Origin of the sequence: Bradyrhizobium sp. NAS96.2, from assembly GCF_001908235.1 — a bacterium.
Lineage (GTDB): Bacteria > Pseudomonadota > Alphaproteobacteria > Rhizobiales > Xanthobacteraceae > Bradyrhizobium.
Genome location: NZ_LGHK01000016.1, coordinates 57,672 through 231,976, shown reverse-complemented (window position 1 = coordinate 231,976; position 174,305 = coordinate 57,672). Strand labels below are relative to the sequence as shown.

At 62.7% G+C, this 174,305-nt stretch carries 171 protein-coding genes and 4 pseudogenes (1 of these 175 only partly in view); 67 read left to right on the top strand and 108 right to left on the bottom strand.

Annotated features, from left to right (window positions below; translation table 11 throughout):
- The 27 genes from AC628_RS04215 to asnB (AC628_RS04085) form a co-directional block, all read right to left on the bottom strand.
- A partial coding sequence (locus tag AC628_RS04215; protein WP_143201430.1) for a class I SAM-dependent methyltransferase occupies positions 1 to 1,051 on the bottom strand: 1,051 nt, incomplete at its 3' end.
- A gap of 23 nt (positions 1,052 to 1,074) precedes the next feature.
- Positions 1,075 to 2,937 (bottom strand): asparagine synthase (glutamine-hydrolyzing), encoded by a 1,863-nt coding sequence (asnB, locus tag AC628_RS04210; RefSeq protein WP_074125480.1) that lies wholly within the window; start codon positions 2,935 to 2,937, stop codon positions 1,075 to 1,077.
- A gap of 222 nt (positions 2,938 to 3,159) precedes the next feature.
- The gene (locus AC628_RS04205; protein WP_074125479.1) at positions 3,160 to 4,107 is read right to left on the bottom strand and encodes a methionyl-tRNA formyltransferase; all 948 of its coding nucleotides are present in this window, start codon (positions 4,105 to 4,107) and stop codon (positions 3,160 to 3,162) included.
- Positions 4,108 to 4,806: a polysaccharide deacetylase family protein gene (locus AC628_RS04200; RefSeq protein ID WP_074125478.1), complete on the bottom strand. Its 699-nt coding sequence runs from the start codon at positions 4,804 to 4,806 to the stop codon at positions 4,108 to 4,110.
- A gap of 30 nt (positions 4,807 to 4,836) precedes the next feature.
- On the bottom strand, positions 4,837 to 5,958 hold the full coding sequence (locus AC628_RS04195) for a glycosyltransferase family protein (RefSeq protein ID WP_143201429.1): 1,122 nt from the start codon (positions 5,956 to 5,958) through the stop codon (positions 4,837 to 4,839).
- A gap of 90 nt (positions 5,959 to 6,048) precedes the next feature.
- Positions 6,049 to 7,089, bottom strand: coding sequence for a glycosyltransferase family 4 protein (locus tag AC628_RS04190; protein ID WP_074125476.1), 1,041 nt, complete (start codon positions 7,087 to 7,089; stop codon positions 6,049 to 6,051).
- Entirely contained in the window at positions 7,079 to 7,600 is a 522-nt protein-coding gene (locus tag AC628_RS04185; RefSeq protein WP_143201428.1) for a hypothetical protein, read from the bottom strand. Before AC628_RS04185 ends, AC628_RS04190 begins: the two co-directional genes overlap by 11 nt.
- A gap of 25 nt (positions 7,601 to 7,625) precedes the next feature.
- The gene (locus AC628_RS04180; protein ID WP_143201427.1) at positions 7,626 to 9,086 is read right to left on the bottom strand and encodes a glycosyltransferase; all 1,461 of its coding nucleotides are present in this window, start codon (positions 9,084 to 9,086) and stop codon (positions 7,626 to 7,628) included.
- Positions 9,083 to 10,492, bottom strand: a complete 1,410-nt coding sequence (locus tag AC628_RS04175) for a glycosyltransferase family 4 protein (protein ID WP_083632567.1) — start codon at positions 10,490 to 10,492, stop codon at positions 9,083 to 9,085. The genes AC628_RS04180 and AC628_RS04175 overlap by 4 nt, the downstream gene beginning before the upstream one ends.
- 50 nt (positions 10,493 to 10,542) lie before the next feature.
- On the bottom strand, positions 10,543 to 12,456 hold the full coding sequence (locus tag AC628_RS04170; RefSeq protein ID WP_074125472.1) for a glycosyltransferase: 1,914 nt from the start codon (positions 12,454 to 12,456) through the stop codon (positions 10,543 to 10,545).
- 78 nt (positions 12,457 to 12,534) lie between these two features.
- Positions 12,535 to 13,995 carry a glycosyltransferase gene (locus AC628_RS04165; protein WP_143201426.1) on the bottom strand — a complete coding sequence of 487 codons (1,461 nt, stop codon included), beginning with the start codon at positions 13,993 to 13,995 and terminating at the stop codon, positions 12,535 to 12,537.
- Between the two features lie 21 nt (positions 13,996 to 14,016).
- Positions 14,017 to 15,183: a DegT/DnrJ/EryC1/StrS family aminotransferase gene (locus tag AC628_RS04160; protein ID WP_210190156.1), complete on the bottom strand. Its 1,167-nt coding sequence runs from the start codon at positions 15,181 to 15,183 to the stop codon at positions 14,017 to 14,019.
- A 66-nt stretch (positions 15,184 to 15,249) separates the two neighbouring features.
- Positions 15,250 to 16,404, bottom strand: a complete 1,155-nt coding sequence (locus AC628_RS04155; RefSeq protein WP_083632566.1) for a class I SAM-dependent methyltransferase — start codon at positions 16,402 to 16,404, stop codon at positions 15,250 to 15,252.
- Positions 16,405 to 16,440: 36 nt separating this feature from the next.
- Positions 16,441 to 17,496 (bottom strand): ATP-grasp domain-containing protein, encoded by a 1,056-nt coding sequence (locus AC628_RS04150; protein ID WP_074125468.1) that lies wholly within the window; start codon positions 17,494 to 17,496, stop codon positions 16,441 to 16,443.
- Entirely contained in the window at positions 17,486 to 18,184 is a 699-nt protein-coding gene (locus AC628_RS04145; protein WP_074125467.1) for a metallophosphoesterase family protein, read from the bottom strand. The genes AC628_RS04150 and AC628_RS04145 overlap by 11 nt, the downstream gene beginning before the upstream one ends.
- A 26-nt stretch (positions 18,185 to 18,210) precedes the next feature.
- Positions 18,211 to 20,724: a lipid II:glycine glycyltransferase FemX gene (locus AC628_RS04140; RefSeq protein WP_074125466.1), complete on the bottom strand. Its 2,514-nt coding sequence runs from the start codon at positions 20,722 to 20,724 to the stop codon at positions 18,211 to 18,213.
- Positions 20,721 to 21,539, bottom strand: a complete 819-nt coding sequence (locus AC628_RS04135; RefSeq protein ID WP_074125465.1) for a class I SAM-dependent methyltransferase — start codon at positions 21,537 to 21,539, stop codon at positions 20,721 to 20,723. Before AC628_RS04135 ends, AC628_RS04140 begins: the two co-directional genes overlap by 4 nt.
- A 5-nt stretch (positions 21,540 to 21,544) precedes the next feature.
- On the bottom strand, positions 21,545 to 22,867 hold the full coding sequence (locus AC628_RS04130) for an ABC transporter ATP-binding protein (protein WP_074125464.1): 1,323 nt from the start codon (positions 22,865 to 22,867) through the stop codon (positions 21,545 to 21,547).
- Entirely contained in the window at positions 22,851 to 23,714 is an 864-nt protein-coding gene (locus AC628_RS04125) for an ABC transporter permease (RefSeq protein WP_074125463.1), read from the bottom strand. The genes AC628_RS04130 and AC628_RS04125 overlap by 17 nt, the downstream gene beginning before the upstream one ends.
- A gap of 27 nt (positions 23,715 to 23,741) precedes the next feature.
- On the bottom strand, positions 23,742 to 25,613 hold the full coding sequence (asnB, locus tag AC628_RS04120; RefSeq protein WP_074125462.1) for an asparagine synthase (glutamine-hydrolyzing): 1,872 nt from the start codon (positions 25,611 to 25,613) through the stop codon (positions 23,742 to 23,744).
- Positions 25,614 to 25,653: 40 nt separating this feature from the next.
- Positions 25,654 to 26,649 carry an NAD-dependent epimerase/dehydratase family protein gene (locus AC628_RS04115; RefSeq protein ID WP_074125461.1) on the bottom strand — a complete coding sequence of 332 codons (996 nt, stop codon included), beginning with the start codon at positions 26,647 to 26,649 and terminating at the stop codon, positions 25,654 to 25,656.
- Positions 26,650 to 26,654: 5 nt separating this feature from the next.
- A complete protein-coding gene (locus AC628_RS04110; RefSeq protein WP_074125460.1) occupies positions 26,655 to 27,248 on the bottom strand; it encodes an acyltransferase in 594 nt (197 codons plus the stop codon).
- Positions 27,245 to 28,183 (bottom strand): Gfo/Idh/MocA family oxidoreductase, encoded by a 939-nt coding sequence (locus AC628_RS04105; RefSeq protein WP_074125459.1) that lies wholly within the window; start codon positions 28,181 to 28,183, stop codon positions 27,245 to 27,247. Before AC628_RS04105 ends, AC628_RS04110 begins: the two co-directional genes overlap by 4 nt.
- Before the next feature lie 112 nt (positions 28,184 to 28,295).
- The gene (nusG, locus tag AC628_RS04100; RefSeq protein ID WP_074125458.1) at positions 28,296 to 28,805 is read right to left on the bottom strand and encodes a transcription termination/antitermination protein NusG; all 510 of its coding nucleotides are present in this window, start codon (positions 28,803 to 28,805) and stop codon (positions 28,296 to 28,298) included.
- Between the two features lie 5 nt (positions 28,806 to 28,810).
- Complete coding sequence (locus tag AC628_RS04095) at positions 28,811 to 29,404, bottom strand: winged helix-turn-helix transcriptional regulator (RefSeq protein WP_245321018.1); 594 nt, start codon at positions 29,402 to 29,404, stop codon at positions 28,811 to 28,813.
- Between the two features lie 182 nt (positions 29,405 to 29,586).
- Positions 29,587 to 30,804, bottom strand: coding sequence for a glycosyltransferase family 4 protein (locus AC628_RS04090; protein WP_074125457.1), 1,218 nt, complete (start codon positions 30,802 to 30,804; stop codon positions 29,587 to 29,589).
- A 76-nt stretch (positions 30,805 to 30,880) separates the two neighbouring features.
- Positions 30,881 to 32,695, bottom strand: a complete 1,815-nt coding sequence (gene asnB, locus AC628_RS04085) for an asparagine synthase (glutamine-hydrolyzing) (RefSeq protein WP_074125456.1) — start codon at positions 32,693 to 32,695, stop codon at positions 30,881 to 30,883.
- A gap of 293 nt (positions 32,696 to 32,988) precedes the next feature.
- Here asnB (AC628_RS04085) and AC628_RS04080 point away from each other — a divergent pair, with 293 nt between their 5' ends.
- Both AC628_RS04080 and AC628_RS04075 read left to right on the top strand, forming a co-directional pair.
- A complete protein-coding gene (locus AC628_RS04080; protein WP_074125455.1) occupies positions 32,989 to 34,341 on the top strand; it encodes a glycosyltransferase family protein in 1,353 nt (450 codons plus the stop codon).
- A complete protein-coding gene (locus AC628_RS04075; protein ID WP_074125454.1) occupies positions 34,338 to 35,483 on the top strand; it encodes a glycosyltransferase in 1,146 nt (381 codons plus the stop codon). The genes AC628_RS04080 and AC628_RS04075 overlap by 4 nt, the downstream gene beginning before the upstream one ends.
- Before the next feature lie 67 nt (positions 35,484 to 35,550).
- Here the strand turns inward: AC628_RS04075 and AC628_RS42550 are convergent, their stop codons facing one another.
- Genes AC628_RS42550 through AC628_RS04035 form a run of 9 tightly spaced genes read right to left on the bottom strand, consistent with a single transcriptional unit; the run spans position 35,551 to position 44,704 of the window.
- Complete coding sequence (locus tag AC628_RS42550; protein WP_143201425.1) at positions 35,551 to 35,781, bottom strand: hypothetical protein; 231 nt, start codon at positions 35,779 to 35,781, stop codon at positions 35,551 to 35,553.
- A 36-nt stretch (positions 35,782 to 35,817) separates the two neighbouring features.
- Positions 35,818 to 36,984 (bottom strand): glycosyltransferase family 4 protein, encoded by a 1,167-nt coding sequence (locus AC628_RS04070; RefSeq protein ID WP_074125453.1) that lies wholly within the window; start codon positions 36,982 to 36,984, stop codon positions 35,818 to 35,820.
- Entirely contained in the window at positions 36,981 to 37,913 is a 933-nt protein-coding gene (locus AC628_RS04065) for an NAD-dependent epimerase/dehydratase family protein (RefSeq protein ID WP_074125452.1), read from the bottom strand. The genes AC628_RS04070 and AC628_RS04065 overlap by 4 nt, the downstream gene beginning before the upstream one ends.
- Positions 37,914 to 37,916: 3 nt before the next feature.
- On the bottom strand, positions 37,917 to 38,768 hold the full coding sequence (locus AC628_RS04060; protein WP_074125451.1) for a class I SAM-dependent methyltransferase: 852 nt from the start codon (positions 38,766 to 38,768) through the stop codon (positions 37,917 to 37,919).
- Positions 38,758 to 39,327 (bottom strand): acyltransferase, encoded by a 570-nt coding sequence (locus AC628_RS04055; RefSeq protein WP_074125450.1) that lies wholly within the window; start codon positions 39,325 to 39,327, stop codon positions 38,758 to 38,760. Before AC628_RS04055 ends, AC628_RS04060 begins: the two co-directional genes overlap by 11 nt.
- Entirely contained in the window at positions 39,324 to 40,166 is an 843-nt protein-coding gene (locus AC628_RS04050; RefSeq protein WP_083632564.1) for a methyltransferase domain-containing protein, read from the bottom strand. Before AC628_RS04050 ends, AC628_RS04055 begins: the two co-directional genes overlap by 4 nt.
- Positions 40,167 to 40,208: 42 nt before the next feature.
- The gene (locus tag AC628_RS04045) at positions 40,209 to 41,306 is read right to left on the bottom strand and encodes a glycosyltransferase family protein (RefSeq protein WP_074125449.1); all 1,098 of its coding nucleotides are present in this window, start codon (positions 41,304 to 41,306) and stop codon (positions 40,209 to 40,211) included.
- Between the two features lie 3 nt (positions 41,307 to 41,309).
- Positions 41,310 to 43,148, bottom strand: coding sequence for an asparagine synthase (glutamine-hydrolyzing) (asnB, locus tag AC628_RS04040; protein ID WP_074125448.1), 1,839 nt, complete (start codon positions 43,146 to 43,148; stop codon positions 41,310 to 41,312).
- 2 nt (positions 43,149 to 43,150) lie between these two features.
- Positions 43,151 to 44,704, bottom strand: a complete 1,554-nt coding sequence (locus tag AC628_RS04035; protein WP_074125447.1) for a lipopolysaccharide biosynthesis protein — start codon at positions 44,702 to 44,704, stop codon at positions 43,151 to 43,153.
- Between the two features lie 300 nt (positions 44,705 to 45,004).
- Between AC628_RS04035 and AC628_RS04030 the strand changes: the two genes are divergently transcribed.
- Positions 45,005 to 46,198, top strand: coding sequence for a CaiB/BaiF CoA transferase family protein (locus AC628_RS04030; protein ID WP_074125446.1), 1,194 nt, complete (start codon positions 45,005 to 45,007; stop codon positions 46,196 to 46,198).
- A gap of 3 nt (positions 46,199 to 46,201) precedes the next feature.
- On the opposite strand, the gene AC628_RS04025 is transcribed toward AC628_RS04030, so the two are convergent.
- The 9 genes from AC628_RS04025 to AC628_RS03985 form a co-directional block, all read right to left on the bottom strand.
- Positions 46,202 to 47,713 carry a tripartite tricarboxylate transporter permease gene (locus tag AC628_RS04025; protein WP_074125445.1) on the bottom strand — a complete coding sequence of 504 codons (1,512 nt, stop codon included), beginning with the start codon at positions 47,711 to 47,713 and terminating at the stop codon, positions 46,202 to 46,204.
- A 22-nt stretch (positions 47,714 to 47,735) separates the two neighbouring features.
- On the bottom strand, positions 47,736 to 48,278 hold the full coding sequence (locus AC628_RS04020; protein WP_074125444.1) for a tripartite tricarboxylate transporter TctB family protein: 543 nt from the start codon (positions 48,276 to 48,278) through the stop codon (positions 47,736 to 47,738).
- A 72-nt stretch (positions 48,279 to 48,350) separates the two neighbouring features.
- Complete coding sequence (mtnA, locus tag AC628_RS04015) at positions 48,351 to 49,454, bottom strand: S-methyl-5-thioribose-1-phosphate isomerase (RefSeq protein WP_074125443.1); 1,104 nt, start codon at positions 49,452 to 49,454, stop codon at positions 48,351 to 48,353.
- A gap of 41 nt (positions 49,455 to 49,495) precedes the next feature.
- Positions 49,496 to 50,371 (bottom strand): S-methyl-5'-thioadenosine phosphorylase, encoded by an 876-nt coding sequence (locus AC628_RS04010; RefSeq protein WP_074125495.1) that lies wholly within the window; start codon positions 50,369 to 50,371, stop codon positions 49,496 to 49,498.
- A gap of 120 nt (positions 50,372 to 50,491) precedes the next feature.
- Positions 50,492 to 51,469, bottom strand: a complete 978-nt coding sequence (locus AC628_RS04005; RefSeq protein WP_502689533.1) for a Bug family tripartite tricarboxylate transporter substrate binding protein — start codon at positions 51,467 to 51,469, stop codon at positions 50,492 to 50,494.
- 345 nt (positions 51,470 to 51,814) lie between these two features.
- Positions 51,815 to 52,612 (bottom strand): enoyl-CoA hydratase/isomerase family protein, encoded by a 798-nt coding sequence (locus AC628_RS04000; RefSeq protein ID WP_074125441.1) that lies wholly within the window; start codon positions 52,610 to 52,612, stop codon positions 51,815 to 51,817.
- A gap of 32 nt (positions 52,613 to 52,644) precedes the next feature.
- Positions 52,645 to 53,841 carry a pyridoxal-phosphate-dependent aminotransferase family protein gene (locus AC628_RS03995; protein WP_074125440.1) on the bottom strand — a complete coding sequence of 399 codons (1,197 nt, stop codon included), beginning with the start codon at positions 53,839 to 53,841 and terminating at the stop codon, positions 52,645 to 52,647.
- 128 nt (positions 53,842 to 53,969) lie between these two features.
- Positions 53,970 to 55,253, bottom strand: coding sequence for an MFS transporter (locus tag AC628_RS03990; RefSeq protein WP_074125439.1), 1,284 nt, complete (start codon positions 55,251 to 55,253; stop codon positions 53,970 to 53,972).
- A gap of 53 nt (positions 55,254 to 55,306) precedes the next feature.
- Complete coding sequence (locus AC628_RS03985; RefSeq protein ID WP_074125438.1) at positions 55,307 to 56,509, bottom strand: pyridoxal-phosphate-dependent aminotransferase family protein; 1,203 nt, start codon at positions 56,507 to 56,509, stop codon at positions 55,307 to 55,309.
- Positions 56,510 to 56,641: 132 nt separating this feature from the next.
- Between AC628_RS03985 and AC628_RS03980 the strand changes: the two genes are divergently transcribed.
- The 3 genes from AC628_RS03980 to AC628_RS03970 all read left to right on the top strand — a co-directional run bounded on the left by AC628_RS03980 (position 56,642) and on the right by AC628_RS03970 (position 60,925).
- On the top strand, positions 56,642 to 57,394 hold the full coding sequence (locus AC628_RS03980) for a GntR family transcriptional regulator (RefSeq protein ID WP_074125437.1): 753 nt from the start codon (positions 56,642 to 56,644) through the stop codon (positions 57,392 to 57,394).
- Between the two features lie 131 nt (positions 57,395 to 57,525).
- A complete protein-coding gene (locus tag AC628_RS03975) occupies positions 57,526 to 60,504 on the top strand; it encodes an FAD-binding and (Fe-S)-binding domain-containing protein (RefSeq protein ID WP_074125494.1) in 2,979 nt (992 codons plus the stop codon).
- Positions 60,497 to 60,925, top strand: coding sequence for a GlcG/HbpS family heme-binding protein (locus AC628_RS03970; RefSeq protein WP_074125436.1), 429 nt, complete (start codon positions 60,497 to 60,499; stop codon positions 60,923 to 60,925). The genes AC628_RS03975 and AC628_RS03970 overlap by 8 nt, the downstream gene beginning before the upstream one ends.
- Positions 60,926 to 61,097: 172 nt before the next feature.
- On the opposite strand, the gene dapD is transcribed toward AC628_RS03970, so the two are convergent.
- The 4 genes from dapD to AC628_RS03950 all read right to left on the bottom strand — a co-directional run bounded on the left by dapD (position 61,098) and on the right by AC628_RS03950 (position 66,383).
- Positions 61,098 to 62,069 carry a 2,3,4,5-tetrahydropyridine-2,6-dicarboxylate N-succinyltransferase gene (dapD, locus tag AC628_RS03965; RefSeq protein ID WP_074125435.1) on the bottom strand — a complete coding sequence of 324 codons (972 nt, stop codon included), beginning with the start codon at positions 62,067 to 62,069 and terminating at the stop codon, positions 61,098 to 61,100.
- Between the two features lie 164 nt (positions 62,070 to 62,233).
- On the bottom strand, positions 62,234 to 63,013 hold the full coding sequence (locus AC628_RS03960) for an enoyl-CoA hydratase/isomerase family protein (RefSeq protein ID WP_074125434.1): 780 nt from the start codon (positions 63,011 to 63,013) through the stop codon (positions 62,234 to 62,236).
- Between the two features lie 77 nt (positions 63,014 to 63,090).
- Entirely contained in the window at positions 63,091 to 65,190 is a 2,100-nt protein-coding gene (locus tag AC628_RS03955) for a molybdopterin oxidoreductase family protein (protein WP_074125433.1), read from the bottom strand.
- Between the two features lie 122 nt (positions 65,191 to 65,312).
- Positions 65,313 to 66,383 carry an ABC transporter substrate-binding protein gene (locus tag AC628_RS03950; RefSeq protein WP_074125432.1) on the bottom strand — a complete coding sequence of 357 codons (1,071 nt, stop codon included), beginning with the start codon at positions 66,381 to 66,383 and terminating at the stop codon, positions 65,313 to 65,315.
- Positions 66,384 to 66,558: 175 nt separating this feature from the next.
- Here AC628_RS03950 and AC628_RS03945 point away from each other — a divergent pair, with 175 nt between their 5' ends.
- Positions 66,559 to 67,509 (top strand): tripartite tricarboxylate transporter substrate binding protein, encoded by a 951-nt coding sequence (locus tag AC628_RS03945; RefSeq protein ID WP_168193302.1) that lies wholly within the window; start codon positions 66,559 to 66,561, stop codon positions 67,507 to 67,509.
- 38 nt (positions 67,510 to 67,547) lie between these two features.
- Positions 67,548 to 68,258, top strand: coding sequence for a molybdate ABC transporter substrate-binding protein (locus AC628_RS03940; RefSeq protein ID WP_074125430.1), 711 nt, complete (start codon positions 67,548 to 67,550; stop codon positions 68,256 to 68,258).
- Here AC628_RS03940 and AC628_RS03935 read toward each other — a convergent pair whose 3' ends face one another.
- Positions 68,259 to 69,065: an SDR family NAD(P)-dependent oxidoreductase gene (locus tag AC628_RS03935; RefSeq protein WP_074125429.1), complete on the bottom strand. Its 807-nt coding sequence runs from the start codon at positions 69,063 to 69,065 to the stop codon at positions 68,259 to 68,261. It lies immediately after the preceding gene.
- Positions 69,066 to 69,146: 81 nt separating this feature from the next.
- On the opposite strand from AC628_RS03935, the gene AC628_RS03930 reads away from it, so the two are divergent.
- The 5 genes and pseudogenes from AC628_RS03930 (at position 69,147) to AC628_RS46075 (ending at position 74,084) form a co-directional block, all read left to right on the top strand.
- Complete coding sequence (locus AC628_RS03930) at positions 69,147 to 69,890, top strand: GntR family transcriptional regulator (RefSeq protein ID WP_074125428.1); 744 nt, start codon at positions 69,147 to 69,149, stop codon at positions 69,888 to 69,890.
- Positions 69,887 to 70,964: pseudogene (locus AC628_RS03925) on the top strand (TRAP transporter substrate-binding protein). Before AC628_RS03930 ends, AC628_RS03925 begins: the two are co-directional and overlap by 4 nt.
- Positions 70,965 to 71,006: 42 nt before the next feature.
- Positions 71,007 to 71,519 carry a TRAP transporter small permease gene (locus AC628_RS03920; RefSeq protein WP_074125493.1) on the top strand — a complete coding sequence of 171 codons (513 nt, stop codon included), beginning with the start codon at positions 71,007 to 71,009 and terminating at the stop codon, positions 71,517 to 71,519.
- Between the two features lie 15 nt (positions 71,520 to 71,534).
- Positions 71,535 to 72,830 (top strand): TRAP transporter large permease, encoded by a 1,296-nt coding sequence (locus AC628_RS03915; RefSeq protein WP_074125427.1) that lies wholly within the window; start codon positions 71,535 to 71,537, stop codon positions 72,828 to 72,830.
- A gap of 214 nt (positions 72,831 to 73,044) precedes the next feature.
- Positions 73,045 to 74,084: pseudogene (locus tag AC628_RS46075) on the top strand (amidohydrolase family protein).
- A 53-nt stretch (positions 74,085 to 74,137) separates the two neighbouring features.
- Here the strand turns inward: AC628_RS46075 and AC628_RS03905 are convergent.
- The 7 genes from AC628_RS03905 to AC628_RS03875 form a co-directional block, all read right to left on the bottom strand.
- Positions 74,138 to 74,407, bottom strand: coding sequence for a hypothetical protein (locus tag AC628_RS03905; RefSeq protein ID WP_143201424.1), 270 nt, complete (start codon positions 74,405 to 74,407; stop codon positions 74,138 to 74,140).
- A 139-nt stretch (positions 74,408 to 74,546) separates the two neighbouring features.
- Positions 74,547 to 75,284, bottom strand: a complete 738-nt coding sequence (locus AC628_RS03900) for a Crp/Fnr family transcriptional regulator (protein ID WP_050419130.1) — start codon at positions 75,282 to 75,284, stop codon at positions 74,547 to 74,549.
- 293 nt (positions 75,285 to 75,577) lie between these two features.
- A complete protein-coding gene (locus tag AC628_RS03895) occupies positions 75,578 to 76,417 on the bottom strand; it encodes a phosphodiesterase (RefSeq protein WP_074125425.1) in 840 nt (279 codons plus the stop codon).
- A 9-nt stretch (positions 76,418 to 76,426) separates the two neighbouring features.
- Positions 76,427 to 77,485, bottom strand: coding sequence for an ABC transporter ATP-binding protein (locus AC628_RS03890; RefSeq protein ID WP_074125424.1), 1,059 nt, complete (start codon positions 77,483 to 77,485; stop codon positions 76,427 to 76,429).
- Positions 77,482 to 78,267 carry an ABC transporter permease gene (locus AC628_RS03885; RefSeq protein ID WP_074125423.1) on the bottom strand — a complete coding sequence of 262 codons (786 nt, stop codon included), beginning with the start codon at positions 78,265 to 78,267 and terminating at the stop codon, positions 77,482 to 77,484. Before AC628_RS03885 ends, AC628_RS03890 begins: the two co-directional genes overlap by 4 nt.
- Positions 78,268 to 78,271: 4 nt before the next feature.
- Positions 78,272 to 79,087 (bottom strand): ABC transporter permease, encoded by an 816-nt coding sequence (locus AC628_RS03880; protein WP_074125422.1) that lies wholly within the window; start codon positions 79,085 to 79,087, stop codon positions 78,272 to 78,274.
- A 37-nt stretch (positions 79,088 to 79,124) separates the two neighbouring features.
- Positions 79,125 to 80,132, bottom strand: a complete 1,008-nt coding sequence (locus AC628_RS03875) for an ABC transporter substrate-binding protein (protein WP_074125421.1) — start codon at positions 80,130 to 80,132, stop codon at positions 79,125 to 79,127.
- A gap of 195 nt (positions 80,133 to 80,327) precedes the next feature.
- Between AC628_RS03875 and AC628_RS03870 the strand changes: the two genes are divergently transcribed.
- On the top strand, positions 80,328 to 81,092 hold the full coding sequence (locus tag AC628_RS03870) for an alcohol dehydrogenase catalytic domain-containing protein (protein WP_245321012.1): 765 nt from the start codon (positions 80,328 to 80,330) through the stop codon (positions 81,090 to 81,092).
- Positions 81,089 to 81,481 (top strand): zinc-binding dehydrogenase, encoded by a 393-nt coding sequence (locus AC628_RS45125; protein ID WP_245321011.1) that lies wholly within the window; start codon positions 81,089 to 81,091, stop codon positions 81,479 to 81,481. The genes AC628_RS03870 and AC628_RS45125 overlap by 4 nt, the downstream gene beginning before the upstream one ends.
- A 45-nt stretch (positions 81,482 to 81,526) precedes the next feature.
- Here AC628_RS45125 and AC628_RS03865 read toward each other — a convergent pair whose 3' ends face one another.
- The 8 genes and pseudogenes from AC628_RS03865 to AC628_RS41975 all read right to left on the bottom strand — a co-directional run bounded on the left by AC628_RS03865 (position 81,527) and on the right by AC628_RS41975 (position 90,007).
- Positions 81,527 to 82,231, bottom strand: a complete 705-nt coding sequence (locus tag AC628_RS03865; protein WP_074125420.1) for an ABC transporter ATP-binding protein — start codon at positions 82,229 to 82,231, stop codon at positions 81,527 to 81,529.
- Between the two features lie 4 nt (positions 82,232 to 82,235).
- Positions 82,236 to 83,006: an ABC transporter ATP-binding protein gene (locus tag AC628_RS03860; protein WP_074125419.1), complete on the bottom strand. Its 771-nt coding sequence runs from the start codon at positions 83,004 to 83,006 to the stop codon at positions 82,236 to 82,238.
- A complete protein-coding gene (locus tag AC628_RS03855; protein WP_074125418.1) occupies positions 83,003 to 83,989 on the bottom strand; it encodes a branched-chain amino acid ABC transporter permease in 987 nt (328 codons plus the stop codon). The genes AC628_RS03860 and AC628_RS03855 overlap by 4 nt, the downstream gene beginning before the upstream one ends.
- A gap of 7 nt (positions 83,990 to 83,996) precedes the next feature.
- Positions 83,997 to 84,881 (bottom strand): branched-chain amino acid ABC transporter permease, encoded by an 885-nt coding sequence (locus AC628_RS03850; protein WP_074125417.1) that lies wholly within the window; start codon positions 84,879 to 84,881, stop codon positions 83,997 to 83,999.
- A gap of 53 nt (positions 84,882 to 84,934) precedes the next feature.
- Complete coding sequence (locus AC628_RS03845; RefSeq protein ID WP_074125416.1) at positions 84,935 to 86,188, bottom strand: ABC transporter substrate-binding protein; 1,254 nt, start codon at positions 86,186 to 86,188, stop codon at positions 84,935 to 84,937.
- 67 nt (positions 86,189 to 86,255) lie between these two features.
- A complete protein-coding gene (locus tag AC628_RS03840) occupies positions 86,256 to 88,646 on the bottom strand; it encodes a xanthine dehydrogenase family protein molybdopterin-binding subunit (RefSeq protein WP_074125415.1) in 2,391 nt (796 codons plus the stop codon).
- A complete protein-coding gene (locus AC628_RS41980; protein ID WP_083632563.1) occupies positions 88,643 to 89,128 on the bottom strand; it encodes a (2Fe-2S)-binding protein in 486 nt (161 codons plus the stop codon). Before AC628_RS41980 ends, AC628_RS03840 begins: the two co-directional genes overlap by 4 nt.
- Positions 89,125 to 90,007: pseudogene (locus AC628_RS41975) on the bottom strand (FAD binding domain-containing protein). The gene AC628_RS41980 and the pseudogene AC628_RS41975 overlap by 4 nt, the downstream one beginning before the upstream one ends.
- A 167-nt stretch (positions 90,008 to 90,174) precedes the next feature.
- Here AC628_RS41975 and AC628_RS03830 point away from each other — a divergent pair.
- Positions 90,175 to 91,269, top strand: coding sequence for an LLM class flavin-dependent oxidoreductase (locus tag AC628_RS03830; protein ID WP_074125413.1), 1,095 nt, complete (start codon positions 90,175 to 90,177; stop codon positions 91,267 to 91,269).
- A gap of 12 nt (positions 91,270 to 91,281) precedes the next feature.
- Positions 91,282 to 92,157 (top strand): polysaccharide deacetylase family protein, encoded by an 876-nt coding sequence (locus AC628_RS03825; RefSeq protein WP_074125412.1) that lies wholly within the window; start codon positions 91,282 to 91,284, stop codon positions 92,155 to 92,157.
- 6 nt (positions 92,158 to 92,163) lie between these two features.
- Here the strand turns inward: AC628_RS03825 and AC628_RS03820 are convergent, their stop codons facing one another.
- The 5 genes and pseudogenes from AC628_RS03820 to AC628_RS43730 form a co-directional block, all read right to left on the bottom strand.
- Positions 92,164 to 92,850: a TetR/AcrR family transcriptional regulator gene (locus tag AC628_RS03820; RefSeq protein WP_074125411.1), complete on the bottom strand. Its 687-nt coding sequence runs from the start codon at positions 92,848 to 92,850 to the stop codon at positions 92,164 to 92,166.
- Positions 92,847 to 93,401, bottom strand: a complete 555-nt coding sequence (locus AC628_RS03815; protein ID WP_074125410.1) for a flavin reductase family protein — start codon at positions 93,399 to 93,401, stop codon at positions 92,847 to 92,849. Before AC628_RS03815 ends, AC628_RS03820 begins: the two co-directional genes overlap by 4 nt.
- A 10-nt stretch (positions 93,402 to 93,411) precedes the next feature.
- A complete protein-coding gene (locus tag AC628_RS03810; RefSeq protein ID WP_502689532.1) occupies positions 93,412 to 94,569 on the bottom strand; it encodes an acyl-CoA dehydrogenase family protein in 1,158 nt (385 codons plus the stop codon).
- 402 nt (positions 94,570 to 94,971) lie between these two features.
- Positions 94,972 to 95,079, bottom strand: a pseudogene (locus AC628_RS45120) (GNAT family N-acetyltransferase); the annotation flags it as partial.
- A gap of 59 nt (positions 95,080 to 95,138) precedes the next feature.
- Positions 95,139 to 95,300 (bottom strand): hypothetical protein, encoded by a 162-nt coding sequence (locus tag AC628_RS43730; protein WP_168193300.1) that lies wholly within the window; start codon positions 95,298 to 95,300, stop codon positions 95,139 to 95,141.
- A gap of 1,208 nt (positions 95,301 to 96,508) precedes the next feature.
- Here AC628_RS43730 and AC628_RS03800 point away from each other — a divergent pair.
- On the top strand, positions 96,509 to 96,694 hold the full coding sequence (locus AC628_RS03800; RefSeq protein WP_074125408.1) for a hypothetical protein: 186 nt from the start codon (positions 96,509 to 96,511) through the stop codon (positions 96,692 to 96,694).
- A gap of 21 nt (positions 96,695 to 96,715) precedes the next feature.
- On the opposite strand, the gene AC628_RS03795 is transcribed toward AC628_RS03800, so the two are convergent.
- Positions 96,716 to 97,018, bottom strand: a complete 303-nt coding sequence (locus AC628_RS03795; RefSeq protein ID WP_143201432.1) for a hypothetical protein — start codon at positions 97,016 to 97,018, stop codon at positions 96,716 to 96,718.
- Positions 97,019 to 97,220: 202 nt separating this feature from the next.
- Between AC628_RS03795 and AC628_RS03790 the strand changes: the two genes are divergently transcribed.
- Positions 97,221 to 97,481, top strand: coding sequence for a hypothetical protein (locus AC628_RS03790; RefSeq protein WP_074125406.1), 261 nt, complete (start codon positions 97,221 to 97,223; stop codon positions 97,479 to 97,481).
- Positions 97,482 to 97,506: 25 nt separating this feature from the next.
- Here the strand turns inward: AC628_RS03790 and AC628_RS03785 are convergent, their stop codons facing one another.
- A complete protein-coding gene (locus AC628_RS03785) occupies positions 97,507 to 97,860 on the bottom strand; it encodes a phasin (protein ID WP_021080362.1) in 354 nt (117 codons plus the stop codon).
- Positions 97,861 to 98,101: 241 nt separating this feature from the next.
- On the opposite strand from AC628_RS03785, the gene AC628_RS03780 reads away from it, so the two are divergent.
- Positions 98,102 to 98,287 (top strand): hypothetical protein, encoded by a 186-nt coding sequence (locus tag AC628_RS03780; protein ID WP_050419149.1) that lies wholly within the window; start codon positions 98,102 to 98,104, stop codon positions 98,285 to 98,287.
- 13 nt (positions 98,288 to 98,300) lie between these two features.
- On the opposite strand, the gene AC628_RS03775 is transcribed toward AC628_RS03780, so the two are convergent.
- The 3 genes from AC628_RS03775 to AC628_RS03765 all read right to left on the bottom strand — a co-directional run bounded on the left by AC628_RS03775 (position 98,301) and on the right by AC628_RS03765 (position 100,967).
- Positions 98,301 to 98,504 (bottom strand): hypothetical protein, encoded by a 204-nt coding sequence (locus tag AC628_RS03775; RefSeq protein WP_074125405.1) that lies wholly within the window; start codon positions 98,502 to 98,504, stop codon positions 98,301 to 98,303.
- 144 nt (positions 98,505 to 98,648) lie between these two features.
- A complete protein-coding gene (locus AC628_RS03770; protein WP_074125404.1) occupies positions 98,649 to 99,782 on the bottom strand; it encodes an alpha-hydroxy acid oxidase in 1,134 nt (377 codons plus the stop codon).
- A gap of 165 nt (positions 99,783 to 99,947) precedes the next feature.
- The gene (locus tag AC628_RS03765) at positions 99,948 to 100,967 is read right to left on the bottom strand and encodes a GlxA family transcriptional regulator (RefSeq protein WP_074125403.1); all 1,020 of its coding nucleotides are present in this window, start codon (positions 100,965 to 100,967) and stop codon (positions 99,948 to 99,950) included.
- Between the two features lie 63 nt (positions 100,968 to 101,030).
- On the opposite strand from AC628_RS03765, the gene AC628_RS03760 reads away from it, so the two are divergent.
- The 4 genes from AC628_RS03760 (at position 101,031) to AC628_RS03745 (ending at position 104,131) form a co-directional block, all read left to right on the top strand.
- Positions 101,031 to 101,741: a hypothetical protein gene (locus tag AC628_RS03760; RefSeq protein ID WP_074125492.1), complete on the top strand. Its 711-nt coding sequence runs from the start codon at positions 101,031 to 101,033 to the stop codon at positions 101,739 to 101,741.
- Positions 101,741 to 103,033, top strand: a complete 1,293-nt coding sequence (locus AC628_RS03755; RefSeq protein WP_074125402.1) for an MFS transporter — start codon at positions 101,741 to 101,743, stop codon at positions 103,031 to 103,033. Before AC628_RS03760 ends, AC628_RS03755 begins: the two co-directional genes overlap by 1 nt.
- A 94-nt stretch (positions 103,034 to 103,127) precedes the next feature.
- On the top strand, positions 103,128 to 103,814 hold the full coding sequence (locus AC628_RS03750) for a YqcI/YcgG family protein (protein WP_245321021.1): 687 nt from the start codon (positions 103,128 to 103,130) through the stop codon (positions 103,812 to 103,814).
- Entirely contained in the window at positions 103,811 to 104,131 is a 321-nt protein-coding gene (locus AC628_RS03745; RefSeq protein ID WP_074125400.1) for a cupin domain-containing protein, read from the top strand. The genes AC628_RS03750 and AC628_RS03745 overlap by 4 nt, the downstream gene beginning before the upstream one ends.
- A gap of 23 nt (positions 104,132 to 104,154) precedes the next feature.
- Here AC628_RS03745 and AC628_RS45115 read toward each other — a convergent pair whose 3' ends face one another.
- Entirely contained in the window at positions 104,155 to 104,337 is a 183-nt protein-coding gene (locus tag AC628_RS45115) for a hypothetical protein (RefSeq protein WP_074125399.1), read from the bottom strand.
- A gap of 52 nt (positions 104,338 to 104,389) precedes the next feature.
- On the opposite strand from AC628_RS45115, the gene AC628_RS03735 reads away from it, so the two are divergent.
- Positions 104,390 to 104,548: a hypothetical protein gene (locus AC628_RS03735; protein ID WP_245321010.1), complete on the top strand. Its 159-nt coding sequence runs from the start codon at positions 104,390 to 104,392 to the stop codon at positions 104,546 to 104,548.
- Positions 104,549 to 104,686: 138 nt separating this feature from the next.
- Here AC628_RS03735 and AC628_RS03730 read toward each other — a convergent pair whose 3' ends face one another.
- The 5 genes from AC628_RS03730 to AC628_RS03710 all read right to left on the bottom strand — a co-directional run bounded on the left by AC628_RS03730 (position 104,687) and on the right by AC628_RS03710 (position 108,280).
- On the bottom strand, positions 104,687 to 105,949 hold the full coding sequence (locus tag AC628_RS03730; protein WP_074125397.1) for a CaiB/BaiF CoA transferase family protein: 1,263 nt from the start codon (positions 105,947 to 105,949) through the stop codon (positions 104,687 to 104,689).
- A gap of 70 nt (positions 105,950 to 106,019) precedes the next feature.
- Positions 106,020 to 106,247: a hypothetical protein gene (locus AC628_RS03725; RefSeq protein WP_074125396.1), complete on the bottom strand. Its 228-nt coding sequence runs from the start codon at positions 106,245 to 106,247 to the stop codon at positions 106,020 to 106,022.
- Between the two features lie 14 nt (positions 106,248 to 106,261).
- The gene (locus AC628_RS03720) at positions 106,262 to 106,684 is read right to left on the bottom strand and encodes a GFA family protein (protein WP_024582032.1); all 423 of its coding nucleotides are present in this window, start codon (positions 106,682 to 106,684) and stop codon (positions 106,262 to 106,264) included.
- A gap of 361 nt (positions 106,685 to 107,045) precedes the next feature.
- A complete protein-coding gene (locus tag AC628_RS03715) occupies positions 107,046 to 107,624 on the bottom strand; it encodes a DUF6456 domain-containing protein (RefSeq protein WP_074125395.1) in 579 nt (192 codons plus the stop codon).
- 95 nt (positions 107,625 to 107,719) lie between these two features.
- Positions 107,720 to 108,280 (bottom strand): GcrA family cell cycle regulator, encoded by a 561-nt coding sequence (locus AC628_RS03710; RefSeq protein WP_074125394.1) that lies wholly within the window; start codon positions 108,278 to 108,280, stop codon positions 107,720 to 107,722.
- Positions 108,281 to 108,407: 127 nt separating this feature from the next.
- Between AC628_RS03710 and AC628_RS03705 the strand changes: the two genes are divergently transcribed.
- The 3 genes from AC628_RS03705 to AC628_RS03695 all read left to right on the top strand — a co-directional run bounded on the left by AC628_RS03705 (position 108,408) and on the right by AC628_RS03695 (position 110,805).
- Positions 108,408 to 109,043, top strand: a complete 636-nt coding sequence (locus AC628_RS03705) for a LexA family transcriptional regulator (RefSeq protein WP_074125393.1) — start codon at positions 108,408 to 108,410, stop codon at positions 109,041 to 109,043.
- A 166-nt stretch (positions 109,044 to 109,209) separates the two neighbouring features.
- Positions 109,210 to 109,485, top strand: a complete 276-nt coding sequence (locus tag AC628_RS03700) for a hypothetical protein (protein ID WP_074125392.1) — start codon at positions 109,210 to 109,212, stop codon at positions 109,483 to 109,485.
- Between the two features lie 165 nt (positions 109,486 to 109,650).
- Complete coding sequence (locus AC628_RS03695) at positions 109,651 to 110,805, top strand: OpgC domain-containing protein (RefSeq protein ID WP_074125391.1); 1,155 nt, start codon at positions 109,651 to 109,653, stop codon at positions 110,803 to 110,805.
- Positions 110,806 to 110,840: 35 nt separating this feature from the next.
- On the opposite strand, the gene AC628_RS03690 is transcribed toward AC628_RS03695, so the two are convergent.
- Positions 110,841 to 112,145, bottom strand: a complete 1,305-nt coding sequence (locus AC628_RS03690) for a glycoside hydrolase family 3 N-terminal domain-containing protein (protein ID WP_074125390.1) — start codon at positions 112,143 to 112,145, stop codon at positions 110,841 to 110,843.
- 326 nt (positions 112,146 to 112,471) lie between these two features.
- Between AC628_RS03690 and AC628_RS03685 the strand changes: the two genes are divergently transcribed.
- The 7 genes from AC628_RS03685 to AC628_RS03655 all read left to right on the top strand — a co-directional run bounded on the left by AC628_RS03685 (position 112,472) and on the right by AC628_RS03655 (position 120,186).
- Positions 112,472 to 113,176: a response regulator transcription factor gene (locus AC628_RS03685; RefSeq protein WP_074125389.1), complete on the top strand. Its 705-nt coding sequence runs from the start codon at positions 112,472 to 112,474 to the stop codon at positions 113,174 to 113,176.
- On the top strand, positions 113,173 to 114,765 hold the full coding sequence (locus tag AC628_RS03680; protein WP_074125388.1) for an ATP-binding protein: 1,593 nt from the start codon (positions 113,173 to 113,175) through the stop codon (positions 114,763 to 114,765). Before AC628_RS03685 ends, AC628_RS03680 begins: the two co-directional genes overlap by 4 nt.
- 206 nt (positions 114,766 to 114,971) lie before the next feature.
- Entirely contained in the window at positions 114,972 to 116,003 is a 1,032-nt protein-coding gene (locus AC628_RS03675; protein ID WP_074125387.1) for a TRAP transporter substrate-binding protein, read from the top strand.
- 17 nt (positions 116,004 to 116,020) lie between these two features.
- On the top strand, positions 116,021 to 116,581 hold the full coding sequence (locus AC628_RS03670) for a TRAP transporter small permease (protein WP_245321009.1): 561 nt from the start codon (positions 116,021 to 116,023) through the stop codon (positions 116,579 to 116,581).
- A complete protein-coding gene (locus AC628_RS03665) occupies positions 116,578 to 117,867 on the top strand; it encodes a TRAP transporter large permease (protein WP_074125386.1) in 1,290 nt (429 codons plus the stop codon). Before AC628_RS03670 ends, AC628_RS03665 begins: the two co-directional genes overlap by 4 nt.
- Before the next feature lie 40 nt (positions 117,868 to 117,907).
- Positions 117,908 to 118,951 (top strand): TRAP transporter substrate-binding protein, encoded by a 1,044-nt coding sequence (locus AC628_RS03660; RefSeq protein ID WP_168193299.1) that lies wholly within the window; start codon positions 117,908 to 117,910, stop codon positions 118,949 to 118,951.
- 29 nt (positions 118,952 to 118,980) lie between these two features.
- Positions 118,981 to 120,186, top strand: coding sequence for a CaiB/BaiF CoA transferase family protein (locus AC628_RS03655; protein WP_074125384.1), 1,206 nt, complete (start codon positions 118,981 to 118,983; stop codon positions 120,184 to 120,186).
- Here the strand turns inward: AC628_RS03655 and AC628_RS03650 are convergent, their stop codons facing one another.
- From AC628_RS03650 to AC628_RS03610, 9 genes are all read right to left on the bottom strand, one after another.
- A complete protein-coding gene (locus tag AC628_RS03650) occupies positions 120,187 to 121,041 on the bottom strand; it encodes an HpcH/HpaI aldolase/citrate lyase family protein (RefSeq protein WP_074125383.1) in 855 nt (284 codons plus the stop codon).
- A 3-nt stretch (positions 121,042 to 121,044) separates the two neighbouring features.
- Entirely contained in the window at positions 121,045 to 121,500 is a 456-nt protein-coding gene (locus AC628_RS03645; RefSeq protein ID WP_050628612.1) for a MaoC family dehydratase, read from the bottom strand.
- Complete coding sequence (locus AC628_RS03640; RefSeq protein ID WP_074125382.1) at positions 121,501 to 122,277, bottom strand: enoyl-CoA hydratase/isomerase family protein; 777 nt, start codon at positions 122,275 to 122,277, stop codon at positions 121,501 to 121,503.
- A gap of 17 nt (positions 122,278 to 122,294) precedes the next feature.
- Positions 122,295 to 123,500: a CaiB/BaiF CoA transferase family protein gene (locus AC628_RS03635; RefSeq protein ID WP_074125381.1), complete on the bottom strand. Its 1,206-nt coding sequence runs from the start codon at positions 123,498 to 123,500 to the stop codon at positions 122,295 to 122,297.
- 28 nt (positions 123,501 to 123,528) lie between these two features.
- Positions 123,529 to 124,245 carry an ABC transporter ATP-binding protein gene (locus AC628_RS03630; RefSeq protein ID WP_074125380.1) on the bottom strand — a complete coding sequence of 239 codons (717 nt, stop codon included), beginning with the start codon at positions 124,243 to 124,245 and terminating at the stop codon, positions 123,529 to 123,531.
- Positions 124,242 to 125,000, bottom strand: a complete 759-nt coding sequence (locus AC628_RS03625) for an ABC transporter ATP-binding protein (protein ID WP_074125379.1) — start codon at positions 124,998 to 125,000, stop codon at positions 124,242 to 124,244. The genes AC628_RS03630 and AC628_RS03625 overlap by 4 nt, the downstream gene beginning before the upstream one ends.
- Positions 125,001 to 125,002: 2 nt before the next feature.
- Positions 125,003 to 126,022 (bottom strand): branched-chain amino acid ABC transporter permease, encoded by a 1,020-nt coding sequence (locus tag AC628_RS03620; RefSeq protein ID WP_074125378.1) that lies wholly within the window; start codon positions 126,020 to 126,022, stop codon positions 125,003 to 125,005.
- Entirely contained in the window at positions 126,019 to 126,921 is a 903-nt protein-coding gene (locus AC628_RS03615; RefSeq protein ID WP_074125377.1) for a branched-chain amino acid ABC transporter permease, read from the bottom strand. The genes AC628_RS03620 and AC628_RS03615 overlap by 4 nt, the downstream gene beginning before the upstream one ends.
- A gap of 98 nt (positions 126,922 to 127,019) precedes the next feature.
- Complete coding sequence (locus AC628_RS03610) at positions 127,020 to 128,279, bottom strand: ABC transporter substrate-binding protein (RefSeq protein ID WP_074125376.1); 1,260 nt, start codon at positions 128,277 to 128,279, stop codon at positions 127,020 to 127,022.
- A 170-nt stretch (positions 128,280 to 128,449) separates the two neighbouring features.
- Here AC628_RS03610 and AC628_RS03605 point away from each other — a divergent pair, with 170 nt between their 5' ends.
- The 5 genes from AC628_RS03605 to AC628_RS03585 all read left to right on the top strand — a co-directional run bounded on the left by AC628_RS03605 (position 128,450) and on the right by AC628_RS03585 (position 134,420).
- A complete protein-coding gene (locus AC628_RS03605; protein ID WP_074125375.1) occupies positions 128,450 to 129,946 on the top strand; it encodes an AMP-binding protein in 1,497 nt (498 codons plus the stop codon).
- A complete protein-coding gene (locus AC628_RS03600; protein ID WP_074125374.1) occupies positions 129,943 to 130,584 on the top strand; it encodes a TetR/AcrR family transcriptional regulator in 642 nt (213 codons plus the stop codon). Before AC628_RS03605 ends, AC628_RS03600 begins: the two co-directional genes overlap by 4 nt.
- Complete coding sequence (locus AC628_RS03595) at positions 130,581 to 131,354, top strand: SDR family NAD(P)-dependent oxidoreductase (RefSeq protein WP_074125373.1); 774 nt, start codon at positions 130,581 to 130,583, stop codon at positions 131,352 to 131,354. Before AC628_RS03600 ends, AC628_RS03595 begins: the two co-directional genes overlap by 4 nt.
- A 9-nt stretch (positions 131,355 to 131,363) precedes the next feature.
- Entirely contained in the window at positions 131,364 to 133,286 is a 1,923-nt protein-coding gene (locus AC628_RS03590; protein ID WP_074125372.1) for a flavin-containing monooxygenase, read from the top strand.
- A gap of 504 nt (positions 133,287 to 133,790) precedes the next feature.
- The gene (locus AC628_RS03585) at positions 133,791 to 134,420 is read left to right on the top strand and encodes a 2-hydroxychromene-2-carboxylate isomerase (protein ID WP_074125371.1); all 630 of its coding nucleotides are present in this window, start codon (positions 133,791 to 133,793) and stop codon (positions 134,418 to 134,420) included.
- Between the two features lie 39 nt (positions 134,421 to 134,459).
- Here the strand turns inward: AC628_RS03585 and AC628_RS03580 are convergent, their stop codons facing one another.
- A complete protein-coding gene (locus tag AC628_RS03580) occupies positions 134,460 to 135,470 on the bottom strand; it encodes a glutathione S-transferase N-terminal domain-containing protein (protein WP_074125370.1) in 1,011 nt (336 codons plus the stop codon).
- Positions 135,467 to 136,963 carry a M81 family metallopeptidase gene (locus AC628_RS03575; protein ID WP_074125369.1) on the bottom strand — a complete coding sequence of 499 codons (1,497 nt, stop codon included), beginning with the start codon at positions 136,961 to 136,963 and terminating at the stop codon, positions 135,467 to 135,469. Before AC628_RS03575 ends, AC628_RS03580 begins: the two co-directional genes overlap by 4 nt.
- Before the next feature lie 187 nt (positions 136,964 to 137,150).
- Here AC628_RS03575 and AC628_RS03570 point away from each other — a divergent pair, with 187 nt between their 5' ends.
- Positions 137,151 to 137,945 carry a class II aldolase/adducin family protein gene (locus AC628_RS03570; protein WP_074125490.1) on the top strand — a complete coding sequence of 265 codons (795 nt, stop codon included), beginning with the start codon at positions 137,151 to 137,153 and terminating at the stop codon, positions 137,943 to 137,945.
- Positions 137,946 to 138,162: 217 nt separating this feature from the next.
- Here AC628_RS03570 and AC628_RS03565 read toward each other — a convergent pair whose 3' ends face one another.
- Positions 138,163 to 139,095, bottom strand: a complete 933-nt coding sequence (locus AC628_RS03565) for a LysR family transcriptional regulator (RefSeq protein ID WP_074125368.1) — start codon at positions 139,093 to 139,095, stop codon at positions 138,163 to 138,165.
- Between the two features lie 112 nt (positions 139,096 to 139,207).
- Here AC628_RS03565 and AC628_RS03560 point away from each other — a divergent pair, with 112 nt between their 5' ends.
- Together AC628_RS03560 and AC628_RS03555 are read left to right on the top strand one after the other, a co-directional pair.
- Complete coding sequence (locus AC628_RS03560) at positions 139,208 to 139,534, top strand: hypothetical protein (RefSeq protein WP_074125367.1); 327 nt, start codon at positions 139,208 to 139,210, stop codon at positions 139,532 to 139,534.
- A gap of 43 nt (positions 139,535 to 139,577) precedes the next feature.
- Entirely contained in the window at positions 139,578 to 140,051 is a 474-nt protein-coding gene (locus AC628_RS03555; RefSeq protein ID WP_074125366.1) for a hypothetical protein, read from the top strand.
- 43 nt (positions 140,052 to 140,094) lie between these two features.
- Here AC628_RS03555 and AC628_RS03550 read toward each other — a convergent pair whose 3' ends face one another.
- On the bottom strand, positions 140,095 to 140,604 hold the full coding sequence (locus tag AC628_RS03550) for an invasion associated locus B family protein (protein WP_074125365.1): 510 nt from the start codon (positions 140,602 to 140,604) through the stop codon (positions 140,095 to 140,097).
- 459 nt (positions 140,605 to 141,063) lie between these two features.
- Between AC628_RS03550 and AC628_RS03545 the strand changes: the two genes are divergently transcribed.
- The 7 genes from AC628_RS03545 to AC628_RS03515 all read left to right on the top strand — a co-directional run bounded on the left by AC628_RS03545 (position 141,064) and on the right by AC628_RS03515 (position 148,389).
- Positions 141,064 to 141,528: a GNAT family N-acetyltransferase gene (locus tag AC628_RS03545; RefSeq protein WP_074125364.1), complete on the top strand. Its 465-nt coding sequence runs from the start codon at positions 141,064 to 141,066 to the stop codon at positions 141,526 to 141,528.
- A 307-nt stretch (positions 141,529 to 141,835) separates the two neighbouring features.
- Entirely contained in the window at positions 141,836 to 143,428 is a 1,593-nt protein-coding gene (locus tag AC628_RS03540; protein ID WP_074125363.1) for an ABC transporter substrate-binding protein, read from the top strand.
- A gap of 60 nt (positions 143,429 to 143,488) precedes the next feature.
- Complete coding sequence (locus AC628_RS03535; RefSeq protein ID WP_074125362.1) at positions 143,489 to 144,424, top strand: ABC transporter permease; 936 nt, start codon at positions 143,489 to 143,491, stop codon at positions 144,422 to 144,424.
- Positions 144,425 to 144,491: 67 nt separating this feature from the next.
- Positions 144,492 to 145,313 (top strand): ABC transporter permease, encoded by an 822-nt coding sequence (locus AC628_RS03530; RefSeq protein WP_074125489.1) that lies wholly within the window; start codon positions 144,492 to 144,494, stop codon positions 145,311 to 145,313.
- Positions 145,310 to 146,290, top strand: coding sequence for an ABC transporter ATP-binding protein (locus AC628_RS03525; RefSeq protein WP_074125361.1), 981 nt, complete (start codon positions 145,310 to 145,312; stop codon positions 146,288 to 146,290). Before AC628_RS03530 ends, AC628_RS03525 begins: the two co-directional genes overlap by 4 nt.
- Entirely contained in the window at positions 146,283 to 147,293 is a 1,011-nt protein-coding gene (locus AC628_RS03520) for an ABC transporter ATP-binding protein (RefSeq protein WP_074125488.1), read from the top strand. Before AC628_RS03525 ends, AC628_RS03520 begins: the two co-directional genes overlap by 8 nt.
- Positions 147,294 to 147,351: 58 nt before the next feature.
- Positions 147,352 to 148,389 carry an AI-2E family transporter gene (locus AC628_RS03515; RefSeq protein ID WP_074125360.1) on the top strand — a complete coding sequence of 346 codons (1,038 nt, stop codon included), beginning with the start codon at positions 147,352 to 147,354 and terminating at the stop codon, positions 148,387 to 148,389.
- On the opposite strand, the gene AC628_RS03510 is transcribed toward AC628_RS03515, so the two are convergent.
- From AC628_RS03510 to xoxF5, 7 genes are all read right to left on the bottom strand, one after another.
- Positions 148,386 to 150,107: a metallophosphoesterase family protein gene (locus tag AC628_RS03510; RefSeq protein WP_245321008.1), complete on the bottom strand. Its 1,722-nt coding sequence runs from the start codon at positions 150,105 to 150,107 to the stop codon at positions 148,386 to 148,388. The two genes, AC628_RS03515 and AC628_RS03510, sit on opposite strands and share 4 nt — an antisense overlap.
- 42 nt (positions 150,108 to 150,149) lie before the next feature.
- Entirely contained in the window at positions 150,150 to 151,292 is a 1,143-nt protein-coding gene (locus tag AC628_RS03505; protein WP_074125358.1) for an epoxide hydrolase family protein, read from the bottom strand.
- A 210-nt stretch (positions 151,293 to 151,502) separates the two neighbouring features.
- A complete protein-coding gene (locus tag AC628_RS03500) occupies positions 151,503 to 152,333 on the bottom strand; it encodes a hypothetical protein (protein ID WP_074125357.1) in 831 nt (276 codons plus the stop codon).
- A 151-nt stretch (positions 152,334 to 152,484) separates the two neighbouring features.
- Entirely contained in the window at positions 152,485 to 153,048 is a 564-nt protein-coding gene (gene gfa / locus AC628_RS03495) for an S-(hydroxymethyl)glutathione synthase (protein WP_074125356.1), read from the bottom strand.
- Positions 153,049 to 153,081: 33 nt separating this feature from the next.
- Positions 153,082 to 154,191 (bottom strand): S-(hydroxymethyl)glutathione dehydrogenase/class III alcohol dehydrogenase, encoded by a 1,110-nt coding sequence (locus AC628_RS03490; protein ID WP_074125487.1) that lies wholly within the window; start codon positions 154,189 to 154,191, stop codon positions 153,082 to 153,084.
- Positions 154,192 to 154,241: 50 nt separating this feature from the next.
- Positions 154,242 to 154,724 carry a c-type cytochrome, methanol metabolism-related gene (locus AC628_RS03485; RefSeq protein ID WP_050419327.1) on the bottom strand — a complete coding sequence of 161 codons (483 nt, stop codon included), beginning with the start codon at positions 154,722 to 154,724 and terminating at the stop codon, positions 154,242 to 154,244.
- A 124-nt stretch (positions 154,725 to 154,848) separates the two neighbouring features.
- Positions 154,849 to 156,654 carry a lanthanide-dependent methanol dehydrogenase XoxF5 gene (gene xoxF5 / locus AC628_RS03480; protein ID WP_074125355.1) on the bottom strand — a complete coding sequence of 602 codons (1,806 nt, stop codon included), beginning with the start codon at positions 156,652 to 156,654 and terminating at the stop codon, positions 154,849 to 154,851.
- A 420-nt stretch (positions 156,655 to 157,074) separates the two neighbouring features.
- Between xoxF5 and AC628_RS03475 the strand changes: the two genes are divergently transcribed.
- Both AC628_RS03475 and AC628_RS03470 read left to right on the top strand, forming a co-directional pair.
- Positions 157,075 to 158,049, top strand: a complete 975-nt coding sequence (locus AC628_RS03475; RefSeq protein WP_050419328.1) for a helix-turn-helix domain-containing protein — start codon at positions 157,075 to 157,077, stop codon at positions 158,047 to 158,049.
- Positions 158,050 to 158,079: 30 nt separating this feature from the next.
- Positions 158,080 to 158,490, top strand: a complete 411-nt coding sequence (locus AC628_RS03470; protein ID WP_074125354.1) for a YkvA family protein — start codon at positions 158,080 to 158,082, stop codon at positions 158,488 to 158,490.
- On the opposite strand, the gene AC628_RS03465 is transcribed toward AC628_RS03470, so the two are convergent.
- Positions 158,471 to 159,844 (bottom strand): histidine kinase, encoded by a 1,374-nt coding sequence (locus AC628_RS03465; RefSeq protein WP_074125353.1) that lies wholly within the window; start codon positions 159,842 to 159,844, stop codon positions 158,471 to 158,473. The genes AC628_RS03470 and AC628_RS03465 overlap by 20 nt on opposite strands.
- A gap of 181 nt (positions 159,845 to 160,025) precedes the next feature.
- On the opposite strand from AC628_RS03465, the gene AC628_RS03460 reads away from it, so the two are divergent.
- Positions 160,026 to 160,646 carry a response regulator transcription factor gene (locus AC628_RS03460; protein ID WP_074125352.1) on the top strand — a complete coding sequence of 207 codons (621 nt, stop codon included), beginning with the start codon at positions 160,026 to 160,028 and terminating at the stop codon, positions 160,644 to 160,646.
- Positions 160,647 to 160,676: 30 nt separating this feature from the next.
- Positions 160,677 to 161,516, top strand: a complete 840-nt coding sequence (fghA, locus tag AC628_RS03455) for an S-formylglutathione hydrolase (RefSeq protein ID WP_074125351.1) — start codon at positions 160,677 to 160,679, stop codon at positions 161,514 to 161,516.
- 153 nt (positions 161,517 to 161,669) lie between these two features.
- On the opposite strand, the gene AC628_RS03450 is transcribed toward fghA, so the two are convergent.
- The gene (locus AC628_RS03450) at positions 161,670 to 162,149 is read right to left on the bottom strand and encodes a DUF3280 domain-containing protein (protein ID WP_074125350.1); all 480 of its coding nucleotides are present in this window, start codon (positions 162,147 to 162,149) and stop codon (positions 161,670 to 161,672) included.
- 176 nt (positions 162,150 to 162,325) lie between these two features.
- Here AC628_RS03450 and AC628_RS03445 point away from each other — a divergent pair, with 176 nt between their 5' ends.
- From AC628_RS03445 to AC628_RS03420, 6 genes are all read left to right on the top strand, one after another.
- Positions 162,326 to 163,507 (top strand): lanthanide ABC transporter ABC transporter substrate-binding protein PedA1, encoded by a 1,182-nt coding sequence (locus tag AC628_RS03445; RefSeq protein WP_074125349.1) that lies wholly within the window; start codon positions 162,326 to 162,328, stop codon positions 163,505 to 163,507.
- Positions 163,508 to 163,512: 5 nt separating this feature from the next.
- A complete protein-coding gene (locus AC628_RS03440) occupies positions 163,513 to 164,490 on the top strand; it encodes a YVTN family beta-propeller repeat protein (protein ID WP_074125348.1) in 978 nt (325 codons plus the stop codon).
- Entirely contained in the window at positions 164,487 to 165,302 is an 816-nt protein-coding gene (locus AC628_RS03435; RefSeq protein ID WP_245321007.1) for a lanthanide ABC transporter ATP-binding protein PedB/LutE, read from the top strand. The genes AC628_RS03440 and AC628_RS03435 overlap by 4 nt, the downstream gene beginning before the upstream one ends.
- The gene (locus AC628_RS03430) at positions 165,299 to 166,147 is read left to right on the top strand and encodes a lanthanide ABC transporter permease protein PedC (RefSeq protein ID WP_074125347.1); all 849 of its coding nucleotides are present in this window, start codon (positions 165,299 to 165,301) and stop codon (positions 166,145 to 166,147) included. Before AC628_RS03435 ends, AC628_RS03430 begins: the two co-directional genes overlap by 4 nt.
- The gene (locus tag AC628_RS03425) at positions 166,144 to 166,761 is read left to right on the top strand and encodes a hypothetical protein (protein ID WP_074125346.1); all 618 of its coding nucleotides are present in this window, start codon (positions 166,144 to 166,146) and stop codon (positions 166,759 to 166,761) included. The genes AC628_RS03430 and AC628_RS03425 overlap by 4 nt, the downstream gene beginning before the upstream one ends.
- A 129-nt stretch (positions 166,762 to 166,890) precedes the next feature.
- Entirely contained in the window at positions 166,891 to 167,187 is a 297-nt protein-coding gene (locus AC628_RS03420; protein ID WP_074125345.1) for a copper-binding protein, read from the top strand.
- A 37-nt stretch (positions 167,188 to 167,224) separates the two neighbouring features.
- Here AC628_RS03420 and AC628_RS03415 read toward each other — a convergent pair whose 3' ends face one another.
- The gene (locus tag AC628_RS03415) at positions 167,225 to 167,779 is read right to left on the bottom strand and encodes a PQQ-dependent catabolism-associated CXXCW motif protein (RefSeq protein ID WP_074125344.1); all 555 of its coding nucleotides are present in this window, start codon (positions 167,777 to 167,779) and stop codon (positions 167,225 to 167,227) included.
- Positions 167,776 to 168,657 (bottom strand): substrate-binding domain-containing protein, encoded by an 882-nt coding sequence (locus AC628_RS03410; protein WP_074125343.1) that lies wholly within the window; start codon positions 168,655 to 168,657, stop codon positions 167,776 to 167,778. The genes AC628_RS03415 and AC628_RS03410 overlap by 4 nt, the downstream gene beginning before the upstream one ends.
- Before the next feature lie 203 nt (positions 168,658 to 168,860).
- On the opposite strand from AC628_RS03410, the gene AC628_RS03405 reads away from it, so the two are divergent.
- Together AC628_RS03405 and AC628_RS03400 are read left to right on the top strand one after the other, a co-directional pair.
- The gene (locus tag AC628_RS03405; RefSeq protein WP_502689531.1) at positions 168,861 to 169,751 is read left to right on the top strand and encodes a quinoprotein relay system zinc metallohydrolase 2; all 891 of its coding nucleotides are present in this window, start codon (positions 168,861 to 168,863) and stop codon (positions 169,749 to 169,751) included.
- Positions 169,752 to 169,794: 43 nt separating this feature from the next.
- Complete coding sequence (locus tag AC628_RS03400; RefSeq protein ID WP_074125341.1) at positions 169,795 to 170,619, top strand: quinoprotein dehydrogenase-associated SoxYZ-like carrier; 825 nt, start codon at positions 169,795 to 169,797, stop codon at positions 170,617 to 170,619.
- Positions 170,620 to 170,646: 27 nt separating this feature from the next.
- Here AC628_RS03400 and AC628_RS03395 read toward each other — a convergent pair whose 3' ends face one another.
- Entirely contained in the window at positions 170,647 to 171,015 is a 369-nt protein-coding gene (locus tag AC628_RS03395; RefSeq protein ID WP_502689530.1) for a hypothetical protein, read from the bottom strand.
- A gap of 149 nt (positions 171,016 to 171,164) precedes the next feature.
- Between AC628_RS03395 and AC628_RS03390 the strand changes: the two genes are divergently transcribed.
- The 4 genes from AC628_RS03390 to AC628_RS03375 are packed head-to-tail and all read left to right on the top strand — an operon-like array spanning position 171,165 to position 173,931.
- Positions 171,165 to 172,097 carry an ABC transporter substrate-binding protein gene (locus tag AC628_RS03390; protein WP_245321020.1) on the top strand — a complete coding sequence of 311 codons (933 nt, stop codon included), beginning with the start codon at positions 171,165 to 171,167 and terminating at the stop codon, positions 172,095 to 172,097.
- A gap of 2 nt (positions 172,098 to 172,099) precedes the next feature.
- Entirely contained in the window at positions 172,100 to 172,837 is a 738-nt protein-coding gene (locus tag AC628_RS03385) for an ABC transporter permease (protein ID WP_074125338.1), read from the top strand.
- Positions 172,827 to 173,537 (top strand): ABC transporter ATP-binding protein, encoded by a 711-nt coding sequence (locus AC628_RS03380; RefSeq protein WP_074125337.1) that lies wholly within the window; start codon positions 172,827 to 172,829, stop codon positions 173,535 to 173,537. The genes AC628_RS03385 and AC628_RS03380 overlap by 11 nt, the downstream gene beginning before the upstream one ends.
- Positions 173,538 to 173,577: 40 nt before the next feature.
- The gene (locus tag AC628_RS03375) at positions 173,578 to 173,931 is read left to right on the top strand and encodes a hypothetical protein (protein WP_074125336.1); all 354 of its coding nucleotides are present in this window, start codon (positions 173,578 to 173,580) and stop codon (positions 173,929 to 173,931) included.
- A 3-nt stretch (positions 173,932 to 173,934) separates the two neighbouring features.
- Here AC628_RS03375 and AC628_RS03370 read toward each other — a convergent pair whose 3' ends face one another.
- A complete protein-coding gene (locus tag AC628_RS03370) occupies positions 173,935 to 174,171 on the bottom strand; it encodes a hypothetical protein (protein ID WP_074125335.1) in 237 nt (78 codons plus the stop codon).
- Positions 174,172 to 174,294: 123 nt separating this feature from the next.
- Between AC628_RS03370 and AC628_RS03365 the strand changes: the two genes are divergently transcribed.
- Positions 174,295 to 174,305, top strand: partial view of an efflux RND transporter periplasmic adaptor subunit gene (locus AC628_RS03365; protein WP_245321006.1) — the start only. It continues 1,144 nt past the right edge of the window; only the first 11 of its 1,155 coding nucleotides appear in the window; it begins with the start codon at positions 174,295 to 174,297; the stop codon falls past the right edge of the window.

Genomic DNA, 174,305 nt, shown 5'->3' with positions numbered 1-174,305 from the left:
CGAGTTCCTTCATCCAGCCCGCAACCTCGTCATCGCTGTGCTGCCAGGCGTTGTGCGGATGATACCAGTCGAAATTGACCATGTTGTTCGTTTCATAGTCGAATGCCTCGTTCCAGAAGCATTTGAGGAAATTATAGTAGAGCAATCGCTGGACGTTGTGCGTTCCGGCAGGAATTCCAAGCACCGGAATCGGCTTCTCGAGCGTGATCGTGGCGTTCAGCCGCGACAGCTCCCGGCCCAGCTCCGTGATCCCTTCGCACGCCGCATAGCATTCCTCCGCGGACAGCGGCATGAAATTCTGGCGGACATGATCGTCGGCGAAGACACGCACGGCGCCCATCTTCCGATAGACGTAGAAGAAGAACTGGCCGCCGGGCCTGACCTTACGGTACAGGGCCTCGACCGCCGCTCTGGTGTTCGGCGTGTGATGCAGCACACCGTCCGCGATGATGAAGTCGAACGTATCATCGGGGAACGGAGCTTCCATCAAGTCGGCCTGCACGACCGAGCAGTTCTCGAGATCGCGGGTGTTCTCGAACGTCGTCAATGCCGCGTCGGAGACGTCGAGCGCAAACACCTCGCCCGGACAATTCTCGGCGATGAACCTCGTGTTGAAGCCCGACCCTGGACCGACCTCGAGCACGCGCTGCTTGGAGCGGTAGAACGCCTTCAAGGCGTCCAGATCGGGCAGCCCGAGCTTCTTGCAATACCAGCCAAACAGGAATTCCTTGTGCTCGGGTTGCAGCCCATACTGCTTGAAGCGGCGCCACTTGTCCGAGAAGGTCTGGTTCGTCTTGGCCTGCTCATGGGCTTCCGGCCGGCTCTGCGCGGTCGCCGGCTTCGGCAAGCCGTAGCGTGAGCAGAAATCGGTCAAGTCGGGCTGCATCGGGCCGCTCAGGAAGCACGGAACCCCCTGCAGGATCGGATACCACAGCGATGCATCGGGCGTCCGCAGGATGCCTTCGACAACCTGGCCTTCCTGTTGCGTGAAAGCCTCAAGCTGCAGCTCCATCCCGTTCGGACGGAGATGTGAAGACGCAACGGTTCGCATAAATCTAACTCCTACAACTGCAACTAATTGAGGGCACCGCCATAGGCGCCGTGTTGCTTGCACCAAGACTCGAAGCTGAGCAAACACCAGATCAGCGCGACATGGTTTGCCTTCTCCTCGAAATGCTCGTTCAGAATCCGACGTACGAAGTCATGCTGGAGTACGCCTCGCTGCCTGATACGGGATTCCGAAAGTTGCTCCTCGATCCATGGGCGCAGAAGCCCTCTGTACCAAGATGCGTCCGGAGGACCAAACCCCATCTTCGGTTTCCGGTAAATCGTATCAGGCACCAGCGGCCGGACGGCTTCCCGAAACAGGATCTTGCCCGTGGAGCCGTCGGACAGCAGGCCCCAGTCCACGCCGAGCAGATAGTCGACCAGCTCGTTATCGAGAAGCGGCACCCTGGTCTCAAGGGAATGCGCCATGGACAGCTTGTCCTCCAGGGACAGCAGACCTGGAAGGTAGGTCGTCATGTCGACGTGCATGATGACGTCCCAGGGATCCCGCGACGGAACCGAGCCGATCGCGTCGCCGATCGTGGCGAGCGGATCGAAACCGCCAGCGGTTCGCAAGAACTCCGGCGTGAAGGCATCCTTGATCTTCTCCGCCGAGATCGGGACGTTGAGGCTTGCCCGGTAGAGGGCAAAGGCGTCGCGCGAGGCTGCCTGATCTGCGGCCCCGGCGCGAAGACCCTGTATCACGCGTCGCATCAGGGAAACCGGCGTGGCCCGCGGCACGATGGCATATCGGCCGACATATCCTCCGGTGACTTCGTCACCGCCGGTTCCCGACAGCACGACCTTTGCGTCCTGTGCGACCCGCTGCGCGATCAGATAGTTCACATAGGCCATTCCCATGCGCGGATATTCAATCGCCCCGACCGTCGCATCGAGATGACGGACCAGCGCATCCTGCGGCACCATGAGCTCGACACGTTCGATATTGAGCTGCTTTGCGACCTCCCTGGAGAATTCGCGCTCGTCGACAAACTTGTCGACACCGACATTCTCGAGATCGAAGATGCACGAATAGGCGCGAACGACCGGATCAATCTGATGCGCACCGGCCGTGATCGCCGAACTGTCGATGCCGCCCGACAGATACGCCATGACAGGAACATCCGCAGCCAACTGTCTCCGCAACGCGGCTTGCAATATCTCGCCGAACTCGCCCGAGGCCCGCGCCAAACCGGGCGCGTATTTGCGATGATAGGAGGGCGACCAGTAGGTGCCGCGCGAGCTTCCACTCGCCGCAAAGCGTTCGAAGCTGCCCGGCTTGAGGAGACGAACGCCGCGGAATGGCGTGCGGCCTCCCCAATTGTTCATCAGCGTGAAGTACTCCAGGGTTGCGGATGCATCGAACTGCTTGTCGATCAATCCGCTGGCGTAGAGCGCACGCACCTCCGAGCCGAACACGAGCCCCTTGCCGGGCAGTTCCGCGACGTAGACCGGCTTGATCCCGTACCGGTCGCGGGCGATCACCAGCTCACGCTGCCGTTCGTCCCAGATCGCACAGGCGAACATACCGTTCAGCCTGCTGAACAACCCGTCCTTCCACTGCTCCCAGCCGTGCACCAGAACCTCGGTGTCCGAGTGGTCTGTCGCGAAGACATGGCCGGCGGCTTCGAGCTCCTTTCTGAGCTCGCGGTGATTGTAGATCTCGCCATTGAAGACGACCCACACGGTGCCGTCCTCGTTGCTCATCGGCTGGTGGCCCGACACTAGGTCGACGATCGCAAGCCGGCGGAAGCCCAATACGACGTCCGGCGAGGCATAGTAGCCATCATCATCCGGACCGCGGTGCTCGATGCTGGCCGCCATGCGGCGGATGCGAGCGTCCGCATCCGGACACGAGCCAAAATGCAGAATGCCTGAAATGCCACACATCTCTTATCTACCTGGCTCGACCACCGGAGGCTGAGTAACTGATCTTTGCATTCGGCCTAAACCGATACTCTTGCAGCACGACGACTGCTCGGTAGCTTAGCCATATTCGATGAGACTCCTCGCTTCGGGCGCGCGAGTACCGTCGCGGCATCGAAGGAGACCAAGAACTTCAGGTGCTCGACGAATGAACCGCGTCCTCGACCAGTCGGCATGCTGGCCAATTCAATCAAGACCATCGCCAAACCGTCGTCCGACGATCTCCGGCCGAGACATCGGATCAACGTCCGCCCCATCGACCACAGCATGCCTGATCCAGATTGGAGCCGCTCCGCTCTGCACGACCACACCCGATGGAAGGACACGCAAAATGCGGCCGGGCACGCGAGGATGGTCTCGGAACAAGAAGCGATCGTATCGCTGAGCCCGAAGTATCCTCCACTTCTCGGACCCGAGATAGGTAAAGGCGCCTGGGTACGGCGGAACCTGCGCGCGGACAAAGTCGCAGATTTGACGATCGGTCATGGTAAAGTCGATCAGTCCGTCTGCCTCCGTCCTCTTTGGATAGTGGGACAAGAAACGCCGATCCTGGGACCGTCCACCTTCCCCCGCCACCAACTTTCGAATCGCCGCCAAGAACAAGTCGGCCCCGACGTCCATCACTTTTTCATAGAGCGTCTTGACGTCGTCATGCGCTGTGATCTCGACGACCTGGGTAGCCATAATGTCCCCATCGTCGGCATTGGAGGTCAAGCGGAATACGAAGACCTCAATATCCGATTGCCCGTGTATGATGTTCCAGACCAGCGGCGCCCTTCCCAATCCAAGCGGAGGATGACCTGCATGTATCCCTAGCGCCCCCAACCGGGCTAGCGAGAAAACTTCGGAAGGAATCAGTCGATTCCACCCGTTCACGACGAGGAGGTCAAAGTCAATCGCTGCTACATCCGCGACTTCGATCTTGTATTCACGCAGTTGAATACATCTCAATCCGCGCTCTGAGCACCAGGGCGACACATCAACGTATCCGGACACTGCGTATTTTGTACCCAGTTCCGGCGGAATGGTCACGACCGCAGCGACGTCAATGCCAGCGTTCGTCAACTGCGCGAGACCATGTAGGCCATTTTCGGCGCAGGTCACATAAAGAACCTTGGGCCCTTCAGAGGACATCTAGTTGCCCAATCCATGGAAGTAGGGACCCTTCAGAAGCAGGTCTTTTTCGAACCACCAATCTGGATGGACCAGTACTTGAAAGCGCGCGTGCTTATTGAGGTGCACCGTCGGATCTCCCTCTCGCCAAAAGCCGTTCGAGTCCGACAGATACTTCATATCCCCGAAGAAGCGCTTCTCAAGCGCGTAGTTCCTGAAACCCGCCTCAAGCGGATCTAAACTATCGTGGTAATTTCCGGTTTGGTGGACGACCTGGCTGATGTCGCGATGCTCGGAAGCTGAATGTATCTCAAGTCCCGTGATCGCTTCGAGCACGGCCTTCTCCTTGCGCAACAACGCAGCTGGAGACATGTCCAAGGCTCGTCCGATTGTCATAGCCTCAAAATGCAACCCAATTTCGTGCCCCAGCGCTCTCAAAGCATGGATGAGACGATACACATGCGGGGTGAAACAATTGTACTCGTGCGCATGAACTCTAAAGAAGTAAGTCGCCGTAATCCCGAGGTCTGCCTCGATCAAGGCAAGCTGACTTACTCCGTTGAGAGTATAGTCGACGTCATGCCGCATAATCAAAGTACGCGGGCTGCCGGCATCATATTTCTCGAACGATGTAACCTTGTAGTTGTTGTCGAGAGCGGCTTGCAGGAGCAACCGATAGTACTCAAACGTGAAGGGCTTTGGACTGGTGAGGTTAGACATTGAATTGACTTACCAACAGTAGAGGTTTCCTCAGATCAACGACAACGCCTTTTCGGGATGCTCGTAAAGCTCGATCATCCCGCGAGCGATTTTAGCGGGATCGTGCCATCGGCGGACGAATTCCTCCGACCGTTTCCCATACTCGATCAACAAGTCAGGCGCCTCAAGGATTCTCGAAAGATCACGCTCAAGATGACTTGGATCGAGCCTAAGAATAGGAAGTTGTTCCCACATCTGAGACGGCACGTACTCCCTGTCCTCTTCGCGGATGAAAGCTGCGACGGGCTTTCCCATGGCCATCAACTCGACAGCAAACCCCCCATACCAGCCGAACAGGATCTGGTCGATTGCAAGATCGGCACTCCTGTACAATTCCATGGCTTCCGCGTGCGGGAGTCCCTGCACCAAAATCAGCTCAAATTGATACCTGGAGGCGAGGCGATCCAGGGCCGCCATTATGAGATCAGTTCCTTTTGTCTTGGGATCGCTCGGCGCGTGCACAATCCTGACGCGACGCGATCCCGACGGCGGTCGACGCTCGACTCCATCCAAGTCAACGTTGGCGTAGGGTAGAAAGACTCCGTTCGGCACGTAATGCCCAAGTTCGGGATTCAGGTAAAAGACCCGGTCCATCAATGGCAGAAGGACTCTGCTCATCGCTGTGCGATCAAAGTCGTATTGTTTAACGCAGCTGTCGAAGGCGCCACAACGGTCAGGATGACACGGTGTCCAACTGTTTCTCTCGAACGATTGCCGGGCTAATCTGATGTCGCATCCTTGCAACGTCATGAACGTCCGTTTGCCGAGCCGCTTTGCCAGCCTTACGTCCCGCAGAAGCCGTTTGTCTTGGGCCGCGCTGCGGCCGAATGCCATGCCGTAGTCGTCCCAAAGAAAGAAATTGCGACCGAAGTAGTAGTGCAGGACATCGTATTTGAATGGAGCCGAAAGGCCGAAAGCGGAGCGTCTCAGCCTATCAACGATGGTCTTCCCCTGATAGGTCCCCACGGTTACGTCAGCCGGATAGCCGAGCCAAGTGCCGTAATTTACGGCGACATCGCTTTTTAGACCCAGCTTCCTCTCAGCTCTCGAAAGGGTCCAAGGCTGATTTCCTACGTTCACCGGCCCATGAAGAACGCGCATGTTAGCTGTCACGATGTAAATCCTGCAGAGACGTGACGGGAATATCCCGACGGATCAGGCAAACCGCCTTCATTGTTGGACGGCCCTTGAAGAAGAGATCGCTCACAGCTTGAGCCCAATGTGCTTTTGATAGGCTTCCAGCTGTAGTTCAACAATCCTCTTGGCCGAATGGTTGCGCTGGACCCACGAGCGCCCGGCGTCGCCGATCCGGCGCCCATCGCTTCGGTCTGAGATAATCGTCCGTAAGGCTTCAACTATCTCGTCCTCCGTTGAAGCCGAAAGGATAGGCGGCGCCTCCGAAAAGAATTCTTCCGCTGAACGGACGTCGATATTCGTGATGACACGTCGTCCAAGCGCCAGTGCTTCGAAGGTGACTCCTCCGAAGGAGGGAAGAACGAATTGATCCAATACGACGTGGCTCGACAAATATGTTCGCCAAAGCTGCGGCTTACGCATCGGAGAAAGCCACGTTACTTTGGCATCCAGATCCAGGCTGCGTATCAGTTCGCGGGACCTATCAAGGTCGCGTCCCCATTCGATCATGACCAGCCGCGATTGAGAATTCTCCCGCGAGATTGTTGAAAAGGCCCTGATCAGCCTGTCATTGCCCTTCACCAGACTCGGATCAGCGTCCCGCCAATCATGCCGCGCCGGATGAAAGAAGACCACGCAATCATCCGGAGGTCCAATCGAGTCGTTTGCGGCTTGGAACTCGGCAAGTTTCGTATCGTCGAACGCATGCGGAAGCGGTGTAATCCGATCTGGCGGCACGCCCAGCCGTCGCGCGGCAGGCACGCAATCGATGTTGGTGACGAAAACGTGGTCGGCTCCGAGAAACACGGTGGCGGTCAGCCGCCCGAGGCTATCGTCCTGAAACGGAAGTGCCCTCAACGTTCCATGCTCATATCCGAAGTAAGGGCGCCGGGCGAGCAGCGGCCAGGCACCATCGGTTGCGTAGGCCTGGACGACGTCAAACTGATCCAGCAGACCGATGAGCGGCGCGAGCCGCGCCCGATAGCTGGCAAAATCCGCAGCGCTCGGTGGCGAAGCCGGCGCGCTGCCTTGCCGCCACACAGCCGCCAGCCGCATCTGCTCCGGATCATCCTTTGCCAGCACGCGCCGCAGGAAGAGATCACGGGCCATCGCAGGCGACCTGCGAATCAGCCGCGCTATTTTCTGGCCAAGGCGGGTCGCCGGCGGCGGACGCCGTCTGCCCACTCACGGACTGCCGGGCGCGATCCAGCGAGCGTCGAATTTCGTCGGCAAGGTCCGACCGCCCGCCAACCTCGGCGGCAATCATTGAGCAACACAGCTTCAGAGGCCCAGAGGCAAACCATCTCGGCCGCTGGTAACCCCCGAGATCGACCTTGGTCCAGTCGGGAAAGAACGGATCTCCGAGGTCGCCCTCGAACGCCGCCTCCTCCCATTCAGGGCAGGCCATGATGTGGTAGTTCTCGTAGGCGATGACGTAGGCATCGATGCCGTGCTGACGCTGGATCCTCGCGTTGTTGAACGCGTTGTTCGCGATGTTGCCCAGGTGCAGCACGCGCAGAGCTCGCCCATACTCTTCCTGGAAACGCCGATGCCAATCGACGCCTTGCGGCTGTGGCCGTAGCGAAGACGTCACTGCGGTGGAGATGTCGACCGACGTCACCGGAATTGCCCTTGCGGTTCGATCATCAGGGGATCGTCCTCGCGAGCGCACCGAGACGTTCCGAAGCAGGCTGCTTCGCGATCTGGAATGGATGCTCCCAATTCCTCACGAGGGGAATTGCGTTGCGCCGGGCCTTTTCCTGCTCCTGCTGGGACCGAATGCGATCGATGACACCAGGGGGAAAGTTTGCAGTGTCCAGATAGAGCTGTCCAAGCCGCGCAGCGATCGCCGATACGCCGTGCCAGCGCTCGACATAGCGCCGGCCCTGCTCGCCGATCTTGCGAAGGCTGTCCCGGTTGCGGATGACCCACAGCAATGCCTGCTCGAGTTCATCCGGAGTTGCGTTGATGATCGGGCATTCCTCCGGCGCCTCGACCAGATCCGGACTTCTAACGAAGCTCAGGACCGGCTTGCCGAGCGCCATCGCTTCGAGCGCGGTGTAGCCGTAAGCGCCGCCGATGAACTGATCCGCCACGATGTCGGATTGCGCAAAAAGCTCGACCACCTGGCTGTTCGGCACACCTTGGATCTTGCAATATTCGATATCGTATCCCTGCTGTTTCAGCCGCTCGATCGTTCGCTCCAGGTATTTCGAGCCCTTGAAGTGCGTGTGGTTTGGTGCGTGCGCGATGCGAAGCGGACCGGATGGCGCGTTCGGGAGAACGGCACTCAACCGATCCAGGTCCAACGGCCAGTAGTTGATATGCTTTGCCGTTGGCATGTAGGTCAGCATGTCACCAAGCGAGACAAGCGCCGTCACCTTCTTGGCCACTTCGGAAATATAGCGCTGAGCCTCTGCGTCGTGACACGTACAATATTTCGGCGCTTCCGTGCAATCGACGCAGAAATTCCATTTGCCGAGCGCCAGGGTCGCCTGCCTGGTGCGAACATCGGCACCATACGCATAGATATAGACCCGCTTGCGTGCCCGTCGCAGCGCGGCAAGCTCCTCAAAATTGAGCTGCAACCGGTCCGTCGAATCGAGCAAGCCACGGTCGGCGAAGAAGTGAAACACGTCATATCGAAGCAAGGCCCACGCGAGCACCATGCGCTGGAATGCGGGTCCCAAACCATACCTGAATGCCAGACTGTACGGGCGATGGAGATCTAGATCGAAGCGTGACGTTATGACGTAGGTTACGTAGACGAGCGAGGTCGATCGAAAGCCAAGCGCCCGGTCGGCCCTCGCCTTGAGTTCCAGGGTCAAAATCGGAGTTGCGCCCCACAAGCTGCTAGGTCGTCCGCGCCGCAACCGCACGGCTCCAAATCCTGGAGCAATGCAGATCGCGAGCCTTAGAAAGCCGCGCGAAAGTGCGGTGGCGCAGTGCCCAACCAGGCTTAAAAGTCTTTGCGTGAGTACCAGCAGCTGGTAGCGGATTATTGCCGCCCGATCTGGCGATTTCGCGATCGACCACAATGTGAGCATCCGCCTTCGAACGCTCCGCGGCAACACCAACCGCGCGAGCGATCTCAGTCGATCGCTCATCGCATGGATCCGTAGGTCCGGGGCTTTCTTAGGCCGTCGTAGAGCGCAACGACCTTCTGCCACTCCGACTTTGCATCCAGCGTCGCGAGAGTCTTACGCGTGCTGGCGGCGAAGGTCGCTCGCAGGTGCTCGTCTTGTGTCAGGCGGTTGATCGATTCCGCGATGGAACGCGGATCGTACGGGTCGAACGTCAACCCGACCTCATTCTCAAGCACAAGACGCTTCGCTTCGGGATAATGCGCAACAAGGACGGGAAGATCGGCCGCCAAGTATTCGAAAATCTTGTTGGGGAGCGCAAAGGTGAAGTTGCGACACAAAGCCGGCAACGTCCAAATTCCCGCGTCCGCGCCGCGGGCGGCCGCAACAACATCCTTCGATGGAACGGGCGGAGCAAGCACAACCCTGTCCTCCACGCCAACGCGCCGCGCCAATGCCAAATAGTCGGGCCCGAACAGATCCAGGGAAGGACCTCGAATGACGAAGGTACAATCCGGAGCATAGGCGAGCGATTCAATGATTGGCTCGATCAGGCGAGTAGGACCGGTCCCTCCTTGCCACAGCAGCACGAAGGTCGATTCGGGCAATCCCAATTGCTGCTTCAGCGGCGGATACTCACGTGAGGGTGTCGCTGCAATATCGGGAATGTTACGAATCACGACCGGGCGGCGACCACCGAGTTCCGCCTTCATTGTGTCAGCAATTGAATCACACACGGTGATCGTAGCGGATGCTTCCGTAAGACAACGAACTTCCAACTCCTGAAGCGCCCGCTTCCAATCGGAAGGATACGGTGCCCAAGCAGACTGCTTTGTATTCCAATGAACATTTTCCGAGAACCATTCGTGGAAGTCTACCACGAGGTGAGCGCCTCGATACCTTGCGGCCGCCATTGCGGCGTACGCCGTGGAAAGATCATGCGCATGGAAGGCAAACGGCGTTCTTTTTACCGCTTCCAGGTAAAGCCGATCCGCAAGGTAACCCGGCTGCTCGTTCATGAACGTCGCCGCGGTCCAATCGACGTATTCGATATGAACGCACGGTCCCCAATCGATATTGAAGGATGCCCCTGCCCCCTCCGACGGCTCCGGACAGATCACCGTCACGTCGTACCCCGCGGCGCCAAGCGCACGAGCTTCTCTTTCAACCCTTGGGTCCACACGCAGATCGGAGACGACAAGCATCACCACTTCGCGACCTGAAGCAGATCGTCCAATCCGGCTGCTTCCAGACTTAGCGTCCCCCGCTGCAGTCATCATCGGGATTCGAGCTTGCGCCAACCGCGCGCGACGAATCCCAAGCCGGGTGATCAACGCATTCCAACGCCCGAAAAGGAAATAGAATATCGGCCGCAATGCGTGAAAAAGAGGAGGATAGTTCTTGATGAAAGATGAGATCTGCTTGAGCATCGTTCTACGGCAACTCTACGAAACCAGCGTCGACGTGGCAGGAGACATCATTACCACTGCCCGACCAGCAAATTGCTATACGCCTTGCACTGAAGAGCAACAATTCTTTCCGCGGAATGGAAAGTCGACATCCACTGAGAAGCAGCTTGGCCCCGGCCTCGGGTATCAAGAGGATCCTGGATGACTTCCCGCATTCGCGCTGCGCATTCAGCGACGTTACTAGCCGCGAGCAAGGGCGGCTCTTCACCGAAAAACAAGGCCGTCTGCTGCTTGTCGATCGCCGAAATCAATCGAACTCCCAACGCCATTGTCTCAAACCCAACGCCGCCGAGCGCTGGAACATTGAATTGGTCGACCACCGCATGCGATCCGCAATAGCGCTGCCACAGCTCCCCTTTCGACATCGTCGGGGTCCATTCAACCAGCTCGGAGAGGCCTAACTCCTCGATCAAATTCTTGCTGTCTGCGACCTCTTGGCCCCATTCGACGAATACGAGCCGGAAGTTCCCCGCCTCGCGCGCGACTTCAGCCGCGGCACGGATGATCACATCGTTGCCCTTCAGCCAGGATGAATTTCCCCGCTTCCAATGGTGACGCGAGGGACTGAAGAAAATAACCGGCCCGCCTGTCGGCGGATTCAACTCTGGGTGCGCCTCGCGAAACGCCTGCAACTTTTGATTATCAAACGCGTGCGGGAGGTAGAATACCCTATCCTTCTTTAATCCCAAGCGCTCGACCGAAGGCAGCACGTCCGAATTGGTTACGAACACTGCAGGCGCGCGCTGAAACGAGAACCGACAGATCAACCCGGTCAGATTGTTCTCGAACGGGATTTCGCGCAGCGTTCCGTGCTCGTAGCAGCAGAAATTCTTGACGCCATTGATCATGGGTATCAGCCCGTCAATGGCATATCCCTGAATGATGTCATAGTGCGGGAGGATAACCTCGAAGGCCCTTGGATGCTCGGTCACATACTCCTCGCGATACCTGAGGGATTGACCATCGAGCTCGGCAGGGTCCTTCCTAATTTCATCCAGCAACGTCTCAATTTCCTTTGCTCGCGTTACCGGTTCGGACATCGATCGCGCCACGCAGCCCGGCTTCGAGACCGGAATACGCTTGAGCGTTGCCTGCTCCAGGAGCGCCACGAGCGTCAGGAAGCGGTGAATCAGCGAGCGGACAAGCGACGACGACGCCTCTTGCATCCCACGAGCGCGCAGCTGGCGAACATCTTCCCGCAACGTGCTGAGTGCGGCGCGAGCCTCGACATCAGCTTCAGGACCTCGGCGGGCAATTACCAACCATGCAGCTGCCGAGATTCGGTCCAACCAAGCCTCGAAGCGACTTGCTTGGCATTCACGTCCGATCAGGCCATTTGCCACGAACGTTCCAAGCCAGATTCTGTACAGGCTCACGGGCCGAAGCAGGAAGTTCAGACGCCGGGGGACATTTTTAGCGGGGGGCCCTACATTCTCGCCGGAACGAGCATCCTGAAGAGCTGCCAGCTCCAGTTCCAACCACTTCAAATATGCCGTCGTTCTCCACCCCGCGTTCCGGGCGAAAAGGTATTGAATGCAAAGCGCGGATGGGCCCTGAACAAACCAACGAGGCCGCTTCCATCCTTTCAGGCTTGTTGCCCACCAATCGGGCTTGAAGGGATCCTTCCCAAGCGCCGAGGAGCCCTCCTCTAGTGCACCATCTTCCCACTCGGGACACCCCATGATGTGGTAGTAGTTGTAACACAACACGTCCGCTTCGATGCCGCACTTCCGCTGAATGCGGGCGTTATTGTAGGCATTGTTGGCTATGTTGCCGATGTGAAGAACGCGAAGCGGCCGGCCCATTCTTCGCTGAAAGTCGTCGATCAGACGCAATGCGCCTGCGTTTTCCGCCTCAATCGCCCGTGTTGAGTCGATTTGATTCAGATGACTCTCGGGGCCGATTTCGGCGTAGGGAATTGACACTGGTTTAGGCGTCCCGCGCACTGGTAACGAGTCTGCAAGACCCGTTCGAATTTTCGAGCAGGGATCGCTTTGACGGCATCACGAACTCAGCGACTTCGTGCGTTCGGCGATTGTTGCTTTCAGCGGCTTTGGCAAATCTGCGGTCTCCCCATATAGATCAGCCAAATGCCTGCCAAGCGCCTCTACCGAGTAGTTCTTCCGGACATAATCAGGGCCGGCGGCTCCGAGTTTTGAAAGCCGTGTGCGGTCCGCGATCAGCTGACGCAAGGTTTCCTTAATCGTATCTGGATTTGCTTCGATGACCGGGCAGCCTTCGCGATCGGCGACCGCTACTCCATCGTGCAGATAGCAGACGACGGGACAGCCCGATGCCATTGCTTCAACTGCAGTCAAGCCGAAGGATCCGCTTATGAGCTGGTCGACAAGAACATCGATCTTCTGCATCGCCTCCAGTATTTCATGGTGCGGCTTTCCGCTCAGTTGCAAGAGCTCGACTGCATGACCTTCAGCCTGCAGGGAATGGATTGCGCCCTCTAGATATTTTGTCCCCTTGAAATAGCCGTGGTTCGGAAAGTGCCCCACAATCAGATTTCCATCCCCTTGAGACCAGGATCGTCGGGGAGAGAATTTATTAACGTCGACCGTCAGATACGGCACATTTCGAGCGCCAGGGATAAGCCTCATGGCTAGCCCGTGCGCAACCACGGCAGTCGAGTACTCTCTGATGACCTGCAGCATGGCGGCGCCGCCGGCATCGTCGCAGACACAATAGACACCCGGTTCAGGGCACTCGGTGCAGAAGTTCCATTTTCCAAGTGCCAGATTCTTCTCACGCGTCCGGTGGTCGGCACCGTATGCGTAGGTATAGAGCCGCTTGCCGGCTTGGCGATATATTTCCATCTCGCGCACCGCAATTCCAAAGCGAGGACTGCCATAGCCGCCGGCCGGTTCGATGATGCCGCGGTCGTTGTAGAGATGAAAGAAATCGAAGTTGGCAATGGCCCAGATCAGCACGAGCCATCGAAACCGGTACAAGTCCTCGCCACGCTCAGCTATGACGCGCTCCTGAAGTTCCGATAATACGAAATCAAAATTCGAGGAAGTGTGGTACGTGGTGAACACGAGCGAGTAGGCGTTCGCGCCCAAGGCGCGGTCGGCAGCAACGCACTCGCGCAGATTGACGATCGGCGTAACACCCCAAAGCGAGTTCAACTCGCCTCTCAACAATCGATCCTCAGCTATCACGCGACAATCGGCCACGAGCGCACTCCAAAATTCTTGCGCTTCAGATGATTGATCGGGATTTAGAAATGGTCGCAGCGCATCCAGCAAGGCGGCAAGGAGCGCATAGTTGCAATCGGCAACAACCCGATTCACGTTTTCAAAGATCGCCTGATCTATACGCCCTCTCCGTTGTGCAGGAGAAAGCGCAGAAACAACTGCGCCAAAATCATGGTTCTTTCGTGCGAACTGCGACAGATTGGGAAAACGCGTCCCCTCAAATAGGCAGTAAGTCAACCGAAATAGCTTCGAGAACACCGATGCGGCTCCGCGCGTGCCTCAGGCGCAAGCCCGATTGATGCAATCAACCACTCGGAGCTGATCCTCTTCCGTCATGTTCGGATAGATAGGCAACGTAATCGTCGTGTCCTCCGCGAGTGCCGCGTTCGGAAACTGCTCGGGCCGCAGACCATATTTGTTCTTGTAATAGCCGAGCCGGTGCACTGCATGCGTGCCCGGCCGGGTTTGAATTCCCGCCGCAGCCAGCGTCGCCATCACCGCGTTGCGGCGCGCGCGGTCTCCGTCAACGAAACGAATGACGTAGGACTGAAACGCGTGCCCGTCGACGTCCCCGCCGAGCGGCCGCACGATCGAATTGTTTCCTGCCAGCAGCTCGGAATAGCGATGCCCGAGACGTCTGCGTTCCGACAGCAGCCGGTCAAGCTTGCCCATTTGCGCCACGCCGACGGCTGCCTGGATGTCGGACAGGCGCAAGTTGAAGCCGAGATTGTCGAACGTCGCCATCGTCCATGGGCCGTGAGGCTCGATCGACGCGTCCGGAGCGCCGGTGGAGCCGTGGTTGCGTTGCGATCGCACGCGTTCCGCAAGATCATCGCGGTTGGTGGTTACGGCACCGCCCTCTCCCGTCGTGACCGCCTTGCGCGGGTGGAATGAAAAGCAACCGATGTCGCCGATCGCGCCAACCGGCCGGCCCTTGTAGGTCGTACCGATTGCGCACGCAGCGTCCTCGATCACTGCGATGCCGCGAGGTTCCGCAATCGCCTTGATCTCATCCATCGGGGCGGCGAGACCGAACAGGTGGACCGCAACGATCGCCTTCGTGCGCGGTGTGATCGCCGCCTCCAGCCGCTCCGGATCGATATTGAAGGTCGACAGATCGATGTCGACGAAGACCGGCTTTGCGCCGACATATTCGGCGGAGTGCGCGCTTGTCACCCAGGTGAAGGCCGGGACCATCACCTCGTCGCCCGGCCCAAGTTTCAGGGCCAGGGTCGCCAAATGCAGCGCGGCGGTGCAGGACGTGCACGCAAGGGCATGCCTAACGCCATGTTTCTCGGCAATCAGCCGCTCGAACCGCTCCGTGAACGGTCCCTGCGTCACCCATTTCGAGTCGAGGCATTCCCGCAGCAACGCAATTTCAGCTTCGTCGAAACTCGGTTCTGTGATGTTCATTTGATCGATACTCTCAATGCCGGGGCCCCACACACTTCCGTCGCGAACGAACTGCTTCGAAACCCGACCGCGAAGTTGCAGGACCGTCCTTGACGCGCCTTAAGCCGAGTAGATTTCCACGCCGTAAGGCGCCAGCTTCGCTTTCACCTGATCGAAGTAGACCGGGCTGATCGCCAGCGCCACGTGACGAATTCCCAATTCCTTGATCTTGTCGAGGCCGCCCACCGAACGTCCGTGCAGACCGCTCCCCCACGTGGATCGATTTTCGTCGAGATAGGCCGCGATCTTCGCAACGTCGAAGCCGAGGTAGAACGGCGCAAACAAACCCGACGACCCCAGGCCAAAGATGGCAAAGGGCTCCCCGGCGGCATCGGCTGCCTTGCGGCACCGGTCGATCGCGTCCATCGCGTTCTTGGCCACCATCGCGTTCTGATCGACGATGCGCTGATTGAGCTCCACGACATTCGCCGCTTGCGGCTTCGGACCATCAACCTTCCTCAGCAGAATAAAGATAGGCACTCCCGCTTCCTTGGAAGCCACCACCTCGAATCCTGCGGCGTGAGCCAGCGATTCCAATGAATGCAGGGTCAGCTTCGACAGGTGATCCGCGCAAAACAGGTCGTTCGGATTCTTCGCGAAATTGGGAACGCGAATGTAGAAGAGGCCCGACGTCTTGAGCCGCTGATGCGCCCATTTCAACATGTCGAGCGGGTTGTCGACGTGCTCGAGCACGCCCAGCGCCACGATCAGATCGAAGCTGCCCGCCTCGGCCTCGAACTCCTTGTAGTCGCAGCGGCTAAGCCGGGCGGAAGGAAACTTCTTCTGCAGGACATCGAATGCCGAGCTCGGCTCGAAGGCCGCCGCACGCCAGTCGCGGGATTCCTCGAGAAAATGTGCGAGAAAATCGCCCTTTCCCGCACCGATCTCGAGAATGGATCCATCAGCCGGCAGACCGGTCATCTCCCTCAGAATCTGGTGCGTGCGCTCCGCCTGGGAGATGGGCGCCGGACCCGAGAAGCTCTGAATTGCCGCGTCCTGGCTCTTCATCATCAGGCTGTAGCTTTCCTTATAGAAGGCTTCGCTCCATCCCCTGGTCCCGCCGGCATTGAATATCAGGCCGCAATCCGAACAAAGCCGATTGCCCAACGACGCGTCACGCAGGACCATCATATCCGAGGTGATGCATGTCCCTGAAAACGAAGGATAGATGTCATGCAGACGATCGGACTCGCACACCGGGCACTGTTTTTTCATCGTGGTCGCTCTCTGTTGGTCGTGGAACGTCGCTTCCTAGCCGACTAGATGCTCTTCCAAGCCGCGCAAGATCATCATTTCCTTGTATGGAAACCGCTCCGGGATCGTTTCCCCGAAAACATCGCGTCGAATGAGAACGTCGGGCTCATTGTATCCGGCCATTGCCCTCAACGAGGTCGTTCCCGAAAAGCGCGGGTTGATCTCAAATGGAATGACGACACCGTCCGCAACGCGGCACTGCACGTTCACCGGCGCCTTCGGCGACAGCGACTCGGCGATCTTCTCGCACGCGCTTCGAACCGACGGCCAGTTGGCAACGTGCCCTTGCGAGATGCCCGTCGACACAACGAGCCTCGCGCCGAATTCGGACCGCCCCGTCCGGTTTGGAACCTGCGCGCGGATCGTCAACGCGTTGTTGATGACACGCTTGATAGCAATCGAATTGATCAGGACGCCATCCGCTCCGAAAAGCACGCCAACGGTGTACTCGTCTTCAGAACTGCCGATGTATTCCTGGATCGTGAACGATGGACAAATTCCGAGGAGATAGCGCGAGAAAGTCAGCAGTTCCTCGGTCGACTGAACGATGAACACGTTGGCCGATCCGCCACCCCCTACTGCAGGCTTCAGGATGGCCGGCAAGACTGACCAATCATCAAGATCGGACAGATCGCGGACTTCCCTGAACTTCGGCGTCGGGAAGCCGCACGACGCCAGATGCGCCATGGTTTTCGTCTTGTCCTGGCAGATATCCAGAACCGACGGCGGGTTGACAGGAACGTAAAAGCCATCCGCCTCGAGCGCAGCTCTGGATCGGCTCATCACAGCCATCTCGGGCTCCGACCCATGAAAGATGGCGACGCACTTCTCTGATTGGGCGAGAGACCTGAGTTCATCCAGGTAAGCGGGATCAGTCGCCCGCGGCAACCTCACGAATTTATCGACCAGGTGCCGGTTCGCGCAGGCATCGGACATGTCGGTGCCAACGATGTCGTATTCGAGCTCTCCCAGCCGAAGAGCCTTGAGGATTTGCTCGCCATGCCCGCCTCCGCCAATCCCGGTCAGCAGCACCTTGACCCGCCTACGCTTCACGATCGTTCCTCACTTCGTAGTTTGAGCATCGTTCCAGCAGGGATGTTACAGTGGGCGAAAGCGAATGGCGCGAAAGGATTCGGCGGCAACAGCCCGAGATATCGAACCTGATGATCGTCGCTGAACGTTCGCCAAGATCGTAAATGCAGACCGCGCCACGGAGGTCGTCACCTCGCGGGAGGCCACAACTCCCCACGTTGACAAGCAGCTTTCCGCCGTGCTCGCGCACGAACGGATGATGGGTGTGGCCCATGAAAACGATATCGGCGTTCACAGTAGAGAGATCGGCCAAGCTGCTGTCCGGATAGACATATCCCGCGAGCGGATCCTTTGGACTGCCATGGACGAACAGCATCGTTCCGTGCTCGCCGTTCAGGCGCAGTTGCGACGGCCACTCGCTGATGAACTCTCGCTCATCGTGGCTAAGCGCCGCGAATGTTTCCCGGTGACGATAAACGAGATCCTTCGCGTCACTCGCGCTCTGTCGCAGCAGCATGTCGTCGTGATTTCCGCGAACGGAGCGAATGCTGCTGCCCATCAGTGCGCTGACGACGCCCTTGTCCGGGATATATCCAACGGCGTCGCCCAGAAAGTAGATCTCGTCGGCGCGCGCGTCCGTCAGGATCTGGAGCGCCAGCTCGAAAGCTTCCACGTTACCGTGGGCATCAGACAGGATACCGATACGCATGCCGAGATGATCAGTCGTTTCCAATCTCAGGACCAGGGAAACGCGAAGCGTTTACGCACGGCGGAGCCGCTTTGAGTTGGCCTTCGCTCGAACCACTCGAAACATTCGCTCATCGTCCACGGAATAAACCCGTCCTCAACGACCTTGCGAACTGCCTGGTGCATCCCCCGAGTCTTATCGATATTCTCGGGATGCAGATTGACAACGATCACACCGGGAACGCCATCGGTGCGAATCCGATCAGCCAGCTCGAGGATACAGTTACCCGACTGATGATCATCCCAACCATGCACGAATACGATCCCGTCACCGATCGCAGTCAGGACGCTCCAATGTTCAGTCAGCTTGTCATCCAGCAAGAGCTTGGCCGGCAACAGCGAACCATTGAGGACGCAACCGTCGAGCCCCGGCAAATTGGAGCTGCCCTTCACGCCATGAGCATTCCAGGCCGTCGCATGTCCCCAATAGCCATCGTTCAGAAAGCCATGATTTCGAACGGTGCGCGCACCCTCTCCGGTCAATTGCTCGAACCACTTTGCCTGTTCGGCGAACAGATTGGCGTATTGATCGGGATGCTCGAGCGCATCGGGATGAAGGCCCAGTTCGACCTTCCTGCTCGACTTAAGCTGCTTGAGCGTGCTCGCGGTGTGCTTCGTGAGGGGGTGAAGATAGTACGTGACCGGTGTCGATCCGAGCGCCTCGCGCTGCTGGGCATAGCGGCTTAGTGCCGCCTGGTCATCATCGCCGGTCACGACAATGGCGCCCGCCGCCCCGTTCGGCAGCATCGGCAACCTGTTCACCTTGCAATGGCGCGCCAATGCATCGGCCAAAGCCTCGCACCACCAGTCGGCGGGCCGCTCACGCAAGCTTTCCCCCGCAAGCTGGCCTTCGAACAGATAGTTCGGCCGCTCGCCGGCGAAACCCCACATCGCCTCCGTGGGACGCTTCGCGGCCGCCACTGGGTCGCCCTGACGATAGCGAACAAGATCGGAAACGAAATCGGTTCCGATGAACATGATCGGGCCGCCTGCAGCGGTGTTCAAGCAGAGCCAGGCAGCGCGTCCCTCATCGTCGGATACGATTGGAACGCCGTCCGGGGCGGCAAAGCGCATGTAGGAATGCAGCGTCCGCAGCCGCTTCCACGGCTTCGCCCCTGCCATCTCCGCCCGCAGCACTTGAGCGGAGCCGATGGTTCTTGCCTCCGCCACAACAGCAAATGCCTCAGCGAACTCGACCGCCGGCAGCACTGCCGCGACCGCGCGGCCGTTGGCGAGGACCTCGCGTGCCATACCCACATCCGTCCCCTGAGGACGATACAGCACGACGGGCGCGCCGTCGGACGATGCCGAGGCCTGCGGAAACCCAAACACCCGGAGAAGGTGCGCGACGAATTCGCTGCCGGTTTGCGCAGTCTGGGACGCCGGCGCTGCGCGGTGCCCGATGCACTCGAGATTGTCCCGTATCGTGGGAAGCTCTCGGATGTACTTTTCGGGATGCCGAAACATACTGCCCTGGATGATGGATCTGGCCTTGGATCCGAACTTGGTCTTGAAATACGATACTTTGGAAATCGGCCAGTCCCTCGGCACTTCAGGAAACCATGGGCCCAAGCGGTAGGCCTGGAAGCCGGCGCGCTTCGCCCACAGCATCGCACTCCAATGGAGAAAGTCGTTCGGTCTGAAGTTCAATTCGTCGGGTCGCGAAACTCCGGCCATGAAATGCACGGCACCCTTGTCGCTCAACAAGAGCAGGCCTGCCAGGCGGGTCCCTTGGGCCCGCGCAAACATCAAATGCGCGCGGCCCTGCGAAAAGAAACGTTCTAGCACGGCTTCATAATAGTCTGCGGACGGCAGCACCTCACCCGTCCTTGCCGCCGATTCCCTTGCTATTTCCAGGTAGCTGCCCAGCGCCGAGCGATCCGTCGCAAGCTCAAACTCGAGGCCCGCCTTGATCGCCTTCCGAACCGCCCGGCGGCACCCGTCATCCAAATTCGCGAACAGGTCTTCCTCCGACGGATCAAGGTCGATCAACTGATCGGCATTGACGGTCGAAAGGCCCGGAAAGGGCGTCATTCCATGCGGACCGAAGGCGATCCCGAGGTGGAATCCAAAGTCCCTCACCCAGAAGGGAATTTCCTCGCGCGAGGCCGAGCGATTTGCCGGCGCGAGATTGTGGCTATTCAGCTGGATCCGATCGACGTCGTACAATTCAGCAAGCGCAAAAATCTGCTTCATGGCCGCCGAGCGGACAGCCCGCATTGTGCTTCGATTAATCCCGTCACGAATTGCCAGGCCAGTATGGCGATGAATGCCCGAATGCAGCAGTCGCTCACCGAATACGCCGCCCTCGTTCAAATACAGCGGCTGGATTCCGACAACGTCGCCGTTTTCAACGAGCCCAAACGACAGGTTGGCATCCGCGAAGAACCGCTCTTCGATCCCAACCCATGCCGCGTCGTGGGTGAGCCACGCCTCAGGCGAGGACGCCGCTAACGGGTCCCAGCGATCGGGCCCAAGCTCGTGAAATCCGACGATTTTCATTTCGCGATGAATATGGCGTTGAAGCGCGTGCCGACATACGGGTTGCGGGCGTGAATGTCGGTAATCTGAGTTTCAATCCGAAGGCGCCGCCCGAGCTGAATGAAGTCGTCCTTGGAGAAATAGTGCGACACGATCTCCGGCTTGATCTCGCGCACGGCGTTTTTGGTGCCCAATCCCAGATAGCGCGAGAATTTCGACAGCGAACCCGCTTTCTCGGCCTTAACCAGGGTTTCGATGGGCGGACGGCTTAACTGGGCCCCGAACCCGGCTGCCAGCCGGGTTGCGATTTCCTGAGTTCGCTCAATTTCACTTCGGTCCGGGACAGAGCCAATAAGCACGCGGCCGCCGCTTTGCACGGTGCGCAGCATGTCCCGAATGATCTTCTCACCCGTCTCGAACGTCGGAAAATTGGAGAACACGTCGTAGCAAAAGGCGGCATCGAACTCGCCGTTGCCGAATTCCAACTTCTGCCCGTCCCCCTTGCGGAACTCGGCATTACCGAGCTTCAGCCGCTGCGCGACCCGCAACGGCGCCTCCGCAAGATCGATCCCGGTGTACTTCCGCACGTTCGGCGCAACGAGAGACGCCAGCAGGCCAGCCGCACATCCGACTTCCAGCACTGCGGAGTTCTGATCAATTCGCATCAGATCCAGGAGGTGCGACTTGAGATCATCGAGCAGGGTCTGGTCGGTCCAGAGAAACGGATTTCTGCCGGCGACATAACAAAGGTCGTCCAGCGTCGGCTCCTCGGATATCTGTCGGGCGCGAAGCTCGAAGAAAGCCTCGAGGCTTTCCTGCCAATCACGATCTGCCATTTGCGCTATCCGATGCTCTCTATCCGGCACGTGAACTTCGGATCATAGAGGTAGCTAAAGTGCCACAACGAATTCCGCGACACCGAGAACTGAGCCGCCTTTTCCACATAGTGCACGATGGCTTCCGAACCCTTCGGCAGCATGTGCCGGCACAGAGCGGCAGAAACGTAGTATTGCCCTTCGCCAAGAGCGAGCTCGGGCACCTCGTAGATCACGCTTCCGCGCTCCGGCAGACCATCCTCCCCATCGAGAAACAGGCCACCGTCGTACCCCTCAATTCCGGCAACCGCCTGGAGGCGTGCGGTATCGATCCGCAAACTGGCGTAAATCTGCTTGTGCTCCGTGAAACCCGACCATGACACCCGGATTCGAAGCGGCTGCCCGTTCTTGACCACGCCGATCGGCTTGCCGTCGACGTCAAGCACCTCGACGGCAGTGATCTGCAGGGTACCGCCACCAAGCTCATACTTGCCGGTTTCAGCCGTGCTCTCGACTGCCTGGCTGAGCTTCTTGGTTTCCCTGAGATTGCGCGCTTCCTCGATATCCCAGACACTCTGCTCATACGCCTTGCTGACGCGCTGGGCATTCCCATGCATCAGCACCCGCCCCTTGTCGATCCAGATTGCCTCGTCGCACAGCTCGCTGATCAACCCGCTCGAGTGCGAGACGAACAGCACGGTGGCGCCGCTCTCGCAGATATGACGAACCCGCTTCATGCACTTGTTGACGAAAGCGGTGTCGCCCGCTGCGAGCGCTTCATCGACGATGAAGAGCTCGGGATCGACGCTGATGGCCGTGGCGAAGGTGAGCCGCGCCTGCATGCCGCTCGAGTAGGTCCGGAACGGCTGATCGATCACATCTTCAAGTTCGCTGAAATCGATGATCCAGGGAACCTTCGCTTCAATCTCCGCTCGCGACATTCCAAGGCACATGCCGCCGAGGACGATGTTGTCGCGCCCCGACACATCCGGATGAAAGCCGGTGCCCAATTCCAGGATCGCGGACAGCTTTCCGGCCACTTCGACCCGCCCGGTTGTGGCATCGAGCAGGCCGGCGATGATCTTCAGGAGGGTACTTTTTCCCGCGCCGTTCGGCCCGATGATGCCGACCACGCGCCCGCGCAGCACCTCGAAGGAGACATTCTGGATCGCCCAATGCTCATGGTGCCGAGGCCTTCCGGTGATGATCTCCTTCAGGAAATCCAACGGCTGCTGATAGAGCCGATAGGCCTTGCCCAGATCGGTGACCCGAATCGCGCATTGCGGCTCCAATGACCCGGCAAGCGGGATCAGTACGCCGGCTTCCAGATTGTCAGAGAGCGTTGCCATAGTACGGTTTCAGCTTTTCAAAGATGCGGTATCCGAGCCCCAGACTTAGCAGCGCGAACACGATGGTCACCGCCCAGGCATAGGGATGTCTGAACGAACCGAAAAAGAGAACGTCCTGATACACCCAGACTACGTAACTGAAAGGGTTCGAGTAGATCAATGGACGGAGTGCACGAGGCATCCAATCGGGGAGGTACACCGTTGGCATCAGATACATCGCAATCGAGGTGAAGACCGTGACGATCTCGCGCAGGTCGCGGAAGAACGGAGTGATTGCAGAGAGGGCGAAGCTCAATCCGATTGCCAGAATTGCATGGATGGCAAATACGACGGGCAACAGCAGCAGCATCCAGCTGAGGCCCCCCACATGCGCCTTATAAAGAATGACGAGCCCGAGGGCCGGCAGATGAGGGATCGTCGCGGCAATGGTTGCCGCGATCGGAAGCAACTCGATCGGAAACACAACCTGCTTGACGAGATTTGCACTTCCGATCAGCGCTCCGGGCCCGCGCACCAGCGCAGCCTGAAGCATCAGCCACGGAACCAGGCTTGCGAGGATGTAGGCAGAGTAGTCGCCGGGAAAATCCGCTGTGATCGACAGCTTGTTACCCAGCACGAATCCGAAGATGAGCAGGTAAACTCCAACGACGACGAGCGGATGGATAAAGACCCACAAGGCGCCGAATCCGTGCCGTGCATGCGCAGCACTCAGGTCACGGTCGACCATCTCGCGCAGAAGCTCGCGATATCGCAGAATCTGATTGATCGTGATCCATAGCGCCTGAGAGTTGCGATATGGCGACAAGCCGACCCGCACCCACCGTGCTGCCGGGAAGAGACCGTTCATCTTCAGCGCGCTCCCATTCGTGCGTGCCTAAAAGCTGCTTTCCATGATCTGCTCGAGATTGAGCAAGGACCAGATCAGCAGCCGCCTGTTTTGCCGGCCTTCCAGATGTTCGTCGACCAGTGAGCGAACGGTCTTCCGGTCCACTAGGTCGTAGATCCGAGCCGTGTTGCTGAAGAGCCTACGTTTGACGTACTCGATGCTCTCACCCTTGAACCAGCTGGCATCCGGCGCCGAGAAGCCCTGCTTCTCGCGCGCCGCCACTTCGTCGGGAATATGCCGGCTCATCATCTTCCGCAGAATCAGCTTGCCGTCCCTGGTGCGCTCGTAATAGCGCTGCGCCTTTCCGCCGGGCTCGTTTTCGTTGAGGCTGATGACCTCGGTCAGATTGCCAAGCTTCATCTTGGCGGGCAGCTTCATCGCGAAATCGACGAGATCATTGTCGAGGAACGGCACCCTGCTCTCGAGCCCATGCGCCATGGCCAGCTTGTCCTCGACGACAAGGAGCCCGTTCAGGAACGTCTTGGCCTCGAAGTAGAGCGAGTGATTGACGTAATCCTCCGGCCGCCGCAGCTCCGAGGCGTGCTCCTTGAACACGCCCCTGAAGATATCGATCGGCGAGGTCTGCTTGGCCTCATCCCATACCGGTCCGAGCAGGCTCGGCATCGTTCCGCTCGGAACCATGCGCTGCCAGAATCCAAAGTACTTTTCGATATAGTGATCGAAATCATCGTTCACGACAGCGCGGTAATAACGCCAAGGGTAGCCGGCGAAGAGCTCGTCTCCCCCGGTCCCGGTCAGCACCACCTTGCCGAATTTGGATGCGAGTTTCGCGGCGTAGAAGTTGGGGTAGGACTGCCCAACGCGCGGCTCCTCCAGATGCCATGCAAGCCGGGGCAGCGCGCGCTCCATGTCGCCGGCCTTCAGGACCATTTCGTAGTGTTCGGTCTTGAACAGATAGGACATGTATTCGGCCTTCGTCCGCTCGTCATAACCGAGTTCGACGCCTGAGGCCGAGTTGAGATCGAAGCCGACAGTAAACGTCCTCATGAACGGCAGCTGGCTCGATGCGAGCGCGGTAATGGAGCCGGAATCCATCCCGCCGGAAAGATAGCACCCGACCTCGACGTCGCTCACGAGTTGGCGGTTGACCGCCTGCCTGAACAGGCGATCGAGCTCGTCGAGCGCCTCGTTCTCATCGACCGCGTACTCGGGCTCCTCGAAATGAAAATCCCAGTACTGCACCGGCTCGGCGACCTTGCCTCCCTGCGAAATCTGCAGATAGCAGCCGGCCGGCAATAACTTCACGCCGGCAAACAGTGTCCGCTCCGCGAAGAAGTTCTGGAAGCTGAGATACTCCGAGAGGCCTCTGATATCGACGCGCGCCTTGTACTCGGGAAATGCCCGAAACGCCTTGTGCTCGGAGGCGAAGACGAAGGTCTGACCAAGTTCGGCGTAGTACAGCGGCTTCACGCCGAAGCGGTCGCGAGCCAAGGTGAGCTTCCGCTCGTGATTGTCCCAGATCGCAAAAGCGAACATGCCGTTGAACTTGAGAAGCGCATCAAGCCCCCACTCGGCGAAGGCGTGCAGCAACACCTCGCTGTCGCCGGAGGAATTGAAGACGTGCCCCCTTGCCGAAAGCTCGACCTTCAACTCCTTGAAGTTGTAGATCTCCCCATTGTAGGTCAGCACAAATCGGCCGTCGCGCATCTCCATCGGCTGCCGCGCGGCGTCGGTCAGATCGATGATCGACAGCCGGCGATGACCGAGCCCGACGGGACCGTTGCAGTAGTGGCCCTCGCCGTCCGGCCCGCGATGAGCAATGATATCGGTCATTGCCGTCAACGTGGTGATTGAAGCGGGCCGCCCGTCGCGGTGCAGAATTCCGGCTATGCCGCACATGTGATTCTGGCCGATCTATTCAATGATCCCGGATGCGATCTCAGATCTGCGCCTTGGCACGACGCTGATCGACCTGATCGATATGGCTCTTGCGCCAGTCGATCAGCCGCCGCAGTCCGTCATCCAGGTCGATCGCGGCGGTGAAGCCGATTTCCTCCTGCGCCCGCTTCGGCGATCCGATGCGATTGCGCACGAGCGTGGCCTGACTCCGCGGCGCATAGTTGATCGGCTGGTTGGAGCCGGTGAGATTCAGGAGCTTCTCGGCGATCTGCTTCAGCGAGGTCCGCTGTCCGGTGCCGACATTGTAGAAGCGGTCGGTCGCACTCGCGCCCATGGCGCAGAGATTGGCTCGCGCGCAATCTTCCACCGCGACGAAATCGAAGGCTTCCGATCCGTCGCCGAGGATCGTTGGCCCCTCTCCCTTGTCGATGGCATCGAGCATCTTCATGATGACAGCGATGTAGGCGCCGCGATAGTCCTGACGCGGACCGTACACGTTCATGTAGCGAAGTCCGACATAGTCGAGGCCGTAACGGAAATGGTAGGCGCGCGCCATCGCTTCGCCGCAGATCTTGGTCGCCCCGTAGAAGTTCTTGTTATTGAACGGATGATCCTCCGTCATCGGCTCCTCGACGGCATCGCCGTACACCGACGCCGAGGACGACCAGACCAGCCGCTTGACGCCGTTGCGCACGCAGCCGTCGAGGACGTTGAACATTCCGTTGACGTTGACGTCAAAGGCGGTTCGCGGAAACTCGTGACACTGCAGCAGCCAGAGCGCAGCGAACTGGAAGACGCCGTCGGCTCCCTTCAGGGCAGCATCGAGGATATCGGTCTGTGTGATATCGCCGCCGGCCTCGAAAATCTTGACACGAGGGTCGCGCAACGCGCCGGCAAGGTTTTCATGCGTGCCGCGTACGAAGTTATCGTAGATGACGATCTCGCCGACATCGGTCTGCGTCAATTGATCGACCGCATGCGACCCGATCAGCCCGGCGCCGCCGATAACGACAACTTTCTTTCCGCGAATGTCCATTTTCTTCAATCCTCGATTTCCACCAGCGCTTCATTGTGAAGCTCGTAACGACGATGAGTACGCGGGCACACCAGGTCGCTGCCCAGCCGCTCGCCTGCCCTGCTCATCCAACCAATTCGTCGCGCCGGATTGCCCGCCATCAACGAAAATGCAGCAACATCCTTGGTGACAACCGTACCGGCTCCGATGAAGCAGTACTCGCCCAGCGAATGCCCGCAGACGATGGTCGCATTGGCGCCGATGCTGGCACCTCGTCCGATCGGCGTCTTGCGAAATTCGTCCTTCCGCGACACGCCGGCGCGCGGATTGTTGACGTTCGTGAAAACGCAACTCGGACCGCAGAACACGTCATCGGCGAGTTCGACGCCGTCATAGATCGAGATGTTGTTCTGGATCTTGCAGCCGTTTCCGATCCTGACGTTCGGACCGATCATCACGTTCTGGCCGATCGAGCAGTTCTCACCGATCACCGTGCGCGGCAGAATATGGCAGAAGTGCCAGATCTTGGTGCCGCGTCCAACCACTGCCCCGTCGTCGACATAACTCGATTGATGGATCAAGACACCGGGGAAGCGCGGATCCTCGCGCATCTCGCTCATCTGTGCATCGCCTTCTGGGCAAAGGCGTGAACGCCGTTGCTTCGGACGATCGGCGCATTGCGGAAGGTGGAGACGATATCGATCGAGGGGCGGACCTCGTCCAGCCTGAAGCCACGACCGGCGACGATCTCCTCATAGCTCCGCGTATGAAGATCAGTGAACCCTTCGGAAAACTCGACCTCCTCACCATCGACGGTGATCGAGCGGTAGGTCGTCTTCTTGCCCTTCACGCCGTCGGGCAGATCGTTGCGATCCAAAGACAGGAACCAGCTCACATCCGCCCGCTCGCATTCCAGCGAACCGGCCGCCCGCTCCGCCTCGCGCAGGTGCGCCTCGTTGCGGCTGGCGGGGCCGAACACGAAGCTCAGCATGTCGAAGAAGTGCACCCCGATATTGGTCGCCACGCCGCCGGACTTCGCGTCCGCGCCCTTCCAGGAGGTGTGATACCAGCGCCCGCGCGACGTGATGTAGGTCAGCTCGACCTTGTGGCGCTTCTTGGAATTCGCGAAGCGGTCGCGCAGCGCGATGATCGCCGGATGCAGGCGCAACTGCAAAATGGTCGAGATGCGGTGGCCGGTATCCTGCTCGATGGCCGCCAGTTCGTCGATATCGCCGGGATTGAGGACCAGCGGCTTTTCGCAGATCGCATCGACGCCCGACCGCAGTGCGAACCGGCAATGCGCGTCGTGCAGATAATTCGGCGAGCAGATCGACATATAGTCGATCTTCGTGCCGCCCCTGCGCAACTGGTCGACGTGACGATCGAACAGTTCGAACTGCGTGAAGAATTCAGCATCGGGAAAGTGGCTGTCCATGATGCCCACGGAGTCGTTCGGATCATACGATACCGCCAATTTGCCGCCGGTCTCGGCCATCGCCCGCATATGCCGCGGAGCGATGTAGCCGGCTGCGCCGATCAATGCGTAAGTCGTCATGGGCCCCTCTTTCGAACCTTAAGCTTGCTTCAGGCAAGCTACCGCACTCGGGGTGAATCGAACATCACGCCCAAGCCTAACATCTCGATCACGCTGCCCGCGGCAGACGCAGTTACGCCGCAGCGATCAGATCCGTCCCGACCAGAACGCGAACCTTGCGGCCAAGCAAATTCAACAGAACAGCGACGCGATGGTGATCGCTGACGTCTTCGACGAGCGCAAGGCTGTCAACGAACGCCCCTTCGATAATCCGCACCTTGTCCCCCGGCGAGAAAGCCGGCCTGTGCGCAAGCGTGATGAAGCCGGCCTTGTCCTCACGCGCCTTCAAGGCATCGATGACGCCGGTTTCCACCGCGGCCGGCCGATCTCCCACGCATACAAGGTGTGACACGCCGAGCGTCGATTGAATGGCGCGCCAACGCTGGGACGTGACATCGATCGCGACAAAGACGTAGCGCGGAAACAATGCACGCGGCACAGTCTCGACCTTCCTGGCGTGACTGCGGCGCTTCAGGTAACGGGGAAAATACGTGGAAAACCCTTGCCGCCCGAGGTTGGCGACCGCCTTCGCTTCGGCGTTGACCTGCGTCTGGACGACGTACCAGCGGGAAACGGGCTCCATGGCCGTCACGCTCCCTGCGGCTGCTTTGGACGCAAGCCCAGCAGGTCCGGCGCGAGCACCTTCTCTGCTCCGAAATTGCTGACCGCCTGGTCGAATACACTTCGCGCCGCCGTCAAATGGGTCACGACGACAGCATCAAACGGCTCCTCGACCAACGCGTAGGAGGAAACCACCTTGACGCCAATGAACCGGGTGGCAGTCGCATCGGGATCGACGATCGCAAGGACCGAGATCGGTCCGTCGACCGCGCACAGGATCGCGATTTCGCAGAGGTCAGATTGTCCGGCGAGCACGACCCGCCTGAAGCCGCGCGCCTGCGCACGTTCAAACAGCCTGCCATACTCCTCCTTCGCTTTGCGAAAGAGCGAAAAGGAGTCGGAAAGGAATTGTACGGTCAGCCGCGATTTCTCGGAGAAGCCCTGCGGCGTGAGGTAGTAGGCGTACCGCCGTGCGGGCGCCTGCCCGACCTTGACGAAACCCTTCTTGATCGCCCGCTTCAGGTAGGCGTTGACGAGGCCGAGCGCGACGCCCAATTCGGCTGCGATCCGCCGCTGCGATTGCGCTCCATCCGCCTCGAGCGAGGTGAGCAGGCCGAGCACCAGCCGGTCGCTGTCATTCTCATCCGTCGGTAGAATGCCTGCCATCACACCTATCCCCACTGGAGCAGGCTGATAGCGCGTTCACCCAATGAACGTCAAGCGAATTCGTTCACGCCATGAACATCGCAACCATTTGATTGTAAATGAATTTTATCAAAACCATGTGTCGCGACGGCCACACTTCAAGCCCGATCCGGGGGCTCGGCCAGATATTGCGCCGCCAGCGTTGAATAGCTGTACCGACGCGCGACGGCGAGCCGATCGCCGAGCGGCCGCGGCGAACCGTCCAGCGCGGCGCGCAGGGATGCGGCCAACGCATCGGGATCATCAGGCGCACATCGCGCGGTCACCAGATCTTCGAGCCCGGCAAGCGCCCGCTCCTCGCAGGCAATGACGCTGCGCGGTGCGAACAGGCAGTAGTCGAACAGCTTGTTGGGGCTGATGCCATGGTGATAGAGCGCGTTCTTGTGGAAGGCGACGACAGCGCAATCGGAAGCATGCAACATGCCGTGCACGACCGACCGATCGACTTCGTCGTGAAACTCCACGTTGGCAAGTGCAGCCGCCCGCTGCTTCAGCGCGTCCCGCGAGGTGCCGGAGCCGATCATCACGAAATGGATCCCGGCATTCGCTTTGCCGAGGATCGAAGCCGCGTCGAGAATCGCCTCCACCGCATTCGGCGGGCCCATGCCTCCGGCGTACAGGACGACGCGCCTGCCCTGCTGCTTCAGCAGATTGATGCGGTCGACCAGGGGATGCCCTAGACTCTCGATCGTCAGCGCGCTCTGTATCTCGCCGTCGGACACCCCGTTCGGGATCCACAGGAACTTGCCGGCCGCCAAGCCACGCGCGCGCATATGGGCTTCAGCTCCGGCCAGCAGACAGATCACGCGCCCTGCCGCGCGATAGGCCGCGCGCTCCTTCCAGCCGAGCACCTTCATCAGGGGATGCCATGAAGGCGTCATTCCAAGCGCCACGATGCTCTCCGGCCAGAGGTCGCGGATCTCCAGCCAGAACCTGGCATCGAAATGCCGCGCAACCTGATGCGCCGCCGAGATGAAGAACAGATGCGGGCTCGACGCAATCATCAGATCCGGCTTGCCGAACTGCGCGGCAATTGCCGAGGCTGCCGAGCGGACAGCCGGCCCGAAGCTCAAATTGTTCCGAAGCCGCCCCAGGCTGCCATTGCGATAGCGCGGCGCGTCGAGGAACCAGAAGTCGACGTCATTGATCCGCTGCGGGCCGGGCACGCGCGGCTGCCTGTGCAGATGGTGAAAGGCGGCGCTGACGACCACCACCCGATGCCCCATCTTGGCCCAGGCGTCAGCCAGCCAGAACGGACGATAGTGACGGCCGAGACCCGGTCCTCCGGCGAACGGATGCAATAGCCAGATGTTCATGAGCCAACCCGGAAAGAATCCGCCGACAAATCGGCGGCCGCCGACGGCGACGATGACATCCAGGAATCATCATGCGTCATGGCGCTTCGACCCGAAAGCGCTCCCCCCAGAGCGCCACGCAATAAAGCCTCCAGCGCATTCCAAGGTCGAGCCGGTGAAATTTCCGCTTGAGCTTCGGCATGTCGACATAGCGGGCCAGCAGCTCGCTCGCGATCACCTTGTCGTACATCGCGGCCGAGTGCCGCGTGAGCCATATCCGGTCGGGGGCAGCAAAACCGATCTTGTCCCTGCGCCAGCTGATGCTGGTCGGCAAGAGGTCGTTCATGGCGGCACGGAGCGGCCATTTTGCCCACCCCTTGTTCAACTTGATGCGTGTCGGAAGGGCCAGAGCAAACTCGACGAAGCGATAGTCAAGGAATGGAAGCCGCGTTTCGATGCCGAACCTCATCGAGTTCTTGTCTTCGAAGCGCAAGAGCATCGGCAGATTGGTTTCGTTGATCTCCAGCACTTGCATGCCCTGCGCATCCCTCGCCTTCGACGCAAAGCGGCAAAGCGGTTCGGGCAGGTCGGGCTTTCTCAGAAAGGTGTAGCGCAAGCGGTAATAGGCGGCACGCAGCCCTGCCGAACTGGCGCCGAACAGATAAAACAGCAACCGTCCGCGCGAAATGCCCGCCCGCTTTGCAGCGCCGAATGCCGACAGAAATCCAATGACGCCACCGCGGCGAAGATGGTCGAGCAACCAGGCAGCATAGTAGCGATGATATCCCAACAACGTTTCGTCACCGCCCTGGCCGTCGAGCAGCACGATGACGCCATTCGATCGCGCCGCCTTCATCACTTCGTACTGCATCATGATCGAGGGCCCTGCGAACGGCTCTTCCTGGACCTCGAGCAAAGTCTCCGCCGTCGACGCAAAATCCTGATAGGTTGGCTTGGTGCGCAGCCAGTTCAACTCCGCCTTCTCCGCGACCTCCGCCGCATAGGCCTCCTCGTTGTTGGAGGCCTGCTCACTGACGGCAGTGATGGCAAAGAAACGCTCACCGGAACCCGGCGCATAACGCCGCGCGGCCAGCGTTGCGACGCTCGAACTATCCAGCCCTCCCGAGAGGCAGGTTCCGACACGGACGTCCGAACGCAGCCGAAGACGCGTCGCGTCGTCAAGCAGCTCGCGCAGCGATCTTGCCGCGTTGGCCTCATCGGTCACCGCCGAACCCGGAGCAAGCGAATAGTAGCGCTCGATTTCGACCCGGCCTGTCGACACATCGACACGCATCCAATGGCCGGGAGGCAGCTTCTCGACGCCCTTGAAGAAAGTCCGATTGGTATGGTCGGTCATGCCGCAAACGAGGAAATCGTTGACCAGGTCGTCATCCGCGACCGGGCGCTCGATCAACGGGAGAAGCTGGCGGATCTCGGAGCCGAGCGCGAACTGCGTTGCCGTATCCACATAATAGAACGGCTTCACGCCGAACCGGTCGCGGGCGCAGAACAACGTATTGTCGCGCTCATCGTGAATCGCAAACGACCACATGCCGTTGAAGCGCTCGAGGCACGCCGTACCCCAGCAAATATAGGCGGTCAGCAGCACCTCGGTATCCGAGGCCGAATGGAAGGCGTATCCGAGGGCCTCGAGCTCGGCGCGGAGCTCGACGTAGTTGTAGATCTCGCCATTGTAGGTGATCCAGACAGGAAGCCGCCTGTCGCGCATCGGCTGCGCGCCGTCATCGGTCAGATCGATAACGGCCAGTCGCCGGTGGCCCAGCCCAACGTTCCCGTTCACCCTCACGCCGCGCCCATCCGGTCCACGGTGGGCAACGAGATCGGTCATCTGGTCCACTCGGCGGGCATCGACGGGCCCGGTCTTATCTACAAGGCCAAATATGCCGCACACGAAATGCCTATCCAGATTGATTCGATGGCGGAGCTCGGTATAACCGCCGCGTCAGAATATGTGCGCATTTGGAACAAACCGCCGCTGTCTTAGCCTGTTCATGTATTGAACGTCAACGTCCCCGGACCAATCGAAGCTGTTTTCGTGCGCTGCTGAAACCTGAGATAGCGCTAGCGGGCTGCCTACTCTGTGCAGCCTCTGCGAGGAGGTACCGCCGGTCGAGCGGCACTTCGAACTGAACATGTGCTAGAAGCTCCTGGTTGACGTTGAGTTGGCATCCATCGGACTCCCGAGTGAACAAGATTGAACCCATCGGATCGACGTCGCTGAAGGAGGCCACCCTTCCCGCCGGCGACGTTGAACCTCCCCGGCCAATCCAATCTGCCATCGCAGATTTCGCCGCTCGCCTGCTTGTGAGCGCAGCCCGGCGCGCCACCGAGAAGCGCCTGGCGAAGGGAAAGGTGCGCACCTTGTGGGCCTCGACTCCGATCCTCACCTTGCCGCTGCTCGCGCGCTGCGATCGCATGCTGGGCTTCCGCTCGTCGTCGCTGGTGTTCAACACCTACTACGTGACGAGGTCATTCGACATCAATCTGATCCTGTTCGAAGGATTCCTTCGACTGATCCGCAGTCGAAAAGGCCTCGGCCTGTTTCGTCACCTCGTCTTCGCCTGGGCCCTGCTGCGCTTCGATTTCTTCAACTACTTCTATGATCGCGGCCTGATGCTGAGCGATGGACGCTATGGCATCAACCCTCAGGAACTCGACCTCCTGTTCCGCTCGGGAAAGCGGCTGTATACCTACGCCTACGGTGCTGACGTCCGAGCACGGGAATCAACGCTCGAACTTGGTCATCCAAACCTGTGCGAAGAATGTCCGGCCCCGGGCAAATTCTGCGTTTGCACGACGGAGATGCATGCCTCGTCGATCAACCGCCTGAAGGGCCGTGCGACCGCACAGATCGCGATGGGCGACATGGTGACGTATGTGCCCGGCTGCCGGGACATCCACTACTGGCCGATCGACGCAAGCAAACTGGTCGCGAAGCCGCCGACATACAGAGCCGGCGACACGCTGAAAGTCGCACATGCGCCGAACCACGGGCACTTCAAGGGAACCCGGCTTCTGCTCGAAGCGATTGATCGCTTGGTAAAAGAGGGAGAGAAGATCGAGCTGATCTCCGTGCAGGGAGTTCCCAACAAGAAGGTCATCGAGCTTTTTGGCGCATCGCACGTGGTTGCGGATCAGTTCGTCGCGGGCTTTCACGGCTATACGGCCCTCGAGGCGATGGCCATGGCCAAACCAGTCCTGTGCTTTCTGCGTAACGACCGAATGATGATCGATCCGTCGACCTGCCCGATCATCAACACGCAACCTGACGACATCTATGATGTCCTGAAGCGATGCCTGAGAGGCGAGTTCGACCTGAATGGCATCGGCAACGCCGGACGCCGCTACGTGGAAACACATTACAGCTTGCAAGCGGTCGCAGCGCGGCTTGGAAAGCTCTATTGTGAAACCGCCGATCTCCCTGAGGATCTGCTGGCAAGCCTGACGCGGCAAGTCGACGCGTTCGCAAAACCTGGTCATGCCATGCAGTCCGTGCAGCCTTCACCCGGGCCGGTGGACCTGAACACGCGCACATGAGAATCCTGCACGGACCAGTCAATGTCGGGAATCAGCCCTGGGTGCTATCCCGCGCCGAACGGCAGCTCGGCGCATCCAGCGACCTGGTCGTTCGAAACGACACATGGCTCGGATACCCGGCAGACCGGATGCTATCCGCGGAGAACGCCGGGTTTGCTGAGACGGCCATCCGCAGCGCGGCGTTCGGTCTGAAGAACCAGTGGCGTTACGATGTTCTTCACTACTATTTCGGACAGACCTTTCTGTCGCCGGGTTTCCCCCTCTCCGCGCCGGGATCCGTGCTCTCCCGGGCATCACTGGTAACGGACATCGCCAACAGACTGGGGACCGCAGACCTGCACGCTGCCCGCCTGTTCAACAAGAAGCTGTTCATGACCCTGCAAGGTTGTGACGTGCGGCTAGCGTCTGAAGGAAACAGGCGAAACGAATGGACGATGTGCGCCCCGCAACACTGCGAGCTGTATCAACGATGCACGGACGCGCTCGACCATCGGCGGCACTTCCTGATCGAAAAGGTTCTGCCGCTGTTCGATCGGGTCTTCTATCTGAATCCGGAGCTCGGGCACGTCGTACCGAACGGCCGATTCCTCCCGTACTCAAATGTCGACGTCGAACAGTTCGACGTTGCGCCGCCCTCCACACAGGGCCGACTGAAGATCGTTCATGCCCCGACTGCCGGACGGATCAAGGGCACTCCCATGATCCTGAACGCCCTGGAGCAATTGCGGTCGCGGTACGACTTCGACCTCATCCTTGTCGAGAAGACGAGCCACGAACAGGCGCTGGAGATCTATCGATCGGCAGACCTCGCCATCGACCAGGTGCTGGCAGGCTGGTACGGTGGCTTTGCCGTTGAAATGATGGCGATGGGAAAGCCGGCCGCATGCTATATCCGAGAAGAGGATATGATGTTCGTTCCCGATGCTATAAGGCGCGAGTTGCCCGTTTACAGACTGAACCCGGGCGACCTTGTCGAAAGCATTGCCGCCATTCTTGATCGACGGTCTGAATGGTCCACGCGTGGCCAGGCCTCGCGACGTTATGTCGAACGGTGGCACAATCCGAAGCTCATCGCCAAGGCGATGCTGGATGCCTATGAAAGCCCCGACAGCATCTTTGAGCTAGCTCCGGGCGCCGACTAAGGCAACGGCTCAACATCCGGATGCACAGCTGCGCTCAGCGAACGCCAACAGGATAAGGCGTCGGCTATCAATTGCCCGAAGCCAGGTCCCGCGGCGCCTGCGTCAGCTTCCATGCCGCCCAATATTTGAGGATCGGAACAGCAGGCTCGGTCAAACCTCCAGGAGGGGCTGCCTGTTGCTCTGGTTCAAGCAGATTGACGCCGCCGAGTGTGCGGCGCGGAGACGCCATCGCAAGCAGCATCGAGGAATCAGATTTCGGGTTGAGTACGCGCCCGCTTTGCCAACTGTCCTCGGCCAATCGCGACCCGGGCTCTGCGTCTACCTTGCCGCCAGCTCATGCATTCCGACGAACGGCCTGCTGCATCGTGGCGGAAAAGCTTGCCGCAAATGCGCGGACATTGTCGTCCTGATGCGCGACGACATTTCGTACCACCGGTTCACGCTTGAGCTCGGAGAGTTGCATCAGATGATCCGCCAGCGCGGCTGGATCATCGACGCCGAAATAGCGCGCGGCGCCGGCGGTCTGCTCCCGATGCACATCGATGTCCGACAGGATCATCGGAACGCCGAACGACTTCGCTTCCTCGACCGTCGTGCTCCAGCCCTCGAAGCGCGACGGGTTGAGCAGCGCGGTGCAAGCCCGCAGCAGCGCGTAGACGTGGGGCAACGGAATGACGCCTAGGTGCCGGAAATGCGTATCGAGGCCGCGCTTCCGGATCTCGGCGTTGACCAGATCGTAGTAGCCCGGCTCGCGCCGATCTTCCGTGCTGCCGGAGGCGCAGACGACCACGTTGACCCCGCGACGCTTCAGGATGGTCAGGGCGTCGACGACCAGCTGGTGGTTCTTGTGGCGATAGAACTGGTTGGGCAGATAGAAGTAGTTCGCCGGCAGACCGTAGGCCGCGATCACCTCTGATGGGTCCGTGTTCAGGAACCCGGCGGGCGGCTGGGTCGCGAAGCGAACGACGCTGACCCGGTTTCGGGCATGCGGATAGCAGGCCCTGAAATCGCGCAAGGCGCTCTCGCTGCTCAGCATGATGGTTCGCCCCGAGGCGATCTGAACGCGAAAGCCGATCTCGCGGCGCCAGCGTGCCGTCCTTGGAAACAGCTGGGGCAGCGAACGGTGCTGCAGATCCGGAATCCACGCCACTGCAGGGACAGGTAGTCGCCAGCCAAAGAAGCGCGCGGCTTCGACCACGACATCCACGCGCGCGGAGCGAAACGCCGCCGCAGCTCCCCGGTCCAGACCTAGCGCGAGTGCCGCAGCCAGGCCTGGCTGACCGTCGAACGCTTTCGACCGAACGATCTCGACGCCTGGGACCGCGGCAAGCTCCACGATTTCATTCTCTTCGGCGCCGGTCCCGGCAAAGACGACGGGAACGAACTCGCCGGGCAAAAACCGGTCGAGCGCCGCGAACAGATTGCGCTGATAATTGTAGCCGCCGGCCCATAGCCGCCGGGAAATGTGACTGAACGCGAACCGCAGGGGACGCGGCGTCACGAAGCCTGCCCCTTGAACCAGGCCACGTAGTCGGCGAGCCCCTGATCGAGCGGAATGCGCCAATCGAAACCGATCTGGCGCAGCATCGCATCGTCGGCCAACAGGCTCATGGGATCACCGGGGCGGCTTACCCCCGAGTGCCGCACAACCGTCTTGCTACCCCACTGTCCGATGAGACCGGCGGCGATGTCGGCGACCCTCGTCCCTCGGCCCGAACCGCCATTGATGACCCGGAAGGTCTCCTGTGATGACGAGGCTACCGCGACGCTCGCAAGCAGCCTCGCGACATCGCGAACGTCGGTCCAGTCACGTATCTCGTTGCCGGTCCCACCGAGCGTGAGCACCTGCTCCTTGTTGTTGAGCAGCGAACAGATGTCCCAGAGCAATTGTTTGCGCAAATTGGGCCCATAGACGGAGAACAGCCGCACGACCGTGCAATGCAAGCCGAACGATCGCGCATAGCTCCGGCACAATTGCTCCATCATCAACTTGTGCTGCCCGTACGGCGACATCGGAGTTACGATGGCATTTTCGGCGATCGGGCCGACATGGTCGGCGCCATAAACGGCCGCGCTCGACGCCGCGATCACTGCGCAATCCGGCGCCGATCCGCGCAGCCATTCGAGCAGCCGCGCGGTGCTCGCAACCGTCCGCGAAAAATCCTCGAACGGCCGCTCGATCGAGACGCCGACGGACGATCCGCCGGCCAGATGGAAGATACGCGTCGGCAGTCCGTGCGCCGCCGCGAGGGTATTCAGGTTGGCCGCATCGATTTCGCCGTTGATCCAGCTCTGCAAGCCAAGCCGCCGGGCTTCGGTTGCATCAAGCGCTCCGTGTCCGACGCCGTGCACGGCATGGCCTGCCCCCGCCAACTCGTGGACGAGATGGCGGCCGATGAACCCGTTCGCGCCGGTAATCCAGACGATCATCGCTCAGGCCTTGTGACAGACAAAGGAGTAGAGCCGGCCCGGCCGATTGTCGAAACGTTCGGCCATCGACAGCAGCGAGCCAAACACACGCCGCGAGGCGAGAGCAGTTCGCCACAGCGGAGCAACCGGAATCTTTTGCGACAGCTTCGTCACGATCGCCGCTCTCAGCGTCTCGAGCGTATAGGGAAACAGGTTGATCGGACTTTGCAGCGGCGCCAGCGTGTCGATCGCAGAGAATCCTGCGGTGGTCAGCGCGCCGGTGTAACGATCGAGCAGGAAGGCATGCTCGCCGCCGTAAAGGTGGTGCAACGGGTGCTGCGCAAGGAACTGCGGCAGGTCCGCCTCCTTGCTGATGACATGCTCGCGCGCCGCGATCAGCATGCCACCCGGCCGCAGGACCCGAAACATCTCCCGGCATGCGCCGTCGAGATCGCGCGTATGATGCAGCACGGCGCGCGCGAACACGAGATCGAATGTCGCATCGGCGAATGGCAGCCGCTCGGAAAACTCCTCGACCACCTGGATTGGCAATTGCGTCTGTTGCGCCAGGCCACTGATCGCTGCCGCTCCCACGATCGCGCTGGGGTCCGGCTCGAGCGCGGTGACGGCAAAGCCGGTTCGGGCGAGCGCGTAGCTCGCAATGCCACGACCGGCGCCAACGTCGAGCGCGGCACCTGACCGGCCGGTGAGCAGCGCGGCGACCGCCTGCCACTCCGAGCTCCGGAAATAGCGCTCAGCGGCGCCAACCAGCGGATCGTCGTAGAATGCGTCGAGCACGAGCTGACGCTGCTCCGGCTGATTGCGCAGCCAGACCACCGCTTCCTCCCAGGTGGTAAACTTGCGCTCACCGTTCATCGGGGCCAAGCTCCCTCACCAGCACCGCGGGATTGCCCGCCACGATCGTAAACGGCGCGACATCCCTGGTCACGACCGCGCCGGCCGCTACGATTGCGCCCTGCCCGACCGTCACACCACGCAGGACCATTGCACCGGCACCGATCCAGGCGTCATCGCAGATCTTGACCGGGCTCTCGTCAAGCGAGATGTCGCTCGGATGGCCGCGCGTGAAAATCTGCTGGACCTGCCGGTGCCGCTCCGCTGCCCGCAGCGGGTGCGTGAGGTTGTCGAAAACATTGGCCGAATGCGAGATCAGAACGCGGTTGCCGATCTCGATCGAGGCGGCCGACCAGATCCGGGTTCCCTCGCCGACGTAGCACCACTCGCCGATCTTGATCGCCCCACCATGCGCGAAGGTCAGGAGCTCGCCGAGGATGCGGCTATTGCGGCCGACGACGATCTTGTCGGAATCGCCACGGATGTTTCTGATCCTGGCATGGCGGCCGAGCGCCGCGTCTGCCTGCAAGCGGCAGGTCGCGCGCCCAAGCAGACGCTGGATCAGGTAATCGACATTCATGCCGTCAACTGCAGGCACGCAACGGCGCGCGACGACGCCGCAAGGTCATTGCCCTGCCCCTTGCCGGTATGGATGTCAAAGACGGTGGCGTCAGCGAGTGCCTCCGCGCTCTGGCGCGACCAGCCCTGCCGCGAATAGCCGAAATAGTCGACATGGTGAGAGGCCGCGCCGAATGCCTCGATGATCCGCTCGATCATCGCAAGATCGAACACCTGGTACCAGCCGAGATTGTCGCGCTTGCCGAACGGCACGGAGATCAGGCAGGTCCCGCCCGGCTTGAGAATGCGCTTGAACTCCTTCACCGCCGGAACGAAACCGTCCCGATCGGTCTCGGCGTCGCGCGGGTCGCCCGTGTACAGCATCTGATTGTCGAGGCCGATATGCTCGATCGTCGAAATGCTGGCGACCGTGTCGAACACCTGATCGCCGAACATCGTCTTCCGGAGATCGCCAAACACATAGGAGTAGCCATCATGCCAATAGCACCGCCGCTCCGGCGCCAGCGTCATGATGGTGAGGTCGGCGCCGTGCAATGGCGGACGCGCCAGCAGGAAATCATGATTGAAGGTCGATCCCGCGTCCAGCATTTTGCCGACATTGCTCAATCGGCCATAGACCCAGGGATATTCGACCACGCGCTCGTCCATGGCGACGCCATAGCCGGGCGGAAGCTCCTTTCCTGCCTGCAGCAGGCCCGCATCGATAGCCGCGGTAATTGTGTCGCGCTTGACCGTCTGATAGCCAGGGCCGAACGGCCGCGGCCGCAGCTTGAAGAGCGGCACGGCAAGCCCGTCGGCCGCCCATTTCAATTGATGGATCAAGTCACTTGCAGACATCATCTCGGCCCGATCGCCCGCCCGCTGGCCGGCTCTGTGCCCCCTCTAGCACGGCTCAATCCGCGCGACGAGATCGATAAACTGCGCCCATTGCGAGGCCTTGCTGTAGGTCTGCTGCACGCGCGCCCTGCCGGTTGCGGCGGTCTCGGCCCAGTGCGGCCAATCCTGCAGGCTGCTCGAAATCGCCTCCACGGCCCGCTCGGGAACATCATAGGTGCGCATCGTTACGCCGTCCTGCATCGCCTCCGGATAGTTGCCAGCATCCGACACCAGCAGTGACCCGCAGCCCATCGCCTCGAAGCAGCGCATATTGCCGCGATCATTGCCGGCCATGTCGATTGCGCCGTTGAGCACGATCTTCGCTGACCCGAACAGCTCGTAGAGGTCACGGCCGAACAGCGGCAGCCTTGCGATGCGCGCGATGACGTCGGGCCGCCGGTGCTTCCCGAGCGGCAGCAATCGCCCGGGCGCGCTTTCGGCAAGCCGCGTCAGCCGCGATGCATCGAGGCAGAACACGATGTTGCGATCGGCCGCCAGGGCCGCGACCTGTTCAAGCGTCCTGCCGCGGGCGCTGTGATGCCGCGAATATCCACCGACAAACGCCACATCGATCGGCCGTTCGCCGTGGCCGTACTGCTCCATCACAGGATCGATCGCGGGGAAGAACAGCTCGGCCCGGCAGCCCTTGCTGCGCCACGCCTCGAGGATCGAGGGGAAGTTTCCAAGCACCGCGCCATAGGCGGTCAGGTCGGCATTGCCGGAAGGCGCCGCGCGCCAGCACAAGGTCTTCTTCACACAGCCGGGAAGCTTGGCGACGAACGCAGTGGGATAACGCACCGGATCGAGATTGTAGAACACCTCGGTTCTGTGATGCTCGATCTGCGCGAGCAGAATGGCTTCCAGCGTCGGCGTCCCCTGCATGCCCTGCTCGCGCGCCCATTGGCGCTGCAGCACTTCGTCGTCGGCATTGGTGAAAAAGGCTTCAGGTGCGCCGTCAAGCACCGGCTCGAGAAAATGCGCCGCGCCGAAGCGATCATGCAGGAACACGTCGCGACGCGCAGCGAAGGTCGACGCTTTGGCCGCAAGCTGGTTCAGCCTCGGCAGATAAGACGGATAAAGACCGCTATTCTGGAACAGACGCATCGGTTACGCGGTCCTCGCCAACATCCATTTCATGTTCAGGTATGGCCAGATCCGGCCAACGGATTCCCAATCCCAGCCCTGCGTTGCCGTCAAGTGGCCGACCGCCTTTCGGAGCGGTACTTCGTCGACGAACTCGGCAAAGGCCGGGACCTTCCGATCGAGCAGTTCCGCGGTCCAACCGGCCAACGGTCCATTCAGCCATTCCGGCATTGGCGAATTGAATCCGACCTTGCGGCGCGCGGTTCGGATACTCTCGGGCATCAGGTTTGTCATCGCCTGACGTGCAATCACCTTGGTCATGCCATCGGCCGATTTGCTCGTTTCCGGCAGCGCCATCGTATAGGTGACCAGACGCCAGTCCATGAACGGCATGCGCACCTCGATCCCGTGCGCCATCGAGAGCCGGTCGAAGTTGCGCAGAATGGTGGGCAGCGTGGTCGAGTGGAACATGCGATAGAGACGCCGGTTCAGCGCGCCCCACGTATCAGGCAATTCGTCATCCTCGGCGACCAGCGGCAGCGGTGCAGGCATCGCCGCCAGGCCTCCCCGCAAGAAATAATGCCCCTGGCGCCTGATCATCTGCGCCCGCAGGAAGTCGATGCCGCGCTGCGCCAGCTGCGACCGCGACGTGAGCGCAGCGGCGGCGTTCCGGATCCGGAATGCGGTCGACTGCCCCTCTTGCAGGTAGGCGCCCATCAATTCGTCAGCGCCGTGGCCGTCAAGCGACACGGTGACGTTCTGGCGGCGGAGCTCACGATAGATCAGCCACGGCGCGCTCGGCAGCCCGATATAGACGTCGTCATTGTCGTCAAGGATCCGATCAAGGTCGGTGAGCGCGTCGGAGCGCCCGATCTCGAGAAAGCTCGGCGCCACATCGGCCCACGCAGCCGCTTCCTCCGCCATCGGCCGCTCGTCATTGCTGGCGCCGGGGAAGGTCGCGACAAAGGCATGCCGCCAGGCGGTCGAGTCGCGCGGTCCCATGCCGGCCTTCTCATGGGTCGCCATCGCACAGATCACCGCGGACGAGTCGAAGCCGCCGGACAGGCAGGTCCCGATCGGAACGTCGCTGCGCATGCGCAGCGCCACGGAATCCTGAAACAGCTCGCGAAAGCGCCCGACGCGTTCGGCTTCGGTTTGCGGGATCGCAGGCAAATGATCCACGGTCCGCCACCAGCGGCGCACCTGCGCCCGCCCCTGACGCAACCACATGCAGTGGCCGCCCTGCAGGCGACGCAATTGAGAAAACAGGGCCCGCTCGCTGCCTTCGATCCCGAACGGATCAAGCAGCAGCCGCCGCGCCACGTCGACGTCGAGCGACGTCTCAACCAGTCCGCTCCGCGCCAGCGCCCGCTGCTCGGATGCGAAGACGAATCGCTCCGACGACAGCGCGTACAGCATCGGCTTGATGCCGAAGCGATCGCGCGCGAGGAACAGATCATCCGCGACAGTGTCGTAGATCGCCAGTGCCCACATGCCGTTGAAGCGCAGCAGCATGTCCTCGCCCCAGGCCTGCCAGGCGGCAAGGATCACCTCGGTATCGGACTGGCTGCGGAAAACCGCGCCCTTCGCCTCGAGCTCGCGGCGCAATTCGAGGAAGTTGTAGATCTCGCCATTGTAGACGATCACATGGCGGCCGTCGCCTGATGCCATCGGCTGATAGCCGCCCTCGCCGGGATCGATGATGGCGAGCCGGCGATGGCCGAAGGCGACGTTTCGCTTGGCATTGAACCAGGTGCCCTCGCCGAACGGCCCGCGATGCGCGATCAGGCTGGTGAGCCGCGAGATCTCGGCCGGCTCGACGGGATTGCCCCGAAGATTGACGATGCCTGCGATACCACACATGTCTAGGCGGCCTTGAAGGGCAAGAAGCGAGTGATGATGATGCGGAGATCCCGCCAGCAGACGGCGCGATAAGGACCAAGCTGCGACACGGCGATGGCGGCGACAAAGATCGCCGCCGCCGATACGCTGTAGAGCGACACCACATACCACCATGACGGCGCGTGGTCGAATGACACATGGCCAAGCTGCGAGCGCAGCGCCAGCGCAACGGCGATGCCCGTGCCGAGCGGGATCAGGACGAAATGCAGCATCCGCGACCACATCGCTGAAAGCCGGAAGGTTCGCCTAAGCAGCAGCACCGTGATCACCATCTGGGCGGCCATCCCGACGCAGGAGCTCCAGCCGGCCGCCTGCCAGCCGAAATACGGCAGCGCGATGGCGCTGGTCGCCAGCGTGAAGATGCCGGTAACGAGGGAGATCAGCGCGTTGAAGCTGGACCGCCCCTGCGACAGCAGATAGAACGCGAACACGTTGGCGCTCGACCCCAATATCCCGCTGATCGCGAGCACCACGAGCACCAGCTGCGCTTCGGCGGCGACCTCGGCGCCGGTCCATCGATGCAGCAACGCGCCGGCAACCGGGATCAGCCCGCCAAGCGCGCTCGCGGCCAGCACATTGAGAATCCAGGACGAGCGCAGCAGGAGGTCGACCTTGCGATCGTCATCCTCCTTCTGCAGCGTGCTGAAGAACGGGAACAATATCTCGCCGATCTTCAGCACACCGATATAGACCGCTTCCTCCAGCCGCTGCGCGACGCCGTAGAAGCCGACGAATTGCGGCTGCAGCAGCGCGCCGAGCAGATAGCGATCTGCCTGCCCGGCAAACAGCGCGCCGCTTTGTGCCGCGACCTGCCAGCCGCCAAGCTTCACCAGGGCGCGCAGCGCACTGCGATCAACCGCCGGACGGGCCAGCCAGTCGCTGATTGCGCGCCGCGACGAAGCGAAGGCCATCAGGAGATTGGTCGCGAAGCCCAGGGCCTGACAGCCGAGGAAGGTCGAGGCGCGCGGCGCGTACGGGATCAGCAGCAGCATCGACATCGTCGTCACCACCGTGCCCGTGATGCTGATCGCCGCAATCCGCCGGTAATCCTGACGCGCCGTGAACAACGAGAGGAAGACCGCGAAAAGGCACTGGCAGAGCCAGCCGGCGCCGGCTAACGCGAAGGCAAGTCCGAGGTCTTCGGCAGCCGGGCCGCCGAGGTGAAATCCCAACCGCGCGAGCGGCGCGCCCGCAAAGATCAGCAAGGCCGCGATCAGGGCACCCACGGCGATGGCGAGCGCAAGGGCGGTCGCGAAGAACCGCCGCGCCTCGTCGCGATCGGACGGTTCCAACCGTTGCGCGAGTTCGCGCGCCGTCGAGAGGCCAAGCGCGTTGCTGAACATCAGCGCCGGCGCGACACAGGCGGTCACGAGGCCCGCAACGCCGAATGCGGCGAGGCCGAGCCGAAAAATCACGAACGGGAGAATCGCGAGGTTGAGCAGAACCGCGACCGCAAACGCAGTCGCATTCCATGCCGAGTTGCCGAGCAGATGGGACGGACCTCTCTTCACTGCCATGCCCGCTTTCGGTCCATCACGTCGAAACGCCTCAAGTCCCTCTTTCATAAGGGCAAAACCCATCCGGTGGGGCGACGGGCTAGCAGCCAGCACGGCGATTGTCGAGGGTTGGCGGACGGTCGACCGGCGCGCAGGTGTGGGCAGGCTCGAATCGCAGCCGACGCAGAGCCGGTTTTCGCGGAACCGTGACTGTTCGTTTCCGCGGTTGTTATCGGGGTAACAGTTGGAAAGACCTGCCAAATTGTCTATGGCAGATGAGCAATAGCCCCCCACAGCGCCCGCCAAACAAGAGGTGTCTCAATGCCCTTTCCCCGCGCATCCCAAGCCCTGTCCCGCTTCACCGTGCTGGATTTGACCCGGGTCCGGTCCGGGCCGACCTGCGTGCGCCAGCTCGCCGACTGGGGTGCCAACGTCATCAAGATCGATGCGCTGCTGGAGGACGGCGGCGGCGAGCAGCCGGGCGGCCCGCGCGGCGGATCCGACTTCCAGAACCTGCACCGCAACAAGCGGGCCATGACGCTGAACCTGAAAGACCCCAGGGGGCTCGAGGTGTTCAAGCGGCTCGCCGAGCAGGCTGACGTCGTGGTCGAGAACTTCCGGCCGGACGTGAAGGCCAAGCTCGGCATCGACTATGAGAGCATTCGCAAGATCAATCCGAAGATCGTCTATGGCAGCATCTCCGGCTTCGGCCAGGACGGCCCCTACCACAAGCGCCCGGGCTTCGATCAAATCGCACAGGGCATGGGCGGCCTGATGTCGGTGACCGGCGCGCCCGGCGAAGGCCCGATGCGGGTCGGCATCCCCGTCGCCGACCTCACCGCAGGCCTGTTCTGCGCGCTCGGCATCCTCACCGCGCTCCTGGAACGCGACGTGTCCGGCGAGGGCCAATGGGTGCAGACTTCGCTGCTGCAGGCGCAGATCTTCATGCTGGATTTCCAGGCGGCACGCTGGCTGATGGAAAAGGAAATCGCCAAGCAGGCCGGCAACAACCATCCGACCTCGATCCCGACCGGCGTGTTCAAGACCTCCGACGGCTACATCAACATCGCCACGACTGGCGGACGGATCTGGGAGCGCTGCGCCCAGGCGATCGGCGCGCCCGAGCTGATCACCGACCCCGACTACGCGACCGCGCCGGCGCGCTCGAAGAACCGCGACGCGCTGAATGCGCGGATCAACGCGCTGACCGAGAAGAAGTCGACCGACACCTGGGTGGAGGAGCTGAACGCCGCCGGCGTACCGTGCGGGCCGATCTACTCGATCGACCAGATGTTCGAGGATGCCCAGGTCAAGCATCTCGGCATGGCCCAGCACGTGCCGAACGACGAGAACCGGCACATCCAGCTGGTCAGCCAGCCCGTCACGCTGTCGCGGACGCCGAGCAGGATGGCGGCGCGGCCGCCGGAATTCGGCGAGCAGACCGAGGAAGTGCTGGCCGAATTCGGCTTCGGCAAGGACGAGATCGCCGAGCTCCGCCAGCGCAAGGTGGTCTGACGCCTACGCCTTTGCCGGCCGCAGCAGACGCGCGACGCCGGCAAAGGCCCGATCGATCACCGGCCAGAACAGCAGGACGATCGCCAATGTCGTGATCGTGCCGACGAGGCCGTTCGACCAGAACACCTTCATGTCGCCACCGGAGCCGATCATCGAGAGGCGGAACGCGTCCTCGGCCCGGCTGCCGAGCACCAAAGCGAGCGTGAACGGCGCCAGCGGGATGCCGATCTTCTTGAAGACGTAACCGACGACGCCGAAGCCCAGCATCAGCCAGATATCGAACATCGCATTCTGGATCGCGTAGGCGCCGATCGCGCAGGACACCACGATCATCGGGGCGACGGCCGCGAACGGCACGCGCAAGATCGAGGCGAAGATCGGCACGGTGGTCAACACCAGCACGAGGCCGACGACATTGCCGAGATACATCGAGGCGATCAGGCCCCAGACGAAGTCCTTATGCTCGACGAACAGCAGCGGACCCGGGTTGAGGCCCCACACCATCAGGCCGCCGAGCAGGATCGCAGCAGTCCCCGAGCCCGGAATGCCGAGCGCGAGCATCGGCAGCAGCGCCGAGGTGCCCGAGGCGTGGGCGGCGGTCTCCGGCGCGAACACGCCCTCGATGCGCCCCTTGCCAAAGCTCTCCTGATCCTTGGAAAAGCGCTTGGCGAGGTTGTAACCCATGAACGACGCCGCGATCGCGCCGCCCGGCGTGATCCCGAGCCAGCAGCCGATCACCGACGAGCGCAGCAGCGTCACCCAATATTTCGGCAGGTCCTTCCATACCGACAGCATGACGCGGAGCGAGATGCCTGCCGCGTGTCCGCGCAGCGCCAGCCGCTCCTCCATCGTCAGCAGGATCTCGCTGATGCCGAACAGGCCGATCACAGCGACGAGGAAGTTGATGCCGCGCAACAGCTCCGCGGAGCCAAACGTCATGCGCAGCTGCCCTGACACCGTATCCATGCCGACGCCGGCGAGCAGCAGCCCGAGCGACATCGAGATCACCGTCTTGTGCTTGGCCTCGCGGCCGAGACCGACGAAGGAACAGAAGGTCAGGAGATACACCACGAAGAATTCCGGCGGGCCGAACTTCAGCGCGAACGACGAGATCATCGGCGCCAGGAAGGTAATCAGCAGCACCGCGACCAGCGACCCGATGAATGACGATGTGAACGCCGCGGTGAGCGCTTCCGCCGCCCGGCCCTGCTGCGCCATCGGATAGCCGTCGAAGGTGGTCGCGACCGACCAGGCTTCGCCAGGAATGTTGAACAGGATCGAGGTGATGGCGCCGCCGAACAGCGCGCCCCAGTAGATGCAGGACAGCATCACGATGGCCGACGTCGGGTCCATCGTGAAGGTCAGCGGCAGCAGGATTGCGACGCCGTTGGGGCCGCCAAGCCCGGGCAGCACGCCGACGAAGATGCCGAGCACGAGCCCGACCATCATCAGCAGCAGCGTCTTCCATGTCAGCAGGACGGCAAAGCCGTGCAGCAAGAGACCGAAGGCTTCCATGTTTCGAAATCCTGTCGATCGCTCAGTAGCCGAAGGCCGCTTCGAGCGGCCCCTTCGGCATGATGACATCGAATGCGACGTCGAAGGTCACGAACATCGCCGCGGTGAAGATGAAGGCGGTCAGCAGCGACTTCCATAGTGCGATCTTGCCGACGATGCGCATGAAGCCCGCGATCAAGAGGAAGCTCGCGACATAAAGGCCGAGATATTGGGTGGCCAGGCAGAACAGGGAGGTCGGCACGAACACCGCCATCACCCGCCGGAACTGGGCGCGGGTGACAAAGGTCTCGACAGCCTCCCGGCGCGAGACGAAGGCGGCGCCCAGGCCATAGAGGCTGGCGGCGCCGAGGATCACCGAGAGATAGAACGGGAAATAGCCCGGCTGCGGCCCGGTCGAGTCCCACGATGCGCCGGTGCGCCAGTTATCCCAGCCGAGCACCACTGCGAGCGCGAGCAGCAGCAGCGACACGACGACGTCAACGACGCCGGTCGAAACGACGGCAGGGGAATTCTCTTCAGGCGCGGTCGGATCGTCGACGACGATCTCAAGTTCTGTGTTGGACATGGACGAGACGGTCTGGGTTGCGAAGGCAACGATTGGGATAGCGTGCCGATGCAATCAACGTCAATGCAGCCTTCAGCCAACCTTGGAACGTTCCGGAAACGCGCTCGCAAGCGCAGCACGATCCGCGCCCAGCACACCGCGCTCGGTGATCAATCCCGACACCAGCCTCGCCGGTGTGACATCGAATCCGAAATTGGCGACCGTTGAGCCGTCCGGAACCACGCGCACGGTCTCGATCCGTCCATCCGCCGTACGCCCGGTAAGGTGCGTGACCTCACTGGCCGCGCGCTGCTCGATCGGGATCTGCCTGATACCATCATCGATACTAAAGTCGATGGTCGGCGACGGCAGCGCAACATAGAAGGGAACACCGTTGTCGTGTGCCGCCAGCGCTTTCAGATAAGTCCCGATCTTGTTGCAGACGTCGCCATTGGCGGCGACGCGGTCGGTCCCGACGATCGCGAGGTCAACCATGCGATGCTGCATCAGATGGCCGCCGGTGTTGTCGGGGATCACGGTGTGCGGCACGCCGTGATGACCAAGCTCCCAGGCGGTGAGCGAAGCGCCCTGATTGCGCGGCCGTGTCTCGTCGACCCAGACATGGACCGCAATGCCGCGGTCATGCGCCTGATAGATTGGGGATGTCGCCGTTCCCCAATCGACGGTTGCAAGCCAACCCGCATTACAATGCGTCAGCACGTTCACCGGCTCACCCGGCCTCTTGGTGGCGGCGATCGTCTCGATCAGTCCAAGCCCGTGGCGGCCGATATCGCGGTTGATCTCGACATCCTCATCGGCGATCTCGCGGGCGCGGGCATAGGCCGCTTCCGCGCGCGCCGAGGCTGCGAGTGGCGCGAGCGCGCGCTGCATCTCGTCAACAGCCCATTTCAGATTGATCGCGGTCGGCCGGGTCGCCGCCAGCATCTTGCCGGCACGGTCGAGCGCCGCGTCGGAGGCATCGGCGCGCATCGCAAGCGCCATGCCATAGGCCGCGGTCGCCCCGATCAGCGGCGCGCCGCGCACCAGCATCGAGCTGATTGCCTCGCCGGCCTCATCAGCGGTCGTGAGTTTGGAGACGATGAATTCGTGCGGCAGCCGGCGCTGATCGATCGCGCCGACCGACCAGCCGTCGGGCTCAAGCCAGATACTGCGAAAATGCCGACCATCGACCTTCATGCTCTACGCCTTTCGCGTCGCGCGCTCCCTGGAGGACCTCTTCACGACCGCAACACCCGTCCGGCGACTGCATCGAGCTTGGCAAGCAACTGCGGGTCACGCGCCGCGGGTGCCGTGATCAACGCGGTATCCAGCGCGCGGTCTGAGCCGATCGGACAGGGCTCGTGCTCGCGCGGGAAATCCCGCGCCAGACGCGCGACCAGCGCCTTTGCCTTCTCGGCGTTCGAATTCAGCACGCGGATGATATCCTGCACCGTCACGGCATCATGCGCCGGATGCCAGCAGTCGAAATCGGTGACCATCGCCACGCTGGCGTAGCAGATCTCGGCCTCGCGGGCGAGCTTGGCTTCGGGCATGTTGGTCATGCCGATCACCGAATAGCCCTGAGCCTTGTAGGTCAGGCTTTCCGCGAGCGAGGAGAATTGCGGCCCCTCCATGCAGAGGTAAGTGCCGCCGCGCGCGAACGCGATGCGCTCGGCCTCGGCTGCGGCGGCGAGATGCTTCGCCAGCAACGGCGATACCGGATGCGCCATCGAGACATGCGCGACGCATCCCTTGCCGAAGAACGAGCTCTCGCGCTTGTGGGTGCGATCGACGAACTGGTCGACCAACACGAACGTGCCCGGCGGCAGCTCTTCCTTGAACGAGCCGCACGCGGACAGCGCGACGAGGTCAGTGACCCCGGCCCGCTTCAGGACGTCGATATTGGCGCGGTAGTTGATGTCGGACGGCGACAGCGCGTGTCCCGGGCCGTGCCGCGGCAGGAACACGATCGGCAGTCCCGCCATCTCGCCACGGCGCAGCGGCGCCGACGGCTCGCCCCAGGGACTCGCGATCGCCTCCTCGCGGACATTTTCCAGGCCCGGCAGATCGTAGATGCCGGATCCGCCGATGATCCCAAGGACGGATTTGGTCACGGCTTTGGTCATGATCGCTCCACGGCTTGCCGGACGTCCGGCCATACTGCGGCGCAGTAATCACCGCGCCGCTGCCGCTTGCAAGCCAATTCCAGCCTGAGGGAACGCAAACCGCGACCGCTACTTGGCGACAAAACCCGCCGCGTTCATCAGCGAGGCATTCTGCTTGTCGTCATCCTCGAGGAACTCGACCATGTCCTTGCCGGTGAGGAAGATCGGCTTCAGCGCCTGCTTCTCCATGTACTCCTTGTACTCAGGCGTCTGCGTCACCTTCTGGAACAGGTCGACATAGAAGGCCTGCTGCTCCTGGGTGACCTTGCCCGGCAGGAACATCGCGCGCAGCATCAGATACTGCACGTCCAGCCCCTCCTCCTTGCAGGTCGGGATGTCGTTCCAGGACTGCGTGTCGGTGACCTTGGTCTTGTAGGAGATCCGCTCCTTGTCGAACACGCAGAGCGCGCGAACCTGGCCGGCGCGCCAGACCTCGAGGTTCTCGCTGGGATTGTTGACGTTGGATTCGGTGTGGCCGCCGACCAATTGGGTCGCGGCCTCACCGCCGGACTTGTACGGCAGATAGGAGAATTTCGCGCCGGTCTTCTGCTCCATGAAGACGGTCAGCACGTGATCCTCGCGCTTGGAGCCGGTGCCGCCCATCTTGAACGGCGCGCTCGCCGCCTTGGCGGCATCGATGAACTCCTTCACCGTCTTCGGACCGTTCGCGTTGTCCCACAGCACGAACTGGTCGAGTGCGATCACCGAAACCGGCGTCAAGTCGCGCCAGTTGAACGGAATCTTGGCCGACAGCGGCAGCATGTAGATCAGCGAATAGGCGATCAGCACCTTGTTGGGATCACCCTCGCTGGACTTCATGTACATCAGCGCTTCCGCACCCGATGCACCGCCCTTCAGCGACACCACCATCGGCTGCTTCATCAGATTGTTCTTCTGGATCGCCGCCTGCATCATCCGCGCCATCTGGTCGGAGGCGCCGCCGGCGCCGGCCGCAACCACGATCTCGACCGGCTTGCTCGGCTCCCAGCCGGCAAACGCCGGCGTGCTCAGCAGCAAGGCCGCGATGGCAGCCGTGGTTTTCACAATCTGTCCCACGTGTTTCTTCCCTATCTATTTGTTCGGCTTGGCAAAACCTGCGAAGCGGCGGGTGGCGTCATTGTGCCGAGAATGCAGGTGAGTTCAAGCCGCCGAACTGCCGCATGACGTATGACTTTGGAATGAGGTGAGTGAGCGAACGGAGTCTCGCAGCCGGCCGCATACACCATCGTCGTCCCGGCGAAGGCCGGGACCCATACGCCGCAGCAAGAGTTGTAGGCTGGACTCGTCATTCCAGCATCGCGCAGCGATGACCATTTGGGGTTATGGGTCCCGGCCTTCGCCGGACGACGCTGAATATGTTGCACCCTCCGTAAGAGCCCCGGTGCCGGCCGCCTACTTGCCCTTGAAGTTGGGCGCGCGCTTGTTGAGGAAGGCGTCCATGCCCTCGCGGAAATCCTCGCTCATGTAAGCGCGCAGGATCAGGTCTTCGCCTTCGTCGCGCGACAGCGTGCGGCGGATGCGGCGGACCGCTTCCTTGGTCACCTCTAACGTGATCGGCGCATGGCCGGCGACGAGCTTCGCGGTCTCGTCGGCGCGGCGCTGCAGCGTCTCCACATCGGGGACGACTTCGTTCAGCAGCCCGAGCGCCAGCGCTTCCGGCGCTTCGACGAGTCGCGCCTTGAAGATCAGGTCCTTGGTCCGCGCCGGACCGACCAGCGACACCAGCCGCGAGATGTTGGACATCGAGAGGCAGTTGCCGAGCGTGCGCGCAATCGGGAAGCCGATCCGGGTCGCCTCGGTGCCGATGCGGATGTCGCAGCATGCGGCAATACCGGCGCCGCCGCCGGTGCAGGCGCCGGCGATCGCCGCGATGACCGGCACGCGGCATTGCTCGAGCGTTCCCAGCACGCGGTCGATGCGCGCCTCGTAGTCCAGCGCGTCCTGCGCGGTCTTGAACGCCCGGAACTGGGAGATGTCGGTGCCCGAGGCGAACGCCTTGTCGCCGGCGCCGGTCAGGATCAGCGCCTTGATGGAGTGATCCTGATTGATGTTTTCGCAGATCGAGGCCATCTGCTCATACATCGCAAAGGTCAGCGCGTTGCGCGCCTGCGGCCGGTTGAACGTGATGCGCGCGATCCCGTCCGCGACGGAGTAGATCAGGTCTTCGGTCGGTGCGACGGGCGCGTTCATGTCTCGCTCCTTCTGTTCTTTACGATTCAATTTCAAGCGACGGCCTTGGAGGCCTGCGCGGCGTCGCGCCCCTTCAGGACTTCCATCGCCGCCAGCACGCCGCCGCCGCGGTGCGGCACCTTGGCCAAATCAAGCCCCATCTCGACGCCCGACAGCGTGCCCATAAGCATCAGGTCATTGAAGTGACCGATATGTCCGATCCGGAACACCTTGCCCTTGACCTTGTTGAGGCCGGTGCCGAGCGACATGTCGAAATTATCCAGCACGACCTTGCGGAAGTGGTCGGCGTCGTGGCCATCAGGCACCCGCACCGCGGTCAGTGCCGGCGAATGCGCGCCCTGCTCCTGGCACTGCGTCTCCAGGCCCCAGACCTTGATCGCTGCGCGCGTCGCTTTGCTGTGGCGCTTGTGGCGGGCGAAGACGTTCTCCAGCCCCTCCTCTTCCAGCATCTTCACCGCCTCGCGCAGGCCGAACAGAAGGTTGGTCGCTGGCGTGTACGGCCAGGTGCCGGCCTTGTTGATGTTGATGACCTCCTGCCAGTCCCAATAGGAGCGCATCCCCGGATTGGCCTTCGCCACCGCCAGCGCCTTCTCCGACACGGCGTTGAAGCCGAGGCCGGGCGGCAGCATCAGTCCTTTCTGGGAACCGGCGATCGAGACGTCGATGCCCCAGGCGTCATGCTCATATTCCAGCGAGCCGAGGCCGGAGATGGTGTCGACCATCAAGAGCGCCGGATGCTTCAGCGTGTCGAGGATCTTTCGGACGTTGAGCGGATAGGTCACGCAGGCGGTCGAGGTCTCGTTATGGACCACACAGACGGCCTTGATCTTGTGCGCCTTGTCGGCGGACAGCTTTGCCTCGATCTGCTCGAGGTCGGCGCCGTGGCGCCAGTCGCCCGGAATGAAGTCGACGTCGAGCTTGAACTTGTCGGCAATGCCGTGCCACAGCACGGCGAACTGGCCGGTCTCGCACATCAAGACCTTGTCGCCGGGCTGCAGCGTGTTGACGATCGCGGCTTCCCAGGCGCCGGTCCCCGACGAGGGGTAGATGATCACGGGCTGCTTGGTGCGGAACACACGCTGCATCGCCGACATCACGGCAAAGCCGATCTCGGCGAATTCGGCACCGCGATGATCCATGGTCGGCATATCCATGGCCCGCAGCACCCGGTCCGGCACGTTGGTCGGTCCCGGAATCTGCAGAAAATGCCTTCCAGTATGCACGGTCATGAGCGTCTTTCCCGGTCTTGCTTTGGTCGTGATGAGCCGCTCGCATATCACTATTCGCCGGGTTTGTCCTCCGCCCGGCGAGGGTCCGGCATGCATATCCGGCGGCGCTCCGGCCGGGATTCACGCCTTCACTCGGCGGCCACCACCTTGCCCTGCACAACCGGTGCGCCGGCCTGCCCGAACGGCCGTTCGGGGTGCATCAGAAATGCCGAGAAACCGCCGAGCAGCAGCAGGCCCATCGACATCAGGAACGGAAGGTACCAGTTCCCGGTGGCGTCAATGACGAAGCCGGCAACCAGCGGCGAGACGATGGCCGCGAAGGCCGAGCCGGTGTTCATGATCCCCGCGGCGGTGCCGGAATATTTCGGCGCGATATCCATCGGGATCGACCACATCGGGCCGATCACCAGCTCGGCACAGAAGAAGCCGGCCGACAGGCACAGCGCGACCACCGTGATGTCGTGCACGAACAGGATCGGCATCAGCGACAGCAGCGCACCTGCGAAGCCCACGATCGTCACGCTAAGCCGCGCCAGGCGCACATTGGCTGTGCGCTCGAGGATGCGGTCGGAGATGACGCCGCCGATGCTGTCGCCGACGACGCCGGCGAAGAACACGCCGGATGCGAACAGGGCCGAGTTCTTCAGATCGAGGCTGTAGTTGTTCTTGAAGAACAGCGGCAGCCAGTTGAGGTAGAGCCACAGGCACCAGCCGTAGCAGAAGTAGGTCAGCGTCACCGGCCACATCCGCTGCAACAGCGGTCCCCACGGCACCTTCGGCCGCTCTCCTTTCGGCCGCGGCGGCAGCGTCGCGAGTTCGGCCGCGGTGATCGAGGCATGATCCTTCGGCTCGTTGCGGAAGTACCAGACCCACACGATCCCCCACAGCAGACTGACGATACCAAGCACGACGAATGCGCCGCGCCAGGTCAGCCAGAGGATCAAGAGCGCGACGGCCGGCGGGGTCACCGCATTGCCGAGCCGGGCAAACGAATGCGTCAGGCCTTGCGCGAAGCCGCGGCGGCTCGCCGGCGTCCAGTACTGCATCGCGCGCGTCGCGGTCGGGAACGTCGCGCCTTCGCCGAACCCCAGCGCGAACCGCGCGACGAACAGCGCCGCGAGACCATGGACAAAGCCGGTCATGATGGTCGCCGCCGCCCAGATCATGCCGCACCAGAACAGGGTCTGGCGCGGCCCGAAGCGATCGCCGACCCAGCCGCCGATCACCTGGAACAGCAGATACGGATAGGCGAACGCCGAGAACACCAGGCCGAGCTCGGTATTGGACAGGCCGAGCTCCTTCTGGATATCGCTGGCCGCGGTACCGATGTTCACCCGGTCGACATAGGTGATGAAATACATCACGCAGAGCATGGCCAACACGACGTGGGTGGCCTTGAACCGAAGCCTCATACATCCCCTCCCTGATCCGCGATTTTTCTTAAATCGTTGGCGATCGCGATCCGCTAGGTGCCGACCACCTTCAGATGCGACGACGCATTGCGCTGGTCGCGCTGCTCGAGCAGCTTCATCGCCACCGCGACGCCGCCCGCGCGATACGGCACACCGGCGACCGACAGCCCCATCTCGACGCCCGTGAGCGCGCCAAGCAGCGTCAGCTCGTTGCACTCGCCGAGATGACCGATGCGAAACACCTTGCCGGCGACCTTCGACAGGCCGGAGCCGAGCGACATGTTGAAATTGTCCAGCACGACCTTGCGGAACGCATCGGCATCATGGCCGGGCGGCATCAACACCGCGGTCAGCACCGGCGAGAACTCCGAGGGCTCCTGGCACAGCACCTCGAGCCCCCAATGATTGACGGCGGCACGCGTCGCGGCGGCCAGCCGCTGATGGCGCGCGAACACGTTGTCGAGCCCCTCCTCCAGCAACATCGCGATGGCCTCGCGCAGCCCGTAGAGCAGGTTCGTTGCCGGCGTATAGGGGAAGAAGCCGTTGGCGTTCGGCTTCAGCATCTCCTCCCAATCGAAATAGGAGCGCGGCATCTTGTTGCTGCGCGACGCGGCGCGGGCCTTTTCCGAGATGGCGTTGAAGCCGAGGCCGGGCGGCAGCATGAAACCCTTCTGCGAGCAGCTGACGCTGACGTCGACCTTCCATTCGTCGTGCCGATAGTCGACCGAGCCGAGCGAGGAAATGGTATCGACCATCAGCAGCGCCGGATGCGCGGCGCGGTCGATGGCGGCACGGATGTCGGCGATCCGGCTGGTCGCGCCGGTCGAGGTTTCATTGTGGACGACCATCACCGCCTTGATGCTGTGCGCGGTGTCGGCGGCAAGCCTGGCCTCGATCAGGGCGGGGTCGGCGCCGCGGCGCCAGTCACCGGCAATGAAGTCGACCTCGATGCCGAAACGGCCGGCCAGTTGCCGCCACAGGGTGGCGAAGTGGCCGGTCTCGACCATCAGGACCTTGTCGCCGGGCGACAGCGTGTTGACGATCGCGGCTTCCCAGGCGCCGGTCCCCGACGACGGGAAGATCACCACCGGGCCTTTGGTCTGGAAAATCCTGGCGCTGCCCTCAAGCACCGTCCGGCCAAGCGCGGCAAACTCCGCGCTGCGGTGGTCGATGACCGGCATGTCCATCGCGCGAAGAATGCGATCCGGGACCGGGCTCGGCCCTGGAATCTGCAGAAAATGGCGCCCTTGATGCATCAGAACCTCCCAATCGCCGGATTTCGACCTTTCGCGAAGTCATTTTGCATTCATTTTTTGTATTTTCAATCCAATTTTGGTATTCGATTGAGGGCGTCGACGCGACCGCGCCGGCAAATTATTGTTCAGAATATGAAATCTGCGATTCCCGAAACCGGGGTTCCGATCACCCCGCCCGCCATCGGCAATGGCGGCGACCGCCAGGAGGCCTCGCTGCACGGCGAGATCCTGCTGCGGCTGCGCGACTATGTGGTCGAAGGCAACATTCCCGAGGGCGCCCGCGTTCCGGAACGCCAGCTCTGCGAGATGCTGGGGATCTCCAGGACGCCGCTGCGCGAGGCGCTCAAGGTGCTGGCCGCCGAAGGCCTGATCGAGCTGCTGCCCAATCGAGGCGCGCGGGTGCGCCAGCTCAGCCAGCGCGACCTCGAGGAACTATTCGACGTCATGGCCGGGCTGGAGAGCCTGGCCGGACGGCTGGCGTGCGAGGCCATCACCGACGAGGAAATCGCTGGTATCGAGCGGCTGCACTACGAGATGTATGGTCATTATCTGCACCGCGACATGCACGGCTATTTCCAGAGCAATCAGCAGATCCACGAGAGCATCGTCGCGGCCGCACGCAACGAGACGCTGAAGACGACCTACGCCAACTTCGCTGGCCGGATTCGCCGCGTGCGCTATTCCGCCAATTTCGCCCGCAAGCGGCAGCGCTGGGCCGAGGCGATGCGCGAGCACGAGGCAATCCTCGATGCGCTGCGGCGGCGAGCAGCAAGCGAGCTCAGCGACATCCTGTTCCAGCACCTGCGCAACAAGCGATCCGCCGCGATCGATCACCTCGCGGAAGCCCAGGACGCCGATCTGGAAACGACGCCCCAGGGCGACTAAAGGGTGAGCCAAGGGTTGCGATTGGATCGCGATCCTTGCTCATTTTGAATTCATAATGTAATTCTCAAATCGAGAGAATGCATAATCCGTGAGCAGGCCTCGGTTGCGTCATGGATCACATCGGATCTGGGATGAAGAACGCCTCATCGCTCGAACAGCGCCTGCGGTCTGACCTGACCGGCGAAGTGTTTTTTGATGCCTTCAACCGCGGCCGCTACGCGACCGACGCCTCGTTCTACCAGATCATGCCGGCCGGCGTGGTGGTGCCCCGCACCGTCAACGAGGCGCTGCGTACGCTGGCGATCGTCCGCAACGCCGGGCGCATTGTCACTCCGCGCGGCGGCGGCACCTCGCAATGCGGCCAGACCGTCAATGACGGCATCGTGGTCGACCTATCCAAGCATCTGAACCGGATCATCTCGCTCGATGTCGAGGCTCGCACGTGCGTGGTCGAGCCCGGCATCGTGCTCGACGACCTCAACCGGCAGCTCAGGAAGCACGGGCTGTGGTTTCCGGTTGACGTCTCGACCGCCTCGCGCGCCACGATCGGCGGCATGGCCGGCAACAATTCCTGCGGCGGCCGCTCGCTGCGCTACGGCACCATGCGCGACAACACGCTGGCGATGGATGCTGCGCTCGCCGACGGCACGCTGCTGCATTTCGGCGAGGTGCCGCGCGACCTGACGCGGGTCAATGCGTCCGACAGCGGGTTGAAGCTGTTCCGCGACATGCTCGATCTCGGCGAGCGCGAGGCGCTCGAGATCGCGGACAAATTCCCCAAGGTGCAGCGCCGCGTCGGCGGCTATAACCTCGACGCGCTGGTGCCGCGCAACGCGCCGAACAACATGGCGCACCTTTTGGTCGGCTCCGAGGGGACGCTCGCCTTCACGACGCAGGTCGAGCTCAAGCTGTGGCCTGTGATCCGCAACAAGGCGCTCGGCGTCTGCCATTTCGGCAGCTTCTACGAGGCGATGGACGCGGCCCAGCATCTGGTGAAGCTGCGGCCCATTGCCGTGGAGCTGGTCGATCGCACCATGATCGCGCTGGGCCGCGAGATCGCGATGTTCCAGCCGATCATCTCCGCTGCGGTGCGCGGCGATCCCGACGCGATCCTGGTGGTCGAGTTCGCGGAAGAAGACCAGGCCGACAATCTCGCCCGCCTCAGGCAGCTCGGCGCGCTGATGGGCGACCTCGGCTTCGGCTGGGACAAGCCGCAGCGCAAATGGGGTGGTGTGGTCGAGATCGTCGAGCCCGCGCTACAGACCGGCATCGCCGATTTCCGCGCCGCCGGCCTCAACGTCATGATGTCGATGAAGCAGGAGGGCAAGCCGGTCTCGTTCGTCGAGGATTGCGCGGTGCCGTTGCCGCACCTCGCCGACTACACCGAACGGCTCAACGCCGTGTTTGCCAAGCACGGCACGCGCGGCACGATGTATGCGCACGCCTCCGAAGGCTGCCTGCATGTGCGGCCGGTGCTCAATCTCAAGCTCGAGAAGGACGTCAAGGCAATGCGCGCCATTGCCGAGGAAGCCTTCGCGATGGTGCGCGAATACAAGGGCTCGCATTCCGGTGAGCATGGTGACGGCCTGGTGCGCTCGGAATTCCACGAGACCATGTTCGGTGCCCGCATCGTTGCCGATTTCCGCGAGGTCAAGCAGCGCTTCGACCCCGGCAACACGCTCAACCCGGGCAAGATCGTCGATCCCCCCAGGATGGACGATCGCTCGCTGTTCCGTTTTTCGCCGGATTACCGCGTCGGCGAATTGAAGACCGTGCTCGACTGGTCGGCCTATCCCGGCGCCGGCGGCGGTTTCCAGGGCGCGGTCGAGATGTGCAACAACAACGGCGCTTGCCGCAAGCTTGAAGGCGGCGTGATGTGCCCTTCCTATCGTGCGACGCGCAACGAGAAGGACGTCACCCGCGGCCGCGCCAATACGCTGCGGCTCGCGATCTCCGGCCAGCTCGGGCCGGACGCCCTCTCCTCCGACGAGATGATGGACACGCTGAAGCTCTGCGTGTCCTGCAAGGCCTGCCGCCATGAATGCCCGACCGGCGTCGACATGGCCAAGATGAAGATCGAGGTGCTGGCCGCGCGCGCCGCAACCCGCGGCCTGTCGCTGCGCGACCGGCTGGTCGGCTATCTGCCGCGCTACCTCGATCTCGCCTCGCGCTTCGCCCCGCTTGCGAACTGGCGCAACAGCAGCCCGCTGCTGCGCGCGCTGTTCGAGAAAATCGCCGGCATCAGTGCCAAGCGTGCCTTGCCGGAATTTCGCCGCGACACCTTCCGGCCCGACGCCGAGGTGCTGGGTCCAGCGGACGGACGCGAAGTGGCGCTGTTCGCCGACACGTTCAACCGCGGTTATGAGCGGGAGAACCTCGACGCCGCGGTTAAGGTGCTCGTTGCGGGCGGCTATCGCGTGCATCTGCCGAGGCCATCGGACGGCGCGCGGCCGGCGTGCTGCGGGCGAACGTTCCTGTCGGCCGGGCTCGTCGAACAGGCCCGTGCCGAGCTCGACCGGCTGGTTGCGACCTTTTCTCCGTTCGCGGCACGCGGCGTGCCGATCATCGGCCTCGAGCCGAGCTGCCTTTTGACGATGCGCGACGAGCTACTGTCGCTGCGTTCGGACGACGCCGCAAAGAGCGTCAGCGCGCACGCGCTGCTGTTCGAGGAGTTTCTGGTGCGCGAGGCCGAGGCCGGACGCCTCGCGCTGCCGCTCGGCGCGGTCGCCGCGAAGGCTGTCGTACACGGCCATTGCCACCAAAAATCCTTCGGCGCGTTCAAGCCGGTGGAGAAGGTGCTCCGCCTGGTGCCGGGCCTCGACGTCAAGGCCATCGAGTCGAGTTGCTGCGGCATGGCCGGCGCGTTCGGCTATGGCGCGGATACCTATCAGGCCTCGATCGAGATGGCTGAGCTGTCGCTGCTGCCTGCGGTTCGCGGCGCCGATCGGGACACGCTGATCGTGGCCGACGGCACCTCCTGCCGGCACCAGATCAAGGACGGCAGCGGGCGCGCGCCGCTGCATGTCGCCAGCGTATTGGCGATGAGCCTGAAACGTGCGACATCGAAATCCGACCAACCATTGCCGACAAAGGACAAGGCCCATGGCTGAGCTCACTCTCGACACCGCCCGCAAGATTCTGGATGCCGCCCTCGCCAAGGGCGTCGAGAAGAAGCTGAAGCCGCTGGTCGTCACCATCCTCGACGCCCGCGGCGCGGTGAAGGTGACGGCAGCACAGGACGGTACCAGCCTGATGCGGGCCGAGATCGCCCACGGCAAGGCCTACGGCGCGCTGGCGCTCGGCATGGGATCGCGGGCGCTGTTTCAGCGCGCGCAGGAGCAGGCCTACTTCATCGATTCCGTGAACACGCTGGCGCAGGGCCGGCTGGTGCCGGTCCCCGGCGGCGTGCTGATCATGGACGGCTCGACCCTGCTCGGCGCCGTCGGCGTCAGCGGCGACACCTCAGACAATGACGAGATCTGCGCCGTGGCCGGCATCGAAGCCGCCGGCCTGAAGGCCAACGCGGGCTGATCTGCCGAGCCTGCTCTGCCGAGCCCGTGCGGCCAGGGCCCGCACTCATAGATCTTGGTCGATGTCCGGTTCGCCCCGACATCGACCGCCCGCGGCAACTGTCGCGATGGGCCAGAAGGCGGTATCGCTGACGCGCTGCGATTGTCGCCGACGACGTCTTCGATCGAACGGCCTAGCCGTGAAGTTGCGCGTTGAGGCCGTCCCAGTTCGGCGTCCGTCTGGTTGCCTCAAGAGCGCCGCTCTGGGAGTTCCGACGAAACAGCAGGCCCTTCTGGCCCGAGAGTTCCTTAGCCTTCAGCACTCGGCCATCCTCCAACAGGATGCGCGCGCCTGCCGTGACATAGCAGCCCGCTTCGACGATACAATCATCGCCCAACGAAATGCCGATACCGGCGTTGGCTCCGATCAGGCAGCGCTCGCCAACTGTAATCCTCTCTTTCCCTCCGCCGGACAGAGTGCCCATGATCGACGCTCCGCCACCAATGTCGCTGCCGCTTCCCACAACCACACCAGCGCTGATCCGGCCTTCGACCATGCAGGGACCGAGCGTGCCCGCATTGAAATTGCAAAAGCCTTCATGCATGACGGTTGTGCCCGGAGCCAAGTGAGCTCCGAGCCTGACGCGATCCGCATCGGCAATTCTCACGTCCGCGGGCGTCACGTAATCAGTCATGCGCGGGAACTTATCCACGCCCGTCACCTCGAAGGCGAGAGCACGCTTTCGCGCTCCGAGTCGCGCGTCCGGTACACGAGAGGGTTCGCAGGGACCAAGCGTCGTCCAGGCAACGTTTGGTAACAGACCGAATATTCCGTCAAGGTTCAGGCAATTCGGCTGGACGAGCCGGTGGCTCAGCAGATGGAGGCGAAGATATGCGTCGTACACATCAGTCGGCGCCGATGCAAGGGAGTCGATTTCCGTACGAATGGCAACGATGTCGACATTGCGGATGTCGTCGTGTCGCGCACATCCGTCTGCCGCCTCACCCAGCGACCTGGTGATCTCGTCGCTCGTCAGCCGTACCGTTGCCGCCTTGCCGGGCTGCGCAACCAGGCTCAGCCGAAGAAACCAGGAATCCAACACGCGACCGTCAGCGGCAATCGTCGCAAATCCCTCGCCGCTCGCGCCCCTCAGCTCCATCGTCATTTGAATTTCTCACATTACGATCCTACGCGTTGTGCATACGCGAGTTCTCGTAGAATTAGCAACTTCTGAACGCTCAAACACGTCCGCTTTGGGCCATTTTCTACGGATTCAGTGGGGCTTGTTCTACGGATTCAGCGGGGATTGTCGGCAGGTGCAACCCCTGCCTATCGCCCGGTCCAGGTCGGCTTGCGCTTCTCGCCGAAGGCCTTGAGGCCTTCCTTGGCGTCCTCGGTCATCGCGAGCAGCGCGATCTGGCTTTCGGTGTAGGCGATGCTTTCGTCGAACGACATCGAGGCGATCGCACGCATGGCGTATTTGCCGCGACGGATCGCCGTCGGTGACTTGTCGACGATGCGGCCGATCAGCCAATCGACCTTGGCGTCGAGCTCGGCCGCCGGCACGACATAGTTGAGAAGGCCCGCGGCCTGCGCGGTCTTCGCATCGAAGGGCTCGCCGGTGAGCGCCCATTCGTTGACGAGGCGCGGCGGCGCGATCGATTGCAGCAGGCTCAGCACCTGCATTGGAAACACGCCGACCTTCACCTCGGGCAGACCGAAGATCACGCCATCGGCGGCCACCGCCATGTCGGTCATGCACAACAGCCCCATGCCGCCGGCCATGCAGACGCCGCCGACCCGCGCGATCGCGGGCTTGGTCGCGTTCTGCGACAGCCGCAGCAAATCGGCGTAGTCGACATTCGGCCGCGAAAAATCCATCGAGAACGCGGCGCCGCTGTTCTGCAAATCGGCACCGGCGCAGAACGCCTTCTCGCCTGCGCCGGTCAGCACGATGACGCGCACGTCCTTGTCGTCATGCGCCTCGCGATAGCCCTTGGCAATGCCTGCGATCACGCCGGCATTGAGCGCGTTGCGCTTGTCCGGGCGGTTGATGGTGATCCAGTAGGTCTGCCCGCGCTTTTCGAGAAGAACGCTGTTGTCGGTCATGTTTCCCGCCTCTTTCCCGCCGGTGTGCTGTTGTCAGCCGACATTTGCGGCAGGATCGGCACCGACTGCAAGCAGGATTATGCGGCGGCCGGCGCCTTCCTGATCCAGACCTTGTTGTCGTGGAACGCAGCGCCGCCGACCGGAGCGACGGCTTCGGCCCCGGTCAACATGTTGATGCCGCGGCCGCCGATATGCGACTTGTTCGGATGGATCGACTCGGCAATCAGCACGCCGCGGCGAACGCCATCGAACAGTTTTGCGGTCAACGTGGTCTCACCGCGCGTGTTGCCGAGCGTCACGGCGTCGCCATCCGCGATCGACAAGTCAGCCGCATCGTCGGGATGGATCATCACTGTCGGCGCGCCCTCGCGGGCCTGCGACGACGGCGTTTCGTTGAAGCTGGTGTTGAGGAAGCTGCGCGACGGCGACGTCGCGAGCCGGAACGGATGCTGCGCGTCCGCCTCCTCGATGATCGTCCAGTGGTCGGGCAGCGAGGGCATCTTGTCCCAGGCGCCCATCAGCCCGCCTGAACCGACCGGCACCTTGCCCCAATCGACCTTGAAGTGGAACTTCTTGTCGGCATGGGCAAAGCCGTCGAGATAATGCGAGGTGCGGAAATCGGGCTGCAGATCGCGCCAAATGTCGGCCTCCAGCGCCTCGATATGGCCGTGCCCGCTCTTCTTCAGCGTCGCATCGATCAGCTGGCGCGGCGTCATGTCGAAGCCGGGATGCGCGGCATTCAGCCTGCGGCCGAGCCCCTGCAGCACCTCGTGGTTCGAGCGGCACTCGCCGGGCGGATCGATCAGCTTCGGGCCGACCGAGATGTGCTGATGGCCACCGCCGTAATACAGGTCGTCGTGCTCCATGAACATCGTCGCCGGCAGCACGATATCGGCCATCTGCGCCGTCTCGGTCATGAACTGCTCATGCACCGCGACGAACAGATCCTCGCGCGCGAACCCCTGGCGCACCAGCGCCTGCTCGGGCGCCACCGTCATCGGATTGGTGTTCTGGATCAGCATCGCCTTGACCGGCCCGCCGCCGCGCAGCGCCTCGGCATCGCCGGTCAGGATGCGGCCGATCTTCGACTGATCGAGCACCCGCGTCGCGGGATCGATCGCGTCGTGGCCCTCGATGATCGACTCGTCGAAGCGCCAGATTCCGGCATTGTTGAAGAACGCGCCACCGCCCTCATATTGCCAGGCGCCGGTGACAGCCGGAATGCACGACGCAGCGTGCATCTGGGCAGCGCCGTTGCGGCTGCGGGTGAAACCGTAGCCCAGACGGAAGAACGAGCGCTTGGTCTGTCCAACCAGCCGCGCAAACGCCTCGATCTCCGCGACCGGCACACCCGAGATTGCCGAGGCCCATTCCGGCGTGCGGGTCTTCAGATGCGCCTCGAGCTCGTCGGGGCAATCGGTGTAGCGCGCGAGGTAATCGCGATCGGCAAATCCCTCGCGGAACAGCACGTGCATCACAGCGCAGGCGAACGCGCCATCGGTTCCCGGCCGCAGCAGGATCTTGATGTCGGCCTGCTTCATGGTCTCGTTGTTGTAGACATCGACCGCCGCGATCTTCGCGCCACGTTCCTTCCGCGCGCGGGACGCATGCGTCATCACGTTGACCTGGGTGTTCACCGGATTGGTGCCCCAGATCACGACGAGGTCGGAAACGCCCATCTCGCGGGGATCGACGCCGGCGATCTTGCCGGTCCCGGCGGCGAAGCCGATGCGCGCGATGGTCGAGCAGATCGTGCCGTAGAAGCGTGAATACTTCTTCACATGCGACAGGCGATTGAGGCCGTCGCGCATCACGAGCCCCATGGTGCCGGCGTAGTAATAAGGCCAGACCGACTCGGCGCCGAACTCGCGCTCGGCGACCTCGAAACGCGCGGCGATCTCGTCCAGCGCTTCGTCCCAGGAAATCCGTGCGAACTGGCCCGAGCCCTTCGGCCCGGTCCGGCGCAGCGGAACCGTCAGCCGCTCGGCGTGATGAATCCGCTCAGCATAACGCGCGACCTTGGCGCAGACCACGCCGGCCGTATAGGTCTGCTGTTTGGCGCCGCGTACCCTGCCGATCGAACGTCCTTCGATCACCTCGACGTCAAGCGCACATGCCGAGGGGCAGTCGTGCGGACAGGTGGAATGGCGGATGTCGACCTTGGCATGCTGGTTCATGCCAAATTGGTAACATCAAATATTCCCTCCGCCGAGGGGCATTATTGACCCAACCCGGGCAAAAACCGGGCATGAGCCATGCGACAACCGCCGAGACAGCTGCTCTCGGCCCGAACCGTCGGTCAAACGCGGAAGATGCGGGTGTAGCGAGCCTTGATCGATTCGCCTTCCCGCTCTACCGCCGCCGGATCGTCCTTCATCGTCTTGATGTCCTTCAACGGCTTGCGCCCGGCTTTCTCCTGGGCCTGTGCGTGGACGGACCTGAGACCGCCGATCTCGACATTGAGTTGCTGCCCCTCGCGCCCGAGCGCGAAGGATTGAAACAGCCTTGCCGCACTGGGATGCGGACAGTCTTTGAATATCCCATTGGGGCCGACAATGATCGGCGACCCCTCGGTGGCATAAACCGGCTCGACCGGCCGGCCGGCTTCCTTCAGCTGAAAGATGTTGTACTCGTTGCCGTCGGCCATCACTGCGCGCTCGCCGAGATCGAGCTTCTTCGGCGGATCGGTCGAGGATTGCACCTGCATGATGTTCTGCTTGGCGAGCTGCTCGAAGAAGCTCCAGCCGAGATCGCGCTGCATCTGATAGGTCGCGGTCATGATGGTGCCGCTATAGCCGGGATGCCCCTTCACGATCTTGCCCTTCCATTTCGGATCGAGCAGATCGGCAAAGCTCCGCGGCGCCTCCTCGGCCTTCACGAGATTGGTGTTGTAGGCAATGATCGACAGCCAGACCCGGAAGCTGGCGAACTGTCCGTCCGCATCGCGATGCTCGTCCGGATAGTATTTCGCGACCTCCTCCGGGACATAGGGCGCCAGGATGCCGTCGCGCTTCCACACGATGAAATGCGCGGCGTCGGAGGAATTGACGACATCGACCGCGTGAATGTTGCTTGAGTATTCCTGGCCGACCCGCTGGAACACACGCTCCGCGCCGGTGCGTTCGACACGCACGGTGATCCCGGCATATTTCGCTTCGAATGCCTTCGCCAGCTTCTCGGCGACCGGCAGGTCAGTCGAAGTGTAGTAGACGACCTGTCCCTCCTTCTTCGCGGCCTCGATCAGCGCCGGCGTCACCGGTTCCGCAGGTGGCGCGGCAGCCATCACGCGCGTTGAAAAGGCGGCGCCCGCCAGCACGGCGCTGGAGCCCTTCAGCAGATCGCGCCGCGATAGCCCAGGATGTTTCCTCATTTGATTCCCCGCACGTGATGGCGAAGTTTGAGTAGACCGTCCTCCCGCTCTTATTCCGATGCGCGAAGACGGAGTCTGTCGTCGACAGAGCCTTCAGGTTGCAGTTAGACTTCTGATCAAGAAAGAAGACTAAAGTTGGGGGAGACGATCAATGGCGGGCTTTCGGTGCGCCTTGATGTGTGTCGCGGCATTGCTGACCGTGTCGATGTCGGGCTCATATGCCGACGCCGAGGATTACCCCGCGCGGCCGGTCAGGATCATCGTTCCCTTCGGCCCCGGCGGTCCGGCCGACGTCGTTGCGCGGCAGATCGGCAGCATCTTGCAGGAAAGTCTCGGCCAGCCCTTCGTGGTGGAGAACCGCACCGGCGCCGGCGGCGTGATCGGCACGCTCGATGTCGCGAAGGCGCCGGCCGATGGCTATACCCTGCTGATGATGTCGAACACCCAGACCGCGAATGAATCGCTGGTGCCCCAACGCAAATACGAGCTGATGCGCGACCTCGTGCCGGTCGCATCGCTGAACACATCGGATCTCGTGATCGTGGTCCACCCCGCCGTGCCGGCAAGGACGCTGCAGGAATTCATCGCGCTCGCAAAGGCAGAGCCCGGAAAGCTGAACTACGCCTCGTCGGGTCAGGGAACGCCTTATCACATGGCCGGCGAGTTGTTCAAAGCCATGGCCGGGATCAACGTCGTGCACGTGCCCTACCGCAACAGCGGCGAGGCCCGCAGCGGCGTCATCGGTGGCCAGGTCCAGATGATGATCGATGCCGTGCCGGCGATGGCACCGAATGTTGCCGAAAACCAGGTCCGCGCGCTTGCCACAACCGGCAAGACCCGTTCCGCGGTGCTGCCCGACGTTCCGACGGTCATCGAGGCGGGCGTTTCCGGTTATGAGGCGACGATCTGGCTCGGGCTGATGGCGCCAGCGGGTACGCCGAAGCCGATCATCGACAAACTCAACACGGCCGTGAATGCAGCGGTCAGGCGGCCGGAGGTCGAGAAGCTCTGGGCCGAACAGGGCGCGGTGCCGATGACGATGACGCCGGAAGCATTCGACACGTTCCTGCGCGCCGATATCGTGAAGTGGGCGGACGTCGTCAAACGACTGGACAAGACCGAATAGGCACGTGGCGGCAGGACCGTGGTGATGGAACAGTGCACATGAAGACGTTGAATATCCTGAGCGGCGGCGCGGCGCAGGGACTGGTGCGCAGCCTTGCGCCTGCCTTTGAGGCCGAAACCGGCCTCGGGATTGCCGGTGATTTTGGCGCGGTCGGCGCCATGGCCGACAGGTTGCGCGCCGGCGTTCCGACCGACATCGTCATCCTGACCGCTGCGCTGATCGCTAAGCTTGTGGACGAAGGGCTGGTCCTGCGCAGCTCGATCGCCGACATCGGCCGCGTTGAAACGGCGCTTGCGGTCCGCGCGGGCGATCCAGCGGCACAAGCCGAGGACGCAGCAAGCCTGCGTACAGTGCTGCTCGCCGCGGACGCGATCTTCGTGCCAGATATCGAGGCGTCAACTGCCGGGATTCATGTCGCCAAGGTGCTGGCACAACTCGCCATCACTAACGCCGTCGCCGACCGGCTGAAGATCTTTCCGAACGGCGCGACCGCGATGCGGCATCTGGCCGAATCCCGAGACCAGCGGCCGATCGGTTGCACGCAATCGACCGAGATCATCAACACTCCCGGTGTCGTGCTTTCTGGCACCTTGCCGCCGGGATGCGGGCTCGCGACCATGTATACGGCTGCCGTTGCAACGCAGTCATCGGCTGCACCGCAGGCGCAACGCCTGATCGCGTTGCTGACGTCGACGGATGCGACTGAGCTGCGCAGTCAGGCAGGTTTCGTCTCCGGCCCGGCGTCGTAGCTAGCGCCCCAATTGGGTGAGACCCGTCGGCGGTCCATCGACCGCCGTCCAGCCGCCGTCGACGAACAATGTGCTGCCGCTAACATAGCTCGCTGCGTCGGATGCGAGATAGGCAACGGCGGTGGCAACTTCGTCGGCGCTGCTCCAGCGATTGAACACGGTGTGGCCGGCGTAGAGATTGTAGATGTCCGGTCGCTGCTTGAACGGGCCGGTCAACGCGGTCTCCGCGATGCTCGGCGCGATGGCGTTGACGCGGACGCCAGAGCGGCCGACCTCGGACGCGAAGCCCTTGACCAGGAGACTGATCGCGGCCTTGGTCGAACCATAGACTGCGAGCCCCGGCTCGATCGTCACGGCGCGCACCGAGGAGCAGGCAATCAGGCTGCCGCCTTGCTGCTTGACCATGATGCGGCCGAATGCCTGGAAGAACCAGACCGTGCCCTTGATGTTGAGGTTGATGACGCGGTCGAGATCCTCCTCGGTGTAGTCGAGGATGGTCTTGCGGATGTTCAGCCCCGGCGTGGTGACGGCGATGTCGACGCGTTGCAATTCCGCAAGCGCCTTGGTCGCCAGCGCCTCGACGCCGGCACGATCGGCCGCATCGCAGGCCGCGGCCGTTGCCGATCCACCCTGCTCCCGGATCGCTGCAGCGGTCGACTCCGCACCCTCCAGCGTACGATCGGCGCACAGCACGCGCGCGCCAAGCGAGACCAGCGCTTCAGCCGAGGATTTGCCGATACCGGAGGCGGCGCCCAGCACCACGGCGGTCTTGCCGGTGAGATCGAACAGCTTGCGGTAGTCGGTCACGTGACCTCCCGGGATGTGAGCGAAGCTCGTTTGCCTTCAGCGATTGCCTCATATACTAATATATCAGTTTTGGGAGCAAGAATGCCCGCCCGCTCGCCGAAGAAGTCGGAGCTCCGCAACCTCGCCGGCCGCCGGCGGACCGGTCGTCCACGAACCGCAACGGCGGCGGCGCGGATCTATGCCGAGCTGCGCGCTGAACTTGTCTCCTTGCGGCGCAGACCGGGCGCCCCGATCATCGAGGCCGAGATCGCACGCTCCTATGGCGTCAGCCGGACGCCGGTGCGGGAAGCCATCCTGCGCCTGTCGGACGAAGGCCTGGTCGAGATTTTCCCGCAGTCGGGCATCTTCGTGTCGCGCATCCCGCTCGCCACTCTCCCGGAGGCAATCATCGTCCGCAGGTCGCTGGAGGAAACCACGACCCGCATGGCGACCGAGCGCGCCAGCGCCAGCCAGATCCTCGGCCTGCACGCGATCCTCGAACGCCAGCGCGAGGCCGAGAAGGCCGATGATCGCGAGGCATTCCATCAGGCCGACGAGGCCTTTCACGCCGCCATCGCCGAAATTGCCGGACACCCCGGCATCTGGAAGCTGATCCTGCAGGTCAAGGTTCACGTCGACCGCTTCCGGTGGCTCACCTTGCCGCAGCGTGGGCGGATGGCCGAGGTCATCACCGAGCACGAGGCCGTCATGGCCGCGATGGAGGCACGCGACCCGGCAGCCGCCGGAGCGGCGATGACGAGACATCTCGAACGGCTTCTGGCCGACATCGCGGCCACCCAGCACAACAATCCGGAGTTCTTCGACGAGCAACGCCAGCCGGCATGACCGCGGCCGGAGTCCGGCCAGGCATTTTGGGAGGAATGATAATGAACCGCACAGATCGATCGCGGGCCCGCGGTGCCGGGCTCAACCGTCGCGACATCATCAAGATCGGCGCCGGCCTGGGCGCCGCGGTTGCGACCTCGACGCAGAGCGCGCTCGGCCAGTCGAAAGCAGTCTTCAAGGCGTCAGACGTGCAACCGCCCGGCTACCCGACCGTGGTCGCGACGGAAACTCTCGGCAAGAAGCTTGCGGCGGCGACCAACGGCCGCCTCTCGCTGCAGATGTTCCCCTCGATGCAGCTCGGCGGCGAGAAGGAAACCATCGAGCAGACCCAGATCGGCGCGATCCAGATGCTTCGCGTCAGCGCGGGCTCGATCGGTCCGATCGTCGACGACATCAACGTCGTCAACATGCCCTTCCTGTTCAAGAACATGGCGCATGCCGAGCGGATGATGGATGGCCCGATCGGCCAGGAGCTGCTGGACAAGATCACGGCGAGCCCGAATGCCGGCCTGGTCGCACTGTGCTGGATGAATTCCGGCGCGCGCAGCCTCTACAACACCAAGCATCCGATCAAGACGATCGCCGACATCAAGGGCCTCAAATTCCGCGTCATCGGCAATCCGATCTTCATCGACATGATGAATGCGCTCGGCGGCAACGGCGTCGCGATGGGTTACGACCAGGTGTTCAGCGCGCTGCAGACCGGCGTCATCGACGGCGCCGAGAACAATCCCCCCGAGCTACGTCTTCAGCAATCATTACACCGCGGCGAAGCACTTCTCGCTCACTGAGCACCTGATCGTTCCCGAGGTGCTGGTGTTCTCGAAGCGGGCCTGGTCCACGCTGGCGGCCGATGACCAGGCGCTGATCAGGACGCTTGCCCGCGAGGCGCAAATGGAAGAGCGCGGGCTTTGGAACACATACGAGCAGCAGGCGATGGAGAAAGCGAAAGCCGTCGGCTGCGAGATCATCGAGATCGCCGACAAAACGCCATTCCAGAATGCGGTCAAGCCGGTATGGGACAAATACGGCCCGAAATACCAGGACATGATCGGACGCATCCAGTCTGCCTGACACGGCACCACGCGGGAAATCGACAACATACGGGAAATGGACATGGCCGGATCATATCGCCGCGCGATGGACTATCTGTATCTGGCCTGCGTCATCACGGGGTCTGCCGCGCTGATCCTGATTTCAGCGGTCATCCCCTGGGCAGTGTTCACGCGCTACGTCCTGAACAGCGCCGCCTCCTGGCCCGAACCGCTCGCGGTGCTGCTCACAATCGTCGTGACCTTCATCGGTGCGGCGGCGGGCTATCGGCTCAACCTGCATATGAACGTCGGCTATTTTGCCGGCAAGCTGCCGGACCCGCTCCGGGCGCTGGTCGACCTTGTCGTGCAACTGCTGATGGGCCTGATCGCGCTGTTCATGATAATCTGGGGCTATCGGCTCGTCGAGGTGACCTGGCACAACACGATCGCCGACTTTCCGTCGCTGTCGGTCGGCGTCACCTATCTTCCAATTCCGATCGGCGGCGCCTGCCTGCTGCTGTTCATCATCGAACGGATCTTCCTTGGTGCACCGCCCGATCCGATCGGCCCGCATTGCGACGCATCGATCGACTGACCGCGAGAAGCCACCATGGACATCTCCATCCTGCTCGCGACCATGCTGCTCTGTTTTCTGATCGGCATGCCGATCGCCTACTCGCTGGCGATGGCCGCCATCGTCGGCGCCTTGTGGATCGGCATTCCGCTGGAAGCGGTGATGCTGAAGATCTCCGACGGTGTCAGCAAGGTCGCGATGCTTACGATCCCGTTTTTCGTGCTGGCCGGCGCCATCATGGCAGAGGGCGGCATGGCCCGTCGCCTGGTTGCGTTTGCCGACGTGCTGGTGGGGCTGACCCGTTTGCGTGGCGGCCTTTCGATCGTCAACGTGCTGGCAACGACGTTCCTGAGCGGCATCTCCGGATCGGCCGTCGCCGATACATCGGCGATCGGTTCGGTGATGATCCCGCAGATGGAACAGAACGGCTATCCGCGCGTGTTCGCCACCAACCTGACGATCACCTCGTCGGTCCAGGCCCTTCTGGTGCCGCCGAGCCACAATGCGGTGCTCTACTCGCTTGCGACCGGCGGAACGATCTCGATCAGCGCCCTCTTCATGGCCGGCGTATTCCCCGGGCTGCTGCTCGGCTTCTCGCTGATCATTCTGTGCCTCGCCGTCGCCTATCGCGAGAAGCATCCGCACGGCCAGACCGTGCCGGCCAAGGATGCAATTCGGATCGCCATCGATGCCTCCTGGGGCCTCATCACCCTCGTCATCATCCTGGGCGGCATTCTCGGCGGCATCTTCACCGCAATCGAGGCCGGCGCCATCGCCTGCATCTGGGCCTTCTTCGTCACCATGTTCATCTATCGCGACTATCGCTGGCGTGACCTGCCGGTGCTGCTGCATCGCACGCTGCGCACCGTCGCCATGGTGATGACGCTGATCGCCTGCGCCTCCAGCGTCGGCTACATCATGGCCCTGACGCAGATGCCGGCCAAGATGACCGCCTTCTTCCTGTCGATCTCCGACAACAAGTACGTCATCCTGCTCCTGATCAACGTCCTGCTGCTGGTGCTCGGCACGCTGGTCGACATGGCGCCGTCGATCCTGATCGCAACGCCGATCCTGCTGCCGGTCATGAAGAACTTCGGCGTCGATCCGGTCCATTTCGGCATGATCATGCTGCTCAATCTCGGCATCGGCCTGTGCCATCCGCCGGTCGGCGCGATCCTGTTTGTCGGCTGCGCGGTCGGCGAGGTCACGATCGAGCAGGTCATGCGCAAGATCTGGCCGTTCTATGCGGTGATGTTCTTTGTGCTGATGTGCGTGACATATCTGCCGGAAATCTCACTCTGGCTGCCGAGGCAGCTTCAGGTCCTGCACTGAACGCAAGCGGAACTGTTCCGTCGCCCTTGCACAAAGGGCCGGCATCAAGCCGGTCTGAGCAGATCAACATTGCGCGACACGCACAGCGTGTGATCTTGCGACCGCCAACCGACATCCCTTACGCTGTCCATCCATAACAAAGAGACAGGGAGGCGATCGTCATGACCACAGGCCTGATTTCCTGAAAGCGGGAGCGACGGCGGCAGCAGGCATCGTGTTCTGCGGCTGCGGGCTCGTCCACAACGCGAATGCACAGCCGTCGCGGCAGAAGTTGCCGGTCAGCGTCGACGGCAAGCGCGTGAAGACGATCGACATTCACTCGCATTGCCACTTCCGCGAGGCGGGCGCCCTCCTCGGCGCCGATGCCGGAAAATATCAACTGCCGCCGGTCAACGGCGCCGCCGAAGCCTTCATCGAGATCGACAAGCGCCTGGCTGTGATGGACGCGCAGGCCGTCGATATGGAGGTGCTCTCGATCAACCCGTTCTGGTACGACCGCGATCGCGACCTCGCCGGGAAGATCGTGAAGATCCAAAATGAAAAGCTTGCCGAACTCTGCGCCTCGAAGCCCGAGCGGTTTGCAGCTTTCGCCTCGCTGACATTGCAGGCACCGGACCTTGCGGTGCAGGAGCTGGAGACAGCCGTGAAGAAGCAGGGGCTGAAGGGCGCGGCGATCGGCGGTGTCGTCGATGGCATCGAATTCTCCGATCCCAGGTTTCATCCGGTGTGGGCCAAGGCCGAGGAACTCGGCGTCCCCTGTTCATCCATCCGCTGGGCGTTCCCGAGCTCGGCAAGCGGCTCTCCGGCAATGGCTGGCTCGGCAACACGATCGGCAATCCGCTCGAGACCACGATCGCGCTCTCGCATTTGATCTTCGAGGGGACGTTCGATCGCTTCCCCGGATTGAAGGTCATCGCCGCGCATGGCGGCGGCTATCTCCCCTCCCATGCCGATCGCTCGGACCATCCCTGCCTGGTCGGACCGAAGGGATGCAATCCGGAGATCAAGCCCCAGAAGGCGCCGACCGAATATCTCAAGCAGATCTACTTCGACTCCCTGATCTTCACGCCGGAGGCGATCCGGCGCCTCGCCGCCCAGGTCGGCGCCGGCCAGATCGTGCTGGGAAGCGACTATCCCTATCCATGGCAACTGGCGCCAGTCGACCACATCTTCGCCTGCGCGTCGCTGAGCGACGACGATAAGGCGAACATTCTCGGCCGGACCGCAGCGAAGCTGCTCGGCGTTGCCGCGTGAGGCGGTTGCACGATCTAACTTGCCGTCGTCGCGCGCGACGACGGCATCAACGATCAGTTGGCCTTCACCGTCCGCATCTCATTGCGCGGCAAAGCGGTGGGCGCCGGCTGAGCGATCCTGGGCGGCGGGCTGGCGTCGGCGGCGTCGGTTCCGACGAACTCGGCCTGTGCCGCGTCCGATATCCATTTGACCGCGGCCGGGTGACTGACGAGCATCCCGATAAAGGCAACGATCACGAGCACCGGCAACGCGATCAGCTTGATGCTGAAGCTCTTGTAGTTGCTTTCCGGGTCCTGACGTCGGTTGTCGAAAGAGCCCTGCATGGATTCCTCCACAGTGCGGACGTGATCCACCCGGGGCTCACTTACCGCAGGGCACGCAAGGCCGATGTGAATGGTTTCACAGGCTTTGTCCGGCTCACCGTTTCGTGAAGTGCAGAAGCTGGACGAGCGGCCGGCGCGGCTACTCGCCGTCGTCGGCCCCGGCGTCAACCAGGGCCTGAAGCGACTCTGGCTTCAGCACCACGATCGCGCCATGCTCGAGCCTGACCCAGCCGCGTGTCGCCCACGCGCGGAGCTGCTTGTTGATGCTCTCGCGGGTCATCCCGACCATCTCGCTGATCTCCTGCTGGGTGATCGAGATGGTGCGCCCCTGCGGCTTGTGCTTGTCGCTGAGGCGCAGCAGCGCACTGGCCAACCGGCCCGGCAAGTCCTGCAGGATCACCTGCTCGACCTGGTCGCTGGTCCAGCGCAACCGCGCGCACAGCAGCTCGATGAACTTCATCGCAAGCGTCGGCTGGCTGCGCACGAACGGAATGAACTCGCGCCGGTCGATGACGAACAGCTCGCAATTGGTATTGGCGGTGGCGTCTGCCGTCCGCGACAAACCGTCGAGCAGCGCGATCTCGCCGAAGATCTCGCCTGCCTCGATCAGGTTCAGAATAGCGTTGCGGCCATCTGGTGACGAGATGCTGATCTTCACCGTGCCCGAGATCACCGCAATCAGGCTGGTGCCCGGATCGCCCTTGGAGAAGATCGTCGTGCCGCGCTTCAGCGTGATGTGCTTGGCATAGCGGCAGAGCTGATCGAATGCCTCGGGCTCGAGATCGGCGAAATAGGGATGCTTACGCAGCACCGATAGTTTGTTGTTCGAAAACAACGGCGCGCCGGCAGTTCGTTCAATGGGCGGCGCACCGGTCATCGTGATCCAGACTGATTGTGTTGCGTTTAATCGGCGCGCCAGCAGCGCGACACCGACAGAGCCACCGATCAATGAAAGCGGAAGCGACTATAGCCCCACCGCGGGCCTACAGCAACAAAAGGTCCGATCCACCGGCATCGGGCTAGAAGGCATCCAAGCTACAATTTGGAATAAATACGTGCCTATGCAACGCTCAATTGCAGGCAGCGGGTGCCCGTGATCCGGAATATCCGGTCTAGCAATGACGATCTCGCCTGGCAAAACCCGTCTGTGCGAGGGTCAGCGCCGCAAACTCACAACAGCTTGCCGTCTGGGCCAAAGAACGGGTGCGGCCCGTCAAACCGACCGATGGGGACCTGGTGCGTCACCAACTGTCCAAAATCCTGCCCGGGAAACCACGTGTGCAAGTGAAATGCAGGGGGTTCCACCTTGAACGACGGTTCGCGGAGCTGCCCGAGGTCCAGGTCGACCGCATGGTTTGGCGCGGGGCAAATTGTCACGGGAAGCCCCGCGAAGGCGGTCAGCATCGCACGGTGGACGTGCCCGCACGCGATCAGCCGCACACGCGGGTGACGCTTGACGATTTCCGCCAACTCGTCGGCATTGAAGAGGTCCTGCCGGTCCATGTGCCAGATGCCGCCCTTGAATGGCGGGTGATGCAGGAAGAGCAGCGCCGGCCGGTCGGCTGCGGCCGCCAGCGCCTCGTCCAGCCATTGCAGCGTGGACGCTTCAAGCATGCCGTGAGGTTTACCGGCAACGCTTGAATCGAGCAGCAAGAGATCGAGACCATTGACCTCGATCTTCTGGTCGAGCGGGCCTGTGGCGCGAACATAGGGCGCGGTCGGAAACGATTCGCGCATCCACTCCCGCGAGTCGTGATTACCGGGAACGCCGGCAAACGGCAGGCGCAGCGGCGCGAGCAATCGCTTCAGATAATCGTATTCCTCGACCGACGGCGTATCGACAAGGTCGCCCGAGATGACAACGAAATCGGGCGCCGGCTCGAATGCGTTGAGTTCAGCCACGCAGCGCTCGAGCGCCTTGGCGGTATCGACCCGGCCGTAAGCCAACGTTCCGGGCGGCTTGACGTGAAGGTCGGATATCTGGGCGATGAGAACAGGTTTCGACGGCATCGATGTATCTCAGGGTTCGGAAGGCAGAAGACGAAGCGCGCCGGCCGCGATCGAAAGCCCTAATCGATCGCCGACCTTGGCCTGGATCGTGTTGGGCGCGTCGACGTTGAGCGGCTTGCTCGATGCGCCGCTCACGACAATCCGCTGCCGGTCGCCGATGAAGCTGACGGAATCGACAACACCCGAGAGCGTCCCTCCCCCAGCCTCGGCCACGCGAATGGTTTCGGGACGGATCATGACGGTCGCGTTCGCGGTCGTCGCAGCACCCTCGATCGGCAATCGCCCGCCGGGCAGGATCAATATGCCGTTCTCGATCGGAGCTTCCACGATATTCGCCGCTCCGATGAACTCCGCCACAAAGCGATCCTTCGGTGCGAAGTAGACCTCGCGCGGTGCGCCGATCTGGGCGATCGCACCTTTCCGCATCACCACGATGCGGTCGCCCAATTCCATTGCTTCGGCCTGATCATGCGTGACGTAGATCGTCGTAATGCCGAGTGCTCGCAACAACCGGTTAAGCTCACTCCGCAGCCGGTCCCGCAAAGCGGCGTCAAGCGCGGTCAACGGCTCGTCAAGCAGCAAGATGCCCGGTCGGATCGCGACGGCGCGGGCCAATGCGACGCGCTGACGCTGGCCGCCCGAAAGCTGGTCGATACGGCGGTTCTCCAAGCCCGTGATGTTCGTCAGAGCCACCAGTTCGGCAACGCGCGCGGCCCGCTCGTCCCTGGCAACGCCGCGGATCTTCAGCCCGTAGGCGATATTGTCCGCCACCGTCATGTTGGGGAACAAAGCGTAGGACTGAAACACCATCCCGACATTGCGCCGCTCGATCGGGACCGCGGTCATATCCTTGCCGTCGAACAGAACCTTGCCGCCGGCGTCCGGCAGCTCGAGGCCGGCGATGATACGCAGCATGGTGGTCTTGCCGCACCCGGAGGGTCCGAGCAGCACCAGCGTCTCGCCGCGCGCAATGTCGAGGGTCGCGGGATCAAGCGCGCGCGTGCCGTCGGCAAAGGTCTTGCCGCACGCCTCGATCCGCACCGCTGCGCCGTGGCCGGCCGTACTCATCTTTTGTGATCCTTGTCGGCCAAGAGCTGCATCGCAACCAGGAGCGGAATGATCATCACGAAGAAGATCAGGGTATAAGCCGAGGCGACTTCGAGCCGCATCGAGGCATAGCTGTCGGCGAGCCCGATCGGCAATGTCTTCGTCAACGGCGTATGCAGCATCCAGGTCAGATTGAATTCACCGAGCGACAGCGTGACCACCATTAATGCGCCGGCGAGAATTCCCGGCAGCGCATTCGGCACGATGACGTCGCAGAAACGCCGCCATGGCGACGCGCCGAGCGACGCGGCGCCCTCATCCAACGTCTTGATGTCGACGGTCGCAAACACCGCCATGACAGAGCGCACCATGAACGGCATCGTAAAGATCACATGGCCGACGAGGATGAACAGCCAGGAACGGCGAAAGTCGCCGAAGCTGCCATAGGCGAGCAGCAGGGCCAGCGCGATCGCAAGCCCGGGGATTGCCAACGGCAGCGTGATGATCTCCTCGACGATGCGGGCGAGCCGGCCTCCCCGCGCATGCAGCGCATAAGCCGCCGGAACGCCGGCGAGCAGCGTCACCGCCAGTGTCGCGAAGGCGATCACGAAAGAGAGCAGGATGGTGCCCGCATAAAGCTCCCAGACCTGCGCGACCCATTGCAGCGTCACGCCGGACTGGATGCCGCGGAAATAATTGACGGTCACGCCGGCGGAGATCGAAAGCCCTGCGGGCACCACCAGGAATGCCGCAACGAGCAGCGTGAAGATGAACTGGCCGGTGAAGATCAGGCGATCGCGCATGCTTTCACCCGGCCGCCGCGACCCCGCTGCCGCTGAACGTGCGTGCGAGCGCCAGGATGAGCCAGGTGATCAGGCCGAGCCCCACCGACAGCGCGGCCGACGTCGCGAAATTGGCGGTCAGCGTGAACTCGGTATAGATCAGCATCGGCAGCACGTCGATGTTGGTCGCGAGCGTAAAGGCGGTTCCGAAAGCCCCCATCGCGGTGGCGAACGCGATCGCGCCGGATGCGACGAAAGCCGGCGCCAGGGCCGGCAGCACGACGTCACGCTGCACCGCCCAGGGACTGGCGCCAAGCGAACGCGCCGCTTCCTCCAGACCAACATCGAGCTTCTGCACAGCCGCCATGATCGTGAGGATCACGCGCGGGATCGAGAAGTAGAGATAGCCCAGGAAGAGCCCGTAGATCGAATAGGCGAACACAAACTTCTCGCCGAATATCCGGTTCGACAGATCGCCGATCAGCCCTTGGCGTCCGGCCAACAGGATGATCATGAAGCCGACCACCACGCCCGGAAAGGCCAGCGGAAAGGTGAGCATCGCGATCAGCACGGCCCGCCCGGGGAAGCGGTGCCGCTGCAGGAACATTCCGGTAATCGTCGCCACGATCAACGTGACGACCGTGGTTGCCGCCGCCAGCAGCACGGTGTTGAACAGCGTCGCGCGATAGCGGCCTTCGGTCAGGATGGCGAGATATCCAGTGAGCCCGTGCGGACCTTCAGCGCCCGCAACCACCAGCCGCGCCATCGGCAACAGGAAGAATGCCGTGGTCACGACCGCAAGCGGCAGCAGGCAGAGCCAAACGAAGGACTTTTGCGACATCGGAAGAATGGTGCCCCGCGAAAGGCACCATATTGCCTCAGCGAACCTCGGCGAGATAGCGGTCGACGAAGGCTTTTTGCACGTTTTCCATCTCACCCCAGTCGACGCTCTTGGCGCGGGCATAGTCGCTGTCGGGGAGGAATTTGCCCTTCACGGACGCCGGCAGCTCGATCGGGCGGGCCGGACGCAGATAGGCATTGGTCCAGATCGCCTGCCCCTTGTCGGACAGGAGATAGTCCATCACCTTCTTGGCCTTCTCCTTGTCGGGCGCGTTCTTCACGAGACCGACGACATAGGGAAACACCACGGAGCCCTCGCAGGGAATCACAAACTCGAAGTTGCCTTTTTCCGAATACTTGGCGCGATAGGCGTTGAAGTCGTAGTCGAACAGGATCGGCATCTCACCGGAGACGACGCGGGCATACGACGTCTGCTTGGGCACGATCGGATCGTTCTTGCGCAATTCCTTGAAGAAGCTGATCGCCGGATCGAAATTGGTGAGTGAGCCGCCCAGCGCCAGATTGACGGCGACCGCGCCGACATAGCCGACAGCCGCGGAGGACGGGTCGAGATAGCCGACCATGCCCTTGTAGTCGGGCTTCAGCAAGTCCTTCCAGCAGGCCGGCACCGGCTTGCCGCCGAGCGCGTCCTTGTTGACGAACAGGCCGAGCGTGCCGGAGTGGATCGTGGTCCAATAGCCATCCGGATCCTTGAGGCCTGCAGGGACCTGATCCCAGTGCGCCGGCTTGTAAGGCTCGAGCGCGTCCTGCGCCTTGGCCTTCATGCCGAAGGTCACGCCGAAATAGCCGATATCGCCGACCGGATTGCTCTTCTCGGCCAGGATCTGGGCCAGTGCCTGGCCGGAGTTCTTGTTGTCATGCGGGATGTCGTAGTTGAGGTCCGCCTTGATCGCCTTCAGCATCGAGGCCCAGTCGGCCCATTCCGGCGGGCAATTGTAGCAGATCACGTCGGCTGCCTTGGCGGATTGCCACGGCGCGAGCAGTGTCAGCGCCAGCAACGCAAGGACAAGGCGGACGGTCTTCATGGGAGGCTCCGGTCTGGGAGAGGATGCAATGGGGATTTCAACATCAACCGCGCGACCAAGTATAGGCCGCGTAAGAACGTTTTGCGACGCGCTTGCTGCCGTGCAGCAAAGCGAGCTCCCCCCAATGCCGGCCATCGGATGCTCGCGGCAACCCGTCGTTTCGCGCTAGGCTGCCAGGCAAAAGAGGAAGCGCCCATGTATCAGCCGCCCGGCGTCAAGACATCGTCCGACCTTCCCGTCTCCGACCTGATGAAAGCCTGGGTCCTTGGTGACCCCGACCAGCTCCACCTTTCCGAGAAGCCGACGCCCGTCCCGTCGCGCGCCGAAGTGCTGGTGCGTATCGACGCGGTTGCGATTTGCGCCACTGATCTGGAAATCATCCATGCCGGGTCGCCGGCAAGCATTCAGGGCGGCCTGCCCTTCAACAAGAACTTCACGCCGGGCCACGAGTACATGGGCACGGTTGCCGCACTCGGGCCTGACGTCGACGAATTCAGGATCGGTGAACGGGTCAGCGTCGAAATCCATGCCGGCTGCGGCCAATGCAAACGCTGCCGCCAGGGCATGTACACGTCGTGTCTCAACTACGGAAAGCCCGACAAAGGGCACCGCGCCAACGGCTTTACGACCGATGGCGGGTTCGCCGAATACGCGGTCAACCATATCAACACACTGGCGCGCGTCCCGGATACGATGAGCGACGCGGAAGCGACGCTCGTGGTGACTGCCGGGACATCGATGTATGGCTTGACGGAATTTGGGGGGATTGGCGGCCGGCGAGAGCGTCGTGGTGATTGGCCCAGGGCCGATCGGACTTCTCGCAGTAGCTGTGGCCAAGGCGCTCGGCGCAAGCCCGGTCATCCTGACCGGCACGCGCAACAAGCGGCTGGCGATCGGCGGGGAATTGGGGGGCCGATCGCGTCATCAACATCAACGATGAAAACGCCGTTGAGGTCGTGAAGCAACTAACAGGTGGGATTGGCGCCGGCTATGTCGTCGAATGTGCCGGCACCGACGCGACACTCAACCAGGCCATTCACATGACCAATCGCGGCGGCAAGATCTGCCTGGCCGCCTTTCCGCATGAAGCCGCCACGCTGGACATTGCCCATCTCGTGCGGAACAACATTTACGCCTACGGCATCCGCGGCGAAGGCCGCAGCGCCATGCATCGCGCGATGGAACTGATGGCGGCGAAACGGTTCGATGCGACGAAGATCCACACGCATACGTTTCCGCTGGCCGACCTGCCGACGGCGCTCAGATATGCGCGGGATCGTGTCGACGACGCGATCAAGGTCGTGGTGACGAATCGCAAGGCCGACGCGATCGCGCGCCCCGCCGAGTGAGGTCCGTCCGGGGCTGCGCGGAGGAGCGCTGCCTGGAAAGCCTGCTCACACCGAGCAGTATCGCTCCTTGATCTCCTCGTCGGCCAGCAACGCTTGCGCCGACGCCTGATGCACCACGGAGCCTTGATCCAGGACATAGGCACGATCGGCGATGCCCAGCGCGAGTTCGACGTTCTGCTCGACCAGCAGAACCGTTGTTCCTTGTGCCTTCATGCTCCGGAACAGTTCGAACATCTCGTCGACCAGGACGGGCATGATGCCCTCCGAAGGCTCATCCAGCATGATCAGGTCGGGCTTTGCGATCATCGCCCGCGCGATCGCCAGCATCTGCTGCTCGCCGCCGGACATCGTCACCGCCTCTTGATCCATGCGCTCGGCCAGCCGCGGGAATATCACGGCGATCTCATCGAGCAGCTCGGCTTCCCGCTTCTTCGCAGGTGACGCGACCAGGCCGAGCCGAAGATTCTCCCGGACCGACAGGCCTTGCACAATACGACGCTCTTCGGGAACATAGGCCAGGCCCAGCGCGAAGCGCACATGCGCAGGCTGGCGCAGCAGCTCCTCCCCCTTGAAGCTGACCGAGCCGCGTGTCCGCCCCATCAAGCCCATGATCGATTTCAGCGTCGTCGTCTTGCCGGCTCCATTGCGGCCGATAAGGCAAACGATCTCGCCTTTGGTCACCTCGAGACCGATGTCCTGCAACGCGTGGCTTGCCCCATACCAGGCATTGAGCTTGCTGACCTGCAGCATCCTGTCAGTGCTCCCGCTGACCGAGATAGACACGTTTCACCGCCTCGTTCTGCCGGACCTCCTGCGGCGTGCCCTCGGCAAGCAGCTCTCCATGATGCAGCACGAGGATGCGGTCGCTGATCCCGAGTACCAGCTTCATCTTGTGCTCGACGAGGATGACTGTGCGCTCTTTTGCGAGCTTCACGATCAGATCCATCATGGTCCGGGTTTCCTCCGGACTCATGCCGGCCGTGGGCTCGTCCAGCAGCAGCAACCGGGGTTGGCTCGCGAGCGCCATGCCGATCTCCAGCGCCCGCTGCTCGCCGTGCGCCAGCGTCTTGGCGGCGCGTTCTCGGGATTCCCACAGCCCGACCAATGCAAGCAATTCGTCCGCCCGCTCGACCAGTTCGGTCAGGCGCGCACGGGGACGCCAGATGTCGTATCGCGACACCAGCGCCTGCAGACCGACACGGATGTTCTCACGCGTCGTGAGCTGCGGAAACACGCTGGTGATCTGAAAGGATTTTGCGATCCCCATGTGAGCAAAGCGATGCTGCGGCAAGCCCGTGACATCCCTGCCCTCGAACTCGACGCTGCCCTTCGTCGGCTGAAAGGCGCCGCACAGCAAGTTGAAGTAAGTGCTCTTTCCAGCCCCGTTCGGACCAATGATGGAGGTGATCGCTCCTCTGGAAAACTCGGCCGAGATGTTGTTCAGGGCGACAAACTTCCCGAACGTCTTGCCGACCCCCCTGGTGCGCAGAATGATTTCGCTGACTTGACCTGCTGCGGTCGTCATCGCTTGCCCCGCGCGATCAGCGTGCCCCAGATCCCGGCGGGGAAGAACAGCACGCATGCAATGAAGATGGCGCCAACGATCAGTTGCCAATGAACGGTCCACACGGAGACGATGTTCTCCAGGACCAGGAAGACCGCCGCGCCGACCATCGGCCCGAAGAACGTCCCCATGCCGCCCAGGAGCGCGATCATCACGACCAGGCCCGACGTCTCATAATGCAGGATCTCGATCGGAACGATCGACAGGTGCAGAGCTTGCAGCGCACCCGCAAGACCGCAGAAACCGCCAGACAGGACGAAGGTAAGCAATCGCGTCAAAGTCACGTCATAGCCCGATGCGCGGGCACGCATCTCATTCTCCCGCACCGCTTCAATGACGGCACCGAATGGTGACGCGAGAATGCGCGACATCACAAAGAATGCGGCTATCACGAACGCCGCGATGACGTAATACCGGACCATCGGATTGATGAAATCGATCCGCAGGCCGAACAGATCGATGGTGCGGACATTGATGCCGCGCAGGCCGTTTTCGCCGCCGGTCAGATCAACCGCCTGATAGAAGAGGTAATAGACACACTGCGACAGAGCCATTGTGACCATGGCGAAGTAGATGCCGCGGGTCCTGATTGCGAGTACGCCAATCAACAGTGCCATGAGCAGCCCACCGGCGATCCCGGCCGCAATCGCCGCATACCACGGCCAACCGAAGTGCACGATGGCGATGCCACAGAGATAGGCACCGGTTCCGAACAGCGCCGCGTGCCCGAACGACAAGAGACCCAGATAACCAAACACGAGGTTGAATCCGAGGGCGTACAGCCCGTAGATCAGAATGTTCACGGCGAGCGCCGTGAACGGCATCACCAACGGGAAGATCAGGATGACCGCCGCAACGATGCTAGCGCGATGTCGCGTTGCGAACTCGTACCAACCACCCGTCGTGGCCCGAGGCTGTTTGATCGATTGAGTGGTTTCGGTCATGCCGGGCTCAGCTCATCAATCCGGCGCGGCCGAAAAAGCCCTGGGGGCGAACAATAAGGACGATCGCCATCAGGGCAAAGATCGAGACCTTGGCCATCTCGGGGGCAAACAGCGAGGTCATGCTGACCACCACACCGACCAGGAGGCCCGCCAATACGGCACCGCCGATCGACCCCATCCCTCCAACGACCGTCACCACGAACGCCTCGGCGAGAATCGTGCCGCCCATCTCCGGAATGACGCCCTGGAGCGGAGCAGCCAACAGGCCGGCGAAGCCCGCAATCGCGGTGCCTATCCCGAACACGATCAACCAGACCCTGGAAACATCGACCCCAAGAACGCGGACGATCTGCGGATCGCGCGCACCGGCGCGGATAATCAGCCCGAAACTGGTCTTCTCCAGGAACAGCCACAGCGCCAGTAGAACGACGGCCGTCGCGCCTATCACAAATAGACGGTAGAGCGGGAAATAGCCGACGCCGATGTCGACGGCGCCCTGCAGGACCTCGGGCGTATCGAACGGATAGCCGGTCTTGCCAAAGGCAATGCGCACGCATTCGACCATCACGTAGCTCAACCCGAAGGTCAGCAACAGCGGATAGTCGATGCCGCGGCCGTAAAGCGGCCGGATTAACACGCGCTCAACGGCAAGGCCGAACAGTCCAATCGCGATCGGCACAGCCACGAGGCAAATCCAGAAATTGCCTCCGATCGAGATCAGATAAAGTCCGACATAGGCGCCGACCATGTAGAAGGCGCCATGGGCGAAGTTGACGACCGTCAGCATCCCGAAGATCAGCGAGAGGCCGATTGCAAACAGCACGTAGATTGCGCCGAGCGCTAACCCGGCAAACAGCTGCAGCGCAATCAGGTCAAGGCTCAGGCCCGCCATTTGTCCCCCTCAGCACAACGCGCACCGCTTTGCAGCGCGCGCCAGCGCATGGCTCAGCTCTTGTGACCGAGCGCCTCACAGGTGCGCAGGTACTTCTCGTTAGGCTCTTCGGTCGACAGGACCTCGAATACGTCGGACTCGTTCTTCATGTCCTTGGACTTCGACTTGATGACGAGCACCGACTGCACCGACTGGTGATCGCATTTGCGATAGTATTGCGGTCCCTTGTAGTAGTCGTACTTCAAGGCTTCCAGTGCCGCGACGACCTTGTCGGTCTCCACGCTGCCCGCGCCCTTGACCGCCTCGAGCACGGCCCGCACGCCGCCATAGCCGAGCGCACCATAGTCGGTGGGCAGCTTGCCGTCATACATCTTGCGGAATGCATCGTTGAACGCCTTGGTCGAGGCGAACTTGTCTTCGATGCCCCAATAGAACGAGCAGCCGCCGACGACGCCTTCGAATGCCTGGGGTCCCGCGGCGACGCGGCTAGCATGCGAGAGCAATGGTGCAATAATCTGGATCGACTTCTTGATGCCGAAGTCGGTTGCCTGCTTCAGCGCGATTTGCTGATCGCGGCCGAAATTGCTGATGCAGAGAATGTCGGGCTTGAGCGCCTGGAGACGCGGCAGCAGGGTGGAGAAGTCCGTCGTTCCCAAGGGATGGCGGATGTCGCCGAGGTTTTCGATGTTGAATTCCTTGCCGACCTCGAGGAAGCCGCGAACCATCTCGTGACCGTAGGCGTAATCCGCCGTGAGGAACGCAACCTTCTTGCCGAACTTGGCGAAGGCATAGCGGCCGACCGCGCCTGACGTCATGTGCGGGTTCAGCGCTTCGTGGAACGTGTATTTGCTGAAGTCAGCGGCCTCGTTGATGGCGTCGGACTGGCTGATCGAATTGAAGATGACGCCGCGTTCCTTGGTGACGTTGTTGATCGCGAGCTGCACCGCCGCCGACAGACTGCCGACGACGAAATTCACCTTCTCCTTCTCGACCAGCTCCAATGTCCGCGTCGCCGCTTCACCGGGATTGAGCTTGTCGTCGCGCACGACCAACTCGGCCTTGCGGCCGTTGAGACCGCCGGCGTCATTGAATTGGGCGACGGCCAGCTGACCGGCCCGCACCTGATCCTGGGCCTCGGCGCCATAGGGACCGGTCAAGGGAACAGGGAAACCGATCTTGATCGGTGCTTCCTCTGCCTGCAGCAGATTGATGCGAAAGGGCGAGACGGCGAGAGCGGCGCCGGCGCTTGCCGTCGTCAGCAGACGACGCCGCGATATCGATCCGGCTTTGGTGACCTTCTTCGTCATGACTATCCTCCCCAAGAACTGTCTGTGTTTTGCTTATCGCCTTGTCTTTGCCCGGAACGTCTCCACCTCAGATTCGTCCCAAGGCCGTCAGGATAACCTGAGGCGTGAGCGGAATCTCGGTAATTGTTGCGCCGAACGGCCGCAGCGCATCATTGACCGCGTTAGCAACCGCGGCTGCCGCACCGGCCGTGCCCGCCTCGCCCGCCCCTTTGGCTCCCAGCTCCGATTCCAGTGTCGGCGACACCACGTGGCCAATGTCGATATCGGGCATCTCGCCGGACATCGGGACCAGATAGTCTGCCATGTTGGCGTTGGTCAGCTGACCACGCTCGTCATAGATACACTTCTCGAACAGCGCCGCGCCGAGCCCTTGTACGACCCCGCCCCGGATCTGCTCGTCGACCAGTTGCGGGTTGATGATGGTGCCGCAGTCTTCGACAACCCAATGCTTCAGCAACGTCACGAACCCGGTCTCGGTGTCGACCTCAAGCCACGAGGCCTGAACCCCGTTGGTAAACGCAAAGGGATACTGGCGCGGCACGAAATGCCGTGTCGCCATCAACTCGGGCTGGATGCCCGGCGGGAGGGTATCGGGTCGAAAATAGACGATCCGCGCCAGCTCGGTCAGCGCGATCCGCGACTCGCCGTCGTCCGCATTGACGATACGGTTGTCGACGATATCGAGCCCGGCCGGCGTCGATTGCAGGATGGCTGCGGCGACATCCAGAACATTCTGGCGCAGAGCCTTGGCCGCCTGCAACGCGGCTTCGCCGCCGATGCCGGCGCCGCGCGAGGCCCAGGTGCCGCCGCCATAGGGCGTATTGTCGGTGTCGCCCAGGGTCACGCGGACCCGGTCCATCGAGACGCCAAGCACACTGCCGACGATCTGGGCCGTCAGCGACTCCGACCCCTGCCCCTGCTCCGTGATGCTCGTCTGGCAGATCACCGAGCCCTGCGCATCGAGCCGAACCGCAACGCCGTCCTGCGATGAAATCTTCGCGCCGCCGACGCCGTAAAAGGCGGCACTGGGATTGGTGACCTCGATGAAGCTCGCGATTCCGATGCCCCGATAGACGTTCTGGGCTCGCAAGGCTGCCTGCTCGGCACGCAATGCGTCGTAGTCCATCATCTGAAGCAGCTTGGCCAACGAAGCATGATGCGAAAGCTGCTCGAACTTCATGCCCGAGGGGGATGCACAAGGATAGGCATCGTCGGCGATTAGGTTGCGCCGGCGGATCTCGACGGGGTCCATGCCGATCTTTGCCGCGGCCAAATCGACCAGGCCTTCGGTGACCGAACAGGCAATCGGGTGTCCGACCGCGCGGTACTGGCACATCACGTTCTTGTTCTGGAACACGACACGCGCCCGCGCCCGATAGTTCGCCGTGACATACGGCCCGCCAACCAGATTGACCACCTGATTGGCCTCGATGGCGCTGGTGCGCGGATACATCGAATAGGGACCGATCCCCGTCAGGTCATCAATCTCGAAGGCCGTGATGGTGCCGTCCGGTCTGACGCCGATCCGCCCCCTGCATCGATGATCGCGGGCGTGAATGTCCGTGTTGAAGCTTTCGATACGGTCAGCCACGAATTTGACCGGCCGGCGCAACAGCTTCGATAGCGCGTATGTCGCCATTTCGTCGGCATAGATGTGAACCTTGATGCCGAAAGAGCCGCCGACATCCTTGCAGACCACCCGGACCTGCGCTTCCCGTAAACCGAGATGAAGGGCCGCGATGTTCTGCACCATGTGGGGCGCCTGCGTGCCCTGATAGATCGTGAGCCGCGCCTCGGCCGGATTCCAGTCGGCAACCACTGCACGCGGTTCAAGCGTCACGCCGGTGTGCCGCCCGAATACGAATTCGGCCTCGACGACTTCGGACTCCGACAATGCGTGGTCGACGTCGCCGGCATCGAGTGTCCGTTCAAAGGCAAGATTATCACCGAGCGAGGCGTGAATGACAGGCGTTGCGGGGTCGAGCGCAGTGCGCATGTCGGTGACCGCCGCGAGTTCCTCGTAATCGACGGCAATATGCTCCATGGCATCTTCAGCCGCCGCACGGCTGGTCGCGACAATCGCTGCAACCGCTTCTCCCTGCCAGCAGACCCGGTCGACTGCGATCGCGTGCTGCGGCGCGGACTTCAATCCCTTCAGATGCGAGAGCACACCGACCCACGGCGTGATGACGGCCTCGAGCTCCCGCCCCGTCACGACGGCAATGACGCCGGACATACGCTTGGCCGCGTCGGCATCGATCGCCACGATTCTGGCGTAGGCATGCGGCGACCGTAGGAAGACCACGTGCACCATCCACGGCAACTCCAGGTCACTGACGTATTGTCCGCGCCCTTGCAGCAACCTGTCCAGGTTGGGTCGCGGCACCGTCTTGCCGATATAGGAATTCGGGCGATCGAGCACCGAAACTGACTCTGCTGGCGCACGGGTCACAGTCATGCCGGCCGCTCCGCACGCGCCCTGGCTGTCGCCTCCACAGCGTCCACGATGGCCTGATAGCCGGTGCAGCGGCAATAATTGCCAGAGAGATGCTCGCGGATTTCTTGCCGATCAGGTGCCGGCGAATGCTTCAGCAGATCCTGCGCCGTTATCAGCATCCCGGGCGTGCAGTAGCCGCACTGCAATGCATTGCGTTCGCGAAATGCCGTCTGGAGATCGGCGATTTCACCGCTGTCGGACAGCCCCTCAATGGTCTCGACTGACGCGCCGTGCGCCTGGACCGTCAGCATCAGGCAGGAGCGGACGATCTCGCCATCGATCCGGACGGTGCAGGCACCGCAGACGCCGTGCTCGCAACCGACATGCGTTCCGGTCAGCTTGAGGTTTTCCCGGAGAAAGTCAGCGAGGTTGAGCCGCGGCAGCACAACGGCATCGATCGGCTCGCCGTTGACCAGCAGCGAGACCGATACCGGAGCGCTCACTTGGCCACTCCGATTTCCAGTTCGGGCCGCGCGAGCAAAGCGGCCACGCAGCGCCGGAGCAAGACAGTGGCGAGGTGTCGGCGCATGGCCGCGGTAGCCTGCTGATCCGTCCGGGGGGTCGAGTTCGTTGGTCAGCGTCGTCGCAGCTTCCGCCAGCAATCCGGGATTCACGGACGCATTGATCAGCTTGCTGGCGGCGGCTGCCAGCAGAGGCCGATCGCCAACCGCAAAGAAGCCCAGCCGAAGATCCGAGAACCGGCTAGCAGCAACAACAGCACGCGCGGCGAGACCAACGATGGCGTAGTCACCATGCCGCCGGGCGTATTCCTGAAAAAAGAACGTCGAGCCTTGGTCGGAGACTGGCACCTCGATCGCGACAAGCAATTCGTCCGGTGATAGTGCCGTTTCGTAAATTCCTTTGAAAAATTCGGTCGCAGCAATCCGCCGCTCGCCCGTCGGACCGCGAGCAACGATCGTGGCGTCAAGCGCCACGACACAGGCCGGCAGCTCCGACGCGGGATCGGCGTGAGCGAGGCTTCCGCCAATCGTTCCGCGGTTGCGGATTGCAGGATGGGCAACGTGGCTGACGGCATCCCGCAACAGCGGAGCGTGCTGCGCAATCTCCGGCGATCTGAGCAAGTCGACATGCCGGGTCAGCGCGCCAACGATGAGGACGTCTCCCCTCACGGCAATGCCGCGCAACTCGGCGAGGCCGCCGATATCGACCAGAATCTCCGGGGACAGAAGCCGCAGGTTCATCGCCGGCATCAGGCTCTGGCCGCCCGACAGAACCTTCGCCTTGTCGCCATGCACGGCAAGCAACTCCAGCGCATTCACGACGCTGGTCGCGCGGGCGTAGGCGAAAGCCGCAGCTTTCATGTGGGCGTGGCCTCCCGGCCCAATTTTGGTTTGCCAGATTAGAGGGCCGCCTGTTCAAAGGTCAAGCTTGTTTATCGAGTGATTATTTGCGTGTCAGGGCTTGTCTTCACCTTGGGAAGGCCGCAGGTTCCTTGCCAACTAAAGTTCAACGAGCAGGGAGGCGGATCATGAAGCTCGGGTTCTTTACGATGCCGATCCATCCTCTCGACAAGGACTGGCGGCAATCGCTGCGGGAGGATCGGGAAGCGTTCCTGCTTGCGGATGAGCTCGGGTTCACGGAAGCGTATGTCGGCGAGCATGTCACGGACAAGGCCGAGAACATCACCTCCAGCATCGCGTTCATTGCCTGGCTCGCAGCGGCAACCAAACAGATCAAGCTTGGAACCGGCACGATCAATATGCCGAATACCCATCCGGCAGCGGTCGCAGCATCTGTCGCCATGCTTGATCACATGCTTGATGGCCGTCTCATATTTGGAATAAGCCCTGGTGGATTGCTGTCCGACGCGGAAATCTTTGGCAATCTCGACGCTGACCGCAATGCCATGTTCCTCGAGGCAATCAATCAGGTCCTCGACATCTGGGCCGGCAAGCCACCCTATGATCTGCAGGGCAAATATTGGAATGTCTCGGTCAGAAAGACTCTGATCGAGGATATCGGTCAGGGAATCGTCGCGCGCCCGTTGCAGGCTCCACACCCGCCGATCGTGGTGACCGCGGTCGCGCCGTTCTCAAAGGGCGTCACCGAGGCCGCTGCGCGCGGCTGGGATCCGATCTCGGCAAACTTCCTGATGCCCGCCTGGGTCAAGAGTCACTGGCCCAAATACGTCGAGGGCTGCGAGCGCGTAGGCCGGGCGGCCAACTCCGCCAATTGGCGCGTCGCCAAGAGCGTGTTCGTGGCAGAGGACGCCGCAACAGCGAAGGCCTATGCTACGTCGCCTGAGAGTCCCTATGTGTACTATTATCACCAGCTGTTCACGAAGCTAAAGCGCAGCGGCCGGCTCGAACTGTTCAAAACGCGGCGGGACCAGCCCGATGCGGAGGTCACGCTGGAGTCGATCTGCGACAAGCTCATCATCTACGGCACGCCCGAAAGCGTGGCCGACCAGTTGCTGGCGTTCCGGCAGGAGATCGGCCATTTCGGAACCTTGCTCTATGCCGGGAAGGACTGGAAGGATCGCGAGCTTGGCCGCCAATCGATGATCCTGATGGCCGAGAAGGTCTTGCCGCGCATCAATGCCGCCGGCGGCTCATCGACGTGAAGGAGTTTCGACGTGGCTTTCACTGATCGTATTCCGTACCAGGCACAGGTCGACCGGCCGAAGCTGACACTGCCTGATGGTAAGAAGCTTGCCGTCTGGGTTATCCTCAATGTCGAGGAATGGCGCATCGAGAATCCGATGCCGCGTACCGTGCTGAGCCCGCCGATGGGCCAGCCGCTGTTGCCCGACGTGCCGAACTGGTCTTGGCATGAATACGGCATGCGTGCCGGCTTCTGGCGGCAATTCAAGGCCCTCACCGACCGAAAGATACCGGTGACGCTGGCTGCGAATGCCAACGTCTGCAACAGCTATCCGCGCGTCGCGTCGGCGGCGCTCGAGGCGGGCTTCGAATTCATGGGACACGGATTCGTCCAGGGACCGATGCACAAGGTGGAGAACCAGGCGGATGCAATCAAGCGCGCGGTCGACACCATTGCCGGATTCACCGGCAAGCCACCGCGATCATGGGAGAGCCCGGGCCTGACCGAAACCGAAGAAACGCTCGACCTCCTGCGCCTCAACGGGATCGAATACGTGGCCGATTGGGTGATCGACGATCTTCCGCAGGAGATCGCCACGCCGCATGGAACTGTGACGACAATTCCCTATTCGGTCGAGACCAATGACATTGTCATTCACGCGCTGCAGCACCTGCCGTCGGAACAGTTCCTGACGCGCTGCACCGACCAGTTCGATCGGCTGTATCTCGAAGGCGCGGAGAATGCCCGTATCATGGCGATTTCGGTGCATCCCTACATCACTGGGGTCCCGCATCGAATCAAGTACCTTGAAGCCCTGTTCGATTACGTCATCGGCCATGACGGCGTGGCGCTCATGACGGCGAGCGAGATCGGCGACTGGTATCGAGATCAGATGGCGCCGAAGTAATCCGGCTCAGCCGACGACCTTGATCGGCGCCCTCCGTCGATCTGTCGCGCTCTCCGCCATCCGCTCAAATCCCGCGAGGAAGATGTCCAGCGCGTCACTGATCATCTGCGCCTTATCCTCGAGGACAGGCGCTTCGTAGATGTATTTGCGTACCCCGTAATAGAAAATGCCGCCGTGAAACACCCAGGCCAGTTCCAGTTCGGCAGCGCTGGGCCGGCTCTGCGCTGCGAGGCCGGCGTCGTGGCGGCACTCCCTGAGAATGCGGGTCAGGATCTTGTCCTTGACCATGCCAACATACCAGCGATTGATATCGAGACCCTTCAGGCCCGAGTAAAGGTAGATCCTCAGCCATCTTCGGTTGAAGATAGCGTCTGTATAAACTTCGTAGAACTCTTGCAGCCGCTCGCGGAGCGGACGAGATCGATCGGACAGCAATTTCTCCCAGCCGATTTCAAGGGGTTCGAGATAGACCTTGCGGTAGACCTCCTTGATGAGATCGTCCTTGCTCGGAAAATAGCGGTAAAGCAACGGCTGGGTCACACCGAGTTTGCGAGCGAGGGCACGCGTGCCGCCGCCGAACCCCTCCTCCGCAAAGAGCTCAGTCGCCTTGGTGACGAATTCACTGCGACGGTCGTCAGCTGATAGTCGCTTCTGCTTGGTACGAGCTCGCTTGACGGGCATCTTTCGATTCATGATGGCTTGTCACCATCGTCGGCCAAGAACCGGCCAAAACCTCCCCGTGAAAACAACAGCGGACTGTTCACGCTGTAAGCATAGGCTTCCACCGCGCCCAGGAAAATGACGTGATCACCGCCGTAGTAGCGGTTGGCGGCACGGCACTGGAAATTTGCCACCACGTCGGCAAGCACTGGAGCGTTCCCGAGGCCTGGAGTCCAGCTTACACCCGCAAACTTGTCACCCGACGATTTGGCAAACTGCATCGCCAACGTCTGCTGCGACGCATCGAGAACATTGACCGTGAAGTGGCTGGCATTCTGGAAGATCGGCAGCCCCTGCGAAAACATCCCCAGGCTCCACAGCACCAGCGGCGGATTGAGCGACACTGACGCGAAGGAATTGCAAGTAATTCCGTACGGCCGTCCTTCGACCGACATCGCGGTGACGATCGTTACACCGGTCGCAAACGTACCGAGCGCATTGCGGAAGTCACGGGGATCGATCGTCGAACTGTCGCTTGCGAGCTCGCTGGCCGGATCCGGTGGATGTTTGGGAGCGTCGGACATCCGGCCAGCCTCAAAGCGTCAGGTTTTCTGACGGCAGCCCAAGCGCCACCCGCCCGTAATTGGTGCCTGCCGCGTCGAAATTGAAGGCAAGATGCGAGTTCACCGCATGCGCATCGCGGAATTGACGCTGCAATGCACCTGATGTGAACAGGCTGCGCGCCCCGCTCGCCGCGAACAGAAGAGACACCGCTTCAGTGCACAGATTGACCGCGAACGCGCCATCGCGCCGGAGCTTCGTCTTCGCAGCAATACCCGGGATGTCGCCACGCCGAACTTCCGCAAGCACCTCGACGCAGTTGGTGCGCATGATCAGCCGCGCGGCATCTATCTTCGCCGACGCTTCAGCGATCTTGATTTGTGTGCTCTGCAGATCCCCGATCTTGGCCCGATTGTATGTCGAGGCGCGGTATCGCGCGATCTCGACATAATCATCAAGGCAAGCCTGGGCATTTCCCAGGCCGACTCCGGACAATACGTAGGGAAATAACGAGAAAACCGGAAGCATGTAGAGCGCGTTCGGATTGACAACGCTGCCTGGTGTTGCACCACCGGCAAGATCGCTGACGGCAACCGTCATATGCTCGGGAACGAATGCGTCAGCCACCCGCACATCGTTCGACCCGGTTCCACGCAAACCGGCGGCATTCCAGGTGTCGTCGATGCTGTAGTCCCGCCTGTTCAGCAGGAACAGCCGATACTCGACACCATCGGCCTCATCATCCGAAGCAACCACGCTCGCGAGCATGTTCCACCCGCATGCTTCTACCCCGGATGAGAACGGCCAATGACCACTCAGCACGTACCCGCCACTCGTCTTCCTGGCGCGACCTGCCGGAAAGACAAAGGAAGACGCGATCAGCGTGGCCGGATCCTCCCCCCATACCGCGCTCTGCGCTTCCGGCGCGAACATACCCAGCATCCAGTGGTGGCTCGCAAGATTGGCAAAGTTCCACGAAACCGAAGCGTCGCCTTGCCCCAGAGCGTCAGCGCAGTCGACGAGCGCAACGTAGTCGAGTTCGCTCCCTCCAACACGCTTCGGCTGCAGGATTCGAAAGAGCCCGCTATCATGCAGATCCCGCTCTGTCTCCGCTGGCAACCGGCGCAGCTCTTCGGTGCGCGCCGCCCGTTCTCGCAAGGCCGGCACAAGCCCTCTCGCTCGGGCCACCATCAGCGAGTAAAGATCCCGGTCCGGCCCTGGCGGCACCTTCGCGTCGAGCCCGCGGCCAACCTCAACCATGGTCTCTTCCTTTGTTCGATCTCCAAGTCTTTCGCGCGATCGGGCCGATCGGCTCAGTTTATCGAGCGATCACCAGAGATCAAGACGTGCAAACGTTCGCTCCGCCAATTCGAGGCACGGAATCGACAACCGCCACCACCCGTTAAGGGAACCCATGCGAGGCAGGTCACTCCAAACACTCTCCCGCCGGAATTCGATGTGGGTCCGAGCTCCGGCTGACACCCGAGGCTTGCCGAAGGAGCCGCCTGCGAACCCGGAAACGCAAAAAGGCCCGGCCATTCGACCACCGGGCTCGCTACGTCGCCGAACTGTTGCCCTATCCTCCTCCGAGGATTAGACGAGCTCCTTTCGCCAATACAGCGTGTGGTGCCATGCCCAGGGCGAGACCGGTTCGAAGAGCCTATAGCCCAGCCGGATAAAGTTATTGGCCGAAAAAATGTTGATCGCGCTTCGCGTGTGACTGCGCGCAAGCGAGCGTATCTGCGTAATCGTCTTCGCCATTACTTCTCCTGCCAATCGGACGGGAGATATTCACTCGGAGCCGTGTCCGCGTGATCCGGTTCGGGATCGGGCAACGCCGAGCGAAATGCGATCGTGGGAAAGTCCGTCCGTTCGCAATCTCTGCGCGGGCGCGGGATGAACTGGATGATCTCGGCGCTCATGCGAACTCCGACAGGGCGATGGCAACCAAGCCCGCGAGCGCGAGCGATATCAGATAAGCCGTCATGAGAACCTCGTTGATCGACCTTCAGCGCGCGATACGACCATGGAATGAATGTGCGGCAGATCGCGCAGCGGGCGGCGATCTTTGGGGCGCGAACCTTATCCCTGACGAGTGGGGCCGCTGGCGGCGCCGGCTTTCGCCGCGCCGCAGGACCGGCGCGTTCGCGCGCGCCGGTCAATTCGTTGCTTGTTCAATGGTTCGGACGGCGGCGCGCTGACGACGCTCAGGCGACGGGCTGGGAGGATGTGGCGTCGTGACGTTGCGGCCGCCGTCCGATTAGTGAAACGGCAAACAAAAAGCCCGCCGCGGATCGCTCCGCGCGGGCTCAACAATTTCTGATTTTCCGATTATGCCCCTGAGTTGCCCGACGTGTCAACCGTTTTTGCAAGCTGCATGCGATCGACAAAAATGCAACGCGCCAGCTGTTGCAGCGGCTCGCACACTTTTGCGGTGGGATTTTCAAGACCGAGGTAAGATGGTTTTAAGACCCCACCCGGCATTCATCGCAACGGCAGTCATTGCAGTATCTGTAGCCATAGAAAGAATTGTGCGGCAGATCGCGCAGCGGGCGGCGATCTTTGGGGCGCGAACCTTATCCCTGACGAGCCGCGGGCGGCGCCGGCTTTCGCCGCGCCGCAGGACCGGCGCGTTCGCGCGCGCCGGTCAATTCGTTGCTTGTTCAATGGTTCGGACGGCAGCGCGCTGACGACGCTCAGGCGACGGGCTGGGAGGATGTGGCGTCGTGACGTTGCGGCCGCCGTCCGATTGGTGAAACGGCAAACAAAAAGCCCGCCGCGGATTGCTCCGTGCGGGCTCAACAATTTCTGATTTTCAGATTATGCCCTTGAGTTGCCCGACGTGTCAACCGGTTCTTGCGAGCTGAATGTGATCGGTAAAATATGATGCGTCGGCTTCGACGGTGAGAAACCTCCTTCACCGAAAGTCCGCGCGTGATGCCGGAATCGTAACACGAGCCGGCGCCGATCACCTTATGCTTGTTGCGATGATGTCAGTGTGCCGCTGAGTTGCCCGACGCGTCAAGCGGACGAGCGGCAAGCAGCGCTTGTATCGACATCAGGACAGTTTTTTGGCTCGCGTCAGTTCAACCGACCCGCGCCGCCGTTAGATTGCAGGGAGGAAGCGCCGATGTATTTCGTTGCTGCCGTGCTCGCGGTCCTGTCCGGCCTGTTCTATGCCGCGGGCCATCACCAGATCGGCTCCATCGGTGCCACCATGTGCCAGTATGGTGGCATCTTCTGCGACAGCCCGGTGCTGGTTCTCGTCGGTGCGGGGTTCGCCGCGGCGTGGGGCATGCTCGTCAGCGTGCGCTGATCATCCCACGAACGCCCGCATCTACTGCGGCGGGATCGGGTTTGCCGGTTGAGCAGGCTTTGGGCCGGGCGGAGCAGGTTCAATCGGCGCCCTGGGCTCGGTCGGCATCACCTTTGCGCCAGCCGCACGTGCGGCCTCGCCAGTCGTCGAGTAATTGGCGGAAGCGGCGGGCTGCACCTTCGGCTTGCTCCACGGACCGTGGTCGACGACCAGCATGCCCAACACGCCGAGGATCGCAACCACCGCCGCAACCATCAGCGGCGTGCCACCATGCCGATTTCGATGCCTGATCGGACGGCCATCCGATATGCCATGCGCCTGCATTGTCATCATCGTCTCCTCCACGGAAACAAGCCGCGACCGGCGCGTAAGTTTCCGGTTCCCCGATGTGAAAGCGAGACATGTTGGTGGAACCAATCCATAGCCACCGAATTTCCACGATATGCGGCCGCTACCGGCCGTTCAAAGCACGCCGGATTGCCAAAGGTGACGGCACCTGGCCTTCAGTGAAATCGCGGCACGGCACATGAGCTCCGAAACACCCGAGTCTCCGCTTCAGCCCACGCTCGGTGAGCGAGCGATCGACACTGCAACGGATCTTTCGCGAACCATCACCGAGGTGTCTGACGGACTTCGCGCGGCCGCCGATCGCCTCAGCGAGGCGATCGCAAGCTCGCGCCGGCCGGGCGGGGCCCTCGCCACGGTCAGCGCGGTCACGCGCGAAGCGCCACTCGCAAGTCTGTTCGTTGCGTTTCTGCTCGGCATTGCCGTCGCGCGCCGACGCTAGGCGTCGATGCGCGACGAGGACTGTCCTAGAATTTGCCCTTGGTGGCGTCCTTGGTTGCGGACATCACGCTTCCGCTGATCTGCCGCATATGTTCGCCGGCATTGGTGAACTGGCTGCGCAGGAATTCCGACTGGATCCGCATCGCCTCCTGCAGATCGGTCGCGTGCACGAGCTTGCGCGCATGCTCGAACGCCGCCTTCATGTTCTGCTCGGTGAACGACAGCGCCTGTTTGGAAATCTCGGTACCGGTGCCCGGCATCGCCGTCATCGACTTGCTCGCGGCATCAAAGAACAGGCTGAAGGCCTGTTCGGCCTGGTCGATGGTCTTTTCCGCGAGATCGCGGAGCTCGGCGGGAACTTCAAGCTTCGGTTCAATCATGATCGCGCCCCCTGAAATAAGCGTCGGCAGACGTTAGCATAGATTGTGACGGCGTCAGCGCCGTATCGCCAACGATGAGAGACCCCGCTCCCTCCGGCGACCGAGGAAAAATTACCTAGCAGCGACAGGACTGCGCCATCGCCGGATTCCAATCATGTCAGCACTGTGGCATAGTGATTCGGCCTCGTCGTTGGTCGCGTTCGCGTCTCGTCTCGCGTCTCTTGGGGAATAAGGGGATCCGATGCTGCGCGCCGTTCGTCCGACACCGACCTGCACCCGCTTCAAGACCAGCATAGAGATGCCGTGCATGAAGTGCGGCACACAGATGCGGCTTGCCTTGATCGAACCGCGCGACCAGGTCTACGACGTGCTGACCTATCAGTGCGCGCCCTGCAATTCCGGCGAAAGCTTCCTGAACGCTCGCTAGGCTGCCGGCACGTTCAGTCGTTCAGCACCGCGGCTCCCGCTTCCGTCAGCTCGGGCTCGCCGTCATGCAATTCGACCAGACCAAGCTCGGTGAGGATGTCCAGATCCTCGTCGCTGACCGGTGACAATTTGAGCCTGCCGGCCTGGATATCCCGAAGGATCCAGCGCAAGCCGATGGCGCGCTCGAGTGAAAATTCAGCGAATGGATTGTTAGCCATTCGCCTCGACTAGTGCCGCATTTGGATCAGACTTTGTCTTTGCCGCGGCGGCTTCATGGACAGCACAGATTGATAGCGAGCTGGCGCGATCGAGGCATCCGGCGCCCCCATCGCATCATCGCTCCAGGTGTCTCTCGCTGCGGCTCAGTACCGATAGGGATCGATATCGAGCAGCGGGAATGCGCTGAACACGCTCGGCAGATTGGTCGGCGTCGCCGGATGCAAATAGGACTTGTCCAGTTCGGCGAAGCTCGTGACGCCGAGCAGCCCGAGGCAGCGGATCACCTCGTCCTCCAGCAATTCAAGCATCCGGACGATGCCGGCCTCGCCGGCCGCGGCGAGCGCCCAGCATTGCAGACGGCCGATCCCGACAAGGTCGGCCCCCGAGACGATGGCCTTGACGATGTCGGTGCCGCGGCAGATCGAGCCATCGACCATGATCTTGGCACGGCCGGCGACGGCCTGGACGATCTCGGGCAGGACATGCATGGACCCACGGCCGTGGTCGAGCTGCCGTCCGCCATGATTTGAGACGTAGATCCAATCGACCCCGTGATCGAGCGCGATCCTCGCGTCTTCGGCGGTGGCTATACCCTTGAGTATCAGCGGAATCTTGAACTTGTCCTTGATCAACTTCACCGTCCGCCATTCCAGCCCCTTCTGGAAATCGCCGCCGGTGGCGCGGATACGGCTTTCGCGGACGTAGCGCTTGGCGATGTCGCGCTCGCGCCGGCTGTAATGGGCGGTGTCCACGGTGAGGCAGAACGCGGCGTAACCGTTGTCGATGCTACGGCTGACCACATCCTCGACGAAAGCATCGTCGCCGCGCACATAGAGCTGGAAGATGCGCAAGGCATCCGGCGCCGCCTTGGCGGTATTCTCCAGCCCGGGCTCGGACACCGAGCTCAGCATATGCGCCGCCCCGAACGTTCCCGCGCCGCGCGCAACGGCCGCGCCCGCGTCGGGATCGAAGATCTCAAGCGCACCGACCGGCGCGATCATCACGGGAAGTCGGAGCTTGCGGCCGAAGACCTCGGTTGAGGGATCGACATTGATGACGTTGCGCAGGACGCGCGGCCGGAACGCAATCTCGTCGAGCGCCATCCTGTTGCGGCGCATCGTGGTCTCGGTCTCCGAGGCGCCGACGATGTAGTCCCAGGCGTTCTGATTCAGCTTGGCGCGGGCCTTTTGCGCGAATTCGTGCAGGTTCTGGTATTCCTCGCCGCTGGCGCCGAGCTCGACATTGCGCGCCTGCTGAATGGGGGTCCCGTCATTCATGGTGTTTCTTCTCCCGATTTGGCCGGCACATTAGCCGCAGACAAACCGGAAAAGCTACCACCTTGACCCACGAATCCGGCCAGCGAAGGCCAGCTATACGCCTGTGAGATAGATCGGATTTCGACGCAACGCCGCCACCTCCGGATTGACCTTGCTCGCTGCCTGCTAGCTGCCCGAAAACCGGTTTCGGTACTCGGTCGGCGACACGCCGAGATGACGCAGGAAGGCCCGCCGCATTCGTTCGTCATCGCCAAACCCCGCGCGCTTGGCGACCTCGACGACGCCGCCGATCTGGCGGCTTTCGAGCAGCAAGCGCGCGGTCTCCACACGCAGCGCCTCGACACCGCTTGCAGGTGTCATGCCGGTGCGGCTGACATAGGTCCGAGCAAAGGTGCGTGGCGTCATCCCGGCCTTTTCCGCCAGCGTCTCGACCTTGAGGTCATCAGTGATATTCTCGATGATCCAGGCATGCAACGCGCTGAAGCGTCCCTCGACGTCCGAGGCCTGGGCCGCAAGGACGGTCGAGAACTGGCTCTGGCCGCCCGGCCGTTTCAGAAACACCACAAGTCTGCGCGCGACGTCGAGCGCGATGGTGTGTCCGAAATCCTCCTCGATCATCGCGAGCGCCAGATCGATGCCCGCGCTGACACCCGCCGACGACCAGACATGTCCGTCCTTGACGAAAATCGCGTTGGGCTCGACGCGGATATTGGGAAAGCTGTCCTGCAAACGAGGACAATAGCGCCAGTGCGTTGCAGCACGCTTGCCGTCCAGAATTCCGGTCCAGGCCAGCGCGAATGCGCCGAGGCAAACCGATGCGATACGGCGCGCCTTCGGCAGCGCCTTCGCAATCCAGTCCATCAACTCGGCGTCGTTGCGGATCTTCCAGATGCCGGGCCCGCCGGGGATCACCAGCGTGTCGACCTCGGCAGGCGAAACACTGGCGATCGGCGCCGTGTCGATCATCATGCCGACATCGGTCGGTACCAAGCCACCAGACGTCGACAGATAGGATAGCGAGTAGTCCGGCCCGGGCAGTTCGATCGCCTCCAGCTCTGCGAACACCTGCGCCGGCCCCGAGATGTCAAGCAAGGTCACGCCCGGAAAGGCAACGATCGCGATCCGCCGCGTCGCTTTCCTGTCGCGCGGCTCAGGCCGGGGCGGTTTGGCAGCTTTCGAGGGCATATTGTCCTTTAAGCCATTCGAGGCCGCCCTGTATAGCTCGCGATGGAATTCTGGAGTTCTGCCATGTCGCGACATCTGGGCAGCGGGTACGGGGCGATCAAATCGCCGTGGGCGGATTACGCAATCTACAGTCTACCCGACGCCTCCCGGATCGAAGCCTGCGACCGTCAGCCGCTGATGGACGCCATGAACGGCATCATCGCCGTCAACTGGCAGGCCACCGAGCCGCACTGGACAGCAACCTCGTCACCCTTCGACAAGAAGTACAGCCTGATCCTCGTCTATGACGGCTCCGGCCTCGTGGCCTTCTCGGTCTACCGCATCCTGCAGATGTCGGCCGGACTTGGAATCTATCGCAGCGGCACCGAAGTGCTCCCGGCGCACCAGGGACGCGGCTTGTACGGCTTCTTCACGGCAGAAGTTCTGAAATGCTCAGGCGCCGCGCGAGGCGACGGCAACGTGCTCTACGGCTGGCGCACCCGCAATCCGATCGTCTGGGCAGCGAACGCTAAGATTTGCGAAAAAGTGTCTCCATCACTGCTCGATGATGCGCAGGACCCGGCACTGCAGGCGGCCTGTGTCGAGATGTGCACTTCGCTCTATCCGGGCAAGCCGCTCGAACTGCCTGATATGATCATGCGTGGCGCTTACGGCCACATTAAGCACCATCGGCAGGCCTATCATGGCACCGCGTCGCTGGTCGATGCCGCGATGTCGCAAAAGATTCCGAATTCAGCGGATGCCCTTTTCTCGGTGGGTTACGCGAGGGTGTGATGTCGATGCTCGGACAACAAGCCATTTACGCCCCGACGTCGCGCTTCACCGATCGCGCTTATCTCGCCTGGACGGCCGTGGCGATCGCCTATGCCATCGCGTTCCTGCAGCGCGTGTCGCCGCAATCGGTCAGCCTCAGTTTCATGCACGACTTCAACACCGACGCCGCCGGTGTTGCGATGCTGGCCTCGAGCTACTTCTGGGGCTACACCTTGATGCAGATTCCGGCCGGCCTTCTGGTCGATCGTTACGGCGTCAAGCGCGTCGTGCTCGTCAGCATGATCGCCTCGTCGCTTGGCAGTGCGGCGTTCGCGCTGGCGCCGAACCTGCTCGACGTCTTTGCTGCCCGTCTGATCGTCGCCTGCGGCGATGCGCTGGTCTTTACCGCACTGCTGAAGCTCGTCGCACAGAGCTTTGCCGACGAGCGGTTCGGCATGATGTCGGGCATTTCACAGGTCTCCGGCTATGTCGGCGGCGTGATCGCGACCACACCGCTCGCCGCCGCCGTCTCGGGGTTCGGCTGGCGGGCCTGTTTCCTGTTCATCGCCTGCATCGGCCTCGCCAACCTCGCCTTCGCCAAGGTCACGCTCAAGCCTGATCCGGCCTCGCACAGCAACAAGACGCTGAAGGGCGTCGTGATCGCCGCGCGGCAATCGCTGGCCCATATCGCGAACTGGGGTTGCGCGATGACGTTTGCGTCGCACTTCGCGGTCGTGACGACGTTGTCGGGTGTCTGGGGCATCCCGATGGTCGCCCACTTCTTCCATATCTCCCCAACGGCTGCCGGCACGCCGCTGCTCGCCTTCATGATCGGCAATGCACTCGGCTCGATCTTCCTCGGTCACGCCGCCGATCGTGCTGCCGCGGCGCTCAGCCGCGCGCTGATCGGCATCTGCGTGTTGCGCATGCTGCTGATCGCGATGCTGCTGCCGCCGGTCGCCCAGACATTCGGTCTCGCCTACGTCACCGTCGTGTTCACGATCCTGGGCCTCGTCGCCGGCGGCACCGTCCCGCTGGTGCTGAAATGCGTCAAGAAGCTCTACACCTCCGACTTGATCGGCGTGGGTGCTTCCGTGAACACCACCGCCGCCGGGATCTTCGCCGGCGTCTCGCAGCCGATCATCGGCTTTGCGATGCTTACCGCCAGCAACGCCTCCGGCACCGACGCCATACACAACGCGGCCGCGATCGGTGACGGCGGTTACAGCGCCTTGATCGTCATTCTGCTTCTGATGTCGCTGCTAGGCATTGCCGGACCGCTGATGATGAGAAGCAAGTTGATAGCTCGTTAGTGTCGTTATGAGTGTAGGGGGTGTTATGGAGCGCTTGTTCTTGAGAAGAGGCGACGTTGCGTCGAACTTTCCGGTCAGCAGCTGGCAGAGCGTGATGTTCTCCGAGTTTGAAGCGCAGATGAGCAGCGAGGCAAGACCGTTCCCTTGCGTGTTCGGGGTGACTGGACATCGCCAGGATCAGCTCCGCTACCTGTTCCTCGATCCGTATGATGTCGCGGTGCTCGGCGAACAGCTCGCACAATATGTTTCGGAGGCGCGTTCTTTCGGTCCCAACACATCGTTGATCGTGTTCACGCGCCCCCGCCCGGTGCAGACGCTCGACGCCTACTATCGCAAGATGTGGCTGACGCTCGACCAACTCGCGCGTCTGGACAAGAATCCGTGGCCATCAGACATTCCGGAACAGATCGACCACCCGATGTGGGAGTTCTCGTTTGCGGGCGAGCCGATCTTCGTCGTGTGCACGACGCCCGCCCATGTGATGCGCCAAAGCCGCCGATCCAGCGCCTTCATGCTCACGTTCCAGCCGCGCTGGGTATTCGAGAAGATCCTCGGGACCGAAAAGGCGGCGAACGCCGCATTCGCCGAGGTGCGCAAGCGCCTGATCCCGTACGACAGCGCGAGCCCCTCTCCGCTTCTTGGCCGCTACGGCGCGACCGATGGCCGCGAATATCTGCAGTACTTCCTGCACGACGACAACACTGCGAGCGGAGGCTGCCCGTTTGCCAAGCTCGCGCAGAACAAGACGGCACCGATCGCGAACAAGGAACAGGCAGCATGACCCAGATCATCGCCGGCACGAAGACTGAATTTGCCATCGATCCGGAGATCCTGAACCTGCTCCCGGCCCAGGGTTCCGTTGAGCTGCAGCACGATGCGGCCGGCAAGGTGCATCAATTCCATACCCATCCGGTCGATGAAATCCTGATGATCATCAGCGGCCGGCTGAACTTCATCTGGGACGGCGGTGAGCGGGTGGTCGGTGCCGGTGACACCATCTTTCTGCCGGCCGGTACCCGACATCAATCCGAAGCGCTCGAGGGCGGTGCGATCTACGTAATCGCGACGCAGCCGCCCGCCAAGCCGATGAACAACTGACATTCAGGGAAAACGCGAACACCTCAGGACAGTGAAGGATCGCGCGGCGGGTTAACCGCCAAACGTTCGACCAGCGCGATGACCTCGGAACGTTGGCCGGGCGCAAGTCGAAGGAGAGCCTTCAAGAGTCGCAGGCTTTCCAGTGTTTCGCTCGATGGAGCTCCGAGCTTCTCCTGCAGCTCTGCAACATATGTGGGATTTTTCATCTCGCACCTTAAGTGAGGATTACGAATGGCATACCCAGGTAAGCGTGAAGGCTTGGCCCAGAAGGTCGACACCGCAGCTCAAGAGGCCGAACGCCTCGGCCTGACCACGGCAACCTTGATACTCCGGATGGCACGCCTCGAGATCGATCGGGCGGAGCCCGAGGAGATTGAAAGTATGCCAAGGAACAACTTGCGCAGCAAGCCGAACTGAGCTCCGGACACGGGCCGGTTCCAGAGTCCGCCGGTCCGCACCGAGGCCGTGAACGACGTCGCACGAGGCGAGAGGCTTTGCTCTCGCCTGCCGTCAGGTTGTTTTACGTGTATTTGATCTTTGGTGCAGACTGACCGGCTAGCCGGTGCTGCCTGCCTTGCCGAACGCGCCCGCCTCGGCCAACGCGGCGATGCGCCTGTCGTCATAGCCGAGCGTCTTGTTTAGCACATCCCTGGTGTGCTGACCGAGCAGCGGCGCCGCGACGGGATCGACCGTCGGCGTCAGGCTCATACTGACCGGCGACTCGATGTTCGGAACCGAGCCGGCGGTTGGATGCGCGATCTTGCTGAGGCGATCACGATCGCGCACTTCCGGCGCGTTGAACCCTTCCTCGACGGTGCGCAGATATCCCACCGGGATGTTGGCCTTCTTCATCTTCGCCATCCAGTGCTCGAGCGTGTCGCCAGCAAAAACGCTGGCGATGATGCCGCGCAGCTTCTCCTTGTTGGCAGACCGCGCCTTGCGGTGAGCAAACTCGGGGTCGGTGACGAGATCCGGACGTTCAAGCACGTCGGTGACAAGCCGGCGATAGAGCCGGTCGTTGGCGCAGGCCATATAGAGCGGACCATCGGACGCCCGGTAGACGCCGACGGTCGGCGAACCGTTCGGAGAGTTGCCGAAACGGCCGGGGTTGTTGCCATTGATAAGATAGGCCATGCCATAGAAGCCAGTCATCGACACTGCAGTGTCGATCAGCGCGACCTCGACCTGCTGTCCGCGACCGAGCCGATCCCGCGCAATCAGCGCCAGCAGGATGGCGTTGCAGGCCGACATGCCGGTCGCCATGTCCACTATCGGCGGCCCGGTACGCACCGGTTCGCCGTCAGGAAAGCCGTTGAGCGACATGAAGCCGCTTTCGGCCTGCGTGATCGGGTCGAAGCCCGGGCGCAGCGCGAAATCGCCTTTGCGGCCGTAGGCCGAGATCGAGCAATAGATCAGCCGCGGATTGGTCCCCGCCACCGACGCATAATCGAGGCCGAATTTCTTCATTACGCCGCCGGAGAAATTCTCCACCACGACGTCGGCCTTGGCAATCAGCGCGCGCGCGATTTCGAGCGCAGCCGGATTGTTGAAATCGAGCGCGATGCCGCGCTTGTTGCGGTTGAGGCTCAGATACGCTGCGCTCTCGCCGCCGATTTCCGCGTGCTCGTAGGCGCGCGTGTCGTCCCCGCCGTCCGGATTCTCGATCTTGATGACCTCGGCCCCGAAGTCGGCCAGCGTTTGGGTGCAGGCCGGGCCGGCGACGACGCGGGTGAAGTCGACAACCAGCAGGCCATCGAGCGCCGTCGGAACTCCCTCTCCGCGCGGCGCGCGCCCTGGCAATTCTGGTCTGGTCATGATCCGGCGCTTCCTCTGTTATTTTGTCAGGCGAAATACGACGGCCCCTGCCAGGACCGGCACTGCACGCCTTTTAGCGGAAGCCCGTCACCAAAACCAAACCCGGATTTTGCAGGGCGGGACCTTCGCCTGACATGGCTGCCGTCGGCAAAGGATGGCCCGCAGTGCCGACGCGGTCGGACGATTTGAATGTCAGGGAAAGCGGCAGGATACCGGAGCTGGAGGTGCGTCCGGCGAGCGGAAGGCGGTCGAAACGAATATCGGCGGGTAGCAACAGTCCGTTGCCACCCGCTTTCGCCATTGAGAACCGCCGCGCTATTCGGCGATCATTTCGCCGGAGCCGCCGAACTCGGCCGGAAAGTCCTTCAGCTTCGGCAGGCCGTCGCGGATCGGCAGCACCGCCTCGGAATAGTTGACGTGAACGCCGGGGCTGAACTTCAGTGTCGGAATCGTCGCGGTGAACACGTCGACGAGCCCAAGCGTCGGGTGGTTGGTCATCAGGTGACCGCCGCACTTGGTGCAATATTTGCGCTGGCTCATCGCGGTCTTCTCGAACGTCGCGATGTGGTCGGCGCCCTTGGTGACCTCGACCGCCTCAGGCTTCCAGAGACTGAACGCATTGACCGGACCGCCGGACCAGGAACGGCACGAGCGGCAATGGCAGTAGCCCATCGCCTCAGGCTCCCCCGTGACCTTGAGCTCGACGGCGCCACAGAAGCAGTTTCCAGTGTGATTCATCGGTCGGTTCTCCTTGGGTGAAGTGATCGGATTCCGCGCCGGCATCGACCCACGTTACTCGTGGTGTTCGCGACGCAGGAAAAGACGTAGGCGGGCGTAGCCGCTGCGAACTCCCTTGTGGACGTACCAGACCATTCCCCACACAAGAGGCAATCACATTGCACTCGAATGCAGGCAGGTCGTCGACGCCAGCGAAGTTACATGAGAGTCCGCGCTGCTGTCGACCATCTTCCGCCGGGCGCGGCCGAGCACATCGGCTAGCACCCAAGGATGGCGCACAGTGTGAGGCAAAGCACAGCGCAGCAATGTGATGAACCGCTGTCGTGCCGGTTACCTGCACGGCAACCGGCACGTGAGCACGTCACCCTGGATGACGGTCCTTCGCGGGAACCGGGCTCGGTGTGGCAAGTCCGTACATGAGCGCCAGCCGATCCAGGCACTCCTTGAGACGCCTCGCGAAATAATCCTGCCAGCGCTGCGTCCGCAAACCGCGCCGCTGCCCGACCTGCTCCATGGTCATGCCAAGGATCAAGACATCATGCACCAGCGCCGAGCCATCGGCGCCAAGCTCATGCTCAGCGCGATTCAAGCGCAAGGTCGCCTGGCGCTGCCCCTCCGTGATCGGCTCACGCTGCAGTCCGCCATCAACATATTCGCGCGTCGTATCCACCGCGCGGGGGCCACGCTCGGCCTTCTCCCAGTCATTCTGGAAGGCCCGGCCGCTCCGATATTGTGCGTCGTCGATCTGCCGGTGCGCATGCAACCGACCGAGCGGATCGTTGCGTATCGAGCGAAACGCAACGATCTTCTCGCCCGGCTCGATTGCAAGGGGATCATCGACCTCGACGGCCGCCACCTCGGCATTATAGGGCAGATCCTGGGAGCGCCGGTCATGCGTTCCGGCGGGATCGTACGGCTTCCGGCGTTTTGCGCGCGGCATCGGTGACCTCCAAAATGTCTGATGATGGGCGCGCGGAATCTCTCCGCGCGATCGCGGTTGCGGACCGACACCCGTCGGCCGGAAGATGGGCGGTCTCAGATGGCGCCGACAGCTTGAAGCCAGGCGTCGTTCAGGACCGGCCTCGCCGAGGCCTCGGGATCGCGGCTCAAGTGAAAATGCGGGCTGCAGTAGCTCGAGCCCGACCGGCGCGGATGACCACAGAAGGTCATGGTGTCGCCGTCGGCGTCCCCGCCATAGGGATAGCGGCAGTCTCCGGGTTTAAGATCGAGTAATGAGAGGTGCCGTGGCGCGATCGCCGCGCAGCGAAGTTGAGGCATCTCCACCGATTCAGCGAAGATCTTGGGGCACCGAAGCAGAGCGAGTTTCGGCTCGGCCTGCCCGTCAGGCAGCCGCCTGATCCGCGGAAGCTCTGGCAGGACCGGCTTGGGTGGTTCGAGACGTCCTGGCAGGGACGGCTCGGGTCGATCGAGGCCGGCCAATCCCAAGCGCTGCGCCCGGCTGAGCGCCGCGTTGCGCGTATAGGCCGTATTGAAGGTTGCGTTGATCGTGTCAGCTATTTCCGAATAGGACAAGCCGCGGGCGCGCAGGTCCTGCAAGGCTGCCGAATGCTCCGGCAGCCAGTTCATCATTTCCATTCCAAATTCCCATTTTTGTCATTCCGCCGGCGCCTCAAATAACTTCCGATATTCCGAACAAAAAGTCAAGCTTGATTTCTGATAATCGTAACGGTAGTAATGTCTCCGGGTTTGGAGAGGATGGAACATGCTGGACGCGGCACTGATCGAACGAGCACTGGAAAAGACAGGAAAGAGCAAAGGCGGGCTGGCCCGCGCGATGGGGGTTCGGGCCGGAGCGGTGTCCGAAATCCTGTCTGGAATACGATTGATCAAGGCATCGGAGATCGCCCCGATCATGGAGTATCTGGAGCTGAACTCGGTGCCGATCGTGGGCCGGGTCGGCGCCGGCGCCTCGATTCAGCCGGAGCTCGAGCAGGTACCGCCGGAGGGGCTCGGGGAGATCGAGCTCCCGTTCCCGATGACGGAGGAGACCGTCGCTTTCGAGGTTTCGGGCGATTCGATGCTGCCGAAATACGAGAACGGCGACGTCATCGTGGTCTATCGCGAGCAGCGCTATCCGCTGTCGAGCTTCTACGGAGAGGAAGCCGCGGTCCGGCTGAAGAGCGGCGAGCGCTACCTGAAGACGATCGAACGCGGCAGTTCTTCCGGAACCGTCAACCTCAAGAGCTTCAACGCCAAGCCGATCAACGGCGTCAAGCTCGAATGGATCGGCGAGATCTGCGTTACCCTGCCCCGTGGCCAGATCGAGCGGCTGCGTGGCAAGACGGCGGCGAAGGGACGCAAATCCGCTCCCAAAGGCAGCCGATCCTCCGAGAAATAGCAACGCTGTGCTGGGGCCGGCCAGACCGATTCAGATGCCACCACACCGAATCGGCCTGGGTAGGCACGCTAGAATTCCGATTATCGGCAACCCCTCTTGACATAATTCCGATTATCGGAAACAATGGTCGATGACAGGTCAACGCATCGAACCATCACATCAGGCAATGCAGTATTTCGTCGTGATGATCGACTACGGCCGCCGTGGCCGCGAGGCGATCGTCGATCCCGAACTGACGCGGCGCGAGGTCGTCTCGCGGGTCGCGTCGGGAGAATACACAAACGTCAGCTTCATTCACGAGATTGCCGGGTGTTCGGTTGAGGATGTTACGGACGATATCCTTTCCGAGGCCGGCCTGCCCGAGATCCCCCTGACCGGCGCGGAGCTGCAAGCCAATACGCTGGATCACGTCCGCGACCGGCGGAAGCACGAGCCTGTCTGACGGCGCTCACGTGGTGATTGCGAAAACGTGATCTTTCTTGATCCGACCACTTGGCCGGAACCCGAAACGGACTAGATAGGGTTCACGCAGAGTCTATTCGGACCAAGCGTAGGTTCCCCTTAGATTAGCGAATCGTTTTCTCGGGCCGGCAGATTTCAGCTTCAGATGACTTCGACAACCAACGCCGAGATCGCGAGAGCCGATGGCGATCTCCGGATCGCGCTGCTGCTTGGCATCGCAAACTGGTTTCTATTCCTCGATCATATTCCGCATAACTTCGTCAGCGCGCTGACCATGCGCAATTTCGGCTATAGCGGCGCGACCGACCTCTTTGTATTCATCGGCGGCTACGCGGTGACGCTCATCTACGCCCAGATGACGCTGGAGCGCGGATTCCTGGTGGCAGCAACCCGCATCTTCAAGCGCGTATGGCAGCTCTATGCCGCCTATATCGTTCTGTTCGTGATCTATGTCGAGTTGATCAGCTATGTCGCTGCGCGGACCGCGGCGCCCGAGATCATCAGCGAATTCAACATCACCGGATTCATCGACCACCCGGTCCGGACGCTGATCTACGGCTTGTTCCTGCAGGCCAAGCCGCTCAATCTCGACGTGCTGCAACTCATCATCGCCCTGATGGCCTTCCAGCCGATCGTCGTCTTCGGACTGCTGTACGTACCGAACGCGACACTTCTCGCGTCCGTGACACTTTACGCCGCCGCCCGCGTGCTCGACTGGAACCTGACATCCTATCCGTATGGAGCCTGGTATCTTAACCCGTTCTGCTGGCAATTGCTGTTCGTGATGGGCGGCTGGCTTGCGCTCATCGGCACGCGCTACGCCCCTGCGATCCGCGCGATGCAGGCCATCCCCGCGCTGCGCGCCACGGCGTTGCTCTATCTGCTGTTCGCGCTGACAATCGTTTCCAGCAACGAAATCCCGGCACTCGCCCAGATGATGCCAAGCGGACTGAGCGATATGCTGCTGCAGAACGACCGCGAGGATGTCGCCCCTCACCGCATCCTGCATTTCCTGACCCTGACATTCCTGTTCACCTGGTTGGTGCCGCGCGATTGGGGATACCTGCGATCATACGCCTTGCAGCCGGTCATCAAATGCGGCGAGGAGTGGCTGGCCGTGTTCTGTGCAGGCGTGTTCCTCTCCTTTGCTGCGCACCTGATCCTGATCACGGGCCCGTATTCGCTGACAAGGCAAGTCGCGGTCAGCTTCGCCGGCATCGCGGCGATGACGGCCGTTGCCTATTACGTCTCGTGGTCAAAGCAGCAGGACAACAAATCGCCCGTCGGCGCTCATTCCTGAATCGCGTGGTCTAGAGTTCAATCAGAACCGAAGCTCTAGTCGATCAGCTGCGCGCGCCTTAGCCGCGTCTCGCTCTCGTGCAACATTGCGGTATCGAGCCCGCCCCTCGCCGCTGCATCGGTCGCGCAGGCGAACAGGCGGTAGAACTGCAACCCGTCATAGGCGACGAGCAAGAGATCGACGCCCGCATTCAACGCCTCTACGACCGCGGTGCAGACATCGTGCTGATAGATCGCGCCCATCACCAGATCATCCGTCATGACGATGCCCTGATAGTTCCAGGTCTTCCGGATCAGCCCGTCGACGACAGCCTTGGAATGCGACGCCGGCCGTCCGGGGTCGAGCGCAGTCACCGCCACATGCCCGACCATCAGGCGCGCGCCACTCGTTGACAGCACATCGCGGAACGGACGCCAGTCTGTCGCATCGAGTTCGCCGACCGGCGTATCGAGATCGGCACTGAAGTGGTGCGTGTCGGCGCGCACCCGGCCCAATCCGGGAAAGTGCTTCACGGTGGCACTGACGCCCGCGGACTCGAGGCCATGGATATAGGCGCCTGCGATCGCGCTCACCTTGGCCGGATCATCGGAGATCGCACGCTGGTTGGTCAGCGTATTGAAATCGAGCCGATTGCGTTTCGTGTCCGGCCGAAGGTCGAGCACCGGGGCAAAATTGAGATTGATGCCAAGCGACGCCAGCTCGCGGCCATGGACGCGCCCGAACTCCTCGGCCTTTGCCTTTCGCTCGTCGGGCGCCAGTTCCGCCAATGAGGCAAGCGCGGGCAGCCTGGTCAGCGGCGGCGCAAGGTGCGAGACGATGCCGCCTTCCTGATCCGTCGCGACCATCAGCGGTGGCAGCCCCACGGCCCGCCGCTTGGCCTGCAGCGCGGCGATTTCCGCCTTCAAGGCGTCTGCCGTCCTGCCGGCAACATTACGCTTGGTGACATAGATACCGGCAATGAAGCCTTTCTCCACAAGCGGCGCGACCTCGTCGAACGACCGATAGCCGACGACAAAATGCTGCCCGAGGGACCTGGCGAGCACCGGGTCCGTCTGGAGAACACGGTGCCTTCGCACCTCGAACACGCCATGCGCGGCCAGCACTGCAAGCGGCGGCAGGCACCACAGGACGACCAGAAGCCTCCCCGCCCAACTTCGCCTGCGCCAGGCGGCACGGCGAACCAGCATGAATACGACCGCGATGCTTGCGGCCACGAGGAGAAGGTTTCCCGTTCCGCGCAGCGGGACCAGATAGGGATCGTTGTTGTTGATGCCCGCACAGACGACGACCAACCCGCCAATCCAGAGCAGAGCAATGCCGATACATTTGCTGACTTGCATGGGACCACGCGCGACAGAAGAGGCCGATCGGCTTCGTCCGTATCAGACGAGATTCGACGGCGCGAGCCGATAAGTCGCCCCTGCACGCAATCTGCATAAAAATCCTGAACTCCTGCTGGTCGCGTTCTCACCCGCTGCACATGCACGACTCAACCTCGCCAGGCTGCGGGCAGGACGTTGTCCACCAGCGATGCACGAACCTGCACGAGCCCCTTCCCGACCGTCATGAAGCCGATCCGTTCTTGTCTCCCGCCGCAGTTGCCTTGTAGAACAATTGCATCAAGCGAGAGCGAGGCGCGGCCAGGACGCCGCATTCGGAGATCCCGTTGACCCACCGTATTCTCGTCGTCGACGATGACCCGCATATCCGCGAGGTCATCCGCGTTGCTCTCAGGAAAGCCGGCATGAGCGTGACCGAGGCGCGCGACGGCAAGGACGCGCTGGCCCGCTTTGCCGGCGAACGGCCGGACCTGATCGTGCTCGACATCGGCATGCCTGAATTCGACGGCCTCGACGTCTGCCGCGAGATCCGCAAATCATCCGACGTGCCGATCCTGTTCCTCTCCGCCCGCGACGAGGAGATCGATCGCGTCCTCGGCCTCGAAATTGGCGGCGACGACTATGTGACCAAGCCGTTCAGTCCGCGCGAACTGGTCGCGCGGATCAATGTCATCCTGCGGCGGCTGACGCCGCGCGCGGCGGGCGCGATGCCGGAGACGACCGTGCTCTCGCGCGGGCAGCTTTCGATCGATCCCGAGCAGCACGTTGCGACATTCGCTGGCATGGCGCTTCATCTCACTGCAATCGAATTCGGCATCCTGCGCGCCTTCCTGACCCGCCCCGTCGCGGTGTTCAACCGCGAGCAGATCATGGGCGCGGCCTACCAGCTCAACATCCAGGTCTCCGACCGCACGATCGACAGCCATATCCGCAATATCAGGGCCAAGCTTGCCGCCGCCAGGTGCGACAATGTCATCGAGACCGTGCACGGCGTGGGCTTCAAGCTCGGCCGCTGCGAGCCGCAGGCATGACGTCTCACCGCGCCGACCAGAAGTGGCGACCGTCGCTCGGTTTCGTGATCTTCACGGTGCTCGCTTTGGTCGCGGTGCTGCCGCTGATGGGGCTGTTCTTCTTCCGCCTCTACGACAACCAGCTGATTCACCAGACCCAGGCCGAGTTGATTGCGCAGAGCCGCGTGCTGGCCGCGATCTATGCGCGGGACGTACAGGCACGGCTCGCCAACGGCATCCCGCTCGGCGCGGCGGTGCCGCCGGAAGCACTGCCTGATCCCGGCGACACGGTGACGCCGATCCGGCCCGCGCTCGATCTCGCCGGCAATGACCTGCTGCGGCGACGGCCCGATGCGCTACCGGCGGCGAAGCCCGCCGATCCGGCCTATGTCGAGATCGGCACCGCGCTGATGCCGATCATCCTGGAGACCCAAAAGGTCACATTGGCGGGTTTCCGCATCCTCGATCCGCAGGGTGTAGTGATCGCCGGAAGCCAGGAGGTCGGACAGTCGCTTTCCCATATCGAGGAGGTCGCTACGGCCCTGCAGGGCCAGTACAGCGCCGCGCTCCGCATCCGCGTGCCGGACAAGCCTCCGCCGCCGATCTACTCGATCAGCCGTGGCGTCGGTGTCCACGTCTTTTCCGCGATGCCCGTCATCGTCAACGATCATGTCGCCGGCGTGATCTACACGTCGCGGACACCGAGCAACATCTTCGATCATCTCTATCAGGAGCGCGGCAAGTTCCTGCTCGCCACATTGACCGTGCTGCTGACGACGATTGCGATCGGGCTGACGTTCTCTCGCACGGTCACGCGCCCGATGCGCGAACTGGTCGATCGCGCCGTGCGGATCGGCCGCGGCGACCGCAATGCGTTTCAGCCGCTGCAGCATTATGGCACCCGTGAGCTCGCCCAGCTCTCCGACAGCTTTCTCGACATGGCCCAGCAGCTGTCGCGCCGCTCCGACTACATCGCGACGTTCTCCGCGCATTTGACCCACGAACTGAAATCGCCGCTGACATCGATCAGGGGCGCAGCCGAGCTGCTGCAGGATTCGCTTCAAAGCAAGTCCGATACGTTGACGAGATCCGAGCAACAGCGCTTCATCTCGAACATCCTCGGCGACGTCGAGCGGCTCGATGCGATGGGCCAGCGGCTGCGCGAGCTGGCCCGCGCCGAAAGCGCGCCGCAGAATGAGCAGACCCCGCTCTCGAGCGTCATCGCGAATTTGAAGAGCCGCTTTCCCGGGCGGACAATCATGGCGAGAGGCTGCCTCGACCGCTCGATCGGGATGTCCGGTGAGAAGGCGCTGATCGTGCTGGCGCATCTGGCCGACAACGCGTTCCGTCACAATGCGACGTCGGTGCAGCTCGAAGCGACCGCCGAAGCCGCGACCATCAGGGCGACGGTGAGCAACGACGGCGACCCGATTTCCGCCGCCAACAGCGACAAGATCTTCGACGCCTTCTTCACCACCCACCGCGACAGCGGCGGCACCGGCATGGGGCTCGCCATCGCGCAAGCCGTCATGGTGACTCACGGCGGCACGATCCGCCTGCTGCCCTCCAGCAGGGGCGTCGCCTTCGAGCTGGCGTTTCCCGCGGTCTGACCGGTCCCGGACCCGTGCGATGATGATCGCGGGGCCGTGCGCCGGCGCACCCGAGAAATTTCCCGCGCGGTGGACAAAGCATATCGAGATGCGGGTGCTTCTGCAGGATCAGCCATCATCAAACTGCTGAGCCGAGCCCTGCTTGACGCGCAATTTTGTTTGTGCGCAGCTGCTTAAAACAACAAGGCTACTCTGGGGCAGGACATATGGGCGGGCTTCGACGGGCGTTGGCCGGTTACGGCTTCCTCATCGCATCGATTAACCTGGCGGCAGCGGCGGAACCGATCAAGCTACGGGTCGCCGACTCCTTTCCGAAGGGACACTATCTCGTCCGTCTCGTGCTCGAGCCATGGATGGCCGAGGTCCAGAAGCGCACCAACAACGCGGTGACGTTCGAGCACTATCCGGCCCAGCAGCTCGGCAAGGCCGCCGACATGCTCAAGCTGACGCAAACCGGTGTCGCCGATATCGGCTATGTCGCGCCCGCCTATGTCTCCGACAAGATGCCGGTCTCCGAAGTCGCGATGCTCCCCGGCGCGTTCGAGCATTCCTGTCAGGGCACGCTTGCCTATTGGAAGACTGCGCGGAGCGGCGTGATCGCGCAGCAGGATTATACCGCAAACGGCATCCGGCTGCTGCTCGCGGTGAGCCTGCCGCCCTATCGCATCCTGACCGTGAAGCAGCCGGTGAAGGACACAGCCGACATCAACGGACTGAAGCTGCGATCGACCGGCGGCGCGCAGGACCTCACCTTGCGCGCGATCGGCGCGGTGCCGGTGCGTATGGCGGCGCCCGACGCCTATGAGTCACTGTCGCGCGGCACGATGGACGGCCTGCTGTTTCCACTCGAGAGCGTCGTCGCCTATGGCGCCGACAAGCTCGTGAAACATTCCACCGATGGCTTCGGCTTCGCGAGCTTCGTGGTCGCCTATTCGATCAGCGAGAACGCCTGGAAGAAGCTGTCGCTCGAGATCCAAAAAGCCATGATCGACACCGCCGAGGAGATCCTGCCGTCCGCCTGCAAGGAGGTGCAGAAGCAGGACAGCGAGACCATGAAGTCGATGGAGGCTGCAGGCGTCCATTTCGACACCCTGCAGCCCGACGTCGTCGCCAAGCTCAAGGACCTCACCAAGGGCGTCGGCAAGGCATGGGCCGACGGGCTCGACGCGCGCGGCAAGCACGGCAGCGATGCCCTGAAGGAATTTAGCGCTGCCGTTGCGGCCGTGCCGGCCCGGTAACGCGGACGGAGTCGTACGTGATCAAGAAAAGTCTGAAAGCCCTGACCACCATCGAGAAGGTGACCTCGGCCATTGCCGCGGCCCTGATGTTTGCAATCATGATCATCGTCTTCTCCGATGTCGTGATGCGCTACGTCTTCAACCGGCCGTTCTCCTGGGCCTATGACCTGATCTCGCTGTACGTGATGGCCGGCGTCTTCTTCCTGTCGCTTTCCGGCACCTACGCGGTCAACGGCCATATCAGCGTCGATATCCTGCTGCCGCGCTTCTCCGCGATCATCCAGCGCCTCTGCGTCATCATCTCCAACGTCGTTGGCCTCGCGATCTTCGTTCCGATCACCTGGCTCGGCTATCAGCGGGCGCTCGACAATTATGTCTCCGGCGACGTGATGGCGGGCGCGATCCCTTGGCCGACCTGGGCTTCCTCGATCTTCGTGCCGGTCGGCGCGGGAATTCTCGCGCTGCGCCTTGCCATTCATCTCCTTGCCAATACCGCAAGCCTCCTGACCGGCGAAAACATACTGCCGCTGCAGGCCATTTCCGGCCATTCAGAGAAGGCTGCCGGAGGTTTCGAATGATCCCGACCTTCATCCTCGCGCTGCTGTTCTTCCTGCTCGCGATCGGAACGCCGGTCGCATTCGCGATGGCATTCTCCGGCGGGCTCGGCCTCTATCTGACCGGCGGCCTGCCGATCCTGCTCGGTGTGCTGCAGACCACGCCGCTGTCGGCCGTCACCTCCTACGAGCTGATCACGATCCCGATGTTCCTGTTGATGGCAGACCTCGTGCTGCTGTCGGGTGTCGCCGACGACCTGTTCAAGACCGCCGCAGCCTGGGTCGGACGCATCCCCGGCGGCCTCGGCATGGCGACCGCGCTCGCCGGCGCGGGCTTCGGCTCGATCTGCGGCACCAGCACGGCCTCGGCCGCAACGCTCTCTTCGACCAGCCTGCCCGCGATGATCCGCCAGGGCTACGAGCCCAAGATGGCAGCCGGCGTCGTCGCGATCTCGGGTACGCTCGCGATGCTGCTGCCGACCTCGGTGGCGCTGGTGATCTTCGGCCTGCTTGCCGAGGTGAACATCGGGAAGCTGCTGATCAGCGGCATCATCCCTGCGATCTTCGTCACTGTCATCATCATGTCGACGATCTATATCCTGGTGTTGCTCGATCCCTCGCGCGCGCCGACAATCTCGGCGGTGACATGGTCGGAGCGGTTCAGCCTGCTCTGGCAGGTCAGCCCGATGGTGATCCTGTTCTCGATCGTCACTGGCACGATTTATCTCGGGATCGCGACACCGACGGAAGCCTCCGCTTTCGGTGCATTCGGCGCCTTCTGTCTGGCCTGCTGGAAACGCAAGATCAACCTGACCTCGCTCTACACGACGTTACGGCACGCCGCCCAGGGCACCTGCATGATCGTGCTGATCATCATGTGCGCGCATATCTTCGGCTATTTCTTTACGCTGACGCAGGTCACGCAGAACATCGTCGGCTGGGTCGGCGGGCTCGATGTCTCGCGCTGGATCATCATCACGCTAATCCTGTGCGGCTACATCGTGCTCGGCTCGTTCATGGACCAGATCGCGATCCTGGTGCTGACCGTTCCGATCGTGCTGCCGCTGATCAAGTCGCTCGGCTTCGATCCGATCTGGTTCGGCGTCATCAAGATCGTCACCGCCGAGGTCGGCATGATCACGCCGCCGATCGGATTGAACTGCTTCATTGTGGCGCGTTACGCTCATCGCCCCGTGGGCGAGGTGTTCCACGGCACATTCCCGCATTTCATCGCGCATCTGATCGCTATCGCCATTTTTGTGGCATTCCCGGAGATCATCCTCTGGCTGCCGAACCACATGCAACATTGAAGAAGCCGTCGGTCGAGACGGCCATCTCTGGGAGACCATGATGAATTCGTATTTCCGTTTCCTCGCCGGCGCCGCTGTCGGTACAGCCTTGCTGACGGCCACCGCATCATCGGGCTTTGCCCAGGAGAAGATCACGCTGCGCCTTGCCGACAGCCTGCCCTCCGGCCACGTGATCCATGAACTGGTCGGCAAGCCGTTCTCGGAACTCGTCACCAAGCTGACCAACGGCCAGGTCACGTTCCAGCACTTCCCGGCGGAGCAACTCGGCAAGGCCAAGGACATGGCCCAGCTCACCGCGCTCGGCGTCGCCGACGTCTCCTACATCGTGCCGTCCTACTCGTCGGACAAGTTTCCGCTGACGGCCGTCGCCGAGCTGCCCGGCATCTTCGACAACGAATGCCAGGGCTCGCTCGCCTTCTACAAGGTCTCGCACAATGGCGGCATCCTGGAGACCAAGGAATTCGCGCCCAACCAGCTCCGGCCGCTGGTGACGCTCGCGCTGCCGGCTTACCAAGTCCAGCTGGCCACCAGCCGCGATGTGAAGACGGCAAAGGACCTTGAAGGCCTGAAGGTCCGCACCACCGGCGGCGCGATGGACCTGATGATGCGCTCGATCGGCGGCGTGCCGGTGCGGATGGCCGCGCCGGAAATCTATGAATCGCTGACTCGCGGCACGCTCGACGGGCTGATCTTCTCCTACCAGAGCTCGGCGTCCTACGACTTCGGCAAGATCCTGAAGTCGGGTACCGAAGGGCTGAACTTCGGCACCGCGATCTTCACCTATTCGATGGGCGAGCTGAAGTTCAAGTCGCTGCCCGAGAACGTGCGCAAGGCGCTGATCGAGGCCGGCGAGCAGACCACGCGCGAGGCCTGCAAGCGGTTCGAGGACGGCGAGAAGGCCGCGGCCGACAAGATCAAGGCGCAGGGCATGAAGATCATCAACTTCAGCGCCGACGACAAGAAGGTGTTCAATACCGCCTTCAAATCGGTGGCGCAGGATTGGGTGAAGGACGTCGACAAGCGCGGCAAGTCGGGCACGGACGTCTTCAAGGCCTTCACCGAAGCGCTGGCTGCCACCCATTGAGCCAGGCGCCGACGAGAGACGAACCATCCATGCCGGCGGGCCCGCTCGCCGGCATCAGGATCATCGACCTCACGAGCGTCATGATGGGTCCCTACGCCACCATGATCCTCGGTGACTACGGCGCCGACGTGATCAAGGTCGAAAGCCCTGACGGCGATGTGATGCGCCATGCCGCCCCGATGCGCCATCCCGGGATGGGCGCAATGTACCTGCAGGGCAACCGCAACAAGCGCTCGATCGTGCTGGACCTGAAGAAGCCGAGCGGCCGCGCGGCGCTGCTGCGGCTTGCCGCGGCCGCCGACGTGTTCGTCCACAACGTCCGTCCTGCGGCAATGGCGCGGCTGAAGCTCGGCGCCGACGATCTCCACGCCGTCAACCCGCGGCTCGTCTATGCCAGCCTGCACGGCTTCGGCGAGACCGGCCCCTATGCGGGCCGGCCCGCCTACGACGACCTGATCCAGGGGCTGACGGCGCTGCCCGCACTGACCGGCCAGATCACAGGTGAGCCACGCTACTCTCCGGCGACCATGGCCGACCGCATCGTCGGCCTCAATGCCGTCCACGCCATCCTGGCGGCGCTGTTCCACCGTGAGCGCACCGGCGAAGGCCAGGCGATCGAGATCCCGATGTTCGAGACCATGGCCCAGTTCGTGCTCGGCGATCACATGGCCGGCCGCAGCTTCGAGCCGCCGATCGGACCGCCCGGCTACTCCCGGCTGCTGTCGCCCGACCGCCGGCCGTATCAGACCAGCGACGGCCACATCTGCGCGCTGGTCTATTCCGACAAGCAGTGGAACGCATTCTTCGCCAAGATCGGCCTCGCCAATGAAGCCGACCGCGACCCGCGACTGAACAGCATCGCGGCCCGAACCCGGAACTACGATTTCGTCTACGACTGGTTCTCGCAGGTGATGCAGACCCGCAGCACCGCCGAATGGATGCGCTTCTTCGAAGAGGCCGACATCCCGCACGCGCCGTTGCACGACCTCGACAGCCTGATCGACGATCCGCATCTGACGGCCGTCGGGCTGATCCAGTCGCTGCAGCATCCGACCGAAGGCACGCTGCGCGTCGCCGGTCCAGCCGCCACCTGGAGCCGGACGCCGCCGTCGATCCGGACCTATCCGCCGAACCTCGGCGAGCACGGCCGGGAGGTCCTCCGCGAGGCAGGACTTGCGGAGGCCGAGATTGCGGCCCTCCTCAAGGAGGGCGCGCTGATCGATCCCGAACGTTGACTACTTCCTGCGCGACGCCAGGATCTTCTCGGCGGCGCGCAAATGGGGCTTGTCCAGCATCTTGCCGTCCATCTTGGCGACACCGGATGGGTTGTCGGCGAATGCGGCGATCACGCGCTCGGACCATGCGATCTCCTCGTCGGTCGGCATGAAGGCCGCGTTGACGACATCGACATGCTTGGGATGGATCACGGCCTTGGCCAGGAAGCCGTCCTGCCGCGCGGCGATCGCCTCTGCCTTCAGCGCATCGAGATCGTTGATGTCGGTGGCGATGGTGTCGATCGCAACGACACCGGCCGCGGCCGCGCCGATCAGGCAGAGGTTGCGGGCGAGAATGAAAGGTGAGTGATAGCGGCCGTCAGTGCGGTTGCGGGTCGCACCGAGCGAGGCCGCAAGGTCCTCCGCGCCCCACATCATGCCCCAGAGCCGCGGGCTCATATTCTCAAAGTCGAGGATTTTGAGGACCGCGCGCGCCGTCTCGGTCGCGACCGTGACGATCCGCGTCGTGCCCTGCGCGATACCTGAGGCGGCCTCGAACGCGTCGAGATAGAGCGCGAGCTTGTTGACGTCGGCGGCGCCGGCGCATTTCGGCAGCACGATGCCGTCGGGCTTGCCGGGCATCACGGCCGCGAGGTCGCCGAGCGTCAGATCGGTGTCGAGGGCGTTGACGCGGATATAGAGCTTCTGGTCTGGATTGCGCGCATCGAGCATCTGCCGCGTGATTCCGCGCGCAACCACCTTCTGCTCCGGCGCGATGGAATCCTCAAGGTCGAGGATCAATACATCGGCCGCGGTCTTCTTGGCGCTTTCATATTTCCGGGTGCTGTCGCCGGGAACGAACAGAAACGATCGCATCGCTTACGCCTTCGGCTTGCAGTGCATCAGGCCGGTGCGGCGGCAGCTTGCCACCACCTCGCCCCGCTGGTTGGTCATGGTGTGCTCGAACTCGACGATGCCCTGGGTCGGCCGCGACTTGCTGGCGCGCTTGCCGACGATCTTGGTATGCGCCTTCAGCGTATCGCCGTGAAAGACTGGTTTCGGAAACTTGACGTCGGTCATGCCGAGATTGCCGACCGTGGTGCCCAAGGTCGTGTCGTATACGCTCATGCCGATCATGATGCCGAGCGTATAGAGGCTATTGAACAGCCGCTGGCCGAATTCGGTCTTCTCGGAGAAATGCGCATCGAGGTGCAGCGGCTGCGGGTTCATGGTCAGGAGGCTGAACATGGTATTGTCCATCTCCGTCACGGTTCGGCTGAACTCGTGATGGAATTCCTGCCCGACCTCGAACTCTTCGAAATACAATCCAGCCATTTACCGTCCCTTGTAGTTGGGCGTCCGCTTCTCGACGAACGCGTTCAGCCCTTCCTGGCAGTCTTCCGTCGAGGCAACCACCACGAAACTTTCCGCCGTGTTCTCCACCGAGCGGCGGAAATCGGCATCGACCGCGCGCACGAAGGCATCGCGGCCGATCTTCATCACGATAGGTGATTTCGCCGCCAGCTTGCGCGCGATCTCGCGGGCCCGCTCCAGTGCCGTGCCCTTCGGCACCACTTCGCTGAGCAGACCCATGCGAAAGGCCGTTGCGGCATCGAAGGGCTCACCGAGGAACAGCGGGCCGAACGCCTGATGCTTTCCGACCAGCCGCGGCAGCTGCACGAAGTGGATCGCCGGGATCAGGCCGACATCGATCTCGGGATAGCCGAAGGTCGAGCTATCGCCCGCAACGATCATATCGCAGGAGATCGCGATCGTCATGCCGCCGGCCCGGACCGCGCCGTCGATCGCGGCAACGGTCGGCTTGCCCATGCGGTACTGCGTATCGTTCAACGCGAAATACAGCCGCTCGAGGAACTTTTTAGTCTCGATCGCGGGCTTGCCCCTGACGATGTCGAGGTCGAGGCCGGCGCAAAACACCTTGTGGGCGCTGCTGATGATGACGGCGCGCACCGCGTCATCATCGCGCGCCTTCGCCAGTGCCGCCAGCAGCGCGTTGATCAAGGGGATGCTGAGCGCATTGACCGGCGCGCGATCCAGCACGATCTCGGCAATCTGCTCAGTGACCGAATAACGAACGAGGTCTGTGCTCATGTTTGTCCTGGCTCCTATCATCGCTTGGCTTGCCGCACCGCGCCCGACAGCAAGAAGCCGTCGATTTCGGCAGGACCAAATCCAGCCTCTGTCAGTATCCTCAGGCTATCCTGCCCGACGTCCGGCGCGGGACAAAGATCGTCCTCGGACAAGCTCGCGATCCCCGGCGTCCGCGGCGAATACACCGCACCGACACCCGGCGTATCCTGGCGGACCGACGCCCTGGTCGCCTCGACGTGCGGATTGCGCAGCCATTCGCCGGGATTGAGGATCCGCTCCGCGATGATATCGGCCGCGTGCAGCGCCGTCAGCCAGGCATCCGTCGGCTGGGTCAGGAACACCTCGCGCAGCTGCGGGATCAGCGTGTCGGCCGCGTCGGCGCGCCGGGCGAAGTCGGCGAAGCGCGGATCGCCGGCGAGATCCTCGCGTGCGATTGCATTGCACAGACGTTTGTATTGCGGCTCGTTCACCAATGTCACCATCATCCAGCCGTCCTGCGTCTGGTAAGTGCCGGCCGGCACATTCAACGCGCGCGGCGCACCGCCCTCCAGGATGAACTCGGCGACCTTGTGCCCGAGCAGCGCCGACGTCGACTGGCAGAGATTGACGTCGATCCAGCGGCCGGTGCCGACCGTCGCACGCGCGAACAGGGTCGTCGCGATGGCCTGGAACGCATAGACGCCGGTGACGACATCGGAAATCGTGGTGCCGACCCGGTGCGGCACACCATCGGTACCGACATTGACCGAGACCAGCCCCGAAAACGCCTGCGCCACCGAATCCGAGCCCGGCCGCTTGGCATAAGGCCCGCTCTGCCCGAAGCCGCTGACCGAGAGATAGACGAGGCCCGGATTGTCACGCGACAGGCTCTCATAGCCGAGCCCGAGCCGCTCGGCGACACCAGGACGGAATCCTTCAATGAGCACGTCGGCCTCGCGCGCCAGGCACTGCGCGATCGCGATGCCGTCCTTGTGCTTCATGTCGAGGCACAGGCTGCGCTTGCCGCGGTTATAAACCGCCGACAAGGTCGTGTGATTGCCGTAGGTCGTGCCGAGATAACGCGACCAGTCGCCTTCCGGCGGCTCCACCTTGATGATGTCGGCGCCATAGACCCCGAGCAGCATCGCGCAATAGGGCGAGGCTATCCCCTGCCCGAAATCGAGCACTTTCAGCCCGCGATACGGCGCCTCGTGCGTCGGCGTCAGCCTGCGTTCGCCCGCCATTTGTCCTCCCCGTTAGTTTCGAAGGGCCCTACAGCGCCAGATAACGCTGCCGGATGTTGTCGTTGGCCTTCAGCTCTTCGATGGAGGATGTGTAGACGATCTGTCCCTTGTCGATAACCGTCGCGTGGCTCGCAAGGCCAAGGCAAAAATGCATGTTCTGCTCGGCGATCAATACTGTGGCACCGGTGCCACGGAGCTGCCGCAGGAGCTCGCCGATCCGCTGCACTATGATCGGCGCCAGTCCCTCGCTCGGCTCGTCCAGCAGCAGCAGCACTGGATTGCCCATCAGCGTACGGGCGATCGCCAGCATCTGCTGTTCGCCGCCGGACAGCCTCCCGGCGATCCGGTGCCGCAACGGCTCCAGCAGCGGAAACACGTCATAGACGCGGCGGATCGACCACTCGTCCTCGCCATCAGGCCCCTTCTTCTGGCCGATGACCAGATTGTCCTCGACCGTATGCTCGGGAAATATCTGGCGGTCCTCCGGCACGAAGCCGAGCCCGACCCGCGCGATGTGATGCGGCCGCATTCCGGACACCAGCTGGCCGCGCAAGGTGACGTTGCCGCGGCGCGCCGGCGCCAGCCCCATGATCGCCTTCATGGTGGTCGACTTGCCGGCGCCGTTGCGGCCGAGCAGCGCCATGGTCTCGCCCTTGCGCACGGACAGGCCGACGCCGAACAGGATCTGGCTGGTGCCGTAGTAGACGTCGAGGTCCTCGACCTGCACCACCGGCTGCGCGCTCATGCCACCGCTCCCGCGTGGTCGTCGCTGCCGAGATAGGCCTCGATCACGGCATCGTTCCTGCGGATTGCCTCCGGCGTTCCGGTCGCGAGAATTCGCCCGTAGCACAGTACGACGATCTCTGGCGCGATCTTGAACACAATGTCCATGTCGTGCTCGATGAAGACGACGGTGATCTTCTGCTTCTCCCAGAGCTCGCGCACCTTGTCGATCATGCGCCAGCGCTCTTCGGTGCCCATGCCCGCGGTCGGCTCATCGAGCAGCAGCACCTTGGGCTCGAGCACCAGCGCGAGCGCGATATCGAGCAGCTTCTGGTCGCCATGCGACAGCGTCGCCGCGGTCCTGTTGCGCTTGCCGGCAAGGCCGAGCAGCTCCATCGCATGCTCGGCGCGGTCGCGGGTCTCGGCCAATGGGAAGCGCCGACGCATCACGCCGGCGCGGCGCTGATCGGCGCCGACCGCAGCCAGCATCGTTTCCTCGACCGTCAGCGACGGGAAGATGCTCGCGACCTGGAAGGCGCGGCCGATGCCGTGGCGCACGATCTCCGGGGGCGTCTTGCCCGCCATGTCGACGCCATTGAGCAGGATCTGCCCGGCGTCCGGCCGCAGCGCGCCCGTGATCAGGTTGAAGAAGGTGCTCTTGCCGGCGCCGTTGGGGCCGATCACGGCGGTGAGCGAACCGTCGGCGAAGTCGAGCGAGACGTTGTCGGTCGCCTTGACGCCGCCAAAGGATTTCGACAGGGCGCGAATCTCCAGCATGGCTAGCCGCGCCCCTCGCCGCGACGCTGCGCGAACCATTCGACGACAAAATCCATCAGGCCCTTGCGCAGGCCGATGGCAAAGAACAGGATGACGATGCCGAGCACGATGCCGTGATACTCGGTCAGCCGGGTGACGGTGTCGTTGAGGATCAGCAGCAGAACCGTACCTACCATCGGCCCGAGGAAGGTGGTCACGCCGCCGAGCATGTTGATGAAGATGCCCTCGCCCGAGATCGTCCAGTAGGCGAATTCGGGATAGGCGCCGGAGACGAACAGCGCCATGATCATGCCGCCGGTCGCAGCGAACAGCGCCGCCAGCACGAAGATCGTCAACTTCGCGCGCCAGACATCGATGCCGATGAAGCTGGCCCGCGTGGCGTTGTCGCGGATCATGCGCAGCGTGTAGCCGAACGGCGACTGTGCGATCTGGCGCATCAGGAGCAGCCCGATCACCAGCAGCGCGCAGCTCGTGATGTAGAGATGCAGATGGTTGGAGAGGTCGATGCCGAGGAACGGCGGCCGCGGAATGCCGCCGCGCAGGCCCTGGTCACCGCCGGTGAGCGACTGCCACGACAGGATCGTCGAATGGATCAGCATCTGGAACGCCAGCGTGACGAAGGCGAAGTAGATCTCCTTCAGCCTCACGCAGATTGCGCCGATGACGACGGCGACGACGCAGGTGATCGCCAGGGTGGCGACGAAGGCCACCGGGATCGGCACGCCGGTCTTCTGCATCATCAGGCCGAAACCATAGGCGCCGAGGCCGAAGAACATGCCGTGGCCGAACGAGATCAGTCCGGTATATCCGACCAGGAGGTTGAGCGAGGTTGCGAATAATCCATAGGCCGCGCAGCGGATCACGAAATCGAGCAGCTGCTTGCTGCCGAACATCATCGGCAGCAGCGCGAGCACGACAAACGCCACCAGCGCGATCAGCACATCGCGATAGCGCTGCGGTCTGGCGTCGATCCGGGGAGGCGCCAGGGTTTGTGCGCCCTGCCCGGCCTGCAACTCGGTCATGCGACCTCCTTGCCGAACAGACCGGTCGGACGCGACACCAGCACGATCACCATGAAGAGATACATCAGTCCCTCGGTGAACAGCGGGAAGCCGAGTGATCCGAACGAGCGGATCAGGCCGATCAGGAGCGCGCCGATCAGTGCCCCCAGGATCGAGCCCATGCCGCCGATCACGGTGACGATGAAGGACTCGATCAGAACAGAGAAACCCATGCCCGGCGTCAGCGAGCGCACCGGCGCGGCCAGCGCTCCCGCCAGTCCCGCCAGCATGCCGCCGAGCGCGAACACGCCGCCATAGATCAGCCCGGTGTTGATGCCGAGCGCCGACACCATCCCGGGATTTTGCGCAGCCGCACGGATCACCTTGCCGATCCGGGAGCGCGCCAGCCCCAGCCCGAGAACGACCGCGGCAGCCAGCGCCACGCCGATCAGCAGCAGATAATATGGCGGCACCACACCGCCGGCGATGAACAGCGGCGGCACCTGGAACGCAGCCGGCATGCCCATCGACTTGAATTCAGGCCCCCAGATCATGCGGACGACGTCATCGAAGATCAGCACGAAGGCGTAACAGACCAGGAGCTGCATCAGCACGTCGCGGCCGTAGACCCGGCTCATGAACACGCGCTCGAAGATCAGGCCGAGGATCGCGGTGCCGGCGGCGCCCGCCAGGATCGCCAGCGCAAAGCTGCCGGTGAGCTGATAGGCCGTCATCGCGAAATAGGCGCCGAACATGTAGAAGGCGCCGTGGCTGAAATTGACCACCTTGAGCACGCCGAAGATCAGCGTCAGCCCGACGGCGACGAGAAACAGCAGCATGCCGATGATCAGGCCGCTGGTGGTCTGCGTCACCAGGCAGGCAGGGCTGGCGAGGCAACTGGCGAGCGCGTCGAGGTCCACGAGAAATTATCCATTACGGCGGGCCGCAACGCCGGCGCGCGACAAACATCAGATGAAAGGCGGAGACAGCTTGCGGCTCTCTCCGCCTGACATGTGGATCAGGTGTAGCCTTTGCTCTTCTTCCACTCGGCCTCGAGTTCGAAGATGGTCTTCCAGTCACCGGCCTTCACATCAGGCACGTAGGGTTCCTGCGGGATCGTGGTGCCCCAGCCGATGGCGTAACCAACCAACGTGTGATCGTCGGCGCGCATGGTGACGGTGCCGTCGGCGCCGAACGGACACTTGATGGTGAGCCCCGTCAGCGCCTCCGCGACCTTCTTGCCGTCGGTCGAATTGGCCTTCTTGACGGCCTCGTTGAGGAACATGACCGCCGTCGCATTCTGCCAGGACCAGTTGGTCGGATACTCGTTGTACTTCGCCTTGTAAGCATCGCCCCAGGCTGCATTCTCCGGCGTCGGCGGGAACGTCTTGATGTAGCGGTCGCCGGAGTGGATGCCTTTCGGCAGGTTCTTCACCACGGTGAGCGCGGTGTAGTCGGCCATGTTGACCGCGAACACCTCCATCTGGGTGAACATCGCGTAGATGTTGGCCTGGTCGATATACGACGTGAGGTCGCCGCCCCACAGGCAGGAATAGAGCGCCTGCGGCTTCGCCTGCAGGATCTTGGTCACCACCTCGGTGTAGTCGGGCTGGAACAGCTTTGGCCAGGATTCGCTGATGATTTCGACATCGGGCGCGAACTTCTTCAGATACAGCACGAACTCGCCGGTGGTGTCGCGGCCATAGGCATAGTCGGGCGAACAGGTCGCCCATTTCTTCAGGCCCTTGGTCTTGGCGATTCCGGCCGCGTAGCTGGCACCGACGATCGAGTCATGAATGCCCTGCCGGACGCAACGGAAGGCATTTGGAATGTGCTGCTTGGGATCGGCCGTCAGCGACGACGCTTCCGAGCAGGTGTGGATGCAGAGCACGCCGAGATCGCGCGCCACTTCGTGAACCGCGAACGATCCCGATGACGCCTCGCCGTCGAGCAGCATCTCGCAGCCGTCGGTGTTGACGAGCTCGCGCGCGATACGCGCGGCTTCCTGCGGCTGTCCCTTGGAGTCGCGGATCACCATCTCGATCTGCCGCCCGGCAAGGCCGCCGGCAGCATTGACCTTCTCGACTTCCAGCATCACCGCGTTGCGCGAGGATGTGCCGAGCTGCGCGACGCGACCCGACAGAATCGTCGGCATGCCGATCTTGATCGTCTTGACCTGCGCGCGCGCCACCCATGGCGCGGCAAAGGTCACCGCACCGGCGCCCATCAGCGCAAGCGTCGAGCGCCGGCTGATGCCCGGTTTCCGGGTCCTCGTCATACTCCCCTCCCTGTCGGGTTCGCGTTCCCAAAATCCCTTGCGGAGATCGTTCCGTCTCCATGCCCATGATGTTTTCAGAGCAAGGGGGGTGACGTCAAGCCAAATATGAATTACGATTCATAGTTCATCCCGGGAGAAAACGGCGCCGGAATTGGCCCGACGAGCGGCAAATGATCAATCTTTCCAGCTTCATCGCATTTCATGCCAGGCGGACGCCGGACCGCTGTGCGCTGAAATATCGCGGCGAAGACGTCTCCTATGCGGATTTTGACCTGCGGATCCGCCAGGTCGGCAGCTGGCTCGCGATGCACGGGATCGCGCCCGGCGATGTCGTCGCCGTTTTGATGAAGAACAGCACCGCCTTTCTCGAGTTGGTGTTTGCGACGAGCCATATCGGCGCGGTGTTCCTGCCGATCAATTATCGCCTGTCGGCCGATGAGGTCAGCTACATCGTCGGCAATTCCGGCGCGCGTCTGCTCGTCGCCGACGAGGAATTTGCCGCGATTGCGACCGGTGACGCGCCGGTGGTGCTGTTGGGGGAAGTCGCGCAATCCAGCGTCACCAACCTTGCGCCCGACATCGCGCCGGCGCCGATCCACGTGCGCCAGCCGCGCGACCTGATGCGGCTGATGTACACCTCGGGCACCACGGATCGTCCCAAGGGGGTGATGCTCACCTACGAGAACATCTACTGGAAATCCGCCGACCAGACCCTGGTGCTCGGATTGAACGCCGACACCCGGCTGCTCGTGGTCGGCCCGCTCTATCATGTCGGCGCGCTCGATTTGCCCGGTATCGCCGTGCTCTGGCATGGCGGCATGCTGTGCATTCACCGCAGCTTCGAGCCCGAACCGGCGCTCGCCGCCATCGAGCGCGAGAAGCTCAATGCGGCGTGGTTCGCACCGGTCATGACCACGGCGCTGCTTACCTGCCCGAACCGCGAGCGCTACGACGTCTCAAGCCTGGGATGGGCGATCGGCGGCGGCGAGAAGACGCCAGAGGTCCGCATCCGCGCCTTCTCCGACCATTTCAGGAATGCGCGCTACATCGATGCCTACGGCCTCACCGAAAGCTGCGGCGGCGACACCTTCATGGAGGCCGGCCGGGAGATTGAGAAGATCGGCTCGACCGGCCGCGCCATCGCCCATGTCGAGATCGAGATCCGCGACGACACGGGCAAGCGCCTGCCCGCGGGCCAGGATGGCGAGATTTGCCTGCGCGGCCCGAAGGTGACGCAGGGCTACTGGAAAGATCCCGAGAAGACCGCGTCCGCCTTCTTCGGCGACTGGTTCCGCACCGGCGACATCGGCCATCTCGACGATGACGGCTTCCTCTATCTGACCGACCGCAAGAAGGACATGATCATCTCCGGCGGCGAGAACATCGCCTCCTCCGAGGTCGAGCGCGTCATCTACGAAATCCCCGGGGTGCGCGAGGTCGCGGTGATCGGCCTGCCGGACGCCCGCTGGGGCGAAAAGCCGGTCGCGATCGTGGTGCTGGCCGACGACGCAAAGCTCGACCTGCCCAATCTCACCGAATTCTGCCGCACACGGCTCGCCGGCTTCAAGGTGCCGCGGCAGCTGATCGTCCGCGACAGCCTGCCGCGCAATCCATCCGGCAAGGTGCTCAAACGCGTGCTCCGCGCCGAACTCGAGGCCACCGCATGACACAAGCGACACCTGCCAAGGTGACAAAACTCAACCGGGTCGAGCGCAACGCCTGGACCAAGCAGAAGATCTTCGACGCCGCGACCAAGATCGTCGGCAAGTATGGCTATGCCGAAGCCTCGGTCGCCCGCATCACCGAGGCCGCCGGTGTCGCGCAGGGCACGTTCTACAATCATTTCGAGAACCGGCAGGAACTGCTCGATCAGCTGCTGCCGAAGATCGGCCTCGACATGGTCCGCTTCATCCATGCGCGCACCGGCACCGCTAGCGAGGCCCGGCAAGAGATCGAGCGCTTCAGCGCCTTCTTCGATTTCATCCGCGAGGTGCCGGAGTTTCTCCGCATCCTCAACGAGGCCGAGTTCTTCGCGCCGACCGGCTACCAGAAGCATTTTGACAACATCTCGAGCGCCTATGTCCGGATCCTGCAGCGGGCGCGGGCGGCCGGCGCGACCAACATTTTCAGCGACGAGGAATTCGAGGCCATCGTCCAGGTCCTGATGGGAGCGCGCGGCTATCTCAGCCGGCGATATTCCTATTCCGAACAAGGTGTCACCGCCGTGCCCGATTATGTGATCACGGCCTATCAGAAGCTGGTCACGCGTGGCCTGTTCAACAGCAACGAAGGGAAGAAGCGATGAGCGCCGACGGCACCATCCTCATCACCGGCGGCAGCCGCGGCATTGGCGCTGCGACCGCAACGCTGCTTGCCGATCAGGGGCATCGCGTGGTCATCGTCGACATCGCGCCGGAGCAACTGGTCGGCACGAACGCCATCCTCTGGCCGGCGCCGTTCGATGTCGCAAGCGAAGCCGCTGTCGTCGCCGGCATTGCCGATATCGAGAGAGCGCACGGCCCGATCACGGGCCTCGTCAACGCGGCCGGTGTGTTCGGCAAGATGCACACGATCGATCGGGTGCGGATGGAGCAATGGGACCGCGAGGTCAATATCGACCTGCGCGGCACCTTCCTGGTCGCGCGCAGCGCCGGCATCGGGATGGCGAAGCGGCGGCACGGTGCAATCGTCAATGTCGCCTCGGTGGCCGGCATGACGTCGGGCCCGATCCACGCCTATACCGCAGCGAAGGCCGGCGTCATCCAGATCACGCAAACGCTCGCCGCTGAATGGGGCCGTAGCGGCGTGCGCGTCAACGCAGTATCGCCCGGCTTCACCCGCACGGCGGCGCTCGAAGCCGGCATCGCGTCAGGCGCGCTGAACAAGGACCTTCTAGCCAGCCCGACGGCGATGAACCGCTTGGTTGAGCCGATGGAAGTGGCGCAGGCGATCGCCTGGCTGCTCTCGCCGCAGAGCAGCGGCGTGACCGGCATCAACCTGCCGGTCGATGCCGGCTACATCGCGGGCACCACCTGGGCCGCCTATGGCGGTTTGCCGGACGCACCACGCAGCTGAGGACAACGCATGAATATCGAGCTTCCGCGCCAACACCTGGACCTGTCCTCCGCCATTGCCGAGGGCGACATCCGCGTGCTGCTGATGGTGCTGGTGCACATGACCGGCGACGAGAAATGGCTCGAGCCGCCCTACAAGCCGAAGCGCGACGTCCGCCTGATCCCCGATCCGGATGCCGGCGTGCCGAAGGAGATCCAGGACGAGATCCGCGCGGCGGTCTTGAACCTGTTCGCGAACGGGACGCCAAAGCCCGTCATCACCGATCCCGGCAACGAGCTGATGCTGCGAATGATGCGCGCGACGCTCGGCGAGAACGTCGCGCCCGAATACGCCCCGCTGATGCGGGAGGAGATGGGCTTCGTTCCCCGCGAGGCGCGCTGGCGCGAGCGTCCCGCTGACGAGAGGCTGGCGCAGCAGCATGTGCTGATCGTCGGCGCCGGGGTCTGCGCGATTGCGCTCGGCGTTGCGCTCGGGCGGCTCGGCATTCCCTACACGATCGTCGAGAAGCAGGACGAGATCGGCGGCACCTGGTACGTCAACCGTTATCCCGGCTGCGGCGTCGATACGCCGAACCACTCCTACTCGTTCTCCTTCGGCACCCGCAATCCGTGGACCCGCTACTTTGCACAGCGACAGGAACTGCTGGATTATCTGCTCAAGGTCGTGCGCGAACACGACATCCGCAGACACGTCCGCCTCTCGACCGAGCTCGTCGCCTCGCACTGGGACGAAGCCAAGCGCAGCTGGATCTCGACGCTGAAGACCGCGAACGGCGAGGAGACCTTCGAATCCACCGCGCTGGTCAGCGCGATCGGGCAACTCAATGATCCCTTGCCCGCCCGTTTCGACGGCGACGAGGATTTCGCCGGCCTCAAGGTTCATTCGGCGCTGTGGTCCGATGGCATCAAGCTCGACGGCAAGCATGTCGCCGTGATCGGTACCGGCGCGACCGCGATGCAGCTGGTGCCGTCGATCGCCGACCGCGTCGCCTCCGTCACCGTTTACCAGCGCACCGCGCAGTGGGCGCGTCCGGTGAAGGGCTATTCCGATCCGATAACCGAGGGCGCGCAGTGGCTGCTGGCGCATCTGCCGTTCTACGTGCAGTGGTATCGCTTCAACATGTTCTGGCGTTACGGTGACGGCCTGTTGCCGTTCCTGCGCAAGGATCCGGCCTGGCCGTATCCCGACCGCGCCGTCAACAAAGGCAACGACCGGCATCGCCAGGAGCTGGCCGAGTTCATCCTCTCCGAGCTGAAGGATCGCCCCGACCTGATCGAGAAGTGCATACCGACCTATCCGCCCTACGGCAAGCGCATCCTGCTCGACAACAACTGGTTCAAGACGCTGACCAAGCCGAATGTCGAGCTGGTCACCGACAACATCGATCATTTCGCGGCTGATGGCATCGTCACGGCCGACGGTACATCGCGGCCGCACGACGTCATCGTGATCTCGACCGGCTTCAAGGTCTCCGAGATGGCGGCGCGTCTCAACATCACCGGGCGCGAGGGCAAGAACCTGAAGCAGGTCTGGAGCCATGACAATCCGACTGCCTATCTCGGTCTCACCGTGCCTGACTTCCCCAACCTCTTTCTGATGCTCGGGCCCAACTCGGGACCTGCGCATGGCGGTAGCGTGATCTTCCAATCGGAATGCCAGAGCCGCTACATCTCCGCCTGCCTGGTCGAGATGATCGAGAACGACATCGCTGCGATCGACGTGCATCCCGACGCGCATGACGAATACATCCGCAACGTCGATGCCGAGCACGAGCAGTTGATCTGGACGCATCCGGGCATGACGACCTATTACCGCAACAGTCGCGGCCGTGTGTTCTCTGCAATGCCGTGGCGGTTCGTCGACTACTGGAAGATGACGCACGATCCCGACTTCACGCAGTATCGAAAGACCAGGGCGCGACAGGGAAGCTGACCTGAATTCCCCTGTTCGTTAACTTGACAGCAGGCCATAACTGCCGCAGCATTTCGATGACTGCACCTGTTGGGGTGCTGGAGCGCCTGCTCCTCGCGTCGCAGGAATTGACGGACGATTATGGGATCGACCGCCAGGCAGCAAAAGCGGACAGATGTCCGTCGGCCCACCCTTGGAGAGGAGCATGACGCCACCGGCGAAAGCCAGCGACCTTGCTCAGCGGCAAGGTCTCGGTGCACGTTGAGGCGATAGCAGCTGCTAGCCGCGTGCGCTGCCGACAATCTGAACATATCCGCAGGACGAGAGCGCAAAGGCCAAGCGCTTTTCGATCCCGAAACACCACTGGTCTATACCAGAGATTCTTCGCTAAAACGAAGTAGCAGGACCCCGCGATGCTTGAATGCACCGGGGTCCATTCGTTTGCCCGCCATCTCCCCTTCATCGCGTCGCATTGCGCGATCGCACCGGATCGGGAACAATTGTCCTGACGGGTGAGGAACGCTGATGGAAAAGCCGAAGGTCAGGATCTACACCGACTACAAGTCTCCCTACGCCTATGTCGCCAACAAGCGGCTGTTCGAGCTCGAGGAGACCTGCGGCGTCGAACTGGAATGGCTGCCCTACACGCTGCGCATTCCCGAGTTCATGGGCACGGTCGAAGAGCGCACGCCGCATTTCTGGCGCAAGGTGCGCTACTCCTACATGGATGCGCGGCGGTTCGCCAACGCACAGGGACTGACCATGAAGGGCCCGCGCCGGATCTACGATGCCTTCTACTCGAGCGCCGGGATGCTGTTCGCGCAGCGCCATGGGCTGTTCCGGCCCTATCATGACACGGTATTCCGGAGGTTCTGGAACCACGAGCTGGAGCTCGACGAGTTGTCGGAGATTGCCGGCGTGATTTCCGAGATCGGCGGCTCTGCCGACTCGTTCGAGACCTATGTCAGCGGCCCTGCCCGCGCCGAACACGATCGCGTCATCGACGAGGCCGAAGCGCTCGGCGTGTTCGGCGTTCCCAGCATGGTGTTCAACGGCGAGCTGTTCTGGGGCGGCGACCGCATCGACCTGCTGATCGAACGGATCAGAAATCCGGAATCGATCGCGCTCGCGCTCGGGAGCAGACATCGAACCTAAACTCACACCGTTTTGAACCTGCTTGCCCTCCCCGATCGATCAGCCTCCATCCAGGATGGCCCAGCATCCGGTGCGCTCCAGTACGGCCTTCAACGCAGTGCGATCGCCGGCACCAAGCGCGGCGAACTTCTCGCGCAACTGCTGCAGGCACTTGACCTGATACTTGAACGGCGCCAGCGCGTAAGGCAGTCCCCAGACCTTGATCTCGAGGCGCTCAAGGCCCTTCGCGAATGCATCCGCATTGGCGGCGAGGAACGGCAGATAGAGTTCGCCCGCGATCCGCAGCAATGCTTCAGCGGACCTGCCAAGCGCCTGCTCGCGCGGATACCAGGCGCCTTCGACACCGGATGCGTCGTCGAGCCGCCGCACCCAGTGATCGGTGAACGGCGCGCGTTCGCGCATGATCCGCATCGGGGTCGGGTCGGTCGCCATCTCGCTGAGTTGTCCGAACCAGGCAAAGTCCGCCAGCGACGGCCGGCTGCCGAACAGATAGTTCGTCATGCCGACATGCGGCTCGAAAGCTGCCAGCGTCCGCCGATAGCTCTCCTCGAGCAGCGGCCGGTTCTCATCCGTCGCGCCGAGAATGACCATGCGCGAGATCTGCCGCTGCCGGAACTCCTCGATCTCCTCGCGGCTGCCGGCTTCGGCTTCCGACGTCGACCATTCCTCACCCGCCCAGCGCGAGACATAGGCCTGGTCTTCCGGATCCCACCAGCGATAGAGAAACAAGGGCTTCACTGCCCATTCATCGGCGAGATCCTCCAGCAGATCGCAGACGAACGCGACCGCCTTGTCCTCGGGGATCACCGAGCGCCCCTGGTGGCGCGCTTCCAGATCATAGGCGAGCGTCGTGGTCTCGCCGCGATAGCTGCCGTCGGGATATTGCAGCACCGGGATCAGCATCGGCTTCAGATGCGCGGTCGCCGCGCGCAGCGCCTTGCTCATGATCACCCAGTCGTGCGGGATCCGCCGGTAGCGCATCAATGCCCGCAGCTTGATCGCATAGGGCGACGCGGTCGAACCGATCAGGCGATAGCGGTCCGCGGTCATGACGATGCCTCCGGAAACGCTGGATTGCCGTAGGGATAGAACCTCGTCAGGTCGACATTCCTGTAAGGCAACTTGTCGAGGCGCGTGGTGCCGAGGAACGGCTGCTCCGGCTCGACCAGCAGGATCGTCTTGGCAAAGCCATTGTCGTCGAAGCCGCGCCGGAAATGCACCCGCGACTTGATCGCCATCACCTCGAAGCTGCCGATGTCAGGCACCAGCGCCTTCAGCGAAAACGGCTCCATGATCTGCACCAGATAGGTGGAGAGGATCAGCACATTGTTGCGGCCAAAGCGCACGCAGACCCAGAACTGGCCGTAGCCCTCGCCCGCAGCCGAGATGGTACCTTGAATACGAACCGGATCGCCCGCCGACTCGTCGGCGCGGCCGCCGATCTCCATGTCGAAGGCATCGCCGGCCTTGGCGCCGGCTGCCTTCAGGCTAGCGGTCGCCCGGGCATCGGCGATGGTCGCGATCACCGTGTTGGCGAGATCCTGCGCGATGATCTCGCGCAGCAGCCAGGTCGCCGATCCCGACCGGTCGCTGTGATCGGCGAGCACCACCGGCGTATTGCGGTCAGCGACGGCCTGCTTCGCCAGCGCGACGCCCTCGGTGATGCTGCAGAGTTTCGTCGATTGCAGCAGGGCTCCGCGCAGCCGCCAGATCGTGCCCGCGAGATCGCGCGCGATTTGCTCGGCGAGCTTTGGGTTGTCGTTGGTCAGAACCTGCACGGTCATGCCGACATCGGGAACATCGGCGAACGGGAAGCCAAAGAAGATGTTGACGTAAACGTCGACCTCGCGGGCCTCCCACACCAGCGCGCGCTGCACGAGATCCATCCAGGGCCGCGCCCCGGTCCATTGCAGCACGGTGGGTGAGATCACCGGAACCTTGATCGTCCTGTGCACCGGCTTGTAGTCGCCGCGGATCGCCCGCACCAGCATGCGCGCCGCGCGCTCGCCCTGCAGATGCGCATCATAATGCGGGAAATATTTGACGGCGAACGCCATGTCCGCCTGTTCAAGGAACGCCTCGTCCTCGTTGCCGTGAGGATCGAAGGTCGCGGCGATGAACGCCGAGCGGCCGACCACCTCGCGCACCTGCCGCGCCAGATCGGCCTCCGGCCGCGGCACGTCGCGCACCGCCATAGCGCCATGCAGGCACAGATAGACGCCGTCGAACGGCCCCTCCTCCTCGAGCCCGGCGATCATCTTGCCGGTGAAGGTGCGATAGGCTTCCTGGGTGATCCAGCCGGATCCGGTGTAGGTCTTCGGCCAGAGCGGGGATTCGATGCCGACCAGTTCGACTTCGGAGAACTCGCGCGCAACTTGCACGAAGCCGCCCATGTAGTTTCTGGGATCGAACTGCAGCAGCGCTTCGCCCTTGGCCGGCGAGCCCGGATAGATGAAGTCGTCGAGGGTGGTCTCGTTCGGCAGGAACGAGACGGTTTCGTGGCAGAAATGCAGGACGGCGATACGTATCTTGCGATCGCTCATTTTGATGCGCCTCGGCTGTTTTCCGCATAGTGGCATCGAAGGCGCCGCGCGCCAATCCGCATTCGGTTTTTGCCCGCCAGACCTGCAAATAAGCAGACGCGTCACGGCTTGCCGCCGCGCGGATTCTGCTATGTTTCAAGCCAACAATCGGGCCGCGGCCTCGCAGAAATCTCAAGGAGAGAACGCCATGAATCCCCCCGTCAGCTCGCCGGCGATCAAGGTCGTCAAATCCGTTCGCGAGCAGGTGAGCGCCGAGGAGTGGCAGGCCCGCGTCGATCTGGCCGCCTGCTATCGTCTCACCGCGATGTACGGCATGACCGAGATGATCGCGAACCACATCTCCTGCCGCGTGCCCGGCACCACCGACCAGTTCCTGATCAACGCCTACGGCATGCTGTATGAGGAGATCGACGCCTCCAGCCTGATCAAGGTCGACGTCGAGGGCAACACGCTGCTCAACGCAACCGACTACGACGTCAACGTCGCCGGCTTCGTCATCCACAGCGCCATCCACATGGCCAAGCACGACATGGACTGCGTCGCGCACACCCATACACCGGCGGGCATGGCGGTCTCGGCGATGGAATGCGGCCTTCTGCCGCTGGCGCAGACCTCGATGCGCTTCCTGCACATCGCCTATCACGACTTCGAAGGCATTGCCGACAATGTCGACGAACGCGAGCGGCTGGTCCGCGACCTCGGCGACAACGAAGCGATGATCCTGCGCAACCATGGCCTGCTGGTGGTCGGCCGCACCGTGCCCGCCGCCTTCAACGTGCTGTTCCGCCTCGAGCGCGCCTGCCAAACCCAGGTGATGGCGCTGTCCTGCAACACCAAGCTGATCTATCCGCCGCAGAACATCCTCGAAGACACCTATGAGCGGATGCTGCCCAAGCCCGGCCGCGCCGCACGCAACGGCGAGCTCGCCTGGCCTGCGCTGCTGCGCAAACTCGACCGGGCGGATCCGTCGTATCGGAATTGAGGCGCTCGATCGCGAAGGGCTGCCCCCAGCAACGGTGTCGTCCCTGCGAAAGCAGGGACCCATACTCCGCGGCGAGCGTCGTGAACGGGACTCGTCGTTCCGACATCGCTCAACAATAACCATTGGTGGTTATGGGTCCCTGCTTTCGCAGGGACGACAGTGTGTGGCGCAGCTTGAGACTCATACGCCCGCCCTCTCGCGACATCGCCGCGCCGGCTCACAGTTCGGCTGCCAGCTGGACCACCTGGTTTCGCAACCAGGCATGGGCCGGATCGTGATCGTAGGAGGCGTGCCACAACAACGTCGCCGGCATCTCGTTTAGCTCCACCGGCGGCGGGCTGAGGCTGAGCCCGAGTTCGGCGGAGAAGCGCGTGGCCAACCGTGAACCCATGGTGACGATGACAGGCGCCTGCGCCACCAGATGCGGGACGGTGAGGAAACGCGGCGTGGTCAGCGCAACCGTGCGCTGCAGGCCGAGCTTGTCGAGCGCTTCGTCAACGATGCCGCGCACGTTGCGGGCAGGCCGCAGGCTGGTCAGCACATGCGGAAGCCGGACGTAATCCTCGAGCGAGATCGGAGGCGTGATCCCGGTCTTCTCGGCATTGAACATGCACACGAAGCGCTCGGTCAACAGCGTGCGCCGCTTGTGATGCAATTGTCCCTGCGGGAGCGGCCCATGGGCGACTGCAAGATCCAGCTCATCGGCGTCGAGGTCATCGAGCAGCCGGGACGAATCAACATTGTAGAGCCGGAAGTGAACGCCAGGTGCGATCTCGCGCATGCGCGCCAGCAGAGCGGGCATGATCAGGATCTCCATGCTGTCGGATAGTCCGAGTCTGAACGTCCGCACCGCCGTGGCCGGATCGAAGGCCTGATCGCGCAGCACCACCGCCTCGACCTGCGCAAGCGCGCCCCGCACCGGCTCGCGCAGGGTTGCCGCACGCGGAGTGAGGCGCATGCCGTCGGCCCCACGGGTCAGAAGCTCATCACCGAACAGCTCACGCAAGCGGGCAAGGTTGTGGCTCATCGCGGATTGGCCAATCCCGACGCAAGCCGCCGCCTTGGTCACGCTCCGTTCGGTCAGCAGCGCATCGAGATGAACCAGCAGATTCAAGTCGATACGACCTAAATTAGCGATATCGATGGCCATTATCGATCTCATCTGTTTGATCGATGATCATAGCCTGACCATCTCCTCCGGCAAGGGAGCAGACGGGCCACCGCCCGCCGCCCAAGTCCACCCCAAGCCAACGGAGGATCCCATGTCGATCCGCAGCACAATTCTAGCCGCCGCCCTAAGCCTGGCCTCGCTGGGAGCCGCGCACGCAAGCACGCTCAGGCCGATCGAAGGTCAAAGCGTTCGTCTCGGCGACCTCGCCGGCATCGTCTACTACACCGTCGAGCGCGACGGATATCGCGTCGTGACCACGCTGGCAGAGGGCGCGGCCGGGACGCCGATCCGCTTCGTATCGGTGCTGGCACCCGGTCAGCGCGCCCTGCTCTCGACGCCGAACCAGGCAGGCGCACTGGAGATCAGCCGAAGCGGCGACGGCCTGACCGTCCGCACGTCGGGCCCAGTCTCCAATTAGTTCCGACACCGCCGTCTTTCCGTCACTTGTGCAGGAACCCCAGATGTCCACCATCCGCCTTCATCGAACGACGAGCCTGACGCCCGAGCAGTACGTAGCCGGCCTCACTGACTTCGGCCCGGGCCGCTCCAAACTCTTTGGCAACAGTGCCGATGCCTATCTCAAGGTGCATGATCGCGGCCGCTCGGACGCCGACGTGACGGAAGGCTCGGGCGGCATCTGGGAGCGCTTGTACTACGATTGGTCCGACCCCGATCACGTCGTCCTGACGACGATCGACTCCAATGTGTGGGGCGGCGCGTCGGGCCACACCTACAACTTCACGCGCCGGCCCGATGGCACCACCGACATCGACGTGATCGTGGTGCGCGATGGCAAGAGCCTCAGGGGATGGATCCTCGGCCTTGTGCTCCGCACCGTCGGCCGAGGCGTGCTGGTGAAGGCGTTCGAAAATTCCGTCACGGCGATGGAGGCCCGCAATGCTGCCGCGAATAATGGCGATCGGTTCGCCGCGTGAATAGCCTTGCGGCCTCGCGCAGGCCGTGCTCGCAACGTGCCGGTCAGCTGCCAAGTTGAATGGTGCGCTCCAACGCCGCGGCGAAGCCGCTGAGCGGGACATTGAAGACGACCGCCTGCCCGGTGTTGATGTTCTGCGCGGCGACAGTGAGCGTCTTGGCCTTGCTCATGGTGTCGGTGACAACAGTGGGAAAGGACACCGGAAGCAGACAGCCTTGCGCGGTGCAGGTGGAGAAGCGCGTCTGCTCCAGGCCTTCGGCCTTTCCGTTCCGTGGCAGCAGTTCGATGGCGAAGACTTGCTGATTGGTCTCCTTGGAGGTCTGTGTCTGACTGAGAGTGCAGAGCCTTGCGCCGCCGTCGAGCTGACATTTGACGATCCAGTCTCCGTGGGTCTCACTGATCGCGGACGCGCCCTTGGGAAGCTGCACGGGGTGGACCGCGCTATCCATCGCGGATGTCTGGCTCCGCGTGTCGATCGGAACAGAGACGGTCCCTCCGCTGGCGTCCGACATATCGGGCGTTCGAGTGGCCTGCGCCGAGCCGATGCCGGCCATGATGGCGAGAGCGACGATTGCCCGAAGACGTCCGTCTGCTGCACTGACCCTCACTGCACTGACCCTCTCCATGCATTCACCCCGTCTCATCACGCCGCGAAGCCGATTTTGCTTTGCGTGGGCAAACTTCCCACGCAAACGAGACACATCTACTTGGAGAGCCTCGGATATGCAAGAGATTATCGCCGCCAGCGTGATTGTTGCGATCGTTGCATTCTGCGGCGGGTATTTTTGGGCCATCGCGCGTGAAGTCAGGGCCTCGAGCAGGCAACGTCGAAAATGACGCAGGATGGGTGGAGCGCACTGATGCCCATCCAGAGCGATTTGCCCGCGGCGTGTCTCTTACAAAGGCGCGATGCGATCAGCTTGAACCGTCATCGCGCTTTAGTTCCTCGTTCAGGCATGATCTTCTCGGAAAACCGCTTCGCACTTTTCCGGATCATGCCTTAAGGTCGCCGGATGGACATGCTCGTCAAGCTCTATGCCCTGCCCGATTCCCGGCCCGCCTACGATCGATTGCAGCAGGCCGGAATTGTGATGCGCCGCGCGCTCGCCCCCGAAAAGCACAAGGTCACAGCCTGGGTAAGGGAGACCTTCAGCGAGGCATGGGCCAGCGAAACCGAGGTCGCGTTCAGCCGCGAACCGATCTCCTGCTTCATCGCGATCCAGCAAAAGAAGATTCTGGGATTCGCCTGCCACGACGCGGCCTGTCGCAACTTCTTCGGTCCGACCGGTGTCGCGCCGAAGGCCCAGCAGGGCGGAATCGGCAAGGCGCTGCTGTTCGCCTGTCTCGAGGACATGAAGCACCAGGGCTTCGGCTACGCCATCATCGGTGGCGTCGGGCCAGCAGACTTCTATACGAAGGCCGTCGGCGCCGTGGCCATCGAAGGCTCCGCGCCGGGAATTTATCGGGGGCTGCTGTAGATGGCGGGTTGCGCTTCGCTCGACCGATAGCAGCCTGCGTTCGAATCCTGCCTTGGCGGATTCAGGACGGAACCCGAAATCCGTTCAATCGCGATCGCTTACATACAAGCAAGAGTTGCACTGCAGTCGGCGCCACCGCATCGCAGATGCACGCCATGCGTTGCGCTTCCGTGATCCCGCTCCTCGCATCGAGGCGGCACAAATATTTGGTGCCGGTCGCCATCGACACGACATGAGGACCTTGCGCTTGACATGCCGCCGATGGTCAACTCGCTGATCGGAATGTTCCTGCATCGTTGGGGGAAACATGAAGTTTAAGTTGATTGCGATCGCGGCCGGCCTGGGGCTCGCACTCGCCGCCACGGCGGCGGCGGCCCAGACACCGCGCAAGGGCGGGACCATTCGCATGACGGCGCCCTACGGCTCCAGCTTCACCAGCATGGACATTCACACGACGCCGCGCGCCCAGGACGAGATTTACGCCAAGGCCCTGCACCGCTCGCTCTATATCTGGGACTCCACCGAGGGCAAGCCGGTTCTGGAACTTGCCAAGGAGGTCGTCGTCTCGGGCGGAGGTCTCGTTCATACCTTCAAGCTGCGCGACGACGCCTATTTCCACAACGGCCGCAAGATGACGGCGGACGACATCATCTGGTCCTACAATCGCATCATGGACGGCACCAAGGCCTATCCCGGCGCACGCTTCGTCCGCATCATCGAGGGCGCGGCCGAGGTCGAGAAGGGCCAGGCCAAGGAGATCTCCGGGCTGAAGAAGATCGACGACTTCACCCTCGAAATGAAGCTGACCGAAAAAGTCGATCCCGCTTTCTATTTCTTCACCGCGCTGACCTCGATCTATCCCGCCGACGAGGGCGCGAAGGAGAGCTTCATCCAGAAGCCGATCGGTCTTGGTCCGTTCAAGTTCGTCGAGCACGTGCCGGGCTCGCGTATCGTGCTGGAACGCTGGGACCGGTTCTACAAGCCCGGCAAGCCATACGCCGACAAGCTCGTCGTCTCGCTGATGGGCGAAGCCGCGGCGCGCGACGTCGCCTTCCGCAACAAGGAGATCGACACCTCGGTGCTGGGGCCGGCACAGTATGTCGCCTATCAGGCCGACCCCGACCTCAAGGGCACCATCGTCGAGGTCGCCGAGGTCTTCACACGCTATATGGGGATGAATCCCGCCTTCAAGCCGTTCTCCGACAAGCGGGTTCGCCAGGCCATCAACTACGCGATCGATGCCGACCTGATCATCAACAAGCTGGTCAAGGGCAAGGCCTATCGCGCCACGAGCTGGCTGCCCTTGACGTCGCCCGCATACGACAAGGCCATGAAGCCCTACCCGTATGATCCCGCGAAGGCGAAGCAATTGCTCGCGGACGCGGGTTATCCCTCGGGCTTCGAATTCGAATGGACCACCAGTCAGAATGAAAGCTGGGGCCTGCCGATCGTCGAGGCCGCGATCCCGATGCTGGACAAGGTCGGCATCAAGGTGAAGGTCAAGCAGGTCGAGACCGCGGTGCTGGCGGAGGTCATTCGCAAGGGCGACTTCCAGGCCTTCATCTATTCCCAGGCGACCGGCCCGGATCCACAGGCCGCGCTCAAATGCTTCCACTCGGCGACGCCGCAATCGGCCTGCAACTACACCAACTTCAAGAACGCGGAGTTCGACAAGGTGATCGATGAAGCCGGGCAGACCGACGACGCCGCCAAGCGCGTGCAGCTGCTGCAAAAAGGCAATGGGCTGCTCCGTGAAGAAGCGCCGGTCTGGTTCTTCAACTACAACAAGGCGGTCATGGCGGTGCAGCCCTGGCTCAAGGGAATCCAGCTGGACGCAACCGAACTGACCCATCAGAATGTCGAGGACCTCTGGGTCGACGAGACCTCGCCCGCGAAGTGACAGGTGCCATCGTCCTCCCTCCATCACGAGACATGATGGAGGGAGTGAGGAAAACGTCCAATGCTCTCCTTCGCGATCCGTCGAATCCTGCAAACCATCCCGACCGTGCTGGCCGTCGTGCTGCTGATCTTTGTGCTGTTCAGCGTCGTCCCGGGCAGCATCGTGTCGAGCATGGGCGACGACGGCCGCGGCCCGACAGACCCGCAGGTCGTGGAACGCATGAAGAAGCAGCTCGGGCTCGACGATCCGGTCTACGTGCGCTTCGGCTCCTATATCGCCAAGCTCGCGACCGGTGATTTCGGCACCTCGTTCCGGACCCGCGAGCCGGTCACGACCATGATTGCCAAACGGATGTGGCCGACGCTGCAATTGATATTCGCAGCCTTGGCATTCGCGGTTGCGGTCGGCGTACCGCTCGGCTTCATCGCCGCGCTGAGGCCCGGCAGCTTCGTCGACACGATCTCGATGGTGCTGGCGGTATCCGGCCTCTCGATGGCCAAGTTCTGGCTCGGGTTGCTGCTGATGTATCTGTTCGCATTGAAGCTCGGCTGGCTGCCGAGTTTCGGCTATGGCGATGGCGGGCTCAAATACCTGCTGCTGCCCGCCGTGACGCTCGGCGTCTCGCCGATGGCGCTGCTGGCGCGGACGACGCGTGCGGCGGTGCTCGAGATCATGACCGCGGATTTTGTCCGCACCGCGCGCTCGAAGGGCATGAGCGAGACCCGGGTCGTGACCTGGCACGTGATGCGCAATGCCCTCGTCATCATTCTCACCGCGATCGGCCTGCAATTCGGCGTCGTGATGGGCCAAGCGGTGGTCGTCGAGAAACTATTCTCCTGGCCCGGCATCGGCTCGCTGCTGGTCGATAGCGTCCTGCAGCGCGACATTCCTGCCGTGCAGGGCACCATTCTGGTGGTGGTGCTGTTCTTTCTCGCCGTCAACACACTGGTCGACCTGCTCTACGGCGTGATCGATCCCAGGATCAGATACGCATGAGCGGCCGTCGGTTTCATCACACCTTTGCACGATGGACCGTGCAGCCCGTCACGGCGGAGCGGCCGCGATGAAGCTTGGCACCAGCGCGATCATCGGCGGGATGCTGTTCGCGCTTGCGATCTTCGTCGGCCTGTTTGCGCCCTGGCTGGCACATACCGATCCTGTCATGGGCGCCAACCTCATGAATGCAGAAGAACCGCCGAGCTGGATCTGGTGGTTCGGCACCGATGCGCAGGGCCGCGATATCTATTCCCGCGTCGTGCACGGCGCGCGCATCTCGCTGACCGTCGGCATCGTCTCGCAGCTCGTCAACAGTGTCATCGGCGTGACGCTGGGCTTGACCGCGGCCTATTGGGGCGGCTGGTGGGACGATTTCGTCAACGGGCTGACCAATCTCATGCTGGCGATCCCCTCGCTGATCTTCGCACTCGCCATCATGGCGGTGCTTGGACCCGGCCTGACGAGCCTGCTGATCGCGCTGGGACTGACCAACTGGTCGTTCACCTGCCGAATCGCACGGGCCTCGACGCTGTCGCTCAAGAGCCAGGGCTACGTACAGGCTGCCCGCGTGCTCGGCTATGGAGATCTGCGCATCATGATCACGCAATTGCTGCCGAACATGATCGGTCCAATCATCGTCATCGGCACGCTCGGCATGGGAGGCGCGGTGCTGGCCGAAGCCTCGCTGTCGTTCCTCGGCCTCGGCATCCGTCCGCCCTATCCCAGCTGGGGCAGCATGCTGTCGGAGGCGCGCGACCAGATCACCACGGCTCCATGGCTGTCGGTGTTTCCGGGCCTTGCGATATTCCTGACGGTGCTCGGCCTCAACCTGCTTGGCGACGGCTTGCGCGACGTGCTCGATCCTCAGTCAAGGAGCCGGCGCACATGACGGCCGCTTCGCTCATCGAAGTCGAGGACTTACGCATCGATCTCGACGACGGTGCCAGGCATGTTGCAGCGGTCGAAGGCGTTTCATTCCGCATCGATCGCGGCGAGACATTCGGCCTTGTCGGCGAGTCCGGCTGCGGCAAGAGCATTACTGCCCTTGCCCTGATCGGCCTGCTGCGCCGGCCGCTCTCGATCGCCGCCGGCGCCATCCGCTTCGAAGGCCGCGAGATCCAGGGGCTTTCCGCGGCCGAGCAACGCGCGCTGCGCGGCAACCGGATCGCCATGATCTTCCAGGAGCCGATGACGGCGCTCAATCCGGTCTCGCCGGTTGGCCGGCAGATCGCGGAAATGTTCGTGCTGCACAAGGGCAAGAGCTGGCGAGAAGCAAACCAGCTGGCCGTCGAGGCGCTGGCGAATGTCCGCGTCCCCGCGCCGGAGCGGCGGGTGAAGGATTACCCACACCAGCTTTCCGGCGGCATGCGCCAGCGCGTGATGATCGCCATCGCGCTGGCGTGCGATCCGGATCTTCTGATCGCCGACGAGCCGACCACTGCGCTCGACGTGACGGTGCAGGCGGAGATCATCGAGCTGCTGCGCAATTTGTGCGCCGAGCGCGGCACCGCAATTCTGATGATCAGCCACGATCTGGGCCTGGTCGCCAACGTCTGCCGCCGCGTCGGCGTGATGTATGCCGGCCGCATCGTCGAGGAACGCGGCTCGGACGACATCTTCCGCGCCGGCGCGCATCCCTACACGCAAGGCCTGGTCGACTCGCTGCCACGGCTGGGGAGCCGCGCAGCGCTTGGCCGGTCGCGGCTCAGGGAGATCGCCGGCGTCGTACCCGCGATCGCGGATTTCCCAAGCGGCTGCCGATTCAATCCGCGTTGCGCGCGGGCGACCGAGATCTGCCGGACCACCGTGCCGGAGACGACATGGCTCGGTGCAGGCGGCCTCGTCAGGTGCCACCATCATGCTTGACCCCGCGGTGAGGCCCGGCGACGACGTCATCCTCAACGTGGAGGATCTCGCGGTGCATTTTCCGCTTGGCGGCGGCCTGCTCGGCGGCCATCGGCTGCTGCGCGCGGTCGACGGCATCGATCTCGAGCTCAAGCGCGGCGAGTGCCTCGGTCTCGTCGGCGAATCCGGTTGCGGCAAGTCGACCGTCGCCCTTTCGCTACTTGGGCTGCTGACGCCGACGCGGGGCAGGATCGTGCTGGACGGGCACGTCGTGACGGAGCGGCGGTCGGTCGATCGAAAGCGATTGGCCCGTATCGCCCAGATGGTATTTCAGGATCCTTACGCCTCGCTCAATCCACGCCAGACCGTTCGCCGCACGCTTGAAGACCCGCTCCGCCTGCATGGCGTGACGACCCAAAGCGAGATCGACGGACGCGTTGCCGAGATGCTCAGGCATGTCGGCCTGCGGCCCGAACAGGCCGGCCGCTACCCGCATGAATTCTCGGGCGGCCAGCGCCAGCGTATCGGCATCGCCCGCGCGCTGATCCTCAATCCGAAGATCGTCATCTGCGACGAACCGGTATCGGCGCTCGATGTCTCGATCCGCGCTCAGATCATCAACCTGTTGCTGGAATTGAAGGAGAGCCTCGGCCTCTCCTACATCATGATCAGCCACGACCTCGGTGTGGTCGAGCACATGAGCGACAGGGTCGCGGTGATGTATCTCGGCCGCATCGTGGAGACGGGCGGCTGGCGCGACATCTTCGAACGGCCGGCGCACCCCTACACGCAAACCCTGATCGCCGCGATTCCCGATCCGCTACGCCGCGCGCCGCTGGCGACGGCAAGGGGCGAGCTTCCCAAGCCACTCGATCCGCCGGACGGATGCGCATTCAGTCCGCGCTGTCGTTACGCCGAAGCGGTGTGTCGTCGCGCACCCGCGCCTTCGCTTGAAACGCGTCCGGACGGACACTCAGTGCGGTGCTGGCGAGCCGACGAGATTGCCGGTCAGCTTCCAAGCTGAATGGTGCGCTCGAGCGCCGCATTTGCCTGCGGGGCGCGTTTTCTACTAAGGTCGCCGGATGGTGATAGGCGGGTTGAAGATCACGACCGGCATCATTGCCGCGGTACTGGTCACTGCGGCGGTGGCTCAGGCGCGCAGCGTGCTGGCCCCGCTTGCGGCCGCGCTGTTCATCATTGCGATCGTCTGGCCCGTTCAGGAAACGCTGCAGTCGTGGCTGCCGAAACTCCTCGCGCTCGCCATCACCGTCATCGTTACGACCACCGCCTGCATCGCATTTGCCTCGCTCGCGGCGTGGGGATTCGGTCGTGTCGGGCGCTCCTTGCTTGCGGATGCGGTGCGATATCAAACCTTCTACGACGCCGCGGTGATATGGCTGGACGGCCACGGCATCTCGTTTGCAGGCCTTTGGGCGGAGCATTTCAATGTCGGCTGGCTGCTGCGCGTCACGCAATACGTCACTGGCCGCGTCAACACCACGTTGAGTTTCTGGCTCATCGTGCTGGTCTATGTCGTGCTGGGACTTCTCGAGGTCGAAGACGCTGGTCGACGAATCCAGCGACTGGAGAATCGCACAGCCGCGCGCGTCTTGCTCAAGGGCAGCAAGGCCACGGCCGCCAAGTTTCGCAAATATATGCTGGTGCGGACGCAGATGAGCGCGGTCACGGGTCTCCTGGTCGGCCTGTTCGCCGCCGTGACCGGACTGCCATTCGCGTTCGAATGGGGCGTTATCGCCTTTGTCCTCAACTACATTCCTTTCATCGGGCCCTTCATCGCGACATTGTTCCCGACGCTGCTGGCCATGACGCAGTTCGAGAGTTGGCCCGCGGTGTTTGGTGTGTTCGCCTGTCTCAACGTCATCCAGTTCGTGGTCGGCAGCTATATCGAACCGCGGGTGGCTGGCTCGACGTTGTCGATCTCGCCGTTCCTGGTGCTGTTTGCGATCTTCTTCTGGAGCTCGCTTTGGGGCCTGTTCGGGACTTTCATCGGCGTGCCGATCACGCTCGCTATTCTGACCTTCTGTGCCGAGAGTCCGTCGGCCGCATGGATCGCTGATTTGTTCGGCGGAACGCACGAAGAAAGGCCGGAAACGCCTTAGCTTCCGGCAATTTCCACCCGCTCGGGCTCGGCGAGGCAGAGCTTCCGGTCCGGCCCGACCACCATTCTGTGGATATAGAAATAGGTGACCGCATCATCGGCCGCCCCCATCACCGGCGACGGGGCCGAGACGATCTTCGACGCACCGCATGTACCGATCCAATCGATATGCCGGTGACCGTGCATCACGACCGAGCGATCGGAAAACTTTTGCAACCTGCGTACAAACCAACTGCCGTTGATCAGGGCCGTCCCGATGCGTTCGGCAAACGTCTTGACCGGCATCGGATACTCCATCAAGTGATGATGCAGCGCGATGATCCAGCATACCGTCGGGAAATGACGGATTGCAGCCTCCAATCGCCGCGTTTGCGCTTCCGAAACCAAACCGAGCGCGTTGGTGAAGGAAAAGTGGGTTTCTGCGTTGGAGTTGAGTATGGCGATCCCGAGGCCGCCATCCCGGTCCGGCGGCAGGATCATCGGGAACTGGTCATCGAACAAGCCGCGGATCGCCACTGCACGGCGCACACCCCCGTGCTGCGCAAATTGCACTATCCGGTCTTGGTAAGGTGCCAGCGCCTGGTTCAGCGTAGCCGATGGTTTGCCGGAACCGTCGATGACACGCACGCGATCGCCCTGGACGGCCGCAATCGCCGACAGGGTACGCATCTGCCGTAGCCGCTTGCCTGGGCTGAACGGCAGGTCGAGGCGCGCGGGATTGGTGCGATCCACGACGTTAACGTCATGATTGCCCGGAAGCATGATGATGCGTGCTGCAAGCTCAGGATGACCTGCCAATGCATCGAGAAATTCCGCCCATTCGCCGGGCCGGCCGGCATCCGTCATATCGCCGCTGATCAGCACATGGTCGAGTGGATCGACGGCGTGAATTTCGGCGAGGCGAGCCAGCACGCGATGGAAGCGCTGGTTTCCCCGCGGGCCGGCCGTCCCGCTTTCGATGCGGAAGCCGTATCGCTCACCGACCACATGAAGATCCGACAAATGCGCAAGGCGCCAACAGCGGCCTCCGAGCGGCGTCGCGTCGAAGGCAGCAAGGTCGGCCGGTTGATCCATGCTGGCGTCGGCCACACTCCAGGCCAGTGATGCGACCGCAAGATAGCTGGACACCAGCACCACGGCGTTCGCGAACGTCGGCACCACAAGACGATGGATCAGAACAAGGTCATTGACGGTCGCAGTCCATTGCGAAGCAGGCCAGGACAGGACCGCGATCAATGCCGCACCTGCAGAGAGCAGCATGCCGGCGCCGATCGAACAATTGCGGCGCAGCCTTATGCGAGAAGCAGGAGTTGCGCCGGTTCGCCAGAGCAGTTCCGCCAGATGGCCCAGCGCCTCACGCGTGAAGGCGTAGCTCGGTTGCACCGCGAGCGCGTTCAATGACCAGAAGTTTGTTTCTGCGATTTGAAACAGCGGTCGCCCGCCGAGCCACCCTAACGCTACGATCACAACCAACGCCAGCACGGCCCCCACTTCGGACAACGCCAGAACTTGTTGCGAAAGGCTCGAGATCCAGGCGGACGCGACCAGCGGCGCAAGGCCGAGCAGCAGGCCCGGAAGCAGAAGTGAAACCGTCCAGGCGAATAACAGCTTCGCCGGGCTTATCTCAACCAGAAGGCTGCCCACGATCGCGAACAACGAACGCTGTTCGGGACTGGCGGCATTGTCCTCAAAGTCGCCGTCGCGGGGATCAAGCAGCACGCCGACGTTCCTCCGTTGCGCAGCGCATTGACACAAACGCGGCTAGCGCAGCTTCCCGAAAAACTCCCGAACCTCGCCAACGAACAGCTCGGGCTGCTCGAACGCGGAGAAGTGCCCGCCCTTCGGCATCTCGCTCCAGTGCTGGATGTTGGTGAAATTGGTCTCCATCCATTTGCGGACCGGCGTGACGATCTCCTTGGGAAACACGGCAACGCCGGTCGGTACACTCACCTTGTGCGGGGTTCGCTTGCCCGGCCCGAAGCTTTCCCAATAGAGCCGCGCCGACGATGTCGCCGTCTCGGTGAGCCAGTACAGCATGACATTGTCGAGCAGTTCGTCGCGGTTGAGGATGTTTTCCGGATGCCCGTCGCAGTCGGTCCAGGCCCAGAACTTTTCCAGGATCCAGGCCGCCTGCCCGCTCGGTGAATCCGTCAGGGCATAGCCGAGCGTCTGCGGCCGGGTCGACTGCTGCTTGGAATAGCCGGAATCCCAATCGGCATAATATTTGATGCCGTTGAGCGCGCGGGTCTCCTCCGGCGTCGGCTGCCCCTCGACATTGGGCCGGGTCGACATCGCAAGCGTGATGTGGATGCCGGCGCAATGCGCCGGATCCTGCCCGCCGATCGCGGTCGTGACCGCGGAGCCCCAGTCGCCGCCTTGCGCGAAATATTTGGTGTAGCCGAGCCGGTCCATCAGCACTGCCCAGGCCTTCGCGATCCGGTCGACGCCCCAGCCCGTCGCAGCCGGCTTGGCTGAGAAACCGAAGCCGGGCAATGACGGGCACACCACATGGAACGCATCGGCGGCGCTGCCGCCATGCGCGGTCGGATCAGTCAGCGGTTCGATCACCTTGTGGAATTCGACCACCGATCCCGGCCAGCCATGGGTGATGATCAATGGCCGCGCCTCCGGATGCTTCGAGCGGACATGGATGAAGTGGATGTCGAGCCCGTCGATCTCGGTGGTGAACTGGCTGAAGCGGTTGAGCCGTGCCTCGCGCTGCCGCCAATCATAGGTCTCGGCCCAATACTGGCAGATGTCCTTGATCCATTTCAACGGCGCACCCTGGCTCCAATCGTCGACCAGTTCGGCTTCCGGCCAGCGGGTCCGGCGCAGCCGGGTACGCAGATCCTCGAGGACCTCGTCGCTGACGGCGATGCGAAACGGGATGATGGCGGTATTCATGGCGTCTCCCCGGAATGCAGAGCTTTCCGGGGAAGATAGGGCGGACCGTCAGCCGATCAAACCGTCGCGTGAGGCTATTTGCCGATCGCCGTCTCCAGCAGCGCCTGGGCCTGCTTGGTGGCTGCGGCGAATGCCGGCTGCTCCGGGGCGTGCTGAACGAAGCAGCGCTTGAAGCCGTCCTCGCCCTGCTGGCGCAGGTCGCCGAGCTTGTCATAGGCCGCACGGGTGCTTGCGCTCGAGCTTCTCGGCGGCCGCGTCGGCCTTCTTGTTGTAGTCGGCGCGGATCGCGGTGCAGGCCGGCACCTGCACGGTGGGCGCGATCTCGCCATAGGCGATGTAGAACTTGCCGTTGGCGAGCGCTGCGACAAACACCTCGTCGGCCGCCTCTGGGAACGAATCCTGGGTACGGCCGGCCAGAAAACCGTAAGTCAGCGTGGCCGACGCCGGTTTGGCGACCGGCAACTCGTTGAAGTTGATCACGGCCGCATCGGTCGAGATCGCCTGGGTGTAGAGGCCCTCGAACTTCAGCGCCGGTTCGATCTGCTGCGGCACGTTCTTGCTGCCCTTGTCCCACCAGGCCTTATGCTCGTGCAGCCAGCGGGTGAACAGGGCTTCGGATGTGACGATGATGTGGGCTTTCGGCTCGACGAAACTGCCGTCGGCGCGCTTCTCGCCGATCTTGCCGCCGTCCCTGCCGGTGTCGGCATCGAAGCGCAGGCCGTCGAGCATGCCGAACCCCATGTCGCCTCTATATCCCATGTCGCCTTTATATAGAGTGTCGAGATTGAGCTGGGCGGGCGCAAAGCCCGGCCGGGCGGGCTGCGACAGGATCGCGGCCAACTGGCCCTTGAGCTCGTCGCGCGCGGCTGCCTCGACCTTGTCGACGGCCTCGTTGATCTTGTTGTCGTTCGACAGCCTGGCGAATTTGGCGATCGCGGCGTCACGCGTCGCGATGTAGCGGTCTTCTGGCGACGCGGAGCGGGCCGGCGAGAAGATCAGGATCGGGGACAGGACGAGGGCAAGGCGGAACATAAAATGCATGCCCTGTGGTCGCCCGCAGGGCATGCAAGGTTCAAGGTCACGGGTACTACCAGCATATCCGTCGCCGACAGGCCCTCTGCCGGCGACGAATCTCGTCAGGACGGACTGGTCGGGCCGCCGTTGTCGGCTGCCTTGGTCAAGCCGGGCCCTGTCAGGCCGCCTTGGATTTCGCCACGTGGGTGGCGATCGCGTCCATCAGCGGCGGCGACAAGCAGTCATAGGGCTCGAGCCCAAGCTCCTTCAGCCGCGACCTGATCCCGGCCATATCGGCCGGCTTGACGCCGGATTCGATCACCGACGACACGAAGGCGGCAAACCCCGGAGCCGCCGAGCCCGACTCCTGGAACAGCTCGGGATGGATGAAGTCGAGGCCATAGAACGGATGGCCCTTGTTCTCGATCCGGCCATACATGTGGGTGCCGCATCCGGTGCAGGCATGACGCTGGATCACCGCGGCGGCATCTACGATCTTCAGCTTGTCGCCGTTCTCCAGCACGGTGACGTTCTCGCGCGGGACGACCGCGACCACCGAGAAGGTGGCGCCCGAAGGCTTCCAGCACTTGGTGCAGCCGCAGGCGTGGTTGTGGGCGACGTCGCCCTTGACCGCGACCTTGACCTTCTTGTCCGCGCATTTGCAGACGAGCGTGCCGCCGGCAAAACTGCCGGAACCTTGTTTGACGCCATTGTCGACCGACGGGTGGATATGAACAGTCATTGGTCTATCCTCCTAGTGCTTGGTGTTTTGATTTCAGAATACGACGACCGAACGGATCGATTTGCCCTCGTGCATCAGGTCGAAGCCCTTGTTGATCTCGTCGAGCTTCAGCACATGGGTGATCATCGGATCGATCTGGATCTTTCCGTTCATGTACCAGTCGACGATCTTCGGCACGTCGGTGCGACCGCGCGCGCCGCCGAATGCGGTGCCCTTCCAGACCCGCCCGGTGACGAGCTGGAACGGCCGGGTCGCGATCTCCTTGCCGGATTCCGCGACGCCGATCACGACCGAGACGCCCCAACCACGGTGACAGGCTTCCAGCGCCTGCCGCATCACGTTGGTGTTGCCGGTGCAGTCGAAGGTGTAGTCGGCGCCGCCGTCGGTCAGGCCCACCAGGTGCTGGACGATATCGCCGCTCACCTTGGTCGGGTTGACGAAATGCGTCATGCCGAACTGTTTGCCCCACGCTTCCTTGGAGTCATTGATGTCGACACCGATGATCTTGTCGGCGCCGACCATCTTGGCGCCCTGGATCACGTTGAGGCCGATGCCGCCGAGGCCGAACACGACGACGTTGGCGCCCGGCGTCACCTTGGCGGTGTTGACGACCGCACCGACGCCGGTGGTAACGCCGCAGCCGATGTAGCAGCTCTTGTCGAACGGCGCGTCCTCGCGGATCTTGGCGACCGCGATCTCGGGCAGCACGGTGAAGTTCGAGAAGGTCGAGCAGCCCATGTAGTGGAAGACCGTCTTGCCCTTGTAGCTGAAGCGCGAGGTGCCGTCCGGCATCACGCCCTTGCCCTGCGTCGCGCGGATCGCGGTGCAGAGATTGGTCTTCTGGCTCAGGCAGCTTTTGCACTGCCGACATTCGGGCGTGTAGAGCGGGATCACGTGATCGCCAGGCTTCACCGAAGTCACGCCGGCGCCGACCTCGCGGACGATGCCCGCGCCTTCATGCCCGAGGATCGAGGGGAAGATGCCCTCGCTGTCGAAGCCGTCGAGCGTGTAGGCGTCGGTGTGGCAGATGCCCGTCGCCTTGATCTCGACTAGGACCTCGCCGGCCTTGGGGCCTTCCAGGTCCAGCTCGACGATCTCAAGCGGCTTCTTTGCTTCAAATGCGACTGCGGCGCGGGTCTTCATCTTGGTCTCCACAAAACATCAAACAGGTTTGTCATTCGCGCCGGTCACGCTCACTTCTTGTCGTTGTGACCCATGCAGGCGTCTTCCGCCTTGCCGTAGGCTTCCGATTTGTCTTCGTGCTTGGCCGGCCGTACGCGCTCAACCGCATCATTGGAACGAGCGCGCAGGTACACATAGAGGTCGTCCATGTAGCAAGCAACGTTCGGATTGTCGCCGAACGCCGGCATGACGTTCTCCTGCGACGTCGAGACGTTCTTGCGTCCGCTCGCGACCACGCCGAGAAAATCGGCATAGTTCATGCTCTTCAGCGAGTCCTTCAGCGCAGGCGCGTACGTCGAACCCATGCCATCGGGCCCGTGACAAACGTGGCATTCCGAATGGTATCGGCGATATCCGGAGTACGTGTACCAATCAACGGTCCCGTCAGGCGCAACCTTGTAGGTCGGGTTACCGTCCTTATCGAGATACTTGCCGTCCTCGGATTTGACCGCCGTCGGGTCGCCGGGAGCTTCGGCAGAGGCAACTCCTCCCATTGCCACGACGAAGATCGCAGCAGTCACAAACCAGATCTTACGCAAAAGCATATCCTCGCGTACGGATTGAAGACGGACCGGCGCATGGAGATCGCCCCATGCGCCGGAACGAGGCTTGCTCAGCTCACTGCTGCGGCAGCGAGAACACGGTGAGCGTTCCACCGAGCGCGGTGTAGTTGCTCAGCGCCGCATAGCCGCCGACTGCGCCAAGACCGGCCGTCGGATCGGTCAGACCGGCCGCGAGGCCGATGCCTGCCCAACCACCAACACCCGACAGAACTGCGACGTACTGCTTGCCGCCATTTTCATAGGTGGTGACGTTGCCGATGATGCCGGACGGGGTCTTGAACTTGTAGAGCTCCTTGCCCGTCTTGGCGTCGACAGCCTTCAGGTAGCCTTCCAGCGTGCCGTAGAACACCACGCCGCCGGCGGTCGCGAGCGCACCCGACCAGACCGAGAACTGCTCCTTGTTCGACCAGACGATCTTGCCGGTCTTGCCGTCCCAGGCAATGAAATTGCCCATGTTGGTCTCACCGGGAGGCGGATACATCGACAGCGTCGCGCCGACATAGGGCTGACCCGCGGTGTAGCTCACCTTGAACGGCTCGTAGTCCATGCAGACGTGGTTGGTCGGCACGTAGAACAGTTGCGTCTCCGGCGAGTAGGCTGCCGGCTGCTCGTCCTTCGAACCCAGCGCCGCCGGGCAGATGCCCTTGACGTTGTGGTCTTCGCCGGCCTTGTCAGTCGACGCTGCATCAAGAACCTTCGGACGACCATAGGTCGGCGAGTCCTTCTTCATGTCGACGCCGGAGGTCCAGTTCACCTTCGGATCATACTTCTCGGCGACCAGGAGTTCGCCGGTGGCACGATCGAGGGTGTAGCCGAGGCCGTTACGATCGAAGTGCGTCAGCAGCTTGCGCGGCTTGCCGTCGATGTTCTGGTCCGAGAGGATCATCTCATTGACGCCGTCATAGTCCCATTCGTCATGGGGCGTCATCTGATAGACCCACTTGGCGACGCCGGTGTCCGGGTTACGCGCCCAGATCGTCATCGACCACTTGTTGTCGCCGGGACGCTGCTTCGGATTCCAGGTCGAGGGGTTGCCCGATCCGTAGTACACGAGGTTCAGTTCGGGATCGTAGGAGATCCAGCCCCAGGTCGCGCCGCCGCCGATCTTCCATTGATCGCCTTGCCACGTCTTGAGGCTCGAATCCTTGCCGATCGGCTTGCCAAGCTCGGTGGTCTTGTCGTCGACCAGGAGCTGGTCATCCGGACCTTCCGAGAAGCCACGCCAGACCAGCTTGCCGGTCTTGATGTCGTAGGCGCTCATGTGCGCCTGAACGCCGAACTCGCCGCCGGAGATGCCGATGAAGACCTTGTCCTTGATCACCATCGGTGCGGAGGTGCCGGTCGACCCTTTGCTCGGATCGCCGTTCTTGACGCTCCATTCCACCTTGCCGGTCTTGGCATCGAGCGCGACCAGCGTGGTGTCGGCCTGGTGCAGGAAGATCTTGCCGTCGCCATAGGCAACGCCGCGATTAACGGTGTCGCAGCACATCACCGGGATGACGTTCGGATCCTGCTTCGGCTCGTATTTCCAGACGATCTGATTGTCCTTGGAAAGGTCAATAGCGTAGACCTTGTTCGGGAACGGGGTGTGCACGTACATCATGTTGCCGATGATCAGCGGTCCGCCTTCGTGACCGCGCAGCACACCGGTCGAAAACGTCCAGGCGACCTGCAACTTTCCGACGTTCTGGGCGTTGATCTGATTCAGCTTGGAGTAACGCTGATTGTTGTAGTCGCCGGTCGGCATCACCCAGTCTTTCGGGTTCTGCGACATCTTGTGGAGTTCGTCATTGGCGTTGGCAGCTCCGACGGCAAACACCGCCATTGCCCCAAGGCCAGTCGCGTAAAGCATCTTGCGCATCGTGGATTTCCTCCCAGGTTCAAGAGCTCAAGGGTTTCCGCCGAAACGGCCCCACTTCTTCCATTTTGGTTTCCTAGTCGTAGTCCGATCGAACCCTGCTGACTTGCCCAATAGAGAAGAGCCGTTTGCTCAAAAGCGAAGCTGCGACAGATTTTTGCAGGCCGCCCCCGAATGGGTGGCAAAGGTTGCTTCATGTTGCAGGGCATCAATCGCGGCCGGCGCATTCGAAGCGCCAGATTGACGCGTTCTAAGGTTGCGCTTGACGAGCCCAGAACTAAGTCGGAGGATCACCCGACATTAACCGGGAAGAAATCCCGCCACCTCCCTAAGCTGTTCAGAATCAGGGAGAAGGCGCATCATCCCGGGCCAGATTGAGCTCGGTGAGCAGTCACGTTGGGGATCGAATCGGTGGCTGGAAAGATGTCCGATACAGTCCATTCACTCAGCACGAACGGATTGACGCCCAAGCGGCAAATCCAGCGTTGGTCGGATGCGCTCACTGACCTCTGTGGTCAGTTCGACGTCGATGCGCTGGAAGGATCCTCGCTCGAGGGCCGCATCAATTTCACGACGGTCTCGCGATTGAAGCTGTGCCAGATCGAGGCAAGCCAGCACCGGATCGCGCATACCATCTCGCGCATCAAGCTGAGCGAGCATCCCTACATCAAGATCGTCTTCCAGACCCACGGCGTCTCGCATTTCGAGCAGGACGGTCTGCACTTCGACATCATGCCGGGCGACTGCTTCGCCTACGACGTGTCCTGTCCGCACACGATCATCAGCCCGTCCCTGACGCGTCACGAGGTCGTCATCGTGCCGAAGGACCTGCTCAAGGAGCGCGGCTTCCAGCTCTCCAAGATGGCGCCGTGCAAGCTCTCGGCGCGCAACGGCACCGGCCGCATCGCCTATGATTTCGTGCACGCCGCGTTCGGCGAGGCGCCGACGCTAACCCCGGTCAACGCGGTCGGTGTCGCCGATGCGCTGATCGATTTGCTGCTGCTGCCGCTGCGCGAAACCGGCGCCATGTTCGACCGCGGCAGCGCCGAAGCAACCTACGTGCGGGCCCAAGGCTTCATCCGCGAGCACCTGCGCGATCCCGATCTCTGCATCGACCGCATCTCTGCGGCGCTCGGCTGCTCGAAGCGGTATCTGCACATGCTGTTCAGCGATCGCGGCATGACGGTTAGCGATTACATCTGGAAGGCCCGGCTACAGAATTGCCGGCAGGAGTTGGAATCCCAGAACGGCAAGACCATCACGGACGTCGCCTTCTCCTGGGGCTTCTCGAGCTCTTCGCATTTCAGCCGCGTATTCCGGAAATATTTCGGTATCGCGCCCTCGTCCGTCCACAAGGGTCTGCACAGCGGCATGCCGGTGGACGTGGTGCTGGAGTAGCGTTTCCGTCTGGCGTGCAGGCGTCACGCCATGCTGTCGACCTTCAAACCCTCATCAATAAAGCTGTCTTCAATCAAGGCCTGGGCGCGCAATCTCAAACGGGACAGCGTTGCGCTGTATCTCGCGGCGCGTGACCCGCGCGCACCGTGGTGCGCCAAGGCGCTTGCGATCGCCATCGCGGCCTATGTGCTGTCCCCGATCGATCTGATTCCGGATTTCATCCCGGTGCTCGGCTATCTCGACGATCTGATCCTGCTGCCGCTCGGCATCTGGCTTGCGATCGCGCTCGTTCCGGACGAGGTGATGGCGGAATGCCGCGCCAAGGCCGCCGCGGTATTGCAGCGACCGATCAGCCGCGCCGGGATGATCGCAATCGTCGTGCTCTGGATCGCCGGCGCACTGGCGCTGGCGTGGGCCGCTTTCAGATGCTGGCCGAGGTAGCGGCCTTCGGCACCAGCGCTTCGACCGTCACGCCGTCATCGGAGGAGTTGATCTTGAGCGTGCCACCGAGGGCGAGGATCCGCTCCTGCATGCCGGTCAAGCCGCGGCCAAGCCTGTGATCGGCGAGCATGCCGCGGCCATTGTCGCGAACCCGCACCAGCGCGCCGCCGCGGCTGCCGCGCAGGCCGGCCTGCCGCTCGACAGGCTCGATCGTGATATCGACTGCCGTCGCGCCGGCGTGGCGGAACACGTTGGTAAGCGCTTCCTGGACGATGCGGTAGATCGTCAAATCGGCCATCTCGCCGGTATCGCCGAGATCAGGCGACACGTTACTCTCGATCTCCACCTCCGGGTGCGTCTCGCTCCACAGCCGCACCAGCGCGCCGAGCGCTTCCGCAAGTCCGAGCTCAGCCAATCCCACCGGCCGCAATCGCTCAAGGATGCGGCGAGTGAACTGCTGGAGCGCATTGACCTGCTCAAGGATGGCGTTGCCGTGCTTGCGCAATGCCGCGGGGTCCGCCTTGTCCACCTCAGACAGCCGGGTCAGCGCGCCGGCATGCGCGCGCAGCGCAAACAGATAGGGCCCGAACTCGTCGTGCAGTTCGCGCGCGATCTCCTTGCGTTCGGAATCCTGCAGCGAGACCGCACGTTCGGCGAGTTGCCGCTTGCTGTCGACGGCCTCGCCAAGCGTCGTCGCCAAATGGTTCAGTTTGGCACAGATCGCGGCCAATTCGGGCGATCCGCCGGGCTCGACCCGCGCGTCGTAATCCCCGGCCTCGATACCGATCATGGCCTGCGACAACGCCTCGAGTGGCGCCAGCGCGCGACCGACCACCAGCATGGTCACCAGCAGCAGCGCCACTGCGATCGCGGAGCCGATCTCAAGCTGGGTAACGATACCGTCCCAGATCTCGGCGATCTCGTCGTCGGGATGCGAGGTGATGACCAGCGATTGCGGCTTGCCGTGAACCGAGATTGGCACCCGCACTGAGGTCTGTTCGGGATGGACCAGCGCGACAAACCACTGCGGCGGGGCGCGCGGATCGCCAGCGTCCTGCGGACGCTCAGGGGACCTTGCGGTCGCGTCATCCTGCCGCGTGATGCTGACATGGCGCAGCCGGCTCAGATCCTCGACGATCTGATCGAGCCGCGCCTCGGGATCCGGCGCCTCGTCTAGACCGGCCACGATCGCAGCAACAAACTCGCGCGCGAGCCGGATAACACTTTGATCTTCTGCCTGAACGCGAGGTCCCGCCTCCAGCGCCAGCCGCGCGATATTGATACCCAATCCAAGCGCCAGTATCAGCGCCAGCAACAGGTTGATCCGTGCGCGCAAGGATAGCTTTTGCCACATGACGTTGCCTCTAACCGCGATCCCTCCTCCGAGAGGATCGTTGACAGCCAAATTTGCCCGGCTATCTAATCGCACCCTATCGCAATCCCGTGCGAGGTGCACAACCGGTCGGAACCGAGGTGTTCTTCGCGCAAACCGATGTGATGACGCATGAATCGAAGCAGGTCGCCGGAACAACGCCATGCGCATTCTGATCGTCGATGATCATCCCATCGTTGCCTCCGGCTGTCGCACCGTGTTCGCCGACGACCCTGAGATCACGCTGCTCGAAGCAGCGGATGCCGAGAGCGGCGAGCGGGCTTTCGTCGCGGAGAAGCCCGATCTCTGCGTGATCGACATCAACCTGCCGACCGTCTCCGGCTTCGAGCTGGCCCGGCGCATCCTGACCCGTGATGCGTCCGCGCGCCTCATCATGTTCAGCATGAACGACGACCCGGTGTTCGCCGCCCGCGCCATCGACATCGGCGCCAAGGGCTACGTCTCGAAGACCGGCGACCCCAACGATCTGGTGGAGGCGGTGCGCGAGGTCGGCAATGGCGGCGTCTATCTGCCGCCGGCGATCGCACGCAACGTCGCCTTTGCACGGCCGGGCTTTGCGCAGAATCCGCTTTCCAAGCTGACCTCGCGCGAGATGGAGATCCTGCGCTTGCTCAGTTCCGGCAAGAGCCTGTCGGAGATCGCCTGGCTGGTCCATTCGTCATACAAGACGGTCGCGAACACGTCATCGATCATGCGCCAGAAGCTTGGCGTGCGCACTTCGGCCGAGCTGGTGCGCCTCGCGATCGAGAGCGGCGTCGGCTGACGCCGCGCACCAACACAGAGGAATACGACGATGCAGACGGTTTCCCAGAACAAGTCGCATGGCGGCACACAAGGCGTTTACCGGCACCCCAGCCGCGAGACCAAGACCGACATGACGTTCTCAGTGTTCGTCCCGGAGCATGCGGCCGGCACCAAATTGCCCGTCGTCACCTACCTGTCGGGCCTGACCTGCACGCACGCCAACGTCACCGAGAAGGGCGAATTCCGCCAGGCTTGCGCCGAGCTTGGCCTGATCTTCGTCGCTCCGGATACCAGCCCGCGCGGCGAAGGCGTCCCCGGCGATCCCGCCAATTCCTACGATTTCGGCCTCGGCGCCGGCTTCTATGTCGATGCAACGGAGCCGCCGTTCGCGACCAATTACCGGATGTGGAGCTACGTGACCGAGGAGTTGCCAAGACTGATCGCCGAGCAATTCCCGGTCGACACGACGCGGCAATCGATCCTCGGTCACTCCATGGGCGGCCATGGCGCGCTGACGGTGGCGCTGCGCCATCCGGATCGCTATCGCGCGGCCAGCGCGTTTGCGCCGATCGTGGCGCCATCGCAGGTGCCGTGGGGCAACAAGGCGCTCAGCGGTTATCTCGGCAGCAACAAGCAGGCGTGGCGCAAGCATGATGCGGTCGCGCTGATCGAGGATGGCGCGCGCTTCCCCGACCTGCTGGTCGATTACGGCGATGCCGACGGCTTTCTCACCGAGCAGTTGCGGCCCGAGTTGCTGAAGGCGGCATGCGAGAGGGCCAACATTCCCCTCACCTTGCGGCGTCAACCGGGTTACGACCACAGCTATTACTTCATCTCGACCTTCATGGCCGATCATTTGCGCTGGCACGCCGCGCGGCTGAAGGCGTGAGCCAGTCCGTCCCCGTCATCCTGAGGAGCGCGAAGCGCGTCTCGAAGATGCACGGCCCGGCTTTCTGCGCGTCGCTGCACCCGGGCCGATTCATCCTTCGAGGCTCGCTCTGCTCGCACCTCAGGATGACGGAGCGATGTTTGCGCATTCAACCTACCTTGCCTGGGGCGCGCCGTAGTTCGGCGCGAGCAGGCGGTTGCGCACGAGGTAATCAGTGGCGCGCGACCAGGATTCGTCGGTGTTGCCGCGCATGTCGGCACTCACTGCCGTCACCAATTGCCCGGTGTGCACGTCGCGCAGATAGAGATTGATGTTGAGGATCAGGTTGGAGACCTTCTGCACTACGCCGGTCATCGCAAGATCGGCGCCGAGTTCACCGGCCAGTTTCACATCGCATCCGCCGCAGGCCTGAAGATTGCTGCCGTGCGCCGCAGCATTGACGGGCGCGATGTCGAGCACGCGGAACTTGCCGGAGTCCGCAAGCTCCTTGCGCACCTGATCGCCGGTGCGGAGCAGCCGCGTCTGTTCGTCGGTTCGCGGCCCGTTCACCTCCCCTTGCAGGCTGGTGTCGATCATCTCGAGGTCGAACACCGCGAGCTTGGGCGGCTCGGCGCGCGCCACCGCTACAGACATCACCAACAAAGATACGACGATGGAGAACGCTGATCTCATGATTGTGAACCAATTGAAATTTGTAACCTCGCAACGACAAAAAGCGGGGTTGCAAGCCGGGCCAATTTCGTCATCTTGCATCTCAACGCATGGTCCGACAATGCCATGCCCGGTGAAGAAAGACTGCGGGAGGAGCTATGTTCCGATGGCTGATCGGCACGATCGCGCTCAGCATGGTGGCGACCGGCGCATTGGCGGCTGATCCCGTCGAGATCCATATCGGCTATCTCGGCCATACCGGCATCAAATCGACGCTCTCGTTGGTCGAACAGCCGGCCGACAATGACGGCATCGCCGGCGCGCGCCTCGCGATCGAGGACAACAACACGACCGGTAAATTCCTCAACCAGCGCTTCGTGCTCGACGAGGTCAGGGTCACGGATAGCGACGATGTCGCCAAGGTCGCGACCGATCTCGCCGGCCATAACGACTACATCATCACCGACCTGCCCGCCGACGCCCTGCTCAAGGTCGCCGATGCGCTACGCGACCGCGGCACCTTGCTGCTGAACGCGGGCGCGATCGACGACCGGCTGCGCGAGCAGGACTGCCGCGGCAATGTCATCCATGTCGCGCCGACCCGCTCGATGCTGGCGGACGCGCTCGGCCAGTACCTGGTGTGGAAGCAGTGGAAGCGTTGGCTGCTGGTGACAGGCTCGCATGATCAGGACAAGCTCTACGCCGACGCGTTGCGCCGCGCCGCCACCCGTTTCGGCGCCAAGATCGTCCAGGAACGGACCTTCGAGGACACCGGCGGCGCGCGCCGCACCGACTCTGGCGTGACGCTGATCCAGCGCCAGATGCCGGTGTTCACGCAGCAGGCGCCGGCTCATGACGTGCTCGTCGCCGCCGACGAGAGCGAGGTGTTCGCGAACTATCTGCCCTACCGCACCTGGGACCCGCGGCCCGTGGCCGGCTCGGCCGGGCTGGTACCGACCAGCTGGGACGCGGCGCATGACCAATGGGGTGCGGTCCAGATCCAGAACCGCTTCGTCAAGCTGAACATGCGCCGCATGACGGCGCTCGACATGCAGGCCTGGACCGCCGCGCGCATGATCGGGGAAGCCACGTCCCGCACCAATTCGGGGGATCCCAAGAAGGTCATCGCCTTCCTCAAGGGTAAGGATTTCTCGATCGCCGCCTTCAAGGGCACGCGACTGACCCTGCGAGACTGGAATCTTCAGCTCCGCCAGCCGATCCTGCTCGCCGATGGTCGTATGGTCGTTTCGGTTTCGCCGCAGGAAGGTTTCCTGCATCAGGTCTCCGAGCTCGACACGCTCGGTGTTGACCGGCCTGAAACGAAGTGCAAGCTGCAGTGAGGGAGATGAAACGTATGTGGCGCCGCTGTCTGTTGACCGGGATGCTGGTTTGGCTTGCCGCGACACCGGCGTCCGCCTTCGTTGCCTATGTTTCCAACGAAAAGGGCAACACCGTCACGGTGATCGACACCGACAGCTGGACAGTGACGAAAACCATCAAGGTCGGCCAGCGGCCGCGCGGCATCGAGTTCTCGCGCGACGGCAAGTTCGTGATGGTCGCGGTTGGCGACGACGACACGATCCAGGTGATCGACACCAAGACCCAGGAGATCGTCGACACCCTGCCCTCCGGCCCCGACCCCGAATTGTTCACCCAGGATGCCGCCGGCAAGACCATGTATGTCGCCAACGAGAACGACAACACGGTCACCGTGATCGATCTCGAGAAGCGCGCCCGGCTTGGCGACATCCAGGTCGGCGTCGAGCCCGAGGGCATGACGATCAGCCCGGACGGCAAGATCCTGATCAACACGTCCGAAACCACCAACATGGCGCATTTCATCGACACCACGACGCGCCAGATCGTCGCCAATGTGCTGGTCGATTCGCGGCCGCGCTTCGCCCAGTTCAAGCGCGATGGCTCCGAATTGTGGGTCTCCTCGGAGATCGGCGGCACGGTGTCGATCATTGATCCGGTCAAGCGCGAAGTAACCGGCAAGATCACCTTCGAAATTCCTGGGCTGCGCAACGAGGCGATCCAGCCCGTCGGCATCGGCATGACCAAGGACGCCAAGACCGCATTCGTTGCGCTCGGCCCCGCCAACCGCGTCGCGGTGGTCGACGGCACGACCCACAAGGTGCTCAAATATCTGCTGGTCGGCCAGCGGGTCTGGCACATGGATTTCACGCCCGACGAAAAATATCTGATGGTCACCAACGGCGTTTCGAACGACGTCTCGGTGATCGACGTCGCGGCTCAGAAGGTGATCAAGACCATTCAGGTCGGCGAACTGCCCTGGGGAATCACGATCGCGCAGCCATGACCGCAACCGACGCCCATATCGCGAGCCAATCCTCGCCGGATGCAAGTCCTGTAGCAACCGCGCAGCCGGCGCTGTCGATCGGCAATGTCAGCCACAGCTACGGTCCGCGGCGCGCGCTGATCGATGTCAATTTCACGGTGCAGCCGGCAAGCTTCACAGCGCTGCTCGGCCTCAACGGCGCCGGCAAGAGCACGTTGTTCTCGCTGGTGACGCGACTGTTCGGCATCCAGAACGGCCAGATCAAGATCTTCGGCCACGACATCAGCCGGAGGCCCGGCGAAGCGCTGCGGCTGATGGGCGTCGTATTCCAGCCGCGAACGCTCGATCTCGATCTCTCGCTGACGCAGAACCTACTCTATCACGCCGCGCTGCATGGCATCTCGCGGCGCGAGGCGCGGCTGCGCAGCGCCGAGGTGCTCACGCGCATCGGCCTTGCCGACCGCGCCGGCAGCAAGGTGCGCGATCTCTCGGGCGGCCAGATGCGACGGCTCGAGATTGCCCGCGCGCTGCTGCACCGACCGCGGCTGCTGCTGCTCGACGAGGCCACCGTCGGGCTCGACGTCAAGGCGCGCGCCGACATTCTCGACCATGTCCGCCAGCTCGTCACCGAGCAGGGCATCGGCGTGCTCTGGGCGACGCATCTGTTCGACGAGATCATGCCGGGCGACGACCTCGTGGTGCTGCACCAGGGCCGGATGTTGGCGCACGGCCCGATGTCGCGCGTGATCGCGGACGCGGGCGCCCAGGACGTCAACACCGCGTTCATGCGCCTGACCGGAACGGCAACCCTCACTGGAAAACCGCCCACATGAGCAGCACGACGGTCACGCCTGAGCGAAGCGGCTTCCCGGTGTCGGAATACATCGTCTGCCTGAACGGCATCGTGTGGCGCGAGGCGCTGCGCTTCCTGCACCAGCGCGAGCGCTTCGTCTCGGCATTGGTCAGGCCGCTGGTCTGGCTGTTCATCTTCGCGGCCGGCTTCCGTCAGGTGCTCGGCATCTCGATCATCCCGCCCTACGAGACCTACATCCTCTACGAGGTCTATATCGCGCCCGGCCTGATGGCGATGATCCAGCTCTTCAATGGCATGCAGTCCTCGTTGTCGATGGTCTATGACCGCGAGATGGGCAACATGCGCACGCTGCTCGTCAGCCCGCTGCCGCGCGGCTATCTGCTGTTCTGCAAGCTGCTCGCCGGCACGGCGGTGTCGCTGCTGCAGGTCTACGCCTTCCTGCTGATCGCGTGGTTCTGGGACATCACGCCGCCGACCATCGGCTACCTCACCGTACTTCCGGCGCTCGTGCTGTCGGGCCTGATGCTCGGCGCACTGGGCATGCTGATCTCCGCCAGCATCAAACAGCTAGAAAATTTCGCCGGCGTGATGAACTTTGTGATCTTCCCGATGTTCTTTGCCTCGTCGGCGCTCTACCCGCTCTGGCGGGTGCAGGAAGGCAGCCCGATGCTGTCCTACGTCTGCCAGTGCAACCCATTCACCCATGCGGTGGAGCTGATCCGGTTCGCGCTCTACGGCAAGATGAACTGGGTTTCGCTCGCGGTGGTCGGCGGCTGCACGGTGGTGTTCATGATCGGCGCGATCCTGGCTTACGATCCATCGCGCGGCCTGGTGCGCCGAGGACCCGGCGGAGGCGAGGCATGACAGGCTGGCGAACGGGACTTGGCGCGCTGCTCGCGATGGCTCTGTCGAATCAGGTCGCGTTCGGTGCCGACCCGCGTTATCCGGACTGGCCCTGCCAACAGGCCAAGGTGCCCGAGATCTCGCTGGCTGCGGTCTGGGCCGGGCCGCCGCTTGGCGATGCCGGGACCAAATGGAGGGACGACCCGAAGATCAGCGCACTCGCGACCAAGCTCGCAGCGCGCCGGATTCCGCTCGAGGATGCGCAGAAGCAGATCACCGAGTTCCTGCAGGCCGCCGCGGCCGACAAAGCCAATGCGGGAAAGCTGCTGTTCGCGGGCCTGTTCGATACGCTCAACGGGCAGCGCGCCTCGGTCATGAACGGGCTCGAGCGCGTGATGCGCAAGCAGCGCGAGGCCGCGGAGAAGATCCGCGACGACACGGTAAAGTTGCAGTCACTGCAGGATGCCACCCCGCCGGATCAGGCCAAGGTCGACGAGCTCGGCAACCAGCTGGTCTGGGAGACGCGGATCTTCGAGGACCGCGGGCGGGTGGTGAAATTCGTCTGCGAGGTGCCCACCACCATCGATCAGCGGCTGTTTGCGCTCAGCCGCACCATCCAGCAGGAACTGGATTGAGGCCTGCGACCGATCGCCCCGGCGGTCATTAAACCTGCTTCTTGATGTGCTTCTCAGGCCCCTCCGGCCCGGAACCAACCGCGCTCCCCGTTCGTTGTCTCCAACTATATCTGAAGTTGGGAGACCTCGATGAGAGCAGCCAAGATCGTCATGACCAGCCTCGCCGCTGCGAGCCTGATCACCTCAGCGGCTTTGGCCCAGCAATCCATGTCGGGAATGGTCACCAAGATTGACCGCCTGCGCAGCACCATCTCGATCCAGCAGACGCAGAGCGGCACGGTGGGCGCGACCGGCGCTGCGATTCAGGAATACAAGGTGCCCAAGGGGCAGTCGCTCGAAGCCTTCCATGCCGGTGACAAGGTGACGTTCACCGCGTCGGACAGCGACGGCGGCAAGACCATCGACAAGCTCGATAAGGAGAAATAACGCGCTTGAGCGTTTTCCTGGCCGTGCGAGGACGGCGTCACTGCTCGCCCTCGCGCGGCTCGGGCTCCGCATCCGCCAGCGGCAGCTTGGCCCGTTCCCATCCGTCGGTTCCCTCCGGATACCACGCCACGTTGCGGTAGCCGTAGGACAGCACGCGCTTGGCCGCATTCCACGACATCCAGCAACTCTCCTGACAAAAGATCACGAGCAATTTCGCTCTGTCGTCGCCGGAGGCACGGGCCAGGCCGCGCCGCAGATAGTCCTCGGTCGACGCCGCAAGCTTGCCGTAGCCGGTGTCAGGCAGCCAGATGCTGCCGGGAATGTCGCGATGCGGCCGCTCGCGCCACACCGTGCCGGCGGGCAGTCTCGGCTTCGGCGGGCGTGGCAGCACGTCGACGAAGGCACCGGACTTGTCGCGCCAGATCGCTGCCGCTTCCTCGGTCGTGAGCACCCGTGCGCCGGCAAGCGTGGCCGGCACCGGCGCGCGGTAATCCTCGGTGCGGTACCCCTCGGGCTCTACAGGCTGGTCCTGCGCACGGACAGGCGAAGCGGCGACCACCAGCACCGCCAGCATGACCACGAGTCTGATCATGGCGACTTGGTAGCGGTCTCCGGCCCGATCGGACGGTCGTTCTCGTCGAGCAGCGGAACGCCGAAGTCGAGCAGGATCTTGTTGATCGCCGGCTGGTTCTCCTGGATCAGGCGGTTGAGCTGCCGCTTCCAGTTCTGGTCGGACCCACGCACGCCCATGCCGATACGATAGACCAGCTTCGGTCCCGTGGTCTCCTTGACCAGCGGCGTGATATGCAGCGGCGGGTTCGCCTTCTTCGCATAGAAGCCCGCCATCGGCCCCCATAGGATGCCGGCATCGATCTCACCCTTTTCGAGATCGGTCATCATCGCCTCGGCCGAGGAATCGTAGCGCGTATCGATCATCAGCGGATAGGGCTTCGCATTGCCCATCAGCCCGTTGATGGCCATGTTGGTCGCCGGCGGCGTGCCGGCGACGATGCCGATATGCTTGCCCTTCAGCCGCTCATCCTCGAGCGTCGTCACCTCATCCAATCCGCTGCCCGGCTTGGCGACGATCGCATAGGCCGTGCGGTAGTACGGATTGGTGCCTTGCGCGAGGTCGTCGCCTTGCGGAAATCCCATGATCACATCGCAGCGATGCGAGCCGAGGGTGACCCGCACGAAGCCGGTCGCCTGCGGAAAATACATGTAATCGAGCTTCTTCTGCAGCTTCTCGGCGAACAGCTCGCCGATCTTGTTCTCAAAGCCCTCGCCCTTGTCGTTCGAGAACGGCAGGTTGCGCGGATCGGCACAGATGCGGAGCACTTTGGGATCGACCAGCTCGATGGAGAGTTCGCCCTGTTCATTGACCTGCGCACGCGCGATGTCGCGGCCGGCGAGACAGGCGATAAAGCCGACAAGCGTGAACAGGACTGGACGGCATCCGACAACTCTCATTACGCGGTCTCCTCTTGAGCAGACAGGTCACCGTCATCAGGCAATTGCCCGGCAAAGCATGACGTGCAACAGGGATAATGATCGCGCCGGCGCCGCGTTGCTTGTTGCAGCGCAAATGGACGTGAGACGACATCGTTCACGTGTCCCGGAGAAACTGAGGCGGAAACATGGCTCATGGCGGTTCGGTGCTTGCGCTGCTCCTGATGCTTTGGGCGCCGACCATAGCGCGGGCGCAAGAGGCGGAATTGCCTGTGAGCGAAGTCGCCCCCGGAATATTCGTTCACACCGGCGTCACTGCATTGATGACGCGCGAGAACGAAGGCGCCATCGCCAATGTGGGCTTCGTGATCGGCGATAGTGCCGTTGCCGTCATCGACACCGGCGGCAGCGTCCGCGAAGGGCGGCAATTGCTCGCCGCGGTGCGCAGCCATAGCGACAAGCCGATCCGCTACGTGATCAACACCCACGCGCATCCGGACCACAGCTTCGGCAACGCGGCGTTCGTCGGCGACGGGACCAGCTTTGTCGGCCACAAGGCCCTGCCCCGCGCGTTGGCGGCGCGCGGGCAATTCTATCTCGACGGGTTTCGGCGAACCATGGGCGATGCCTTGATCGACGAGGTGCGAATCATTCCACCGACCGTGCTGGTCGAGGACACGCTGAAGCTCGATCTCGGGGGACGGAGCCTCACCCTGAAAGCCTGGCCGCCCGCCCACAGCGACAACGACCTCACCGTCTTCGATGAGCGCAGCGGGACCCTGTTCGCCGGCGACATGGTGTTCCTCGAGCATATTCCCGTGGTCGACGGCAGCCTCAAGGGCTGGCTGCGCGCGCTCGGCGACCTCGCCGCGATTCCAGCCGAGCGCGTGGTTCCCGGTCACGGACCCGTGAGCGCATGGCCTGGGGCACTCGCCGACGAACGGCGTTATCTTGAGACGCTGGCCACGGACGTGCGTGCGCTGGTCAAAAGCGGCAAGCCGATCACGGCTGCCGCGGAGCACGCCGCGGCAGCTGAGCGGCCGCGCTGGCAATTGTTCGATGATTACAACGCCCGCAACGCAACTGCAGCATTCTCGGAAATTGAATGGGAGTAGCTGTTGATCCTATAATGATGCGGCTGCATAGGATCTCGCGAACATGACCGGACATCGCGCCCGCCTGCTTTGTATCGCCAGCCTGCTTGCGATCGCGCTGGACACACCGGCCGCGCTTGCGGCCGAAACCTATGATCCCTGGCCGGGCCTCGTCCAGGACATCTTCAGCAATCGTCCGATGAATGACGGCAACGATGTCGTCGGCATCGAGATGCCGGCGCGCGCGGAGGACGCGGCGATCGTTCCGGTCACGCTGCGCACCAAGCTGCAGCCCGGCGACAGCCGCCGCGTCGTCGCCATCACGCTCGTGATCGACGAAAATCCCGCACCGATGGCCGCGAAATTCACGCTCGGGCCGGACGCCAATGTCACCGAGATCTCGACCCGCGTCCGCGTCAACAACTACACCAACGTGCACGCCGTCGCAGAGCTCAGCGACGGCAAGCTCTATGTGAGCAAGGTCTACGTCAAGGCATCCGGCGGCTGCTCGGCACCGGCCGGCAAGAACGTCGAGGAAGCCAAGAATCGGCTCGGCCAGATGCGCTACCGGCAATTCACAAAGTCCGAACAGGGGCCGGCGACCAGCACGCGGGAAGCCCAGATCATGATCGGGCATCCGAACAATTCAGGCCTGCAGATGGATCAGGTCACGCAGCTCTATATCCCGGCCTTCTTTGTCAACGAGCTGCACATCTGGCAGGACGACAGTCCGGTGCTGGCGATGGAGGGCGGAATCTCGATTTCCGAGGACCCCAACATCCGCTTCACCTACGTCTCGAACGGGGCCAAGCACTTCCGTGCCGAAGCCAGGGATACCGACGGGCACGTCTTCGAGCACGAATGGAAGGTCGAGAATCCCGGGACCTGAAGGGTACGCGATCTCGCGATCAACGCTCTAGAAACATCGGACTTCCGCTTCGGCCTGGGCGCGCCTGAGGTCGTTGAGCGCGTTCGCGGCCTGCTCGGACGAGCGGAACTGGCCGCCCAGATTGCCGCGCACCTGCGCCATGCTCAGCACCGTCTCGGCGGTGACGTAGCGATCGTAGGGGATGATCGAGGCGACGACGTCGATTGAGCAGGAACATTGCTCGATCGACTGCCGGGATTCGCCATTGGCCTTCATGCAGCCGAACACATACTCCGCCCGTGCCGAGGTCGGATAGTCGTTGATCTCCTGAGCCCGCACGCTGACCGTCGTCCCGGCGAGCACGGCCAGGAGCACGGCCAGGAAAACCGCCAAGACGGCGACAATCGGTCGTAGCATGCCAGCTCCTGCCATGGTCGTGCTTCCTCTTATCTTCCCGCAAGCTATGCTATGGGTGTTGATCAGAAAAGAAAACATTCGGGGAAGTGGCTCAAGAAGCGATGATCATGTCTGTACGCACGGTGTTGGCTGCGGCAGTTCTGGCGGTCATGCAGTTCGGCACCTCGTGCAACGCGGAGACCATCCGCGTTGCAGCGCAGAAGACCGGAACGCTGGCCTGGGAACTGGCTGTCATTCGCTCCCATGGTCTCGACAAGAAGGCCAACCTGTCGATCGATGTCGTCGAGCTCGCCAGCCCCGAGGCCGGCAAGATCGCGCTGCGCTCCGGCACCGCCGACGTGATGGTGTCCGACTGGCCCTGGGTGTCGCGCGAGCGGTCGCTCGGCGCCAAGCTGCAATTCTATCCCTATTCGAGCGCGCTGGGCGCCGTAATGGTCCCGGCCGCCTCGCCGGTCAAAACGCTCGCCGACCTCAAGGGGCGCAAGCTTGCCGTCGCCGGCGGCGCGATCGACAAGAACTGGCTGCTGCTGCAAGCCGCCTTGAAGCAGGATGGCGTCGACCTGAAGTCGCAGGCGACCATCGTCTATGGCGCGCCGCCGCTGCTCGCCGCCAAGACGCTGGGCGGCGAGATGGACGCGACGCTCAACTACTGGAATTTCTGCGCCGCGCTCGAGGCCAAGGGCTTTCGCCGTCTCGCCGGCATGGAAGAGGTCCTCCAAAAGCTCGGCAGCAAGGGCCGCATCGCGATGATCGGCTATGTCTTCGACGAGGCCTGGGCCAGTGCCAACAAGGATCTGGTGGGCCGCTTCATCACCGTGACGCGTGCCGCAAAGGACATTCTCGCAACCTCGGATGCCGAATGGGATGCGATCGCGCCGCTCACCGGCGCGCAGGATGCCGCAACCCTGCAGGCCTATCGCGACCGCTACCGGGAAGGCATCCCGCACCGTCCGATCACTGACGAAGAGGCGGACGCGCGCGTGCTCTACCGGGTGCTGGCGCAGCTCGGTGGCCGCGATCTGGTCGGGACGGCGACCGAGCTCGATCCCGGCACCTTCTATCAAGCGATCCCGGGAGACTAGCGGTGCTGCGCCTCCTGTCATTCGCGCTGTTCATCGTGACCTGGTGGATTGCCTCGCTCGTGATCGGCGATGCGAAGCTGCCAGCGCCGCCTGCGGTGCTCTCGGTGCTCATAGTCGAGGCACGATCGGGGGCGCTGTTCGTCAACCTCGGCGCGACGCTTGCGCGCGTCGCGCTGGCCTTTGCGCTTGCGATGGCGCTCGGCTCGGCGATCGGCTACCTGATGGGTCGCGTCTCGCTTGCCAATCGTCTTGGCGATCCCTGGCTGATCCTGCTGCTCAATTTGCCGGCGCTGGTCGTCATCGTGCTGGCCTATATCTGGGCCGGGCTGACCGAGGTCGCGGCGATCGCGGCCATCGCCATCAACAAGCTGCCGACTGCCGTCGTCACCCTGCGCGAGGGTGCCCGTGCGCTCGACCCTGCGCTCGACGAGATGGCAACGGCGTTTGCCCTGCCGCGCGGCCGCGCGTTCCGGCATGTGATCCTGCCGCAGCTTGCGCCCTACATCGCGGCCGCGGCGCGCTCCGGGCTCTCGCTGGTCTGGAAGATCGTGCTGGTCGCCGAATATCTCGGCCGGCCGAACGGTGTCGGCTTCGAGATCGGCGTCGCCTTCCAGCTGTTCGACATTCCCCTGCTGCTCGCCTACTCGCTGAGCTTTGCCGGCGTCGTGCTGGTCATCGAGACCCTGATGGTGCAGCCGTTTGAAACCAGGCTAACGCGGTGGCGGCTCCGTGCAGCTTGAGGTCAATATCACAGGCAAGAGCTTCGAGAGCGCGGCCGGGAAGCGGCACGACGTGCTCGACAACATCACTTTCACGTTGAACGCCGGCGAGGTTGGCGTCCTGTTCGGTCCGTCGGGTTGCGGCAAGAGCACCCTGCTCAAGATTCTCGCCGGGCTCGACGGCAACTACCGGGGCCGCGTCACTCGCTCGCCCGGCATGCGCCTTGGCATGGTGTTCCAGGAGCCGCGGCTGTTGCCCTGGCGCACCGTCGAGGAGAATGTGCGGCTCGCCGCACCTGAGGTCGACGACGGCACGCTGGCGGCGCTGTTCGAGGTGCTCGAACTGAGCGCGCATCGCAACCACTTTCCGGGCGAGCTGTCGCTCGGCCTCGCCCGCCGCGTCGCCCTCGCCCGCGCCTTCGCCATCGAGCCGGATTTCCTGATCCTCGACGAGCCGCTGGCCTCGCTCGACAATGCCCTCGCAGGCAGGCTGCGCGACCAGGTCGCGACGCTGGTGGCCAGCCGGAAGATGATGACGCTCCTGGTCACCCACGATCTCGACGACGCCGTCCGCCTCGGTGACCGCCTGTTCTTCTTGTCGCCGCGGCCGGCCCGAATCCTTCACGTCGAGACCATCGCCACGCCGCGCGCGATGCGCAGCGAGCCTGAGATCGACGAAATCAAGCGACAGCTCTCACAGTTGGACCTTGCAAATATGTGAGACGCCGTCATCCTTGGACGAAGCGTTAGGGAGAAGTCGGATGTCGCGTGCGTTGATTGCCGTTGGAGTTGCCTTGCTCGTGCTGCCGGCCGCAGTGCTCGCCCAAAGCAAGGGCAAGGGCATCCGGTTGTGGAATCTGACCAGCGCCACGATTTCGAGCTTCGAGCTGTCGCCGGCGGGCAAGAATGAATGGGGTCCCAACCAGACGCTGAACGACAAGGACAAGGAAGTCGACCACGACGAGCGCTTGCGTATCACCGGCGTCGAGCCCGGCCGCTACGATGCCAAGGTCGGCTATAGCGGGGGCAAGCAGTGCTTGGCCCGCGACATCGAGATCAAGGCCGACGCAGTGTTTTCGGTGTCCGACAAGGACCTGAAGGACTGCAACAAATAACGGTTAACCCGCCGGCGGTTTGCCGTCCGCGCTCGCGCGATCATTGGTGTGCGGATATTCGCACCGCCATCGCACCGCGGTCCATTTCGGATGTTCGCCGACCCACTGCGCGATGTAGGGCGGCGCGGCCATGGCGCATTGCTGCAGCGAGCCGCTCCAGTTGAACACCAGATGCTGCTCCTCGCAGGTGGCGGGCGACAGCACGGCACATACAGTGACGATCAGATCAATCGGATTCATGCATGAGACCTCGCGGGCGTCGTCAAAAAGATAACATAAGCGGTACGCCCACAGCAGCCGGAAGTTTCATATTCGTGCGAGATCAAGCGGAACCCGGCGGGCGCGGCCCCGCAGTACATCGGCGTGACCCGAGC

Coding starts and splice junctions, on each gene's coding strand:
- asnB (WP_074125480.1), bottom strand. CDS start 2,937: ATGTGTGGCATTTCAGGCATTCTGCATTTTGGCTCGTGTCCGGATGCG.
- AC628_RS04205 (WP_074125479.1), bottom strand. CDS start 4,107: ATGTCCTCTGAAGGGCCCAAGGTTCTTTATGTGACCTGCGCCGAAAAT.
- AC628_RS04200 (WP_074125478.1), bottom strand. CDS start 4,806: ATGTCTAACCTCACCAGTCCAAAGCCCTTCACGTTTGAGTACTATCGG.
- AC628_RS04190 (WP_074125476.1), bottom strand. CDS start 7,089: ATGGCCCGTGATCTCTTCCTGCGGCGCGTGCTGGCAAAGGATGATCCG.
- AC628_RS04180 (WP_143201427.1), bottom strand. CDS start 9,086: ATGAGCGATCGACTGAGATCGCTCGCGCGGTTGGTGTTGCCGCGGAGC.
- AC628_RS04175 (WP_083632567.1), bottom strand. CDS start 10,492: ATGCTCAAGCAGATCTCATCTTTCATCAAGAACTATCCTCCTCTTTTT.
- AC628_RS04155 (WP_083632566.1), bottom strand. CDS start 16,404: ATGAAAAAACAGTGCCCGGTGTGCGAGTCCGATCGTCTGCATGACATC.
- AC628_RS04145 (WP_074125467.1), bottom strand. CDS start 18,184: ATGCGTATCGGTATCCTGTCTGATGCCCACGGTAACGTGGAAGCTTTC.
- AC628_RS04140 (WP_074125466.1), bottom strand. CDS start 20,724: ATGAAAATCGTCGGATTTCACGAGCTTGGGCCCGATCGCTGGGACCCG.
- AC628_RS04135 (WP_074125465.1), bottom strand. CDS start 21,539: ATGGCAGATCGTGATTGGCAGGAAAGCCTCGAGGCTTTCTTCGAGCTT.
- AC628_RS04130 (WP_074125464.1), bottom strand. CDS start 22,867: ATGGCAACGCTCTCTGACAATCTGGAAGCCGGCGTACTGATCCCGCTT.
- AC628_RS04125 (WP_074125463.1), bottom strand. CDS start 23,714: ATGAACGGTCTCTTCCCGGCAGCACGGTGGGTGCGGGTCGGCTTGTCG.
- asnB (WP_074125462.1), bottom strand. CDS start 25,613: ATGTGCGGCATAGCCGGAATTCTGCACCGCGACGGGCGGCCCGCTTCA.
- AC628_RS04115 (WP_074125461.1), bottom strand. CDS start 26,649: ATGGACATTCGCGGAAAGAAAGTTGTCGTTATCGGCGGCGCCGGGCTG.
- AC628_RS04110 (WP_074125460.1), bottom strand. CDS start 27,248: ATGAGCGAGATGCGCGAGGATCCGCGCTTCCCCGGTGTCTTGATCCAT.
- AC628_RS04105 (WP_074125459.1), bottom strand. CDS start 28,183: ATGACGACTTACGCATTGATCGGCGCAGCCGGCTACATCGCTCCGCGG.
- nusG (WP_074125458.1), bottom strand. CDS start 28,805: ATGGAGCCCGTTTCCCGCTGGTACGTCGTCCAGACGCAGGTCAACGCC.
- AC628_RS04090 (WP_074125457.1), bottom strand. CDS start 30,804: ATGAACATCTGGCTATTGCATCCGTTCGCCGGAGGACCGGGTCTCGGC.
- AC628_RS04075 (WP_074125454.1), top strand. CDS start 34,338: ATGAGAATCCTGCACGGACCAGTCAATGTCGGGAATCAGCCCTGGGTG.
- AC628_RS04065 (WP_074125452.1), bottom strand. CDS start 37,913: ATGATCGTCTGGATTACCGGCGCGAACGGGTTCATCGGCCGCCATCTC.
- AC628_RS04060 (WP_074125451.1), bottom strand. CDS start 38,768: ATGAACGGTGAGCGCAAGTTTACCACCTGGGAGGAAGCGGTGGTCTGG.
- AC628_RS04055 (WP_074125450.1), bottom strand. CDS start 39,327: ATGAATGTCGATTACCTGATCCAGCGTCTGCTTGGGCGCGCGACCTGC.
- AC628_RS04050 (WP_083632564.1), bottom strand. CDS start 40,166: ATGATGTCTGCAAGTGACTTGATCCATCAATTGAAATGGGCGGCCGAC.
- AC628_RS04045 (WP_074125449.1), bottom strand. CDS start 41,306: ATGCGTCTGTTCCAGAATAGCGGTCTTTATCCGTCTTATCTGCCGAGG.
- asnB (WP_074125448.1), bottom strand. CDS start 43,148: ATGTGTGGTATCGCAGGCATCGTCAATCTTCGGGGCAATCCCGTCGAG.
- AC628_RS04035 (WP_074125447.1), bottom strand. CDS start 44,704: ATGGCAGTGAAGAGAGGTCCGTCCCATCTGCTCGGCAACTCGGCATGG.
- AC628_RS04030 (WP_074125446.1), top strand. CDS start 45,005: ATGCCCTTTCCCCGCGCATCCCAAGCCCTGTCCCGCTTCACCGTGCTG.
- AC628_RS04025 (WP_074125445.1), bottom strand. CDS start 47,713: ATGGAAGCCTTCGGTCTCTTGCTGCACGGCTTTGCCGTCCTGCTGACA.
- AC628_RS04020 (WP_074125444.1), bottom strand. CDS start 48,278: ATGTCCAACACAGAACTTGAGATCGTCGTCGACGATCCGACCGCGCCT.
- mtnA (WP_074125443.1), bottom strand. CDS start 49,454: ATGAAGGTCGATGGTCGGCATTTTCGCAGTATCTGGCTTGAGCCCGAC.
- AC628_RS04000 (WP_074125441.1), bottom strand. CDS start 52,612: ATGAACGCGCCCGTCGCACCGACCGAAGACCTGATCTACTCCGTCGCG.
- AC628_RS03995 (WP_074125440.1), bottom strand. CDS start 53,841: ATGACCGTGCATACTGGAAGGCATTTTCTGCAGATTCCGGGACCGACC.
- AC628_RS03990 (WP_074125439.1), bottom strand. CDS start 55,253: ATGAGGCTTCGGTTCAAGGCCACCCACGTCGTGTTGGCCATGCTCTGC.
- AC628_RS03985 (WP_074125438.1), bottom strand. CDS start 56,509: ATGCATCAAGGGCGCCATTTTCTGCAGATTCCAGGGCCGAGCCCGGTC.
- AC628_RS03980 (WP_074125437.1), top strand. CDS start 56,642: ATGAAATCTGCGATTCCCGAAACCGGGGTTCCGATCACCCCGCCCGCC.
- AC628_RS03975 (WP_074125494.1), top strand. CDS start 57,526: ATGAAGAACGCCTCATCGCTCGAACAGCGCCTGCGGTCTGACCTGACC.
- AC628_RS03970 (WP_074125436.1), top strand. CDS start 60,497: ATGGCTGAGCTCACTCTCGACACCGCCCGCAAGATTCTGGATGCCGCC.
- dapD (WP_074125435.1), bottom strand. CDS start 62,069: ATGACGATGGAGCTGAGGGGCGCGAGCGGCGAGGGATTTGCGACGATT.
- AC628_RS03960 (WP_074125434.1), bottom strand. CDS start 63,013: ATGACCGACAACAGCGTTCTTCTCGAAAAGCGCGGGCAGACCTACTGG.
- AC628_RS03955 (WP_074125433.1), bottom strand. CDS start 65,190: ATGAACCAGCATGCCAAGGTCGACATCCGCCATTCCACCTGTCCGCAC.
- AC628_RS03950 (WP_074125432.1), bottom strand. CDS start 66,383: ATGAGGAAACATCCTGGGCTATCGCGGCGCGATCTGCTGAAGGGCTCC.
- AC628_RS03945 (WP_168193302.1), top strand. CDS start 66,559: ATGTGTGTCGCGGCATTGCTGACCGTGTCGATGTCGGGCTCATATGCC.
- AC628_RS03940 (WP_074125430.1), top strand. CDS start 67,548: ATGAAGACGTTGAATATCCTGAGCGGCGGCGCGGCGCAGGGACTGGTG.
- AC628_RS03930 (WP_074125428.1), top strand. CDS start 69,147: ATGCCCGCCCGCTCGCCGAAGAAGTCGGAGCTCCGCAACCTCGCCGGC.
- AC628_RS03920 (WP_074125493.1), top strand. CDS start 71,007: ATGGCCGGATCATATCGCCGCGCGATGGACTATCTGTATCTGGCCTGC.
- AC628_RS03915 (WP_074125427.1), top strand. CDS start 71,535: ATGGACATCTCCATCCTGCTCGCGACCATGCTGCTCTGTTTTCTGATC.
- AC628_RS03905 (WP_143201424.1), bottom strand. CDS start 74,407: ATGCAGGGCTCTTTCGACAACCGACGTCAGGACCCGGAAAGCAACTAC.
- AC628_RS03900 (WP_050419130.1), bottom strand. CDS start 75,284: ATGACCGGTGCGCCGCCCATTGAACGAACTGCCGGCGCGCCGTTGTTT.
- AC628_RS03895 (WP_074125425.1), bottom strand. CDS start 76,417: ATGCCGTCGAAACCTGTTCTCATCGCCCAGATATCCGACCTTCACGTC.
- AC628_RS03890 (WP_074125424.1), bottom strand. CDS start 77,485: ATGAGTACGGCCGGCCACGGCGCAGCGGTGCGGATCGAGGCGTGCGGC.
- AC628_RS03885 (WP_074125423.1), bottom strand. CDS start 78,267: ATGCGCGATCGCCTGATCTTCACCGGCCAGTTCATCTTCACGCTGCTC.
- AC628_RS03880 (WP_074125422.1), bottom strand. CDS start 79,087: ATGTCGCAAAAGTCCTTCGTTTGGCTCTGCCTGCTGCCGCTTGCGGTC.
- AC628_RS03875 (WP_074125421.1), bottom strand. CDS start 80,132: ATGAAGACCGTCCGCCTTGTCCTTGCGTTGCTGGCGCTGACACTGCTC.
- AC628_RS03870 (WP_245321012.1), top strand. CDS start 80,328: ATGTATCAGCCGCCCGGCGTCAAGACATCGTCCGACCTTCCCGTCTCC.
- AC628_RS03865 (WP_074125420.1), bottom strand. CDS start 82,231: ATGCTGCAGGTCAGCAAGCTCAATGCCTGGTATGGGGCAAGCCACGCG.
- AC628_RS03860 (WP_074125419.1), bottom strand. CDS start 83,006: ATGACGACCGCAGCAGGTCAAGTCAGCGAAATCATTCTGCGCACCAGG.
- AC628_RS03855 (WP_074125418.1), bottom strand. CDS start 83,989: ATGACCGAAACCACTCAATCGATCAAACAGCCTCGGGCCACGACGGGT.
- AC628_RS03850 (WP_074125417.1), bottom strand. CDS start 84,881: ATGGCGGGCCTGAGCCTTGACCTGATTGCGCTGCAGCTGTTTGCCGGG.
- AC628_RS03845 (WP_074125416.1), bottom strand. CDS start 86,188: ATGACGAAGAAGGTCACCAAAGCCGGATCGATATCGCGGCGTCGTCTG.
- AC628_RS03840 (WP_074125415.1), bottom strand. CDS start 88,646: ATGACTGTGACCCGTGCGCCAGCAGAGTCAGTTTCGGTGCTCGATCGC.
- AC628_RS03830 (WP_074125413.1), top strand. CDS start 90,175: ATGAAGCTCGGGTTCTTTACGATGCCGATCCATCCTCTCGACAAGGAC.
- AC628_RS03820 (WP_074125411.1), bottom strand. CDS start 92,850: ATGAATCGAAAGATGCCCGTCAAGCGAGCTCGTACCAAGCAGAAGCGA.
- AC628_RS03815 (WP_074125410.1), bottom strand. CDS start 93,401: ATGTCCGACGCTCCCAAACATCCACCGGATCCGGCCAGCGAGCTCGCA.
- AC628_RS03810 (WP_502689532.1), bottom strand. CDS start 94,569: ATGGTGGCCCGAGCGAGAGGGCTTGTGCCGGCCTTGCGAGAACGGGCG.
- AC628_RS43730 (WP_168193300.1), bottom strand. CDS start 95,300: ATGAGCGCCGAGATCATCCAGTTCATCCCGCGCCCGCGCAGAGATTGC.
- AC628_RS03800 (WP_074125408.1), top strand. CDS start 96,509: ATGTATTTCGTTGCTGCCGTGCTCGCGGTCCTGTCCGGCCTGTTCTAT.
- AC628_RS03795 (WP_143201432.1), bottom strand. CDS start 97,018: ATGCAGGCGCATGGCATATCGGATGGCCGTCCGATCAGGCATCGAAAT.
- AC628_RS03790 (WP_074125406.1), top strand. CDS start 97,221: ATGAGCTCCGAAACACCCGAGTCTCCGCTTCAGCCCACGCTCGGTGAG.
- AC628_RS03785 (WP_021080362.1), bottom strand. CDS start 97,860: ATGATTGAACCGAAGCTTGAAGTTCCCGCCGAGCTCCGCGATCTCGCG.
- AC628_RS03780 (WP_050419149.1), top strand. CDS start 98,102: ATGCTGCGCGCCGTTCGTCCGACACCGACCTGCACCCGCTTCAAGACC.
- AC628_RS03775 (WP_074125405.1), bottom strand. CDS start 98,504: ATGGCTAACAATCCATTCGCTGAATTTTCACTCGAGCGCGCCATCGGC.
- AC628_RS03770 (WP_074125404.1), bottom strand. CDS start 99,782: ATGAATGACGGGACCCCCATTCAGCAGGCGCGCAATGTCGAGCTCGGC.
- AC628_RS03765 (WP_074125403.1), bottom strand. CDS start 100,967: ATGCCCTCGAAAGCTGCCAAACCGCCCCGGCCTGAGCCGCGCGACAGG.
- AC628_RS03760 (WP_074125492.1), top strand. CDS start 101,031: ATGTCGCGACATCTGGGCAGCGGGTACGGGGCGATCAAATCGCCGTGG.
- AC628_RS03755 (WP_074125402.1), top strand. CDS start 101,741: ATGTCGATGCTCGGACAACAAGCCATTTACGCCCCGACGTCGCGCTTC.
- AC628_RS03750 (WP_245321021.1), top strand. CDS start 103,128: ATGTTCTCCGAGTTTGAAGCGCAGATGAGCAGCGAGGCAAGACCGTTC.
- AC628_RS03745 (WP_074125400.1), top strand. CDS start 103,811: ATGACCCAGATCATCGCCGGCACGAAGACTGAATTTGCCATCGATCCG.
- AC628_RS45115 (WP_074125399.1), bottom strand. CDS start 104,337: ATGAAAAATCCCACATATGTTGCAGAGCTGCAGGAGAAGCTCGGAGCT.
- AC628_RS03725 (WP_074125396.1), bottom strand. CDS start 106,247: ATGGCGAAAGCGGGTGGCAACGGACTGTTGCTACCCGCCGATATTCGT.
- AC628_RS03720 (WP_024582032.1), bottom strand. CDS start 106,684: ATGAATCACACTGGAAACTGCTTCTGTGGCGCCGTCGAGCTCAAGGTC.
- AC628_RS03715 (WP_074125395.1), bottom strand. CDS start 107,624: ATGCCGCGCGCAAAACGCCGGAAGCCGTACGATCCCGCCGGAACGCAT.
- AC628_RS03710 (WP_074125394.1), bottom strand. CDS start 108,280: ATGGAAATGATGAACTGGCTGCCGGAGCATTCGGCAGCCTTGCAGGAC.
- AC628_RS03705 (WP_074125393.1), top strand. CDS start 108,408: ATGCTGGACGCGGCACTGATCGAACGAGCACTGGAAAAGACAGGAAAG.
- AC628_RS03700 (WP_074125392.1), top strand. CDS start 109,210: ATGCAGTATTTCGTCGTGATGATCGACTACGGCCGCCGTGGCCGCGAG.
- AC628_RS03695 (WP_074125391.1), top strand. CDS start 109,651: ATGACTTCGACAACCAACGCCGAGATCGCGAGAGCCGATGGCGATCTC.
- AC628_RS03690 (WP_074125390.1), bottom strand. CDS start 112,145: ATGCAAGTCAGCAAATGTATCGGCATTGCTCTGCTCTGGATTGGCGGG.
- AC628_RS03680 (WP_074125388.1), top strand. CDS start 113,173: ATGACGTCTCACCGCGCCGACCAGAAGTGGCGACCGTCGCTCGGTTTC.
- AC628_RS03675 (WP_074125387.1), top strand. CDS start 114,972: ATGGGCGGGCTTCGACGGGCGTTGGCCGGTTACGGCTTCCTCATCGCA.
- AC628_RS03665 (WP_074125386.1), top strand. CDS start 116,578: ATGATCCCGACCTTCATCCTCGCGCTGCTGTTCTTCCTGCTCGCGATC.
- AC628_RS03660 (WP_168193299.1), top strand. CDS start 117,908: ATGAATTCGTATTTCCGTTTCCTCGCCGGCGCCGCTGTCGGTACAGCC.
- AC628_RS03655 (WP_074125384.1), top strand. CDS start 118,981: ATGCCGGCGGGCCCGCTCGCCGGCATCAGGATCATCGACCTCACGAGC.
- AC628_RS03650 (WP_074125383.1), bottom strand. CDS start 121,041: ATGCGATCGTTTCTGTTCGTTCCCGGCGACAGCACCCGGAAATATGAA.
- AC628_RS03645 (WP_050628612.1), bottom strand. CDS start 121,500: ATGGCTGGATTGTATTTCGAAGAGTTCGAGGTCGGGCAGGAATTCCAT.
- AC628_RS03640 (WP_074125382.1), bottom strand. CDS start 122,277: ATGAGCACAGACCTCGTTCGTTATTCGGTCACTGAGCAGATTGCCGAG.
- AC628_RS03635 (WP_074125381.1), bottom strand. CDS start 123,500: ATGGCGGGCGAACGCAGGCTGACGCCGACGCACGAGGCGCCGTATCGC.
- AC628_RS03630 (WP_074125380.1), bottom strand. CDS start 124,245: ATGAGCGCGCAGCCGGTGGTGCAGGTCGAGGACCTCGACGTCTACTAC.
- AC628_RS03625 (WP_074125379.1), bottom strand. CDS start 125,000: ATGCTGGAGATTCGCGCCCTGTCGAAATCCTTTGGCGGCGTCAAGGCG.
- AC628_RS03620 (WP_074125378.1), bottom strand. CDS start 126,022: ATGACCGAGTTGCAGGCCGGGCAGGGCGCACAAACCCTGGCGCCTCCC.
- AC628_RS03610 (WP_074125376.1), bottom strand. CDS start 128,279: ATGACGAGGACCCGGAAACCGGGCATCAGCCGGCGCTCGACGCTTGCG.
- AC628_RS03605 (WP_074125375.1), top strand. CDS start 128,450: ATGATCAATCTTTCCAGCTTCATCGCATTTCATGCCAGGCGGACGCCG.
- AC628_RS03600 (WP_074125374.1), top strand. CDS start 129,943: ATGACACAAGCGACACCTGCCAAGGTGACAAAACTCAACCGGGTCGAG.
- AC628_RS03595 (WP_074125373.1), top strand. CDS start 130,581: ATGAGCGCCGACGGCACCATCCTCATCACCGGCGGCAGCCGCGGCATT.
- AC628_RS03590 (WP_074125372.1), top strand. CDS start 131,364: ATGAATATCGAGCTTCCGCGCCAACACCTGGACCTGTCCTCCGCCATT.
- AC628_RS03585 (WP_074125371.1), top strand. CDS start 133,791: ATGGAAAAGCCGAAGGTCAGGATCTACACCGACTACAAGTCTCCCTAC.
- AC628_RS03580 (WP_074125370.1), bottom strand. CDS start 135,470: ATGACCGCGGACCGCTATCGCCTGATCGGTTCGACCGCGTCGCCCTAT.
- AC628_RS03575 (WP_074125369.1), bottom strand. CDS start 136,963: ATGAGCGATCGCAAGATACGTATCGCCGTCCTGCATTTCTGCCACGAA.
- AC628_RS03570 (WP_074125490.1), top strand. CDS start 137,151: ATGAATCCCCCCGTCAGCTCGCCGGCGATCAAGGTCGTCAAATCCGTT.
- AC628_RS03565 (WP_074125368.1), bottom strand. CDS start 139,095: ATGGCCATCGATATCGCTAATTTAGGTCGTATCGACTTGAATCTGCTG.
- AC628_RS03560 (WP_074125367.1), top strand. CDS start 139,208: ATGTCGATCCGCAGCACAATTCTAGCCGCCGCCCTAAGCCTGGCCTCG.
- AC628_RS03555 (WP_074125366.1), top strand. CDS start 139,578: ATGTCCACCATCCGCCTTCATCGAACGACGAGCCTGACGCCCGAGCAG.
- AC628_RS03550 (WP_074125365.1), bottom strand. CDS start 140,604: ATGGCCGGCATCGGCTCGGCGCAGGCCACTCGAACGCCCGATATGTCG.
- AC628_RS03545 (WP_074125364.1), top strand. CDS start 141,064: ATGGACATGCTCGTCAAGCTCTATGCCCTGCCCGATTCCCGGCCCGCC.
- AC628_RS03540 (WP_074125363.1), top strand. CDS start 141,836: ATGAAGTTTAAGTTGATTGCGATCGCGGCCGGCCTGGGGCTCGCACTC.
- AC628_RS03535 (WP_074125362.1), top strand. CDS start 143,489: ATGCTCTCCTTCGCGATCCGTCGAATCCTGCAAACCATCCCGACCGTG.
- AC628_RS03530 (WP_074125489.1), top strand. CDS start 144,492: ATGAAGCTTGGCACCAGCGCGATCATCGGCGGGATGCTGTTCGCGCTT.
- AC628_RS03525 (WP_074125361.1), top strand. CDS start 145,310: ATGACGGCCGCTTCGCTCATCGAAGTCGAGGACTTACGCATCGATCTC.
- AC628_RS03520 (WP_074125488.1), top strand. CDS start 146,283: ATGCTTGACCCCGCGGTGAGGCCCGGCGACGACGTCATCCTCAACGTG.
- AC628_RS03515 (WP_074125360.1), top strand. CDS start 147,352: ATGGTGATAGGCGGGTTGAAGATCACGACCGGCATCATTGCCGCGGTA.
- AC628_RS03505 (WP_074125358.1), bottom strand. CDS start 151,292: ATGAATACCGCCATCATCCCGTTTCGCATCGCCGTCAGCGACGAGGTC.
- AC628_RS03500 (WP_074125357.1), bottom strand. CDS start 152,333: ATGCATTTTATGTTCCGCCTTGCCCTCGTCCTGTCCCCGATCCTGATC.
- gfa (WP_074125356.1), bottom strand. CDS start 153,048: ATGACTGTTCATATCCACCCGTCGGTCGACAATGGCGTCAAACAAGGT.
- AC628_RS03490 (WP_074125487.1), bottom strand. CDS start 154,191: ATGAAGACCCGCGCCGCAGTCGCATTTGAAGCAAAGAAGCCGCTTGAG.
- AC628_RS03485 (WP_050419327.1), bottom strand. CDS start 154,724: ATGGGAGGAGTTGCCTCTGCCGAAGCTCCCGGCGACCCGACGGCGGTC.
- xoxF5 (WP_074125355.1), bottom strand. CDS start 156,654: ATGCGCAAGATGCTTTACGCGACTGGCCTTGGGGCAATGGCGGTGTTT.
- AC628_RS03475 (WP_050419328.1), top strand. CDS start 157,075: ATGTCCGATACAGTCCATTCACTCAGCACGAACGGATTGACGCCCAAG.
- AC628_RS03470 (WP_074125354.1), top strand. CDS start 158,080: ATGCTGTCGACCTTCAAACCCTCATCAATAAAGCTGTCTTCAATCAAG.
- AC628_RS03465 (WP_074125353.1), bottom strand. CDS start 159,844: ATGTGGCAAAAGCTATCCTTGCGCGCACGGATCAACCTGTTGCTGGCG.
- AC628_RS03460 (WP_074125352.1), top strand. CDS start 160,026: ATGCGCATTCTGATCGTCGATGATCATCCCATCGTTGCCTCCGGCTGT.
- fghA (WP_074125351.1), top strand. CDS start 160,677: ATGCAGACGGTTTCCCAGAACAAGTCGCATGGCGGCACACAAGGCGTT.
- AC628_RS03450 (WP_074125350.1), bottom strand. CDS start 162,149: ATGTCTGTAGCGGTGGCGCGCGCCGAGCCGCCCAAGCTCGCGGTGTTC.
- AC628_RS03445 (WP_074125349.1), top strand. CDS start 162,326: ATGTTCCGATGGCTGATCGGCACGATCGCGCTCAGCATGGTGGCGACC.
- AC628_RS03440 (WP_074125348.1), top strand. CDS start 163,513: ATGAAACGTATGTGGCGCCGCTGTCTGTTGACCGGGATGCTGGTTTGG.
- AC628_RS03435 (WP_245321007.1), top strand. CDS start 164,487: ATGACCGCAACCGACGCCCATATCGCGAGCCAATCCTCGCCGGATGCA.
- AC628_RS03430 (WP_074125347.1), top strand. CDS start 165,299: ATGAGCAGCACGACGGTCACGCCTGAGCGAAGCGGCTTCCCGGTGTCG.
- AC628_RS03425 (WP_074125346.1), top strand. CDS start 166,144: ATGACAGGCTGGCGAACGGGACTTGGCGCGCTGCTCGCGATGGCTCTG.
- AC628_RS03420 (WP_074125345.1), top strand. CDS start 166,891: ATGAGAGCAGCCAAGATCGTCATGACCAGCCTCGCCGCTGCGAGCCTG.
- AC628_RS03415 (WP_074125344.1), bottom strand. CDS start 167,779: ATGATCAGACTCGTGGTCATGCTGGCGGTGCTGGTGGTCGCCGCTTCG.
- AC628_RS03410 (WP_074125343.1), bottom strand. CDS start 168,657: ATGAGAGTTGTCGGATGCCGTCCAGTCCTGTTCACGCTTGTCGGCTTT.
- AC628_RS03405 (WP_502689531.1), top strand. CDS start 168,861: ATGCTTTGGGCGCCGACCATAGCGCGGGCGCAAGAGGCGGAATTGCCT.
- AC628_RS03400 (WP_074125341.1), top strand. CDS start 169,795: ATGACCGGACATCGCGCCCGCCTGCTTTGTATCGCCAGCCTGCTTGCG.
- AC628_RS03395 (WP_502689530.1), bottom strand. CDS start 171,015: ATGCTACGACCGATTGTCGCCGTCTTGGCGGTTTTCCTGGCCGTGCTC.
- AC628_RS03390 (WP_245321020.1), top strand. CDS start 171,165: ATGCAGTTCGGCACCTCGTGCAACGCGGAGACCATCCGCGTTGCAGCG.
- AC628_RS03375 (WP_074125336.1), top strand. CDS start 173,578: ATGTCGCGTGCGTTGATTGCCGTTGGAGTTGCCTTGCTCGTGCTGCCG.
- AC628_RS03370 (WP_074125335.1), bottom strand. CDS start 174,171: ATGAATCCGATTGATCTGATCGTCACTGTATGTGCCGTGCTGTCGCCC.